Source organism: Leifsonia sp. KNZ13-11D (assembly GCF_056754895.1).
On the sequence record NZ_JBPGWU010000001.1, the window covers coordinates 393,216 to 616,426 of the forward strand.

221 protein-coding genes, 1 tRNA gene and 4 pseudogenes (2 of these 226 cut by a window edge) are annotated in these 223,211 nt (G+C 70.2%); 108 read left to right on the forward strand and 118 right to left on the reverse strand.

The window, feature by feature from the left end; genetic code table 11:
• The 17 genes from ACR9Y5_RS01985 to ACR9Y5_RS02065 all read right to left on the reverse strand — a co-directional run.
• A protein-coding gene (locus tag ACR9Y5_RS01985; protein ID WP_481296380.1) for a SulP family inorganic anion transporter crosses the window boundary here: on the reverse strand, positions 1 to 622 show its 5' portion. The gene continues 1,025 nt to the left of window position 1, outside the view; 622 of the gene's 1,647 nt are visible here — the first part of the coding sequence; it begins with the start codon at positions 620 to 622; its stop codon lies beyond the left edge, outside the window.
• Between the two features lie 108 nt (positions 623 to 730).
• Positions 731 to 1,420: an aspartate/glutamate racemase family protein gene (locus ACR9Y5_RS01990; protein ID WP_481296381.1), complete on the reverse strand. Its 690-nt coding sequence runs from the start codon at positions 1,418 to 1,420 to the stop codon at positions 731 to 733.
• Positions 1,417 to 1,875 (reverse strand): YkvA family protein, encoded by a 459-nt coding sequence (locus ACR9Y5_RS01995; protein WP_481296382.1) that lies wholly within the window; start codon positions 1,873 to 1,875, stop codon positions 1,417 to 1,419. Before ACR9Y5_RS01995 ends, ACR9Y5_RS01990 begins: the two co-directional genes overlap by 4 nt.
• Positions 1,872 to 2,471, reverse strand: a complete 600-nt coding sequence (locus tag ACR9Y5_RS02000; protein WP_481296383.1) for a cation efflux transmembrane domain-containing protein — start codon at positions 2,469 to 2,471, stop codon at positions 1,872 to 1,874. Before ACR9Y5_RS02000 ends, ACR9Y5_RS01995 begins: the two co-directional genes overlap by 4 nt.
• Positions 2,468 to 3,514, reverse strand: coding sequence for a cation diffusion facilitator family transporter (locus tag ACR9Y5_RS02005; protein WP_481296384.1), 1,047 nt, complete (start codon positions 3,512 to 3,514; stop codon positions 2,468 to 2,470). Before ACR9Y5_RS02005 ends, ACR9Y5_RS02000 begins: the two co-directional genes overlap by 4 nt.
• On the reverse strand, positions 3,511 to 3,891 hold the full coding sequence (locus ACR9Y5_RS02010; RefSeq protein ID WP_481296385.1) for an ArsR/SmtB family transcription factor: 381 nt from the start codon (positions 3,889 to 3,891) through the stop codon (positions 3,511 to 3,513). Before ACR9Y5_RS02010 ends, ACR9Y5_RS02005 begins: the two co-directional genes overlap by 4 nt.
• Positions 3,892 to 4,022: 131 nt before the next feature.
• Positions 4,023 to 5,294 (reverse strand): allantoate amidohydrolase, encoded by a 1,272-nt coding sequence (locus tag ACR9Y5_RS02015; RefSeq protein ID WP_481296386.1) that lies wholly within the window; start codon positions 5,292 to 5,294, stop codon positions 4,023 to 4,025.
• Between the two features lie 72 nt (positions 5,295 to 5,366).
• A complete protein-coding gene (locus ACR9Y5_RS02020) occupies positions 5,367 to 5,846 on the reverse strand; it encodes an Lrp/AsnC family transcriptional regulator (protein WP_481299505.1) in 480 nt (159 codons plus the stop codon).
• Between the two features lie 136 nt (positions 5,847 to 5,982).
• Entirely contained in the window at positions 5,983 to 7,143 is a 1,161-nt protein-coding gene (locus ACR9Y5_RS02025; RefSeq protein ID WP_481296387.1) for a pyridoxal phosphate-dependent aminotransferase, read from the reverse strand.
• A gap of 41 nt (positions 7,144 to 7,184) precedes the next feature.
• Entirely contained in the window at positions 7,185 to 8,018 is an 834-nt protein-coding gene (locus ACR9Y5_RS02030; protein WP_481296388.1) for an ATP-binding cassette domain-containing protein, read from the reverse strand.
• Positions 8,015 to 8,815, reverse strand: coding sequence for an ABC transporter ATP-binding protein (locus ACR9Y5_RS02035; RefSeq protein WP_481296389.1), 801 nt, complete (start codon positions 8,813 to 8,815; stop codon positions 8,015 to 8,017). Before ACR9Y5_RS02035 ends, ACR9Y5_RS02030 begins: the two co-directional genes overlap by 4 nt.
• Positions 8,812 to 10,044: a metal-dependent hydrolase family protein gene (locus tag ACR9Y5_RS02040; protein ID WP_481296390.1), complete on the reverse strand. Its 1,233-nt coding sequence runs from the start codon at positions 10,042 to 10,044 to the stop codon at positions 8,812 to 8,814. The genes ACR9Y5_RS02035 and ACR9Y5_RS02040 overlap by 4 nt, the downstream gene beginning before the upstream one ends.
• A 35-nt stretch (positions 10,045 to 10,079) precedes the next feature.
• On the reverse strand, positions 10,080 to 10,832 hold the full coding sequence (locus ACR9Y5_RS02045) for an N-acyl homoserine lactonase family protein (protein ID WP_481296391.1): 753 nt from the start codon (positions 10,830 to 10,832) through the stop codon (positions 10,080 to 10,082).
• Positions 10,833 to 10,839: 7 nt separating this feature from the next.
• Positions 10,840 to 11,724 (reverse strand): ABC transporter permease, encoded by an 885-nt coding sequence (locus ACR9Y5_RS02050; RefSeq protein ID WP_481296392.1) that lies wholly within the window; start codon positions 11,722 to 11,724, stop codon positions 10,840 to 10,842.
• Entirely contained in the window at positions 11,721 to 12,653 is a 933-nt protein-coding gene (locus tag ACR9Y5_RS02055; RefSeq protein WP_481296393.1) for an ABC transporter permease, read from the reverse strand. The genes ACR9Y5_RS02050 and ACR9Y5_RS02055 overlap by 4 nt, the downstream gene beginning before the upstream one ends.
• Positions 12,650 to 14,269 carry an ABC transporter substrate-binding protein gene (locus tag ACR9Y5_RS02060; protein WP_481296394.1) on the reverse strand — a complete coding sequence of 540 codons (1,620 nt, stop codon included), beginning with the start codon at positions 14,267 to 14,269 and terminating at the stop codon, positions 12,650 to 12,652. Before ACR9Y5_RS02060 ends, ACR9Y5_RS02055 begins: the two co-directional genes overlap by 4 nt.
• 121 nt (positions 14,270 to 14,390) lie before the next feature.
• A complete protein-coding gene (locus ACR9Y5_RS02065; RefSeq protein ID WP_481296395.1) occupies positions 14,391 to 15,362 on the reverse strand; it encodes an amidohydrolase family protein in 972 nt (323 codons plus the stop codon).
• A gap of 79 nt (positions 15,363 to 15,441) precedes the next feature.
• On the opposite strand from ACR9Y5_RS02065, the gene ACR9Y5_RS02070 reads away from it, so the two are divergent.
• Positions 15,442 to 16,197, forward strand: a complete 756-nt coding sequence (locus ACR9Y5_RS02070) for an HpcH/HpaI aldolase family protein (RefSeq protein WP_481296396.1) — start codon at positions 15,442 to 15,444, stop codon at positions 16,195 to 16,197.
• A 221-nt stretch (positions 16,198 to 16,418) separates the two neighbouring features.
• On the opposite strand, the gene ACR9Y5_RS02075 is transcribed toward ACR9Y5_RS02070, so the two are convergent.
• The 5 genes from ACR9Y5_RS02075 to ACR9Y5_RS02095 all read right to left on the reverse strand — a co-directional run bounded on the left by ACR9Y5_RS02075 (position 16,419) and on the right by ACR9Y5_RS02095 (position 22,424).
• Positions 16,419 to 17,771 (reverse strand): M20/M25/M40 family metallo-hydrolase, encoded by a 1,353-nt coding sequence (locus ACR9Y5_RS02075; RefSeq protein ID WP_481296397.1) that lies wholly within the window; start codon positions 17,769 to 17,771, stop codon positions 16,419 to 16,421.
• A complete protein-coding gene (locus ACR9Y5_RS02080) occupies positions 17,771 to 18,211 on the reverse strand; it encodes a hypothetical protein (RefSeq protein WP_481296398.1) in 441 nt (146 codons plus the stop codon). Before ACR9Y5_RS02080 ends, ACR9Y5_RS02075 begins: the two co-directional genes overlap by 1 nt.
• Positions 18,208 to 19,668, reverse strand: a complete 1,461-nt coding sequence (gene gadC, locus ACR9Y5_RS02085) for a glutamate/gamma-aminobutyrate antiporter GadC (RefSeq protein ID WP_481296399.1) — start codon at positions 19,666 to 19,668, stop codon at positions 18,208 to 18,210. The genes ACR9Y5_RS02080 and gadC overlap by 4 nt, the downstream gene beginning before the upstream one ends.
• A 130-nt stretch (positions 19,669 to 19,798) precedes the next feature.
• On the reverse strand, positions 19,799 to 21,115 hold the full coding sequence (locus tag ACR9Y5_RS02090) for a threonine/serine exporter family protein (RefSeq protein ID WP_481296400.1): 1,317 nt from the start codon (positions 21,113 to 21,115) through the stop codon (positions 19,799 to 19,801).
• Between the two features lie 13 nt (positions 21,116 to 21,128).
• Entirely contained in the window at positions 21,129 to 22,424 is a 1,296-nt protein-coding gene (locus ACR9Y5_RS02095) for an APC family permease (protein WP_481296401.1), read from the reverse strand.
• A gap of 236 nt (positions 22,425 to 22,660) precedes the next feature.
• Between ACR9Y5_RS02095 and ACR9Y5_RS02100 the strand changes: the two genes are divergently transcribed.
• Positions 22,661 to 23,806: a peptidoglycan-binding domain-containing protein gene (locus ACR9Y5_RS02100; protein WP_481296402.1), complete on the forward strand. Its 1,146-nt coding sequence runs from the start codon at positions 22,661 to 22,663 to the stop codon at positions 23,804 to 23,806.
• A gap of 480 nt (positions 23,807 to 24,286) precedes the next feature.
• On the opposite strand, the gene ACR9Y5_RS02105 is transcribed toward ACR9Y5_RS02100, so the two are convergent.
• The 3 genes from ACR9Y5_RS02105 to ACR9Y5_RS02115 all read right to left on the reverse strand — a co-directional run bounded on the left by ACR9Y5_RS02105 (position 24,287) and on the right by ACR9Y5_RS02115 (position 26,605).
• A complete protein-coding gene (locus ACR9Y5_RS02105; RefSeq protein WP_481296403.1) occupies positions 24,287 to 24,886 on the reverse strand; it encodes a hypothetical protein in 600 nt (199 codons plus the stop codon).
• Positions 24,887 to 25,485: 599 nt separating this feature from the next.
• Complete coding sequence (locus ACR9Y5_RS02110) at positions 25,486 to 26,370, reverse strand: hypothetical protein (protein ID WP_481296404.1); 885 nt, start codon at positions 26,368 to 26,370, stop codon at positions 25,486 to 25,488.
• Complete coding sequence (locus ACR9Y5_RS02115; protein ID WP_481299506.1) at positions 26,357 to 26,605, reverse strand: TauD/TfdA family dioxygenase; 249 nt, start codon at positions 26,603 to 26,605, stop codon at positions 26,357 to 26,359. The genes ACR9Y5_RS02110 and ACR9Y5_RS02115 overlap by 14 nt, the downstream gene beginning before the upstream one ends.
• 864 nt (positions 26,606 to 27,469) lie before the next feature.
• On the opposite strand from ACR9Y5_RS02115, the gene ACR9Y5_RS02120 reads away from it, so the two are divergent.
• From ACR9Y5_RS02120 to ACR9Y5_RS02140, 5 genes are read left to right on the forward strand one after another with little or no spacing between them, the layout of a single operon-like run.
• Positions 27,470 to 27,715 (forward strand): hypothetical protein, encoded by a 246-nt coding sequence (locus ACR9Y5_RS02120; RefSeq protein ID WP_481296405.1) that lies wholly within the window; start codon positions 27,470 to 27,472, stop codon positions 27,713 to 27,715.
• The gene (locus ACR9Y5_RS02125) at positions 27,712 to 27,981 is read left to right on the forward strand and encodes a hypothetical protein (RefSeq protein WP_481296406.1); all 270 of its coding nucleotides are present in this window, start codon (positions 27,712 to 27,714) and stop codon (positions 27,979 to 27,981) included. The genes ACR9Y5_RS02120 and ACR9Y5_RS02125 overlap by 4 nt, the downstream gene beginning before the upstream one ends.
• 40 nt (positions 27,982 to 28,021) lie before the next feature.
• The gene (locus ACR9Y5_RS02130; protein ID WP_481296407.1) at positions 28,022 to 28,204 is read left to right on the forward strand and encodes a hypothetical protein; all 183 of its coding nucleotides are present in this window, start codon (positions 28,022 to 28,024) and stop codon (positions 28,202 to 28,204) included.
• Positions 28,188 to 28,469: a hypothetical protein gene (locus ACR9Y5_RS02135; RefSeq protein ID WP_481296408.1), complete on the forward strand. Its 282-nt coding sequence runs from the start codon at positions 28,188 to 28,190 to the stop codon at positions 28,467 to 28,469. The genes ACR9Y5_RS02130 and ACR9Y5_RS02135 overlap by 17 nt, the downstream gene beginning before the upstream one ends.
• The gene (locus ACR9Y5_RS02140; protein ID WP_481296409.1) at positions 28,459 to 28,884 is read left to right on the forward strand and encodes a hypothetical protein; all 426 of its coding nucleotides are present in this window, start codon (positions 28,459 to 28,461) and stop codon (positions 28,882 to 28,884) included. Before ACR9Y5_RS02135 ends, ACR9Y5_RS02140 begins: the two co-directional genes overlap by 11 nt.
• Before the next feature lie 108 nt (positions 28,885 to 28,992).
• Here ACR9Y5_RS02140 and ACR9Y5_RS02145 read toward each other — a convergent pair whose 3' ends face one another.
• The 4 genes from ACR9Y5_RS02145 to ACR9Y5_RS02160 form a co-directional block, all read right to left on the reverse strand.
• Complete coding sequence (locus tag ACR9Y5_RS02145) at positions 28,993 to 29,286, reverse strand: hypothetical protein (RefSeq protein WP_481296410.1); 294 nt, start codon at positions 29,284 to 29,286, stop codon at positions 28,993 to 28,995.
• 344 nt (positions 29,287 to 29,630) lie between these two features.
• Positions 29,631 to 29,855 (reverse strand): hypothetical protein, encoded by a 225-nt coding sequence (locus tag ACR9Y5_RS02150; RefSeq protein WP_481296411.1) that lies wholly within the window; start codon positions 29,853 to 29,855, stop codon positions 29,631 to 29,633.
• Positions 29,856 to 30,122: 267 nt separating this feature from the next.
• A tRNA-Gly gene (locus tag ACR9Y5_RS02155) sits at positions 30,123 to 30,196 on the reverse strand.
• Positions 30,197 to 30,626: 430 nt separating this feature from the next.
• Positions 30,627 to 31,922, reverse strand: a complete 1,296-nt coding sequence (locus ACR9Y5_RS02160) for a LuxR C-terminal-related transcriptional regulator (protein WP_481296412.1) — start codon at positions 31,920 to 31,922, stop codon at positions 30,627 to 30,629.
• A 171-nt stretch (positions 31,923 to 32,093) separates the two neighbouring features.
• Between ACR9Y5_RS02160 and ACR9Y5_RS02165 the strand changes: the two genes are divergently transcribed.
• From ACR9Y5_RS02165 to ACR9Y5_RS02175, 3 genes and pseudogenes are all read left to right on the forward strand, one after another.
• Positions 32,094 to 32,573: a DUF6325 family protein gene (locus ACR9Y5_RS02165; protein WP_481296413.1), complete on the forward strand. Its 480-nt coding sequence runs from the start codon at positions 32,094 to 32,096 to the stop codon at positions 32,571 to 32,573.
• A 1-nt stretch (position 32,574) separates the two neighbouring features.
• On the forward strand, positions 32,575 to 32,733 hold the full coding sequence (locus ACR9Y5_RS02170) for a hypothetical protein (RefSeq protein ID WP_481296414.1): 159 nt from the start codon (positions 32,575 to 32,577) through the stop codon (positions 32,731 to 32,733).
• A 14-nt stretch (positions 32,734 to 32,747) separates the two neighbouring features.
• Positions 32,748 to 35,113 (forward strand): annotated as a pseudogene (locus tag ACR9Y5_RS02175) (arylsulfatase).
• A 145-nt stretch (positions 35,114 to 35,258) separates the two neighbouring features.
• Here ACR9Y5_RS02175 and ACR9Y5_RS02180 read toward each other — a convergent pair.
• Positions 35,259 to 36,113: pseudogene (locus tag ACR9Y5_RS02180) on the reverse strand (formylglycine-generating enzyme family protein); the annotation flags it as partial.
• Between the two features lie 115 nt (positions 36,114 to 36,228).
• A complete protein-coding gene (locus tag ACR9Y5_RS02185; protein WP_481296415.1) occupies positions 36,229 to 36,405 on the reverse strand; it encodes a hypothetical protein in 177 nt (58 codons plus the stop codon).
• Between the two features lie 104 nt (positions 36,406 to 36,509).
• Between ACR9Y5_RS02185 and dcd the strand changes: the two genes are divergently transcribed.
• Genes dcd through ACR9Y5_RS02200 form a run of 3 tightly spaced genes read left to right on the forward strand, consistent with a single transcriptional unit; the run spans position 36,510 to position 38,456 of the window.
• The gene (gene dcd / locus ACR9Y5_RS02190; RefSeq protein ID WP_310131905.1) at positions 36,510 to 37,112 is read left to right on the forward strand and encodes a dCTP deaminase; all 603 of its coding nucleotides are present in this window, start codon (positions 36,510 to 36,512) and stop codon (positions 37,110 to 37,112) included.
• Positions 37,113 to 37,171: 59 nt separating this feature from the next.
• A complete protein-coding gene (locus tag ACR9Y5_RS02195) occupies positions 37,172 to 37,699 on the forward strand; it encodes a hypothetical protein (protein WP_481296416.1) in 528 nt (175 codons plus the stop codon).
• A gap of 10 nt (positions 37,700 to 37,709) precedes the next feature.
• The gene (locus ACR9Y5_RS02200) at positions 37,710 to 38,456 is read left to right on the forward strand and encodes a glycoside hydrolase family 16 protein (protein WP_481296417.1); all 747 of its coding nucleotides are present in this window, start codon (positions 37,710 to 37,712) and stop codon (positions 38,454 to 38,456) included.
• Between the two features lie 85 nt (positions 38,457 to 38,541).
• Here ACR9Y5_RS02200 and idi read toward each other — a convergent pair whose 3' ends face one another.
• Positions 38,542 to 39,093, reverse strand: a complete 552-nt coding sequence (gene idi, locus ACR9Y5_RS02205; protein WP_481296418.1) for an isopentenyl-diphosphate Delta-isomerase — start codon at positions 39,091 to 39,093, stop codon at positions 38,542 to 38,544.
• 9 nt (positions 39,094 to 39,102) lie between these two features.
• Entirely contained in the window at positions 39,103 to 40,272 is a 1,170-nt protein-coding gene (locus ACR9Y5_RS02210; RefSeq protein WP_481296419.1) for a hypothetical protein, read from the reverse strand.
• Positions 40,273 to 40,327: 55 nt separating this feature from the next.
• Between ACR9Y5_RS02210 and ACR9Y5_RS02215 the strand changes: the two genes are divergently transcribed.
• Positions 40,328 to 40,996 (forward strand): MarR family winged helix-turn-helix transcriptional regulator, encoded by a 669-nt coding sequence (locus ACR9Y5_RS02215; protein WP_481296420.1) that lies wholly within the window; start codon positions 40,328 to 40,330, stop codon positions 40,994 to 40,996.
• Positions 40,997 to 41,073: 77 nt separating this feature from the next.
• Here ACR9Y5_RS02215 and ACR9Y5_RS02220 read toward each other — a convergent pair whose 3' ends face one another.
• Both ACR9Y5_RS02220 and ACR9Y5_RS02225 read right to left on the reverse strand, forming a co-directional pair.
• On the reverse strand, positions 41,074 to 42,501 hold the full coding sequence (locus tag ACR9Y5_RS02220) for an MFS transporter (protein ID WP_481296421.1): 1,428 nt from the start codon (positions 42,499 to 42,501) through the stop codon (positions 41,074 to 41,076).
• Between the two features lie 144 nt (positions 42,502 to 42,645).
• Positions 42,646 to 43,377: a GTP pyrophosphokinase gene (locus ACR9Y5_RS02225; RefSeq protein ID WP_481296422.1), complete on the reverse strand. Its 732-nt coding sequence runs from the start codon at positions 43,375 to 43,377 to the stop codon at positions 42,646 to 42,648.
• 108 nt (positions 43,378 to 43,485) lie between these two features.
• Between ACR9Y5_RS02225 and ACR9Y5_RS02230 the strand changes: the two genes are divergently transcribed.
• From ACR9Y5_RS02230 to ACR9Y5_RS02255, 6 genes are all read left to right on the forward strand, one after another.
• On the forward strand, positions 43,486 to 45,069 hold the full coding sequence (locus tag ACR9Y5_RS02230) for an MFS transporter (protein WP_481296423.1): 1,584 nt from the start codon (positions 43,486 to 43,488) through the stop codon (positions 45,067 to 45,069).
• Positions 45,070 to 45,093: 24 nt separating this feature from the next.
• Entirely contained in the window at positions 45,094 to 45,720 is a 627-nt protein-coding gene (locus ACR9Y5_RS02235; protein ID WP_481296424.1) for a pyridoxal 5'-phosphate synthase, read from the forward strand.
• 162 nt (positions 45,721 to 45,882) lie between these two features.
• Positions 45,883 to 47,745: a molecular chaperone DnaK gene (gene dnaK / locus ACR9Y5_RS02240; RefSeq protein ID WP_481296425.1), complete on the forward strand. Its 1,863-nt coding sequence runs from the start codon at positions 45,883 to 45,885 to the stop codon at positions 47,743 to 47,745.
• Between the two features lie 2 nt (positions 47,746 to 47,747).
• Positions 47,748 to 48,431 carry a nucleotide exchange factor GrpE gene (locus ACR9Y5_RS02245; RefSeq protein WP_481296426.1) on the forward strand — a complete coding sequence of 228 codons (684 nt, stop codon included), beginning with the start codon at positions 47,748 to 47,750 and terminating at the stop codon, positions 48,429 to 48,431.
• A gap of 122 nt (positions 48,432 to 48,553) precedes the next feature.
• Complete coding sequence (locus tag ACR9Y5_RS02250) at positions 48,554 to 49,537, forward strand: DnaJ C-terminal domain-containing protein (RefSeq protein WP_481296427.1); 984 nt, start codon at positions 48,554 to 48,556, stop codon at positions 49,535 to 49,537.
• Positions 49,538 to 49,539: 2 nt separating this feature from the next.
• Positions 49,540 to 49,953, forward strand: a complete 414-nt coding sequence (locus ACR9Y5_RS02255; protein WP_481296428.1) for a heat shock protein transcriptional repressor HspR — start codon at positions 49,540 to 49,542, stop codon at positions 49,951 to 49,953.
• Here ACR9Y5_RS02255 and ACR9Y5_RS02260 read toward each other — a convergent pair.
• The gene (locus ACR9Y5_RS02260) at positions 49,950 to 50,366 is read right to left on the reverse strand and encodes a VOC family protein (protein ID WP_481296429.1); all 417 of its coding nucleotides are present in this window, start codon (positions 50,364 to 50,366) and stop codon (positions 49,950 to 49,952) included. The genes ACR9Y5_RS02255 and ACR9Y5_RS02260 overlap by 4 nt on opposite strands.
• A 197-nt stretch (positions 50,367 to 50,563) precedes the next feature.
• Here ACR9Y5_RS02260 and ACR9Y5_RS02265 point away from each other — a divergent pair, with 197 nt between their 5' ends.
• Both ACR9Y5_RS02265 and ACR9Y5_RS02270 read left to right on the forward strand, forming a co-directional pair.
• Entirely contained in the window at positions 50,564 to 50,884 is a 321-nt protein-coding gene (locus tag ACR9Y5_RS02265) for a hypothetical protein (protein WP_481296430.1), read from the forward strand.
• Complete coding sequence (locus tag ACR9Y5_RS02270) at positions 50,881 to 51,483, forward strand: CDP-alcohol phosphatidyltransferase family protein (protein ID WP_481296431.1); 603 nt, start codon at positions 50,881 to 50,883, stop codon at positions 51,481 to 51,483. Before ACR9Y5_RS02265 ends, ACR9Y5_RS02270 begins: the two co-directional genes overlap by 4 nt.
• On the opposite strand, the gene ACR9Y5_RS02275 is transcribed toward ACR9Y5_RS02270, so the two are convergent.
• Positions 51,480 to 52,217, reverse strand: coding sequence for a cysteine hydrolase family protein (locus ACR9Y5_RS02275; RefSeq protein ID WP_481296432.1), 738 nt, complete (start codon positions 52,215 to 52,217; stop codon positions 51,480 to 51,482). The two genes, ACR9Y5_RS02270 and ACR9Y5_RS02275, sit on opposite strands and share 4 nt — an antisense overlap.
• Positions 52,218 to 52,294: 77 nt before the next feature.
• Between ACR9Y5_RS02275 and ACR9Y5_RS02280 the strand changes: the two genes are divergently transcribed.
• From ACR9Y5_RS02280 to ACR9Y5_RS02310, 7 genes are all read left to right on the forward strand, one after another.
• A complete protein-coding gene (locus ACR9Y5_RS02280; protein WP_481296433.1) occupies positions 52,295 to 52,714 on the forward strand; it encodes a hypothetical protein in 420 nt (139 codons plus the stop codon).
• 110 nt (positions 52,715 to 52,824) lie between these two features.
• Positions 52,825 to 53,868, forward strand: coding sequence for an L-threonine 3-dehydrogenase (tdh, locus tag ACR9Y5_RS02285; RefSeq protein WP_481296434.1), 1,044 nt, complete (start codon positions 52,825 to 52,827; stop codon positions 53,866 to 53,868).
• Positions 53,869 to 53,870: 2 nt separating this feature from the next.
• Complete coding sequence (locus tag ACR9Y5_RS02290) at positions 53,871 to 55,058, forward strand: glycine C-acetyltransferase (RefSeq protein WP_481296435.1); 1,188 nt, start codon at positions 53,871 to 53,873, stop codon at positions 55,056 to 55,058.
• 104 nt (positions 55,059 to 55,162) lie between these two features.
• Entirely contained in the window at positions 55,163 to 55,465 is a 303-nt protein-coding gene (locus ACR9Y5_RS02295) for a hypothetical protein (protein ID WP_481296436.1), read from the forward strand.
• Between the two features lie 6 nt (positions 55,466 to 55,471).
• Complete coding sequence (locus tag ACR9Y5_RS02300; protein ID WP_481296437.1) at positions 55,472 to 56,398, forward strand: hypothetical protein; 927 nt, start codon at positions 55,472 to 55,474, stop codon at positions 56,396 to 56,398.
• On the forward strand, positions 56,395 to 56,943 hold the full coding sequence (locus ACR9Y5_RS02305; RefSeq protein ID WP_481296438.1) for a hypothetical protein: 549 nt from the start codon (positions 56,395 to 56,397) through the stop codon (positions 56,941 to 56,943). Before ACR9Y5_RS02300 ends, ACR9Y5_RS02305 begins: the two co-directional genes overlap by 4 nt.
• Positions 56,940 to 57,401, forward strand: coding sequence for a hypothetical protein (locus tag ACR9Y5_RS02310; RefSeq protein ID WP_481296439.1), 462 nt, complete (start codon positions 56,940 to 56,942; stop codon positions 57,399 to 57,401). Before ACR9Y5_RS02305 ends, ACR9Y5_RS02310 begins: the two co-directional genes overlap by 4 nt.
• Before the next feature lie 19 nt (positions 57,402 to 57,420).
• Here ACR9Y5_RS02310 and ACR9Y5_RS02315 read toward each other — a convergent pair whose 3' ends face one another.
• On the reverse strand, positions 57,421 to 58,803 hold the full coding sequence (locus ACR9Y5_RS02315; protein ID WP_481296440.1) for an alpha/beta hydrolase: 1,383 nt from the start codon (positions 58,801 to 58,803) through the stop codon (positions 57,421 to 57,423).
• A 75-nt stretch (positions 58,804 to 58,878) separates the two neighbouring features.
• On the opposite strand from ACR9Y5_RS02315, the gene corA reads away from it, so the two are divergent.
• A complete protein-coding gene (corA, locus tag ACR9Y5_RS02320) occupies positions 58,879 to 59,847 on the forward strand; it encodes a magnesium/cobalt transporter CorA (protein WP_481296441.1) in 969 nt (322 codons plus the stop codon).
• Here the strand turns inward: corA and ACR9Y5_RS02325 are convergent.
• Positions 59,825 to 60,511 (reverse strand): TetR/AcrR family transcriptional regulator C-terminal domain-containing protein, encoded by a 687-nt coding sequence (locus ACR9Y5_RS02325; RefSeq protein ID WP_481296442.1) that lies wholly within the window; start codon positions 60,509 to 60,511, stop codon positions 59,825 to 59,827. The two genes, corA and ACR9Y5_RS02325, sit on opposite strands and share 23 nt — an antisense overlap.
• 82 nt (positions 60,512 to 60,593) lie before the next feature.
• Between ACR9Y5_RS02325 and ACR9Y5_RS02330 the strand changes: the two genes are divergently transcribed.
• The 3 genes from ACR9Y5_RS02330 (at position 60,594) to ACR9Y5_RS02340 (ending at position 64,837) form a co-directional block, all read left to right on the forward strand.
• Positions 60,594 to 62,246: an amidohydrolase gene (locus ACR9Y5_RS02330; protein ID WP_481296443.1), complete on the forward strand. Its 1,653-nt coding sequence runs from the start codon at positions 60,594 to 60,596 to the stop codon at positions 62,244 to 62,246.
• On the forward strand, positions 62,243 to 63,637 hold the full coding sequence (locus tag ACR9Y5_RS02335; protein ID WP_481296444.1) for an APC family permease: 1,395 nt from the start codon (positions 62,243 to 62,245) through the stop codon (positions 63,635 to 63,637). Before ACR9Y5_RS02330 ends, ACR9Y5_RS02335 begins: the two co-directional genes overlap by 4 nt.
• Before the next feature lie 63 nt (positions 63,638 to 63,700).
• Complete coding sequence (locus ACR9Y5_RS02340) at positions 63,701 to 64,837, forward strand: class I SAM-dependent methyltransferase (protein ID WP_481296445.1); 1,137 nt, start codon at positions 63,701 to 63,703, stop codon at positions 64,835 to 64,837.
• A gap of 204 nt (positions 64,838 to 65,041) precedes the next feature.
• Here the strand turns inward: ACR9Y5_RS02340 and ACR9Y5_RS02345 are convergent, their stop codons facing one another.
• The 3 genes from ACR9Y5_RS02345 to ACR9Y5_RS02355 form a co-directional block, all read right to left on the reverse strand.
• The gene (locus ACR9Y5_RS02345) at positions 65,042 to 65,995 is read right to left on the reverse strand and encodes a glycerophosphodiester phosphodiesterase (RefSeq protein ID WP_481296446.1); all 954 of its coding nucleotides are present in this window, start codon (positions 65,993 to 65,995) and stop codon (positions 65,042 to 65,044) included.
• Between the two features lie 403 nt (positions 65,996 to 66,398).
• The gene (locus tag ACR9Y5_RS02350; RefSeq protein WP_481296447.1) at positions 66,399 to 67,334 is read right to left on the reverse strand and encodes a hypothetical protein; all 936 of its coding nucleotides are present in this window, start codon (positions 67,332 to 67,334) and stop codon (positions 66,399 to 66,401) included.
• Complete coding sequence (locus ACR9Y5_RS02355) at positions 67,331 to 67,957, reverse strand: MerR family transcriptional regulator (protein WP_481296448.1); 627 nt, start codon at positions 67,955 to 67,957, stop codon at positions 67,331 to 67,333. The genes ACR9Y5_RS02350 and ACR9Y5_RS02355 overlap by 4 nt, the downstream gene beginning before the upstream one ends.
• Positions 67,958 to 68,049: 92 nt before the next feature.
• On the opposite strand from ACR9Y5_RS02355, the gene ACR9Y5_RS02360 reads away from it, so the two are divergent.
• Positions 68,050 to 68,631, forward strand: a complete 582-nt coding sequence (locus tag ACR9Y5_RS02360; RefSeq protein WP_481296449.1) for a dihydrofolate reductase family protein — start codon at positions 68,050 to 68,052, stop codon at positions 68,629 to 68,631.
• Positions 68,632 to 68,656: 25 nt separating this feature from the next.
• Here the strand turns inward: ACR9Y5_RS02360 and ACR9Y5_RS02365 are convergent, their stop codons facing one another.
• Positions 68,657 to 69,001, reverse strand: a complete 345-nt coding sequence (locus ACR9Y5_RS02365) for a hypothetical protein (protein ID WP_481296450.1) — start codon at positions 68,999 to 69,001, stop codon at positions 68,657 to 68,659.
• Positions 69,002 to 69,197: 196 nt separating this feature from the next.
• On the opposite strand from ACR9Y5_RS02365, the gene ACR9Y5_RS02370 reads away from it, so the two are divergent.
• From ACR9Y5_RS02370 to galU, 7 genes are all read left to right on the forward strand, one after another.
• Entirely contained in the window at positions 69,198 to 71,351 is a 2,154-nt protein-coding gene (locus ACR9Y5_RS02370; protein WP_481296451.1) for an ATP-dependent Clp protease ATP-binding subunit, read from the forward strand.
• Between the two features lie 77 nt (positions 71,352 to 71,428).
• Positions 71,429 to 72,493 (forward strand): zinc-dependent alcohol dehydrogenase family protein, encoded by a 1,065-nt coding sequence (locus ACR9Y5_RS02375; protein WP_481296452.1) that lies wholly within the window; start codon positions 71,429 to 71,431, stop codon positions 72,491 to 72,493.
• Positions 72,494 to 72,632: 139 nt separating this feature from the next.
• Positions 72,633 to 73,223, forward strand: a complete 591-nt coding sequence (locus ACR9Y5_RS02380) for a nitroreductase family protein (protein ID WP_481299507.1) — start codon at positions 72,633 to 72,635, stop codon at positions 73,221 to 73,223.
• Between the two features lie 438 nt (positions 73,224 to 73,661).
• Positions 73,662 to 75,194 (forward strand): glycosyltransferase family 2 protein, encoded by a 1,533-nt coding sequence (locus ACR9Y5_RS02385; protein WP_481296453.1) that lies wholly within the window; start codon positions 73,662 to 73,664, stop codon positions 75,192 to 75,194.
• Complete coding sequence (locus tag ACR9Y5_RS02390) at positions 75,187 to 76,662, forward strand: glycoside hydrolase family 26 protein (RefSeq protein WP_481296454.1); 1,476 nt, start codon at positions 75,187 to 75,189, stop codon at positions 76,660 to 76,662. The genes ACR9Y5_RS02385 and ACR9Y5_RS02390 overlap by 8 nt, the downstream gene beginning before the upstream one ends.
• A gap of 20 nt (positions 76,663 to 76,682) precedes the next feature.
• The gene (locus tag ACR9Y5_RS02395; protein WP_481296455.1) at positions 76,683 to 78,083 is read left to right on the forward strand and encodes a UDP-glucose dehydrogenase family protein; all 1,401 of its coding nucleotides are present in this window, start codon (positions 76,683 to 76,685) and stop codon (positions 78,081 to 78,083) included.
• Between the two features lie 106 nt (positions 78,084 to 78,189).
• On the forward strand, positions 78,190 to 79,275 hold the full coding sequence (gene galU, locus ACR9Y5_RS02400; RefSeq protein WP_481296456.1) for a UTP--glucose-1-phosphate uridylyltransferase GalU: 1,086 nt from the start codon (positions 78,190 to 78,192) through the stop codon (positions 79,273 to 79,275).
• A gap of 75 nt (positions 79,276 to 79,350) precedes the next feature.
• On the opposite strand, the gene ACR9Y5_RS02405 is transcribed toward galU, so the two are convergent.
• Positions 79,351 to 79,647 carry a hypothetical protein gene (locus ACR9Y5_RS02405; protein WP_481296457.1) on the reverse strand — a complete coding sequence of 99 codons (297 nt, stop codon included), beginning with the start codon at positions 79,645 to 79,647 and terminating at the stop codon, positions 79,351 to 79,353.
• Positions 79,648 to 79,715: 68 nt separating this feature from the next.
• Here ACR9Y5_RS02405 and ACR9Y5_RS02410 point away from each other — a divergent pair, with 68 nt between their 5' ends.
• Positions 79,716 to 80,450 carry a GNAT family N-acetyltransferase gene (locus tag ACR9Y5_RS02410; protein WP_481296458.1) on the forward strand — a complete coding sequence of 245 codons (735 nt, stop codon included), beginning with the start codon at positions 79,716 to 79,718 and terminating at the stop codon, positions 80,448 to 80,450.
• 514 nt (positions 80,451 to 80,964) lie between these two features.
• Here ACR9Y5_RS02410 and ACR9Y5_RS02415 read toward each other — a convergent pair.
• From ACR9Y5_RS02415 to ACR9Y5_RS02425, 3 genes are all read right to left on the reverse strand, one after another.
• Positions 80,965 to 81,390, reverse strand: a complete 426-nt coding sequence (locus tag ACR9Y5_RS02415; RefSeq protein WP_481296459.1) for a hypothetical protein — start codon at positions 81,388 to 81,390, stop codon at positions 80,965 to 80,967.
• A 76-nt stretch (positions 81,391 to 81,466) separates the two neighbouring features.
• On the reverse strand, positions 81,467 to 83,254 hold the full coding sequence (locus tag ACR9Y5_RS02420) for a glycoside hydrolase family 2 protein (protein ID WP_481296460.1): 1,788 nt from the start codon (positions 83,252 to 83,254) through the stop codon (positions 81,467 to 81,469).
• Positions 83,255 to 83,314: 60 nt separating this feature from the next.
• A complete protein-coding gene (locus ACR9Y5_RS02425) occupies positions 83,315 to 84,325 on the reverse strand; it encodes a LacI family DNA-binding transcriptional regulator (RefSeq protein WP_481296461.1) in 1,011 nt (336 codons plus the stop codon).
• Positions 84,326 to 84,529: 204 nt separating this feature from the next.
• Here ACR9Y5_RS02425 and ACR9Y5_RS02430 point away from each other — a divergent pair, with 204 nt between their 5' ends.
• From ACR9Y5_RS02430 to ACR9Y5_RS02450, 5 genes are read left to right on the forward strand one after another with little or no spacing between them, the layout of a single operon-like run.
• The gene (locus ACR9Y5_RS02430) at positions 84,530 to 85,843 is read left to right on the forward strand and encodes an ABC transporter substrate-binding protein (RefSeq protein WP_481296462.1); all 1,314 of its coding nucleotides are present in this window, start codon (positions 84,530 to 84,532) and stop codon (positions 85,841 to 85,843) included.
• Positions 85,836 to 86,819, forward strand: a complete 984-nt coding sequence (locus tag ACR9Y5_RS02435; protein ID WP_481296463.1) for a carbohydrate ABC transporter permease — start codon at positions 85,836 to 85,838, stop codon at positions 86,817 to 86,819. The genes ACR9Y5_RS02430 and ACR9Y5_RS02435 overlap by 8 nt, the downstream gene beginning before the upstream one ends.
• On the forward strand, positions 86,816 to 87,706 hold the full coding sequence (locus tag ACR9Y5_RS02440) for a carbohydrate ABC transporter permease (RefSeq protein WP_481296464.1): 891 nt from the start codon (positions 86,816 to 86,818) through the stop codon (positions 87,704 to 87,706). The genes ACR9Y5_RS02435 and ACR9Y5_RS02440 overlap by 4 nt, the downstream gene beginning before the upstream one ends.
• Entirely contained in the window at positions 87,703 to 88,689 is a 987-nt protein-coding gene (locus ACR9Y5_RS02445; protein ID WP_481296465.1) for a glycoside hydrolase family 43 protein, read from the forward strand. Before ACR9Y5_RS02440 ends, ACR9Y5_RS02445 begins: the two co-directional genes overlap by 4 nt.
• On the forward strand, positions 88,686 to 89,612 hold the full coding sequence (locus ACR9Y5_RS02450) for a glycoside hydrolase family 43 protein (RefSeq protein ID WP_481296466.1): 927 nt from the start codon (positions 88,686 to 88,688) through the stop codon (positions 89,610 to 89,612). Before ACR9Y5_RS02445 ends, ACR9Y5_RS02450 begins: the two co-directional genes overlap by 4 nt.
• A gap of 199 nt (positions 89,613 to 89,811) precedes the next feature.
• Here the strand turns inward: ACR9Y5_RS02450 and ACR9Y5_RS02455 are convergent, their stop codons facing one another.
• The 4 genes from ACR9Y5_RS02455 to ACR9Y5_RS02470 form a co-directional block, all read right to left on the reverse strand.
• Complete coding sequence (locus ACR9Y5_RS02455; RefSeq protein WP_481296467.1) at positions 89,812 to 90,885, reverse strand: threonine aldolase family protein; 1,074 nt, start codon at positions 90,883 to 90,885, stop codon at positions 89,812 to 89,814.
• A complete protein-coding gene (locus ACR9Y5_RS02460; RefSeq protein WP_481296468.1) occupies positions 90,882 to 91,631 on the reverse strand; it encodes an SDR family oxidoreductase in 750 nt (249 codons plus the stop codon). The genes ACR9Y5_RS02455 and ACR9Y5_RS02460 overlap by 4 nt, the downstream gene beginning before the upstream one ends.
• Positions 91,628 to 93,073, reverse strand: a complete 1,446-nt coding sequence (locus ACR9Y5_RS02465) for a DUF6421 family protein (protein WP_481296469.1) — start codon at positions 93,071 to 93,073, stop codon at positions 91,628 to 91,630. The genes ACR9Y5_RS02460 and ACR9Y5_RS02465 overlap by 4 nt, the downstream gene beginning before the upstream one ends.
• 131 nt (positions 93,074 to 93,204) lie before the next feature.
• Positions 93,205 to 93,459, reverse strand: coding sequence for a nucleotidyltransferase domain-containing protein (locus ACR9Y5_RS02470; RefSeq protein ID WP_481296470.1), 255 nt, complete (start codon positions 93,457 to 93,459; stop codon positions 93,205 to 93,207).
• A gap of 64 nt (positions 93,460 to 93,523) precedes the next feature.
• On the opposite strand from ACR9Y5_RS02470, the gene ACR9Y5_RS02475 reads away from it, so the two are divergent.
• Both ACR9Y5_RS02475 and ACR9Y5_RS02480 read left to right on the forward strand, forming a co-directional pair.
• On the forward strand, positions 93,524 to 94,420 hold the full coding sequence (locus tag ACR9Y5_RS02475) for an SDR family NAD(P)-dependent oxidoreductase (protein ID WP_481296471.1): 897 nt from the start codon (positions 93,524 to 93,526) through the stop codon (positions 94,418 to 94,420).
• 70 nt (positions 94,421 to 94,490) lie between these two features.
• On the forward strand, positions 94,491 to 95,906 hold the full coding sequence (locus ACR9Y5_RS02480) for an APC family permease (RefSeq protein ID WP_481296472.1): 1,416 nt from the start codon (positions 94,491 to 94,493) through the stop codon (positions 95,904 to 95,906).
• Between the two features lies 1 nt (position 95,907).
• Here ACR9Y5_RS02480 and ACR9Y5_RS02485 read toward each other — a convergent pair whose 3' ends face one another.
• Positions 95,908 to 96,204 (reverse strand): hypothetical protein, encoded by a 297-nt coding sequence (locus ACR9Y5_RS02485; RefSeq protein WP_481296473.1) that lies wholly within the window; start codon positions 96,202 to 96,204, stop codon positions 95,908 to 95,910.
• Between the two features lie 95 nt (positions 96,205 to 96,299).
• On the opposite strand from ACR9Y5_RS02485, the gene ACR9Y5_RS02490 reads away from it, so the two are divergent.
• Positions 96,300 to 97,139: an SDR family oxidoreductase gene (locus ACR9Y5_RS02490; protein WP_481296474.1), complete on the forward strand. Its 840-nt coding sequence runs from the start codon at positions 96,300 to 96,302 to the stop codon at positions 97,137 to 97,139.
• Positions 97,140 to 97,221: 82 nt separating this feature from the next.
• Here the strand turns inward: ACR9Y5_RS02490 and ACR9Y5_RS02495 are convergent, their stop codons facing one another.
• The 3 genes from ACR9Y5_RS02495 to ACR9Y5_RS02505 form a co-directional block, all read right to left on the reverse strand.
• Positions 97,222 to 97,689, reverse strand: coding sequence for an SRPBCC family protein (locus ACR9Y5_RS02495; RefSeq protein WP_481296475.1), 468 nt, complete (start codon positions 97,687 to 97,689; stop codon positions 97,222 to 97,224).
• Between the two features lie 107 nt (positions 97,690 to 97,796).
• Positions 97,797 to 98,987 carry a baeRF2 domain-containing protein gene (locus ACR9Y5_RS02500; protein WP_481296476.1) on the reverse strand — a complete coding sequence of 397 codons (1,191 nt, stop codon included), beginning with the start codon at positions 98,985 to 98,987 and terminating at the stop codon, positions 97,797 to 97,799.
• Positions 98,984 to 99,301, reverse strand: a complete 318-nt coding sequence (locus ACR9Y5_RS02505) for a hypothetical protein (RefSeq protein ID WP_481296477.1) — start codon at positions 99,299 to 99,301, stop codon at positions 98,984 to 98,986. The genes ACR9Y5_RS02500 and ACR9Y5_RS02505 overlap by 4 nt, the downstream gene beginning before the upstream one ends.
• A gap of 143 nt (positions 99,302 to 99,444) precedes the next feature.
• Between ACR9Y5_RS02505 and ACR9Y5_RS02510 the strand changes: the two genes are divergently transcribed.
• Positions 99,445 to 99,639: a DUF2795 domain-containing protein gene (locus tag ACR9Y5_RS02510; RefSeq protein WP_481296478.1), complete on the forward strand. Its 195-nt coding sequence runs from the start codon at positions 99,445 to 99,447 to the stop codon at positions 99,637 to 99,639.
• 71 nt (positions 99,640 to 99,710) lie between these two features.
• The gene (locus ACR9Y5_RS02515; RefSeq protein ID WP_481296479.1) at positions 99,711 to 100,094 is read left to right on the forward strand and encodes a hypothetical protein; all 384 of its coding nucleotides are present in this window, start codon (positions 99,711 to 99,713) and stop codon (positions 100,092 to 100,094) included.
• A 1-nt stretch (position 100,095) separates the two neighbouring features.
• Here ACR9Y5_RS02515 and ACR9Y5_RS02520 read toward each other — a convergent pair whose 3' ends face one another.
• Positions 100,096 to 100,476 carry a hypothetical protein gene (locus ACR9Y5_RS02520; RefSeq protein WP_481296480.1) on the reverse strand — a complete coding sequence of 127 codons (381 nt, stop codon included), beginning with the start codon at positions 100,474 to 100,476 and terminating at the stop codon, positions 100,096 to 100,098.
• A gap of 15 nt (positions 100,477 to 100,491) precedes the next feature.
• Entirely contained in the window at positions 100,492 to 101,340 is an 849-nt protein-coding gene (locus ACR9Y5_RS02525) for an exodeoxyribonuclease III (protein WP_481296481.1), read from the reverse strand.
• A gap of 117 nt (positions 101,341 to 101,457) precedes the next feature.
• Here ACR9Y5_RS02525 and pyrE point away from each other — a divergent pair, with 117 nt between their 5' ends.
• Positions 101,458 to 102,006 (forward strand): orotate phosphoribosyltransferase, encoded by a 549-nt coding sequence (pyrE, locus tag ACR9Y5_RS02530; RefSeq protein WP_481296482.1) that lies wholly within the window; start codon positions 101,458 to 101,460, stop codon positions 102,004 to 102,006.
• Complete coding sequence (locus ACR9Y5_RS02535) at positions 102,006 to 104,300, forward strand: hypothetical protein (RefSeq protein ID WP_481296483.1); 2,295 nt, start codon at positions 102,006 to 102,008, stop codon at positions 104,298 to 104,300. Before pyrE ends, ACR9Y5_RS02535 begins: the two co-directional genes overlap by 1 nt.
• Positions 104,301 to 104,340: 40 nt before the next feature.
• On the opposite strand, the gene ACR9Y5_RS02540 is transcribed toward ACR9Y5_RS02535, so the two are convergent.
• Positions 104,341 to 105,138: an HAD-IIA family hydrolase gene (locus ACR9Y5_RS02540; RefSeq protein ID WP_481296484.1), complete on the reverse strand. Its 798-nt coding sequence runs from the start codon at positions 105,136 to 105,138 to the stop codon at positions 104,341 to 104,343.
• A 95-nt stretch (positions 105,139 to 105,233) separates the two neighbouring features.
• Between ACR9Y5_RS02540 and ACR9Y5_RS02545 the strand changes: the two genes are divergently transcribed.
• Positions 105,234 to 105,869: a TrmH family RNA methyltransferase gene (locus ACR9Y5_RS02545; RefSeq protein ID WP_481296485.1), complete on the forward strand. Its 636-nt coding sequence runs from the start codon at positions 105,234 to 105,236 to the stop codon at positions 105,867 to 105,869.
• A 9-nt stretch (positions 105,870 to 105,878) separates the two neighbouring features.
• Here the strand turns inward: ACR9Y5_RS02545 and ACR9Y5_RS02550 are convergent, their stop codons facing one another.
• The 6 genes from ACR9Y5_RS02550 to ACR9Y5_RS02575 form a co-directional block, all read right to left on the reverse strand.
• The gene (locus ACR9Y5_RS02550; RefSeq protein ID WP_481296486.1) at positions 105,879 to 106,283 is read right to left on the reverse strand and encodes a DUF3052 family protein; all 405 of its coding nucleotides are present in this window, start codon (positions 106,281 to 106,283) and stop codon (positions 105,879 to 105,881) included.
• Positions 106,280 to 107,119, reverse strand: coding sequence for a metallophosphoesterase (locus tag ACR9Y5_RS02555; RefSeq protein WP_481296487.1), 840 nt, complete (start codon positions 107,117 to 107,119; stop codon positions 106,280 to 106,282). Before ACR9Y5_RS02555 ends, ACR9Y5_RS02550 begins: the two co-directional genes overlap by 4 nt.
• Positions 107,120 to 107,165: 46 nt before the next feature.
• On the reverse strand, positions 107,166 to 107,330 hold the full coding sequence (locus tag ACR9Y5_RS02560; protein WP_481296488.1) for a hypothetical protein: 165 nt from the start codon (positions 107,328 to 107,330) through the stop codon (positions 107,166 to 107,168).
• Positions 107,331 to 107,453: 123 nt separating this feature from the next.
• Positions 107,454 to 109,307: a YhgE/Pip family protein gene (locus ACR9Y5_RS02565; protein WP_481296489.1), complete on the reverse strand. Its 1,854-nt coding sequence runs from the start codon at positions 109,305 to 109,307 to the stop codon at positions 107,454 to 107,456.
• Complete coding sequence (locus tag ACR9Y5_RS02570) at positions 109,304 to 110,002, reverse strand: hypothetical protein (protein ID WP_481296490.1); 699 nt, start codon at positions 110,000 to 110,002, stop codon at positions 109,304 to 109,306. The genes ACR9Y5_RS02565 and ACR9Y5_RS02570 overlap by 4 nt, the downstream gene beginning before the upstream one ends.
• Positions 109,999 to 110,730, reverse strand: a complete 732-nt coding sequence (locus ACR9Y5_RS02575; RefSeq protein WP_481296491.1) for a TetR/AcrR family transcriptional regulator — start codon at positions 110,728 to 110,730, stop codon at positions 109,999 to 110,001. Before ACR9Y5_RS02575 ends, ACR9Y5_RS02570 begins: the two co-directional genes overlap by 4 nt.
• 118 nt (positions 110,731 to 110,848) lie before the next feature.
• On the opposite strand from ACR9Y5_RS02575, the gene ACR9Y5_RS02580 reads away from it, so the two are divergent.
• Complete coding sequence (locus ACR9Y5_RS02580; RefSeq protein ID WP_481296492.1) at positions 110,849 to 112,135, forward strand: adenylosuccinate synthase; 1,287 nt, start codon at positions 110,849 to 110,851, stop codon at positions 112,133 to 112,135.
• 108 nt (positions 112,136 to 112,243) lie between these two features.
• On the opposite strand, the gene ACR9Y5_RS02585 is transcribed toward ACR9Y5_RS02580, so the two are convergent.
• Entirely contained in the window at positions 112,244 to 113,524 is a 1,281-nt protein-coding gene (locus ACR9Y5_RS02585; RefSeq protein WP_481296493.1) for a GNAT family N-acetyltransferase, read from the reverse strand.
• 62 nt (positions 113,525 to 113,586) lie between these two features.
• Here ACR9Y5_RS02585 and ACR9Y5_RS02590 point away from each other — a divergent pair, with 62 nt between their 5' ends.
• Positions 113,587 to 113,880, forward strand: coding sequence for a hypothetical protein (locus ACR9Y5_RS02590; RefSeq protein WP_481296494.1), 294 nt, complete (start codon positions 113,587 to 113,589; stop codon positions 113,878 to 113,880).
• A gap of 44 nt (positions 113,881 to 113,924) precedes the next feature.
• On the opposite strand, the gene ACR9Y5_RS02595 is transcribed toward ACR9Y5_RS02590, so the two are convergent.
• The 7 genes from ACR9Y5_RS02595 to ACR9Y5_RS02625 all read right to left on the reverse strand — a co-directional run bounded on the left by ACR9Y5_RS02595 (position 113,925) and on the right by ACR9Y5_RS02625 (position 120,862).
• Complete coding sequence (locus ACR9Y5_RS02595) at positions 113,925 to 114,848, reverse strand: SDR family NAD(P)-dependent oxidoreductase (protein ID WP_481296495.1); 924 nt, start codon at positions 114,846 to 114,848, stop codon at positions 113,925 to 113,927.
• A 4-nt stretch (positions 114,849 to 114,852) separates the two neighbouring features.
• Entirely contained in the window at positions 114,853 to 115,167 is a 315-nt protein-coding gene (locus tag ACR9Y5_RS02600) for a chorismate mutase (RefSeq protein ID WP_481296496.1), read from the reverse strand.
• Between the two features lie 29 nt (positions 115,168 to 115,196).
• Positions 115,197 to 116,528 (reverse strand): permease, encoded by a 1,332-nt coding sequence (locus ACR9Y5_RS02605; RefSeq protein WP_481296497.1) that lies wholly within the window; start codon positions 116,526 to 116,528, stop codon positions 115,197 to 115,199.
• Complete coding sequence (locus tag ACR9Y5_RS02610) at positions 116,525 to 117,238, reverse strand: ABC transporter ATP-binding protein (RefSeq protein WP_481296498.1); 714 nt, start codon at positions 117,236 to 117,238, stop codon at positions 116,525 to 116,527. The genes ACR9Y5_RS02605 and ACR9Y5_RS02610 overlap by 4 nt, the downstream gene beginning before the upstream one ends.
• Positions 117,239 to 117,339: 101 nt before the next feature.
• Complete coding sequence (locus ACR9Y5_RS02615) at positions 117,340 to 118,818, reverse strand: glycosyltransferase (protein ID WP_481299508.1); 1,479 nt, start codon at positions 118,816 to 118,818, stop codon at positions 117,340 to 117,342.
• Between the two features lie 127 nt (positions 118,819 to 118,945).
• The gene (locus tag ACR9Y5_RS02620; RefSeq protein WP_481296499.1) at positions 118,946 to 119,635 is read right to left on the reverse strand and encodes a CE1759 family FMN reductase; all 690 of its coding nucleotides are present in this window, start codon (positions 119,633 to 119,635) and stop codon (positions 118,946 to 118,948) included.
• 39 nt (positions 119,636 to 119,674) lie between these two features.
• Entirely contained in the window at positions 119,675 to 120,862 is a 1,188-nt protein-coding gene (locus tag ACR9Y5_RS02625; protein ID WP_481296500.1) for an LLM class flavin-dependent oxidoreductase, read from the reverse strand.
• Between the two features lie 188 nt (positions 120,863 to 121,050).
• Between ACR9Y5_RS02625 and ACR9Y5_RS02630 the strand changes: the two genes are divergently transcribed.
• Positions 121,051 to 121,971, forward strand: a complete 921-nt coding sequence (locus tag ACR9Y5_RS02630) for a DMT family transporter (protein WP_481296501.1) — start codon at positions 121,051 to 121,053, stop codon at positions 121,969 to 121,971.
• Here ACR9Y5_RS02630 and ACR9Y5_RS02635 read toward each other — a convergent pair.
• Both ACR9Y5_RS02635 and purL read right to left on the reverse strand, forming a co-directional pair.
• Positions 121,968 to 122,966, reverse strand: coding sequence for an alpha/beta hydrolase (locus ACR9Y5_RS02635; protein ID WP_481296502.1), 999 nt, complete (start codon positions 122,964 to 122,966; stop codon positions 121,968 to 121,970). The two genes, ACR9Y5_RS02630 and ACR9Y5_RS02635, sit on opposite strands and share 4 nt — an antisense overlap.
• Positions 122,967 to 123,059: 93 nt before the next feature.
• Positions 123,060 to 125,378: a phosphoribosylformylglycinamidine synthase subunit PurL gene (gene purL / locus ACR9Y5_RS02640; RefSeq protein ID WP_481296503.1), complete on the reverse strand. Its 2,319-nt coding sequence runs from the start codon at positions 125,376 to 125,378 to the stop codon at positions 123,060 to 123,062.
• A gap of 34 nt (positions 125,379 to 125,412) precedes the next feature.
• Between purL and ACR9Y5_RS02645 the strand changes: the two genes are divergently transcribed.
• Positions 125,413 to 125,580: a hypothetical protein gene (locus tag ACR9Y5_RS02645; RefSeq protein WP_481296504.1), complete on the forward strand. Its 168-nt coding sequence runs from the start codon at positions 125,413 to 125,415 to the stop codon at positions 125,578 to 125,580.
• A 21-nt stretch (positions 125,581 to 125,601) separates the two neighbouring features.
• Positions 125,602 to 125,967, forward strand: a complete 366-nt coding sequence (locus ACR9Y5_RS02650) for a TfoX/Sxy family protein (RefSeq protein WP_481296505.1) — start codon at positions 125,602 to 125,604, stop codon at positions 125,965 to 125,967.
• Between the two features lie 4 nt (positions 125,968 to 125,971).
• On the opposite strand, the gene purQ is transcribed toward ACR9Y5_RS02650, so the two are convergent.
• The 6 genes from purQ to kynA are packed head-to-tail and all read right to left on the reverse strand — an operon-like array spanning position 125,972 to position 131,116.
• Positions 125,972 to 126,670 (reverse strand): phosphoribosylformylglycinamidine synthase subunit PurQ, encoded by a 699-nt coding sequence (purQ, locus tag ACR9Y5_RS02655; protein WP_481296506.1) that lies wholly within the window; start codon positions 126,668 to 126,670, stop codon positions 125,972 to 125,974.
• Entirely contained in the window at positions 126,670 to 126,930 is a 261-nt protein-coding gene (gene purS / locus ACR9Y5_RS02660) for a phosphoribosylformylglycinamidine synthase subunit PurS (protein ID WP_481296507.1), read from the reverse strand. The genes purQ and purS overlap by 1 nt, the downstream gene beginning before the upstream one ends.
• 50 nt (positions 126,931 to 126,980) lie before the next feature.
• The gene (locus tag ACR9Y5_RS02665) at positions 126,981 to 127,826 is read right to left on the reverse strand and encodes a PaaX family transcriptional regulator (RefSeq protein WP_481296508.1); all 846 of its coding nucleotides are present in this window, start codon (positions 127,824 to 127,826) and stop codon (positions 126,981 to 126,983) included.
• On the reverse strand, positions 127,819 to 129,093 hold the full coding sequence (locus tag ACR9Y5_RS02670) for a kynureninase (RefSeq protein ID WP_481296509.1): 1,275 nt from the start codon (positions 129,091 to 129,093) through the stop codon (positions 127,819 to 127,821). Before ACR9Y5_RS02670 ends, ACR9Y5_RS02665 begins: the two co-directional genes overlap by 8 nt.
• Entirely contained in the window at positions 129,090 to 130,259 is a 1,170-nt protein-coding gene (locus ACR9Y5_RS02675) for an amidohydrolase family protein (RefSeq protein ID WP_481296510.1), read from the reverse strand. The genes ACR9Y5_RS02670 and ACR9Y5_RS02675 overlap by 4 nt, the downstream gene beginning before the upstream one ends.
• A complete protein-coding gene (gene kynA / locus ACR9Y5_RS02680; RefSeq protein ID WP_481296511.1) occupies positions 130,256 to 131,116 on the reverse strand; it encodes a tryptophan 2,3-dioxygenase in 861 nt (286 codons plus the stop codon). Before kynA ends, ACR9Y5_RS02675 begins: the two co-directional genes overlap by 4 nt.
• Positions 131,117 to 131,347: 231 nt before the next feature.
• On the opposite strand from kynA, the gene ACR9Y5_RS02685 reads away from it, so the two are divergent.
• Genes ACR9Y5_RS02685 through ACR9Y5_RS02700 form a run of 4 tightly spaced genes read left to right on the forward strand, consistent with a single transcriptional unit; the run spans position 131,348 to position 135,056 of the window.
• Positions 131,348 to 132,505 (forward strand): TIGR03364 family FAD-dependent oxidoreductase, encoded by a 1,158-nt coding sequence (locus ACR9Y5_RS02685; protein WP_481296512.1) that lies wholly within the window; start codon positions 131,348 to 131,350, stop codon positions 132,503 to 132,505.
• Positions 132,506 to 132,531: 26 nt separating this feature from the next.
• On the forward strand, positions 132,532 to 133,284 hold the full coding sequence (locus ACR9Y5_RS02690; protein WP_481296513.1) for an HAD family hydrolase: 753 nt from the start codon (positions 132,532 to 132,534) through the stop codon (positions 133,282 to 133,284).
• Complete coding sequence (locus ACR9Y5_RS02695; protein ID WP_481296514.1) at positions 133,281 to 134,444, forward strand: alcohol dehydrogenase catalytic domain-containing protein; 1,164 nt, start codon at positions 133,281 to 133,283, stop codon at positions 134,442 to 134,444. Before ACR9Y5_RS02690 ends, ACR9Y5_RS02695 begins: the two co-directional genes overlap by 4 nt.
• 9 nt (positions 134,445 to 134,453) lie before the next feature.
• A complete protein-coding gene (locus tag ACR9Y5_RS02700) occupies positions 134,454 to 135,056 on the forward strand; it encodes a uracil-DNA glycosylase (protein ID WP_481296515.1) in 603 nt (200 codons plus the stop codon).
• A 32-nt stretch (positions 135,057 to 135,088) separates the two neighbouring features.
• Here ACR9Y5_RS02700 and ACR9Y5_RS02705 read toward each other — a convergent pair whose 3' ends face one another.
• Together ACR9Y5_RS02705 and ACR9Y5_RS02710 are read right to left on the reverse strand one after the other, a co-directional pair.
• On the reverse strand, positions 135,089 to 135,607 hold the full coding sequence (locus ACR9Y5_RS02705) for a gamma carbonic anhydrase family protein (RefSeq protein ID WP_481296516.1): 519 nt from the start codon (positions 135,605 to 135,607) through the stop codon (positions 135,089 to 135,091).
• A gap of 4 nt (positions 135,608 to 135,611) precedes the next feature.
• Positions 135,612 to 135,749 (reverse strand): hypothetical protein, encoded by a 138-nt coding sequence (locus ACR9Y5_RS02710; RefSeq protein WP_481296517.1) that lies wholly within the window; start codon positions 135,747 to 135,749, stop codon positions 135,612 to 135,614.
• 103 nt (positions 135,750 to 135,852) lie between these two features.
• On the opposite strand from ACR9Y5_RS02710, the gene ACR9Y5_RS02715 reads away from it, so the two are divergent.
• On the forward strand, positions 135,853 to 136,431 hold the full coding sequence (locus tag ACR9Y5_RS02715) for a PadR family transcriptional regulator (RefSeq protein WP_481296518.1): 579 nt from the start codon (positions 135,853 to 135,855) through the stop codon (positions 136,429 to 136,431).
• Between the two features lie 31 nt (positions 136,432 to 136,462).
• A pseudogene (locus tag ACR9Y5_RS02720) lies at positions 136,463 to 137,986 on the forward strand (DHA2 family efflux MFS transporter permease subunit); the annotation flags it as partial.
• A 976-nt stretch (positions 137,987 to 138,962) separates the two neighbouring features.
• On the opposite strand, the gene ACR9Y5_RS02725 reads toward ACR9Y5_RS02720, so the two are convergent.
• The gene (locus ACR9Y5_RS02725; protein WP_481296519.1) at positions 138,963 to 139,580 is read right to left on the reverse strand and encodes a TetR/AcrR family transcriptional regulator; all 618 of its coding nucleotides are present in this window, start codon (positions 139,578 to 139,580) and stop codon (positions 138,963 to 138,965) included.
• 101 nt (positions 139,581 to 139,681) lie between these two features.
• Here ACR9Y5_RS02725 and ACR9Y5_RS02730 point away from each other — a divergent pair, with 101 nt between their 5' ends.
• Entirely contained in the window at positions 139,682 to 141,226 is a 1,545-nt protein-coding gene (locus ACR9Y5_RS02730) for an MFS transporter (RefSeq protein WP_481296520.1), read from the forward strand.
• A gap of 1 nt (position 141,227) precedes the next feature.
• Here ACR9Y5_RS02730 and ACR9Y5_RS02735 read toward each other — a convergent pair whose 3' ends face one another.
• The 5 genes from ACR9Y5_RS02735 to ACR9Y5_RS02755 form a co-directional block, all read right to left on the reverse strand.
• Complete coding sequence (locus ACR9Y5_RS02735) at positions 141,228 to 142,154, reverse strand: VOC family protein (RefSeq protein ID WP_481296521.1); 927 nt, start codon at positions 142,152 to 142,154, stop codon at positions 141,228 to 141,230.
• 33 nt (positions 142,155 to 142,187) lie between these two features.
• Positions 142,188 to 142,874 carry an RraA family protein gene (locus tag ACR9Y5_RS02740; protein ID WP_481296522.1) on the reverse strand — a complete coding sequence of 229 codons (687 nt, stop codon included), beginning with the start codon at positions 142,872 to 142,874 and terminating at the stop codon, positions 142,188 to 142,190.
• An 81-nt stretch (positions 142,875 to 142,955) separates the two neighbouring features.
• Positions 142,956 to 143,858: a phosphoribosylaminoimidazolesuccinocarboxamide synthase gene (locus ACR9Y5_RS02745; RefSeq protein WP_481296523.1), complete on the reverse strand. Its 903-nt coding sequence runs from the start codon at positions 143,856 to 143,858 to the stop codon at positions 142,956 to 142,958.
• Between the two features lie 37 nt (positions 143,859 to 143,895).
• A complete protein-coding gene (locus tag ACR9Y5_RS02750) occupies positions 143,896 to 144,243 on the reverse strand; it encodes an SHOCT domain-containing protein (RefSeq protein WP_481296524.1) in 348 nt (115 codons plus the stop codon).
• A 10-nt stretch (positions 144,244 to 144,253) separates the two neighbouring features.
• Positions 144,254 to 144,700: a DUF6325 family protein gene (locus ACR9Y5_RS02755; protein WP_481296525.1), complete on the reverse strand. Its 447-nt coding sequence runs from the start codon at positions 144,698 to 144,700 to the stop codon at positions 144,254 to 144,256.
• A 182-nt stretch (positions 144,701 to 144,882) separates the two neighbouring features.
• On the opposite strand from ACR9Y5_RS02755, the gene ACR9Y5_RS02760 reads away from it, so the two are divergent.
• On the forward strand, positions 144,883 to 146,127 hold the full coding sequence (locus ACR9Y5_RS02760) for an FAD-binding protein (RefSeq protein WP_481296526.1): 1,245 nt from the start codon (positions 144,883 to 144,885) through the stop codon (positions 146,125 to 146,127).
• Between the two features lie 106 nt (positions 146,128 to 146,233).
• On the opposite strand, the gene purD is transcribed toward ACR9Y5_RS02760, so the two are convergent.
• On the reverse strand, positions 146,234 to 147,490 hold the full coding sequence (purD, locus tag ACR9Y5_RS02765; RefSeq protein WP_481296527.1) for a phosphoribosylamine--glycine ligase: 1,257 nt from the start codon (positions 147,488 to 147,490) through the stop codon (positions 146,234 to 146,236).
• Positions 147,491 to 147,546: 56 nt separating this feature from the next.
• On the opposite strand from purD, the gene ACR9Y5_RS02770 reads away from it, so the two are divergent.
• The gene (locus ACR9Y5_RS02770) at positions 147,547 to 147,903 is read left to right on the forward strand and encodes a sterol carrier family protein (RefSeq protein ID WP_481296528.1); all 357 of its coding nucleotides are present in this window, start codon (positions 147,547 to 147,549) and stop codon (positions 147,901 to 147,903) included.
• Positions 147,904 to 147,925: 22 nt separating this feature from the next.
• Here ACR9Y5_RS02770 and ACR9Y5_RS02775 read toward each other — a convergent pair whose 3' ends face one another.
• Positions 147,926 to 148,063 (reverse strand): hypothetical protein, encoded by a 138-nt coding sequence (locus tag ACR9Y5_RS02775; protein ID WP_481296529.1) that lies wholly within the window; start codon positions 148,061 to 148,063, stop codon positions 147,926 to 147,928.
• Positions 148,064 to 148,139: 76 nt separating this feature from the next.
• On the opposite strand from ACR9Y5_RS02775, the gene ACR9Y5_RS02780 reads away from it, so the two are divergent.
• The 8 genes from ACR9Y5_RS02780 (at position 148,140) to ACR9Y5_RS02815 (ending at position 156,270) form a co-directional block, all read left to right on the forward strand.
• Positions 148,140 to 148,556 carry a hypothetical protein gene (locus ACR9Y5_RS02780; protein WP_481296530.1) on the forward strand — a complete coding sequence of 139 codons (417 nt, stop codon included), beginning with the start codon at positions 148,140 to 148,142 and terminating at the stop codon, positions 148,554 to 148,556.
• 29 nt (positions 148,557 to 148,585) lie between these two features.
• On the forward strand, positions 148,586 to 150,157 hold the full coding sequence (gene purF / locus ACR9Y5_RS02785) for an amidophosphoribosyltransferase (protein ID WP_481296531.1): 1,572 nt from the start codon (positions 148,586 to 148,588) through the stop codon (positions 150,155 to 150,157).
• Positions 150,158 to 150,194: 37 nt separating this feature from the next.
• Positions 150,195 to 151,316 carry a phosphoribosylformylglycinamidine cyclo-ligase gene (gene purM, locus ACR9Y5_RS02790; RefSeq protein ID WP_481296532.1) on the forward strand — a complete coding sequence of 374 codons (1,122 nt, stop codon included), beginning with the start codon at positions 150,195 to 150,197 and terminating at the stop codon, positions 151,314 to 151,316.
• 60 nt (positions 151,317 to 151,376) lie between these two features.
• Positions 151,377 to 152,726 (forward strand): Ig-like domain repeat protein, encoded by a 1,350-nt coding sequence (locus ACR9Y5_RS02795; RefSeq protein WP_481296533.1) that lies wholly within the window; start codon positions 151,377 to 151,379, stop codon positions 152,724 to 152,726.
• Positions 152,727 to 152,794: 68 nt separating this feature from the next.
• Positions 152,795 to 153,718, forward strand: a complete 924-nt coding sequence (locus ACR9Y5_RS02800; RefSeq protein ID WP_481296534.1) for an ABC transporter ATP-binding protein — start codon at positions 152,795 to 152,797, stop codon at positions 153,716 to 153,718.
• A complete protein-coding gene (locus ACR9Y5_RS02805) occupies positions 153,715 to 154,458 on the forward strand; it encodes an ABC transporter permease (RefSeq protein ID WP_481296535.1) in 744 nt (247 codons plus the stop codon). Before ACR9Y5_RS02800 ends, ACR9Y5_RS02805 begins: the two co-directional genes overlap by 4 nt.
• Before the next feature lie 31 nt (positions 154,459 to 154,489).
• Positions 154,490 to 155,659 (forward strand): sensor histidine kinase, encoded by a 1,170-nt coding sequence (locus ACR9Y5_RS02810; protein ID WP_481296536.1) that lies wholly within the window; start codon positions 154,490 to 154,492, stop codon positions 155,657 to 155,659.
• Positions 155,656 to 156,270, forward strand: coding sequence for a response regulator (locus tag ACR9Y5_RS02815; RefSeq protein WP_481296537.1), 615 nt, complete (start codon positions 155,656 to 155,658; stop codon positions 156,268 to 156,270). Before ACR9Y5_RS02810 ends, ACR9Y5_RS02815 begins: the two co-directional genes overlap by 4 nt.
• 59 nt (positions 156,271 to 156,329) lie before the next feature.
• On the opposite strand, the gene ACR9Y5_RS02820 is transcribed toward ACR9Y5_RS02815, so the two are convergent.
• The gene (locus tag ACR9Y5_RS02820; RefSeq protein WP_481296538.1) at positions 156,330 to 156,563 is read right to left on the reverse strand and encodes a DUF3073 domain-containing protein; all 234 of its coding nucleotides are present in this window, start codon (positions 156,561 to 156,563) and stop codon (positions 156,330 to 156,332) included.
• A 141-nt stretch (positions 156,564 to 156,704) separates the two neighbouring features.
• On the opposite strand from ACR9Y5_RS02820, the gene ACR9Y5_RS02825 reads away from it, so the two are divergent.
• Positions 156,705 to 157,778, forward strand: a complete 1,074-nt coding sequence (locus ACR9Y5_RS02825; RefSeq protein WP_481296539.1) for an NAD(P)-binding domain-containing protein — start codon at positions 156,705 to 156,707, stop codon at positions 157,776 to 157,778.
• A gap of 11 nt (positions 157,779 to 157,789) precedes the next feature.
• On the opposite strand, the gene ACR9Y5_RS02830 is transcribed toward ACR9Y5_RS02825, so the two are convergent.
• Genes ACR9Y5_RS02830 through ACR9Y5_RS02845 form a run of 4 tightly spaced genes read right to left on the reverse strand, consistent with a single transcriptional unit; the run spans position 157,790 to position 163,208 of the window.
• A complete protein-coding gene (locus tag ACR9Y5_RS02830) occupies positions 157,790 to 159,826 on the reverse strand; it encodes a glycogen debranching N-terminal domain-containing protein (protein ID WP_481296540.1) in 2,037 nt (678 codons plus the stop codon).
• A gap of 29 nt (positions 159,827 to 159,855) precedes the next feature.
• Positions 159,856 to 160,770: a carbohydrate ABC transporter permease gene (locus ACR9Y5_RS02835; protein WP_481296541.1), complete on the reverse strand. Its 915-nt coding sequence runs from the start codon at positions 160,768 to 160,770 to the stop codon at positions 159,856 to 159,858.
• Positions 160,767 to 161,930, reverse strand: coding sequence for a carbohydrate ABC transporter permease (locus ACR9Y5_RS02840; RefSeq protein ID WP_481296542.1), 1,164 nt, complete (start codon positions 161,928 to 161,930; stop codon positions 160,767 to 160,769). Before ACR9Y5_RS02840 ends, ACR9Y5_RS02835 begins: the two co-directional genes overlap by 4 nt.
• A 27-nt stretch (positions 161,931 to 161,957) precedes the next feature.
• Complete coding sequence (locus tag ACR9Y5_RS02845) at positions 161,958 to 163,208, reverse strand: sugar ABC transporter substrate-binding protein (protein WP_481296543.1); 1,251 nt, start codon at positions 163,206 to 163,208, stop codon at positions 161,958 to 161,960.
• A 335-nt stretch (positions 163,209 to 163,543) separates the two neighbouring features.
• Here ACR9Y5_RS02845 and ACR9Y5_RS02850 point away from each other — a divergent pair.
• The 5 genes and pseudogenes from ACR9Y5_RS02850 to ACR9Y5_RS02870 all read left to right on the forward strand — a co-directional run.
• A pseudogene (locus ACR9Y5_RS02850) lies at positions 163,544 to 164,581 on the forward strand (LacI family DNA-binding transcriptional regulator); the annotation flags it as partial.
• 49 nt (positions 164,582 to 164,630) lie between these two features.
• A complete protein-coding gene (locus ACR9Y5_RS02855; protein ID WP_481296544.1) occupies positions 164,631 to 165,212 on the forward strand; it encodes an antibiotic biosynthesis monooxygenase in 582 nt (193 codons plus the stop codon).
• 176 nt (positions 165,213 to 165,388) lie between these two features.
• Entirely contained in the window at positions 165,389 to 166,231 is an 843-nt protein-coding gene (locus tag ACR9Y5_RS02860; RefSeq protein WP_481296545.1) for a DUF4097 family beta strand repeat-containing protein, read from the forward strand.
• Complete coding sequence (locus tag ACR9Y5_RS02865; protein WP_481296546.1) at positions 166,228 to 166,857, forward strand: PadR family transcriptional regulator; 630 nt, start codon at positions 166,228 to 166,230, stop codon at positions 166,855 to 166,857. The genes ACR9Y5_RS02860 and ACR9Y5_RS02865 overlap by 4 nt, the downstream gene beginning before the upstream one ends.
• Before the next feature lie 232 nt (positions 166,858 to 167,089).
• Positions 167,090 to 169,270 (forward strand): APC family permease, encoded by a 2,181-nt coding sequence (locus ACR9Y5_RS02870; protein ID WP_481299509.1) that lies wholly within the window; start codon positions 167,090 to 167,092, stop codon positions 169,268 to 169,270.
• A gap of 72 nt (positions 169,271 to 169,342) precedes the next feature.
• Here ACR9Y5_RS02870 and ACR9Y5_RS02875 read toward each other — a convergent pair whose 3' ends face one another.
• Positions 169,343 to 170,077 carry an MBL fold metallo-hydrolase gene (locus ACR9Y5_RS02875; protein ID WP_481296547.1) on the reverse strand — a complete coding sequence of 245 codons (735 nt, stop codon included), beginning with the start codon at positions 170,075 to 170,077 and terminating at the stop codon, positions 169,343 to 169,345.
• A gap of 83 nt (positions 170,078 to 170,160) precedes the next feature.
• Here ACR9Y5_RS02875 and ACR9Y5_RS02880 point away from each other — a divergent pair, with 83 nt between their 5' ends.
• Complete coding sequence (locus ACR9Y5_RS02880; RefSeq protein WP_481296548.1) at positions 170,161 to 170,919, forward strand: MerR family transcriptional regulator; 759 nt, start codon at positions 170,161 to 170,163, stop codon at positions 170,917 to 170,919.
• 159 nt (positions 170,920 to 171,078) lie between these two features.
• Here ACR9Y5_RS02880 and yczE read toward each other — a convergent pair whose 3' ends face one another.
• Positions 171,079 to 171,972: a membrane protein YczE gene (gene yczE, locus ACR9Y5_RS02885; protein ID WP_481296549.1), complete on the reverse strand. Its 894-nt coding sequence runs from the start codon at positions 171,970 to 171,972 to the stop codon at positions 171,079 to 171,081.
• 64 nt (positions 171,973 to 172,036) lie between these two features.
• On the opposite strand from yczE, the gene yczR reads away from it, so the two are divergent.
• The 3 genes from yczR to ACR9Y5_RS02900 all read left to right on the forward strand — a co-directional run bounded on the left by yczR (position 172,037) and on the right by ACR9Y5_RS02900 (position 178,007).
• Positions 172,037 to 173,515: a MocR-like transcription factor YczR gene (yczR, locus tag ACR9Y5_RS02890; RefSeq protein ID WP_481296550.1), complete on the forward strand. Its 1,479-nt coding sequence runs from the start codon at positions 172,037 to 172,039 to the stop codon at positions 173,513 to 173,515.
• 146 nt (positions 173,516 to 173,661) lie between these two features.
• A complete protein-coding gene (locus ACR9Y5_RS02895; protein WP_481296551.1) occupies positions 173,662 to 177,024 on the forward strand; it encodes an efflux RND transporter permease subunit in 3,363 nt (1,120 codons plus the stop codon).
• 86 nt (positions 177,025 to 177,110) lie between these two features.
• Positions 177,111 to 178,007 (forward strand): arginase family protein, encoded by an 897-nt coding sequence (locus ACR9Y5_RS02900; RefSeq protein ID WP_481296552.1) that lies wholly within the window; start codon positions 177,111 to 177,113, stop codon positions 178,005 to 178,007.
• Positions 178,008 to 178,106: 99 nt separating this feature from the next.
• Here ACR9Y5_RS02900 and hutI read toward each other — a convergent pair whose 3' ends face one another.
• The 3 genes from hutI to hutH all read right to left on the reverse strand — a co-directional run bounded on the left by hutI (position 178,107) and on the right by hutH (position 182,619).
• A complete protein-coding gene (gene hutI / locus ACR9Y5_RS02905) occupies positions 178,107 to 179,267 on the reverse strand; it encodes an imidazolonepropionase (RefSeq protein ID WP_481296553.1) in 1,161 nt (386 codons plus the stop codon).
• Positions 179,264 to 180,964: a urocanate hydratase gene (locus ACR9Y5_RS02910; RefSeq protein ID WP_481296554.1), complete on the reverse strand. Its 1,701-nt coding sequence runs from the start codon at positions 180,962 to 180,964 to the stop codon at positions 179,264 to 179,266. The genes hutI and ACR9Y5_RS02910 overlap by 4 nt, the downstream gene beginning before the upstream one ends.
• 116 nt (positions 180,965 to 181,080) lie before the next feature.
• A complete protein-coding gene (gene hutH, locus ACR9Y5_RS02915) occupies positions 181,081 to 182,619 on the reverse strand; it encodes a histidine ammonia-lyase (protein WP_481296555.1) in 1,539 nt (512 codons plus the stop codon).
• Between the two features lie 91 nt (positions 182,620 to 182,710).
• On the opposite strand from hutH, the gene ACR9Y5_RS02920 reads away from it, so the two are divergent.
• Entirely contained in the window at positions 182,711 to 183,469 is a 759-nt protein-coding gene (locus ACR9Y5_RS02920; protein ID WP_481296556.1) for an IclR family transcriptional regulator, read from the forward strand.
• Between the two features lie 54 nt (positions 183,470 to 183,523).
• Here ACR9Y5_RS02920 and ACR9Y5_RS02925 read toward each other — a convergent pair whose 3' ends face one another.
• Together ACR9Y5_RS02925 and ACR9Y5_RS02930 are read right to left on the reverse strand one after the other, a co-directional pair.
• On the reverse strand, positions 183,524 to 184,009 hold the full coding sequence (locus ACR9Y5_RS02925; RefSeq protein WP_481296557.1) for a GNAT family N-acetyltransferase: 486 nt from the start codon (positions 184,007 to 184,009) through the stop codon (positions 183,524 to 183,526).
• A 91-nt stretch (positions 184,010 to 184,100) separates the two neighbouring features.
• A complete protein-coding gene (locus ACR9Y5_RS02930) occupies positions 184,101 to 184,676 on the reverse strand; it encodes a Dps family protein (protein ID WP_481296558.1) in 576 nt (191 codons plus the stop codon).
• Between the two features lie 180 nt (positions 184,677 to 184,856).
• On the opposite strand from ACR9Y5_RS02930, the gene ACR9Y5_RS02935 reads away from it, so the two are divergent.
• A complete protein-coding gene (locus tag ACR9Y5_RS02935; RefSeq protein WP_481296559.1) occupies positions 184,857 to 185,288 on the forward strand; it encodes an Hsp20/alpha crystallin family protein in 432 nt (143 codons plus the stop codon).
• 46 nt (positions 185,289 to 185,334) lie between these two features.
• Here ACR9Y5_RS02935 and ACR9Y5_RS02940 read toward each other — a convergent pair whose 3' ends face one another.
• Complete coding sequence (locus ACR9Y5_RS02940; RefSeq protein ID WP_481296560.1) at positions 185,335 to 185,778, reverse strand: SRPBCC family protein; 444 nt, start codon at positions 185,776 to 185,778, stop codon at positions 185,335 to 185,337.
• Positions 185,779 to 185,780: 2 nt separating this feature from the next.
• A complete protein-coding gene (locus ACR9Y5_RS02945; RefSeq protein ID WP_481296561.1) occupies positions 185,781 to 187,325 on the reverse strand; it encodes a phytoene desaturase family protein in 1,545 nt (514 codons plus the stop codon).
• 266 nt (positions 187,326 to 187,591) lie between these two features.
• Here ACR9Y5_RS02945 and ACR9Y5_RS02950 point away from each other — a divergent pair, with 266 nt between their 5' ends.
• From ACR9Y5_RS02950 to ACR9Y5_RS02965, 4 genes are all read left to right on the forward strand, one after another.
• Positions 187,592 to 189,619 (forward strand): DEAD/DEAH box helicase, encoded by a 2,028-nt coding sequence (locus ACR9Y5_RS02950; RefSeq protein ID WP_481296562.1) that lies wholly within the window; start codon positions 187,592 to 187,594, stop codon positions 189,617 to 189,619.
• Positions 189,620 to 189,779: 160 nt separating this feature from the next.
• The gene (locus ACR9Y5_RS02955) at positions 189,780 to 190,070 is read left to right on the forward strand and encodes a WXG100 family type VII secretion target (protein ID WP_481296563.1); all 291 of its coding nucleotides are present in this window, start codon (positions 189,780 to 189,782) and stop codon (positions 190,068 to 190,070) included.
• The gene (locus tag ACR9Y5_RS02960; RefSeq protein ID WP_481296564.1) at positions 190,048 to 190,602 is read left to right on the forward strand and encodes a hypothetical protein; all 555 of its coding nucleotides are present in this window, start codon (positions 190,048 to 190,050) and stop codon (positions 190,600 to 190,602) included. The genes ACR9Y5_RS02955 and ACR9Y5_RS02960 overlap by 23 nt, the downstream gene beginning before the upstream one ends.
• Positions 190,595 to 190,861 carry an EsaB/YukD family protein gene (locus tag ACR9Y5_RS02965; protein WP_481296565.1) on the forward strand — a complete coding sequence of 89 codons (267 nt, stop codon included), beginning with the start codon at positions 190,595 to 190,597 and terminating at the stop codon, positions 190,859 to 190,861. Before ACR9Y5_RS02960 ends, ACR9Y5_RS02965 begins: the two co-directional genes overlap by 8 nt.
• 60 nt (positions 190,862 to 190,921) lie before the next feature.
• Here ACR9Y5_RS02965 and ACR9Y5_RS02970 read toward each other — a convergent pair whose 3' ends face one another.
• Positions 190,922 to 193,750 carry a YhgE/Pip domain-containing protein gene (locus ACR9Y5_RS02970; RefSeq protein ID WP_481296566.1) on the reverse strand — a complete coding sequence of 943 codons (2,829 nt, stop codon included), beginning with the start codon at positions 193,748 to 193,750 and terminating at the stop codon, positions 190,922 to 190,924.
• A 107-nt stretch (positions 193,751 to 193,857) separates the two neighbouring features.
• On the opposite strand from ACR9Y5_RS02970, the gene essB reads away from it, so the two are divergent.
• The 10 genes from essB (at position 193,858) to ACR9Y5_RS03020 (ending at position 205,914) form a co-directional block, all read left to right on the forward strand.
• Positions 193,858 to 194,991, forward strand: a complete 1,134-nt coding sequence (essB, locus tag ACR9Y5_RS02975) for a type VII secretion protein EssB (protein ID WP_481296567.1) — start codon at positions 193,858 to 193,860, stop codon at positions 194,989 to 194,991.
• Positions 194,988 to 199,460, forward strand: a complete 4,473-nt coding sequence (essC, locus tag ACR9Y5_RS02980) for a type VII secretion protein EssC (RefSeq protein WP_481296568.1) — start codon at positions 194,988 to 194,990, stop codon at positions 199,458 to 199,460. Before essB ends, essC begins: the two co-directional genes overlap by 4 nt.
• Positions 199,461 to 199,462: 2 nt before the next feature.
• Complete coding sequence (locus ACR9Y5_RS02985) at positions 199,463 to 199,903, forward strand: DUF4176 domain-containing protein (RefSeq protein WP_481296569.1); 441 nt, start codon at positions 199,463 to 199,465, stop codon at positions 199,901 to 199,903.
• 269 nt (positions 199,904 to 200,172) lie between these two features.
• Complete coding sequence (locus ACR9Y5_RS02990; protein ID WP_481296570.1) at positions 200,173 to 200,529, forward strand: hypothetical protein; 357 nt, start codon at positions 200,173 to 200,175, stop codon at positions 200,527 to 200,529.
• 29 nt (positions 200,530 to 200,558) lie between these two features.
• Complete coding sequence (locus ACR9Y5_RS02995; protein WP_481296571.1) at positions 200,559 to 201,749, forward strand: T7SS effector LXG polymorphic toxin; 1,191 nt, start codon at positions 200,559 to 200,561, stop codon at positions 201,747 to 201,749.
• 3 nt (positions 201,750 to 201,752) lie between these two features.
• Positions 201,753 to 202,649 (forward strand): hypothetical protein, encoded by an 897-nt coding sequence (locus tag ACR9Y5_RS03000; RefSeq protein ID WP_481296572.1) that lies wholly within the window; start codon positions 201,753 to 201,755, stop codon positions 202,647 to 202,649.
• 58 nt (positions 202,650 to 202,707) lie between these two features.
• Positions 202,708 to 203,580, forward strand: a complete 873-nt coding sequence (locus tag ACR9Y5_RS03005) for a hypothetical protein (RefSeq protein WP_481296573.1) — start codon at positions 202,708 to 202,710, stop codon at positions 203,578 to 203,580.
• Between the two features lie 20 nt (positions 203,581 to 203,600).
• Positions 203,601 to 204,044 (forward strand): hypothetical protein, encoded by a 444-nt coding sequence (locus tag ACR9Y5_RS03010; RefSeq protein WP_481296574.1) that lies wholly within the window; start codon positions 203,601 to 203,603, stop codon positions 204,042 to 204,044.
• Positions 204,041 to 204,508, forward strand: a complete 468-nt coding sequence (locus ACR9Y5_RS03015) for a DUF5085 family protein (protein ID WP_481296575.1) — start codon at positions 204,041 to 204,043, stop codon at positions 204,506 to 204,508. The genes ACR9Y5_RS03010 and ACR9Y5_RS03015 overlap by 4 nt, the downstream gene beginning before the upstream one ends.
• A gap of 647 nt (positions 204,509 to 205,155) precedes the next feature.
• Entirely contained in the window at positions 205,156 to 205,914 is a 759-nt protein-coding gene (locus ACR9Y5_RS03020) for a hypothetical protein (protein ID WP_481296576.1), read from the forward strand.
• A 513-nt stretch (positions 205,915 to 206,427) separates the two neighbouring features.
• Here the strand turns inward: ACR9Y5_RS03020 and ACR9Y5_RS03025 are convergent.
• The 8 genes from ACR9Y5_RS03025 to ACR9Y5_RS03060 form a co-directional block, all read right to left on the reverse strand.
• The gene (locus ACR9Y5_RS03025) at positions 206,428 to 206,910 is read right to left on the reverse strand and encodes a MarR family winged helix-turn-helix transcriptional regulator (protein WP_481296577.1); all 483 of its coding nucleotides are present in this window, start codon (positions 206,908 to 206,910) and stop codon (positions 206,428 to 206,430) included.
• A 96-nt stretch (positions 206,911 to 207,006) separates the two neighbouring features.
• Complete coding sequence (locus ACR9Y5_RS03030; protein WP_481299510.1) at positions 207,007 to 208,161, reverse strand: enolase C-terminal domain-like protein; 1,155 nt, start codon at positions 208,159 to 208,161, stop codon at positions 207,007 to 207,009.
• The gene (locus ACR9Y5_RS03035) at positions 208,151 to 209,989 is read right to left on the reverse strand and encodes a thiamine pyrophosphate-requiring protein (RefSeq protein WP_481296578.1); all 1,839 of its coding nucleotides are present in this window, start codon (positions 209,987 to 209,989) and stop codon (positions 208,151 to 208,153) included. Before ACR9Y5_RS03035 ends, ACR9Y5_RS03030 begins: the two co-directional genes overlap by 11 nt.
• Positions 209,990 to 210,098: 109 nt before the next feature.
• Positions 210,099 to 211,724: a GMC family oxidoreductase gene (locus ACR9Y5_RS03040; RefSeq protein ID WP_481296579.1), complete on the reverse strand. Its 1,626-nt coding sequence runs from the start codon at positions 211,722 to 211,724 to the stop codon at positions 210,099 to 210,101.
• Complete coding sequence (locus tag ACR9Y5_RS03045) at positions 211,721 to 212,380, reverse strand: gluconate 2-dehydrogenase subunit 3 family protein (RefSeq protein ID WP_481296580.1); 660 nt, start codon at positions 212,378 to 212,380, stop codon at positions 211,721 to 211,723. The genes ACR9Y5_RS03040 and ACR9Y5_RS03045 overlap by 4 nt, the downstream gene beginning before the upstream one ends.
• Positions 212,377 to 212,784, reverse strand: a complete 408-nt coding sequence (locus tag ACR9Y5_RS03050; protein ID WP_481296581.1) for a hypothetical protein — start codon at positions 212,782 to 212,784, stop codon at positions 212,377 to 212,379. Before ACR9Y5_RS03050 ends, ACR9Y5_RS03045 begins: the two co-directional genes overlap by 4 nt.
• 95 nt (positions 212,785 to 212,879) lie before the next feature.
• Positions 212,880 to 214,211, reverse strand: coding sequence for an NAD(P)/FAD-dependent oxidoreductase (locus ACR9Y5_RS03055; protein WP_481296582.1), 1,332 nt, complete (start codon positions 214,209 to 214,211; stop codon positions 212,880 to 212,882).
• Between the two features lie 17 nt (positions 214,212 to 214,228).
• Positions 214,229 to 214,996 carry a glucose 1-dehydrogenase gene (locus tag ACR9Y5_RS03060; protein ID WP_481296583.1) on the reverse strand — a complete coding sequence of 256 codons (768 nt, stop codon included), beginning with the start codon at positions 214,994 to 214,996 and terminating at the stop codon, positions 214,229 to 214,231.
• Positions 214,997 to 215,225: 229 nt separating this feature from the next.
• Between ACR9Y5_RS03060 and ACR9Y5_RS03065 the strand changes: the two genes are divergently transcribed.
• Both ACR9Y5_RS03065 and ACR9Y5_RS03070 read left to right on the forward strand, forming a co-directional pair.
• Positions 215,226 to 216,593 carry an NAD-dependent succinate-semialdehyde dehydrogenase gene (locus ACR9Y5_RS03065; protein ID WP_481296584.1) on the forward strand — a complete coding sequence of 456 codons (1,368 nt, stop codon included), beginning with the start codon at positions 215,226 to 215,228 and terminating at the stop codon, positions 216,591 to 216,593.
• 163 nt (positions 216,594 to 216,756) lie between these two features.
• Entirely contained in the window at positions 216,757 to 217,089 is a 333-nt protein-coding gene (locus tag ACR9Y5_RS03070) for a DUF7882 family protein (protein ID WP_481296585.1), read from the forward strand.
• A 7-nt stretch (positions 217,090 to 217,096) separates the two neighbouring features.
• On the opposite strand, the gene ACR9Y5_RS03075 is transcribed toward ACR9Y5_RS03070, so the two are convergent.
• Entirely contained in the window at positions 217,097 to 217,969 is an 873-nt protein-coding gene (locus ACR9Y5_RS03075) for an aminoglycoside phosphotransferase family protein (RefSeq protein ID WP_481296586.1), read from the reverse strand.
• 158 nt (positions 217,970 to 218,127) lie between these two features.
• Here ACR9Y5_RS03075 and ACR9Y5_RS03080 point away from each other — a divergent pair, with 158 nt between their 5' ends.
• Positions 218,128 to 219,525, forward strand: coding sequence for a pyridoxal phosphate-dependent decarboxylase family protein (locus ACR9Y5_RS03080; protein WP_481296587.1), 1,398 nt, complete (start codon positions 218,128 to 218,130; stop codon positions 219,523 to 219,525).
• A gap of 64 nt (positions 219,526 to 219,589) precedes the next feature.
• Here ACR9Y5_RS03080 and ACR9Y5_RS03085 read toward each other — a convergent pair whose 3' ends face one another.
• The 3 genes from ACR9Y5_RS03085 to ACR9Y5_RS03095 form a co-directional block, all read right to left on the reverse strand.
• Positions 219,590 to 219,844: a DUF6458 family protein gene (locus ACR9Y5_RS03085; protein ID WP_481296588.1), complete on the reverse strand. Its 255-nt coding sequence runs from the start codon at positions 219,842 to 219,844 to the stop codon at positions 219,590 to 219,592.
• A 13-nt stretch (positions 219,845 to 219,857) separates the two neighbouring features.
• Complete coding sequence (locus ACR9Y5_RS03090; protein WP_183080093.1) at positions 219,858 to 220,022, reverse strand: hypothetical protein; 165 nt, start codon at positions 220,020 to 220,022, stop codon at positions 219,858 to 219,860.
• Positions 220,023 to 220,091: 69 nt separating this feature from the next.
• Complete coding sequence (locus ACR9Y5_RS03095; RefSeq protein WP_481296589.1) at positions 220,092 to 220,583, reverse strand: MarR family winged helix-turn-helix transcriptional regulator; 492 nt, start codon at positions 220,581 to 220,583, stop codon at positions 220,092 to 220,094.
• A gap of 97 nt (positions 220,584 to 220,680) precedes the next feature.
• Between ACR9Y5_RS03095 and ACR9Y5_RS03100 the strand changes: the two genes are divergently transcribed.
• Both ACR9Y5_RS03100 and ACR9Y5_RS03105 read left to right on the forward strand, forming a co-directional pair.
• On the forward strand, positions 220,681 to 222,009 hold the full coding sequence (locus tag ACR9Y5_RS03100) for a serine/threonine-protein kinase (RefSeq protein WP_481296590.1): 1,329 nt from the start codon (positions 220,681 to 220,683) through the stop codon (positions 222,007 to 222,009).
• Positions 222,010 to 222,124: 115 nt separating this feature from the next.
• Positions 222,125 to 223,099: a diacylglycerol/lipid kinase family protein gene (locus ACR9Y5_RS03105; protein ID WP_481296591.1), complete on the forward strand. Its 975-nt coding sequence runs from the start codon at positions 222,125 to 222,127 to the stop codon at positions 223,097 to 223,099.
• Between the two features lie 17 nt (positions 223,100 to 223,116).
• Here the strand turns inward: ACR9Y5_RS03105 and gap are convergent, their stop codons facing one another.
• Positions 223,117 to 223,211: the end of a type I glyceraldehyde-3-phosphate dehydrogenase gene (gene gap, locus ACR9Y5_RS03110; protein WP_481296592.1), read on the reverse strand. It continues 904 nt past the right edge of the window; the window shows 95 of its 999 coding nt (coding positions 905-999); the start codon falls outside the window, past its right edge; the stop codon is at positions 223,117 to 223,119.

Here is a 223,211-nt window from a genome sequence, read left to right on the forward strand (position 1 = left end):
CAGTGGCGACCACGAGCACGATCAGCGCCCACGGCACCGACCGGGCGATGCGCGGCCCGACCACCAGCACGATCACCGACAGCACCGCGATCAGCAGGGACCAGCCGTTCAGGTTCGGCAGTCCGGTGATGACCGCAAACAGCTTGTCGGTGAACTCCGCACCCGAGTCGATCTTCTCGCCGAACATCTTCGCGAACTGGCTGATGAGGATGTCGAGAGCCAGTCCGCCGACGAAGCCGATCAGGATGGGCTTGGAGAGGAAATTCGCCAGGAACCCGAGCCGGAACACGGCGGCCAGCGCGAACAGCGCGCCGCAGATGATGGCCTGCGCGAACGCGAGGCTGAGGTAGTCGGCGCTTCCGGCGACCGCCAGTCCGCCGATGGAGGAGGCGACCAGCGCGGCCGCCGCCGCATCCGGCGACGCGACCAGCTGGCGGGACGACACGATCAGCGCGTAGACGATCGCCGGGAGCACGAGCGCGTACAGCCCAGCGGTCGGCGGAAGGCCGGCGATCTGCGCGTAGCCGATGTTCAGGGGCACCGCGATGGCGAGCAGCGTGACACCCGCGACCGCTTCCGAGCCGGCGTTGCGCCAGCTGAGACCTGCGAGCGGTCGCTGCATGCGCTCAGTCTGGGGGACGAGGGCGTCGTGTGCCTAGGCCCGATTTCCGAAGCGGTTCCCGGGTCCGACGGGGGTCGGAATCGGCGGGCGAAAGGCTTCTGCCGGCCCTCACGCCAGGGCGAAATCGATCGCCGCGGCCGCGTGCAGCGCGGTGGTCGGGAGGGCCGGGACAGGCGAGTCCTCGGGTCGTACGAGCAACTCGATTTCGGTGCAGCCGAGGATGACGCCCTCGGCGCCGCGGCCGACGAGGTCCTCGATAGCGCTGCGGTACACCGCGCGGGACTCCTCGCGGATGACCCCGCGCACGAGCTCTCCGTAGATGATCTCGTCGAGCGCCACTCGGGCGTCGGGGCCGGGCACGAGGACCCGGAGTCCGGCGGCTTCGAGCCGGTCGCGGTAGAACGGCTCCTGCATGGTGAAGCGGGTGCCGAGCAGCGCGACCGTGCGCATCCCGGCGCCGAGTGCGGCTGCGGCGGTGACATCCCCCAGGTGCAGCAGCGGGATGTGCAGCTCGCGGGAGACCCGGTCGGCGACCTTGTGCATGGTGTTGGTGCACAGAACGACGCACTCCGCGCCTGCGCTCTCGAGCCGCTGCGCCTCCGCGGCCAGGATCGCCCCGGCGCGGTCCCACTCGCCCGCGGCCTGGAACCGCTCGATCTCGGCGAAGTCCACCGACACCAGCACGAGGTCGGCGGAGTGCAGCCCGCCGAGTCGCTCGCGAACCCCTTCGTTGAGCAGCGAGTAGTAGAGGGCGGTGCTCTCCCAGCTCATTCCCCCGAGCAGGCCGATGCGTTTCATGGCGTCTCCTCCCGACCCCCAGTGTGGCGCACGGAACGAGGAATGCGGGCGAGAGCCACCAGGCCCGCGAGCCCGTCGGGCGTCCCCGGCCAATTGCGTTCGAGGGCGTCGTAGCCCGCGTGCTTGGCGGCGAAGCGCAGCGCGAGGATGGTGATGATCGCGTCGTCGGCGTAACCGATGCCGGGGAGGAAGTCGGGGATGAGGTCGATCGGGAGGATGAGGTAGGCGAGCAGTCCGTAGAGCCACCAGCGGGTGCCGCGCGGCACCGACGGGTCGGTCGCGAGCCGCCGGATCAACCGGATCACGTCGGGCACCAGGCGCAGGACCGCGCGCCAATCGACGTCTCGCCCGGCACGGCGCTGCTGGACGAGCAGGACGACGACGAGGGCGACCCAGACGACGGCCAGGCCGAGGAGCACGCCGACGGCGGTCCACATCCACTCGGGCACGGTCACTCCCCGAAGATGTGCACGGCCTCGCGCACGGCGTAGGCGACGATCACGAGACCGGCCACGGGGTCCGCCCACCACCAGCCGAGGAGCCCGTCGAGGCCGATGCCGAGCAGGACGGCGGTCGCGAGGATGCCGTCCACCAGCGTCACGCGGCCCTCGGTGGTCAGCACCGGGTTGCCGAGCCGACGGCCGGTGCGGGCTTTGCCGTAGGCGACGGTGAACATCACCAGCGCGGTCGCGGCCGTCCATCCCGCGCCGCCGGGGGCGGGCGTTGCATGATGGCCGGCGATCAGTGCGACCACCGCCTGGACGAGGAGATACCCGGCCAGCAGCAGGAACGCCACGCCGATGAGCCGCAGCGCGAGCCGCTGCCGACGCTCGCCGGCACCCGTCAACTCCCAGATCACGACGATGCTGGCGAAGATCTCGATCAGGCTGTCCAGGCCGAAGCCGAGCAGCGCGACCGACGCGCTCCGAGAAGCGAGGACGGCGAGCACGACCACTCCGACCACGTTCCAGCCGAGGGTGACCGCCTCCAGGCCGATTCCGAAGCGGATCAGGCGGAGCCGGGCGTCGCCGTCGAGCCGGGTGTCCGTCATCGTGCGGGGTCGACGCCGGCGGGGACCAGTTCGAGCTGGAGGTCGTCGAGGTTGCGGAGGTGGGTCGTCGCGTGCTCGCGCGCGGCCTCTCCGATGATCTGAGCCTCCGCCAGGGTCGAGGCGTCGACGGCCAGCCGCGCGCTCCCGTGCAGCCGGTGGCCGATCCAGCGCAGCTGCACGCGCGGCACCGCGACGACGCCGCTCGTCCCGGTCAGCGCGTGCTCCAGCTGGTCGACCAGGTGAGGTTCGATTCCGTCGAGCAGCCGGCGACCGATGCTGCGGACGGTTCCCCAGAGCAGGACGATGATCGCGGCCGAGATGAGCAGGCCCACGATCGGGTCGGCGAGGGGGAAGCCGAGCATCACGCCGATCGCCCCGAGGACGACCGCCAGCGAGGTGAAGCCGTCGATCCGGGCGTGGACGCCGTCCGCGACCAGGGCGGCGGAGCCGATGCGCTGGCCGACGCGGATGCGGTAGATCGCGACCGCCTCGTTGCCGGCGAATCCGATCAGGCCGGCGACGATCACCCAGCCCAGGTTCTCCAGCGGCTGCGGGCGGAAGAGGCGCTCGATCGACTGCCAGGCCGCCACGACGGCGGACAGTGCGACGACCGCGATGATGAACAGCCCGGAGAGATCCTCCGCGCGACCGTACCCGTAGGTGTAGCGGCGGGAGGCGGCGCGGCGCCCGAGCACGAACGCGATCCACAGCGGCACCGCGGTCAGCGCGTCGGAGAAGTTGTGAACCGTGTCGGCAAGCAGCGCGACGGAGCCGCTGAACGCGACGATCACCGCCTGCAGCAGGGTGGTCCCGAGCAGCACGAAGAGGCTGATCTTCAGGGCGCGGACGCCCTCGGTGCTCGCCTCCATCGCATCATCGATCGCGTCGGCGGCGTCGTGCGAGTGCGGGATGAAGAGGCCGTAGAGGAAGCCCTTGAAGCCGGTGGGGTGGTGGTGGCCGTGGTCGTGAGCGTGCTGGTGGTCGTCGTGGTCGTGGGGCTGCCCGTGATCGTGCCCGTGGTGGGTGTGCGTCTCGTGGGTCATGCGGTCGCCTCGTCGTCCGTGGCCGCCGCCGCGTGGTGGTGCCGGGGTGTGCCGCCCAGGGAGTGCTCGGCCTGGAAGATCGCGTCGCTCACCAGCCGGCTCGCGTGCTCGTTCTCGAGCCGGTAGAAGACCCGCTGGCCGTCCTGCCGGGTGGCGACGATCCGCGCCAGCCGCAGCTTCGCCAGATGCTGAGACACGGCCGCCGGCTGCTTGTCCAGGATGTCCGCCAGGTGATTCACCGACAGCTCGCCGGCATCCCGGAGCGCCAGCACGATCCGCACCCGGGTCGGGTCCGCGAGCATGGCGAACACCTCCACGGCGAGCTCGACGTACTGGCTGTCGGGCAGGCGTCCGCATATCGGCTTATCTGCGTGCATATGCAGATTAAAGGCGTTGTCGCCGCACGATGCAACTCTGCGCCGTGGATGCCGCGTGTGCGGTCTCCCGTCGGAGCGTCGTCGTGCTCGGCCCCGGCCGATCATCCGCTCGCGGGCGAGCGAGCGGCGGCCTACACGTCCGCGAGCGCCAGCAGCGTCTGCAGGAGGACGTTCGCGCCGTTCTCGATGTCCTCCCAGGTCGTGTCCTCTTCTGGAGTGTGGCTCTTGCCTCCGATGCTGGGCACGAAGATCATCCCGGTCGGTGCGAGCCACGCCATGTTCTGCGCGTCGTGGCCGGCGCCGGAGGGAATGTCGGTGCGTGTCAGGCCCAGGGCGTCGACCCGGCCGGCGATGACGCTGCGGACATCCTCGTCGAGGGCGACCGGCTCGATCAGCGCGTCCTGTCGCCAGCCGGCTTCGAGACCGCGCTCGGCGGCCACGGTGCGGGCGCGGGTCTCCAGCGCCGCGGCGAGCGCACGCAGCCGTTCCGCATCCGGGGAGCGGAAGTCGAGGGTGACCCGTACTGTGCCCGGCACGATGTTGGAGCCGCCCGGTTCGAGATCGAGGATGCCGCAGGTGACGACGGCGGCCGGGTCGATCGCGGCCGCAAGCCCCGGCAGGCCGAGCAGGTAGTCCGCAGCGGCGAGGAGCGCGTCCTTGCGCCGGTCCATCGGGGTGGTGCCGGCATGGTCGGCGGCGCCGATGAACTCGGCCTCCGCTCCCCCGATGCCGACGATGGAGGTGACGACGCCGATGTCGATGCCCTGGGCCTCCAGCTTCGGGCCCTGCTCGATGTGCAGCTCCACGAAGGCGTGCACGCTCCCGGGGTCGATCGCGGTGCGCGTGGCGGTGTCGACGTCCCAGCCGATCGCGATGAGCCGGTCGACGAGCGGGTCGCCGTCGCGGCCGCGCAGTTCGTGCAGTTGGGCGCGCGTGTAGCCGAGTCGCAGGCCGACCGAGCCCAGGAGGTGATCGTAGCTGCCCTCTTCGTCGGTGAAGACGACCGCGCGCACGGGGTGCCGCAGCGTGACGCCGGCCTCCGACAGCGTGCGGAGGCATTCGAGCGCGGCGAGCGAGCCCAGCGCGCCGTCGAGGCGGCCGCCGTTCGGCACCGTATCGATGTGCGAACCCGACCACACGGCCGGTCCGGAGCCGTCGTCCCCGGGACCGCGGACGAGCAGATTGCCCAGGCCGTCGGCGTCGACGGCGAGGCCGGCCTCGGCGCAACGGTCGTGGTACCAGGCCCGGGCTTCCAGGTCGGCGGGTGAGAAGCTCGTGCGGCTGATCCCCCCGGCGGCGACGCGGCCGATGCGGCCGAGCTGTTCGATGTCGGAGCGCAGGCGCGCGGCGTCGACGCGGAGCGAGGTCGCGGCGGTGCCGGTCGGGGCGGGGCGAGCGGTCACGGGTGTTCCTCCCTGCGTGGGGATGGGCGGACGGTGCGGGCGGCCCGGCGGTGCGGGCCGCAGGGGTACGGGTCAGAGATCGCGGAGTGCGCCCGCGCCCCGGTAGTTTCCGAGCCCGAGGAAGGTCTCGACCCGCTGCACGCCCGGGATCTGCCAGATGCGCACCAGCAGCACCTCCTGCAGGTGGGCGTGGTCGCGCAGGCGGAACTTCGCGATGAGGTCCCACTGCCCGGTGACGATGTCGAGGTCTTCCAGCTCGGGCATCTCGACGAGGCTCTCGATGATCGCGCCGAGGTCGGCTCCGGCGGCGGCCGTCATCGGGATGTGCACCGACATCGAGTAGCCGAGCGCGGCCCAGTCGAGGTCGACGGTGTAGCCGCGGATGACGCCGAGCCGCTCCAGGCGGGCCAGCCGCTCCCCGATCGCCGGGGCCGACAGCGCGACCTCCCGCGACAGCGCGCGCTGCGAGAGCCGCGAATCCTCGTGCAGCGCCTTCAGCAACGCGATGTCGACGTCGTCGAGCGGCGCCTTGGGCGCCGGGCGCTGGATGATCTGGGCGAGCCGCGAGCCCGGCGCCGGTTCGACCCCGTCCCCCGCTCGACGTCGTGGTCGGCCGGCATGCTCATTCGACCCCTCCTTCTGATGCTCTCTGGCAGCTTACTGGCGGCATCGGCGGCGGATGCGGGCATCATCGGGCCGCGATCGCGGGAGTTCCGAGAGCCGCCGCGATCCGCACGACGCCCTCCCGGATGCTGTCGACGCCGTTCGCGATGGAGAGCCGGACGTGCCCCTCGCCTCCCGGCCCGAACGCCGTCCCCGGCGCGACCGCGACCCCGGATTCCGCGACCAGGCGGCGGGCGAAGTCGTCGCTGCGCTGTCCTGACGCCGAGATGTCGATCCAGAGGTAGAAGGCCCCGTCCGGCCGGTAGGCGGGGATGCCGGCCGCGGCCAGCTCGGCCAGTGCCGCATCCCGGCGCCGGCGATACTCGGCGCGCATCGCCGCCACCGGCTCCTGCGGGCCGGTGACCGCCTCGAGCGCGGCGTACTGGGTCGGCATCGCGACGCACGACATCGTCGCCTCGTGGGCATTCGACAGGGTGGTCACCGATTCCCGCGGGAGTGCGGCGTAGCCGATCCGCCAGCCGGTCATCGCGTAGGTCTTCGAGAAGCTGAACACCGAGACGACCGAGTCGCGCTCGTCGAACACGGCCGCAGAGACGTGCGGGCGGTCGTAGGTAAGCTCGTCGTAGCACTCGTCGGAGACGATCCAGAGCCCGCGATCGTTCGCCCACGCCACGATCTCGGCCAGACGGGAGGCGTCGACGACCGAGCCGAGCGGGTTCGACGGCGAGTTGAGCACGATGGCGCGCGTCCGGGGGGTGATCGCCGCCTCCAGCTCGGCGATGTCGGGCGCGTAGCCGTTCTCGGGGCGCAGCCGGTAGCCGACCGGGTCGGCGCGCAGCAGCCGGCACATCATGAGGTAGTTGGGCCAGCTCGGCGACGGCACCAGGATGCCCTGGCCAGGATCGATCAGTCCGGCCAGCGCGGTGTAGATGCCCTGCACGGCGCCGGTCGAGACCAGCACCCGGCCGGGGTCGACGGTGAACCCGTTGCGCGCCCGGATCTTCTCGGCCAGCGCCTCGCGCAGCTGCGGGATGCCCGCGGTGGGCGTGTACTTCGTCAGCCCGGCCGCTGCCGCGCGCGCCGCCGCCTCCACCACGTTCGGGGGCGTCGGGAAGTCCGGCTCGCCGAGCTCGAGCCGGATGGTGCCGGGCCGGGCGAGGGCGAGGTCCATGATCTCGCGGATTCCGGAGCGCGGCATCGTGCTGGTGCTGTGGGGTAGCTGCATTCGGGGGGTTTCGTTCCTTCGTGGTTGGGGTGTCTGCGCGGTCACGACGCGCCCAGCCGCTCCCGGCGACGGCTCTGCGCGCGTGCCAGTGCGGAGTCGGTGGTGGGCGCCGCGGCGAGCAGCGACCGGGTGTACTCGTGCTGCGGTGCGCGGTAGATGGTGTGCTTGTCGGCGACCTCCACGATCTCGCCGCGGTGCATGACCACGACCGTGTCGCTCATGTGGCGCACGACGTGGAGGTCGTGGCTGATGAAGAGGTAGGCCAGCCCGCGTTCCGCCTGCAGGCGCTTCATCAGCTCGAGCACCTGCGCCCGGATGGAGACGTCGAGCGCGCTGGTCGGCTCGTCGGCGATGATCAGCTGCGGCTCGCTCGCCAGGGCTCGCGCGATGTTGACGCGCTGTCGCTGGCCTCCCGAGAGCTGCATCGGGCGGCGCTGCGCGAACCCGGCGGGCAGGCCGACATCGTCGAGCAGCTCGGCGATGCGGCTGCGCAGCTGGTGACGCGGGACGACCTTGTGCACGATCAGCGGTTCGGCGAGGATCGCGGCCACGGTCCGCCGGGGATTCAGCGAGCTCAGCGAGTCCTGGAACACCATCTGCACGCTGCGGCGCAGTGCGGCCAGCGACGACGCGGTCTGGTCCATCGGCGTCCCGGCGAGCGCGATCGTGCCCGAGGTGGGCTTCTCGAGTCCGACGATGGTGCGTGCGACGGTCGACTTGCCGCTACCGGACTGGCCGACGATCCCGACGGTCGAGCCGGCCTCCACGGTCAGCGAGACGCCTCTGACGGCGGGCACGGGGGCGCCGCGGCGGAGCAGCCCTCGGCGCGAGAAGCTGACGGTGAGGTCGCTCACCTGAAGCAGCGGGGCGGTCACTGTGCGTCCTCGCTCTCCAGGGCCCGCACGCTGGCGAGCAGAGCGCGCGTGTACGGATGCTGCGGCTCGGTGAACACCGACACCGCGTCGCCCTGCTCCACGATCTCGCCGAATCGCATGACGGCCGTCGTGTCGGAGAGACCCGCGACGACGCCGAGGTCGTGGCTGACCAGCAGGAGGGCGAGGCCGAGCTCGTCGCTCAGGCTCTGCAGGAGGTCGAGCACCTGCGCCTGCACGTTCACGTCGAGGGCGGTGGTCGGTTCGTCTGCGACCAGCAACGACGGGTTGCACGAGATCGCCATCGCGATGACGACGCGCTGGCGCATGCCGCCGGAGAACTCGTGGGGGTATGCGCCCAGGGTGGCGCGGGCGGAGGAGATGCCGACCCGTTCGAGCAGTTCGACGGCACGGTCGTCGGCCGCTGCGCGCGAGAGCCCGAGGTGCAGCCGCAGCGACTCGCGCAGCTGCGCGCCGATCGTGCGCACCGGATTCAGGGCGCCGAGCGGGTCCTGGTACACCAGCCCGATCTCCTTGCCGCGGATCGGCCGCAGTGCGGAGTCCTTCAGCTTCACCAGGTCGCGGCCGCGGAACAGGATCTGCCCGGTCACCTGCGTGCCGCGCGGCAGCAGGCCCAGCAGGGCGAGGCACACGGTGCTCTTGCCCGAGCCGGACTCGCCGACCAGGCCGAGCGTCCGCCCGGTCTCCATATCGAAGCTCACGCCGCCGACCGCCGCCTCGGACTGGCCGGGGAAGACGACCCGCAGGTCGCGGACCGACAGCAACGAGTCGCCCCTCACGCCGCGACCTCGTCCCTGGCCTGAGTCGCTTCGCCGACGAGCTCGTCGCGGAATATCTCGCCGCCCTTGGTCACCAGCAGCACGTTCCTGATCGCGGACACGTCGACGGTCGGGTCGCCCTCGACGAGCAGCAGGTCGGCGAGCAGGCCGGCCTCGACCGCGCCGAGCGTGTCGAGCACGTCGAAGTTCTCGGCAGCGGTGAGGGTCGCGGCGACCAGCGCCTGACTCGGCGTCATGCCGTACTCGACCATCAGCTCCAGCTCGACAGGGACCTCGGTGTGCGGATTGTGCGGGGTGCCCGCGTCGGTGCCGAGCGCGACGCGTACGCCCGCTGCGACCATCGCGCGGAAGCCGGAGACCGACGCCTCGGACTCCATGAGCGCCTTCTTGTACACCCACTCCGGGATGCTGTCGCCGTTGGTCACGATGCGGTTCACCGCCACCAGGGTCGGGACGATGATCGTCCCCCGCTCCAGCGCCAGCTCGATGGCCTCGTCGTCGAAGAAGCAGGCGTGCTCGATCGAGTCGAGCCCTGCGCGGATCGCGTTCTTCACCCCGGCGCCGCCGATCGCGTGGCTTGTGATGCGCTTTCCGGCGTTGTGCGCCTCGTCGACCGCCGCCCGGAGCTCGTCCACGTGGAGCGCGGTCTGCAGCGGCGTCACGCCCTCCGTGAGCACCCCGCCGGTGGCCATGATCTTGATGAAGTCCGCCCCGGCGTGCAGCTCCGCGCGCGTGGCCTGCGCGACGCCCCACGGCCCGTCCGCCTGACGCCCGATCGAGTGCCCGTGGCCGCCCGTCATCGTGATCACGCGTCCGGCCGCCTTCACGCGCGGCCCGCGCAGGTAGCCGGAGGCCACGATGTCGCGCAGCTCGATGGCGATGCCGCCGATCGACCCGCAGTCGCGGACGCTGGTGACGCCGGTCATGATCGTCTGCTCGAGGTTGCGCACCGCCTGGACGGCGCCGTAGGTGGTCGAGTCGGTGAGCGTGCCCCCGTCGTTCACGCCGTCGCCCATCAGGTGCACGTGGCCGTTGAAGAGGCCTGGCAGCAGCGTGCGGCCGCGCCCGTCGCGGACGGTCCACCCGTCGCCCGGGGCGGGCTCCTGCGCGGCCGGCCCGACCCAGTCGATCGTGTCGCCGGCGACGACGACCGACTGGTGCTCGACGCGTGTTCCGGTGCGCGAGTCGAAGACGGCGACGTCGGAGATGAGGATGTTGGATTCGGTCACGGGTGCGGCTCCTTGGGGATCGGTGCGGTCGGTGGTCAGCAGTAACGGTGGGGCGCGCGCGGGAAGGCGGCGGCCTGTGCGGGGTCGTGCCCGAAGAGCAGGCGGGCGCCGCCGGCCTCCAGGTCGCGGAGGCGCTGGGCGCTGGCCCGGGCCTGGGCCGGATCGGCCATCGCCTCCCAGTTGTCGAGGTCGATGTTGTCCTGCAGGTAGATCGCGTCGCCGCAGATCACCAGGTCGCCGTCCCGGCGCAGGTGCAGCAGCACGGACTGGTGGCCGGGCGCGTGCCCGGGGGTCGGGATGATCTCGACGCCCGGCAGCACCTCGCCGCCGCCGTCGAGGAGCTCGTAGTCGAGGCCGGCGACGTTCCAGTATTCGTTGGGGAACCTCGGGTTCTCCAGGGCGTGCTCGTAGTGCGCGCGCTGGGCGAAGAAGGTGGCGTTGATGAACTGGAAGTTGTTGCCGGCGTGGTCGAAGTGCAGGTGCGTGTTGATCACGTAGTCGATCTGCGGCGGCTCGATGCCGAGTGCGGCCAGCTGGAAGGCGATGTCGTCCTCGGGGGCCATGACCGGGGTCAGCATCCGGGCGAAGTCGGTGCCGGCCCAGGTGAGGTCGGGGTTGCCGATGTGGTCGCGGCTCATCCCGGTGTCGATCAGCAGCAGGCGCCCCCGGTCGAGCTCGACGAGGTAGGAGGAGACCGGGATGCTGAACTTCTCGTCGTGGCGGTGACCGGGGGTCACCACGCCGTGCGCGCACCAGCAGGTGCCGAGCGGGAGGATGGTGAGCTTCATCGGTTCCTCACTTCCCCGGGACCAGTTCGGCACGCGGCGCCGAGAGCACCTTGGCGAGGTAGTCGCCGAGGAAGTTGGCGATCAGGATGGTGACCGTTATGGCGAGGCCGGGAGCGGCCGAGATCCACCAGGCCTGGTCGAGGTACTCGGTGCCCGCGCCGAGATCGGCTCCCCACTCCGGGGTGGGCGGCGCGACGCCGAAGCCCAGGAAGTTGAGTGCGGCTGTCAGCAGCATGGTCCAGCCGATCGCGCTCGACACCATCACGACGACCTCGGTCAGCACGACCGGGAGCACGTTCCTGGTCATCACCCGGAACGGGGACGCGCCGACGACGATCGACGCGGCGATGTACTCCTCGGCCCTCGCCCGCTGGGTGGAGCCGTAGACCACGCGGGCGAACACGGGCACGAACGAGACGCCGACCGCGAGCACGGTGCTCGCGACACCGGCTCCCCCGATGGTGATGATCACGAGGGCCAGGAGCAGCCCGGGGAAGGCGAGCAGCACATCCATGACCCGCATCGAGATCCCGCCGCGCACGCCGCCGACGTAGCCGGCGAACAGCCCGATCGGGACTCCGACGATCGCCGCCAGCGCGGTGCTGAGTCCCGCCATCATGAGGGTCTCCCTGCCGCCCCACAGCACCCGGGAGAGCACGTCGCGGCCGAGGTGGTCGATCCCGAACGGGTGCTCGATGCTGGGGGCGCTGCGCGCGAGTCCCACCGCGACCGTCGGCGGGTCGGGGGCGATCACGGGCGCCAGAACCACGGCGAGCACCAGCAGCACGGCGGCGGTGCACACGACCGCTCCTCCGACATCCACCCGGCGACGGCGGTGCTTGCCCGCTCGAGGGCTCGGCTTCTCGATCACGTGCTCGACTGCGGAGGTCATGCGGCCCAGGCCTTCCGTACGCGCGGGTCGAGCAGCCCGTGCCCGACGTCGACCAGGATGTTGATCACGATGTAGCTCAGGGCGATGAACAGGACGATTCCCTGGATGCTCGGGATGTCCTTCAGCTGGATCTGCGACACCAGGTAGTTGCCGATCCCCGGCCTGCCGAAGATCACCTCGGTCGCGACCGCCCCGGCCAGCAGGTTGCCGATCTGCAGGCCGATGATCGTGGTCACCGACGAGATCGCGTTCCGCATGGCGTGCCGGGTGAGCACCTGCCAGTTCGAGAGCCCTTTGCTGCGCGCGACGAGGATGTACGGCTGCTGGTAGACGTCGATCAGGGCGCTCCGCAGGATGCGCGTGATGATCGCCGCGAAGCCCAGACCGAGCGAGAGCGCCGGCAGGATGAGCGAGGTCGGGCCGCCGACCCCGAGCGCCGGCAGCCAGCGCAGGTTGACGGCGAACACCAGGATGAGCAGCTGGGCCAGCCAGAAGTAGGGAACCGCCAGTCCGAGGACCGAGAAGCCGGTCGCGATCTTGTCTGCGATCGAGCCGGGCCAGAACCCGCCGACGACGCCGGTGGGCACGCCCACGATCAGGGCGACGCCGAGGGCGGCCGCCGCGAGGTCGAGCGTCGACGGGAGCCTGCTGCCGATCTGCGCGGCGACCGTTCCGTGCGAGACGTACGAGTAGCCGAGGTCGCCGTGCAGGAGGCCGCCGACGTACATCGCGAACTGGGTGATCCACGGCTGGTCGAGTCCCATCTGGTGACGCACCTCCGCGACGCGCTCCGGTGACGCGTTCGTCCCCATCAGGACGATCTGCGCCGGGTCGCCCGGGATGAGGCGCAGGATCAGGAAGACCAGCACCACCACCCCGAGCAGCACCGGGATCGCGACCAGCAGCCGCCGGCTGAGGAATCGGATCACTTGCCGACCCCGGCGTAGTAGGCGTCTCCGTCGGGGGTGGAGGCCAGGCCGGTGACGCCGTTGCTGACGTAGATCGCCTTGAGGTCGTAGACCGGGATGAACGCGACCTGCTTGTTGATGGCGGTGAAGACGTCGGCGAAGGCGGCGGCGCGGGCCTTCGGGTCGGCGGTGGCGTCGGCGGCGGCGATCTGCTTGTCGAGCTGGGGGTCGCAGTAGTGCGCCCAGTTGAAGCCGCTCGCGACCTGTGCGCAGGTGAACACCGATTTGATCATGTTCGGGTCCAGCGACCAGAAGAACCAGCTCGCGGTATTGGAGGCTCCCTGGTTGTAGGTCTGTCCGACGGTCGGGAACGCCTGGTCGCTGAGCGTGGCCGTGATGCCGACAGCAGCCAGCTGGGATTGCACGAGCGTGGACATGTCGTCGAAGCCGAAGTTGGCGATGTTGATCATGTTCACCGTGAGCGGCGTCCCGTTCTTCTCGCGCTTGCCGTTCACCAGCTTCCAGCCGGCCTTGTCGAGCAGGGCGCCCGCCTTCTTGACGTCGTAGCTGAAGTCGTCGCCCGCCGAGACGTAGCCCGGCGTGGCTTTGGTCACGACGCTGGTGGCGAGGTCGAACTCGCCGGCGAACAGGGTCGAGATGATCGACTTGCGGTCGATGGCGTGGGCGATCGCCTGGCGCACCAGCGGGTCGTTCGTCGGCGCCTTGTCGACGTTGATCAGCCAACCGTAGGGCATCCCGGCCGCGGCGACCGTCGTGATGCTCTTGCCCGCCTTCTTGGCGTCGGCGACGTCCTGCGGGTTGAGCCCGTCGGCGATCTGCACCTCGCCCGTCTTCAGGGCGTTGTTCTGCGACGTGGGGCTGGTGAGGATGCGGAAGGTGAGAGTCGAGAGCTTCGCGGCCCCCGAGCCGAAGCGCTTCGGACCCCAGGCGTAGTCGGGGTTGCGCTTGAGCTTGACCTCGGAGCCGTTGGTGAAGCTCACGAACGAGAACGGCCCGGTGCCCACCGGGTGCTGACCGAATTCGGAGCCGTACTTCTTCAGCGCGGTGGGGGAGGCGATGCCGAACTGCTCGCTGGCGACCAGCGTGTTGAACGCGGGGTAGGGGCTTGAGAAGACGACCTTGACCGTGTGCGGGTCGATGACGTCGGTCTCCTTGTACGGACCGAGCGACGTGACGGCGCTGGCCGACTTCGTCGCCGGGTCGGCGATGTGGTCGAAGGTGGCTTTGACGGCGTCGGCCGTGAACGGGGTGCCGTCCTGGAACGTCACTCCGTCGCGGAGCTTGAACGTGTACTCGGTGGAGTCGCTGTTCACCGAGTAGGAGGTGGCCAGTCCCGGCTCGTAGTCGGTGGAGCCGGAGAAGCGCCAGATCAGCGGGTCGAAGATCTGCGCATCCACCTTGATGGAGCCCACCAGGCCGCTCTGGCCCGGGTCGAGGCTGTCGGGGTTCTGGCTCAGGGCGACGACGAGGTCGGACGGTGCGCTCGCGCCGGCGCTGCCGCCGGGGGTTCCCGTCGCGCCCTCGGCACAGCCGGCGAGGAGGGAGCCGGCCGCGGCGAGGGCGACGACGGAGGTGAGGACGCGCAGTGCTCTGCGGGGGGAGGGCTGGGATGTCATGACGCTCCTTGGGGGTGGGGGTGCATGAGGGATGCGGGGTTGAAGTGAAAGCTAGTTCGCCCTCGTTTCAAACGGCAAGCAATTTCGTGTTTCGCTTATCGAACGTTTTGTTTCAAGGGCATTACGGGCGGCGGATGGCCAGCTCATCCAGTGAGATGCGATACACCCGCGAGGCGGTGCCACAGAACAGCTCGAACTGCTCCGACGCCGGCAGGTGGCTGGTGGCGCGCCGGTAGTGGTCGAACGCCTCGGCGTACGAGATGCCGCGGATGCCGCCCACCGGGAAGTCGCTGGCGATCATGCAGCGCCCGGCGCCGAAGCTGTCCACCACGTGACGGATGAGCGGGGCGGCGTGCTCGAACGTCGGCTCGGGCAGGTAACCGTGCACCGACGACACCTTCATCACGATGTTGGGCGCGGTGGCCAGCAGCACGACATCCGTCCGCCAGTCGGCGAGGCCGTGTTCGCTCTGGTCGATCGGGCTGGCGATGTGATTGACCACGATGGTCAGGTCAGGGAACGCTGCCGCCAGCTCGACGACCTCGGCGGCCTGCCACGGGTAGATCAGCAGATCGAGCCGCAGGCCCAGCTCCGCCAGCAGGGGGAGCGACTGCCGCCAGGCGGGACGCCGGCTGATCTCCGGCTCCGGCATCATCGTCTTGTCGGGGTCCGGATTCCAGGCGATCGTCTGGCGGATGGAGACGACGCGCTCGAACGACGCCTGCTCCCGGATCAACCGCTCCGTCTCCGGCGTCTCGAACGGCACCGCGGCGACGTAGCGGATGGCGAGGTTGTCGGACTTGTCGAGCGTCTCCAGCCAGCGGGTCTCGTTCACGGGACTGTCAGCGGCATCCCACAACGCCTCGATGTGCACCGACGCGACGATGTTCTGTCCGGCGATGTCGGCGCGGTAGTCGTCGAGCACATAGTCGTGCTTCAACGAGTCGAACAGGCCTTTGGGGCCGAAGCTGCCGCCGGGCAGCAGCCACGGGTAGTGATCTCCGGCGAGGTCCCAGAGGTGGAAGTGGGCGTCGATGACGGGGCCGTCGTACGGTTCGTCGCGTGCGGGCTCAGTGTCGTGATGAGGATGCATGGCGCAAGTATTTACGACAGCACGTTCTCAACTGGAAGTTGTTACACGGCAGTAACATGACATCTGAAAACCTCGACGTATGACCATCGCATCCTTGTCCGCCGCTTCGCCCCACTGGGGCATCTGGTCGAACCTCGCGAACCCGCACGTCGTCGGCGCGCTCGCCTCCTCCGGCGCCCCGTGGATCGGCATCGATGAGCAGCATGGTTTCGCGCCTCTGGACCTCGCTGCCACCGTGGCGGCCGGCGCCGCCCACGGTGCGGAGGTGCTGGTGCGGGTCGCGTGGAACCGCCCCGAGCTGATCGGGCGCGCGCTCGACTGCGGGGCCGCCGGTGTGATCGTGCCGATGGTGCAGAATGCCGCGGAGGCGGCGGAGGCGGCGCGTGCCACCCACTACCCGCCGCGCGGCGCGCGCAGCTTCGGCCCGGCACGGCGCGTCTTCGGCATCGATGCCGGCTACGGAGTGCCGCCGGCCGAGTCGGAGCCGCTCTGCCTGGTGATGGTCGAATCGGCGGAGGCGTTGGCCGACGTCGACGGCATCGCGGCGGCCGCCGGCGTCGACGGGATCTTCGTGGGCCCCTTCGACCTGGCGCTCGCGCTGGGTGTCGGCATCGACGAGCTGCTCGCCGACCGCTCGGCGTCCGGACCGCTCGGCCGGATCGTCGGTGCGTGCGAACGAGCCGGTGTCGTCGCCGCCGGCTACGCGGGCAGCCCGGCACGCGCGCACCTCCTCGCCGGCCACGGGCTGACCGCGATCGCTGCCACCACCGACGACGGCATCTTGCGCGAGGGTTTTCGGAAGCTGGAGGGGGTGCCGACGGGGCCCGGGATGTGATCATCGCGGTAGCCGACTCCGGGAGCACCGCACGCCGCAGGGCCGGAGCCGTCGCCCGCCGGTGAGGTGCCGCGCAACTCCAGCGCGGCGAGCGGTCGCGCGTCCAACCCGATCAGCAGCCGGGGATGTTCTCTCGTGGGTAGGTCGCTGCCCGGCGGCCCCAGACGGTCACGTCTCGCCCTGGTCGCGCATTCTCAGGCTAGGTGGGCGCACTTGGCGCCTCAGGAACGACTGCCCGCGCACAGCTGCAGGAAGCGTGCGATCGCGTGCGCTGTCGCCTCGATCTCGCGAGGGTCGACGCTCTCGTTCGGCGCGTGAATCAGCGCCATGGGCTCTTCCACGCCGATCATGGCCAGCTCGGCCTCTGGGTACGTCTCGGCGAGCACGTTGCAAAGCGGGATCGAACCGCCCTGACCGAGGGTGGTCATAGGGGTGCCAAACGCTTCGAGCATCGACGCCTGCAATGCTGTGAACGCCGGGCCGCTGGTCGCCGCCGCGAATGGCGGTCCGATCGCCTCCGTCTCGATCGAGACGTGGACCCCCCAGGGCGCCGCCGCGCGCAGGTGTTCGAGGAGCGCGGAGTGCGCTTCCTCTGCATCCGTCCCAGGCGGCACCCGCAGATTGAGCCGTGCCGCGGCGCGGGGCACTATTGCGGCGGTCGACCCGGTCACCGGCGGGCAGTCGATCCCCAGGACCGTGAGAGCCGGACGGGCCCACAGCATGTCGGAGACGCTCCCGCTGCCGAGAAGCCGGACGCCGTCGAGGACGCCCGCATCGCTCCGGAACTGGTCGGGCGGGTAGATCTCGCCCGTCCAGGTCTGCGACCGGTCGAGGCCCGCGACAGTCGTGTCCCCCTCGCTGTTCCGCAGGGAGGCGAGCGTGGCGATCAGTGCCGCGAGCGCGTCGGGTGCGGCGCCGCCGAACATCCCGGAGTGGACCTCCGACGCCAGCGCTTCGACCGTCACGACAACGTTCACCATGCCGCGCAGCGTGATCGTCGCGGCCGGGCGCCCGACAGCGGCATTGCCGGTGTCGCACACGAGGATCGCATCCGCCCGCAACAGCTCCGGGTTCGCCGCGACGAACTGCTCGAGGCCGCCGGTGCCCTGCTCCTCTGATCCCTCGACCACCACTTTCACGGTGACCGGCACATCGTCTCCTAGTGCGCGCAGGGCGAGGAGGTGCGTCAGGATGTTGCCCTTGCAGTCTGCGGCCCCCCGCCCGTACCAGCGCCCGTCGACCTCCGTGAGCTCGAACGGCGGGGTCCTCCACGCCGAATCGTCGAGCGGGGGCTGGACGTCGTAGTGCGCGTACAAGAGGACGGTAGGCGCGCCACTGTCGCGGGACGGTCGGGATCCGACGACAGCATCGCTGCCGTCGGGCGTCCGTTCCAGGTGGGCGTCCGCGAACCCGACGTCCTGGAATCTGTCGCGCACCCAGCGGGCCGCCCTCTCGCACTCCTCGGGCGGGAACTGACGCGCATCCGCGACCGACGGGATGGCGACAAGTTCGGCGAGCTCCGCCTGCGCGGCCCCCATCTGCTCGTGGATGCGGGAGCGCAGCGCGTCGCTCATCACGACCCTTCCGCGGTGGTGAGCCCGTCGAGGAACTTCTGGAAGTCGGGCACTTCGTCCGGGCAGTAGACCTTCATGGTGAGAATGGTTCCGGTGAGGACCTCCCGTTCGCCGATGATGGGGCGCATCCCCACGCCTCCGGTGTCGGTCGTGAGATGGTCGAGCACGAGAGCACGCGACAGCGCGTCGTTCGGACGGGCGCAGACCTGCCCCCCTTCGGTGCCGAGCACCCCGACCAGCTGTTGGGTGGAGGGAGCAGGTAGGCCGGCCTTGTGCAGGGAGCTCACCAGCTGCTCGGCCTTGTCCTGCGCCTCGAGCGACTGGCGCCCCGCCCGGAACGTCAGCAGGGCGACCAGTGCAAGGACGACCAGGACGACGATGGCGACGATATACAAAGCTGTCCGGCTGCGCCGAGTGCTGTGTTCGAGGTTGGTGCTCATGATTCGTTCACCTCCGTCTCGACCGGTGGCAGCTTCCACGAGGGCTTGCGCAGTCGGTAGAAGAGGAACGGCACCAGCAGCCCCAGTCCCAGGGCGCCTCCGGCCACAATGAGGATGTAGACCCCGGCGTTGCCGTCCGAGAACTGCGACGGCGGGATGAAGCCGACGAGCAGAGCCGCGAGCGACGCGAGGAAGCCGACGACGCAGAGCGTCACCAGGATCGGCGCCCGGAAGCCGCGTGGGTGGTCGGCGTGAGTTCGGCGCAGCCGCACAGCCGCGATGAACATCAGCAGGTACATGATCAGATACACCTGGGTGGTGATGACCGAGAAGATCCAGTACGCGCTCGACACGCTCGGGATGAGGGCGTAGCCGAGGGCGATCACTGTGGTGACGAGCCCCTGGGTGACGAGCAGGTTCTGCTGGATGCCGTTCTTGTTGAGCTTCTGCAGGAACGGCGGAAGGTAGCCCTCTTGGCGGGAGATCAGCAGGAGGCCCTTCGACGGTCCAGCCAGCCAGGTGAGCATCCCGCCGAGCGAGGCCGCCACCAGCATCACCCCGATGATCGGCGTGAGCCACTGGACGCTGAACTGGGCGAAGATCGCGTCGAACGCCTGCATCACGCCGGCGGTCAGCGAGAGCTGGTCAGCTGGGACGATCCAGCTGATCGCGAGCGCGGGCAGGATGAAGATCAGCAGCACCAGGCCCATCGCCAGGAACATCGCCCGCGGGAACTCGGTGGCGGGCTTGCGCAGCGACGACACGTGCACCGCGTTCATCTCCATGCCGCTGTACGACAGGAAGTTGTTGACGATGAGGACGAGGCTGGCGATTCCCGCCCATTGCGGCAGCAGGTTGTCGGCGGTCATCGGCGCCGCGGAGGGGTTGCCCTGGCCCAGGAACACCGCACCCAGGAACACCAGCAGAGCTCCCGGGATGAGAGTGCCGATGATGAGTCCGCCGCTGGCGAGCCCGGCAACACCCTTGGTCCCCCTGCTCGAGATGAACACTCCCGACCAGTAGCAGACCATGATCACGAGAGCCGTCCAGACGCCATTACTCGCGAGGTCCGGGTTGATCACGTAGGCGAGCGTGCTGGCGACGAAACCGAGCAGGCTCGGGTAGTAGAAGATCGTCATGGCGAACTGGCACCAGACGGCGAGGAAGCCCATCGGCTTGGAGATCCCCGTCGAGACCCAGTTGTAGACGCCGCCCTTCCAGCCCGACGCCAGTTCGGCGGAGACCAGGGACGTCGGCAGCAGGAAGAGCACCGCCGGCACCAGGTACAGGAACACCGACGCCAACCCGTAGACCGCCATCGTCGGTGCTGGGCGGAGGCTGGCGACAGAGCTCGTCGTCATCAAGGCGAGGGCGACCCATGTGATCCAGACGCGCGACTGCGTCTTGGAGAGCGATTCGGCGAACGGCTTGTCCGCCGCAGCGTCGGCGGCGCTCATAGCGACCGCCTCATGCTGGTCCCCCCGGGGCACGAACATCTGAGCATGTCCACCACTCCCTCTCACTCGGCGATGATTCACTGTGGCCGCATGATGCACCTGCGATCCGCCCGCTGGCTACACACCTTTTTCAGATGAACCGCAGCCCCCAGCGTGTGGGCGCGACACGGTAGATCTGGCGGTACACGGCCGTCCCCGTGACTACTCCCAGAGCGATCGCGACAATGGACCCGAGGATGCTGAACACGCTCACCGAGTCGAGCGTCAGACCCAGCACCCGCTGCGTGAAACCGATCAAGCCGGCCGCCCCCGGAACCAGGAGCCAGAAGGCGGGAAGGAAGCAGACCACCGCCGGAGGCGCCCCCGGAAGCGTCTGCAGAAGGTAGGCCACCACCGTCAGCACGAACGCGCCGACGAAGCCGCTGAACACCGCAGGCACGATCTGTGCCGAGAGGACCTGTGCGGCGTAGGCCGTGAGCAGCGTGATCGCCAGGTACACGATCGAGCGGCTGGGACCGCAGTAGTAGAGGAAGAACCCCGCTGCGAGCAGCAGCACCCCCACCCATGGCTCGAACGCCCCGAATCCGGGCGAGGGCGAGAACAACGCGAGCGACGCCGACAGGCCGGAGACCGACAGCGCGGCGACGATTCCAAACGCCAGCAGCGCGATCTGCGTGAAGCCGTAGACCAGACGGCTCGAGCCGGAGACCATGTCGCCCGAGGCGAGCTCCTGGATGCCCGTCGTCAGAGCGGCGCCGGGCAGGAGGGTGACCAGTGCGGGGATGAGCACCTGGAGCGGTATCGAGATGAGTTCCGCCTCCGCGGCAACGAAGACGGCCAGTGCCGCGACGAACGAGGCGAACACCGGAAGCAGGGTCGCGCCGAAGGATCCGGGACGCACGGCGAGCTTCGCCACGCCGACCAGTGTTCCGAGGATCAGCGCGGCCACCATGCTGGTCAGCTGCGCCCCGAGAAGCACCAGCGCGACGCCCGCGGCCGCGACGCCGTGCCCGACGACCCGGACGAGAGCCGGGAACCGGGGCGGCCGGGCGAGTGCCTCATCCACCGCGGCGAGTCCCTCGGCTGCGGTCAGCTCTCCCTGCTGCGCGGCCAGCACGATGCGGTAGAACTCCGTCGCGCGATCGAAACGCACCTCGCCTCCAAGCGAGGTGACCGCCTGGACGCCCCGGTTCTCGACCTCCGGCATCTCGACGATCAGCACCGTCGGGAGCACGATGATGGCGGTGCCGGGGTGCCCGAGCGCGACCGCGACCAGGCGCAGGGTCCGCTGGATGTCGGTGGTGGCGATGCCGACCGACAGCAGCGCGCCGCCGAGCCGGAGGAGGAAGGTCTGGGAGACGGACGGGTCCGGGTCTGCCGGAGGCGGTACCGTCTCGCCGCCCTGCCAGCGCCGGACGACTTTGTGCCACATCCCGGGCAGATCCACCGCATCTCCTCCGCTATCCCGGGTTGCCGACCCGCTGCCGACGAGAGGCCGCCTTCCAGCTGATGTCGATGATCACGGCGAGCGCCACGATCGCCACAAGCGCCAACGCCGTCGCCGGTTCGGCGACGAGGGTGGTGGTGCAGAAGATGATGAACGTGCCGAGGGTGGCGACGAGCCCGATGATGATGAGGACGAGGTTCGCTCCCGTCTCCCGTCGGACTCTGAGGTGCGCGATGCTCACGGAGGAGAAGACGAGCAGCGCGACGGCGCTGCCGATCGAGGCGATCGCATTCAGGTTGAAGAACGCGACCAGGATGATGGCGAGGACGGCCATGACGATCAGACCCGCCGCGAACCGGCCGAACGACCGGCCGAAGAAGGGCGGGAACTGGCCGACCGAGGCCAGGTGCTGCGTCATCCCGATCGAGGGGTAGAGGCCGGCGTTCACTGCTCCCGTCGTCGAGAACAGCGCCGTGATCACCATCAACACATAACCGGCCTGCCCGAGGGTCGGCTTCGCCGCTTCCGCGAGCGCCGTGGTCCCGTACTTCACCACGTCGTCGGCGGTCAGTGTTCCGAACACGCCGAGCGAGACGGCGACGTACACCGTGGTGGCGATCAGCAGAGCGAAGTAGATCGCTTTGGGCAGCTGCTTCGCGGGATTCGGCAGATCCTTCGCCGTGAAGGTGATGACGCCGAAGCCGAGGAAGGCGAAGAAGGTCAGGGCGACGCTCGAGATGATGTCGCGCCAGCCCGGATACGTCGACGGGTCGAGGAGCGAGGGGTTCCAGTTCGCGATCGTGACGATCGCGAAGATCACCAGGATGATGAGCACCACGGTGACGATCACGGATTGCACCCGGGCCACGGCGCGGGACCCGATGGCGTTCAGCCCCGACATGACGACGATCAGCAGCACCGCCAGCGCCTTCGCCCAGAAGGGATCACCGTGGGCGACGACGGAACTGGCGTACCCGCCGAACGACGACGCGATCATCGCGACCACGATCGAGCCGGCGGTGAAGAACAGCCAGGCTCCGATCCCGGCGAGATGGCCTTCGCCGAAGCCCTTGGACAAGAAGGTCAGGATGCCGCCCCCCGAGGGGTAGCGGGATCCGAGTTTCGCGAACGAGTACCCCTGCAGGCCGGCGATGATCCCGGCGATGAGGAACGACAGCCAGACGGCGGCGCCGGCGACCGCCCCGGCCGCGCCGAGGAGCGCGAAGATTCCGGCGCCGACCATCGAGCCGACGCCGATATAGGTCGCCTGTAGGACGGTCATCCGGCGCGGAGTGGCTTCGGCACTCATCGTGCGTTCGTCTTCCGCCGGGCGACGCCTCCCGGCATTCCATCCGCTGACATGAGAGCCGCCTTTCACCGCCGCGGGATGTGCGTAGTCGGATGATGCATCCCCGTGGCGCCGCTCGGGAAGACAGCCGCTCGGTGCCGTATATCGCGGCGGCGCCCGGGGAAGCTACCGTGTGGCTGCCACCGCGATCGACGCTGAGAGCGCGACGCGGCAGACGACGATGGGAGAAGCGGCCGATGAAGGAGCGCACGCGGCACGTCAGCCGCCCGACCGAGTGGACGCGCATTGTCGCGGGTACCGCGATCGTCGCCGTCGCGACTTTCGCGCTCTCGGCGTGCTCCGGGGACGTCAGCGCCGTCGACCGGGCGCAGGCGCAGGTCACCGCGAAGGAGAAGGCGGTGAAGGAGGCGCAGTCCTCGGCCGCGGCCGCGGCCGAGAAGTTCTGCACGTCCAGCAAGACGTACATCCAGGCCCTCGACCGGTACGGCGACATCCTCACCCAGACCGCCCCGACTGTCGGCGACGTCACGGAGGCAGGAAAGGACCTCGGAAAGCCGAGGTCAGCGGCCTTCGACGGGGCGGAAACGGCGGTGGAGGCCCACCAGGAGCTCGCGAAGGCTGAGAAGGAGCTCGCTGAGGCCCAGGCTGCGCTCGAGCAGGCCAAAGCCGGTCCATCGGGTACTCCGACTGCTGCCCCGACCCCGCAGGGGACGGCGACACCCCTTGTGCCGAGCGCCACGGTCGACCGCGTCAAGCAAGCTGACTCGGAGTTCTCGTCCGCCCAGGCGGCGATCACCGACCAGACAACCCTCGCTGCCGCCTCGCAACAGTTCAACAGCGCGGCGGTCGCACTCGAGTTCGCCTGGTTGCAGCTGTTCGCACAGGCCGGCTGCGTCCCCGATGAGAAAGCCGCACAGGCCGAGGCGGCTGTGAGTGCTTATGTGACCGAGCTCCAGCAGAGTCTTGCCGCAGCCGGCTACTACAAGGGGCCGGTCGACGGTGTCTACGGGCCCCAGACGGTCGCAGCCGTCGAGCAGCTGCAGTCGGCAAGCGGTCTGCCGGTGACCGGCACGGTCGACAAGGCGACCGCCGCGGCCCTGGACGCCAGACTCCTCGCCCTCGGCGGGGCCGCAGCTCAGACGAGTACGGCCTCGACGGCGGCCCTCCAGCAGACACTCAAGCTCGCCGGCTTCTGGAGCGGTCCCGTCGACGGAGTGTGGACGCCGGAGCTGACGGAAGCCTTGCAGAAGTGCCAAGTACAGCTCGCCGTCGAGCCAACGGGGACCGTCGACGCCGCCACCATCAGCGCCTTGGAGAAGGCGCTCGCCCAGTCCAAGCAGCCGCAGCCCATGCCCAGTGCTACGCCGACGCCCGCGACGTGAACAGTCCCCCGACGACGTGTGGCGACCGCGTCGGCAGCAGTGACGTGTGCGGTTGCCGCTCTATGTAACCCGTTTGGGGGGTGGTCGCGTCCGTTGTCCTCGTCGGAACATGTTCGGCACAGCAGGCAAGGAGGGTTGCCATGCCAGAAGACGAGTTCATTCGACCGCCTCATTCACCACGGCCTCGAGAGCACGTTGGAATGGTGCGATGGCGCCGGTCCCGCGACGGCAGCTGGCAGGCCGAAACGGCTCGCGGTCAATTCGTGGCCTGTGATGGTCGCGTCTGGCGGGTTCGCTTGTAGTGGGCGCCCTTCCAGTAGTTCGGGGCGCTCGCAGCAGGGGCCGCCTCACTCCGCCGAGAGACGCGACCGACCAGGGAGGCGAACAGCGCAGAGCCGAGGGTCCCAACGGCCAAGAAGCCGAATTTGCTCAAGACGTGACACGTGGTGTCACGTCTCGCGCTAAGTGGGCTTTCTCAAGCTAGTTGGGCGCGGTGGTGGTGGGATCGTCACTCGTGGTGAGGCCGAGCGACTTCAGGGTCCAACGTTCAGTCACTGATTTGAGGCTGGCTCGGACCTCATCGGCGGTGCACTGCTCGTTCGCCACAGCCTGCACAGCTTCGAACAAATCGCGTGTGTCGATAATCGCGCCGTCGACCGCGGTCAGACCTGCTAGGTCGGTGCTGTTGGGCACGGCAAGAGGCCGGGTGGACGGGTCAAGTCCCCTCCAGACGTTCACGATATGCCACACGCGGCTTGGGAAGCGGCCGTTGTCCCGGGCGAAAGTCGCGACGGGGCGACCGACTATCTGACTCACGTCATTCGAATTGGCGCCCTTCGAGTAACCCTTCACCTCGACAAGGGCGACCCAGTGCTCATCACCGGAAGGGTCGTAGACGCGTAAATCCTCGAGCTTCGCTCCAGTAATGGAGTCGTGGTGCTCGTCCATATCCTCTACGCGGAATCCGATGCTCTGCAGCGCGTCGACTACAGCAGCCACAAGTTCGTCGCCGTCGGCCGTCAGCAGTCGGCCGACAGCTCCACGGCTCTCCTCCACCGCTCGGTCGAGCTGATCTTCCAACTGCTGCCGCAAGTGACGGTGGCGTCGGCAACGGCAATTGCGCGGCTTCGGCGTACGGCTTCACCGACATCGGATCGCTGGGCTGGTACAACCGTGTGTCGTCCTACAAGAGCTACGCGGGGTGCAAGACAGCGGTGTTCTCGAGCACGAACTACGGCGGCTCCAGCACTGGCTATGCGTCGTCGCTTGCGAACCTCGGTCTGATGAACGACCTCGCGAAGTCTTGGCGAGTCTCGGGCTGATATAGCCCGAGACGTTCATACAAGGCGCGTAAGCATGCGCCCCGCCGAGCGCGATGGGGTCGGCCGCTATCTCAAAGCGTCCGGCCCTATCCGCCATTTGCAAGATTGCTACGGTCGCCGACGCCTGTGCGCCGTGAACCCACTAGACGGCGTCCTTCCCGCCATCGTCGGCGCCCTGCTTCAGGAGGCCGACGACCTCGCGACGATCCTCTCCGCACTCCGCGCTTCCCGGGCGCCGACAGCTTCTGTTATGACGCCCATGCCCAAGTAGAACGAGAAAGGCCCACTTTGCTCAAGAAGTGACACGTGGTGTCACGTCTCGCGCTAGTTGGGCATTCTCAAGCTATGTGGGCGTCCTCAGTCGTTTCCATAATCCGGTTCATAGGCACCACTGAGAAATCGATCGGCGAGGCTCTCCACTTCTCTCTCCACGAACTGCTGGCTTAGACCGCTGGCAACGCATTCTGCGGTAGTTGTGAGATCGAGGCCGCAGACGGGACACTCGCAACCGGTGAGCACGTACACCACCTCCTGGACAATGCTGTCGCCGTCGAGTGTCTCACCGGTTACTCGAACCTTCGTCGCTGAGATGGATGCGTCTGATCCGCAAGCCGGACAAGTCTCCGATCTACCAAACACCATGCCGTTCAGACGACGGGATTCTCGCTCCTCCGCAGTAAGGCGGTCGTAGAATGCCTTCGCTTGAGCGATCCGACCACTTATCTCGCGGGCGAGTTTCTTGTCTTCGGCGTCTACAAGCGCCCTGCCTTCCTGAACAACGTCATGCCCCAGAAGGTCCGACAGTTCGAAGTCAAGATGAGCTGCGACCACCTCGCCCACACGAATGAGTTTGGGAAGCCACGTTTGACGGGTGGCATTTTCGAGCGCCATCGAACCTGTGTGAAGTTCCTCGTTGCGCAGCGCGACCAGGAATGCCGCGTCGTCTCTTCTCTCTGTTGTGAAATCCTGGACGATAGCGGGCAGTCTTAGTAGGACGGTCTTCATCTGAATGGACTGGATACTTGACCCTGACGGAACCGAAATTCCGTTGGCCTGGAGGATCGCATGGCCGTCAGGGGCCGCCAGGAGCGATGGGTGAATATACGCGAGCGGGAGGCGGAGGAGAAACTCCAGCCCAAGCAGACTCCAGATGGCGTCTTCCCAGTCATCAGCCCCGAGATGACGACGGGCTCGCTGGAAGTACTCAAGGGCCTTTGCGTAAAGGCTGTCATAGTCCCACATTTGCGCCCCCGATGTAGCTGCGCCGCAGTACGCGCGTCCCTGGGCCCGTGGCGGGCCTTCGGTGCAGGACGGCGTGATTATCGATCACTGCGACGTTGCCTTTGGCCCATCGAATCGCCTCAGTTGGTTCGGCAGCCTCGACTGCCAGGACGGTTTCATTCTTAGACGCAGCACCGATACGTGGGTCCCATCTGAGCAGCTGTCCATCAGGTGAGGGTGTGGCGCAGGCATACATCAGTCGTCTCCCTGACCGATCCGAGATTTTGAGTATCGTGCCTCGTAGGAGGGCAAGCAGCTCGACAGAGGGTCGCAGCAACTCGGTAGGCGTCTCGTCTTCCGCTTCTATGCACTCGAGGACCAGATAACGGGGCGGCCGCCGAGAGACCGCACCGTCGGTGTGCCACGGGAAGACCGACTTCCCGTAGACACCGGAAAGACTCCACTTGTCGGCATCGTCGGCTGCTTTCGGCACCAGGTCTTCGACTCCCCAAGGGCGCCCCAAAGAGTGAAGTACTTCAGAAGCTGCTGCGGCAGAAGTAAAAACGACCCAGCCGTGTTTGACCAGGTGTTCATGAGATAGGGCCGATTCGTGCACCACAGCCGAAGCGTAGCGCTCAACGTCGATGACACGTCGCTGATTGCTCGCGGCTTGTCAGACCATCGTGCGACTATGAGGCGTGACTCACATCGCGGTGTCGGCGGGGAAAACTCTGCTTGAGGGCCTGCCCGACTCCTTCACCAGACGGCCAGCCGTGCAAAGACGTCATCGTCGTAGTCGGGACGACACCGTTGTGGCTGCCGTTCGTCATCCTCGCAGTGATCGCCGTGGTGGTGGTCGTTGTCCTGGCCGTAGTGCGCCCGCGCCGCCGTGGCGAAACGGAACGCCGATGAACGGTGGTGGAGGGAAGTTAGCGGTCGCGGACATCCTGTGGCTGGTCGGAGGCCGGCTGCTGGTCATCGGCGACGCTGTGCCATTGCGCATCTTCGGCGCGGTGGTCTTCGCTGAAGGACTCGGGTTTGGAATGTGGGCCGGCTTGGGAGGCAGGCGTCGCGGGTGGTGCGCGAGCGGCAGAGCACCCTCGCGAGTACAGTCCGACCCGTGACCAGTGCGCCGTCGAAGAAGCCGTGGTGGGTGCGAGCCCGCGGGCAGCACAGTCGCGGTTTCACGCTGGCCTGGGCGCTGTTCCTCACGGTCTCAGCCGGTGGTGGACTCGTCACTGCGCTGCGTAACGGCCACTGGTGGCTTACCGCCATCAGTGTGGTCGGGGTGATCCTGGCGCTCTGGATGTGGGCGGTGGCGATCTGGGAGCAACGGCATAGGTCCGAGCGTGAGGAGGCAGAGTGACCGGTGCGCCGTCGAAGAAGCCGTGGTTCGTTCTCACCACCAACCGTGGCGGGTCGTGGTTCTTCGCCGTCTTCTACACGGTCTTCGCTGGCTTCGAACTCTACGAGGGAGTGGCCCAGGGCCTCTGGTGGCAGTGGCTTCTCGCCGTGGGTTTCGTGCTCTTGAGCGCGCTCGGGTGGACGTCGCTGGTCTGGGTGCTTAGGCATCCGACGTCGGCGCCCGACCGACCGCCGCCAGCTCGAGCCGAGGACCGCGACGATGGCTGACCGGTAACGGCCGTGGTGGCTGGCGTGGACGAGGCCACAGATGGCGTGGTTCTACGCGGTCGGGTTCAGTGCCTATACGGTGCTCTTCACGGTGCTGTGGCTGCCGGGGAAGAACTGGTTCGTCGCCTGCGTGTACGTCGTCGGGATCGTCGGTGCCGCCTATTCGTGGTGGGCGGTCTGGTACCTCGCGAACCGGTGGACCGGCGATGACCGGGCACGATGACTGGCCGCCGCCGCTCACCCGCGCCGGCCTCATCCGCAGACTCACCATCCGGTGGCTCGTCCTGGCGCTGCTCATCACCATGTGTGCGCTTTCTGTCGGCCCGATAACGCGCGGGACCTTCGAGGGGCGGGACTGGTTCGCGTTCGGTGGACTCGCCGTACTCATGCTGGTCAACGTCGGATTGACCGTCTGGATCACCCGCCAGCTGCTCCGCCGCTACCGCCGGCAGCGGGAACACACTCGGGCAGACAACGATGGCGAATAGCAGCGAACCGCAACCGGCATGGATCCGCCCGACCATGTGGGCGTCCGCTGGTGCCATCGTCGTTGGGTTGATCGGGCTCGCTGTGAGTGCGGCGTTGCACGCGGGATTCTGGCTTGCGCTTCTGCCGGTCGGGGTCATGCTTGCGGGTTTCGTCCTGCTCGGCGTCAGTGGCCGTGCGAACCTCCGCACGGGCGGTCGCCGAGCTGGCGCCCGACCCGACGGCAAACCGTCCGCTGTGAACAGGTGGATTCCCTACGTGGTCTCCGCCGGGTTCCTGATCAGCGGCCTCGTTCTTCTCATCATCGCGATCGTCGGTGCCTCGGCACGCGGCGTGCTCACTGCACTGTTCGTCATCGTTCTTGGCGTCGGCGGGTACTTCCTCCTCCGCAAGGTGTCCGACAACAGGCGGCAATGACGGTGCCGACTGATCCTCACCGGCGAGCGACATTGCGGATAAGAGCGGGACGGTTCCCGTCGAGCGCTTCGCCTCGGCGGCGAGGCCGATCTGAATCTGCATCCGGCGTCACTCGCGCTCGCGGTCGGCTGCGGAACCGGACGACCCTGCTTCCGCCTGCCGCCGGAGCTCGTCGCGGAGCGTGGCGCGGCCTTCGCGGATCATGCGGAAACCCTGGCTTGTGAATACGCCGCCGAACACGAACGCTGCCGTCACGAGTGTGTGCCAACCGGTGAGACCCGGTATGAGCTTCATGATGTCGGCCACGAGACCGAACGCCAGTGCGGCCGCCGACACCAGGACCACCAGCACGCCGTTCCGCTGCTCCCGGCGGCCCTCCCGCAGCTCCGGCGTCTCCCGCACATCAGTGACTGCGGATGCATTGAAAGCGTGCCGTCCCGCGCGGCGGTCACTCACCGATGTCACCGCGTCGCGTCAGCGGCCGTTCCATCTCCGGGTGCAGCCGGTAGAAGACGTAACCGGCCCATCCGCTTACGGCGAGGAGTGCAGCTATTCCCGCCGGGAAGAGCCACAGCGCCCCGATCCTCGGCGTGTGGGTGAGGTAGAGGTTCAGGGCAGTGAGAAGAGTCCACAGTATGGCGGTCCGCAGCGACCTCGACCGGCGCAACGACCGTACCCACCACGGGCGTTTCCGAGCAATGCTCACCCGGCGAACATACTCTCCAGTCCCGCGCTCCGGGAGACGCTTACATGCGCCGCCTGCGCCGCTCCGCCAACGACTCGACCACGAACCCGAATACGGCGCCCGCGACGAACGACGCCCACAACGCCCAGACCACCGCCGAACCAGACACGACAGCCCACCGCAGAAGCAGACCCTGCACGGCGAGGAACGCGAGCACGAAGCCGAACAGCAGCAGGCCACGCCGGGTCCGGCGACGACCTTCCGGGGTGGACGGGTCAACGGTCATGGTCTCGCTCCGCGGTTCCGGAGCGCCGCCGGAGGAGGCGGGCGCCGTATCCGCCGACGGTACATCCGGGCCTACCTGCCCTACAACCGGCTCGCCGACGGCACCGTCCACGACTGGTGACCCCCGCTTTCGGCAGCCCACGATAGAAGGTCTCAGGGTCGCTGTTCCCAGAACCGATTGGGCTCGCCGGGGGTGTGCAGGGGAAGGCTGGCGCCGCCCATGCCCAAGTAGAACGAGAAAAGCCCAGATAGCTCAAGAAGTGACACGTGGAGCGAGTGACGGGAATCGAACCCGCGCTATCAGCTTGGGAAGCTGAGGTTCTACCATTGAACTACACTCGCGCGACCCGGAATCCCAGTAAAACACTGGGAAGTAAGGCTGCGGCCCAGACTACCCGGTCAATGGTTTTTGGCCAAACCCACCGTCCACTAACCGCTTTGAGACTGAAGACCTGAATCGGCCGATTGGCGATCCTTCTCTGGTTGGTCGCCCTCGGCGTCGTCGCAATTTTCGTCGCGTTCTCCATGCCTTGGGCATGCCTTGGGCGCCAAGGTTCGACAAGCGCGTCGGCGACCAGCGCGTTGCTGAGGGGAATCTCGCTCGGTCATCCCGACTTGGCTCGGCGCATCCATCTGCGTGGGCGCAATTGTCGTCGGGTTCATTACGGTCACCCGGTCAGCGGTCGTGACCGAACCCGGCGCCCGAGAGTTCGCCGTCGATCGCGACGTCATCCACGTCGGGCGCCCGAGCGCAGCGTCGTGGTCGCCGCGCTCACCGCAGCGCGCTGGACCGGAGGCGCCGTGACTCCGCCGCCGGCGCCCACCCGTCCGACCAGGGCCGGATGAGGCCGAGCAGCGTTGCACGTTCGATGGCGCCGCTGCGCGTTGAGACCTCGAGCTTGCGGTAGAGGTGCGCCATGTGGCTCTTGATCGTGTTGACCGAGACGAAGTAGCGTTCCGCGAGCTGCGTGTTCGTGAAACCGGTCGGGAGGAGGACGAGGAGTTCGCGCTCGCGGTCGGTGAGCGGCTCCGCCAGGCCGGCGCCACCCGCGGCCTGCGCGACCACCGACGCGCAGCGGATCACCTGCGTCGCGACGGACGGCAGCGAAGGGAGCCCGAGCCCCAGGATGCGGGTCGTGATGTCCGGGCCGGCATCGAGGAAGACCGAGACCAGACCGTATTCGTCGGCTATGCGCAGCGCCTGGACGAGCAGGTCGTCCGTGCGTGGGGTGCGCCCGCGCGCGGCCGAGAGCGAGGTGGCGAGCAGCAGGCTCCGGATGCGGTGCAGCGGCTCCCCAGAGTCGCGCAGGTTCGAGTGCAGGCGGTGCGCTTCCTTCGCCTCCGCCGATCGTCCGAGGGCGACGCACGCCAGGCCACGCTCGAAGAGGACCGCGCTCGACGCCGACGACCGGTCCGCGAGCACCGCGAGAGCGGCGCCCGGGTCGCCGGTCAGCCTCGACCTCCGGGCCCGCCACGCGACGACCGCCTCCGCGACGGTCGGCGGAGGGGAGCCAGAGGGCACAGGAGCGGTGTGCTCGGCATCCGTCACGCTGCCGAGGTCGCGCCCGATCGCGTACGCGATCCACGCGGTCTGCGAGCGGTCATCGATCGGGGTCCGGAGGACGGCCGCCCGCAGCTCGCGCTCCGCGACGTTCGGGTCGCCGCGGGAGGCGGCGACGAGCGCGTCGGCCAGGTGTGCGTCTGCCGTCGCCGGGTGGGAGAGGGCGCCGGTGACCTGGGCGCCGGCGAGCGCCCGCCCGGCAAGCTCGGAGGCCCGGGCCGTCTCGCCGACCCAGGCTTCGACGAGCGCCAGGGCGCCGAGCGCGCGAACGCGCGACAGGGAGTCGCGAGCGCCCTCGCGGGCAAGTCCGCGATGCAGTCGGTCGCGGGCCTCGGCGATGTTCCCGGCGAGGAAGTGCGCCCGGCCGCCGGAGACCAGCGCCACCCACGCCAGGCGCTCGGCATCCGTCAGGTGCCCGGCATCCGTCCGGTGCCCGGCACCCGTCCGGGGCGCGGACTCGCCCGCCGGCTCGGTCGCCGGCGCCGGGATCGTACGGCTGACGCCCATGAGATCACCCCCTCCGCGGGATGCTCAGTGTCGCACCTCCCGGCGCCCCTCGGCGAGACAGTTGCTCACCCGAATCGGGTGACGACCGTGCCGAGGGCGGCGGGTTAGTTTCCGAGGAGCGAGGACTCGCAGAACCGCTGCCTGTCGACGCCGAGGCGAAGGAGGGTCAGCGTGACCGATGAGACGACAGAGAATGCTGCACCGGTGGACTTCATCATCATCGAGTTCCCGGAGGGCCAGCAGAACTTCTCGGGGGAGGTCCTCGACGAGCTCGCGAACCTGGTGGAGGCCGGGACGATACGGCTCGTCGACGCGATGATCCTCATCAAGGACGCGGACGGGTCCGTGGACGGGGTGGAGCTGTCCGAGGTCGACGACGTCGGCCCGCTGCGGGAGCTGACGGCCGACCTCGCCGACTTCCTCGCCGAACAGGATGTCGCCGACCTCGCGGCCGCCATGGAGCCCGGGAGCGTCGCAGGCGTGATCGTGTACGAGAACGTCTGGGCGGCCCCGTTCGCAGCAGCGGCACGGCGCGCCGGTGGGCGACTCATCGCCGACGGCCGCATCCACAGCCAGTCCATCGCGGACGCTCTCGAAGCCGAAGCGGAGTGGGAAGAGAACGAAGAACTCGAACGTGAAGGAGAAGTGTGACATGCGAGCAGCACGAGTAGGACGATTGGGGGTCGTCGGTCACCCCGTCGCCAAAGCCGCAGTGGTGACGAAGGCCGTCGCGAGCCCCGGCCCCGCCCCGGTCGCGAAGACCGCCGTCGTCGCGGCCGCTGTGACGCCCGGCCGCCGCCGTCGGATCTGAGCGCGGAGGACGTCGTGAATCCCGATCGCCACGCCCGTACCATGCTGCCGATCCCGGATCGGCCGTTGCCGGGTCTGACGACGTATGACGCGAAGGACGCGGAGACGTCGTTTCCGCCGATCGAGCCATTGCGGCCGCCCGCAGGGGCGCCGAATGTGTTGGTGGTTCTGGTGGATGATGCGGGGTTCGGGTCTTCGAGTGTGTTCGGGGGGCCGTGTAATACGCCGAATGCGGAGCGGCTCGCGGCGGGCGGGTTGATGTTCAACCGGTTCCATACGACGGCGTTGTGTGCTCCGACGCGGGCTGCGTTGCTCAGTGGCCGGAATCATCATTCCGTGGGGATGGGCAGTATCACCGAGACGGCGACGTCGGCGCCGGGGAACAGTTCGTTGCGGCCGAATACGAAGGCGCCGTTGGCGATGACGTTGAAGTTGAACGGGTATTCGACGGCGCAGTTCGGGAAGTGTCATGAGGTGCCGGTGTGGCAGTCCTCGCCGATGGGCCCGTTCGACGCGTGGCCGTCGGTGGGGGGTGGGTTCGAGACGTTCTACGGGTTCATCGGTGGGGAGAACAATCAGTGGGATCCGTCGTTGTATGACGGGACGACGCCGGTGGAGCCGCCGGCGACCCCGGAGCAGGGGTATCACCTGACGGAGGACCTGGCCGATCATGCGGTGACCTGGATCCGGACGCAGAAGGCGTTGATGCCGGATAAGCCGTTCTTCGTCTACTTCGCCCCCGGCGCGACCCATGCCCCGCATCATGTGCCCACGGAGTGGGCGGATAAGTACGCGGGGGTGTTCGCGGACGGATGGGATGTGCAGCGGGAGAGGACTTTCGAGCGGCAGAAGGAGCTGGGGGTTATCCCGGCCGATGCGCAGCTGACCCCGCGGCACGCGGAGATCCCGGCGTGGGAGGACATGCCGGAGGAGCTGAAGCCGGTGCTGGAGCGGGAGATGGAGGTTTACGCCGGGTTCATGGAGCACACCGACCATCACGTCGGCCGCATCATCGACACCATCCAGGAGCTCGGCATCTTGGATGACACGATCATCTACTACATCATCGGCGATAACGGCGCGTCGGCTGAGGGCACCCTGAACGGGGCGTTCAACGAGATGGCGAACTTCAACGGGATGGCGGCGCTGGAGACCCCCGAGTTCCTCACCTCCAAGATCGGCGAGCTGGGTAGCCCCAGCTCCTACAACCACTACGCGGTCGGCTGGGCGTGGGCGATGGATGCGCCCTTCCAGTGGACCAAGCAGGTCGCCTCCCACTGGGGCGGCACCCGCAACGGCACCATCATCCACTGGCCCAACGGCATCACCGACAAAGGCGGGCTGCGCTCGCAGTTCACCCACGTCATCGACGTCGCCCCGACCATCCTGGAAGCCGCCGGTCTTCCCGAACCCACCATGGTCAACGGGGTGCAGCAGTCCCCGATCGAGGGAACCAGCATGCTGTACTCGTTCAACGAGCCGACCGCGCCGGAACGCCACACCCTGCAGTACTTCGAAATGTTCGGCAACCGCGGCATCTACCACAACGGCTGGAGCGCGGTCACCAAACACCGCACCCCCTGGGTCATGGTCGGCGGGGCCCTGCCCGCGTTCGACGACGACGTCTGGGAACTCTACGACGGCAGCAGCGATTACAGCCAAGCCCACGACCTCTCCGCCGAACACCCGCACCGCCTCCACGAACTCCAACGCCTCTGGCTGATCGAAGCCGTCAAATACAACGTCCTCCCCATCGACGACCGCGGCGCCGAACGACTCAACCCCGAGCTGGCGGGCCGGCCCACGCTGATCCGCGGGAACACCCAGCTCCTCTTCCCGGGATGGGGAGGCTGTCGGAGAACAGCGTCCTGAGCATCAAGAACAAGTCGTTCTCCGTCACCGCAGAGCTCGATGTGCCGGACGACGGCGCGGACGGGGTCATCATCGCGCAGGGCGGCCGCTTCGGCGGGTGGAGCCTCTACGTCAAGGACGGACTCGCGACGTTCGTCTACAACGTCCTCGGCATCCACGAGTTCCGGATCGCCGCGTCGAGGCCGCTCGAGCAGGGGCGGCACCAGGTCCGGATGGAGTTCGCCTACGACGGCGGCGGCCTGGCCAGGGGCGGGGGCGTCACGCTGTACTACGACGGTGACGAGGTCGGGACGGGCAGGGTGGCCGCCACCCAGCCCATGGTCTTCTCGGCCGACGAGACCACCGACGTCGGCTACGAATCGGGCACGGCTGTGACCCCCGACTACGAGCCGGCGACCAGCCGATTCACCGGGCGGATCCACTGGGTGCAGCTGGATATCGGCGCCGAGGACTCCGACCACTTCATCGACCCGGAGGAGCGGTTCCGGATCGCCATGGCGCGACAGTGACGGACGCGCGCGCCGCCGGTCATCCCTGACCGCGGGCCGGGCCGGGCGACGGCAGGAACGCCGCGCGGCCGGGCGCGCAGCAGTCATGGACGTCCGACATCGCCTCCGCCGCCGAAAGGTCGATGGTCGGCGTCGCGGTGGAGACCACGGTCCGGAACCCGGCGTTGGCCATCGCGGAGTCGGGGGTGTTCTGCGACCGGGCCGAGTTGCGGTAGCGGTTGCAGTAGGAGTCGTGGCAGAGGAACGAGCCGCCGCGCAGGACGCGTTGCGTACCGCCGTCCGGACCGGTCGGCCCGACGCCGTCGGAGTGCCCGTAGTACTCCGCCGAATACCAGTCCTCGCACCACTCCCAGACGTTGCCGACGGTCTGGTAGAGACCGTACGCGTTGGGGGTGAAGTGGACCGCGGGGGCAGTGGTGAGGAATCCGTCCGCGAGGTCGTTGCTGACGGGGAACACGCCCTGCCAGACGTTGCAGTTCCACTCGCCGTCGCTCAGCAGCTCGTCGCCCCACGGGTAGCGCGCGCCCTCGAGCCCACCGCGGGACGCGTACTCCCACTCGGCTTCGGTCGGGAGCCGGCGCCCGGCCCAGCGGCAGTACGCCTGCGCGTCGTTCCAGCTGACGTGGACGACCGGATGGCCGCCGAGTCCGTCGAGATCCGAGTTGCGGCCGCCGGGGTGACGCCAGTCGGCCCCGGCGACGCCGAGCCACCAGGGGGTCTGCGGCGGCCGGCCGAGCACGTCGGCGTCGTCGCCGGCGAAGGCGAGGTGGAAGACCGCCGAGTAGCCGAACACCTCCGATTCGGTCCTGTGCCCGGTCGCGTCCACGAACGCGGCGAAGTCGTCGTTGGTCACCGAGTGGACGTCGATCGAGAACCCGGCCAGCTCGACGGTGTGGAGCGGCGTCTCGCCGTCCGCGTACCGGCCGTCACCCGTGCCGTCGCCCATCACGAAGCTCCCGGCGGGGATGTCCGCCTGCGGGATGCGGTGCAAGGTGCTCATGGGGACTCCTGCCGACGGGGCCCAGTGTAGGTCGTCCGCCCACGATCTGGCGCGTCCGCGTTCGGCGCGATTCTCGCCCTGGCGGCGGTGGACCCGGCCGGGAACCGCCGACGGATCAGCTGCCGGTGGCCGCTTCCGGCACGGCCGCCTCGTCCGTGATCACTTGACGGGGGATTGCGGGAGAAGAACAGCGCACCGGCCGAGAGATGGAGACGTTCATGACCGTGCTGTCCAGCACCATGACGAACTGCGCCGCCCCGAGCACCGTGACCGCACCCCGGCGTCCCGCCATGGCCGCACCTCCCGCGCGCTCGTGGCCGCATGCTCACCGGTCCGGCCACGATCGCGACAGCACGCGACGACAGCCGCGCAAGCCCCACCCGGTAGGCTGGCCCCGTGCTTCTCTCCGATCGCGACATCAAGGCCGAGCTGGGCGCCGGGCGCATCGCCCTGGAGCCCTACGAGCCGGAGATGGTGCAGCCGTCGAGCATCGACGTGCGCCTCGACCGGTTCTTCCGGCTGTTCGACAACCACAAGTACCCGTTCATCGACCCGGCGGTCGACCAGCCCGAGCTGACGCGGTTCGTCGAGGTGGATGCGGACCAGCCGTTCATCCTGCACCCCGGCGAGTTCGTGCTCGGTTCGACGTTCGAGCTGGTCAGCCTTCCCGACGATGTGGCGGCGCGGCTCGAGGGCAAGAGCTCGCTCGGCCGGCTGGGGCTCCTCACCCACTCCACCGCCGGGTTCATCGACCCGGGCTTCTCGGGCCACGTGACCCTCGAGCTGAGCAATGTCGCGACGCTTCCGATCAAGCTGTGGCCGGGCATGAAGATCGGCCAGATGTGCTTCTTCCGGCTGTCGTCCGCCGCCGAGCGTCCCTACGGCTCGGCCGAGTACGCCTCGCGGTACCAGGGGCAGCGGGGCCCGACGGCGTCGCGCTCGTACCTGAACTTCCACCGCACCGACGTCTCCACCACCGAGGCGGGCCGTCCCGCCTGATCCGTCCCGCCTGATCCGAGCCGCCTGGCCCGACCGCGGGCCGAAGGGAGTTGCGCACCATGAGCGAGACCACCGACGCCGCGTTCGCACGGGCCCTGATCAGCGCGGGTCCGATGGAGCACAACCCGCAGCGGATGCAGCTGTTCGGACGACTGGTCGGCAGCTGGCGCGCGGAGGTCCGGCAGCTCGACGAGGCGACCGGAGCGTGGCGCGAGTACAGCAACGAGTGGATCTTCGCCTACACGCTCGGCGGTCGCGCGGTGCAGGATGTGCTCGTCATCCGCGACGAGGCCGACCCCGAGGGCGTCCAGGGCCGCGGCTCGACCGTGCGCGTGTACGACTCCACGCTCGGGGCGTGGCGGGTGAGCTGGTTCGGCGCCGCCGCCGGCGATTTCTGCACCCTGGTCGCGACGCCCTACCGCCGCGACGGGATCCGGCAGGACGGCACGCAGACCGACGGGCGCCCCATCCGCTGGAACTTCTCCAACATCACCGACGACTCGTTCGAGTGGGACGGCTGGGTCTCCGACGACGAGGGCCGCACCTGGTGGCTGGAGCAGCACATCGACGCCGTCCGCACCGGATGAGGGGACTGCGGTGTTCGACGATTTCGACGACCCCCGGCTCGACCGCAGCGTCTGGCTGCCGCACTACCTGCCGGCGTGGAGCTCGCTCGCCGAGACGCGGGCGACCTACCTCATCCACGACTCCCACCTCGAGCTGAGCATCCCGCCCGACCAGGGCCTGTGGTGTCCGGGCGAGCACACCCCGGCGCTGCGGGTGTCGGGGCTGCAGACCGGCAACTTCTCGGGCCCCGCCGGCTCGACTGCCGGGCAGCAGCCGTTCCGCCCGGGGCTCACCGTGCGGGAGCAGCAGGACGAGTTCCACGGCTGCCTGGTCGACCACGGGACGGTGGGGATGCGCGCATCCCTCTACCTCAGCGCGCGGTCCATGGCGTCGCTCTGGCTGGTGGGCTTCGAGAACGAACCCGAGCGCAGCGGCGAGCTCTGCGTGATGGAGGTGTTCGGCCGCGACGTCGAGCCGGAGCAGGCGCTTGTGGGGATGGGCTTCCACGCGTTCCGCGACCCGCGGCTGGCGGAGGACTTCGAGCGCATCCCCCTTCCGATCGACGTCACCGAGCCGCACGCCTACGAGGCGCACTGGGACGGCGACGAGGCGACTTTCCGGGTCGACGGCCGGGTGGTGCGGATGCTGGATGCGCCCCCGCGCTACCCGCTCCAGCTGATGCTCGCGGTGTTCGATTTCCCCGAGTGGCCGGACGAGCGGGACCCGGGGCACGCCTTCGTCCCGACGCTCTCGGTGGACCGCGTCTGGGCGACCTGACGCCGCGCGACGCATTCACCTCCGGGCATACGCCCGGAAGAGTTATCCACAGTCAATTACACAGGTGGAAAATAGTGAGCCAGACTCACAGCTGACCCGAAGCTTCGAGACTGTCGTCGGCGTAGAGGGCCGGCAGCTGCAGCGTGAGCCACGGGCTGAACGCCCAGGGGGTCGCCTCCACGGCGCCGAGCAGCGAGCGCGGGTCGACCCACTCCCACTCGGCCACCTCTGTGGCGGACGGGCGGAGGTCGCCGACGACGGTCGCGGTGTAGACCGGGCAGACCTCGTACTCGACGATCCCGGCCGCATCCACGGCTCGGTAGCGGAAGTCCGGCAGCACCGGCTCGAGGTTGTCGATCGACGCCCCGAGCTCGTCGGCCGCGCGACGGCGCACCGCGTCCTCCATCGATTCGCCGGGGCCGGGGTGACCGCAGAACGAATTGGTCCACACCCCGGGCCACGTCGCCTTGCCCAGTGCGCGGCGGGTGACCAGGATGCGGCCCTCCCCGTCGAAGAGGTGGCACGAGAAGGCGAGGTGCAACGGCGTCTCCGTCGTGTGCACCGTCGCCTTGTCCGCGGCGCCGATGGGGGTGCCATCCTCGGCGAGCAGAACGACCTCTTCGCGGGGCGGCGTCATGCGTCCATACTAGGCGGCGCCCTCCGGGGCCGAGCCGGGAGCATCGTGGGTGGAGCCGCCGTCGGCGGCGCCGGGCCCCTCGCCGCGCGCCGGGCGCCAGCCGAGGTTGCGCGCCATCCGCTCGAGCGTCGCCATGGTGGTCGCGTAGTCGGCCTCGGAGATGCCGTTGGCGAGCTCAGCCCGCACGGTCCCCACGCGCTCGAACGCGCGGTCGTGGGCGGCGCGTCCCTCGTCGGTGAGTGTCGCGCGGTCGCCGTCGAACCAGACCCAGCCGCGCTCGACGAAGTCGGAGAGCACGTGCTGGACGCGGTGCCCGCGGCGGCGGTCGCGATCGAACCCGCCGAAGCGACGGTCGAACGGACGGCCGGGGCGTCCTGGACGGCCGGGTCCGAAGGGGCCGTACGCGTAGACGTAGGCGTACCCGTGGCCGCCGGGAACCCCCGGGCCGCCCGGGCCGCCCGGGCCGCCCGGGCCGCCGAACGCTCCGGGGACGCCGCCGCGCGCCCCGACGGGGAGACCGCCGTACGGGTGCGGGCCGAACGGGCCGGCCGGCTGGCCGGCGCGCAGCGTCCCGAGGGTGAAGCCGCGGTCGAAGCCGCGCAGGTAGCCGCGCTCGACGGCCTCCTCGAAGCCGTGCGGGTGCTGGCCATGGTGGTGGTGATGGTCGCTGCCGTGGGGGTGGCCGGCGTCGAGGTGGCCCTCATAGTGGTCCGCTTCGGGCCGGTCGGCCTCATAGTGGTCCGCTTCGGGCCGGTCGGCGCCGTGCCGGTGCCCGTCGCCCTCGCCGCGGTAGCCGTCCCCGCGGGCGTCGCCCGCGGCGACGTCGCGCTCGTCGCGCGGCTCTTGGCCGCGCCAGCCCGGGCGGAATCCGTATCCCCGGCGCTCGTGGTGATGCGGCCGCGGGTCGTGGCCGTCGTGGCCGTCGTGTCCGTCGCGGCCGTTGTGTCCGTCGTGTCCGTCGCGGCCGTCGCGCTCGCCGCGCGGCCCTCCGTGCGGCATCCGCTCGGCGAGCTGCTCGGCGGTCGCCGGTCCCTCGGCGAGGGTGTGCAGGATGCGCCAGCTTCCGCGGCGCAGTCCCAGGTCGGCCAGCGCGTCGCGCATCCGCTCGTGCAGCAGGCTCTCGATCTCGCCGAACCAGTATCCGGGCGGCGTCTGTGTGGAGTCGTCGATGTTCGTCATCGGGGCTCTCCTCTCGGTTACATGTACTCTTACAAGTAAATGTATAGTTACATGCATGAGCGGTGAAGGTCAAGACGATTCCGGGATTCCGCCGCAAGCGGACATCGTGGCGATGATCGAGCACGCGCTGCTCGCGGTCCGCCGCGACCAGTCGCGGCGCCGCCCGCCGTGGGCCGAGGGGATGCCGCACGGACACGGGCACGCCCACCACGGCGGACACTGGGGACCGGCACACGGCGGCGGACCTTTCCCCGCTCAGGCCGGCGGCGCACCGTTCGGCGGCATGCCGTTCGGCGACTCGGCGCGTCCCGGTCCCGGCCGGCGCGGCGGGCGTGACGGCTCGCTCGGCCGGATCGCCCGCGTGCGTATGCTCGAAGCGCTCGAAGCGGCGGATGCGGACGGCCGCAGCCTCTCGGTCTCCGGCATCGCCGCCGCGATCGGGGTGGACCAGCCGCGCGCGAGCCGGCTCGTGCAGGAAGGCGTCGAGCGCGGCCTGGTGCGCCGGGTCCCGGACCCGTCGGACGCGCGCCGCGCGCTCATCCAGCTCACCACCTCCGGCCGGGCGCTGCTCGAGGAGCTGCGCAGCCACCGCCGCTCCTCGGTGGAGACAGCTCTCGCCGCCTTCACACCCGAGGAGGCGCGCACCTTCGCGGAGCTCTTCGACCGGTTCGTGCGCGCCTGGCCGCGCCCAACCCCGCCCGAGGAGCCGCCGAGCGGGAACTAGACGCTCGAATCCGTCCGGGATTCGCGCATCCACTCACCGTTCGCTGCCGCGCCGGCACAAGACGCGGCGCGCGAGGGTCAAGCGCGGCGCGGAGCACGCACGGGGATGAGGAGCGCCAGGCCGATCGCGAGCACCAGCACGATCGCGAGGATGCCCCAGTACTGGGCCCCGCCGACTGCGACGAAGATCGCGAACAGTGTCGGCGCGAGGAACGACACCGCGCGACCGGTCGTGGCGTAGAGGCCGAACACCTCGCCCTCGCGGCCGGCCGGCGTCACCCGGGCGAGGAACGTGCGGCTCGCCGACTGCGCCGGCCCGACGAACAGGCACAGCACGAGCCCGCCCACCCAGAAGGCCGCGGCGCCGAGGTCGTGGGTGAAGAAGACCGCGAGCCCGGCGACGATCAGGCCGACGAGCGACGTGACGATGACCGCCTTCGGCCCGAAGCGGTCGTCCAGCCGGCCGGAGAGCAGCGTGCTGACGCCCGCGACGACGTTGGCCGCGATGGCGAAGATGATGACCTGGCCGCTGGTGAAGCCGAACGTGCCCTGGGCCAGGATGCCGCCGAACGTGAACACGCCGACCAGGCCGTCACGGAACAGCGCCGACGCGATGAGGAAGAGGACGGTGTTCCGGCTCTCCTTCCACAGCCGGCCGATGTCGCGCACCAGCACCGCGTACGACGCGAAGAAGCCGACGCGCGGTGTGCGGGCGTTCGGGGCGATCTCCGGCACCGTGAAGAGCACCGGGAGCGAGAACACGAGCGTCCACGCCGCCGCGATCAGCGCGATGATGCGGATGTTCAAGCCGTTCTCGGTCGGAACGTGCAGCAGCCCGCCGTCGCCGGCGACCATACCGAAGTACACGATGAGCAGCAGCACGATGCCGCCCAGGTAGCCCGCGCCCCAGCCGAAGCCGCTGACGCGTCCCACCGTCTTCGGCGTGGAGACCTGCACGAGCATCGCGTTGTAGTTGACGGTGGCGATCTCGTAGAAGATCGTCCCGATGGCGACGAGGGCGACGCCGAGCAGGAAGTACGACGGCTCGCCCACGACGAAGAACATCAGCGCCGTCACGAGCACGACGACGCCCGTGTTGACGCCGAGCCAGAGCTTGCGGCGGCCCGAGCCGTCGGTGCGCTGGCCCAGCACCGGGGCGATGAGCGCGACCACGATGCCCGCGATCCCGACGCCCCAGGCGAGTCCGCTGGACAGCACGGCGACGGCGGCGTCGTAGGCGGTGTGCGCCGGGCCGGAGGTGCCGGACTCGGCGTTCTTCGCGCTGACGACCGCAGGGTCGACGAACAGGCTGCTGGTCAGATAGACGGTGAACACGAACGTCGTGATGACCGCGTTGAAGGCTGCGCCGCCCCAGTCCCAGAGCGCCCACGACACCACCCAGCGGCGGGGGATGCGGCGGTCGGTCGCACTATCGGCGAAGAGCGGGCTCGTGGTCGTCACCAGGGCATCGTCGCCCGTACCGCCCCCCGGAAGTTCCGTGGTCATGCACACAGCGTAGGGCCCATCCCGCACATCCCCCGCCCCATCTCGCCGAGGTGCACCTTGTTGTTCACTTCCGCGGCGTGTCGGGCACAACGACGTGCACCTCACGGGCCGCGCAGCGGGGAGGGTGGGGGGAGGGGCGCGCGGCTAGAGGGAGGCGGGGAGGCTGTAGACGGTGCCGCGGCCGTCGCCACGCACCTGCCGGTGCAGGTTCTCCATGGTCAGATCGAGCTGGTTCGCGGTGCCCGCGGCCTGCGTCAGGTCGCGCAGCAGACCTTCGGGGACCTCGCCGTCGTACTTGTAGTAGATCTTGTGCTCGAGGCTGGCCCAGAAATCCATCGCCACCGTCCGCAGCTGGATCTCGACCGGCACGAGGACCGGTCCCTCGCTGAGGAAGACGGGAACCTCGACGATGACGTGCAGGCTCTTGTAACCGTTGGGCTTGGGATGCGCGATGTAGTCCTTCACGCGCAGCGTCCGGACATCCTCCTGCGCGGTCAGGAGGTCGAACACGCGGTAGACGTCGGAGACGAAGCTGCAGACGATGCGGATGCCGGCGATGTCGGTGATCGACTCCCGGATCGCGTCGAAGCTCGGCTCGCAGTTCTTGCGGATGACCTTCTGCTCGATGCTCTCCGGCGACTTCAGCCGGCTCGAGATGTGCTCGATCGGGTTGTAGTCGTGCAGTTCGGCGAACTCCTCCCGCAGGATGCCCACCTTGGTCGAGATCTCGTCGATGCCGAACTTGTACGGCATGATGAACCGCGCGAAATCGTCCCGGAACGCCTGGACCTCGCTGAGCGTCGCGGGGTCGATGCTCTGCAGCGCCTCGATGGCCCGGCTGGAGAGGAGCGGGGCGGCGGCGGGGTCCGTTTCCATGCTCTCGACGCTAGCGACGGTGCTTGTGCGGCCGGTGTGAATCGGGGGGTCCCAAACGCCGCGCGATGTGCTTCCCTGAGCGTGCCACGGGACGCAGGGAGGTACGCCATGAGTGCGGAGAGCACGGCTCCGGTGCGGTTCAACGCGAGGCTGGCGATCCTGCTGGCGATGGCGATGTTCGTGCTGGTGGTGGACACCTCGCTCATGAACGTCTCCATCTCGGCGGTCGTCCACGACCTGCACACCACGGTCAGCGGTGTGCAGAGCGCGATCGCGCTGGAGGCGCTGGTGTCGGCCGCGTTCATCCTGATCGGCGGCAAGACCGGCGACCTGATCGGCCGCAAGCTGGCCTATGTGCTCGGGCTGCTCGGGTACGCGGTCGGCGCCATCGCGATGACGCTGGCGCAGAACCTCGCGGCGATCATCGTGTTCTGGGCGATCATCGGCGGGATCGGCGCCTCGCTGCTGCTGCCGGCGATGCAGTCGCTCATCCACGGCAACTTCGAGGGCGCGCAGCAGAAGCGCGTCTACGCCCTCGTCGGCGCGTCCGCGGCGATCGCGGCGGCGGTGGGCCCGCTGCTGGGTGGTTTCATCACCACGTTCCTGTCGTGGCGTGTCGGCTTCCTGCTGGAGGCGGTCATCATCGCGGTCGTGCTCTCCGGCATCGGCCTGGTGAAGGATGTGAAGTACACCGGGGAGCGCTCCGTCGACCTGGTCGGCGCGCTGCTCTCGGTGATCGGGATGGGCGGCATCGTCACCGGCATCCTGGTCTGGCAGGAGGGCGGCGAGCGGGTGCTGCTGATCATCCTGGTCGGCGTGGCGGGCCTGGTCTCGCTGGCGATCTGGCTGCGCTCGCGGTCGCGGCGGTCGAAGCCCACGCTGCTCGACCCCAGGCTGTTCCGGTCGAAGCTGTTCCAGTCCGGCGTCTCGGGTCAGCTGCTGCAGCAGATCGCGCTCGGCGGCACGATGATCGCGCTGCCCATCTACCTGCAGATGGTGCTCGAGTACAACGCGCTGCTCTCGGGGCTGTCGATCGCTCCGCTCTCGCTGAGCATGTTCGCCGTCGCACTGCTCGCGGGCCGCCGGCTGAAACGGCGGCCCGCCAACCTCATCCTCTGGGGCTTCTCCCTCGCCGTCGTCGGCGTCGCCGCGATCATCCCGCTCGTGCCGATCGCGACCTCGGGCTGGTACCTCACCCTGCCGCTGATCATCGCGGGGTCGGGGCTCGGGCTGCTGGTGTCGCAGCTCAACAACTACACGCTGTCCCCGGTCTCCGACGAGCGGGTGAGCGAGGCCGCGGGCGTGAACTCCGCGGCCGGGTCGTTCGGGCTCTCCTTCGGTCTGGCGTTCGCCGGCGCCATCATGCTGGCGACGCTCGCCGCGACGTTCACCGCGAAGACGGACGCGAGCACGGTGCTGCCGCCCGACGACAAGGCGCAGATCTCGCAGGTGCTGGAGACCGACGCCGAGGTGATGTCGAACACCAAGCTCATCGAGCTGCTCAAGACCGAGCCGCCCGAGGTGCAGGCCGAGGTCGTGCGCATCAACACGGAGTCGCGGCCGATCTCGCTGCAGGTCGCCCTGCTGGTTCCGGTGCTCGCCGGTCTACTCGGCGTGGCGAACGCGTTCCGGATGCGCCGCCTCCCCGACCCGGCGCCGAGCGAGGCCGCGGAGGGCACCCTCGCCGGGTGAGCCCGTCGAGCCTAGGGTGGCGCTATGGCCAACACGCTCACCGGGGATGCCGACCTGTACCTGCCCGAGTTCGACGATCCGCCCGCCGAACCCGGCGGCCTGCTCGCGGCGTGGCTCGAGCGGGCGAAGGAGCGCGGCGTGAGCGAGCCGCTCGCCGCGACCCTTGCGACGGCCGGCGCCGACGGCGTCCCGGATGCGCGCACGGTGGCCCTGGCCGCGCTCGAATCGGACGGCGTGACGTTCGGGACGGCGGAGCGCAGCCGCAAGGGGCGCGAGCTCGCCGACAATCCGCGGGCGGCGGTCGTGCTCTACTGGCGCGAACTGCTGCAGCAGCTCCGTATCTCGGGTCCGGTCGAGCGCCTCGACGGCGACGACTCGGACGCCATCTTCGCCCGCCGCCGTCGCGAGGCGCAGGCGGCCTCGGCCGTGAGCGAGCAGGATGCGCCCCTCGACGATCTCGACCTCTTGCGCGCCGCGGCGCGCGACCTCCAGGGTGCCGAAGGACCGATCGAGCGGCCCGAGAACTGGCTCGGCTACCGCGTGGTCCCGGAGACGATCGAGTTCTGGCACGGCAGCCCCGACCGCCTCCACCGACGGCTCGAGTACCGCCGCGGCGACGCCGGCTGGACCGTGCGGCGATTGCAGCCGTAGGGGAATAGCCGCACTCTCTCCAAAGTTGAGTCAGGTGAACTCAAGTTTTGGGCTTGCGCTCTTGACAGCATCCCACTCGGATGACAGTCTTGAGTCGTCGAGGCTCAACTCTTGACCACAGACTTTCACGGCACACGCCAGCAACAAAGGAGAGAAGCACACATGTCACGTGCAGTAGGTATCGACCTCGGAACCACGAACTCCGTCGTCTCGGTGCTCGAGGGCGGCGAGCCCACGGTCATCGCCAACGCCGAGGGTTTCCGCACCACCCCGTCGGTGGTCGCCTTCACCAAGGACGGCGAGGTCCTCGTCGGCGAGACCGCCAAGCGCCAGGCGGTGACCAACGTCGACCGCACGATCTCGTCCGTGAAGCGCCACATGGGCACCACGTGGACCACCGAGATCGACGGCAAGAAGTACACCGCGCAGGAGATCTCCGCGCGCATCCTGCAGAAGCTGAAGCGCGACGCCGAGCAGTACCTCGGCGACACGGTGACCGACGCTGTCATCACCGTCCCGGCGTACTTCAACGACGCCGAGCGCCAGGCCACCAAGGAGGCCGGTGAGATCGCGGGCCTCAACGTGCTGCGCATCATCAACGAGCCGACTGCGGCCGCGCTCGCCTACGGCCTCGACAAGGGCAAGGAGGACGAGCTCATCCTCGTCTTCGACCTCGGTGGCGGCACCTTCGACGTCTCCCTGCTCGAGGTGGGCAAGGACGACGACTTCTCGACCATCCAGGTGCGTGCGACCGCCGGCGACAACCGCCTCGGCGGCGACGACTGGGACCAGCGCATCGTCGACTGGCTGATCAAGAAGTTCAAGGAGACCACGGGCGTCGACGTCTCGAAGGACAAGATCGCCCTCCAGCGCCTGAAGGAGGCGGCGGAGCAGGCCAAGAAGGAACTGTCGTCGAGCATGTCGACCAGCATCCAGCTGCCCTACCTCTCGCTCACCGAGAACGGCCCGGCCAACCTCGACGAGACGCTCACCCGCGCCCAGTTCGAGCAGATGACCAGCGACCTCCTCGACCGCACCAAGAAGCCCTTCCAGGACGTCATCCGCGAGGCCGGCATCAAGGTCGGCGACATCGCGCACGTCGTGCTCGTGGGTGGTTCCACCCGCATGCCGGCCGTCTCCGAGCTCGTGAAGCAGGAGACCGGTGGCAAGGAGCCCAACAAGGGCGTCAACCCGGACGAGGTCGTCGCCGTCGGCGCCGCCCTGCAGGCCGGTGTCCTGAAGGGCGAGCGCAAGGACGTCCTCCTCATCGACGTCACCCCGCTGTCCCTCGGCATCGAGACCAAGGGCGGGATCATGACCAAGCTCATCGAGCGCAACACGGCCATCCCCACCAAGCGCAGCGAGACCTTCACCACGGCCGACGACAACCAGCCGTCCGTCGCGATCCAGGTCTTCCAGGGCGAGCGCGAGTTCACCCGCGACAACAAGCCGCTCGGCACGTTCGAGCTGACCGGCATCGCCCCGGCCCCGCGCGGCATCCCGCAGATCGAGGTCACCTTCGACATCGACGCCAACGGCATCGTGCACGTGTCCGCCAAGGACAAGGGCACCGGCAAGGAGCAGTCGATGACCATCACCGGCGGGTCGAGCCTGCCGAAGGAGGACATCGACCGCATGGTGCGCGAGGCCGAGGAGCATGCGGCGGAGGACAAGAAGCGCCGCGAGTCCGCCGAGACCCGCAACCAGGCCGAGCAGCTCGTCTACTCGATCGAGAAGCTGATCAAGGACAACGAGGACAAGCTCCCCGAGGACGTCAAGAACGAGGTCCAGGGCGACGTCGACGCGCTGAAGACCGCGCTCGCCGGAGACGACGACGAGGCCGTGAAGACGGCGTACGACGCGCTCAGCTCCAGCCAGCAGAAGCTCGGCGAGGCGATCTACTCCTCGGCCCAGTCCTCCGAGGCCCCCGCCGGTGACGCGGGCGACAGCCAGCAGGCCACGTCGTCCGACGACGACGAGGACGTGATCGACGCCGAGGTCGTCGACGACGAGGAGAAGAAGTAATCATGTCGGACCAGAACGGCGGCTCTCCGGAGCCGGAACGCGAGGAGCCGATCATCCGCGACAAGCGCAAGATCGACCCCGAGACCGGGAAGGTCCGGCAGCCGGAGGGCGACCAGACGGCCGGCAACGGCGGGGACGACGCCGGTGAGCACGACCTCTCCCACGAGGAGCTCATCGACGTCGGCCCGGCCGAGGGCCAGGAGCAGGAGGACGAGACCATCCTCAGCGATGACGACCTCGACATCCTCTCCGGCCAGACCACCGCGGAGGAGCTCGCGGCCGAGCGCCTCGCCGACCTGCAGCGGGTGACCGCCGAGTACGCGAACTATCGCAAGCGCACGGAGGCCAACCGCGAGATCGAGCGCGAGCGAGCGGTCGGCGACGCGGTCAAGGGCCTGATCCCGGTGCTCGACGACCTCGAGCGCGCGGAGAAGCACGGCGACCTGGGCGAGGGCAGCGTGTTCTCGACCATCGCGGCCAAGCTCCGCACCGCGGTCGAGCGCCTCGGCCTGACCCCGTACGGCGAGAAGGGCGAGCCCTTCGACCCGCAGATCCACGAGGCGATCTTCCAGCAGCCGACCCCGGGCGTGACGGCGGACACCGTCGCCGAGGTCGTGGAGACCGGCTACCGCCTGGGCTCCACCACCGTGCGGGTGGCCAAGGTCGTCGTCTCGGTGCCGGCCTGACCGGCATCCAGCGCACCACGGAGCGGCGGGACTCGGTTCCCGCCGCTCCGCTCAGCAGGTGCGCCCTCACGTTTTCGTGCAGACTTCATCCATCACCGACAACGACTTGAGAGGAGGCGCCCGTGGCTAGCCAGGACTGGTTCGACAAGGACTTCTACAAGGTGCTTGGCGTCTCCAAGGACGTCAGCGAAGCCGACCTCAAGAAGACGTACCGCAAGCTGGCCCGCAAGTACCACCCCGACTCGAACCCCGGCGACGCCGCCGCGGAAGCGAAGTTCAAGGAGATCAGCGAGGCCTACTCGGTGCTGAGCGATCCCGAGGAGCGCAAGGAGTACGACCAGATCCGCGCGATGGGGACCGGCGCCCGGTTCACCGCGCCCGGCTCGGGCGCGCAGGGCGGCTTCGATGACGTCTTCGGCGGGATGTTCGGCCAGGGCGGCAACCAGCGGTACACCTTCCAGCAGGGCGGCGAATTCGACGACGTCTTCGGCGGACTGTTCGGGAACGGCCGATTCGGCTCGTCGTCCGGCGGGTTCCGCGGCTACGGCGGACCGACCCGCGGCCGGGACGTGACCGCGCACACCACCATCGACTTCCTCACCGCCACCCGCGGTGAGACGATCACCCTCCAGGCGTCCGACGGCAAGCCGATCAAGGTCAAGATCCCGGCAGGCGTCGCGGACGGCCAGAAGATCAAGCTGCGCGGCAAGGGCCAGCCCAGCCCGGACGGCGGAGAGCCCGGCGACATCGTCCTGACGGTCACCGTGCGCAAGCACCCGGTCTTCGAGCGCGACGGCCTCAACCTCCGCGTCAGCGTCCCGGTGACCTTCACGGAGGCCGCGCTCGGCGCGACCATCGAGGTCCCGACGCTCGGCGGAGACCCGGTGAAGCTGCGCGTTGCTCCCGGCACCCCGAGCGGTCGCGTGCTGCGGGTGAAGGGCCGCGGCGTCGAGACGCCGAAGGGCACGGGCGACCTGCTCGCCGTCGTCCAGGTGGCCGTACCGTCGCACCTGTCCGGCGAGGCCAAGGAGGCGCTGGAGGCGTTCGCCGCGAAGCTGCCCGACGAGAACCCGCGCGACGACATCCTGGCCAAGGCCCGGAGCTGACGATGGACGAGAACAGCCAGGTCTTCGTGATCTCGATCGCGGCGGAGCTCGCGGGCATGCACCCGCAGACCCTCCGCCAATACGACCGGCTGGGACTCGTCAGCCCCAGCCGCACCGCCGGCAAGTCGCGCCGCTACTCGATGCGCGACGTCGCAAAGCTGCAGGAGATCGCCCGGCTCGGCTCCGAGGGCGTCAGCCTGGAGGGCATCCGCCGCATCCTGGAGCTCGAGGACCAGGTCGGCGAACTCCGCGGCCGCGTCCGCGAGCTGGAGTCGGCGCTCGCCGACGAGCTCCTCAACCGCCCCGGCCGCCGCGTCTTCGCGGCCGGCTCCGAGGGCGAGGTCGTCTCGATGCGGGCGGGCACCCGCGTCCGCCGCAGCAATCAGCTCGTGGTCTGGCGGCCGCTGGAGCGTTAGGCGGGCCGCAGGAAGATCCACTGCACGCCGAAGCGGTCGTACAGCTGCCCGTACCGGCCGAACGGGAGGTCGTGCAGGTCCTGCAAGTGTTCGGGCTGCGCGCCCTCCTTCATCCGCTCGACGATGCGCTCCAGCCGCTGCAGGTCGTCGTCGGTGACGAAGACGGCCGACATGTTGCCCCGAACGGGATCGAAGTCCGGCGAGGCCATCCAGTCGGAGGCCGACAGCGCGAAGCCGTCACTGGTCAGCACGGAGTTGATGATGCGGTCGTGCTTCTCCTCGGGGAACTGTTCCCGCATCGGGGTGTCGCCCAGTCGCGACAGGCTCAGCTCGCCGCCGAACGCCGAGTGGTAGAACCCCATGGCTTCCGCGCAGTCGCCGTCGAACAGCAGGAAGGGTGTGCTCTGCAACATCCCCACATGATGCGCCCCGGCGCGGCCGTGCGGCCAGCCCGCGAGTCTGCTGCGGTCCGGAACGTCTGCGCCCGCGCGCGCCGCCGCAGTCGTTCCCAACGACCGCAGTCGCCGCCGCGGCGCGAAGGGTCGCGCGCCCGTCACGATCGGGGCGGGAGCTCCGTCTTAACCGGTGAGCCGATGGTCAGGGGAGGCGGATGCGGGCAGAACGGGATGGGACGGCGGTCAGAGCGGTCGGGCGCGGAGTCGTGGGGGAGCGGCTGGCGATCGTCCTCGCCGTAGGAGCGGCGCCCGCGGCGACTCTTGTCGGGTGGATGCCGCTGGTCGGCGTGGTCGCGGGGATCCTGCCGCTGGTGGCCCTGATGCTCGCGTTCTGGCTGTGCGGCCGGGGCTGCCGATGGCACCGCTGGGCCGCCGTCTGCGTCGGCGTGACCTCGGTCTGTCTGGTGCTCTGGTCGGTGGAGGTCGTGACTGCGATCCTCACGGACACCTGGACGGTGCGCGAGGTGGGCGCATGAGTGGGCTCTGGGCCCGCGCCACCGCGGGAGAGCCGTGGAAGACCTGGCCGAACGCGATCACGGCGGTGCGCCTTCTCCTGCTGCCCGTGCTGCTCGTCCTGCTGTCGTCCTGCTTTTTCCTGCCGGCGGCCGCCGTCGCGGCGGTCGTGTTCGTGTCCGACTTCGCCGACGGATGGGTGGCCCGGCGCTTCGGCCAGACGAGTGCGCTGGGCCGCTGGCTCGATCCGCTGGCGGACCGGGCCACCGTTCTCGTGATCGTCGTCGGGGCGGCCGCCGCCGGCGTCGTCCCTCCGGCCTTGGCGCTTCTTGCCGTCGTCCCGGACGCCTTGCTGGTCGTCGTCGCCACCGTCTTCTTCCGCGGAGTCCCGACCATCCCGGTCGTCGGCCTGGGGAAGGTGAGGACCGGGCTGCAGTTCACCGGGTTCGGAGTCGTCATCCTGGCCGCCGCCCTCGACGCGCAGGGCGCGGCGGTGCCTCTTCTGGCCGACGCCGGTCTGCTCCTGGTCTCGGTGGGCGTCGTGTGCAGCTTCGTCGCCGGTGCGGCCTACAGCGTCGCTGCGGGGCGCGTGCTCCGGGGCGCGCCGGACCGGGTTCGCTAGAGGGAGGAGACGCCCTGGCCGACGTACAGGGTGTTCTGGATGTTGTGGGCCTCGCCCGCCGCGATGTCGCCGTCGATCCCGGCCCGCACCTCCCGCATGAGCTTGTGCAGCTCGGCGTGCTTCTCGGGCAGCCGCGCATGGCCGGTGCTGTCCCAGAGGTTCGACACGGGGAGCGTGTCGCCGGCTTCGACCGCCAGCGTCCACTCCTCCGTCGTCGCCACCGCGGCGAACTCGGACTGCATGGTCACGAGCACGCTGCGGTGGAGGGCGTCCGCCGAGATCGCGCCGGCCTCGTTGACGAGGTCGAGCGTGCCGGTGGCGTCGGACAGGAACTCGACGGTGAAGCCGAGCTCCGCCGCATCCCGGGCCGTGCCCGCGCAGCAGTGCTGCGTCATGTAGCCGGCGATCGTGATGGTGTCGATGCCCTCGGAGCGGAGCCACTGCTCCAGGTCCGTGCCGGGGAAGGCGGAGACGCTCGTCTTCTCGATCACGTGGGCCGGCGTCCGGTCGGCGATCGAAGAGTGCAGGGCGGCGCCCTCCGACCCGCGGGCGAAGACCGGGGCGCCCTCGTCTTCGATGTGCTGCACGACGACCACCGGCACGCCGTGGTCGTCGGCCGCATCCCACGCCACCTCGATGTTCGGGATGGACGTCATGAGATCCGGGAAGCAGATCTTGAGGTTGCCGGTGACGTACTCGTTCTGCAGGTCGATCACGATCAGCGCGCGCTTCATGGCTGAACTCTAGACCCGCGGACTCGCCCTCCGAGGGTCGGCTCCGCCCGGCGCGCGCAGCCCTATGCTGTGGACCGATGACGACACCGCCGCAGGACCCGTACGCTCCACCGCCCTCGTACGGTTACCAGCCGTACCCGCCCGCGTCGGGCCCCGGATACGCGCCCGTCCCGCCGCCGAGCGTGCCTGGCCGCGTCCTCGGCATCGTCGGCTTCGCGCTCTCGTTCGTCTTCCCCCTGGACATCGTCGGGCTCGTGCTGTGCATCGTCGCGCTGGTGCAGTCGCGGCGGGCCGGACACAACAACGGCTTCGCGATCGCCGGCATCATCATCGCGGCGCTCGGCATCCTCTTCTGCGCGGTGATCCTGGCGCTCCTGATCCCGGCGATGGTGGACCTGTTCCAGACCTGCGGCCGTCTCGGCAACGGTGTCCACCAGGTCGGCGGGGCCGTCTACACCTGCGAGCCCGGGTCGGCGCACAAGAGCTGGAGCTACTGAGCCGTCACCTCTTGCGCACGGGCGGCCTGGTCTAGGCTTTTGCTCGGCCGGAACCGCCCACAAGGCGGGGCCGCGCGACGAAGCACACCGACTCCCACGAGGAAGCGACGATGAAAGCCCTGTTCAAGAGCGAGGCCGCACCGGGTCTCGAACTGGTCGATGTCCCCGAGCCCGAGGTGGGCCCCGAGGATGTCCGGATCCGCGTTCTGCGCACCGGCATCTGCGGCACCGACCTGCACATCCAGCGCTGGGACGACTGGGCGGCGTCGGCCGTGAAGGCCCCGCTCGTCCCCGGCCACGAGTTCTTCGGCGAGGTCGTCGAGGTCGGCCCGCTGGTCCGCGACGTCGAGGTGGGCGACCTTGTCTCGGGCGAGGGCCACATCGTCTGCGGCACCTGCCGCAACTGCCGTGCCGGGCGCCGTCAGATGTGCATCCGCACCCAGGGCGTCGGCGTGCAGCGCGACGGCGCGTTCGCCGAGCAGCTGGTGCTGCCGGCCACCAACGTCTGGGTGCACCACAGCGCCATCGAGCCGGAGGTCGGCGCGCTGTTCGATCCGCTCGGGAACGCCGTGCACACCGCGCTCGCCTTCCCGGTGGTCGGTGAGGACGTACTGGTTACGGGATGCGGGCCCATCGGCCTCATGGCGATCGCCGTCGCCCGCCATGTCGGTGCGCGCTTCATCGTCGGCACCGACATCAGTGCGCAGCGCCTTGAGCTCGCCCGCGGGATGGGTGCAGACTTCACCGTCGACGTCTCGCAGCACGACATCCACGAGGCGCAGAGGGCGCTCGGGATGCGCGAGGGCTTCGACGTCGGCTTCGAGATGAGCGGAGCGCCGACCGCGCTGCCGTCGATGATCGAGAACATGAACCACGGCGGCCGGATCGCGATGCTCGGTCTGCCGTCGGAGCAGATCGCGGTCGACTGGGGGATCGTCGTCACCCACATGCTCACCCTCAAGGGCATCTACGGCCGCGAGATGTTCGAGACCTGGAACGCCATGGGCGCGATGCTGCAGACCTCCACCGAGCTGCACGACGCGATCGCGTCGATCGTCTCCGACCGGTTCGCAGCCCGGGACTGGGAGAAGGGGTTCGCCGCGGCAGCGGCGGCCGGCGGCGGCAAGGTCATCCTCGACTGGACGGAGGTCTGAACATGTACGGGAGCTTCCGGGAGCACATCGCGGCGCAGCTGGAGGAGATCGAGGAGGCCGGGCTCACCAAACGCGAGCGCAGCATCCACGGTCCCCAGTCGGCGCTGATCACGGCCGACGGCCAGGAGGTGCTGAACTTCTGCGCCAACAACTACCTCGGCCTCGCCGACCACCCGGCCCTGCGCGACGCCGCGAAGTCCGCCCTCGACGACTGGGGCTATGGGATGGCCAGCGTCCGGTTCATCTGCGGCACGCAGGAGCAGCACCTCGAGCTGGAGCGCCGGGTGTCGCGCTTCCTCGGCACCGAGGCGACCATCCTGTTCTCGTCCTGCTTCGACGCCAACGGCGGTGTCTTCGAGACCCTGTTCACCGCCGAGGACGCGATCGTCTCCGACGAGCTGAACCACGCATCCATCATCGACGGCATCCGCTTGTCGAAGGCGCAGCGGTACCGCTACAAGAACCGCGACATGGACGATCTGCGAGCCCAGCTGCAGGCGGCACGGGATGCGGGTGCCCGGTTCACGGTCGTCGTCACCGACGGCGTCTTCTCGATGGACGGCTATATCGCCCCGCTCGCGGAGATCTGCGACCTCGCCGACGAGTTCGGCGCCCTGGTGTTCGTCGACGACTCGCACGCCGTGGGCTTCGTCGGCGAGCACGGCCGCGGCACCCCGGAGTTCTGCGGCGTGGCCGACCGGGTCGACATCTACACCGGCACCTTCGGCAAGGCGCTCGGCGGCGCGTCCGGCGGCTACGTCTCCAGCCGCCGCGAGATCGTCGACCTGCTGCGCCAGCGCGCGCGCCCGTACCTGTTCTCGAACACGCTCGCGCCGTCGATCGTGGCCGGAACCCTCGCGGCACTCGACCTGTTGGAGCAGTCGGACCACCTCCGGGCGCAGCTCGTCGCGAACGCGGAACTGTTCCGGCGCTTGATGGACGAGGCCGGCTTCGACCTGTTGCCGGGCGCGCACCCCATCGTCCCGGTCATGTTCGGGGATGCGGCGCTCACCGCCCGCATCGCCGACGAGATGCAGCGCCAGGGCGTCTACGTCACCGCGTTCTCGTACCCGGTCGTCCCGAAGGGTCGCGCGCGCATCCGCGTGCAGCTGTCGGCGGCCCACACCGAGGAGGAGATCCGGCGGTGTGTGGACGCGTTCGTCGCGTCGCGGGAGGCGGTCGCGGCGTAGCGGTCAGCCGGATGACCGCTATCGGACGGCTCGCTCGGGTAGACGCTAACGTCTAGTCGGGTTCGGGGCGATCCGGTGCTTCAACCCGACGGGGAGGTTGTCAGGTGGAAGTACGTATCGATCTGGATGCCGTGCTGCAGGGCGCGTCGCCGCTCGCGGGCGTCCGAGGGTCGGTGCCGAGCGGAGTCTTGCCGGCGGCGGGCGACGTCGGAGACCAGGCGGTCGACGCCGCGCGTCTCGCACTGGAGGACTGGTGGCGGACGATGAGTGCCGGGACGGCGGATGACGTCGACGCCCTGCACCAGCTGGTGACGGCCGCGGCCAACGCGCAAGCTGTCCGCGATCGTCAGGCGGCTGCGGACATCGAGAAGGCCGGGGATCCGATGGCTCCCTTCCGGGTGGGGTAGGCCGTCGTGCAGGACTTCACCGACGAGGATCCGGGTCGCGGCAACCCGGAGGGGATCGATGGGCTGATGGGTCGGCTCAGGCAGGATCAGGGAAAGCTGGAAAAAGCCCACAGTGTCGTGCAGACGTCGGCGTGGGCCGTCAAGCAGCATTGGAAGGGCAAGGCTGGAAAAGCGGCGGCAGCAACGCATGAGGCGTTGCTGACCAGCATCGCCACCAAGCATTCCCTGGTCGACCGTGCGTTCCTGGCATGCCGGGAGTACCGGGATGCCCACGAGACGGTCAAGGATCAGGCGCGGGTCTGGGTGAACCAGCTGGAGGCGGCCCGACGGACCATCGCTGCGGCAGCCGGGATGGTCAAAGGTCCAACCTCGGCCCCGGGGATGGCGGACCTGAAAGCCCTTCGCGAGCTGATCGCGGAAGCGAATCATTCGGTGTGGGAAATGGTGGCGGCGTGGGTCAGCGGTGAAGGGCAGCGCACTTTCACCTTCAACGACAACGATGCTTTCACAAAGGTTTTCAAGAGAAGTGATAGCGCGGCCGCAGCCACGGAGTACGTCCAGGGAAAGGTCCTGGAGGGTGAATATCAAGGGATCGGCAACTACGAAGCGCAAGGAAGGGACCTCCCCCGTGACCTCAAGACGATCGCGAGTCTGGGAACAGAGGGCAATCTCCCGGAGGCATTCGTCGGATCGTACAGCTATACGTATCGGGTGACCGCCGTCCATCCTGACGGCACTGGTGAAGTCACCATTACAGCGACGAACTGGACGACGCCCGAGTCCGCCACGCGGGTCCCGGGTAGCGGGCAGTGGCCCATGGGCCCTTGGTACGTCCCCCCGTACGGCGGGATGAAGTTCCGCCAGGACGTAACAGGCGGGTACAAGCCAATCCAGCAGGTGATCACCTGGACAGTGACCGTCAGCATTCCATGATATCGGCATCGTTGGCGCCGCACCGATGGGCCCGTCGGCGGGCGCTGTGGCTGATTCCGGCCGTCATCATCGCGACCGTCGCGGGACTGCTCGCCGCTAGCGCATGGGCCCAACGTCCTGTCCGCTTCCGGGAAGCGGATGTGTATGGCACCTGGACGAGCGATGGAGCGCATCCTACGACGCTTGATTTCCACGAAGGCGGCGCCGTAACAGTCTCGGACACCCCGCTCCGCGACAAGATCTCCTATCAATTTGGCGAGGCCAGGGATGAAGCCACCTGGACCTTCTCTCGGATCGGCGATTCGCAGACGGTCAATATCGGCCTGACGCCCCTGTACCCAGAGGAGGGATGGTTCTCGACAGTGCTGGTTCTCTACACGGGTGATCCGGACTCGGCCGGCACACGAGTCGTTTTCACGAAGACGACCACCCCTTCCAAACCTCGGCTACTGCGAAGTTCTGCGAGTCCAGGAGACGGAAAGTTGCGCAGTTATCAGACGATTCGGCAGGACATCACCTGGACGGAAACGGTCAGGCTACCGTGACGCCGGTGTTCAGGGGATCGAACCGGGGCAACCCACTGTGGTTGCTGTGGTTGATTCTGGGTCTCACGTTTGCGTATCTCGCGTGGGAGGTTGGTTCGTGGTTCTGGCTGCAGCGTCCGGTCGAGTTCTCCGAGCGGGACGTGTACGGGACGTGGGTGAGTGACGGCGCGCATCCGACGACCCTGGAGTTCAAGAAGGGCGGCGTCGTGATGGTCTCGGGCGCGCCGCTCCCTCAATCGCCCAATTTTCACCTTCCTACGTTGAGCGGTGAGACGGGATGGACGTTCTCCCCGGATGCGAGCGATCCGAGCGTCGCTGTGGGTCGGGCCTCTGGCCAGATCATTTACGTGGAGAACTCGGTGTTCTCGACCGTGCTGGCCCTTTACATTGGTGACCCGGATTCGGCCGGAACGCGAGTGGTCTTCAGGCATGCAGACTCGCCGGGCGGGCAACCGTGAGCGAGTGCCCTGCCCGCTCCTACTCCTCCACCGACGCCCGCCCCCCGCGCAGCGTCTCCCCGCGCCGCGCGAAGAACAGCGCGAGCGCCAGGATCAGGAACACCGCCAGCGCCGACAGGTCGACCATCGCGACGGTCCCCCCGACGGCCGCCGCCTGCGACAGCCCGCACGCCCGCGCCGTCTCGTCGCCCGCGCAGAGGAAACGGTCGCCGGAGCTCGTCGCGCCCGTCTTCAGCCAGGAGCCGATCAGCTGGTTGTACGCCGTCTCGAGACCCTTCGTGAGGGTCGGACCGGAGTGCCCCTCGCCGGGGACCGCCCAGTAGGTGACCTTCCAGCCGGCGTCCTCCGCGGTGGTGGCTGTCGCCTCCACCTGCGGGCGGAACTTCGCGTCCTCCTGTCCGGCCACGAAGATTCCGACGACCGGTTCGGGGTAATGGTGCCCCGCGAGCACGTTCGCCGGCCACGTCTTCTCGTACGCCACCTGGTCGCCCTCGAAGTACCGGTCGCGGGTCACCGTCGGGCGGTGCTCGCCCGGCTTGTCGGGCCCGGATACGTCGATGACGGCGCCCCACCGCTGCGGGAACAGGGCGCCCAGGTAGGCGGCGCACTCGCCGCCGTGCGAGAAGCCTGCGATGACGCGCTGTGTGCGATCGTGCGACGCCGGGAGGTTGGCGTCGATCCAGGCCGGGACGTCCTGCGACAGGTAGGTGACCAGCTTGCCGCCGGACGTGTCCGCGCACGGCGGGTTCTTGTCGACCGCCCCCAGCTGGTCCACGACCAGCACGAAGGGCGCCTGGTCGAGCCGGTCGTCGCCGAGGCCGTGCAGGGCATCCAGCGTCGCCCCGAGGGTGGGGTTGCCGGGCTGCCCCATCATCATCTCGACCACGGGCCGCGTCGCGGACGGGTCGCGCAGCCAGCCGGGCGGCACGAACAGGTGGGCGTCGCGCGCCTCGAAGCCGGACGCCGTCGGGGGGATGCGGACGGCGAGCTGGTATCCCTCGGCCAGCGTCTTCGCGGTGACCGGCACGGCGTGGCCGGCGACCACGGGCTGGGCGGTCGCCGGGACGGCGGCCAGGCCGATCGCACCGAGCGTCAGCACGGCCGCGAGCCCGGCGATCACCGCCCGGATCGCCGTCCGGTCCGCCGACTGCAGCAGGTCGCCGATCGCGAGCGGGAGCACGGTCGCCGCGAGGAGCGGCACGAACCATCCGGCGCCGGTCAGGTCCGGCCGGGGGAGCAGCAGCACCCCGAGCAGCACCAGGACCAGCCCGGCGATCTGGCCGGCCACGACGGCGACGACGGTGGCGGTCGCCCGGAAGCGCCACGACCTGCGCACGAACCGGTAGGCCGGGTACGCGCCGACCACGACGAGGGCGGCGGCGAGCCACGGCAGGGCGGACATCGCGGCCAGTCTACGGCCACGGATGATCGGAGCCCGCCTCGCGGAGCGTACGGTTGCCTGAGAGAAGGAGGCGGGATGATCGTCGACAACGCCGTGTACGTGGACGGCCTCCGCACCGAGCCGCCGTCGCTCGAGGAGACCTGCGAGACGGTCCGCGACCGTGGCGGGTTCGCCTGGATCGGCCTGTACCGGCCGACCGAGGAAGAGCTCGGCGCGGTGGCGAAGGAGTTCGACCTGCCGCCGCTCGCCGTCGAGGACGCGCTCGCCGGGCATCAGCGCGCGAAGATCGAGAAGTACGGCGACATGCTCTTCGTCGTCCTGCGTCCCGCCCACTACATCGACGAGACCGAGAAGGTCGAGTTCGGCGAGGTGCACATCTTCCTCGGCGCGGACTTCGTGATCACGGTCCGCCACTTCGAGACGCCCGACCTGGCGCGCGTCCGGCGCCGGCTCGAAGGCGACACCGCCCTCCTCGCGCACGGTCCGATCGCCGCGCTGTACGGCATCCTCGACGAGATCGTGGACGAGTACGCCCCGGTGGTCGCCGGTCTGGAAGACGACATCGACCAGATCGAGGACCAGCTGTTCTCCGGCGACCGCGGTGTCTCGCGGCGCATCTACGAGCTGTCGACCGAGGTGATGCACTTCCAGCGTGCCGTCGACCCGCTGCGCGACGTGCTGAGCAACCTGCGGCAGGGGCTGCTCGCCCGCGAGGAGGACGAAGACCTGCGGGATGCGTTCCGCGACATCGAGGACCACGTCATCCGCGTCACCGAGCGGGCCGACGGCTTCCGGCAGATCCTGCAGAACGCCCTGAGCGTCCACACGACCCTGGTCGGCCAGGAGCAGAACGACGAGGTGAAGAAGATCTCAGGATGGGCGGCCATCCTGTTCGCGCCGACCCTCGTCGCCTCGATCTACGGCATGAACTTCCGCCTCATGCCCGAACTGCACTGGGCGCTGGGCTACCCGTTCGCGCTGCTGCTCATGCTGGCCATGGGCGTCGGGCTCTACTTCGTGTTCAAGCGGAAGGGCTGGATCTAGCCAGCAGAGCGTGCCGCGCCCGCAGCCCCTCCATCAGCGCGGTCAGGCCGACCTCGAACGCGGCGTCGGCCGGCGGCGTGGAGCCGAGAGCAGCTTCTCGCGCGCGGTAGGCGGCAGCGAACGCGGGCACCTCCTCCTCGGCCCCGCTCGGGTCGAACATGTCGCCCGGCGCGATGGCGTCGAGGGCCGAGCCGAGGATGAACGACTCGACCGCGACGATCGCCGGCAGTACCTCCGGCTCGGGCCACCCGGCCGCAACCATCGCGGACACGACCGTGTCGTACATGTGCATCGTCCGCAGTGCGCCGGTGAGCGGGAGGGTCGCGAGCAGCGCGATCGTCGGGGGATGCGCGGCGAACGCCACGCGGTACGAGTGCGCCCAGGCGAGCATCGCCGCATCCCAGGGCTCGGACGCGAACGCGGTGACGTCGATCCGGTCGGAGACCAGTTCGCGGACCGCGGCGATGACGTCCTCCTTGCCCTCCACATGGTTGTAGAGGGCGCTGGGCCGCACGCGGAGCGCCTGGGCGAGCCGGGCCATCGTGAAGCCCTCGGCGCCCGACTCGTCGAGCAGTCGCAGGGCCGCGTGGGCGATCAGGTCGCGCGTGAGCACCGCCGTCCGGGGACGCCCCACCCGGCGCGCCGGGCGATCCATCTCGGCCATGCTCTTCCCCTCCGGCTCGATCACACCCTAGTATCTGACGAAATAAAAGAACGACGTTCATTTATCGAGACACGGAGGGTGCATGGGCACGACCGTCTTCACCAGCGGGACGATCCTCGCGAGCTATCGCCCCGACGCCGCAGAGCACGACGCCGTCGCCGTCGAGGACGGCCGCATCGTCGCGGTCGGCGACGACGCGCTGGCCCGGCTGTCTACGGCCGACGAGACGGTGGATCTCGAGGGCGGCGTCCTCGCGCCGGCCTTCGCCGACGGGCACGCGCATCCCCTCCAGGGCGGCCTCGAGCAGCTCGGTCCGCAGGTCCGTGCCTGCACGTCGGTCGACGGGATCGTCGCCTGCGTGCGGGAGTGGGCGGATGCGCATCCCGGGCAGGAGTGGATCTACGGCGGCAGCTACGACGCCACACTCGCCCCAGACGGGATGTTCGACGCGCGCTGGCTCGACGCCGCCGTGCCCGACCGCCCGGTCGTGCTCCGGGCCTGGGACTATCACACGGTCTGGGTCAACTCGGAGGCCCTGCGTCGGGCGGGGATCGACGCGGCGACGCCCGAGCCCGCTCTGGGCCGCATCCCGCGCCGCGCAGACGGGTCGCCGCTCGGCATCCTGCAGGAGCCCGGCGCGGTCGACCTGCTGCTCGCGGCGGAGCCCGGCCGGACGCACGAGGAGCGCGTCGAGGCCCTGCGGCTGGCGACCGCCCACTATGCAGCACTCGGCATCGCGTGGGTGCAGGACGCGTGGGTCGAGCCGGCGGAGGTGGAGGCGTACCTGGATGCGTCAGCGCGCGGGTTCCTCTCCACCCGCGTGAATCTGGCCCTCCGCGCCGACCCGCTCAGCTGGCGCGATCAGGCGCCCGGCTTCGTGGAGGCGCGGCGCCGCGTCGAAGAACTCCGCGACCCGCTGCTCACCGCGCAGACGGTGAAGGTCTTCGTCGACGGCGTCATCGAGAACCACACCGCGGCGATGCTCGACGACTACGTGGACACTCCCGGCGACCGCGGCCTCCCGAACTGGGATGCGCGCGAGCTCGCCGATGCGGCGGTCGCCTTCGACACGCTCGGCTTCCAGTTGCACCTGCACGCGATCGGCGACGCCGCGGCGCGCACCGCGCTGGACGTCTTCGAGGAGGTCGAGCGCGTGAACGGACCGCGCGACCGCCGACCGGTGATCGCGCACGTACAGGTCGTCGACCCGGCCGACCTCCCCCGGTTCGAGCGGCTCGGCGTCATCGCCAACTTCGAGCCGCTCTGGGCGCAGCTCGACCCGATGATGCTCGACCTGACCCTGCCCCGCCTCGGCCCCGAGCGCGAGCGGCTGCAGTACCCCATCCGCACGCTGCTGGAATCGGCCGACGTCTCCTTCGGGAGCGACTGGCCGGTCAGCAGCGCCGACTGGCGGCCCGGTGTCGCGACGGCGGTCACCCGCCAGACCGACGACCGCATTCCCGCCGCGGGGTGGATCCCCGCCGAGCGCATCCCGCTCACCGATGCCCTGGAGGCGTACTCCTCCGGCGTCGCCCACCAGGCCTTCGCCCGGACACAGCGTGGCGAACTCCGGCCGGGGAGCGCCCCCGACCTGGTCTGGCTCGACACCGACCCGCGCCAGATGGAACCGCACGACCTGCGATCCGTCCGCGTGCTCGGAACCTGGGTCGACGGCGTCCGCCGCTCGGCCCCCGACCTGCACCACTCGATCGAGAGAGGCCGCACCACCACATGACCACGACCGACCTTCCCGTCCAGCCGCGCCTGAAACGCGCGCTCGGCCCGACCGCCCTCGTGCTGTTCGGGCTCACCTACCTGGCGCCGGTGACCGTGTACACGACGTACGGAATCGTCACCGAGTCGACCGACAACCACCTGCCGTCCGCCTATGTCGTCGCCCTCGTGGCGATGCTGTTCACGGCGCTGAGCTACGGCGCGATGGCGCGCGCGTATCCGGTGTCCGGCTCGGCGTACACGTATACGCAGCAGACCTTCGGCGGCCACATCGGCTTCCTCACCGGGTGGACGCTGATGCTCGACTACCTGTTCCTGCCGATGATCAACTTCCTGCTCATCGGGCTGTACCTCAACACGCAGTTCCCGGATGTGCCCGGCTGGGTGTTCGCGCTGGCATCGCTGCTGCTCGTGCTGCTGTTCAACATCCTGGGCATCACGCTGGTGAACCGCCTCAACATCGCGATCGTCGCGCTGTCGGTGCTGCTCGTCGTGGTGTTCGCGGTGCTCGCGATCAAGGAGCTCGTGACCAACCCGTCCTCGCAGACGCCGAGCCTGATCGAGCCGTTCCTGCCGGGCTCCGGCGGTCTCGGGCCGATCTTCGCGGGCGCAGCCGTGCTCGCGCTCTCGTTCCTCGGCTTCGACGCGGTGTCGACGCTCTCCGAGGAGGCGAAGAACCCGAGGCGCGACATCCCGCGCGCCATCCTGCTCACGACGCTCATCGGCGGCGCGATCTTCATCCTCGTGTCGTGGCTGGGCGCGCTGGTGTACCCGGACTGGCGCGACTTCGCCAACGTGGACTCGGCCGGCGTCGACCTGATGGCGAAGGTCGGCGGCACCTTCCTGACGTCGTTCTTCGTCGCGGTGTACGTCGTCGGCGCCTTCGGCTCCGGGATGACGACCCAGGTCAGCGTCTCGCGGATCATCTACTCGATGGGCCGCGACGGCGTGCTGCCGCGGATGTTCGGGCGGCTGCACGCGCGCTTCCGGACGCCGTGGGTCGCGGCGGTGGCGGTGTCCATCGTGTCGCTGCTGGCGCTGGTGCTCACGCTCGACCAGGCGGCGACGATGATCTCGTTCGGCGCGCTCGCGGCCTTCTCGATGGTGAACCTCTCCGTCATCCGGCACCACCTGTTCCCGAAGGGCGGACGCGCAGCGCCGTCCGCGGGGGAGTGGGTGCGCTACGGCGTGATCCCGGGGATCGGGTTCGTGCTGACCGTGTGGCTCTGGACCTCGCTCACCGTCACCACATTCATCGTGGGTCTCTCGTGGATGCTCGTCGGGGTCATCTACCTCGCGGTGCTCACGCGCGGCTTCCGCCGGAAGCCGCCGATGATGGACTTCTCCGAGAAGGAGGAGCTGGTGGAGGAGGGCGCTGCCACGGGCGCGTGAGCGCGGACTCCTGAGCACCGGCCGCGGATGCTGAGGGGCGCGCCCTCTGGTTGACTGGAGGGCGTGTCCTCCGCAGCGCCCGGCTTCCCCTACGAGCGGCTGCGCCGTCGGCCCGACGTCGAGGCGCCGAACCTGTTCGCGTCGGACGCCGCCGACCGGCTGCTCGCCGACGTCGCCGGCGACGCCGTGCTCGCCGCCGGCCTCGTGGTCATCGGCGATGCGTACGGGGCGCTCACCCTCGCGGCCGCCGCCCGGGGCGCCCGGGACATCCGCGTGCACCAGGATGCGCTGACCGGGGAACGCGCTCTCGACGCGAACGCCGCCGAGCTGGGCCTGGACGGTGCGTACGAGCACCGGCCGCTCGACGAATCCCTGCTGCGGGGTGCCCGCACTGTCCTGCTACGCCTGCCGCGCAGCCTGGACGCCCTGGCCGAGATCGCGACGCTGATCGCGGAGCACGCCCGGACCGATGTGGTGGTCTACGCGGGCGGGATGCTGAAGCACATGACCACCGCGATGAACGCCGTGCTCGCGGAGGTGTTCGGCGACGTGACGGCCTCGCTGGCCCGGCAGAAGGCGCGCGTCCTCACGGCGCGGGAGCCGCATCCCGCCGCCGCCACGGTGCTCGATCGTTGGCCGGAGCGCTCGCTCGACGCCGGCACCGGCCTCTGGGTATGCGCCCACGGTGCGGCCTTCGCCGGGACGACGGTCGACATCGGCACGCGCTTCCTCCTCTCGGTGCTCGACGATGCCGTCCCGGATGCGCGCACCGCGATCGACCTCGGCTGCGGCACCGGCCTGCTCGCGGCGGCGCTAGCCGCATCCCGGCCGGGCCTCCAGGTCGTCGCCACCGACCAGTCGGCCGCGGCCGTCGCCTCGGCAGCGGCGACCGCAGCGGCGAACGGGGTGGGAGACCGCGTCACGGTGGTGCGGGACGACGGCCTCGCCGGACAGCCGGACGCCTCCGCGGACCTCATCGTGCTCAACCCGCCGTTCCACATCGGCGGAGCCGTGCACACCGGCATCGCCCACCGGTTGTTCGCGGACGCCGGACGCGTGCTCGCGCCCGGCGGCGAGCTCTGGACGGTGTGGAACTCGCACCTCGGCTACCGTCCGGCCCTGGAACGGGTCGTCGGGCCCACCCGCCAGATCGCCCGCAACCCGAAGTTCACCGTGACCGCCTCCCGCCGCCGCGGCTGACGCGGCCGCGATCGAGCCGAGCCCGTCGGCGCGCGCCGACCGCGGCGGTTCGTAACGTCTGCGGCTCGTCGCGCAGGCGCACTCGCCCCGAACGGGCGCACTCGCCCCGAACGGGCGCACTCGCCGCGAACGGGCACTGCCGCGAACGGGCACACTCGCCGCGAACGGGCACTGCCGCGAACGGGCACTGCCGCGCAGGAGGCGTCAGCGCAGCGGGCCGCCCGACAGCACCTCGCGCACGCCGGAGACGACCAGACCCGCGGCCCCGCGCTGCAGCGACAGCTCGGCCTCGGACCGGGACGGCACGATGTGGGCCAGCACCGGCTTGTCGCCGGCGGTCATCGAGCGCCACGAGTCCGCGTCCGCCTGGTAGTCGAGACCCAGCCAGGTCCAGCGGTCTGCGGTCCGGGTGAGGAGGGACGGGTCGGCGGTGAGCTCCGTGCCGTAGTAGTAGCCCCACGTGCGATATCCGCGGCTGTACGCATCCAGCGGCCAGGCCTGCGTGGTGCAGTAGCCCTTGGCGACGAACGTCCTGGTGGGATGCGGTGCCTTCGCCATCAGCGCGAACAGTTCGCCCAGGTGCTCGGTCGGCACCACCTTGGGGTCCACGAAGATCGTGTGGGTGGCGGCGTAGGCGGCCACCAGATCGTCGAATCGCAGGTACGGCTGCTCCGGCTGGGACGGGCGCTTGGTCCCGGCAGCAGTGATGCGGTAGCGCTGGACTTCGGCCCAGGTGTGGTCTGCGGCGACGAATCCGGCGGTCCCCGAGGTGCGGTCGAGGGTCGCATCGTGCAGTCCGAACCAGACACCGTCGGAGGTCCGCGCGAGCGAGATCTCCAGCGCGTTCACGCCCAGCGCCACGGAGTTGCGGTACGCCTCCATCGACATCTCCGGCCAGTCGAGCGACCCGCCCCGGTGCGCGACGGTGAAACCGGGACGCGCGAGCAGGCGGTCGGCGAGCAGCCCATCCGCCGTTCTCCGCGGGGTGGGTGTGGGGCCCGTCCCCTTCTGGCCGCCGAGCAGTCCGGGGAGCACGACGGCTCCACCGCCCACCACGGCCGCCGCGCCGACGAGGCCGCCCGCGATGCCGCCGATCAGAGCGCGGCGCGAGACGCGGCGCGGCTCCGGGGCGGGGGCGTTCTCGTCCGGATCGGGCATGCGCAACCCTAGGCATCCCCGCCGCGGCGGATCAAGCGACCCGCTCGGGGGTGGAGCGCATGGGCCACCGCGCGACGACCCGTTCAGTCGCCAATATGGATATTCACAACGTTTTCAGAATGCGATCAGCCTTTCGACAACCGAATCCGTCGTAACACGCTTGTCCTGAACGCCGGAAGTTGCTAACGTCCCTCTATCGCACACCGGCGTTGCGCCCCAGCTACGCCGTACCCTCGACCCTCGCAGCCAGGGAGAGCAATGACGCAGACCAGTTCCCGGCCGGACGCCCCGCACGACGGTGCCGCGCACACCACGCGACGGTCGCAGCGTGCACTTTTCGTGTACTCGACGGAGAGGAGCGGGGAGCGGGGAGTGGGGAGCGGGGAGCGGCGCGCGGGCGAGGTCAGGCGGGGGTGAGGTGGATGCGCGCGCGGGGGCGGAGCGCGACGACGAGCGCGGCTGCGACGAGGCCTGCGATCGCGATCGCCCAGCCGGCCGCGAGGTACGGCCCGGCCGGGCGCACGATCGACTGGCCGGCCAGCGCCTGGGCGGTCACCAGCGCGACCGTCGCGGCGTAGACCGCCGTCGCGACGACGACCAGGCGGGTGCGCACGCGGTCGTCGGCGAGCATGGACCAGCGCCGGCCCAGCCAGCCGAGCAGCACCGCGAAGAGCGGAAGGAGCTGCAGCGCGTGCATCCCCACGAAGTGCGGGATGCGCAGATCGCCGCCCACGGTACTCCAGCCGAGCACAGGCAGCCCGGGACCTCCGTCCGGGAGCCCGACGGTGTGCGCCCCGGCGATGCCGCGGAAGTCGGCCAGCTGGGATGCCGTTGGCCCGGTCATGAGGTACGCGAGGCCCATGCCCGCGAGGGCGATGACCGCGCCCGCCCGGACGGCGAGTGTGGTCGACGGGGTGGGGAGCCGCAGGAAGAACACGGCGATCGTGGTGAGGAACGTGCAGACGTAGAGCGTCGTGATGGAGACCGCCATGATGCCCCAGATCGCGGTCGCGAGCGGGGTCGAGACGTTGAAATGGCTCGTCGTCCCCGCAGCCGCGGCCGCGACGATGAGCGCCTGCTCGACGATCAGCGCGACGGCGATCACGGTGCCGGCGGCGTGCGCGATCCGCCGCCAGCGGGGGAGGTGCGCGATCAGCCAGGCCCAGGTCACGCTGTACAGCAGGATCGACAGCGAGAACTTGAGCGGCTTGGCCCAGGTGTCCATCCCGGTGACCTGACGCGGGTCGACGAGCAGGCCGATGAGGCAGACGACGGTGCTCAGCACCATCAGGGCGGCCACCGTCATCAGCGGGCGGTGCCAGGCGAACACGGTCTTCACGGTTGTCTTCTTTCGTTGGTTACGACGGCTTGTGCGATCCGGCGCAGGCCGAGCGAGAGGGTGTCGCCGAGCACCGTGCCGACGACCATGAGCTCGGTCATCCTCGACGGATCGGGGAGGGCGCCGACGGCTCCGAGGTCGGCTTCGGCGTGGATGCGCGCGGCAGCCGCGTAGCGGTCGAGGTAGTCGTCGGGGAGGGGGAAGCCGGCCCTGTCGAACGCGTCGATCACCTGCGCGGCGATGCCGCGGCCGACGTTGTCGTCGCAGTCCGTCCATCCCGCGCGGGCGGTGAGGGCGTCGACGCGGGCGTAGGCGTCGTCCGACGGTTCGGAGACGTCCGGGACGGCGGAACGCGAGAGCGCCTGCTGCGCCACGTCGAACGTGTGGGCGATCGGTGCGTCCGGTTCGTCGAGCGCGGCCAGCACCGACTTCACGGAGGCGATGGACAGCTTGCCCACCTCGAGCATCGCGCGGATCAGCCGCAGCCGGCGCTCGTGCTGCTCGCCGTACACCGTGCGGTTGCCGCCCTGTCGCTCACCCGCGGGCAGGAGTCCTTCGCGGACGTAGTACTTGATGGTGGCGGCCGGTGTGCCGGCGCGTTCGGCGAGTTCGGAGATGAGCACGCGCTGATAGTAGCACTACCGGTAGTGTCACTACCAGTGCTGGCGCGCTTCGCCTCAGCCCGCTACGGTGAGGTATCCGAAGGGGGGATGTCGTGGGAGATGTCGTCATGTACAGCTCGGTGTCGGTGGACGGATTCATCGCGGATGAAGACGACCAGCCCGGGCCGTTGTTCGACTGGCTGCTCGACGGTGAGGTGCCGCTGGACGACGGCGGCGTGCTGAAGGTGTCGCAGACGTCGCACGACTACATCCGCGCCTATTGGGACCGGATCGGGGTCACGGTCGTCGGCCGCCACGTCTTCGACATGACGGACGGCTGGGACGGCACGCCTCCGGCGGGAGTCGACCATGTCGTCGTGGTCTCGCACCGGGGCGTACCCGAGGGCTGGGACCCCCGGGCGCCGTTCTCCTTCGTCGACGGGATCGAGCCGGCGCTGCGACGGGCCCAGGAGCTCGCGGGGGACCGCGCGGTCGAAGTCGCAGCCGGCGACGTCGGCGGCCAGGCGTTCGCCGCGGGCCTCGTCGACGAGGTGCGGATGGACGTCGTGCCCGTCGTGTTCGGCTCCGGCAAGAGGTACTTCGGGGCGGTCGACGCCCAGCAACGCCTCGATGGCCCGGTCGAGATCGTCCAGGGGGACGGCGTGCTCCACCTGCGCTACCGGGTGCGCCGCTGAGCGGGTCCGGAACCGGGCGGAGCCGTCACGCCTCGTCGCGCTTGCGGCGGGACGGCGAGTCGAGCAGGGAGAGGAAGAACAGCAGCGCGAGGAGCGCGAAGATGCTCAGCGCCGCGAGCAGGTCACTCCACGTGAAGGGGATGAACGAGCCGTCGATCGACAGCACGAAGACGGTCTCCACCGCCCCGAACACGATGAAGAAGAGACCGAGCAGCACGCGGGTCATCCGGATGTTGCGCCCGCGGCGATGCACCTCCACCCGCCGCAGCTCGACCATCAGGGTCAGGAGCAGCAGGGGCAGCACCTGGGCGAGCGTGGCGGCGGTCGCGCTGTCGATCAGCACCACACGGAGGTCGGCGGGATCCACCATGCCGACAGAGTAGCGCTCGCCCGTGCGTCTCGCTCACTCTCACGATTTGTGCCAAATCGTCGTTATGAGCGCGCCATAACCGAGATTTGGCACAAATCTCGGCCCCAAGGGCAGCGCGAACGGGAATTACCCCTCGCCATCGAAAGTTGAGCTTAGTAGACTCAAGTTTGCCCAGAACGATATGGGAAGGAACCAGATGGCGAACATGCAGGGTGCGCCCTCCACGCAGGAGGAGGCGAAGAGCGCACTCGAACAGTACGGCGTGAACCTCACGGAGATCGCCAAGAGCGGCAAGCTCGACCCGGTGATCGGGCGGGATGCCGAGATCCGTCGGGTCAGCCAGGTGCTGACCCGTCGCACCAAGAACAACCCCGTGCTCATCGGCGAGCCCGGCGTCGGCAAGACGGCGGTCGTCGAAGGCCTCGCCCAGCGCATCGTCGCGGGGGACGTGGCCGACTCGCTGAAGGGGAAGCAGCTGGTCGCGCTCGACCTGTCGGCCCTGGTCGCCGGCGCCATGTACCGCGGCCAGTTCGAGGAGCGGCTGAAGGCCGTCCTCAAGGAGATCAACGACGCCGAGGGGCAGATCATCACGTTCGTGGACGAGCTCCACATCCTGATGGGCGCCGGCGGCGGCGAGGGGTCCGTGGCGGCCTCCAACATGCTGAAGCCGATGCTCGCCCGCGGTGAACTGCGGCTCATCGGCGCCACGACGCTCAACGAGTACCGCGAGTTCATCGAGAAGGACGCGGCCCTCGAGCGCCGCTTCCAGCAGGTCTACGTCGGCGAGCCATCGGTCGAGGACACCGTCGCGATCCTGCGCGGCCTCAAGGGCCGGTACGAGGCGCACCACGGCGTGACCATCGAGGACTCCGCGCTCGTCGCGGCCGCATCCCTCTCGAACCGCTACATCACGGCCCGGCAGCTGCCCGACAAGGCGATCGACCTGATCGACGAGGCCGCCTCGCGCCTCAAGATGGAGATCGACTCGGCGCCGGTCGAGATCGACTCGCTGCAGCGGCAGGTCGAACGGATGAAGCTGGAGGAGTTCGCCCTCAAGAAGGAGAAGGACGAGGCCAGCAAGGAGCGCCTGGAGCAGCTGCGCGAACGGCTGCGCGAGCAGGAGGCCGAACTCGAGGAGCTGCAGGCGCGCTGGCGCGCTGAGAAGGCGTCCCTCAACCGGGTCGGCGAGCTGCGCTCGCAGCTGGAGGAGGCCAAGACGAAGCGCGACCTCGCGCTCCGCGACGGCCGGTACCAGGAGGCGTCCCGCATCGAGTACGAGACCATCCCGTCGATCGAGCGGGAGCTGGCGGAGGCCGAGCAGGCCGAGCACGAGCACCCGCGCATGGTGAACGAGCAGGTCACCGCCGACGACATCGCCGCGGTGGTGGCGGCGTGGACGGGCATCCCCGTCGACCGCCTCACCCAGGGCGAGACCGAGAAGCTGCTGCACCTGGAGCACGAGCTCGGGCGTCGCATCATCGGCCAGAAGAGGGCCGTGCAGGCGGTGGCGGATGCCGTCCGCCGCACCCGGGCAGGCATCTCGGACCCGGGACGCCCGACCGGCTCCTTCCTGTTCCTCGGCCCGACCGGTGTCGGCAAGACGGAGCTGGCGAAGGCGCTCGCGGCCTTCCTCTTCGACGACGAGAAGGCCATGGTCCGCATCGACATGAGCGAGTACGGCGAGAAGTTCTCCGTGTCCCGCCTCGTCGGCGCGCCTCCCGGGTATGTCGGTTACGAGCAGGGCGGCCAGCTGACGGAGGCCGTCCGGCGTCGTCCGTACTCGGTGATCCTCCTCGACGAGGTCGAGAAGGCCCACCCCGAGGTCTTCGACGTGCTGCTGCAGGTGCTCGACGACGGTCGCCTGACCGACGGACAGGGCCGCACGGTCGACTTCCGGAACACGATCCTCATCCTCACGTCGAACCTCGGCAGCCAGTACCTGGTCGACCCGACGCTGAACCCGACGGAGCGCGAGGAGGCGGTGCTGCAGATGGTGCGGCAGGCGTTCAAGCCGGAGTTCGTCAACCGTCTCGACGACATCGTCGTGTTCTCCGCGCTCACGCAGGAGGAGCTGGGCGAGATCGTCGAACTGGGCATCGACCACCTGATGCAGCGGCTCACCGAGCGCCGGCTCGAGCTGGCGGTCACCCCGGACGCCCGGGCGTGGCTCGCGGAGCGCGGCTACGACCCGATCTACGGCGCCCGCCCGCTCCGGCGGCTCATGCAGCGCGAGATCGAGGACCGTCTCGCCACCGCGCTGCTCGCCGGTGAGATCCGCGACGGCGACCTGGTCCGGGTCGATCTGGACCGCGACGCCGACCACCTCACCGTCGGCGCGGTGCGCGAATAGCGTCCCCCCGAAGAGCATCACCCACGAGGCGCCGCCCGGTCACCGGGCGGCGCCTCGAGTGCGCGTAGGCTCGGACCATGCGTGCTGCTGTCATCCACGGGGAGCGCGATGTGCGCCTCGAAGACGTCCCCACCCCCACCCTGTTCACCGGCTCCGGATCCGACGGCCTCGACGCCGTCGTCCGGGTGGTCGCCGCCTGCGTCTGCGGCAGCGACCTGTGGCCCTACCGCGGCGTCACCCCGACGCACGAGCCCCACCGCATCGGCCACGAGTTCGTCGGCGTGGTCGAGGAGGTCGGCGCCAACGTTCGCACCATCACGCCCGGCGACTTCGTCATCGCACCGTTCTACGACTGCGACATGACCTGCGTGAACTGCCGCAACGGCGTCAGCACGTCGTGTCTGCACGGCGGCTGGTGGGGCGCGAAGGACCGCATCGGCGGCTTCGCCGACGGCGGCCAGGGCGAGTTCGTCCGCGTCCCGCACGCCGACGGCTCCCTCGTGGCGACGCCCGAGTACCCGCGCGCCGAGCTCATCCCGAGCCTGCTGACCCTGTCGGATGTGATGGGCACCGGCCACCACGCCGCCGTCTCGGCCGGCGTCACCGAGGGCAGCACGGTCGTCGTCGTCGGTGACGGCGCGGTCGGCCTGTGCGCGGTGCTCGCCTCGAAGCGGCTCGGCGCCTCCCGCATCGTCGCCATGTCGCGGCACGAGTCCCGGCAGGCGCTCGCCCGGGAGTTCGGCGCGACGGACATCGTCGCGGAGCGCGGCGACGCCGGTGTGGCCGCCGTGAAGGAGCTGTTCGACGGGATCGGCGCGGACTGCGTGCTGGAGGCGGTCGGCACGAAGGAGTCGATGGATCAGGCGATCCGCTCGGCGCGCCCCGGCGGCATGGTCGGCTACGTCGGCGTGCCGAACGGTGGCCCCGAGCTGCCCGTCCGCCCGCTGTTCCAGAGCAACATCGGCGTGAACGGCGGGGTCGCTCCCGTGCGCAACTACGTCGAGGATCTGCTGCAGGATGTCTGGTCCGGCGCCATCGAGCCGGGCAGGGTATTCGACCTGGAGGTGCCGCTCGACGAGATCGCCGAGGCCTACGCCGCCATGGACGAGCGCCGCGCGATCAAGACGCTCGTGCGTCCCTGACCCGGGCGGTCCCCGGGCGTCGAGGGCGCCCGGGGACCGCACCGGGTGGCCGGGAATACCAGCGGGGTCGATGTGTTTACATGGGTATAGCCAGGCAATGGAGCCGCATCCCCTGTACCTCAGCATCCCTGGAGCATCCATGTCCCTCGCATCCACCCCCGTCCGCACCGCCGAGACCTCTGTCCCGCTTCTGCCCGTGCTCGCCGAGCGCTGGAGCCCCCGGGCGTTCGACCCGGTCGCCCCCGTCGATGAGGACAAGCTCACCGCCGCCCTCGAGGCCGCGCGCTGGTCGCCGTCCGCCGCGAACACGCAGCCGTGGCGCTTCATCGTCGCGCGTCGCGGCTCCGAGGCGTTCGACGCCATCGTCGCGAACCTGATGGGCTTCAACCAGGTGTGGGCCGGCAGCGCCGGCGTCCTCATCGTGGCCGTCGCCGAGCTGGTCGACGCCGAGGGCAAGGAGCGCCGCTGGGCCACGTACGACCTCGGTCAGGCGGTCGCGCACCTGAGCATCCAGGCCCACCACGACGGCCTGCACGTGCACCAGATGGGCGGGTTCGACGTGGACGGCCTGCGCCGCGCGTTCGAGATCGACGCGAGCTTCGAGCCCGTCTCGGTCACCGCTCTCGGAACGGTGGGGGACGCGGAGTCGCTGCCCGAGCCGCTCCGCCAGCGCGAGCAGGCCCCGCGCACCCGTCTGCCGCTCGCGGACATCGTCGTCGTCAACGACTGACACCAGACGATCTCGCTCGAAGGGGCGGTCGCCGATCCGGCGGCCGCCCCTTCGTCGTGTGAACGGCATGTGTCACAGGTGTAAAAGTTCGTCACATTAACCGAGCGCCCGAGGAACCCTCGACCGGGGGACAAGATCGGGGCGGTCCGGGCGTGTCACCGACCGGCTCCTTGGAGCGTTCGGCGAGGCCGCAAAGGGCCTCTGATCGGCTCTTTCTCATCGGCCGCGCCGCTTCGGAGCGTTCGCTCACCGCTTCCACCAGGCTGTCCGCCGGACGACGGACCCGCGGTTCGCGAACGCTCCGCGACACGCCGGAACGGCCGCGTCGACCCCCTCTTGCGGGTCACTCGACGCCTCCCGTAGAACTGACCTCACCCGAACCCGACCAGATCCCCAGCGCCGCGGATTCCACCCCCACGACTGTGAGAGGTCCCGTCCGTGTTCATCTTCCTGTTGCAGCTCCGCCACATGCTCGGCGGTCATCCGGAGTTCTATCTCTTCGCCATCTACTCGGCCCTGATCTGGGTCATCTGGATCGTCAAGGTGCTCATGTCGCGCCGCTACCGGGCCTACACCGGGGAGTTCCACGGCACCACCAGCGTCGTGGTCCCCGTGGTCGACGAGCCGCTCGACCTGTTCCGCGATGTGCTCGGCCGGATGGTGGAGCAGCGGCCGGGCGAGATCATCGTCGTGATCAACGGCGCCCCCAACCCCGAGCTGGCGGAGGTGTGCGAAGAGTTCGCCCCGCTCGTACGGTGGGTCCACACGCCCATCCCGGGCAAGCGCAACGCGGTCATGATCGGGACGAAGATGTCGACCGGTGAGATCACGGTGCTGGTCGACTCGGACACCATCTGGACCGAAGGCACCCTCGCCGAACTCGTCAAGCCGTTCGCCGACCAGCGGGTCGGCGGTGTGACCACCAAGCAGCGCATCCTGGAGCCGACCCGCAGCTGGATCACCCGGTGGGCCGACTGGCTGGAGAACTCCCGCGCGCTCTACTCGATGCCCGCGCAGAGCGTCGTCGGCCAGATCGGCTGCCTTCCCGGCCGGACCATCGCGTTCCGCCGCTCGATCCTGATGCGCGTCATGGACAAGTTCATGACCGAGAAGTTCCTCGGCGTGTTCCTCGAAGTCTCCGACGATCGGACACTGACCAACCTCACGCTGAAGGAGGGCTACCGCACCGTCTACCAGCACACCAGCCTGGTCTACACGGACGCCCCGCTGAAGGTGAAGAAGCTCTTCAAGCAGCAGCTCCGCTGGGCCCGCGGCAGCCAGTACAACACGCTGCGGATGCTGCCGTGGATGCTCGGGCACGCGCCGGTGCTGGCGTTCTTCTTCGTGATGGACATCATCCTGCCGTTCATGCTGGCGGGCGTCATCGGCGGCTGGATCTACCGGTCGATCACCGGCGGCGGCTACAACTTCTACCAGGGCTTCCTGAAGTCCTACGGGATCGAGGGCGGCATCCTCACCGTCGTGGCACTGATGGTCGCGTCGTCGGTGATCAGCATGTCCATCCGGCAGATCCGCCACCTCTCCGAGAAGCCGAGCGACTTCTTCCGCCTGCCGGTGTTCATCATCGTCTCGACGTTCTTCCTCATGCCGATCCGCCTGATCGGGTTCTTCCGGATGGCGCACGCCAGTGGATGGGGAACCCGCGCCGGCGCCTATGCCGGCGGCCCGGGCGAGATCAGCTCCGAGGAGGAGATCGCGGCGCACACCACCGCGGCCGCTCCGTCGGGTCACATGTCCCCGGCGCTCCCGGACTCCGTCGGCGGAATGACCACCGCGACCGCACTGGCCACCCGCACGCAGCTCGCCACCCGGGCCGAGGTCAAGGCCGCAGCGACCGCTCCCGCTCCCAAGCCCGCGAAGAACCGACGCCGCAGGCTCAACCCGCTCGCCGTCATCCCGTACCTGATCGGTATCGCGATCCTGACCCTGGAGGCTCTCTTCCTTGTCTGACCAGACCGCTCCCTCGCGGACCGCCGCCTGGTGGTCCGAGTCCAAGTCCCGCTCGCAGGCCACGGCGGCCGCGGCCATCGTGCTCACGGCCGTGCTCGTCGGCATCTCGGCCTACGTCTGGGTGTCGCCGACGGGAGCGCCGCTCCGCAAGGTCGTCGGGCAGGCCGCCGAGGTGATCAACCCGATGGCGGCCCAGAACGCCGAGCTGAAGCGCAACCTCGACCGCGCCACGGAGACCATCGCGTCCCAGAAGGGGAAGCTGACCGCTCTGCAGAAGGCGTCCCTCGCGGCTCAGGCGGCCGCGGCCAAGCAGCTCGCCACCGCCCAGCAGAGGGCGGCAGCGGCCGAAGGGCAGCTCTCCAGCGTGCAGGCCCAGCTCTCCGCCGCCCAGGCGAAGGGCAGTGCCGACTCGTCGAGCGCTGCGGGCTCCAACGCCTCGACGGGATCCGGCACGGGTGGCGGCTCCTCCGCCACCCCGATCACCGCCCCGTCGCGCGCCGCCCTGCTGAACCCGGCCAAGCGCTACTTCGGCATGTACACCGAGCAGGCGCCCTTCAACTGGGCGACGTTCGACGCGACCAGCGCGAAGGTCGGCGTCGCGCCCAACATGGTCGGCTACTTCAGCGGCTGGGACGAGAACTTCCGGGCCAATGCGGTCACCCGCGCCTGGCAGCAGGGCCGGATGCCGATGATGACGTGGGAGTCGCGTCCCATCGACGCGGGCAACGACGTCGTGGATGCGCCGGCATACTCGCTGCCCAACATCATCCGCGGCGACTTCGACTCGTACCTGCGCCAGTACGCCAAGGACATCGTGGCCACCGGCCTGCCGCTGGCGATCCGCCTCGACCACGAGATGAACGGCATCTGGTACCCGTGGTCCGAGACCGACGGCCAGGGCAACTCGATCAACGGCAACAGCCCGGGCGACTATGTGACGATGTGGCGCCACGTCCACGACATCTTCCAGCAGGAGGGCGCCAACAACCTGGTCATCTGGGTCTGGGCGCCGAACATCGTCAACAACCTGCCCGCCACGCACAAGGCACCCGGCTACCTCGAGTCGCTCTACCCGGGTGACGCGTACGTCGACTGGGTGGGACTCTCGGGCTACCTGCGGCCGCCGTACAAGCCCGACAACGACTTCAGCTTCGACTACACGTTCAAAGCGAGCCTGGACGAGCTGCGCTCCATCACGAGCAAGCCGATCATCCTCGCCGAGGTCGGGGCGTCGGAGACGGACGGCCACAAGGCCGCCTGGGTCACGTCCTTCTTCCAGGCGCTCGGGAAACCCGAGAACTCCGACATCATCGGCTTCTCCTGGTTCAACCTCGCGGTGACCAGTTACGTCGAAGGCGTCCGCGCCACCAACGACTGGCGCATCGATTCCCGGGCGGATTCGCTCTCCGCCTTCATCACCGGCCTGACCAGACCTGAGGACGACTTCGCCCTCACTCCCGCTCCCTGACCACCAGAAAGGACGATCCCATGACCGCTCCGAAGAAGTCCGCAGACCAGCCCGCCCCGCGCATCAGCGTGATCGGCACCGGCTATCTCGGCGCCACCCACGCGGCCGCCATGGCGGAGCTCGGCTTCGACGTCGTCGGCGTCGACACCGACCCGCGCAAGGTCGAAGAGCTGAAGGAGGGACGCGCTCCGTTCTTCGAGCCCGGCCTGCCGGAGCTCATCCGCCGGAACGTCTCCGCCGGCCGCCTCACGTTCACCACGGATCTGGCCGAGGCGGTGGCCGTGTCGGATGTTCACTTCATCTGCGTCGGCACGCCCCAGCAGTCGGGTTCCTTCGCCGCCAACCTCTCGTATGTGGAGGCTGCTGCGCGCGGGATCGCCGAGAACCTCACCCACGACGGCCTGATCGTCGGCAAGTCGACCGTGCCGGTCGGCACCGGCGCGCGCCTCCGGGCGATCGTCGCGGACGCGGTGCCCGCGGGCATCGGCGTCGAGCTGGTGTGGAACCCCGAGTTCCTGCGCGAGGGCAAGGCGGTGGAGGACACGCTGTCGCCCGACCGCCTCGTGTTCGGCGGCACCTCGGCTCGCTCGGAGGCGACCCTCCGCCGCATCTACCAGAAGCCGATCGCCGAGGGCTCTCCGGTGCTCGTCGCCGACCTGCCGACCGCCGAGCTGGTGAAGGTCAGCGCCAACGCGTTCCTCGCCACCAAGATCTCGTTCATCAACGCGATCGCGGAGGTCTGCGACGCGGCGGGAGCGGACGTCTCCCTCCTGGCGGACGCGCTGGGCCACGACAAGCGGATCGGGCGGCAGTTCCTCAACGCCGGGCTGGGCTTCGGCGGCGGCTGCCTCCCGAAGGACATCCGCGCCCTCATGTACCGCTCGAACGAGCTCGGCGCCCACGCGGCGGTCGGGCTGCTGCAGCAGGTCGACGAGATCAACATGGGCCGCCGCCAGCGGGTCATGGATCTGGCCCTGAAGGCGCTCGGCGGCTCCGTTCTCAACCGCCGGATCGGCGTGCTCGGCGCCGCGTTCAAGCCGCACACGGACGACGTGCGCGACTCGCCGGCGCTCAACGTCGCGGCCGCCCTGCACCTCCGCGGCGCCCAGGTGGTCGTGTACGACCCGCAGGCCCGGGAGACCGCGCAGCGGCTCTTCCCGACGCTCGGTTACGCCGACTCGATGGAGGAGGCGCTGACCGGCGCCGACCTGACGGTCGTGCTGACCGAGTGGGACGAGTTCACGTCCGCCGACCCGGCGGCGCTCGCATCCATCGTCCGCAACCGCGCCGTCATCGACGGCCGCAACTGCCTCGATGCCCGAGCGTGGAGCCGTGCCGGCTGGTCGCTCTACGCCATGGGCACCGTCCCCGAGGTCGCGCCCCTGGCCGACGACCTCGCCGCCCTGGCCCCCGTCCGCTGACCCGACCTCGCCACCACCTTTCGTCGAGGTGCACGTTGTTGCGCAGTCGCACGGCGTGTCGACCACAACAACGTGCACCTCGGCGAGGAAGACAAGGAGAACGACCATGACCAGTTATGTGACGAAGGCCGTCATTCCGGCGGCGGGGCTCGGCACCCGCTTCCTTCCGGCGACCAAGGCGATGCCCAAGGAAATGCTCCCGGTGGTCGACAAGCCGGCGATCCAGTACGTCGTCGAGGAGGCCGTCACCTCCGGCCTCCACGACGTGCTGCTGGTGACCGGCCGCAACAAGAACGCGCTCGAGAACCACTTCGACCGCAACGCGGAACTCGAGGACGCCCTGGCGAAGAAGGGCGACCACGACAGGCTGCTGCAGGTCAGCTACTCCACGTCGCTCGCCGACATGCACTATGTGCGACAGGGCGACCCGAAGGGACTCGGCCACGCCGTGCTCCGCGCCAAGATGCACATCGGGCACGAGCCGTTCGCGGTACTGCTCGGCGATGACATCATCGACGCCCGCGACCCGCTGCTCGCGCGGATGCTGGAGGTGCAGCACGCGCTCAACACGACCGTCGTCGCGCTGATGGAGGTGCCGCCCGAGTCCATCCACCTGTACGGCGCCGCCGCGGTGGTGGAGACGGACGACGACGACGTGGTGCGGATCACCGGTCTGGTCGAGAAGCCGAGCCGCGATAACGCACCGTCGAACTACGCGGTCATCGGTCGTTACGTGCTGCGCCCGGAGATCTTCGACATCCTGGAGAAGACCGAGCCGGGCAAGGGCGGCGAGATCCAGCTGACCGACGCGCTACAGGGCCTCGCGACCGCTCCCGCCTGGACCGGCGGTGTGCACGGGGTCATCTTCCGCGGGCGGCGCTACGACACCGGCGACCGGCTGGACTACCTCAAGGCGATCGTGCAGCTGGCGGTCGCCCGCGAGGATCTGGGCCCGGAGCTGCTGCCCTGGCTGAAGGAGTTCGCCACGACGGCGGGGCCCGCGGAGACCGCGCCCATCCCGACGCTGCCGGTGCTGCCGTCGCTGGTCCCGGCCGCGCTCGCCCCGGCCGGCGCTCCCGAGGCGCGCGTGACCCCCGCCAAACCGGCGGCGAAGCGGGTGGCGCCCGTCAAGGCGCCCGCACCGGCCGCCGGCGAGCCGGAGCTGGAGCTGGAGGCCGCGGTCGGCGCCTGAGACCCGGTCCGCGCGGGAGGCGCACCCCCGACCACACGCCTCCCGCGCGGATCGACCGCCGCGCTGGGCGGGCGGTCAGTCGAGGCCGAGCCGCTTCAGAGTGTGCTTCTCGCCGTGGCCCGGATCGGTCTCGATCTCGTCGATCGCGATCGGGATGCTGGGCCCGACGGCCAGCCAGACGAATCCGTCGCGGTGCACGAGCGGTACGAGGTCGGTGGTCCCGTCGCGCAGCAGTGTCCGCACCCGCTTCAGCAGCGCGTAGCCTTCGGAGGGCTTCGTCACGTAGGTCTTGCGGCGGTAGTGGATGACGTGGGCGACGGTCTTGGCGCTCAGCCCGGCGACCTCGGCGTCGGGCAGCACCTCGGCATCCACGGTTCGAAGTCTCGGTTCGGGTGTCGGTCATGCGATGCACGGTACGCCGCGTGCGCTAGCGTCGACAGGTGCACCCGCCTGACGCCGCCGCCGTCGACCATCTCGCCGACCGCGGCTGGCCGGCACTCGAGCGCGAAGAGCTGGACGGATGGACGCTGCGCGCCTCCTCCGGCGTCACCAACCGCGCCAACTCGGTGCTGAGCTCCGGTCCCGTCGCCGACCTGGACGGCGCGGTGGATGCAGCAGAGCGGTGGTATGCGGCGCGCTCCCTGCCTCCGGTGTTCCAGGTGAGCCCGGCGTCGCCTTCCGGTGTGGCGGAACTGCTCACGCGGCGCGGCTATCGTGACCACTCGCCCACCGACATCCTCGTCGCCGACCGCGTCGCAGCCGCGGCGGGTGCCCCCGATCCGACGGTGCGGATCACCGACCGTCCCGACGACGCGTGGCTCGACACCTGGTGGTCGGTCGACGGCCGGGGCGGATCCGCCGAGCGCGAGGTCGCCGCGCGCATCCTGCGCGGCGGACCCGCCCTGTACGCCGCCCACGGCGACCCGGCCGCGCCTGACGCCGTTGCGCGGCTCGCGCTCGTGGGCGAGTGGGGCGGGCTGTACGCCGTCGCGACGCGCCCGGACTCCCGGCGCCGCGGTCTCGCCCGCGCCCTCGTCCGGGCGCTCGCCACCGCGTCCGCCGACCACGGCGTCACCGCTCTGTGGCTGCAGGTGCTCGCGGACAACGCCGCGGCGCACGCCCTGTACGCGTCGCTCGGCTTCCGCCCGGTGTCCCGCTACTCCTACTGGTCCTGACCCGGACATTCGGCACGACAGGGACCGGCGGAAGTGCATTGGCGCCTGATACAAGCGCCGCTAATCACGACAGGGCGGAATCCCCTTGTTGACGAGACCCGGCCGCGCACAGCTGAGACCCATGGCCCAAAACCCACGCTTTCCGTCGCAGGCGTGGATGCGCACCTCCGCCCAGTCTCCGCTGCCGAATTTCTCTGGTCGAGCGGAGAGCTGTTAATGATGACCGGGGAACTGTATTTCGAACTGGAAGTTCGATGTGCGCTTTGATTGCTCTACTCGAAACGAGTCTCCCTGTTGACGTTTGTCCCCTCGTCACTGCACCGGGCACGGCTAAGACGGGCGTGCCCATCGACCCGAAAACATACCAGCCGCAGGAACACATGCTCGCGAGACGACGTGATTGCGGCCACTACCCGCACGGACGAGATGCTGAGCGCATGACGCTCTCTTGACGCGCTCTCAGGGCGCGGCTGAGGGTACCTTCGGCACGAATGTCCCGGGGTAGGAGACCGCGCTACACCTCCGCAGCCTTCTCCAACCGATAGGAGGCCAGGAACGTCCCGGCATACAGCGCCGCAGCGACGAGGAAGCCCACGGCCATCACGTACGAGGCCCAGTCGCTGCCGATCGCCATGGTGAGGACGCCGGCGAGGAACGTGATCGCGATCACGATCAGGCCCCAGAGGGCGAGACGTTCGCCGGCGCCGGCCGCCCGGGCGGCGAGCAGCACGCGGATGCTGACGACGACGAGTCCGATCGCGATCAGGATGTGCAGGATGACGATGATCGTGTCGACAACGCGGACGAAGGTGCTGTCCGGCTCGCCGATCAGGTTGGCCGCCATGCCGAGCAGGTACTGAACGGCGAGGGCCGTCAGTGCCTCGCGGGAGCGACGGCGGAGGTGCGCGGTGGGAGTCACCGCGGCGGCGGATGCAGACATGAGCGCTCCTCGAGAAGAGACGGTTACGGCGTCGGCGTCATTCTGCTCTTCCACAGCCCCGCGGCACCAGGGGCGGTCACGCGCCGAAGATGGCCCGCAGCTCCTCGAGCGGCGCCTTCGGCCGGCGGTCCTCGAAGACCAGACCGTTCGTCTCCTGACCGGTGTCGGCCAGCTGCGTGTAGCAGTAGCCCGCGAGGGGAGCGGACGACCGCACGGCACCGACGAGGGCGCGCAGCCGCTCCACGAGATCGGCCGCGCTGGTCGCCGTCGAGTAGCCCCAGGCGTCCTCCGGTCCGTTCTCGGTGTACGAGATGCCGCCGAACTCCGTCAGCATGATGGGGGCGTCGACCCGCTGACCGGCGTCCACGATGAGGCGCCGGCCGGGCAGCGTGAACGGGGCGGACAGGATGCCCTCCCGGGTCGCGTACCGCTCGGCGACGCGATCGGCGTCGTGGTCGTAGTCGTGGATGGAGAGGATGTCCGAGTCCGCATGCTCCCAGCCGTCGTTCGAGATGACCGGGCGGCTCGGGTCGAGGGTCTTGGTCAGCTGCACGAGCGTCTTCGCGTAGGACACCATCCGCTCATCGTGGGCGATGTGCTGCACCCCCCAGCTCTCGTTGAGCGGCACCCAGGTGACGATCGAGGGATGCGAGCGGTCGCGGTCGAGGATCGCCGACCACTCGGCGACGCTGCGGCGCACCGCCTCCGGGGTGAACGCGTAGGCCGCGGGGGCTTCGGACCAGACCAGCAGCCCGAGCCGGTCGGCCCAGTAGAGGAACCGCGGGTCCTCGTACTTCTGGTGCAGCCGGGTGGCGTTGAAGCCCAGGTCGAGGATGAGCTGGGCCTCCGTGCGGAGGGCGTCGGCGTTCGGGGCGGCGGAGTGCGACGCCGGCCAGTAGCCCTGGTTCAGCACCGACCGCACGTAGAGGGGCCGGTCGTTGAGCAGGAAACGCCCGCCCTCGACGCCCACCGAGCGCAGCCCGAAGTACGAGCGCACCACGTCCTCCCGCGCCTCGGGCACCCTGAGCCGCACGCTGGCGTCGAGCAGGGTCGGGCGCGACGGGGACCACAACAGCTCCTCGTACGCCTGCCCGTTGCTCTGCCGCTGGATGCGGAACGGCACCTCGATCTCGCGGCCGGTGACCGAGGTCTCCAGCGCCGCCAGCTCGTCGGACCCCACGGCGACCTCGATGCGGACGATCGTCCCGGCCGGTGCGGGCCGGCTGAGCCGCAGCTGTGCGGTCACCTCACCGCGCGGGACGTCGGCCACCCAGTGCAGCTGCTCGACGCGAACGGCCGGGGCGGCCTCCACCCAGACCGGCTGCCAGATGCCGGTCGTGCGGTGGTACCAGATCGAGTGCGGGTGGTGCCGCCAGTCCTGCTTGCCGCGGGGCTGGGCCACGTCGGCGGGGTCGTCCTGGGCACGGACCGCGATGGACACGTCGCCGTCGCCGACCAGCTCGGTGATGTCGAGCGTGAACGGCGTCGACCCGCCCTCGTGGCGGCCGGCCGAGCGGCCGTCCACCCAGACTTCGCAGTCGTGGTCGACGGCGCCGAGGTGGAGGAGGATGCGCTCGCCCTCCGGAAGTTCGTCGCGCAGGACGGTGCGCTGGTACCAGACGACGCGGTGGAAGCCGGTGTCGCCGACGCCGGACGCCTCCGATTCGAACGGGAACGGCACCTGGATGACGCCGGGCAGCGCGCCGCGCGACTCCCAGTGCTCGCTGCGGCCGCGGTCGTCGTCGTCGAACGCGAACGTCCAGGCGCCGGACAGGTCGAGCCAGCCGGCCCGGACGAGCTGCGGGCGCGGGTAGCGCCCGTCCTGTGCGGTGGCCGCCCCTGCGCGGCGTTCCTCGGTGAGCATCCATTCAGCATGCCCGATTCGTGCAGCGCTGTAAAGTCGGTCGGGCGCGTGAGCGGTCCGTCAGGGGATGGCCGGCGCGCTCTCCCGCGGGACCAGCGAGAACGGCGCCAGCTCGTGGCGGCCCATGCCGTCGTACCCGGAGATCCGCTCCAGCAGCATGTCGACGGCGCGCGAGGCGAGCCCGCGCATGTCCGGCGCGACCGAGGTGATGGAGGGATACGTGACAGCGGTCATCGGCGTGTTGTCCCAGCCGGTCACCGCGACGTCCTCCGGCACCCGGAGGCCCCGCTCCTGCAGAGCGCGCAGAGCGCCGATCGCGGCCAGGTCGTCGCGGCACACGAGGCCGTCGAAGCGGAGGCCGCCGTCGAGCGCCGCGCCCACGGCGCGCACTGCGTTGCCCGCGGTCACGGCCTGGCTGGAGATCAGGAGGGCCGGGTCCGGCGTGATCCCGGCATCTTCCAGCGCCTGCTGGTATCCCGCGATGCGCAGCTCCGAGGTGCGCGTGGGCCGGGGGCTCTCGTGGCCCGCGAAGGCGATCCGGCGCCGGCCGTGCGCGAGCAGGTGCTGCGTGGCGGTGCGGGCCGCCTCCACGTTGTCGATCATGATGCGGTCCACGGTGAGCGGCGCCGCGTTCTCGCCGAGCACGACCAGGGGGATGTCGGAGCGCGACTGCGCCAGCTCGGCCGAGTTCATGACGCTCGGCTGGAAGATCATGCCGTCGACGAGTCCGGATTCGCTCGCCGTGACGACCGCGCGCTCGCCGTCGATCGTGCCCTCCGTCTGCTCCAGCAGCACCCGATAGCCGCGTCGCTCGGCCTCGTCGGCGACCACGCGGGCGAGCTCTGCGAAGTAGGGCAGCGTCACGTCCGCGAAGGCGAGCGCGAGCAGTCCGGTGCGGCCCGTCGCGAGCCGCCGGCCCATGATGTTGGGGCGGTACCCCAGCTCGTCGATCGCCCGCTGCACGCGCTCCCGCATCTGCGGACTGACGTGCGCATAATTGCGGACGACGTTCGACACGGTCTTCATGGAGACGCCGGCGTGCTCCGCAACATCCTGAAGCCTGACCGCCATCGCGCATCCTCTCGCATCGTGATGCGGTTCCCCCGCGGGGTCACTCTACAGCGCGGCGTGCGCAGGGTCACCCCGGGTTGACACCGCTTGTCCAGCGCTGTAAATTCGCGGAACATGCCGGGTGTCTCGGCTCCAGCACCAACCGATCACGTTCCCGCCCCGGCGGGGCGCCCGCGTGAGCGGTTCACTCAAGGGAGAGATCACATGAAGAAGCGATTCGCCGCACGCGCGATCGCCGTCGCGGTCACTGCGGGCCTGGGGCTCGCGCTGACGGCCTGCGGAAGCAGCTCCGGGTCAGGGGGAGCCGAAGTCTCCTCCGGCGACTACACCGGACCGAAGGTCACCATCAGCTTCTGGAACGGATGGACCGGTGGAGCAGCCCCCGTGCTCGTTCCGAAGCTGGTCGACAAGTTCAACTCCGAGCACAAGAACATCGTGGTGAAGGACGTCCCGATGGAGTGGGCGGACATCGCCCGCAAGATGCCGCTCGCGGTCAAGGCCGGCAAGGGACCGGACGTCGCAGTCGGCCACGGCGACGACATCGCCACGTACGCGGCTCAGGGTCTCGTGCTCAAGGCCGACAGCATCGTGAAGTCCCTCGGCTACAAGGCCAGCGACTTCCCGGAGGGCCTCCTCGACGCCGGCAAGTACAACGGCGGCCAGTACGCCGTGCCGTGGAGCGTCACGCCGCTCGGCCTCTACGTCAACAAGGACGTGCTCAAGTCGGCCGGGGTCGACCCGGACTCCATCCCGAAGGACAAGGAGTCGTACCTCGCCGCGCTCGACAAGCTGAAGGCCGCGGGCGTCCAGGGCGAGTGGGTCGACGGCTACGTCTTCACCGGCACGTTCGAGTTCGAGAGCCTGCTCTGGCAGTACGGCGGCGACCTGTTCGACAAGGGCGCGACCAAGGCGACGTTCAACTCCGACGCCGGCGTCAAGGCGCTGACCTGGATGACCGACCTGATCAAGAAGGGCTACAGCCCCGCCGACGTCGCCCAGGACGGCAACATCAACGCCCTCATCGCCGGCAAGACCGGCTTCAACTGGAACGGCGTCTGGCAGACGACGAACACCGCGTTCGACAAGCTGAACTGGGAGGCGGTCGCCGTGCCGCAGATCGGCGACGAGAAGGCCGTCTGGTCGTCGTCCACCCACTGGATGTTCATGAACAACAAGGGCCAGGACAAGAACAAGACCGCCGCCGCCGCGACCTTCGTCAAGTGGATGAACGACAACTCGGCGGACTGGCCGAAGACCGGTGAGCTGCCCGCCAAGAACTCGGTGCGCAACGACCCGAAGCTGGTGCAGACCTATCCGAACCTGAAGCCGTTCCTGGACGAGCTGCCCTACGCCCACTACGAGCCGATCGCGCCGGGGATCACCACGGTGGAGGCCACGATCACCACCGCGGTGAACGAGGCGGTCACCGGCAAGAAGGACCCGAAGCAGGCGCTCGACGACGCGGCGGCCAAGGCCGACGCGCTGCTCAAGCAGAACAAAGAGAAGTACGGTGACTGAGACCGCTTCGATCGTGGTGCCCCGGGAAGCCGGGGCACCACGCCCGCTCCGCCAGGGGCGTGGCGCCGGCCACCGGCCCGGCGCTCCGCGACGCACGGGCGTCGCGTACCTGTTCCTGGCGCCGTTCCTGGTGCTGTTCGTCGTGTTCGTCCTGGCACCGTCGGTCTTCGGGCTCTGGATCAGCCTCACCAACTGGAGCCCGTTCCGCGCGACCCAGAAGTTCATCGGGTTGCAGAACTACATCGACCTGTTCACCCCCGGCTCGGCCACCTCGGGCGACTTCTGGCAGTCGATGCTCGCGACCCTGATCTTCACTCTGGCCAGCGTCCCGTTCCTGCTGGTCATCCCCCTCCTCGTCGCCGTGCTGCTCAATCAGAGGATCCGCGCCGGATCGTTCTTCCGCGGCGTCTTCTTCGCGCCGTACGTGCTGGGCGTCGCCGTCATCGGCGTGATCTGGAAGTACCTCCTCGACACCCAGTCCGGCATCGTGAACCACCTGCTCGGCATGATCGGCCTCTCCGACAGCATCCCGTGGACCGTCGACGTGCCCTGGGTCTGGGTCACGCTGGCGGGCGTCACCGTCTGGTGGACCATGGGGTTCAACACCGTCATCATCCTCGCCGGGCTCAAGGGCATCAGCCCCGACCTGTACGAGGCGGCGGCGCTCGACGGGGCCGGAGCGGTCCGTCAGTTCTTCAGCGTCACCCTCCCGGGTCTGCGCCAGGTGATGACCTTCGTCGTCACGATCACCATCCTCGCGAGCGCGAACATGTTCGGCCAGTCGTTCCTCATCACCAAGGGCGGCCCCGGCAACACCACCCGCACGGCGATCATGTACATCGCCGACCAGGGCCTGTCGCAGAACAACATGGCCGCCGCCTCGGCGATGAGCTACGTGCTCTTCGCCTTCCTCGCGATCATCAGCATCGTCAACTTCCGGCTCCAGCGGGAGCGGGCGGAGAAGAGCGCCTCATGACCACCACCACCGCCCCGGAGGCGACCCCGACACGGCGGCCGGCCGCCCGCCGCGCGCAGAGCCCGCAGCGCGCCCTGCGGAAGAGCATGCTGTACGCCGTGCTGATCGTGCTGGCGCTGATCGTCATCCTGCCGCTGCTGTGGATCCTGATCACCTCGTTCAAGACCGACGGCGACGCCATCCGCAACCCGTACTCGGCCATCCCGAACCCGTTCTCGACCGAGGCGTACACGACGCTGGCGAGCGGGCAGCAGCCGGTGTTCCGCTGGTTCCTGAACAGCCTCGCCGCGGCGACGTTGCAGACGGTCATCATCCTGGTCACGGCCTCGATGGCGGCCTACGCCCTCGCCCGCCTGGAGTTCTGGGGCAAGCGGATCGTGTTCGGCCTGATCGTCGCGACCCTGCTCGTTCCGCCGGTGATCTTCCTCATCCCGAACTATCTGATCGTGCAGAACCTCGGCTGGCTCGACACCATCTGGGCCATCACCATCCCCGGTGCCGCCAGCGCGTTCGGCGTGTTCTTCCTCCGCCAGTTCTTCGTCGGGCTCCCGGCGGAGATCGAGGAGGCGGCGCGCATCGACGGAGCAGGCGACTTCCGCATCTTCCTGCAGATCGTCCTCCCGCTGGCGCGCCCGGCGCTCGCCACGCTCGCCGTGCTGAGCTTCCTGGCGAACTGGAACGACTTCCTGTGGCCGGTCTACGTGCTCCTCAGCCCGGAGAACCTCACGCTGCAGCCGGGCCTGTCGCAGCTCCAGGGGGCGTACTCCACCCACTACGCCATCGTGATGGCCGGCGCGGTGATCGCCTCCGTACCGGTGCTCATCCTGTTCTTCTTCGCGCAGAAGCAGATCGTGGAGAGCGTCGCCACCAGCGGGGTCAAGGGATGACGGGTCGCCGGCGCATGCTCGGGGCGGCGACGGCGACGGCGGGCCTGCTCGCCCTGGCCGCGGCGCTCGCGGGCTGCTCGTCCGGCTCGGCGCCGAGCGCTGAACCGTCCCCGTCGATAGCCCCGTTCCAGATCGACAGCGACTTCCCCGACCCCGGCGCGCTGGTCGTCGGCGACCGCGTGTACGCCTACGCGACGAACACCCCTGCCGTGAACGTGCAGGTGGCGTCCAGCACCGACATGAAGCACTGGACGGTCTCCGACCGGGATGCACTGCCCGAGCTCCCGTCGTGGGCGCTGCCCGGCAAGACCTGGGCGCCCGGCCCCGCCGAGCTCGCGGACGGCCGCTTCGCCCTGTACTTCACGGCGTCGGACGCGGCCAGCAGGTTCCAGTGCATCGGCGTCGCGTTCTCCGACAAGCCGGAGGGACCGTTCACGTCGACCGCCGGGAAGCCGCTCGTATGCCCCGTCGACGAGGGTGGCGCCATCGATGCGAGCGTGACGGCGGATGCGGACGGCCAGCGGTACCTCGTCTGGAAGAACGACGGCAACTGCTGCGGCTATGACACGTGGATCTCGGCGCAGCCCCTCTCCGTCGACGGTGCCTCCCTCGCCGGCGAGCCCACCCGGCTGATCAAGCAGACGGAGTCGTGGGAGGGCAAGCTGGTCGAGGCCCCGGTGATCGTGCGGCACGGCGACGAGTACGTGCTGCTCTACTCCGCCAACGACTACGCCAACTCCTCGTACGTGACCGGTGCCGCCACTGCCGAGAGCCTGCTCGGTCCGTACACGAAGTCGAAGCAACCGCTCCTGTCGACCCCGGGGAGCAAGGGCCGCTATCTGGGACCGGGCGGCGAGGACCTGGTGACCTTCCAGGGCAAGGACTGGATGCTGTTCCACTCGTGGGACGAGGCGTTCGCCTACCGCGGGATGCATGCCGTCCCGGTCGCGTGGAAGAACGGCCTCCCGGAGCTCGCGCAGTGAGCGGACCGTCGCTCCGCGTGGCCCGGCACTGGGGTCCGGTGTGGGACGGCTACTTCGCCGATCCGTTCGTCCTGCGCCTCGCGGACGGCGGCTACGTCGCCTACGGCACCCATCCGGAGAGCGACGGCGACCGGGTCTTCGAGGCGCTCGTCTCGCCCGACCTGGAGCATTGGGAGAGCGCCGGGCCGGTGCTCGAGCGTCTCCCCGACCGCTTCGGCGACGACTACTGGGCGCCGGAAGTGGCGGAGGCGGACGGCGCGTTCTGGATGTACTACTCCGTCGGGCGCGGCATCGAGGGCCACCACCTCCGGGTCGCGCGGGCGGACTCCGCGACCGGGCCGTTCCACGACCTCGGCGTCGACCTGACCCCGGACGAGGTCTTCGCGATCGACGCGCACCCGTTCCGGGACCACGACGGCCGTTGGTACCTGTTCTTCGCCCGGGACGTGCTCGACCACGAGCGCCCGGGAACCCACCTGGCGGTCGCACCGCTCGACGCGGGCATGGCATCCCTCGCGACTGCCCCCACCGCGGTCCTCGCCCCGGATGCCGACTGGCAGCTCTACGAACGCGACCGGCTCATCCACGGCCGCCGGTTCGACTGGCACACCCTCGAAGGGCCGGCGGTGCTGCACCGGGACGGCCGGTACTGGCTGACGTATTCCGGGGGTGCGTGGACCGGCCCCGGCTACGCCGTCGGGGTCGCGGTCGCCGCGCATCCCCTCGGCCCGTGGAGCCATGCCGATCAGCCACCGCTGCTGAAGAGCGGCGGCGACCTTCGCGGACCGGGCCACAACTCGCTCACGATCGGGCCCGACGGCGACGACGTGATCGCCTTCCACTCGTGGAACGCGGATTCGACGGCCCGGCAGCTCCACCTCGGCACGCTCCGCAGCGAGCACGAGCCGAGCGTTCGCCGTTAAACCCACGATGCCGGGCTGTGGGAAGACTAGGGTTTCTTCCTACGGCCCGGCATACGTTCGGGGTTACGCCGGATGGATATTCGGGTTCCTCCGCCGCTCTTTGAGACTACACGAAAAGTCCCCGTTGTGTAGGTCGAATGGAGGACATTTTTGTACCCCGGTGCCTCCCCAGTGTGAGGGGCACGCGCCGACGGACGCGTCAGTCGGCTCGCAGCTCCTGCGCCAGGGCGGCCACGAACGCGTCGATGTCGTCCTCCGTGGTGTCGAAGGCGCACATCCAGCGCACCTCGTTGTTGGCCGCATCCCAGTCGTAGAACCGGAAGTGCTCGCGCAGCCGGTCGGCGACGCCGGCCGGCAGGGTCGCGAAGACGCCGTTCGCCTGCGTCTTCTGGCTGAACCCGACGCCCTGGATGCTGCCGTCGGCGATACCCGCCTCGAGCGCCGTGCGGAGGCGGGTCGCCATTGCGTTCGCGTGCGAGGCCGAGCGCAGGTAGAGGTCGTCCGTGAGCAGGGCGATCAGCTGCGCCGAGATGAAGCGCATCTTGGAGGCGAGCTGCATGTTCAGCTTGCGGAGGTAGATCAGCCCCTCCGAGGCCTCCGGGTCGAGCACGACGACGGCCTCGCCGTAGAGCATGCCGTTCTTGGTGCCGCCGAAGCTCAGCACATCCACACCGGCGTCGGTCGTGAAGGCGCGCAGCGGCAGTCCGAGTGTCGCCGCGGCGTTGGAGATGCGCGAACCGTCCATGTGCAGCTTCATGCCGCGGGCGTGGACGTGGTCCGCGATGGCCCGGATCTCGTCCACCGTGTAGGCGGTGCCGAGTTCGGTGGTCTGCGTGATCGAGACGACCAGCGGCTGAGCGCGGTGCTCGTCGCCCCAGCCCCAGGCCTCCCGGTCGATCAGCTCGGGCGTGAGCTTGCCGTCGGGGGTCTCGACGGGCAGCAGCTTGATGCCGGCCACCTTCTCGGGCGCTCCCGCCTCGTCCGTGTTGATGTGCGCGGTCTTGGCGCAGATCACAGCGCCCCAGCGGGGGAGCATGGACTGCAGGCCGACCACGTTCGCGCCCGTGCCGTTGAACACCGGGTACACCTCGACGCCGGTGCCGAAGTGGTCGGCGAAGACTTCGTGCAGGCGTGCCGTGTAGACGTCCTCGCCGTAGGCGATCTGGTGGCCGTTGTTGGCGGCGGCGATCGCGTCGAGGATCTCGGGATGCACGCCCGCGTAGTTGTCGGAGGCGAAGCCGCGCAGGGTCAGGTCGTGGAGTTGAAGCGTCACGCGTCCATCCTCTCAGGCCCGGCGGTGTGCTCGGGCTCGAGGGGGACGCGCCGGCCGTTGACCGCCGCGGCGTCCTGTTCCCACAGGCGCACGACCTCGTCTGCGAGCCGTGGCTCGAGGCCTTCCAGAGTCTTCACGACGAAGACCGTCGCCGCCGATCGTGGTGCCTGCATGGCGAAGCCCTGCGCGATGGCGCGCACCCAGGCGTCGGCCGCCGCCTTCGCCGCGGCGTAGTTCGCGCCGCCCGGGTACGGCTTCTCGACCGCGGTCGACGAGACGACCGCCAGCCGGCCCGCGGGGGAGGCGGCGAGGTCGTCGAAGAAGGTGCGCGTGGTGTTCCGCAGGGTGCGGAAGCCCCGCTCCAGGAACTCCCAGTCCTCGTCGCTCTGGCCGGCGATCCCGCCGCCGCCGCGCCAGCCGCCGACGAGGTGGATGAGGCCGTCGATGTGCCCGAACTTCAGGTGGATGCGCATGGCCAGCTCGGCCACCGCATCCCGGTCGGACAGATCGCACGGTCGCGTCTCGACGCCGGGAACCGCCGCGGCCAGCGCATCCAGTGCTTCCTGCCGGGTTCCGACCGCCAGGACGGTCGCGCCGGCCGCAACCAGCGCACGGGCGACCGCTTCGCCCGACGCGCTGGTTGCGCCTGCGATCAGGACGAGACGGCCGCGGACGGTGTCCGCGCCGAGCGGCCCGGCCTCCGAAGAGGGCCGGGCCGCTCCGTCCGCCAGGGGCGCGTCCGTCATGCCGCGTCGGTCGTTCCGGTGATGCCGGCGGTGGACTCGATGACTCCCGTCATCTTCTTGTTCAGTGCCTCGTAGAACATGGAGAGCGGGAACTCGTCGTCCAGCACCTGGTCGGTGTAGCCCTTCGGCAGGCCGGCCAGCACCTCGTCCGACAGCCCGCGCGCCCAGTTGGAGGCGGGGTGCGGGGTGAGGGTCTCGGTGAGCATCTCGTACGCGGCCAGCCAGTGCGCCACCTTCGGGCGGTCGATGGAACGCCAATAGAGGTCGTTGATCCGGTCACTCAGGGCGACGACGACGTCGGGTACGTTCTCCCAGTCGATGGTGAGCTGGGTGTCCGTCCAGTGCAGCACGTCGTGCTGGTGCATCCACGCGAACAGCAGCTGGCCGCCGAGCCCGTCGTAGTTGCGCACGCGGCTGCCGGTGATCGCGAACCGGAAGATCCGGTCGAAGATCACCGCGTACTGCACCAGGTGGGCGTGGTCGCGGATCTCCCGCTGCGCGTCCGAGAGCTCCGGCTCCGGCAGGGCGCCGAGCTCGCGCTCCAGCCTCACCGACTCGCGGAACGCCGTCAGGTCGCAGCGCAGCTCCTCCAGCGAGTAGAGGAAGAACGGCATCCGCTGCTTGATCATGAACGGGTCGAACGGCAGGTCGCCGCGCATGTGGCTGCGGTCGTGGATGATGTCCCACATCACGAAGGTGTCCTCCGTGAGGTGCTGGTCGTCCAGCATCGCGGCCGCGTCCGCGGGCAGCTCGAGCTTGGTGATCTCCGCGGCCGCCCGGACGACGCGGCGGTAGCGGGCCGCCTCGCGGTCCTGGAAGATCGCGCCCCAGGTGAAGGTCGGGATCTCGCGCATGGCGACGGTCTCGGGGAACAGCACAGCGGAGTTGGTGTCGTAGCCGGGCGTGAAGTCGACGAAGCGCAGCGCGACGAACAGCTTGTTGCCGTAGTCCCCGGCCTCCAGCTCCGCGACGAACTCCGGCCAGATCACCTCGACCAGCAGCGCCTCGACGAGCCGGTTCGGGCTGCCGTTCTGCGTGTACATCGGGAAGACGACCAGGTGGCCGAGCCCGTCGACGCGGTGCTGCTGCGGCTGGAACTCGTTGAGCGCGTCGAGGAAGTCGGGCACACCGAATCCCTCGTCGGCCCAGCGGCCGAAGTCGCGCTGCAGCGCGGCGAGGTAGGACGCGTCGTGCGGGAACGCCGGTGCGAGTACGGCGATCGAGTCGACGATGGTGCGGACGTGTTCCGCGGCGGCGGGCCGATCGGCCTCGTTCTCGACGGAGCCGTCCTTGACCTGCAGCGCCTGCAGGGCGATGGCCGCATCCTTCAGGCGCAGCCACGCGGGATCGTTCGCGACCTCGCGGACCGGGCGGCCGTCCTCGACGACCTCGGGCTCCCCGACAATCGCGTCTGCGGTGAAGTGCTGGACGAATTGAGACATGACGAACCTCCCGTCGCTGGTCGGCCGCTCGCACGCGGCAGTGGTGTGAATGGAACGAGCCTATCCGGGGATCGCAAGCGTTTTGTTGCCCATTCCGGCGGAAAAGTGCGCGATCTGCGCCGTAAGCGCAGCTAATCGCTAGCCTCGAAGTGCATCCGTCCCTGCTCGGCGTCGGCCGACTCCCATGCTCCCGGCTCGGACACCTCGCCGGGGGACCCGAGCGCGCGGACGGAGGCAGGGTCGAACGGGCCGCGGTAGTTCACGCCGAGATCCCAGTCGCTGTCCGGGCGCTCCTCGCCGGTGGCGCGGGAGCCGCCGAGAGCCACCGCCTCCACACCGTCGAGGGCGGCCAGCCGCCCCGCGAGTCGCTCGATCGCCTCATCCATCCCGTGATGCCAACGGCCCGCCGCCTGTCGGCAGGAGGACAAGCGTGCCTGCGATGATGGACGCATGGGCAGGACGGTTCGCGGGGCGCGGGTGCTGGTGACGGGTGCGGCCTCCGGCATGGGGCGGCTCTATGCGGAGCGCGCCGTGCTTGAAGGCGCCCGCGCCGTCGTGCTGTGGGACCGCGACGAGGCTGCGCTGATGGACCTCACGCACCGGCTGCGCCGAGAGGTGCTCGCCGGGCGCACCTCCGCGGCGTGGGGCGCGCCGCCGCGCTCGCCGAGCTCGGTGGGCGGCACGACGTCCACCAGCGTGCTGCCGTACGTCGTCGACCTGACCGAGCTCGGGGCGATCGCCCAGAGCGCGCAGGCCGTGCGCAAGGAGCTGGGCGGCATCGACGTGCTCATCAACAACGCCGGGATCGTGCGCGGCAAGTACTTCTGGGAGCACGACAACGGCGAGGACACGCGGCCCACGATGCAGGTGAACGCCCTCGCGCCGATGTACGTGACCCGCGAATTCCTGCCGGGGATGCAGCAGAGCCCCCGGGAGGCGCGGATCGTCAACATCGCCTCCGCCGCCGGCACCCTGTCCAACCCCCGCATGAGCGTCTACGCGGCCAGCAAGTGGGCGGTCATCGGCTGGAGCGACAGCCTCCGCCTCGAACTCGTGCAGCAGGGCTACGAGCACGTCAAGGTGACGACTGTCGCACCCGGCTACGTCGACACGGGCATGTTCGCGGGCGCGCGCGGGCCGCTGCTCACGCCGCTGATGACCCCGGAGTACGTGGTCGACCGTGTGTGGCGCGCGATGCTGGCCGGGCGTCCCATGCTGATGCTGCCGTGGACGGTCGGGCTGGCGAAGACGCTGCGCGGCATCCTGCCGACACGGGCGTGGGATGTGGTGGCCGGCCGGGTCTTCGGCGTCTACGACTCGATGGAGGACTTCACCGGGCGGCAATAGCGCGCCGGTACTCCCGTTTCTGAGAGAACTCACATAAAGTGCTCCCAACGAGCGATCGAAGGAGCACAACGTGAGCGATCCGTCGTGGACCCAGGTGGTCAAGACCGTCGAACCGGAGCAGCCGGAGCTGAAACGGGCCCTCGGGCCCGGGCTGCTCCTGCTCTTCATCGTCGGCGACATCCTCGGCACGGGCGTCTACGCGCTCACCGGTCAGGTCGCGGCCGAGGTGGGAGGCGCGGCCTGGCTGCCGTTCCTGCTCGCGTTCGGTGTCGCCACGGTGACCGCGTTCTCGTACCTGGAGCTGGTGACCAAGTACCCGCAGGCGGCGGGCGCCGCGCTCTACACGCACAAGGCGTTCGGCATCCACTTCCTCACGTTCATCGTCTGCTTCGTCGTCATGACGTCGGGCATCACGTCGGCCTCGACGGCGTCCCGCGCCTTCGCCGTCAACCTCACGGTCGCGTTCGGTCTCCCGGACGACAACCTGACCACCCTGCTCATCGCCCTGGGGTTCATCGTGCTGATCATGCTGGTGAACCTGCGCGGTGTGAGCGAGAGCGTCTGGCTGAACGTCGTGCTGACGCTCGTCGAGCTGTCCGGCCTGCTGCTGGTGATCTTCATCGGGCTGTGGGCGATCGCCGGAGGCAACGCCGACTGGTCGCGCGTCGTCGCGTTCGAGACGCCCCAGGACAAGGGCGTGCTCCTCGCCGTCAGCACCGCGACCTCGCTGGCGTTCTTCGCGATGGTCGGATTCGAGGACTCCGTCAACATGGCGGAGGAGACGAAGGATCCGAGCCGGATCTTCCCGAAGATGATGCTCAGCGGACTCGGCATCGCCGCGGTCATCTACGTGCTGGTGTCCATCACCGTCGTGGCGCTCGTGCCCATCGGGGAGCTGGCCGGCAGCGAGACCCCGCTCGTCGCGGCGGTGGAGGCGGCCGCTCCCGGGTTCCCGATCAACGACCTGCTGCCGTTCATCTCGATGTTCGCCGTGGCCAACACCGCGCTGATCAACATGATGATGGCGAGCCGCCTGCTGTACGGCATGAGCAGGCAGAACGTCCTCCCGCCGTTCCTCGCCAAGGTGTCACCGAAGCGGCGCACGCCGTGGACCGCCGTTCTGTTCACCTCGGCGCTCGCCGTGGCCCTCATCGGCTACGTGTCGCTCGACCCCAAGGGCTCGATCGTGGCGCTGCTCGGAGGGACTACGTCGCTGCTGCTGCTGGCGGTGTTCGCGATCGTGAACGTCACCGTGCTGGTGCTGCGGAAGCAGCCGGTCGATCACAAGCACTTCCGCTCGCCGAGCGTCCTCCCGGTGATCGGGGCCATCACCTGCCTCTACCTGGTGCTGCCGTGGACCTCCGGCCGTCCGGCCGGTCAGTACACGATCGCCCTCGGGCTCCTGGCGATCGGGGTGCTGCTCTGGGTCGTCGAGCGGATCTACGCCGCGGTCGCGCGCAGGCGCACGCCGAACTCCCGGACGTAGGTCAGCGGCCGGGGCCGGGGTCGCCGCGCTCGACGATGGCGGCAGGGTCGAGGTCGTCCTCGGGAGGCACGGGCACGTCGCCGACGTCGTCCGGACCGCCCGTGCCCGGACGGACGCTCGCTCCGTTCGATTCCGCCTGCTTGACCTCGGTCTCGCGTTCGCTGGCCGGACTGTGGGAGCGGTCCTTCGCGGTCTGGTCGGTGTCGCTCTGGTGCTCGTCGAGCCTCTGGTGCTCGTCGAGCCTCTGGTGATCGTCGAGCCTCTGGTGCTCGTCGGGCGCATCCGGTGTGGCGTTCATTGCGCGGACGGTACGCGCAGATGGCTCGCGGCTTAAGCCCCTGACCGGCGACGGCGACGGGTGTTGCGTGGAGGACACACGAACGGAGGTCATGGATGTCTTTCCCTGAGCAACAGCAGCAGCCGCCCGGCGAGACCGAGGCGATGGAGCCGCGCCCCGACCACGGCGAGGAGAGCTACCGCGGCAGCGGCAAGCTGACCGGCAAGATCGCGCTCATCACCGGCGCGGACAGCGGCATCGGCAAGGCCGTCGCGATCGCCTACGCCCGCGAGGGCGCCGATGTTGCGATCTCCTATCTGGAGGAGGATGAGGACGCCGAGGACACGGCGAAGTGGGTGCGGGAGGCAGGCCGGAAGGCGCTGCTCCTGCGCGGCGACGTGTCTGATCCCCAGCACTGCCGCGACATCGTCCGGAGGACCGTGGAGGAGCTCGGCGGCATCGACGTTCTCGTCAGCAACGCCGCCTACCAGATGACCCACGAGTCGCTGGAGGAGATCCCCGATGAGGAGTGGGACCACACGATCGCGACGAACCTCTCCGCGTTCTTCCACCTCGCCAAGGCGTCGGTGCCCCACATGAAGCCAGGAGCGAGCATCATCGGGTCGTCGTCCGTGAACTCGGACATGCCGTCGCCCACTCTGCTCCCGTACGCGGCCACCAAGGCGGCCATCGCCAACATGACGGCGTCGCTCGCGCAGTTGCTCGGCGGGAAGGGCATCCGCGCCAACAGCGTGGCCCCGGGCCCGATCTGGACGCCGCTCATCCCGTCGACCATGCCGGAGGAGAAGGTGAGCCGGTTCGGGAGCGACACTCCGCTGGGACGCGCCGGGCAGCCGGCCGAGCTGGCGCCGGTCTACGTGCTGCTGGCCAGCGACGACGGTTCGTACATCTCGGGCGCACGTATCGCGGTCACCGGCGGCCGGCCCATCCTCTAGCCGGTCCCATCCGCGGTTCCACACACGGAGCGGCGCCCGGTGCGTGATGCACCGGGCGCCGCCCTCTGTCGTGGGGGAGCGGTCAGACCGTCTCGCCGCGGTCCACCTCGCCCCGCCAGGCGCCGGTCTCGGTGCCCTGCGACTCGATGAACTTCTTGAAGTTCTCGAGGTCCTTCTTGACGGCATGGTCGTCGAGGCCGAAAACCGAACCGATCTTCTCCAGGGCGTCCGAGGGCGCCCACTCGAGCTGGACCGTCACCTTGGTCTCGGTGTCCGAGAGGCGGTGGAACGTGACGACGCCGGCGTGCTCGGTGTCGCCGGCCACGGACTTCCACGCGACGCGCTCGTCCGGGAGCTGCTCGGTGATGACGGTGTCGAACTGGCGCTCGGCCCCGCCGATCTTGACCCGCCAGTGGTTGGTCGTGTCGTCGACCTGAGTGATCTCCTCCACCTCGTCGAGGAAGTGGGGGAAGGACTCGAACTGCGTCCACTGGTTGTAGGCGGTGGTCACGGGCACGTTCACGTCGATGGACTGGGTCACTGCAGCCATATCGGCTCCTTTCGTCGTCTTTTCGTCTCTTCCTCCGCGACGGTAGGCCCGGACCTGGATGGATCCAGGGCCTGGATTTCACAGGGAGTTCGTGCGACGGGAAGCGCCTACACCGACTGCGGCGGACCGACCGGCCAGCGCAGCAGGGCGGCAGCCGGAGCGTCGCCCGGGAGCTCGCCCGGCGACACGACGATCACCCGCGCGTCGGTGAGCAGGGCGGCCCGCGCAACCGCGACCGAGGCCGGGACGATGCCGAGCTCTCCTGCTCCGTAGTCCTCCTCGGGCGCCGTGGCGATCCACGGCTGCGCGTCCAGTGCGATCGCCCGCCGGTCGGCATCGTGGGTGCGCTCCGCCTCGCGAGGCACCGTCACCAGCACGGTGTCGGCCTGGCCCTGCTCGAGTGCGGCGACGACCTCGCCGATCCCGAGCGCTTCGTTGCGTCCCTCGCCCTCCGAGCGGGTGAAGATCCGCTGCAGAGCCGCCTTCTCCTCTTCGGCCGCCACCTGTGCCACCGCCTCCTCGAAGAGACGGAACAGCTCGTCCTGCGCGTCCCCGGCGGTCGCCTCCAGCTGCTCGGTGAAGAGCACGGCCTTCGCCGCCTCGGGGAGCTCCTGGGTCAGCAGTTCGATCGCGCGCGGGTCGCCCGCGACCATGATCAGCCGCGGGTGGAACCGCTCCACGAGCTCGCCGACCCGCTCGGCGACCTTCGCCTCGTTGTGCTTCCACGTGTCCTCGACGTAGTGCTGGTACTTCAGCTGCGCCCAGCCGCCCGAGGGCGTCTTGTGCACGATGCCGTCCGGGTCGCCCTCGACGCGGTCGCCGGGGTCCATCCGCTGCGCGAGCTCTCCGGCGTCGGGTGGCTCGTCGGGGTTGTGTTCGAGATCCGGATGCCGGTGCCAGATCGTCGCCCCGTCGCGGGCGGCCTCCACCAGCAGCGCATGGAAGTCGAAGGCGTCCCGTGCGACCAGCGGCAGCGGGTCGATGACCGGGGCGTGCCACGCCCAGCCATCGCGCGGTACGGCGCCCAGGACCACCTCGTCGACCTCCACCCGGCCCTCGCGCACCGCGAGGAACCGGGCACTCGGGCTGGGGGTGTCATGCGGGGCGGTGAGAGCGGCCTCCACCGCGTCCCGGTCGTCCTGCGGGGCGCCCTGCTGCTCCAGTGACTCCAACAGCGAGCGGTGACGCAGGTCGACCGTGCGCTTGGGGTCGGGGAGGTCGCGGGAGATGTCCGCGAGGACCGTCGTCCACGGTCCCGGCTGCGCCAGCAGACCGCCCAGGATGTCGCGCGCGCTCATCGGTCGTCCCCCTCGTTGCGGTCGTCCCCCTCGGCTGCCGGCGTCTCCGTACTGTACGCGAGGGTGTCCGGTCCCGTGTCTCCGCTGTCCCCCGCACCATCGGTGCCGACCACGCCGGCGCCGGCCGGACGTTCGCCGCCGTCGATCCCCGAGGCCGTCACCACCTCGGCGTCGTCGGTGTCGTCGGGCATCGGCTCGGTCTGCCGCCACTCCTCGACGTGACTGGGGCCGTGCCCCTGCACGAACGGCTGCGCCTCATGCGCCAGCTGCTCGTCCTGGATGGGCCCGTGCTTGGTGTTCCCGCGTTCGGCCATGAACTTCTCCTTCCGCGTCGCGGTCGTTTTCGGCCGCGGACGGCACCGAAACAACCACCCGCCTTCGGGCGCCGCAAGGTCTTGCCAGCGCCGGAGATGAGGGTAGGCGTGGAGGCACAGACCGCAGACGGAAGGAGCGGACCATGGCCGACAGGCCCATCCAGATCGACGTGCAGAAGTACCTGAGCGGCGTGGACTACCCCGCGGGCAAGGCCGACCTGGTCGGCAAAGCCCAGGCGCAGGGAGCCCCGAAGGAGGTCATCGACGCCCTCGAGGGCCTGCCCGACCGCCGGTTCGAGAGCCCGATGCAGGTGACGGAGGGGATCAGCGGGAGCTGAGAGGTCAGCGCGGTGCCGACCGCCACGGATGGATCGTTCTTCCGCGTCGTTCTGCGACTAGTGTCGGGTCGATGTCTCCACGCCGATTCGTGCGCTTCCGCTCGCCCACCCCGAACGCCCGCGGCGTTCATGTCGGGGTATTCGCGCTTGCGAACGGCCTCGCTCGCGCCGGGGTGCTGACCGACGCGGAGTACGTGCGGTGGAGGCGCAGCAACGACTGGTTCGAGGCGGCGTATTCCGAACCGTCCCTGGCGGATCATCGCGTCTACGATCGGGAGGTCCACCCGGGAGCGGTCGCATGGTTCAAGCCCTCCGCCACGGAGCTGATCGCGCGGACGACGATGTACACGCAGCTGCTGGACGCGCACGACGTGGCGTGGGAGCGCGTCGAGAGCGCTCGACCCGGTCGGGTGGTCTACGAGGACGCGGTCCAGGTGATTGTCGTACCGCGATAGGTCAGAACGTCGCGCCGGGCACGCCGGAGATGACGAGGGCGGCGCCGCCGATCCAGACGCCGACCGCGAGCAGGATGCCGACGATCGGCACCCAGAAGCTGATCCGGCGCAGTACGAGCAGGACGACCGCGGCGATGACCGCCACGACGGTCACCGCCCCCGGTCCGATCAGGGCCACGAAGAATCCGATGCCCATCCGGCCGGTGTCGCACTCGGTCGACCCGCCGCAGGGGTCGCTCGCGAACACCAGGAAGAACGCCGCGAACGTCAGGATGCCGGCCAGGACCACGCCGACGACCATCAGGACGATCGACGTGACGAGGTCCCAGACGATCACCGGGCGCCGCACCGCGGGCGCGGGCGTGGGCGGAAGGGTGCTCACGAGCGCGCTGCTCCGTCAGCCGAAGATCATGGGGCGGTCGTCGTCGTCCTCGGCCGCGGGAGGCGTCGCGAGCTCGACCAGCACGGGCACGTGGTCGCTCGGCGCGGTGCCCTTGCGCTCGTTGCGGTGGATGCTCGCACCGACCACGCGGTCGGCGAACGCGCGCGACGCGAGGATGAAGTCGATACGGAGGCCCTCGTTGCGTGGGAAGCGCAGTTGCTTGTAATCCCAGTAGGTGTAGCCGTCCGGGACGATCGGGCGCACCACATCCGTCAGCCCGGCCTTCTCGAACGCCGCGAAGGCGGTGCGCTCGGGCGGCGAGATGTGGGTGGACAGGCCGGGCACCAGGCTCGGATCGCCCACGTCCGAGTCGAGGGGGGCGACGTTCCAGTCGCCCATGAGGGCCAGCTGGAGATCAGGGTCGTCGGCGAGCCAGCGCTGCGTGTCGGCCGCGAGGGCGGCCAGCCAGTCGAGCTTGTAGACGTAGTGCGGGTCGGCGAGGGAGCGGCCGTTGGGGACGTACAGGCTCCACAGCCGCAGGCCGTCGACGGTCGCGCCGATCGCGCGCGCCTCCTTGGGAAGGTCGGGGCCGTCGTGGTCCTTGAGGAACCCCGGCATGTCGGGGAAGCCGATCGTCACGTCCTCGATCGGGAGGCGGCTCGCGATGGCGACGCCGTTCCATTGGTTGAGACCGTGCAGCACGACCTCGTAGCCCGCCGCCTCGAATTCGGCGTAGGGGAACTGCTCCGGCTTGCACTTGATCTCCTGCATGGCGAGCACATCCACGTCTTCGCGGACCATCCAGTCGACGACCCGGACGACGCGGGTGCGGATCGAGTTCACATTCCAGGTGGCGACGCGCATGCCCCGATCGTATCGGCCCCCGCCGACGTCGCCGGAGCCGCGAGGAGCGACTGTGGACGGCGGCGGCCCTGTGCACAACTCCCGGTCGCACGCCACTTCCCCTCTAGAATCGGGGATGTGACCGACGCACGACAGCAGCTCATCGACTACATCGCCGCCGAGGCCGTCTTCCACGGCGACTTCACCCTCACCAGCGGCAAGAAGGCGAGCTACTACGTCGACCTCCGCAAGGTGAGCCTCGACCACCGCGTCGCGCCGCTGATCGGGCAGGTCATGATCGACCTCATCCGCGATGTCCCCGACGTGATCGCCGTCGGTGGGATGACGATGGGCGCCGACCCGGTCGCCGCCGCCATCCTGCACCAGGGCGCCGCCCAGGGCCTGGCGTACGACGCCTTCGTCGTGCGCAAGGAGCCGAAGGACCACGGCCGCGGCAAGCAGGTGGAGGGCCCCGATCTGCAGGGCAAGCGCGTCATCGTGCTCGAGGACACCTCGACAACCGGGGGCTCGCCGCTCAAAGCGATCGAGGCACTCACCAAGGTCGGCGCCGAGATCGCGGCGGTCGCCGTCGTCGTGGACCGCGACACGGGCGCCCGCGAGGTCATCGAGGGCGCCGGCTACCCGTACTTCGCCGCCATCGGCCTGAAGGACCTGGGGCTGGCGTAGTGTCCGACGAACGCGGGAGGGGCGCGGGGGACGACGCCCACCTCGACGACGAGCGCCCGGATCGACACGACGAGGCCGCCGCGGAGCCCGAGTTCGGGAGTTCCGAGTGGCTGCTCCAGCAGCTGACCGGCGCTCGGCACATCGACAGGCCCGCGGATGCGGACCCGGCAGAGTCCGGCGAGGACGAGCCCGAGGTCGTGCGGGAACGACACTCCGTCGACTCGGCGGCAAGGCCGGAGTCCACCGATGACGGTGCCTCGCCTGCTGCACCGGGACGCTTCGACGACCTCCTGGGATCGAAGGACCGGTCCCCTGCCGCTGCCGCCGACGAGGAGCCCGTCTCCGAGTTCCCGGTCGCCTTCTCGTGGAACCTGAAGCCCGGCGAGGGACACGACCCGCTCGTGGGAGAGCCGGTAACGGAGTCCGCCCCGGCCGCCGAGCCCGTGCCCGCCCCGTCCACGTCCGCCCCGTCCACGCCCGCCCCGTCCACGCCCGCCCCGTCGACCAGCTGGGCGCCGGGCATCCCCGCCGACGACGAGGACGACGTCGAGGACGCCGACCGGGAGGATGTGGACGGCGAGCCCGCGGACCAGGGGTCCGACGCATCCACCCTGACCGCGGAGACGCCCGTCGCCGCCGGATCCTGGATCATCGAGACGCCCGCACCCCCGGTGGCCGCGATGCCCGAGCCCACGCGCACCATCTTCGACCCGCCCGCCCCGGCTCCGGACTCGGATGGCACGTCCGAGAGCCACGGGCTGGCCGCCCTGCTCGGGTTCGGCGCGCCGGAGGCGGACGCCCCCTCAGGCCGGTCGATCATCGGGGACACCACCAGCGTCATCCCGATCCTTCCCGCGGACCTGAGCCGGCCGCCGGCGAGCGACCCCGTGCAAGAATCGCCGGTCGAGCCGGACGGCTCCGCCGCCGACGCGCCCACCCAGCAGCTCGACGCCGCAGCGATGGCCGCCCTGCTGCGCCACGACGAGCGGGACGCCGTCCTCCCGTCGGAGCCCGCGATCCCCGCCGCGGAGGCCGAGCTCGCGATGGGCGGCGTGCCGTCCCCCGCCACGAGCCCGATCGACGCCGCGAGCATCGCCGCCGCGTCCGAGCCCGAGCCGTTCGCACCCCGCACCGATGCGGTCGAGATCGCCGAGCGGGCGGATGCCGTCGACGACGAGCCGACGCCGACGGACGGCATCGCAGCGCTGTTCGGCGACGTCGCCGCCCCGGTGGAGGACGTCCCCACCCCGGTGGAGGACGTCCCCACTCCCGGCGAGATCGACGAGCCCGCCGCAGAGCGGGAGCGGGAGCGGGAGCCCGGGCCGGACGCGGAACCGGAGCCCGAACCCGCCGCCGACCTCGAAGGCCCGCAGCTCACCGCGACCATGCCCTTCTCGCGCATCCCCGACGATGCCGACGAGCGGCCGGACGACCGGGCGGACATTGTGTCCCCGCCGACCTTCACCCCCCTGGCGACGCAGCCGATCGCCGCCGCGAGCGCGACACCGCTTGCGGCCGGGGCGCCGGTGGCCCCCGTCACCGAACCGCACGAGCCGGCCGAACCCGGTGCGCCGGCCGGCCCCTCGTCGACGTCGGGCCCGGCTGCGCCGTCAGGCCCGGCCACGCCGTCGGGCCCGACCGCACCGTCCGGCCCCGGCGGCCCCGGCGGCCCCGGAATCTGGGGCTCGCGCAGCAACCGCATCCTGCTTCTCGCGCTCGCCGGTCTCGCCGTCGTGCTGGTGCTGGTCGGGCTCTTCGCGCTGGGCACCCGCATCCCGTCACTCGTCGGGGCGCCCGCGCCCGCCGCGCAGCCCAGCGGCTCGGCCACGCCGTCCGCCCCCTCGCCGACGCCGACCCCGACTCCGACGCCGGTCCCCACCGTCACGCCGAAGCCCGCTGCCGCGGTCGGCCCCGGCACGCACCCGTGGGATGCGCTGGGCGGCGGGGAATGCATCCAGCCGTTCACCTCCGTGTGGGCCGAAGAGTTCACCGTCGTCGACTGCACGACCCCGCACAGCGCGCAGCTCCTCTATACCAACGTGCTCTCCGCCGACCCGGCAGCGCCGTACCCGGGCGCGGATGCGCTGGCCCAGCAGATCCCCGGCCTGTGCACCGCCTCCGGAGTCGTCGACCTCGGTGCGGCCGGCGCCTACCCGGACCTCCAGGTCACCGGCTCCTTCCCGGCCACCGAGGCGCAGTGGAAGAGCGGCCAGCGTTCCTACTACTGCTTCGCCAACCGGTCGAGCGGCCAGCCGCTCACGTCGTCCGTCGCCGGTCCCGGCCCGTCCGCCTGACCGGCCCCGAGACCTCGACCCCGATGCCCGGGAGCGAGCGTCAGAGCTCGGTCTCGACCGGCTCCCGGACGACCAGCTCGTCGACGCCGCTGAGAACCTCGTCCGGGCGGAACGGGTAGCGCTCGATCTCGCTGCGGTCGCTGATCCCCGTGAGCACCAGGATGGTGTGCAGGCCCGCCTCGATGCCCGCGACGACGTCGGTGTCCATCCGGTCGCCGATCATCGCGGTGTTCTCGGAGTGCGCGCCGATGCGGTTCATCGCCGACCGGAACATCATCGGGTTCGGCTTGCCGACCACATACGGGTCGCGGCCGGTGGCCTTCGTGATCATCGCGGTCACCGCGCCGGTCGCCGGCAGCGGTCCCTCGGCGCTCGGGCCGGTGGCGTCCGGGTTGGTGGAGATGAACCGGGCGCCCTTGCCGATCAACCGGATCGCCTTGGTGATGGCGTCGAAGGAGTAGCTGCGGGTCTCGCCGACGACCACGTAGTCGGGGTTGGTGTCGGTCATGATGAACCCGGCCTCGTGCAGTGCCGTGGTGAGGCCGGCCTCGCCGATCACGTACGCGGTGCCGCCGGGCATCTGCGACTTGAGGAAGTCCGCGGTCGCCAGTGCGGAGGTCCAGATCGAGTCCTCGGGCACGTCGAGTCCCGAGGTCCGCAGCCGCGCCGCGAGGTCGCGCGGCGTGAAGATGGAGTTGTTGGTCAGCACCAGGAACGGCGTGCCCTGATCGCGCCACTGCTGGATGAGGTCAGACGCGCCGGGCAGGGCCTGGTTCTCGTGGACGAGCACACCGTCCATGTCGGTGAGCCAGCACTCGATCTCGTCGCGACGCGTCACGCGGACTCCTTCCACGGGGATTCGATGCGTCCAGCTTACGGGCCGGGACCGCGCAGCGGTGAGGCACGGAGCCCGGCTGTGGATACGCTTGTGCGGTGGACGACACGCCCAACCCGACGCACGAGCTGACGACCTACGGCGTCGGGCCGTGGCCGGGCGAGTGGCCCGACGACCCGCGGTACGACCCGGAGCTGCTGCGGCACGGGGACACGCGCAACGTGATCGACCGCTACCGCTACTGGACCATGGAGGCGATCGTCGCCGACCTCGACGAGCGCCGCCACCCCTTCCACGTGGCGATCGAGAACTGGCAGCACGACATGAACATCGGCTCGATCGTCCGCAGCGCCAACGCGTTCGCCGCCGACACCGTCCACATCATCGGCCGTCGCCGCTGGAACAAGCGCGGCGCGATGGTCACCGACCGCTACCAGCACGTCGTGCACCACGAGGATGTCGCGTCCTTCGTCGTGTGGGCCCGCGGTTCGGGACTGCCCGTGATCGCGATCGACAACGTCCCGGGCTCGGTCGGCATCGAGACGTTCGCGCTGCCGCGGGAGTGCGTCCTGCTCTTCGGTCAGGAGGGCCCGGGGCTCTCCGAGGCGGCGCTGGACGCGGCGGACGCTGTGGTCGAGATCGCCCAGTTCGGCTCCACCCGCTCGATCAACGCCTCCGCGGCGGCGGCGATCGCGATGCACACCTGGATCACGCAGCACGTGCCCTTCGCCTGAGGCCAGGGGTCAGCGGTTGATGCGCCGCCAGACGAGCTTCAGCCCCGACCAGTCGGTGTCGATCGCGGCGACCTTCACATCCACCAGCCCGCGCTCCAGCGCCGCATCCCGGATCACGTTCTCGTTCAGGTCGCTGACGTGCCCGGCGGCCTTGCGCGGCCAGGCCGCCCAGATCATCCCGTCGGGCCGGATGCGCTCGCCGAGCGCGTCGAGCTCGGACAGGAACTCCGCCGCCGTGCGGTAGAACGCCAGCACGAGTCCCGCCGGACCGTCGTCGGCCCACTCGACCGACGCCGGGTCGTCGAGAGGGATGCGCCACCCCGCGCCCGCGTGGAGCACGGACACCCGCATGCCGGGTTTCACTCCGAGCTTCTTCCACAGCGGAGTCCCGGAGTACCCGGCGGGTGTGCTCACCGGCGCCAGCCGGCGTCGTCGGCGATACGCCGGACGGCCTCCGCGTCGAGGTCGTAGACGGTCTCGCCGTCGTCCTTCGCCGGGGCGGCGATGAGGTGCGCCCGCATCGGGCCGTCGACCGGCAGCTGGATCCAGGCGAAGCCGGCGCCGCGCACGGCCCGTTCCCGGGGCGGCGGCCAGAGCACGTCCGTCGTGTTGGCGACCGCCGGCGCCACGACCACGGGGATGCCCGTGCCGCCCGCTTCGGTGACGAGCCCGTGGTGGAAGTGCCCGGCGAGGATGAGCCGCACGTCGCCTCCCGCGCACATCTCCAGCAGCGGCTCGGGTTCGACCAGCCGGAGCGGCTCGAACAGCACGGTGGTCGGCGGGACGGGGGGATGGTGCAGCACGACGACCGTGCCGTTCTCGGCGTGCGTCGACAGCGTCTCGCGGAGCCGGTCGAGCTGCGCTTCGGTCACCTTCCCGTACCCGGCCCCCGGCACGGAGGTGTCGACGGTGACGATGCGGAACCCGCGCACCGAGACGTCGGTCTCGCGGTCGCCGAGCACCTCCTCGAACCCGTCGCGCAGGTCGTGGTTGCCCATCGCGTAGACGACGACCGCACCGCGTTCGCCGGCCCACGGGTCCAGTGTCGCCTTCAGCCGCCGGTACGACGCGGCGCTGCCGTCCTCGGACAGGTCGCCCGAGACGACCACCGCATCCACCTCGGTCAGCGACGCGGCGCGTGCCAGCACCCGGTCGAGGGCGCCCAGCGTGTCGACGATGCCGTACTGCAGCCGCCCGTCGCCGTACAGGTGCGTGTCGGAGAGGTGGAGGATGCGCAGCGTATCGGTCACGCCGCCACCCTAGCGCCGGCCACCGTCGTCGCCCGGGCGCCGCCCGTCACTCGGTGTCGACCGCCTGGATCAGCGCGTCCACCGCCGTCACGAGGTTGTGCAGCGCCTGCCGTTCGATGGAGTCCTCGGGCAGCTTCTGGATGTCGTAGCTCGCGGCGCTGGCCGCCTGTCGCGCCTGGGAAAGAGCCGCCTGGGCTTCGAGATCGGCCATGGTCGTCCTCCTGAAGGTCGAGTGCTGGTGGGCGCCACACTAGCGCCAGGCGACGGGCGCCCACCAGGGTCTCGCGGCCCGAGCCCGGCCCCGGCCGGTGCGCGGCGCGGGCCGTGCGGGTCGTCAGCCGATCAGCGACGGCCGCAGGTCGCGCAGGGTGCGGAAGTGCGTCATCCGCGTCACCCCGATGGCCGCGATCAGCAGGGCGAGCAGCATCCACAGGGCCAGCACGCCGGCGTCCGCCCAGGCGGTCGCCGGGTTGCCGCCGTACATGAGCTGACGGATGCCGTCCACCGCGTACGACATCGGCAGTGCGTGATGCAGGGCCGCGAGCGGGCCGGGCAGCGTCTGCCAGGGGAAGGTGCCGCCCGCGGTCACCAGTTGCAGCACCATCAGGACCAGGCCCAGGAACTGCCCGACGCTGCCCAGCCAGACGTTGAGCGCCAGGATGATGGCCGCGAACGTGATCGAGGCGAGCGCCATCAGCCCGTACATCCCCGCGGGGTCGTCGATCCGGAACCCGAGGGCGCCCGCGACGATCGCGAACAGCCCGATCATCTGGACGGCGCCCAGCAGGCCGGGGGTGAGCCAGCCGGCGAGGGTGATCGTGAGCGGCGAGTGCAGCGCCGTGATGGCACGGCGCGAGACGGGTTTCACGATCAGGAACAGCGCGTAGATGCCGATCCAGGCCGCCAGCGCCACGAAGAACGGGGCCAGTCCCGCGCCGTACGTGCCGGCGGAGGTGATCGAGTCGTTCTTGAGGTCCACCGGGTCGGAGATGGTCGACGCCTGCTTCTTCTGCAGGGCGGGGGAGTTGTCCGGGATGCGGTCCACGCCCGACTTCAGCCCGTCGCGCAGCTGCGCCGTGCCGTCGTGCAGCGTGGTCAGTCCGTCGCGGAGCTGTGCCGCTCCGGAGGCCGCGCTGGAGGCGCCCGAGGCCAGCTGCGACGCACCGGCGGCGGCCTGCTGCGACCCGGAGGCGACCTGCGACGCCCCGCCCGCGACCTGATCCGCGCCCGCCGAGAGCTGGTCGATTTGCCCGACGGCGCTCTGGATCCGCTCGTTGCCGGACGTCACCGTCGTGTCGAGGTCGCCGAGCACCGCCTTCACCTGGTCGAGCTGCTCCGGCGTGGCGCCGGCGGCGGTGAGGCGGTTCAGCAGGTCCTGCTGCGCGGCCGGCGCTGCGGCGGCGATCTGCGTCGCGGCCGCGGCGGCGTCGTTCGCCTTCGCGGCGAGCTCGCGGTTGCCCGCCGCGACCCGGGCCGCGCCGTCGCTCACCTGCTGAGCGCCGGAGGTCAGCTCGCCGAGCTTCCCCGCCAGCTCCTGCGAGCCCGATGCGAGCTGCGCGGTGCCGTCGGCCAGCTGCGACGCGCCCGACTGCGCGGTCGCACTGCCGTCGACCAGCTTGTCGGCGCCATCGGCGGCGGTCACGAGGTTCGAGCGGATGTCGGCGAGGCCAACGAGGAACTGCTTCGCGGCCTGCTCGTTCACCTGCTTGACGATGGAGGTGCGGATCTTCTCGGCGGCCTGCGTGCCGATGGTCGACGCCAGGTAGCTGTTGGTGTCGTTCGTGGTCAGCGTCACGACCGCGCGGTGCGGGTCGGTGCCCGACGCGGACGCCAGCGCCGAGGAGAAGTCCTTCGGGAACGTGATGCTGAAGTCGTACTTCGAGTCGTCCACGCCGCTGGCCGCGGATCCTTCGGCCACGCGGTGCCACTGGAACGAACCGTCCTCGATGAGCTGGTCGGCGACCCGATCGCCGTAGTTCACGGGGGCGCCGTCGACCGTGGTGCCGGCGTCGTCGACGACGATCGCGGCGGGGATGCGGTCGAGGTTGGCGTACGGGTTCTGGTTCGCCCACAGGTACAGCCCGCCGTACAGAACCGGCACGCACATCAGGGCGATGAGCGCCACGATGGACATGGGGCTTGCGGTCAGGCGGCGGAACTCCGCCGCGATCATCTGCGGGATCTTCATGCGCCTTCTTCACTCGGCTGGGTCATGATCAGGTCCGGGAGCTCGTCGGTGTCGTCCCGGCCGGGGTCTTCGTCGAAGGTCTGCTGGTCGGTCTCGTCGATGCGCGAGACCAGGGACGCCGCGGCGATCGCGGCGGCGGAGGCGTCGCCCGCCACCACGAGCACGGCGATCCCCCGTCCGGCGACCTCGCGCGCGAAGCGCCACCACTCGACGGGATCGCCGCCGTGCCGGTCGGGCGAGACGAGCACGAGGCCGTCCACGCCCGCGCGGAGCAGCGCCAGCTCGGCGAGCAGGCGGATGCGCACCGTCGGCGGGACCGTGCCGATCGACTGCCGCGCCCATTGCGCGGCCTCGAGTTCGCGCAGGCAGCGGTTGACGGCGACGGGATGCGACGCACGGCCAGCGAACATCAGCTCCTCGGCGACGATGCCCGCGACCGTCACATCGGCGGCCGGCTCCGAGACATCCGGTGCGTCGATCAGGGCGATCCGCCGCCGCATGGTTCGGAAGTCGGTGGCTCCGTCGATCGTGACAGCGCCCGCGTCGGGGCGCATCCGCCCGGAGGCGATCAGACCGAGCACGGTCGGCCGCTGCTCCGTCTCTGCGCGCGCGAGCGAGGCGCGCCCGGTCTCGAACGAAGCGGAGGTGGGCGGCAGGGCGGCGCCCTTGGCGACGCGGTCGAGCACGACCTTCATCGGCGGGCCCCTTCCGCTGTGGCGGCAGGTGCCGTGGTTCCGGATGCGGGGGTCGCGGATGCCGTGGTTCCGGATGCGGTGCTTCCGGCGGCGCGTCCGGCGGCGCCGAAGGCCAGCGCCGGCGTCGCGGCGATGAGCGCTCCGGCGTCCGTCCATCCCATCCCCGCGGCGCCCAGCCCGGCCAGCATGACGAGGCGGTGACCCGCCTCGGGGCTGAGCCGTGCGCGGGTCGCCTCGTCGAGGACGGACACCGCCGCGTTCTCGATCAGGCGGGTGACCGTCTCGCGGTCGAGGTCGGTGCGGATGCTTCCCGACTCCATCCCGCGCCGCACCGTCTCGCGCAGCCGCTCGCGGGCGGGGTCGAGTGCGGTGCCGACCAGCTCGCGATGCGGCCCGCGGACCGCCAGAGCCGCGCTCACGCGCACGTGCTCGACTTCGGCCCACAGTGTGGCGCCGAAAAGGGCGATCTCGACCAGCGGGTCGGGATGCGACACCGGGTCGAGCAGGGCGGCGAGACGACGGGCTCCCCGGGTGAACACCTCGACGAGGAGCTCGTCGCGGGTCGCGAAGTGTCCGTACACCGCGCGGCGGCTGAGGCCGGCGCGCGCTGCGATGTTCTCGAGGGAGGCGTCGATGTCCTCGTTCAGCGCGACCGCGGCGGCGGCGAGGATCGCCTCGCGGTTGGCCGTCGCGTCGCGTCGCGGTGCGCGGGTGGAGGGGGTGGGCATGCCACCAGTGTACTCCCTTCTTGCACACGGGTGTGCAACTTAGTGTCTCGCGATAGGATCGAGTGCGACGGTCGTCCGGGTGGCGCCGACGCGTTCCATCCACCGAGAGGACATCCACGTGCCCGCGATCGTGATCATCGGCGCCCAGTGGGGCGACGAAGGCAAAGGCAAGGCGACCGACGTCCTGGGGAGCCGCATCGACTACGTGGTCAAGTTCAACGGCGGCAACAATGCCGGCCACACGGTCGTCGTCGGCGACGAGAAGTACGCCCTGCACCTGCTGCCGTCCGGCATCCTCACCGAGGGCGTCACCCCGGTCATCGCCAACGGCGTCGTCGTAGACATCGAGGTGCTGTTCGAGGAGCTGGATGCGCTGATCGCCCGCGGCGTCGACGTCTCCCGCCTCAAGGTCAGCTCGAACGCGCACGTCATCACGTCGTACCACCGCACGATCGACAAGGTCACGGAGCGCTTCCTCGGCAAGCGCCAGATCGGCACCACCGGTCGCGGCATCGGCCCGACGTACGCCGACAAGATCAACCGGGTGGGCATCCGCATCCAGGACCTCTTCGACGAGAACATCCTGCGGCAGAAGGTCGAGGGCGCCCTCGACCAGAAGAACCACCTGCTGGTGAAGGTGTACAACCGCCGTGCGATCACGGTCGACGAGGTCGTCGAGCAGCTGCTCGAGTACGCCGAACGCCTGCGCCCGATGGTGGTGGACAGCTCGCTGCTGCTCAACCAGGCGCTGGAGGACGGCAAGTACGTGCTCTTCGAGGGCGGCCAAGCGACGATGCTGGACGTCGACCACGGCACCTACCCGTTCGTCACCTCCTCCAACTCCACGGCGGGTGGCGCCGCCACCGGTTCGGGCATCGGGCCCAACCGCATCGACCGCGTGATCGGCATCGTCAAGGCGTACACCACGCGCGTCGGCGCCGGTCCGTTCCCGACCGAGCTCTTCGACGAGTGGGGCGAGTTCCTGCGCGAGCGCGGCTTCGAGTTCGGAACCACCACCGGCCGCCCGCGCCGCACCGGCTGGTACGACGCCCCGGTCGCCCGCTACACCGCGCGCGTCAACGGCGTCACCGACTTCGTGCTCACCAAGCTCGACACGCTGACCGGCATCCAGCGCATCCCCGTGGCGGTCGCCTACGACGTCGACGGCGTGCGCCACGACGAGGTCCCGGCCTCGCAGAGCGACTTCCACCACGCGACGCCGATCTACGAGGAGTTCCCCGGCTGGACCGAGGACATCAGCGGCGCGCGCACCTTCGAGGACCTGCCGAAGAACGCGCAGGACTACGTGCTCGCGCTCGAGCGCATGTCCGGCGCCCGCATCTCCGCGATCGGCGTGGGCCCGGCCCGCGATCAGATCGTGGTGCGCCACGACCTGATCGACTGAGGCCGACGCTCTCGGGTCGCTCCGATCGGCGTGGGCCCGGCCCGCGACCAGATCGTGGTGCGCCACGACCTGATCGACTGAGGCCGACGCTCTCGGGTCGCTCCGGCCTCAGAACCAGGTGCTGAGGCGCGGGGGCACCGCCGTGCGGAACAGCCGATCGAGCGCCTCGGCGTCGCCCTGGATGCGGCCGGCCAGCGCGAGCGCGCGGGCCGTGTCGTGGCCGAGGTACACGCTGCCCAGCGAGGCCACGGGCAGGGTCACGTCCGCGCCGCCCTCGGTGGTGGCGACCTCGGCGCGGCCGTCCGTCACCGTCAGGCGGTAGCGGCCGCCGGCCATGCCGAGGTCGTCGGTCACTTCGAGCACGATCGAGCCGTCGCGCTCGTATGTCCGCGCCTGCAGCGCCGCCGGGACGTCGAGGATGCGCACCCACAGGTGGTCCTCGACCGCAGTGACCTGGGCACCGCGGATGTCGGAGACCAGCGCGGGCAGCGGCTCGTCGACGCCGCGCGTCCAGACCTTCACGCTGGCCACCAGGTCGAGCTCCAGCAGGTAGCGCCACAGGGCGGTGAGCGCCTCGTCGGTGGCCGCCGCCAGGTAGCTGACGTCCACGGTGTGGCGCGTGAAGTCGTCGTCGCCCTTGACCGTGTACGAGACGAAGCCCTCGGGCTCGCCAGACGGCGAGTCGTAGCGCACCAGGCGGTAGCGGTCCGCTTCGGAGTCGCCCTTCAACGGACCGGTCAAGCGGTGCGCCAGGTATGTCTCCAGCCCGATCTCACCGGGCCGGCCCGCCATTACGAGGTCGAGCACGCGCTCCGCGGTGCCGCGGTACTCCTCGGGGTCGGTGAACGACAGTCGGCCGGTGGTCTCGGCGCCCGCCCAGCGGACGCGCTTGGTGTCGACCGTCCAGGCCGTCGCGTAGGTCGCGGGACCGAACCCCCAGCGTCCGTAGATCACCGACTCGGAGACGGTCAGGATGGCGAGGGGCACCCCGAGGGCGTGCGCGGTGCGCAGCTCGCCGCCGAGCAGAGCCCGGGCGATGCCGCGACGGCGGTGCGTCGGCGCCACGGTGACGGAGCTGATCGCCCAGGCGTCGACGCGGGTGCCGCCCGGGACGGTGAGCGGCGCGACCCAGGAGTTGACCGTGCCGACCGGCTCCCGCGCGGGGATCGCGTCGTCGTACACGCCGGTGGTGCGGCGGCCGCCGAGGTAGCCGCGCGCCTCCTCCAGCACCTCCTCCTTCGGGCGCCCACTGTGGAAGCCCCGGAAATCGGCCCGGATCCAACCGTCGAAGGCGGCCGCGTCGGTCGTGTCGACCAGCTCAAGGCGCAGGCCGCCCGCGGAGAGGTCTCGTTCGGAGGTGGGATCGATGGGCTGGGTGCGGTAGTCCATCCCTTCACCGTATCGGCCGCGGGGCGGCGGCGGCAGGTGCGGCCGTCCGATACCGTTGGAGCATGAAGGTGCGTGGACTCATCCAGACCAGTCTGACGAAGGAGCTCACCGCCGAGGCCGACGACGCGGAGTCGGCCCGCGCGCTCATCGAGGCGCAGGTGCCCGACGGATTCGACCTCCTTCAGGTGCACAACGCCATGCCGCGCGGCGGCCGCGTGATCGCGACCGCCGTCATCCGCGAGTCGGCCGTCGAAGAGCTCGAGGCGGAGGGCGTCGACTACGCGTCCGCGCGCGACGCGCTGCGCGCGAAGGTGCCCGCCGACCACCGGTTGCTCTCCATCGTCGTCGCGGCGTGAACCACGCCGCGCTCGCGCAGCGCTAGAGCAGGGCTCGGGCGGCGCTACAGCGGCGGGAACGGCTGACCCGACGCGTCCTCGAGCAGCGGCCACAGCCGGGCCCCGAGTCGGGGCGACCGCGACGCCCGGGTGGCAGGTGCGTGCACGGGGGCGCCCTTCGTCCACAGCGCAGGACCCAGGTAGTCGCCGCCCTGGATGGTGGGGTCGAGCACGGCGCGGACCGGCGCCTGCGCGCCGTCGTCCTTGCCCTGCGTCCACGCGGCCTGCAGGTTGTCGGCGAAGCGCTTCAGCCGCGTCGGCTGGTTGACGCCTCGGATGCCCGGCGTGCGGCCTGACGTCGAATAGCCGGGATGCACCACGATGCTGCGCACCGGCGTGCCGGAGGCGCGCAAGCGCCGGTCGAGCTCGAACCCGAACGCCTGCGCTGCGATCTTCGACCCCGAGTACGCCCGCCATGACGTGTACGAGCGCTGCAGCTCCAGGTCGTCGAGGCGGAGGCGGCCGAGACGGGTGGCGAGCGAGCCGAGTGTCACCACGCGCCCATCCGCTGCGGAGGTGAGCGCCGGCAGCGCACGCGCCACCAGCCGGAAATGGCCGAGCACGTTCGTGGAGAGCACGAGCTCGTTGCCCTCGCCGTCGGTCCGCCGCGAGCGCGGAGGATGCACGATCCCAGCGTTCAGCACCAGGGCATCCACCGTGCCGCGCTCGAGGAGCGCATCCGCCGCCGCGTCGATCGAACGGCGATCGGTCACGTCGAGCGGCATCGCCTCAACGTTCGCGCGGGACACCCGGCGGCGGATCGCCGAGACGGCGGCCTCCGCGCGCTCCGGGTCGCGGCAGGCCAGCACCACGTGCGCGTCGGCACGCGCCAGCTGCTCCGCGGTGAAGTAGCCGACCCCCGCGTTCCCGCCGGTGATCACGACCGTGCGGCCGCTCGCGTCCGGCAGGGACGCCGCATCCCAGCCCACCGGGTCAGCGGCCGTTCTCGCCGGCGATGCGCTCGTGGTGGTGGATGACCTCGGCGACGATGAAGGTCAGGAACTTCTCCGCGAACGCCGGGTCGAGGTGGCTCTCCTCCGCGAGCGCCCGCAGCCGCTGGATCTGCTCCTTCTCGCGCTCCGGGTCGGCCGGGGGCAGGCCGTGCTCGGCCTTCAGCGCGCCCACCTGCTGCGTGAACTTGAACCGCTCGGCGAGCATGTGGATGACCGCCGCGTCGATGTTGTCGATACTCTGCCGGATGCTGTGCAGCCGAGCCAGCGCATCCTCCATCTCCCGGTTCTCGCCCATGCATCGACCCTACTGGACCGGCGCCCCGGTCACAGGCTCGGTGACGGCTCCGCGAGCACCCGGGCGAGGACCGGTCGCGTCGCGCGCAGGGCCGCCCAGACCAGGCCGATGCCCGCTGCGAGGCATCCGGCGACGACCAGCAGGGTCAGCGGCGACAGGAGCAGGCTCATCCCGGTGAGGGGCAGCATCACAGCGGCGGCGGTGACCGCGGACCCGACGGCGACGATGCGCAGCGGCCACAGAATCGCGCGGCTGCGCGACGCGTTCATCTCCGCGATCGGCATCCCGAGGCGGTCCAGGCTGACGTAGAGGTCGCGCCGGTCCAGGATCGAGGCCGCCTGGTTCACCCCGGCCGAGCAGGCGACCGTGAGGAACGAAGCGACGACAGTGATCACGACGCCGGTGCGGATGTCGCCGACCAGCATCCGCGACGACGGGTCGGCGCTGTCTCCGGCGACGTCCATCAGCGAGACGCCCACGCCCGCGAACACGGCGACGAAGCTCGTCATCGCCACGCCGGAGACCTGCCGCCACGCGGCTTTCGGCGACTCCAGGATGCTGCGCGCGGCGAGCAGCCGCCGAACCGTCCGCGCGCGTCTCGCCTGGCGTGCCGCCAGACGCCGGAGCACCCACGGCCCGACCAGGTTGAGCACGGCCACGGTGCCGCCGAAGGCGGCCGCGAGCACGCCGAAGACGATGGTCATGTCCGGCATCGCCCGCAGCGCGGTGAGCGCCGCTGCCGCGATGCCGACGACCAGCACGGCCAGCACGGCCCGCACCCAGTGGATGCGCGGAGCGCGCTCGCGGGTCCGTACGCCGAGCGGCGAGACGATCACCCCGCGCAACCCGACCGCCGCGCTGATCGCGGCGAGGGCGCCCGTGCCGGCGACGACGAGGGCGACCCAGCCGGGGCCGAGCAGCACCGACATCCCAAGGGGTTCCCCGCGGAACGGGATGAGCCCGACGAGCGGCGCGGTCGCCAGGTACAGCACGACCCCGGCGATCGCGCCGGCGGCGGCGAGCACCGTCGACTCGATGACCGTCAGCGCGGTGACGAGGCCCGGCGTCGCGCCGAGCAGCCGGAGACTCGACAGGCGCTCGTCCCTCCGTCGCGCGGACAGCCGCGCCGCGGAGCCGCCGAGCGCGACCAGCGGCACCACGAGCAGGGAGAGCGCGATCACGGCGAGTGCCTGGTACACGCCGGCGGTGCCGTCGGTCCAGCCGAAGAAGGCGTGCGCGCCGCCCGCGACGATGAGGAGCAGCGTCGTGACGACCGCGAACGCGGTGACCGGCAGCACGACGGTGGAGCGGGCGGATGCGCTGCGGCGGCCGAACAGCCACGCGAGGCGGAGCGTCGTCATCGCGTGACCGCCCGATCCACGATCCGGCCGTCGGCGAGCCGGAGCACGCGCGAGCAGCGGGCGGCGACCGACTCGTCGTGCGTGACCACCACGAGGGAGCGACCGCGCTCCGTGGTCGAGCGGATGAGCGCATCCATCACCTCGGCCGAGGTCGCCGAGTCGAGGGCGCCTGTCGGCTCGTCCGCGAAGATCACGGAGGCTCCCGTGGCCTGCGCCCGGGCGATCGCCACGCGCTGCGCCTGACCGCCCGAGAGCTGGCCGATCCGCCGCGACTCGAAACCCGCGAGCCCGAGGGCCGCGAGCCACATCGCGGCCGTCTGCTCCGCTGCGCGCCGGTCGGTCCCCGTCAGCATCAGCGGCAGGGCGACGTTCTCGACCGCGGTCAGCTCCGGGAGCAGCAGCCCCTGCTGGAAGACGAAGCCGAAGGCCTCCCGGCGGAGCCGCGAACGGCCCGCCTCGTCGAGGGCCGTGACCTCGAGCGGGCCCCGCGCGGTCGCGAGCACGACCGAGCCGCTGTCCGGGCGGACGATGCCCGCCAGGCAGTGCAGCAGTGTGGTCTTACCGGAGCCGGAGGCACCCATGATCGCGACCGATTCGCCGGGATCCACCCGGAAGTCGACGCCGGCGAGGGCCGTGGAGGGACCGTAGGTCTTGGTCAGCCCGGCGGCCGACAGGGCCGGTGCGGGTGAAGGGCTCATTGGTGAGGTCATGCCCCCAGCCTCGCGGCGGAGCGGAGGCGCGGGCATCGCCCGGGAGGCGCATCCTCATCGGGCGGCCTCATCCTCGGGATGTGGTCCCGCGGTACGAGACCTCAGCCGGTGGCGACGCGGCCCACCTTCTCGGTCTTGTCCCACTGCGCCTCGGCGCCCGCGAGCTCCTTCAGGTAGGAGTCGAAGGTGATCGCGCACAGCAGCGAGCCGTAACCCGCCAGGTAGATCAGGGCGGGGGAGAGCCAGCGGCCCGCGCGCGTCTTCTCGGCCGTGCGGGCCAGCCAGGCGACCACCATCGAGAACGGGATCCAGATGTAGATCGCCAGGGTGATCGCGAACAGTGCCGGTCCGCTGAGCGTGACGCCGAACAGCCCGGGCAGCCAGACCAGCATCACGGGCGGGAACAGCGCGGTGACCATCACCAGCATGTTGACGATCCCGGGGAACAGCAGCACGTGACCCAGCTCCCGTTTGGTCGTCGCACCGTCGGTCTGCGATCCCAGGATGAGCACGAAGAGGTACGCCAGCGCCGCCGAGATCCAGAGGACGCGGAACACCCCGGTCGCCACCTCGTTCGAGAGGAACAACAGCCCGGCCAGTCCGATCGACGACAGGATCATGATCAGCGGCAGCAGCCAGAGCGAGAACCAGACGATCCCGAAGCTGATGCCGCCGAGGTGGTGCCGGCGGCTCGGGCGGAACCAGACCTTCGCGTAGCGGGCGGTCACGGAGACGTTGCCGCGCGCCCAGCGCAGCCGCTGCTTCCACAGCCCGTCGATCGCGCGAGGCTCCTCGGCCAGCACGTGCGCGTGCGGCTCGAAGACCACCTTCCGCCCCTGCAGCTGCGTCTCGAAGGTGGTGATGGTGTCCTCTGCGAGGGTGGAGGTGTCGATCCGGCCGCCGATCGCGAGCAGGTTCTCGCGGGTGTGCAGCTGCGCACCGCCCGCGAGGCAGGCCTGCGCGCCGAGGACGTTCTGCGCCCGGCGCGCGGCCGGCTGCGAGAGCACGTATTCGGTGCTGATGAACTTGGTCAGCCAGTTGCGGTCCCCGCTGCCCTCGTGGATGTACGCGGAGACCGCGCCGACCTCCGGGTCCGCGAGGTGGCGCGTCATGCGTCGCAGCGACGTGGGCGTGTAGATGACGTCGGCGTCCATGATGAGGAGCGCCTCCATCCAGTCGTCCTCGAGCACCGTGGCGATGCCGTGGTTGAGGGTGTGCGCCTTGCCCTGGCCGCCCTGCTCACGGCGCAGCAGGCGGACGTTGCCCGGGTAGCGGGCGGCCCGGTCGCGCACGACGTCCGAGGTGTCATCGGTGCTCGCGTCGTCGACGACGTAGATGCGGAGCGCCTCGAGCGGGTAGTCCAGCTTCATCAGCCGGTCGATGGAGGCGCCGATCACCGCGCCCTCGTTCCAGGCCGGGACGACGATGGCGACCCGCGGCAGGTACGGTGCGGCCTTCTTGTAGTGGTTGATCCACGCGTGGAACGGGATGACCACGAACGTCGCGGCGGCGGCCAGCACCGGGATGAGCCCCGAGAGCGCGAGGATCAGGCAGACGACGACGCCGATCCACTGGAGCACGCTGAGAACGTCCAACCCCGAGACCTCCCTGTTCTACCCTGCACCCTACCGCGGCCGCCCCGGTCCCGAGACGCGAACAGGCCCCGGCGATGCCGGGGCCTGTTCGCGGACGGAAGGCTGTCCGCGGTCATCGCCGGGCGCCGGGAAGGGTCCCGCCGGCGGCGAGGCGCATCAGGTCGGAGCCGAGGTCGATGCCGAGCTCGTTGCCTCCGGCCGAGCCGAACTCGTGCTGGTAGCTGTCCCACGAGGTGTCGGTGATCTTGGACTCGACCTCCGACTCCATCAGCACGACGAGCTCCCGGGCCGCGCGGTCGATCCGCGTGCCGAGCGACTTGTCCTGCCAGTCTTCCGTCGACGCGAACACCGAGGTCGGCGCGGTCATCGTGCGGAGGAAGGCGAACAGGGAGCGCATCTCGCCGTCGACGACGAGCGCGTGCCGGGCGGTGCCGGCGGTCGCGCCGAGCACGACGGGCTTCGCGATCAGCAGGTCGTTGTCGAGCACCTGGAAGAACGAGGTGAACAGCCCGCTCGGGCCGGCCTTGTAGACCGGCGCGGTCGCGATGATGCCGTCCGCCGACTTCAGAGCCTCGATCGCCTTGGTGAACTTCGGCCCCAGGTGCCCGGAGGCCAGGGCCGCCCCGAGCTCGGGCAGCACCTCCCGCAGGTCGAGGTTCAGCGTCTCCACGGTGCGGCCGTCGCGCTGGGCGGCGGCCTCGACCCGCAGGGCGAGCCGGTCGGCGAGCATCTTGGTGGACGACGGGTCGCTGACGCCCGCGTTCACCACGACGACGCGGAACGGTCGCGGGGATTCGGTCATGATCTTCCTTCTCTCAGGTGTGCGGTTCTCAGGCGGCCGTCAGAGCGACGGGTAGCTGGCCTGGAACTGCTCCTCGGTGTCCTGGTAGGGGGAGGCGCCGGTGACGTTGTCGCCGCGGTTGGCGTTAGGGCGCGGCTGGCGCGGGTCGGCGTCGCCGTACTTGGCCTTCACGAGCGACTCGTGCGTGGGGGCGTCGGGCGTCTCCGGGTCCTTGCGCGCCTCGGTCTCCTTGCGGAGCACGGGGATGACGTGCTCGCCGAGCAGGTCGAGCTGCTCGAGCACCGTCTTCAGCGGCAGTCCGGCGTGGTCCATCAGGAACAGCTGGCGCTGGTAGTCGCCGGCCCACTCGCGGAAGGTCAGCGTCTTGTCGATGACCTCCTGCGGGCTGCCGACGGTGAGCGGGGTGGCGTCCGTGAACTCTTCCATCGTCGGGCCGTTGCCGTACACCGGCGCCTCGTTGAAGTAGGGGCGGAACTGGTCCTTCGCGTCCTGCGAGTTCTTCGCGATGAACGCCTGGCCGCCGAGTCCGACGATCGCCTGCTTGGCGGTGCCGTGGCCATAGTGCTCGAAGCGCTCGCGGTAGAAGGCGATCAGGCGCTGGAAGTGCTCCTTGGGCCAGAAGATGTTGTTGGCGAAGAAGCCGTTGCCGTAGAAGGCGGCCTGCTCGGCGATCTCCGGCGTGCGGATGCTGGCGTGCCAGACGAAGGGCGGCACGTCGTCGAGGGGCCGCGGTGTGGAGGTGAAACCCTGCAGCGGAGTGCGGAAGCGTCCCTCCCAGTCCACGACGTCCTCGCGCCACAGGCGGTGCAGGAGGTTGTAGTTCTCGAGCGCGAGCGGCAGGCTCTGGCGGATGTCCTGGCCGAACCACGGGTACACCGGGCCGGTGTTGCCGCGCCCGACCATCAGGTCCATGCGGCCCTTGGAGAGGTGCTGCAGCATCGCGTACTCCTCGGCGATGCGCACCGGGTCGTTCGTGGTGATCAGCGTCGTGGATGTGGTGACCGTGAGGCGCTCGGTGAGCGCGGCGATGTGGGCCAGCAGCGTCGTGGGCGACGACGAGAAGAACGGGGGGTTGTGGTGCTCCCCGATGGCGAAGACATCCAGCCCGACCTCCTCCGCGTGCTTCGCGATCTTCACGATCGCGTCGATGCGCTCCGCCTCGCTCGGCGTCTGCCCGGACACGGGGTCGCGGGTGATGTCGCTGACGGAGAAGATTCCGTACTGCATGGCTGGCTCCTCTTTTCGGTCGTGCCGTTCTATGCAAATGCATACAACGCAGAGGGTCGGGAAGTATTCCCGCCTCCATGATGGTCGCTGAGGCGCGGCTCGGCGAGGGTGGGCGGATGGCCGGATCTCGTGCATCCCTGTCCGATTCCCGCGTGCCGGAGGTCGGCGGCACCCGATAGCGTCGAGGGGTGAAAGTCGCTCTGCAGTTCGCCGCGATGGGGCTCGTCTGGGGCGCCAGCTTCCTGTTCATGAAGGTCGCCCTCACCGGAGTGGGCTTCGGCCAGGTCGCCTGGGCGCGCCTGGTCTTCGGAGCGATCACCCTCGGCATCATCGCGCTCGCGATGCGCGCCCGTCTCCCGCGTGAGCCGATCGTCTGGCTGCACTTCACGGTCGTCGCCGTCACGTACTGCGTCATCCCCTTCCTCCTGTTCGCGTGGGCGGAGCAGTACGTGTCGTCGAGCCTGGCGAGCATCTACAACGCGGTGACGCCCATCACCACCGCGATCCTGGTGACGGCCGCGTTCCGGGTCGAGAAACTGAACCGCGACCAGGTGCTGGGCGTGCTCATCGGCATCCTGGGCGTGGTCATCGTCGTCGGACCGTGGGCCGTGGATGCGCTCGCCGGCAGCCTCTGGGGTCAGCTCGCCTGCCTCGGGGCCGTCACCTGCTATGGGTTCAGCTTCGGCTACATCCGCCGGTTCATCAGCCCGCGGGCGGTCTCGGCGACCACGAGCGCCCTCCTCAACATCGGGCTGGCGGCCGTGATCATGATCCTGCTGACGCCCGTGATCGCCTGGCATCCCATCACGTTCAGCTGGCCGGTGCTCCTGTCGCTCCTGGCGCTCGGCGCGCTCGGAACGGGCGTCGTCTACATCTGGAACATGAACGTGCTCCGCGCGTGGGGGCCGACCACCACCTCCGGCGTCACGTACGTCACGCCTGTCGTCGGGGTCGCCCTCGGCATCCTCGTCCTCGGTGAGCACCTGACCTGGAACGAGCCGGTCGGCGCGGTCGTCGTGCTCGCGGGCATCCTGCTCACGCAGCAGCGCGTGCGGCTGTTCACCCGGCGGCAGGCAGAGCTGGCGGCGCAGGAGGCGGCAGCCCGTTAGGTAAGCCTGCGGAGGAAGTCGACGAGGGCGGTCAGCGCCTCCTGCGCCTCGTCGAATCGCAGGTGGAACTGGTACTCGTGGGGCAGGGACGGCTCGTGGTCGGCCGGCCAGAACAGCTCGGTCACGTCCACGCCGGCCGCGCGGAGGGCGGCCGCCATCGGCAGCGACTGCGACGCAGTGAGCCCGTCGCCGTTTCCTCCGGAGATGAAGGTGGGCGGAAAGTCGCCGGTGACCGCGCGGATCGTCGACATCGTCCGGCCGGCTGCCGAGTCCGACCAGTCCTTCGTTCCGCTGTACCCCCACATCGCGGTCTTGAATCCCCAGCCGAGGAGTCCGGTCACGTCGGCGAGCGACTGCAGATCGTAGACGCCGCAGAACAGGACGACCCCGGCCAGGTGCGACGGTTCGAGGGCCGGCCGGACGCCCACCTGCCGCGCGTACGCGGGGTCGCACGTGATCGCGGCGAGCTGGCTGGCGAGCTGGGCTCCCGCGGAATCTCCGGCCAGGATGATGCGGGCGGAGTCGACGCCGAGTTCCGCCGCGTTGTCGACGAGGTGGGCGAGCGCCGAGTTGAGCTGCCGGAGCGCAGTGGGGTAGGCCGCCTCGGGCGCGATCGTGTAGTCGGGCGCGACCGCCGTGAACCCCTCGGCGGCGAGGATGCGGAGGTACGGCGTCACGTCCGCGGCCACGCCAGACAGCCACGCGCCACCGTGGATCCAGACCACAGTGGGCGACGGTCCATCGGCCGCCGCCGGGCGGAAGATGTCGAACGTGGTGTCGCGCGATCCGGGTGCGTATGCCACGCGGGTTCGAGCGGTCACCCCGGCCGGCGCGAACGGCTCCATCTCGGCCACCGTCTCGGCGGCGCCCTTCGTGAACACGCGGCGGATGATGAGTGCCGCGGGCCACGGCGTGGCTCGCAGCGCCGCGAATACTGCGGATCCGAGGAGCACGACGCCGGCGACCCAAGCCACCACGCGCCGCGCTCTCGTCATGCCCTCACCGTAGCGGTATGCGGCGGCCACGCCTCGTCAGCGTCGGCGCTCGACACGCCGACGCGACGTCGCTGTCGAGGTCGAGGACGCCGGTCAGGCGACGGTCGGGCCGAAGTGCTCCGGAAGCGTCGAACGGTGCACGCCGCGCAGCTCCTCGAGGCCGATGGTGAAGACGTCCTGTACCTCGAGCACGGGCTGGGCGCCGACCTCGGCGTCCGTGACGCCGATGCGGAGGGCGGGGATGCCGCGCCCCTCGCACAGGCCGCGGAACTTCACGTCGTCCTCACGCGGGACGGTGACGATCACCCGGGCGGTCGACTCCGAGAACAGGGCGGTCGCCGCATCCACACCGTCGCGCTCCTGGATCTCGGTGAGCCAGACCCGCGCGCCCACGCCGAAGCGCATGACGCTCTCGGAGAGAGCCTGGGCGAGACCGCCGTCGGCGAGGTCGTGAGCGGACGAGACGAGACCCTCGAGCGAGGCCGCGTGAAGCGCCTCGGCGAGCGAGCGCTCCGCGTCCAGGTCGACCGCCGGCGGGCGTCCGCCGAGGTGGCCGTGGATGGTGCCCGCCCACGCCGAGCCGTCGAGCTCCTCGCGGGTGGTGCCGAGCAGGTAGATGTTCTCGCCCTCGTCCTGCCAGCCGGCGGGGATGCGGCGGGCGACGTCGTCGATGACGCCGAGCACGCCGACGACCGGGGTCGGGAAGATCGGGGTGTCGCCGGTCTGGTTGTAGAACGAGACGTTCCCGCCCGTGACCGGGATCCCGAGCTCGAGGCACGCGTCCGACAGGCCCTCGACGGCCTGCGAGAACTGCCACATGACCTCGGGGTTCTCCGGGCTGCCGAAGTTGAGGCAGTCGGTGACCGCGACCGGCACGGCGCCGGACGCGGCGACGTTGCGGTACGCCTCGGCCAGCGCCAGCTTGGCGCCCTGCTTCGGGTCGAGCTGGCAGTAGCGTCCGTTGGCGTCGGTCGCGATGGCGAAGCCGAGCCCGGACTCCTCGTCGACGCGGATCATGCCCGCATCGTCGGGGAACGCCAGCGCGGTGTTGCCGCCGACGAAGTAGTCGTACTGGTCGGTGATCCAGCCCTTGTCGGCCAGGTTGGCGCTGCCGAGGAGCGCCAGGGTCTGCTCGCGCAACTCGTCGCCGGTGATCGGGCGGGGGAGCACCGAGGCGGTGTCGTCCTGCAGGGCGTCGATCCAGGTCGGGTAGGCGACGGGACGCTCGTACACCGGGCCGTCGACCGCGACGGTTCGCGGGTCGACGTTGACGATCTCCTCGCCCTTCCAGTTGATGACCAGGCGGCCGGTCTCGGTGACCTCGCCCAGCACGCTGGTCTCCACATCCCACTTGGCGGTCACCGCGAGGAAGGCGTCGAGCAGCTCCGGCTTCACGACCGCCATCATGCGCTCCTGGCTCTCCGACATGAGGATCTCCTCGGCCGTGAGGCTCGGGTCGCGCAGCAGCACCTTGTCGAGCTCGATGAACATCCCGCCGTCGCCGTTGGAGGCGAGCTCGCTGGTCGCGCACGAGATGCCGGCTGCACCCAGATCCTGGATGCCCTCCACCAGCTTGTCGCGGAACAGCTCCAGGCAGCACTCGATGAGCACCTTCTCGGCGAACGGGTCGCCGACCTGCACGGCCGGGCGCTTGGTCGGGCCGCCCGCGGAGAACGTGTCGGAGGCGAGGATGCTCGCTCCGCCGATCCCGTCGCCGCCGGTCCGGGCGCCGAACAGCACGACCTTGTTGCCCGCGCCGGATGCGTTCGCCAGGTGCAGGTCCTCGTGGCGGAGCACGCCGACGGAGAGCGCGTTGACGAGCGGGTTGCCCTGGTACACCGGGTCGAAGTAGGTCTCGCCGCCGATGTTGGGAAGGCCCAGGCAGTTGCCGTAGAACGAGATGCCCGAGACGACGCCGTGGACGACGCGTGCGGTGTCCGCGCTGTCGATGGCGCCGAAACGCAGCTGGTCCATGACGGCGACCGGGCGTGCGCCCATCGAGATGATGTCGCGCACGATGCCGCCGACGCCGGTCGCGGCGCCCTGGAACGGCTCGATGTAGGAGGGGTGGTTGTGCGACTCCACCTTGAAGGTGACCGCCCAGCCCTCGCCCACATCCACCACGCCGGCGTTCTCGCCCATGCCGACCATGAGGTTCTTCTTCATCGCCGGGCTGACCTTCTGCCCGAACTGCCGCAGGTAGATCTTCGACGACTTGTAGGAGCAGTGCTCCGACCACATCACGGAGTACATCGCCAGTTCGCCGCTGGTGGGGCGGCGGCCCAGGATCTCACGGATGCGCGCGTACTCGTCCTCCTTGAGCCCGAGCGCCGCGAACGGCTGCTCCCGCTCCGGGGTCTCGATCGCGTTCGCGACGGTGTCGACGACGTGGGCGGTGGCGGTGTCGGTCACGCGGGCACTCCTGGCTGGGCGGGGCAGGCGGGGGATGGGGTCCAGTCTACCGGGCTGGACGGAGGCGCAGACCGGCTCGCGGCCCGAGGCGTCCGTGGTGCTCCTACGACCCCGCCGCTCAGTCGCAGAGGTCGACGACGCCGTCCATGGTGGGCGACTGCCGTCGATCTTCAGCGGTTGGCGCAAGGACGAGCGGCAGTAGGGTGACGGCGAGGAGGCCGCCATGCAGATTCCGCGCCCGTCAGCGGAGACCCAGGAGTTGTTCCGTTCGGTGGTGCCCGACGCCCCGGACGTGAGCATCCGGCCGATGTTCGCCAACCTCGCCGCGTTCGTGAACGGCAACATGTTCGCTGGGCTGTTCGGGGATCAGGTCGGGGTGCGGCTCCCCGACTCCGCCGTGCGCGACGAGTTGCTCGCGATCGACGGCACCGGGCCGTACGGGCCGCCGGAGAGGCCGATGGGCGGCTACGTCGCCCTGCCCGAGGCGTGGAAGTCCGACCCCGAGCTGCTGCGCGAGTGGATCGGCGTGGCTCTGGAGCAGGTCAGGCCGATGCCGCCCAAGAAGCCGCGAGGCGGCGCCGCAGGCTGAGACGTCAGGCCTCGACCAATGCCGAGCGGATGACGGAGGTGAAGAAGGTGAGGCCGTCGGTGCCGGAGCGCATGGCGTCGCGGGTGTCGGGGCCGAAGCCCGGCTCGACCGCGTGCTCGGGGTGCGGCATGAGGCCGACCACGTTGCCGCGTTCGTTGCGCACGCCCGCGATGTCATCGAGCGAGCCGTTCGGGTTCACGCCCGCGTAGCGGAACACGACGAGGCCCTCGCCCTCCAGGCGTGCCAGCTCCTCGGCCGAGGCGATGAAGCCGCCCTCGCCGTTCTTCAGCGGGATGACGATCTCCTGGCCCTGCTCGAAGCCGGTCGTCCACGGCGTCTGCGTGTTCTCGACGGTGAGGTGCTGGTCGCGGCGGATGAAGGTGCCGTGGTCGTTGCGGATCAGGCCCCCGGCGACGAGGTGCGCCTCGGCCAGCATCTGGAAGCCGTTGCAGATGCCGAGCACGGGCATGCCCTTCTGCGCCGCGTCCACGACCTCGGTCATGATCGGCGAGAGGGAGGCGATGGCGCCGCAGCGCAGGTAGTCGCCGTAGCTGAAGCCGCCGGGGAGCACGAGGGCGTCGACGCCCTGGAGGTCGTGCTCGCCGTGCCACAGCGCGACCGGCTCGGCGCCGGCGAGGCGGACGGCGCGGAGGGCGTCGCGGTCGTCGAGCGAGCCCGGGAAGGTGATGACGCCGATGCGCATCAGACGTCGACCTCGGCCGGGTAGTGGATGCCCACGACGTCTTCGATCACGGAGTTGGAGAGGATCTCGCCAGCGATCTCCTCGACCGTGGCACGGACCGCGTCGTCGATCGGGCCGTCGACGGTCAGCTCGAAGCGCTTGCCGACGCGGACTCCACTGACGACGCCGCGACCGGTGCGGGCCAGGGCGCCGGCGACCGCCTTGCCCTGCGGGTCGAGCAGCTCGGCCTTGGGCATCACTTCTACAACGATGGTCGGCACGGGGATACTCCGCTCACTCGGGCGACAAGGGTGGGGGTTCGCCGACGATTCTACCGTGCGCGGCCGACAGCCGGTTCCGGGGCGGCGACCGCGGCGGCGTAGGCGATCGCGCGCTCCTCGAGGTCGTCGCGGAGCCGGTGGAACAGCGCCGCCGAGGCGTCACCGGGCCAGTCCGGCGCCAGCGCATCGCCAGGGAGGCCGGGGTCGCGATACGGGATGACGCGCCACTCGTCGAGTGCGCGCATCCACAGGGCGAACGCCTGGGCGTCGTCGGCGGGCGGGCGGGCGTCGCCGAAGCGCGAGAGGAACGACTCGTGCGCACGACGGATGGACGGCAGGTCGTACCAGCGGGCGAGACCCGCGGCCAGGTCGCCGCGCGGGGACGCATCGGCGAACAGAACGACCTCCGCCTCTGCGGCGATCTCCCGGGCGGCCGCGTCCAGTTCGTCCTCGAGGGCCGCGGGTGCGATCCACAGGCCGTCGGCGACCGTTCCGCAGCCGAGGGCGGCGAGCCGGCGGCGGAGGCGATCGCGGCTGCCGCGGCTGCGCTCGGGGAACGAGAAGGAGAGCAGGCACCACGCGGTCGCCTCCGCGCGGTCGCCGAAGATGCGGGCGTCCCCGCGCTCGAGCATCGGGATCGCGGCGGCGTCGAGCGCGTAGCCCGCGACCCCCTGCCGCGGCTCGCGGCCCAGGACGCCCCGCGTGCAGAGCCGCGCGAGACTGGAGCGAGCTGTTGCGGGAGGCACATCCAGCGCATCCATCAGCCGCACCGCGCCCGCGGCGCTCATCCACCCGCCGGCCGGTCGCAGGACGTTGCCGACCATCGTCCGGAGCAGCGCGGTGGAGCTGCCGCTGCTCGCCTCGAGGTCGTCCCGCGCGGCCCCGACCTCAGTCATGCGTCAGTTCGCCGAGCGCGTCCCGCACCGCGGCCATCCCGACGCAGAGCTCCTCGAAGCCGGTGCTCAGCGGCGAGAGCCCGATGCGCAGCCCGTCGGGGTCGCGGTAGTCGGGGATGACGTCCCGCTGCCAGAGCAGTGCCGTGACCTCCCGCATGGCGGGGTGGCTGAGGGTGATGTGGCCGCCGCGCCGCTCCGCCTCCCTCGGGCTGGCGAGCGCGACCCCGAGCGGCTCGAGCCACTCCTCGGCGAGCGCGATCGCGAACTCGGTCAATGCGACGGACTTCGCCCGCACTGCGTCGATGCCGGCCTCGCCGATCATCGCGATGGTGTCGCGCATGGCCAGCATGCCGACGATCGGCGGCGTGCCGCTGAGGAAGCGGCGGACGCCCTCGGCCGGCTGGTACTCCGGGCCCATCAGGAAGACGTCGCGCACGCCCATCCACCCCTGGATGGGTTGGGTCAGGCGAGGGATCAGGCGCGCGTTCACGTAGCCGAAGGCGGGCGAGCCGGGGCCGCCGTTCAGGTACTTGTAGGTGCAGCCGACGGCGATGTCGACGTCCGCGGCGTCGAGCTCGACCGGGACCGAGCCGGCGGAATGGCACAGGTCCCAGAGCACGAGCGCGCCCGCGTCGTGCGCGACCCGGGTGATCGCGGGGAGGTCGGCGAGGAAGCCGGACCGGTAGGCGACGTGACTCAGCACGACGAGTGCCGTGCGGGGACCGACCGCCGCGGCCACCTGCTCCGGGGTGACGCCGGCCTCGGTGTCGGCCTCGATCCACACCAGGGTCAGACCGCGTTCGCGGGCGATGCCGTCGAGGACGTAGCGGTCGGTCGGGAAGTTGTCGGTGTCGAGCACGATCTCGGTGCGCTCGGGGAGCGCATCCACTGCGGCCCGGGCGAGCTTGTAGAGCAGCACGGTGGTCGAGTCGCCGATGAACGTCTGGCCGGGCGCGGCGCCGAGGGCGACGCGGCCGAGGTCGTCCCCGATGGCGAACGGGAGGTCCATCCACTCCTCGTCCCAGCCTCGGATCAGGCGATCGCCCCACCCGTCGAGCAGGAAGCGGTGGATGCGCTCCACGCTCGCGCGCGTCGGGCGGCCCAGCGAGTTGCCGTCGAAGTAGGCGGTGACCTGCGCGATGCCATCGTCGATGCCGACGAAGCGGTCGCGGAAGGCGGCCAGCGGGTCGGCCGCGTCGAGGGTCCGCGCGGCGGTCAGCGGGTCGGGCGACAGGGTGGACGGAGGGGCGGTGTCGAAGTCGGTCATGCGGTGTCCTCGGGGGAATTCGTGACGTTGGAGTTCGTGACGTTGTAGTTCGTGACGTTGGAATTCGTGGCGTTGGAGTTCGTGACGAGGGCGGATGCTGCGAGCCGCGCGACCGCGAGCCCGCGGGCGGAGGCGAGCCAGTCGGGGAGGGCGGCGCCGAGATCCTCGGGAGGCGGAGACGGCACGATGGCGACGCGCGGCCCGATCGACGGCGGCTGGCCCCCGGCCGTGGGCCGCCCGCCGGCGATGGAGCGCAGCACGGCCTCGGCGGGGACGCCGGCGGCCAGCATTCCGCGCAGCTCGCGGGCGTTCACGCCGACCGGGAGCGGGCCGTTGCCGAGGTCGGTCCCATAGAGCACGGCGCCGCCCGCGCGGGCGAAGCGGCCCAGGTTGTCGGAGGCGATGCGGTGGTGCTCGGTGGGGTCGCCCCAGCCGTGGATGTCGAGCGTGCTCACCCAGCTCATCCCGCGGCGGACGCACTCGTCGATCAGGGCGTCGTCGAGGCGTTCGGTGAACGGCGCATGGGCCAGCTGGTCGGCGCCGGCGGCCAACGCTCGCGCGGTCTGTCCGGCCCCTTCGACGTGGACGGTCACCGGGGCGCCCTGCGCGTGGGATTCGCTCACAATTCCGCGCAGGACGCGATCGTCCACAGTTTCGCCCGCGACCGTGTTGAGGGTGACCTTGATGCGGGAGGCTCCGAGCATGACATTCGCACGAACCGCCAGCCGGGCCTCCCGTTCGCCGCCGACCTCGGTCGAGGAGCCCGGCGGTCCCCACCCGGCGTTGACCGGGTAACCGCCCACGCAGGTGAGGAGGGAGCCGACGATCGCGACGGCCGGTCGCGTGAGGTCGTCGGTGAGCCATCCGGCGGCCACGGAGGGGATCCAGCCCAGGTCGACCGCGTGCGTGATGCCGCCCGAGAGCAGGGCGTGCTGGTCGGTGAGCCCGAGGTGCGTGTGGTGATCGGTGAGCCGGGCGAACAGCGTCCCGGTGCTGCGGTGGTGGCGGGTGCGCGCGTGCGCAGGCACCTCCGTCACCGGGTGGAGGCGCTCGCCGTCGCTGCGGAAGGTGGTCTCGCCGAGGAATCGGCGGCCGTTCCAGACGGCGTCGACGGTGAGGTACAGGTCGGTGTCGGGCACGTCGGGCACGTCGGGCACGTCGGTCACGCGGGTGCGCCGATCTCGGTGCGGACGGCGTAGAGCTCGGGGAAGAAGGTGAGGTCGAGCGCCTTCTGCAGGAACCCGGCGCCGCTGGAGCCGCCCGTGCCGGACTTCATGCCGATCGTGCGCTGCACCGTCTTCAGGTGGCGGAAGCGCCAGAGCTGGAAGTTGTCCTCCAGGTCGACGAACTCCTCGCATGCCTCGTACTCGCGCCAGTGGTCGGTGGCGTGCTCGTAGATGTCGCGGAACACCGGCACCAGCTCGGGAGTGAACACGTGCGCCTGCGTCACATCGCGGTTGAGCAGCGCCTCCGGCACGGCGAAGCCGGCGCGAGCGAGATAGCGCAGAAACTCGTCGTAGATGCTCGGCGCCTCCAGAAGTTCGGACAGGAGCGCGTGCGCCGCGGGGTCGCTCTCGAAGACGCTCAGCATGCGGCGGTTCTTATTGCCGAGCACGAACTCCACGGCGCGGTACTGGTACGACTGGAAGCCGGACGAGTTGCCGAGGAAGCCGCGGAATTCGGCGTACTCGGTGGGCGTCAGCGTCGCCAGCACCGACCACTGCTCGGTCAGCGTGCGCTGGATGTGCTTCACCCGGGCGATGCGCTTGAGCGCGGGCGAGAGGTCGTCGGCGCGCAGCAGGTCGCGGGCGGACTCGAGCTCGTGGAGCACGAGCTTGAGCCACAGCTCGGTGGTCTGGTGCTGGATGATGAACAGCAGCTCGTCGTGGTGCGGCGGCCGGCTCACCGGGCGCTGGGCGCTCAGGAGGGTGCCGAGATCCAGGTACGACCCGTACGACATTCGCTCCCGGAAATCGGTGACGATGTCGGGATCGAACTCTCGGGTGTTGTCGCCGTCGGCCATGCTGCAATTCTGCGCCGGTCGTCGGATAAGTGCAACGCGTTATTGGCGCGGACGCGCCGTGGCTGCGCCGCGGAGCCGTCCGTCCGTCCGCCGTTCACCCTGCCGTTACCCGGCGTTGCGTGCCCCGTCGCACCTCGCTCCTAACCTGGCGGGACGCCGACGTCGACCGACGCGCGTGCGGCGGCGTGGCCACCGTGTCCGCCGCGTCGTCCACCCAGAGGGAGGCACCGGATGGGCAGGCACTACGATCTCGCGGTGGTCGGCGCCGGCATCGTCGGGCTCGGCCACGCCGTCGCGGCCCTCCGTCGCGGCCTCACGGTCGCCGTCGTGGAGCGGGCCTCCACGGTCAACGGAGCGTCGCTCCGGAATTCGGGTCACCTCTGCCTCACCGGGCAGGACGGCGAGGCACGCGCCTACGCTGAGCTCGCCCGCGAACTCTGGTTGACTCTCGCCCCCGAGGCCGGTTTCTGGCTGCGCGAGTCGGGCGCGGTCGTCGTCGCCCGGGATGCGGACGAACTGTCGGTGCTCGAGGAGTTCCGCGAACGTCGCGGCGGCCACGACGTGCGACTCCTCGGACCGGCGCAGGTGCGCGAGAGCGCGCCGCTCGCGGACGGCGTGGCGGTCGGCGGGGCCTTCCTGCCGTCCGACCTGCAGGTCGACCCGCGCGAGGCCGCCCCGGCGATCGCCCGCTGGCTCGACGCGCACGGGGTCGACGTGTTCTGGCGTACCACGGCGCTCGCCGTCGAAGCGGGCGCGGTGCACACCAGCCGTGGCCGGGTCGCCGCCGAGGCGGTCGTCGTGGCCGTGGACGCGGATGTCGACCACCTGTTCCCCGGCATGGCGGATGCGCACGGCATCCAGCGCCGCGGGCTCGACATGCTGCTCATCGATGCGGCGCTGGACGCTCCGCTCTCCGCGCCCCTCCTGACCGGATGGTCGCTGCTCGAGCAGACGGCCTTCTCCCGGACCCCGAGCGCGCGCGCCCTGCGCGACCGGCTGGTGGCCGAGCGACCCGCGCTGGCGGCGCTGGCCGCAGACGTGTCGCTCGTACAGCGCCCGGACGGCTCGCTCGTCATCGGGTCGACGGCTCACCAGGGCGACGACGCCTCGCCCTTCCAGTCGGAGGCCGCCTTCGAGGCGCTGCTCGACCAGGCGCGCGACCTGTTCGGCGCGGTGCCGCTGCGCGTCCGCGAACGCTGGCAGGGCGTCCATGCGGCCGCGCCCGACGACTTCCTCGTCGCGGCGCCGGCCCCGGATGTGCGGGTCGTCTCCGTGACGGCCGGTATCGGGATGACCACGGGGCTCGGTCTCGCCGACCGCGTCGTCGACGAGCTGTTCTCGGACGCGCCCGGCTCCCTCCTCCCCGCAGGCGCGACGCGCGCCCGTTAGTCCCGACCGCGACGAAAGGCACCACCGTGACCCCCGACGGACGCATCACCAGCGAGTTCGACGACGTGACGATCGACGGCGCCCTCGCCGCGGGCGGCGAGCCGGCCGCGGGCCTCGACGACGAGGAGTGGGACGCGTTCGACGACGGGCCCGACGAGTTCCCCGGGGGCGACGACCGTGATGACGACGACCTCGCCGACCTCGAACTCGTGGTGCTCGGCCTGACGGGGACCACCGTGCTCGACGACGGCGCCGGTGCGCCGCGCGCCGTCCCCGGGGCGGAGGATCTCATCCACCGGCTGCGGGCCACGGGCGTGAAGGTCGCTCTCGTGAGCGGCTCGCCGCGTCCGGCGGTGGACCTCCTCCTCGACGCCGTCGGCTGGACCGGGATCGCCGACGCCGCGCTCTCCCCGGAGGACGCCGGCCGGGCGCATCCCCTCCCCGACCTCCCGCTGACCGCGCTTCTGCGCACCGGTGCCTCCAGCGTCGAGGGGATGGTCGTGGTCGCCGACACGGCGGACGGCATCTCTGCGGGGATCGCCGCCGGCGCGGGACTCGTCGTCGGCGTGCTGACGGGCGCCGATGGTGAGCAGGAACTCGTCGAGGCCGGCGCGGACGCGGTCGTGCCGAGCGTCGCCGACCTGGCGGAACTGCTCGGCTACGAGCACACGGCTGCCGATCGAGCCTCCGGCCGCGCCGACGGCCGCGCCGCCGGCAGCGGGGACGTCGCAGCCGACCGCCGCGCCGACCGCCATGCCGAGGGGGCCGGCGACCGGTGACGATCAAAGCGGTCACCCCACGCGTCGTCGCACCGCCGGCGCGCCTGGGGATGGGGGTGAGCGCGTACCCGTCGGCCACCGCGATGGTGTGGCCGGGGGAGGGGCACACCCACGAGGCGGTCGCCGTACCCGGCGTCCGGCTCGCCCCCGGCGATGTGCTCGCCCAGGTGGAGCTCGCCACAGTGTGCGGCTCCGACATCCACACGGTCCTCGGTCACCGGCAGGCGCCCGCGCCGCTCGTGCTCGGGCACGAGCAGGTGGGTCGTGTCGTCGCGCTCGGCCGGGGCGGCGCCAAGACGACCGACGGTCATCGGGTCGAGCTGGGGGAGCGCGTGGTGTGGTCGGTGGCGGTTCCGTGCGGGCGCTGCGCCCGCTGCCGCCGCGGGCTGCCGCAGAAGTGCTCCAACCTGCAGAAGTACGGCCATGAGCGGATGCGGCGGGGTTGGGAGCTGTCGGGCGGCTTCGCGACGCACACGCACATCCTCGACGGCACGCCGTTGGTGCGGGTGCCGGAGGACATCCCTGCCGCCGTGCTCGCACCGGCCTCCTGTGCGACGGCGACCGTCGCCGCCGCGGTGGAGGCGGCCGCGGCGATCGTGCCGCTCCCCGGCGCGCTCGTCCTGATCGCCGGGGCCGGGATGATGGGACTCACCGCCGCGGCGATGGCCACGGATGCGGGCGCCCGGGTCGTGGTGAGCGACCCCGTCCCGCACCGACGGGAGGCCGCTCTCGCGTTCGGTGCGGTCGCCGTCGCGGACCCGAGCCCGGACGCGGACCACATCCTGTCCCTCCCTGCCGTGCTGCCCAAGGCCGGAGGTCGCGGTGCGGCTCCGGTCGCCGCCCTGGAACTCTCCGGGAGCCCGGCGGCCGTGCGGACGCTGCTCGACGGTCTCGACGTCGGCGGAGTGCTGGTCCTGGTCGGCTCCGTCTCGCCCGGGCCGGACCTCGCAGTCTCCCCCGAACAGCTCGTGCGCCGCCTCCTCACCATCCGCGGCGTCCACAACTATGCGCCCCGGCATCTGGAACAGGCCGTGCGGTTCCTCGCCGGCGCCTGGCAGCGATACCCCTTCGCGGAGCAGATCGGCGAGACGTTCCCACTGGCCGAGGTGGATCGGGCGCTCGCGTCGGCCGCGTACCCCCGGGCCGGGGTGCGGCCGTAGCCTGGGTGGATGCTCGACCGCTTCTTCGACCTGATCCGGGAGGTCCCGGCTGCGGACGACGCCGAGCTGCTGTTCGGCTTCGACGAGCTCGGCCGACTGCGCGAACGCAATCTGCGGCGCTACCTCGAGGCGCCGCACGCGCCCATCCTGCTGCTCGGCGAGGCGCCCGGCTGGCGCGGGATGACCGTCACCGGCGTGCCCTTCACCTCGGTGCGCGAGGTGGAAGCTGGGGTGCTGCCGGGGCTGGAGCTGCCGCTGGAGCCGCAGGCTCCGTGGGAGGCGTCGAGCCGCGTCTTCTGGCAGACGATGAGCGCCTGGCGCGGTCCGCTGCCGCTCTCCTGGCCGGTCTACCCGCACCATCCGTTCGTGGCAGGACGGCCGCTGAGCAACCGGACGCCGCGCTCGTCCGAGGTGCGCGCCGGCGGCCCGGTGGCGGAGGAGCTGATCCGCGTGCTCGGCATCGAGACCATCGTGGCCGTTGGGCGCAAGGCGCAGGGCGCGCTCGCCGAGGCGGGGATCGAAGCACCAGCGGTGCGGCACCCAGCGCAGGGCGGCGCCCGCACGTTCACGGAGCAGCTGCTCGCCCTCAACCGGGCGATGCTCGACGGCTGAGCGCCGGTCTCGGCGCAGGTCGCCGCGCCCGGCTAGATCGCCTGGGCGCCCCGGTGCTCCGCCGTCTTGTCGAGGTAGACCGCGGCGTTCCGGCGGATGCCGTCCAGCTCGTCGTCGGTGAGCTCCCGCCGCACCTTCGCGGGAACGCCGGCCACGAGCGACCGCGGCGGGATCACCGCACCCTGCGTGACGACGGCGCCCGCCGCGATGAGCGAGCCGCTGCCGACCGTCGCCCCGTTCATCACGGTCGCGCTCATCCCGACCAGGACGTCGTCCTCGATCGTGCACCCGTGCAGTACGGCGTTGTGCCCGACCGAGACCCGGTCGCCGACGGTCAGCGGGAAGTCGGGGTCGGCGTGCGCGGACACGTTGTCCTGCAGGTTGGAGTCGCGGCCGATGCGGATCGGCGCGTTGTCCGCCCGCACCACCGCGCCGTACCAGACGCTCGCCCCGGCCTCCAGGGTGACCGCTCCGACCAGTGTCGCGCCGGGTGCCACCCAGGCGTCGGCGTCGACGTGCGGAGCCCGGTCGCCGGGCAGTGCATAGAGCATCCGGTCAGTCCTGCTCTTCGTCGGCTTCGAGCGCCTCGTCTGCGTCGACCGAGGAGTCGTCGGTCTCGGTCGCGCGGATCGCCGCCTCGGCCTCCTCGGACTCCAGTGCCTCCGCGTCGCGTTCGCGTCGGTGTTTCGTCATCGCGCACCTCCACGAGGCAGCGTAGCCGCCGGGCGCGGGGAGCGGTTGACCCGCATTGATCGACGCGGTATATTCCTCGCGGAATAATCAAACCGGAATACACATGGCTGAATCACGCATCCTCACCCCTCTCGCGGTCGCCGCCCTCGCGCTGCTGGCCGAAGGTCCGTCGCATCCGTACGAGATGTACCAGACCCTCATGCTCCGCTCGGAGGATCGCCTGGTGAAGGTCCGGCCGGGCTCGCTCTACCACACGGTCGACCGCCTCGCGCGGCACGGCCTGGTGCGGGCGACCGGCACCGAGCGCGAAGGCAACCGGCCGGAACGCACCAACTATGCGATCACCGAGGAGGGCACGCTCGCCCTCGGTGAGCGCATCGCCGAGATCATCGGCACCCCCGTGAACGAGTACCCGGAGTTCCCGCTCGCGCTCGGGGAGGCCCACAACCTGCCGGTCGAGACCGCCGTCGCGCTGCTCCGCAAGCGCATCGGCCTCATCCGGGCCGACATCGCCGCCTACGACGAGGGGATCCGCACGCTGCGGGCCAAGTCCGTCCCGGCGAAGTACTGGGTGGATGTGCGCTACCAGCGCGCGATGGCGGAGGCCGACGCGGCCACGCTCGAAGCCCTCATCGACGACCTCGAGTCGGGAGCGATCTCCTGGGTCGAGGAGAAGCACTGAGCGACACCGCTCTCAACAGGAAGAACGTGACATGGAACGCGCACTGAAGCCGTGGCCCGCCCTCTGGGCGCTGGTCATCGGGTTCTTCATGATCCTGATCGACACCACCATCGTGTCGGTCGCCAACCCGTCGATCATGAAGGGTCTCGACCTCGGGACCGACTACAACGCCGTCATCTGGGTGACGAGCGCCTACCTGCTCGCCTATGCGGTGCCGCTGCTGATCACCGGCCGTCTCGGTGACCGCTTCGGCCCGAAGAACATCTACCTGATCGGGCTCGTGATCTTCACCGGCGCCTCCGCCTGGTGCGGATTCGCCGGGCACATCGGCATCCTGATCGCGGCCCGCGTGGTGCAGGGCCTCGGCGCGGCTCTGATGACCCCGCAGACGATGGCCGTCATCACGCGGATCTTCCCGCCCGACCGTCGCGGTGCGGCCATGGGCCTCTGGGGCGCGGTCGCCGGCGTGGCGACGCTCGTCGGCCCGCTGCTCGGCGGCATCCTCGTCGACACCCTCGGCTGGGAGTGGATCTTCTTCATCAACGTGCCGGTCGGCATCGTCGCGTTCATCCTCGCGGTGCGGCTCGTGCCCAAGCTGCCGACGCACACCCACAGCTTCGACATCCTCGGGGTGATCCTGTCGGCGGTCGGCATGTTCCTGCTGGTGTTCGGCATCCAGGAGGGCGGCACGTACGACTGGGGCGTCATCTGGGGTCCGATCTCGGTGTGGGGCCTGATCATCTCGGGCATCGTCGTGCTCGCGGCGTTCATCGTCTGGCAGGCCGTCAACAAGAAGGAGCCGCTGCTCCCGCTGCCGCTGTTCCGCGACCGCAACTTCTCGCTCGCGAACGGCGCCATCACGACCGTCGGCTTCGCGGTGACCTGCATGGCCCTGCCACTGGTGTTCTATTTCCAGACCGTCCGCGGGCTCACCCCGACCCAGTCCGCGCTGATGCTCGCCCCCACCGCGGTGCTGTCCGGCATCCTCGCGCCGCTCGTCGGCCGCCTGATCGACCGCGTCAACCCGCGCAACATCACCACGCCCGCGCTGGTGCTGTTCTCCTTCTCGCTGTTCCTGTACTCCCGGATGCTGTCGCCGGACGTCAACATCTGGCTACTGCTCATCCCGAGCTCGCTGCTGGGCATCGCGATGTCGGGCGTGTGGGGACCGATCTCCACCACGGCGACCCGCAACCTCCCGATGAACCAGGCGGGCGCCGGGTCGGGCGTCTTCAACACCACGCGCCAGATCGGCGCCGTGCTCGGCAGCGCCTCGATCGCCGCCCTGATCGAGAGCCGCCTGGCCGTCGACCTGCCCAAGGCCCCGGGCGGGGCGGCCAACGCGAGCGGGGCCGCCTCGGGCACCGAACTGCCGCAGTTCCTGCACGCGGGCTTCACGCAGGCGATGTCGGAGGCCCTGCTGCTCCCCGCAGCGGTCGCCTTCCTCGGCGCGCTGATCGTGATCTGGTGGGAGCGGCCGAAGCCGCGTGCGTGGGGCGCGGGTGCGTCGGCGGGTGCCGGTGCGGCGGCGGGCTCGGGTGCGCCGGCGGGCGGGGGTGCGTCGGCGGGTGTGGGTGCGTCGGCGGGCGGGGGTGCGTCGGTGGGTGCGGGTGCGTCGGTGGGTGCGGGTGCGTCGGTGGGTGCGGGTGCGTCGGCGGGTGCGGGTGCGCCGGCGGGTGCGTCGGCAGGCGCGGGTGCCGCACGTGCGGCTGTCGGCGCTGGCGCTGCCGAGGCTGCCGCGACCGGCGCGCCGCAGTCCGGTGCCGCGAGCACTGCCGCCGAGGCGACCGAGCCGACGCACGGTGCGCACGCCGCGCCCGCTCCGGTGGATGCGACGCCGCACGGCTCGCACGCCGCCCCCGTCCCGCCCGCGACGGACGTCGCCCCGGGCGACGAGCCGCCCCACGGCATCCACGCCGCGCCGGTCACCGACTGACGCGGACTCACGCACGACGGAGCGCCGCACCCTTCGGGGTGCGGCGCTCTGCGCATCCCACCCCCCCCGGATGTCGCCCTCCGGCCCCACGATTTGTGCCAAATCTAGGGAAACGCGCCGCATAACCACGATTTGCGCCAAATCTTGGCCAAGTCCCGCGCGCCCATTCGTGCCGAATGCGGCGCAAGCGCGTCCCGCAGCGACGGTTCGTGCCAAATGTTGCGAGAGGCCGCTGCGCGGCGACGATTCGTGCCGAATGTCGCGAAGCCCGCTAGCCGCGAAGTGACGATTCGTGCCGAATGTTGCGAGAGGCCGCTGCGCGGCGACGATTCGTGCCGAATGTCGCGAAGCCCGCTAGCCGCGAAGTGACGATTCGTGCCGAATGTTGCGAAAGGCCGCTGCGCGGCGACGATTCGTGCCGAATGTCGCCGAGCCCACCAGCCGCGAAGTGACGATTCGTGCCGAATGTTGCGAAAGGCCGCTGCGCGGCGACGATTCGTGCCGAATGTCGCCAAGCCCGCTAGCCGCGAAGTGACGATTCGTGCCGAATGTCTCGGCAGCGGCAGCGGCAGCGGCAGCGGCAGCGCCGCGCGCCCTACGCCTTCAGGCCCACCGCGGGCAGCACCACCCCGTCGATCAGCGACAGCAGGAACTCCCGGTCGACCGGCTTCTGCAGGATGAGCACGCGGTACGCCGTCATCGACGGCATGATCATCGCGAGCGTGTCCACGTCCGTGTCTGCCGGGATCTCGCCTCGCTCGATCGCCCGGCGCATGAAGACCCTGTTCACGGATGCGCGCGGCTCGACGATCGCGGCGGTGACGGCGTCGACCAGTTGAGGGTCCCGCGCGAGCATCGACGTGATGCCGGCCATGACCTGGAGCTTCTTCGCGCCGTCCTGGATGGCGTGTGGGCGGATCATCGCGACGAGGTCCCCGCGCAGGCTGCCGGTGTCGGGCAGGTTCTCGAGGTCGATGTCGTTCTTCTTCATGCACGCGATCGCGTCGACGACGAGGTCGCCTTTTGAGGCCCAGCGCCGGTAGACCGTCGCCTTTCCGGCCTTCGCGCGGGCCGCGACCATGTCGATCGTCATCCCGTCGTAGCCGGTCTCGGCGAGCACATCGAGGGCGGCTTCGAGGATGTCGGCGTCGCGCGTGTGGTCGCGTCGGCGGCCCAGGCGCGGGGCCGAGCCGTCGGTGTCGAGCTGCGTCATTGCGGCTCCTTCAGGTCTGGTCGATGCATCCAGACCATTGTAAGGTTAATTTTAGAACTCGGGAGATCCGAAACTGATGAGTTTCGTATATGCTGACGCTCATGTCGCAGACTTCCTCCGTCACCGCGGTCTCACCCGAACCGCCCGGAACCGCCGTTCCGCACTCCCAGCGCTGGTGGACGCTCGTCACCGTCGCCCTCGCGCAACTCATGGTGGTGCTCGACTCCACCGTCGTGAACATCGCCCTCCCTTCCGCTCAGCAGGACCTCGGCTTCTCGAACGCCGACCGCCAGTGGATCGTCACCGCCTACTCGCTCGCCTTCGGCAGCCTCCTGCTGTTCGGGGGCCGCATCTCGGATCTCATCGGCCGCAAGCGCGCCTTCATCATCGGCCTCATCGGGTTCGCCGGCGCCTCCGCGCTGGGCGGTGCGGCGGGGACGTTCGGGATGCTCGTCGGCGCCCGCGCGCTGCAGGGCGCGTTCGGCGCGCTGCTGGCTCCCACTGCGCTGGCCGTGCTCACGACGACCTTCACCATCCCGAGGGAGCGGGCCCGCGCCTTCGGCATCTTCGGCGCGATCGCCGGGGCCGGCGGCGCGGTCGGCCTGCTGCTCGGCGGCGTCCTCACGCAGCAGTTCAACTGGCGCTGGAACCTCTACATCAACGTCCCGATCGCCATCATCGCGATCATCGGCGCCGCCCTCTTCGTCACCTCGGTGAAGCGCTCCGGGCCGCGTCCCAAGCTCGACGTCCCGGGGACGCTGCTCGTCTCCGCCGCGCTCTTCTCGCTCGTCTACGGCTTCTCGAACGCCGAGACCGACGGTTGGGACTCGCCGCTCACCTGGGGGTTCCTCGGCGCCGCCGCCCTGCTCCTGGTGGTCTTCGTGCTGTGGCAGCGGCGCGCCGCGCATCCTCTGCTCCCCCTGCACATCGTGCTCGACCGCAACCGCGGCGCGTCGTACAGCTCCATCCTGATCGCGGGTTCCGGGATGTTCGGCATCTTCCTCTTCGTGACCTACTACCTGCAGACAACGCTGAAGTTCACGCCCATCCAGACCGGCCTCGCGTTCCTGCCCATGATCGTGATGCTGGTGACCGCCGCCCAGTTCTCCACGAACCTCTTCGTTCCGCGGTTCGGGCCGAAGGTCATGGTGCCTATCGGCATGGTCATCGCCGGCTCGGGGATGGTGTACCTCACGCACCTCGGAGTCACCGCGAACTATGCCACCGACATCCTGCCGCCGCTGATGATCCTCGGCGCCGGGATGGGCTCGATCATGCCCGCCGCCATCCAGACCGCCACCCTCGGCGTCGACCGTCACTTCGCGGGCGTCGCCTCCGCACTCGTGAACACCAGCCAGCAGGTCGGCGGCTCGATCGGCACCGCGCTGCTGAACACGCTGGCGGCGACCGCGGCGACCGACTACCTGGCCTCGCACCTGCCGCCGACGCCGGCGGTGATCCAGGATGCGGCGGTGCACAGCTACGCGACCGCGTACTGGTGGGGCGCCGCGTTCTTCGCCTTCGGCGCCGTGCTGTCAGCCCTCCTCTATCGGCGCCGTTCGCAGGGTCTCTCCCTGGCCACCGGCCGGGCGCCGGCCCTCGGCGAGGCGCCGGTCGACGAGACGCCGCTGCCTGCGGCGCACTGACTCAGGCCGGGAGCGTCTCCGCCGCGGCCTCGGTCGCCTGCGCTGGCGCTCCCGGCTCCGCGACGACGCGCACGGCATTCGCCCACGGGTCCTCGAACGTGACCGAGCGCCCGTCGTCGCGGGCGGGGACGCTGTAGTGCCGCATCCGCTCGGTCAACTCCCCGAGGTCGTCGGCCGAGGGCACGCGGATCTCGACCTCGCCGAGGCCGAGCGCCAGCCGGCGGCGGCCGGCGCCGCGACTGTTCCACGTGTTCATCGCCATGTGGTGGTGGTAGCCGCCCGCGCTCACGAACAGGGCGCTGCCGCCGAGGCTCGCCGTGGTCTCGAAGCCCAGCCGGTCCACGTAGAACGCGCGAGCCGACTCCACGTCGCCGACCGAGAGGTGGACGTGCCCGACGGTGGCGTCGCCGAACGGGTCGATCCCGTCGGCGTCGGCCAGCGCGACGCCCCGGTCGGTGAGGTGCTCGGTCAGGAACCGGCTCGGGTCGAGGTACAGCGTCGCCATCTCCACCTGGCCGTGGGTCCAGCTCCACAGGCTGCGGTCGCGGTCCCAGTACAGCTCGACGCCGTTCCCTTCGGGGTCGGTGAAGTAGAACGCGGTGCTCACGAGATGGTCGGCGCTGCCGGTGAAGGTGCCGGGGGCGCGGCGGCCGACCGAGTAGACCGCCGCGGCCAGTGCCTCCTGGGTGTCGAAGACGATCGCGGTGTGGAACAGCCCCGCCTCGCCGGGCGACGCCTGACGCAGCTCGGGCGCGTGCTCCAGGATGACCGCCGGGGTGGCGCCGCGGCCCAGGATGACGCGGTCGCCCTCCGCCGCGAGCACGGTCAGCGTGACGGCATCGCGGTAGTAGCGGGTCATGGCGTCCAGGTCGGCGACGCGGAGGGTCACGGCTCCCATGGCGGAGTCGGCGGGCAGGAGTTCGGGCATGGACGCATCAACGCCTGAGGGATGCGAGAAATTTCACGTCTCGATCGCTCCGCCGTTCTCGGCAAGGTAGCGGCGCAGGGTCAGCGCCGGGTCGGCGGCCTGCTCGCGGCGGTAGCGGGCGAAGTCGAGCTGGTCGCGCAGGGACGAGCCGCCGCGCATCCGCCCGGCCTGGGCGCCCTCCACCGACTGGATGCGCGCGGCCTCCGCGAACAGCGCGTCGCGGTCGGCCGCCGCCAGCATGAGGACGCCGTCGTCGTCCGCGACGACCCAGTGCTCGGGTGTGACCGTCACCCCATCCAGGAAGGCCGACCGCATCGCGGTGCCGGCCGGGGGCACCCGGCGGGGACCGAAGGGATGCGCGCCGCGGCTGAACACCGGCAGCCCGATCTCGCGCAGCTGGGCGGTGTCGCGGTGCCGGCCCCAGATGACCGCGCCGACGAGGCCGGCGGTCGCCGCCTCCAGCAGCATCAGGTCGCCGACGCAGGCTTCGTCGTCGCGGCCGCCGTTGTCCACGACCAGCACGGCTCCGGGAGGCGCGTCGTCGATGGTCTCGAGCAGCACATCCACGCTGCCGAGGTGGGTGACCGGGGCGGCGGGTCCGGCGAAGGGGCGCCCGGGGAGCAGGGGAACCAGGCCGACGGGTGCTGTTCCGATGGGGATGCCGAGGCGGACGGCGGCGTCGGCGACGGCCGCCGTCGCGGGGAGGGTGATCGGGTCCATGACGGGACGCTATACCGCCCGGCATGCTCGCGGAGGAATAGCAGCGGAGGAAGCTCCCGCGCCGCGCACCGCCGCTCGGCGCTACTCCCCGGTCAGCCGCTCCAGCAGCTCGCGGTAGCGCGCCGCGGTGCGCTCGACGACATCCTGCGGCAGCGCCGGCGGCTCACCGGTCTTGTCCCAGTTCGCGGCGAGCCAGTCGCGCACGATCTGCTTGTCGAAGCTCGCCATCCGCTCCTCCGGCGTGGTCCCGGCCGCGTAGGCGGCGGCATCCCAGTACCGGCTGGAGTCGCTGGTCAGCACCTCGTCCGCGAGCGTGATCTCGCCGGTCGCACGGTCGGCGCCGAACTCGAACTTGGTGTCCGCGATGATGACGCCGCGCGCCTCCGCGATCGCGGCTCCCCGCCGGTAGACATGCAGGGACAGGCGCCGCAGCTCCTCGGCGACCTCGGCGCCGACGAGCTCGACCGTGCGCTCGAAGCTGATGTTCTCGTCGTGCTCGCCGAGCGGGGCCTTCCACGCGGGGGTGTAGATCGGCTCGGGCAGGCGGTCGCCGTTGCGCAAACCCTCGGGCAGGGGGATGCCGCACACGCTCCGGCTCTCCTGGTACTCTGCCCATCCGCTCCCCGCGAGGTAGCCGCGCACGACGCACTCGACCGGGAACATGTCGAGCGGCTTCACGAGCATGGAGCGGCCGGACACCGCCGCGGGGATCCGCTCGACCACGCGCTCGCCGACGAGGGTGTGGTCGGGCACGAGGTGGTTCGGGACGTCGTCCAGCCGGTCGAACCACCACAGGCTCAGGGTGGTGAGCAGTTCGCCCTTGTCCGGGATGCCCGGCTGCAGCACGTGGTCGAACGCGCTCACCCGGTCGCTCGCGACGACGAGCACACTGTCGGCGTCGACCAGTCCCTCGGCGCCCTCGGGCACGTAGAGGTCGCGCACCTTGCCCGAGTAGACGTGGACCCATCCCGGAATCTCGCTCACCCGTCCATCGTAGGGCGGCCAGCGAGGCCGGGATGCGTCAGGCCAGCAGCTTCGCCTTCGCCGACGCGAACTCCTCGTCGGTCAGCACGCCCTGCGTGTGCAGGGTCGCCAGCTGCTGCAGCTTCGTCATCATGTCGTCCTCGGCGGGAGGCGCCGCGACGGCGGGCTGCTGGGGCGCCTGCTGCGCTGCCGCCTGCTGCGCCATCTGCTGCATCTGCATCTGCTGTTGCTGCTGCTCGTACTGCTCCTGTTCGTACTGGTTCTGCGCCTTCTCCTGCTGGTGGCGCTGCACGCTTCCGGAGACCGCGGTCGCCGTGCCGGCGACCACCGCCGTGCGCGCCGCCATCCCGATCAGTCCCGGGCGTCCCATCCGTCGCAGTGGCATGGTGTCCTCCTCAGCTCTCCGTGCTCTCGAGTTCTTCGTACGCCTCGGCCGCCACCGCGTTCAGCACGGGTGCGGGGATGCGCTCGCTGTGCAGCACGACACCGCCGGATTCGAAGAAGCGGCTCGCCAGCTCCTTCGCCCACAGGTGCTCGATCACGAGGATCGCGCCGGTCGTCCCAGGCTCGAGCAGCTCGGCGATCTGCTGTACGTCCTCGTCGCCGGCGAGACCGCTGCCCTCGAGCGTGATGTCGGTCATCCCGATCTCGTCGCCGATCTCCTCCAGCTCGATGATGTCGATGCTCCCGTCCTCGTGACGTTCGACGAACACGAGGTCGAGCAGGCGGACCGTGCCGCTCGCGACCAGGTCGAGGATCGCCTGAACGACGCCCGCCGACGGGCGGTCCGTATCGAACGCGGCGACCATGAATTCCGCCGGACCGTACTCGAAGTCGGCCATGTCTGCCCCTTTCCCAAGCGGCCCTCGTCGCTTTTCACGGGCACCATACTGCGCGGCCGACCGGGCTGGCTACGCACCATTTGACTGCTGACGGCGGAGGTTGATGTGTCCGGTCACATCCGTAGGATGTAGGGGTGCGAACGGCCGGCCGGCCGGCGACGATGACCCGAGGAAGGGCCGCGATGGGCGAGAAGAACTGGGCAGGGAACTACGAATACCGCGCGGCGAGGATCGCGCGCCCGACCACGCTGGAGGAGCTGAGCGACCTCGTCCTCGGCTCCGCGGCGGTGCGCGCGCTCGGCAGCCGGCACTCGTTCAACGACCTCGCCGACACCGAGGGCGTGCTCATCAGCACGGCGGATCTCCCGGGCGACGTGCGTATCGACGAGGCGGCACGGACCGTGACCGTCGGCGGCGGCGTCCGCTACGGCGACCTGGCGCGGGAGCTTCAGGACGCGGGATGGGCGCTGCACAACCTCGCGTCTCTCCCGCACATCTCGGTGGCCGGCGCGATCGCCACGGCGACCCACGGCTCCGGCGACCGAAACGGCAACCTCGCGACCGCGGTCGCCGGGCTCCGCATCCTGAACGGGTCGGGCGAGCTCGTGGAGCTGCGCCGGGGCGACGAGGGCTTCGACGGCGCCGTCGTGAGCCTCGGCGCGCTCGGCGTCGTCACGGACGTTACCCTCGACATCCGCCCGACCTTCGACGCCCGCCAGCGGCTCTTCGGCGGTGTGCCCTGGGACGCGGTGCTCGGCCGGTTCGACGAGATCACCTCGGCGGCGTACAGCGTCAGTCTCTTCACGACCTGGGACGAGGAGGCGGTCTCACTCGCCTGGCTCAAGGAGCTGGCCGGGGTCGAGACGCTGATCGAGGACGACTTCTTCGGCGCCCCGGCGCTGACCGAGCCACGGCACATGATCGCCACGATGGATGTGCGCAACACCACCGAGCAGCTGGGCGTGGTCGGCCCGTGGAGCGAGCGGCTCGCTCACTTCCGGTTCGAGTTCACGCCGTCGAACGGCGAGGAGATCCAGTCCGAGTACCTGGTGCCGCGGGCACGTGCCGTGGATGCGATCGAGGCGGTGCGGGCTCTCGCGCCGCTGATCGCGCCGCTGCTGCAGATCAGTGAGATCCGGACGGCCGCGGCCGACGACCTCTGGCTGTCGAGTGCGTACGAAACCGACGTCGTCGGCCTGCACTTCACCTGGTTCCGCGACCAGGCCGGGGTGGAGGCGGTGCTCCCCGACCTGGAGGCGGCTCTGCTGCCGCTGGGCGCGCGTCCGCACTGGGGCAAGCTCTACGTCGACCGCGACGGGATCGTCCCGACCCTCTACCCGCGCCTCTCCGACTTCGCGGCTCTCGCGTCCCGCTTCGACCCCGCCGCCCGCTTCCGCAACCCCTTCCTCACCCGCCTCCTGCCCTGACCCCGCTCCGCCCCCCGTCGAGTACACGATTTGTGCACGCGACGCGCCGCGAAGGCGTGCACAAATCGTGTACTCGACGGAGGGGCGGGGGAGCAGACGACGCGGGTCAGGAGACGCTGGCGGCGATGTCGGTGCGGTAGTGGGAGCCGGCGAGGTGGATGCGGGAGAGGGCCATGTAGGCGCGCTCGCGCGCCTCGGCGAAGTCGGTGCCGCGGGCCACGACGGACAGCACGCGGCCGCCCGTCGCGAGCAGCTCCCCGGTCGCCTCGTGGAGCACGGTCGCGGCGTGCGCGATGGTCACCTCGGGCACCGCGGCCGCCTCGGCGAGGCCGGTGATCGGACGGCCGGTCTGCGGCGCCTCCGGGTAGCCCTCGCTGGCGAGGACGACGGTGACGGCGGTGTCGAGCGCGAACTCGGGACGCGGCATCCCGCCGAGCCCGCCGGTGGCTGCGGCGTAGAGCAGGGTGGACAGCGGGGTCACCAGCCGCGGCAGCACCACCTGGGTCTCCGGGTCGCCGAAGCGCGCGTTGAACTCGATCACGCGGATGCCGCGATCGGTCACGATCAGGCCGCAGTAGAGCAGGCCGATGAACGGGGTCTGCTCGGCGGCGAGGGTGCGGACGGTCGGCAGCGCGATCGTGTCGATGACCTCGTCGACGAAGCCCTCCGGCAGCCAGGGGAGCGGGGAGTAGGCACCCATCCCGCCGGTGTTGGGCCCCGCATCGCCGTCGAGCAGGCGCTTGTAGTCCTGGGCCGGGGAGAGCGGCAGCACGTCGTGGCCGTCGCTGACCAGGAACAGCGACACCTCCTGGCCGTCCAGGAACTCCTCGACCAGCACGCCGCCGTGACGCAGCCAGTGGGTCGCATGCTCGACGGCTGCGGCGCGGTCCTCCGTGACGAGCACGCCCTTGCCGGCGGCGAGACCGTCCGCCTTGACGACGTACGGCGCGCCCAGCTGGTCGAGCGCGCGCTCGGCCTCGGCCAGCGTCTCGGCTCGAACTGCACGGCCGGTCGGAACGCCGGCGGCATCCATGATGCGCTTCGCGAACGCCTTCGACCCTTCGAGTTGCGCGGCGGCCTTCCCCGGACCGAACACGGGGATGCCGCGGGTGCGCAGCGGATCGGCCACGCCGGCGACCAGCGGGGCCTCCGGGCCGATGACGACCAGGTCGACGCCGTGCTCGATCGCGTACTCGGTGACCGCCTCGCCGTCGAGCGGGTCGAGGTCGGTCTCGACGCGCACATCCTGTGCGATGCCCGCATTGCCGGGCGCGGCGACGATGTCGTGCCGCTCCTCCTCGCTGAGCAGCGCTGCGATGATGGCGTGCTCGCGGGCACCGGAACCGAGGACGAGAATCTTCACGCCACCATGCTAGAGGGAGCGGATGCCGCGGCTCGGCCGGTGGAAGGATGGGACGCATGGCGAGAGCGAAGATCGCGGACGACGTCGGCGGCGCGGCCGTCCGGGCCGCCGTCGCGGGCGGGGCGTCCCGCGAGACGACGGCGACGGCTGTGCGGTACCTGCTGCAGCTTCTGGCGGAGCGCGCGCCCGGCAACACGGTCGAGGTGCGGGTGCCGCCGTTCGGAGCGGTGCAGTGCATCCCCGGTCCGCGTCACACCCGGGGGACGCCGCCGAACGTCGTCGAGACGGATGCGGCCACCTGGCTCGCCCTCGCGTCGGGGTCGCTCAGCTGGGAGGAAGGCATCGCCTCCGGCGCCGTCCACGCCTCGGGTCAGCGCGCCTCACTGGAGGGACTCGTCCCCCTGCGGTACTGACGCGGCTGTGCGGGTGAAGCCGTCACCGGTGGACGCCGATCGTCACGGCGACCACAGCGGCGCCGACCATCAGCACCGCGAACGCGCTCAGGCCGACGGCCGTCGCGACCTCTCCGACGGTGGTGCGCGCCCGCCCGGAGGACCGCATGGATGTGCTCATACCTCTTCAGACGGGGCATGGCCGCGACCTGTGACGCCCGACGGCCGCCCAGTTTCGATCTGGGAGAATGGAGCCTATGAGCGACACCCCCCAGGACGAGCCGGTCGATGACGTCGAGGAGACCGTCACCCCGGCCGAGGTGCGGGTGCGGCGCTCGCCGCGGTACTTCCGGTTCATGATCACGGGCGCGGTGCTCTTCGCCGTCGTGGCGCTCGTCCTCACCTTCGCGTTCCCGGAGAACCCGACCTACGACCGCGGCAGCGTCTTCGGTTTCCTGCTGACGATCTGCGTCACCATCGGCGTCGCCCTGGGCGCGGTCGTGGCGCTCATCCTCGACCGCACCACCGCCCGTCGAGCGCGCAGCGTCAAGGCGGATAGAATCGATGTGCGCGTCACCGAGCCCGGGTCGTCGCCTGCACGGCGCGAGGGCTCGCAGCCGGAGCCCGGCACCTCGAGCAGCACGCAGAGCACCACCAGCGACACCGAGAGCTGAACATCCCGACTTCCTGAAAGGGGTCCGCTGTGGCCGGAGGCGACGGTCTTCTCAGTCACGATCTGCTACCCGGCGAGAAGGGACCGCAGGACGCCTGCGGTGTCTTCGGCGTCTGGGCCCCCGGTGAGGAGGTCGCCAAGCTCAGCTACTTCGGGCTCTACGCGCTCCAGCACCGCGGCCAGGAGTCGGCGGGCATCGCGACGAGCGACGGCGACAAGATCCTGATCTACAAAGACATGGGTCTCGTCTCGCAGGTGTTCAACGAGAACGCACTCAACTCGCTGCCCGGCCACATCGCCGTCGGCCACACGCGCTACTCCACCACCGGCGCATCCAGCTGGCAGAACGCGCAGCCCACGCTCGGGTCCACCGCCAGCGGCACCGTCGCCCTCGGCCACAACGGCAACCTGACCAATACGGCCGAGCTGATGCAGCTCGTGCACGAGCGCTACCCGCAGCACGACGGAGAGCTCTCCCGCGGCAACACGACCGACACGGCCGTGGTGACGGCGCTCCTCACCGGCGACCTCGACCACACCCTCGAGTCGACCGCCCTCGAGGTGCTCCCGCGCCTGCGCGGCGCCTACTGCCTGGTCTTCATGGACGAGCACACGCTGTACGCCGCGCGCGACCCGCAGGGCGTCCGTCCGCTGGTGCTCGGCCGGCTGGAGCGCGGCTGGGTGGTCGCCTCCGAGACCGCGGCCCTCGACATCGTCGGCGCCAGTTTCGTGCGCGAAGTGGAGCCGGGCGAACTGATCGCCATCGACGAGAACGGCCTGCGCAGCCAGCGGTTCGCGACCGAGAAGCGCGCCGGCTGCGTCTTCGAGTACGTCTACCTGGCGCGTCCCGACACGACGATCGCCGGCCGCGGCGTCTACGAGGCCCGCGTCGAGATGGGCCGCCGGCTGGCCGGCGAGCACGCCGTCGAGGCCGACCTCGTCATCCCGACCCCCGAGTCGGGCACGCCCGCCGCCATCGGCTACGCGCAAGCGTCCGGCATCCCGTTCGGCCAGGGCCTGGTCAAGAACTCCTACGTCGGCCGCACGTTCATCCAGCCGTCGCAGACCATCCGCCAGCGCGGCATCAAGCTCAAGCTGAACCCGCTCAAGGAGGTCATCAAGGGCAAGCGTCTGGTGGTCGTCGACGACTCGATCGTCCGCGGCAACACGCAGCGCGCCCTGGTCTCCATGCTGCGCGAGGCCGGGGCTGCCGAGGTGCACGTCCGCATCTCCAGCCCGCCCATCACCTGGCCGTGCTTCTACGGCATCGACTTCGCCTCGCGCGCCGAGCTCATCGCGACCGGTCTGGGAGTCGAGGAGGTGCGCCAGTCCATCGGCGCGGACAGCCTCGGCTACCTGTCGGAGGACGGCATGATCGACGCGACGGAGCAGCCGCGCGAGCGCCTGTGCACGGCGTGCTTCACGGGCAAGTACCCGATCGAGCTGCCGGATGCGCACCACCTCGGCAAGAACCTGCTGGAGCGTCCGGCCGTCGCCGCGACCGACGACGGTTCCGACGCCACGTCCGACGGCTGCGAGCCGGGCCCCGACTCCGAGCTGGAGCCGCTGCTCTCCTTCGGCGACCCCGCCCGCCAGGAGTGAGGCGGGCGGTGCCCGCCTCCGCGGATACGATGGAGCAGTGACCGACTCCACCGCCTCCTCGTCCGCCTCCTACGCCGCCGCCGGCGTCGACACCGCGGCCGGAGACCGGGCCGTCGAGCTCATGAAGGCAGCCGTCGGCCGCACCCACGGCCCCGAGGTGCTGGGTGGCGTCGGCGGGTTCGCCGGGCTGTTCGACGTGTCGTTCCTGCGCGACTTCCGCCGGCCGCTGCTCGCCACCTCCACCGACGGCGTCGGCACCAAGGTCGCCATCGCCCAGGCGCTCGACAAGCACGACACGATCGGCCAGGATCTCGTGGGCATGGTCGTCGACGACATCGTGGTGGTGGGCGCGCGTCCGCTCTTCATGACCGACTACATCGCCTGCGGCAAGGTCGTCCCCGAGCGGATCGCCGCGATCGTCGCCGGGATCGCCGGGGCCTGCGCCGAGACAGGCACGGCCCTCGTCGGCGGCGAGACGGCCGAGCACCCCGGCCTGCTGGGAGCAGACGACTACGACGTCGCGGGCGCCGCGGTGGGAGCCGTGGAGGCCGACGACGTGCTCGGCGCCGAGCGCGTGCGCGACGGGGATGCGGTGCTGGCGATGGCGTCGTCGGGGCTGCACTCGAACGGCTTCTCACTGGTGCGCCACATCCTGGCCGCGCGCGGCATCGGCTTCACCGATCGCTCCGAGGAGTTCGGCGGCGTCGCGGGTGAGGCGCTGCTCGAGCCGACCCGGCTCTACACCGGCCCGCTGCTGCGGGTGCTGCAGGATGCGTCCTTCGGTGGCGCGATCCACTCGCTCAGCCACGTCACCGGCGGCGGCATCGCCGCGAACCTCGCGCGGGTGCTCCCCGTCGGTTCGTGGGTGGAGGTCGACCGCTCGACCTGGTCGCCCACGCCGGTTTTCCGCATCCTGAGCGACCTGGCGGGCAGCAGTCTGGAGTCGAGCGAGGGCACGTGGAATCTCGGCATCGGCATGTTCGCGGTCGTCGCCCCCGAGACGGCGGACGCTGTGGCGGCAGCACTGACCGCCGACGGCATCCCCACCTGGCGTGCGGGGACGGTCTCGACGGCCGCCCGCGACCTCACCGGCTTCGAGCAGGGCGCCAAGGGCGTCGACGGCGGCGCGGTGCGCCTCGTCGGCAGCTACGCGGACTGAGCGCACGTCACCCTTTTTGGTCGGAGCGCCGCGCTCCCGCCTGCCATTAGAGTGACGCGTGTGAGCCGACCGCACGCCCGACTTCGCCTGGCGGGTGCGGTGGCCCTCGCGGCGATCGGTGCGCTGCTGGGGGCGGCACCGGCTGCCGCGGCCGTGTTCCCCGCATCGTGGACGGGCACCGGCCCAGCGTCCGCCACCGGCCCAGCGTCCACCCCCGGCCCAGCATCCGCCACCGGCCCAGCATCCGCCACCGGCCCAGCGTCCACCCCCGCGCAGACCGATGCGCTCGCCCCGCTGGTCGACTGCGTTCAGGATGCGCCGCTCGGCGCGGTCTCATCCCGCACCGTGGTGCTCGGCTACCGCTCGACCGCCGCCGCCGCCGTGACCGTGCCCGCCGCATCCGGTGCGAACGACCTCACCGCGGGAGCCGCGGACCGCGGCCAGCCCTCGACGTTCGCGCCGGGCGAGCACCACGGCGTGTGGCTGCTCACCCTCGACTCGGCCGCCGAGCCCGACCTGACGTGGCGCCTCGGCTCCGCGGAGGTGCGCTTCGGCGGCGCTCCCGCCTGCACGGCGGCGACCGCGGTCGCGGTCGGCGCGCCGGACCGGGTCGGCGCGGGCGATACGGTCTCCGTGTCCGCCGCCGTGACCCGCATGCTGCTCGCGCCGCCCTCCACCGGCACGGTCGCCTTCGCGCTGGACGGCGGCCCAGCGGTGACGGCTCCCGTCTCCGCCTCAGGGGTCGCGCGGGCCGATCTCACCGTGACTGCCCCGGGTGCGCACACGGTCACCGCGACCTACCTGCCCGCCGACGGCTCGGGGCTCCTCCCCTCCGGCGGCAGTGCGACCGTCACCGCCACCGCGCCGAGCGCACCGCTCGAGGTCGCGGTCGGCTCGGTCGTGACCGGGAGCAGCAGCGTGCTGGTCACCGTCGCACGGGCCTCCGCCGAGGGTGCAGCGTCGGCCGACGTCATGACCGCCGACGGCACCGCCACCGCCGGCGCCGACTATTCGCCGCTGGCGACGGCCGTCTCGCTGGCCGACGGGCAGACCACCGCGACGGTCCGCATCGAGCTGCCGCCGCGACCCGCGGGCTCGCCCGCCGCGACCTTCTTCGTGCTGCTGCAGCGCGCATCCACCGCCGTCACGACCGGGTCGGCCACCGTCCGGCTGCCCGCCGTCCCCGCCGCAGCGCCCGCGACGGCGGGAAACGGGCCGAGCCGAGCCGGCGCGCTGCCCGGCCCGTCGTCGGCCCTTCCGCCGGACGACCCGACCGCCAGCGCACCGGCGACGGCGAACGCCGCACAGGATCTCGCCCTGCTGGCCGGCGGCATCCTGCTCACCGCCGGCGGCATCCTGGGCGTGCTCGGTCTGGTGCGCGCGGCGGGGATGCGCGAGGCGCGGGTATGACGAACGTCACGGTCGGATCCTGACACCGGCTCTGCGCACGCCGGGGTGCGCGCAGCCAGTCTGGAGGGGTGAATGAGACACCCGCCATCCGCCTGACCGGTCTGCGCAAGACCTTCGGGGCGCTGACCGCCGTCGACGGCGTCGACCTGACCATCCGTGCCGGCGAGGTCGTCGCCCTGCTCGGCCCCAACGGGGCCGGCAAGTCCACGACGATCGACCTCGCCCTGGGGCTCGCCCGCCCGACGGCCGGCGAGGCGCTGCTGTTCGGCCGCGCACCCCGCGAGGCCATCCGCGACGGCCGTGTCGGCGCCATGCTCCAAGGTGGCGCCCTGCTGCCGACGCTGACCGTCGCCGAGTCCGTGGCGCTCGTCGCCGCGGCGCACCGCAGCCCGCTGAGCGTCGCCGAAGCCCTGGAGCGCGCCCGCTGCACCGAGATCGCCCGGCAGCGCGTCGCCAAGCTGTCCGGCGGTCAGCTGCAGCGCGCGCGGTTCGCGGTGGCCGTGGTCTCCGACCCCGACCTGCTCTTCCTCGACGAGCCGACCGCGGCGATGGACGTCGAAGCGCGGCGCACCTTCTGGCAGTCGATGCGCGAGTTCACGGCGGCCGGACGCACAGTCGTCTTCGCCACCCACTACCTCGACGAGGCCGACGAGTACGCCGACCGCATCGTCATGATGGCGCGCGGCCGCGTGGTCGCCGACGGCACCCCCAGCGAGGTGAAGGCCGTCGTCTCCGGCCGCCGTATCCGCGCGACCGCCGGATTCGCGGCGACGACGGAGACGCAGCGGTCCCTCGCCGCCCTCCCCGGCGTGCGCACGGCCGACCGCCGCGGCGACCGGCTCACCCTGGTCAGCGACGACTCGGACACCACCCTCCGGGCGCTGCTCGCGGCGCACCCGGACATCCACGACATCGAAGTGACCGCGCACACGATGGACGAGGCCTTCCTCGCCCTGACCGAGGCGCACGACCCGCAGGGAGCCCGCTCATGAGCATCGCCTACCTGGGACGCGAGTCCCTCCGCCAGCTGAAGAACATGCGGTCGATGATCTTCACCCTCGCCGTTCCGCTCGTCATGCTGATCGCGTTCGGCGGCGCGTTCGGCGGGGCCGGTCAGGTGGATGCGACGACGCACCTGCCGTGGATCGTGGTCACCACCGTGCAGGTCGCCGCGTACGGCGGGATGATGGCTGCTCTCTCGCAAGCGTTCCAGATCGTCACCGAGCGGTCCATCGGCTGGAACCGGCAGCTCCGGATCACGCCGCTCAGCGGCACCGGGTACCTCGTCTCCAAGCTGGTGGCCGCCATCGCGCTGGCGCTGCTCAGCATCCTGGTCATCGTCGGTGTCTCGATCGCCCTCTACCATCCTGACCTCTCGGCCGGCAGCTGGATGCTCGCCGGTCTCGCCATCTGGTGCGGTGTGATCCCGTTCGCGCTGCTCGGCATCCTGGTCGGCCAGCTCGCGAAGCCGGAGTTCGCCCAGCCGCTGTTCATGGCGGTGTTCATGGGGATGGCCGTGCTCGGCGGGCTGTGGATCCCGCTCCAGGTCTTCCCGGCCTGGGTCGCCGACGTGGCGAAGGCCGTCCCCTCGTACTGGCTGAACCGCGTCGGGCAGCTCGGCGCCCTGCAGAGCGGCGACGCGCTCACTCCCGCGATCGTCCTGGCCGCCTGGACGCTGGCTCTGGGAGCGCTCGTGGTCTGGCGCTACCGGCGCGACGCCGCGCGCGGCTGAGCCCCTCCTCCCGCTCCTCTAAGGTGGCAACGTGTTCTCGCGCGACGTGATGGAGGTGCGCCCGATCGGCTGGCGGGCCCGGCTCGTCCACCCGGCGGCGTTCCGCTGGTACCCGGGAGCGGCCGTCGGACTGCTCTACCAGGCGTCTGTGCTGGTGGGCCTCTGGACGTCGAACGAGTCCCTGTCCGCGAAGACCGTCACCACCGCTCTGCTCGCCGTGGTCTACCTGGGTTTCCTCGTGCTGCCGCCGCTGCTGTGGTGGGAGAGCGAGCGCGTGCGGCTGATCGGGGTCGGCGCCTACTTCGTCCTCACCCTCACCCTGTTCCCCCTGATCGGGACCGTGGCGTGCTGGACGTGGGTCTACGTGGCCTGCGTGGCGGGGATGGCCGTGGGGCGCACCGTGGTCTCCCTGACGATCATCGGTGCGCTCGGCGCCTTGCAGTTGCTCGTGCTGGGGCTGGGCGGCACGCTGGAGGACGACTGGTACATCGCGCTGGTGACGGTCTCCATCGGCGTCATGATGAGCGCGTTCGCGCGGCAGATCGACGCGCTGCGGCGGCTGCGGAACGCGCAGGGCGAGATCGCGCGGCTGGCGGTGATCGAGGAGCGCGCCCGCTTCTCGCGGGACATGCACGACGTTCTGGGGCACTCGCTGACGGTGGTGACGGTCAAATCGGAGCTCGCCCGCCGCCTCCTGCCGGTGGACCCAGGCCGCGCCGCCGAGGAGATCGCCGACATCGAGCGCCTGAGCCGGTCCGCGCTGGCCGACCTGCGTGCCGCCGTCGCCGGGTACCGCGAGATGACCCTCTCGACCGAGCTCGCGGCGGCGCAGGCGGGTCTGGCGGCCGCGGACATCCAGGCGCACCTGCCGCGCAACGGCGAAGACGTGGACGCGGACCTGCGGGAGCTGTTCGGCTGGGTGCTGCGGGAGGGCGTGACGAACGTCATCCGGCACTCCGGCTCGCGCAACTGCTGGGTGACGGTGGGGCCGGACTGGCTCGACATCGAGGACGACGGACGGGGAGCGACCGAGACCTCGGCGGTGCCGGCGCCCGTCGGCGCCCCGGGAAGCACGGCTTCACGCCGCGAAGGGTCCGGGTTGGACGGCCTGAGCGCCCGTGCGGCCTCCGTCGGCGCTCGGGTCATCCTGGGGGTGAGCCCGCGAGGCGGGACTCTGCTGAGTGTGAGGAGGACGGCGTGACCGAGCCCATCCGGGTGCTGCTCGCGGACGATCAGGCGCTGGTGCGCGGCGCCCTGGCCGCGCTGCTCGACCTGGAGCCGGACCTGCGGGTGGTGGCGCAGGTAAGCCGCGGCGATGAGGTCGTCGGCGCCGCGCGATCGTCGGGCGCGCAGGTCGCCCTGCTGGACGTCGAGATGCCCGGAGCCGACGGCATCCAGGCCGCCGCCTCGTTGCGCCGGGAGCTGCCGGAGTGCCGCAGCCTGATCGTCACGACCTTCGGCCGCCCGGGGTACCTGCGCCGGGCGATGGAGGCGGGAGCGTCCGGGTTCGTGGTGAAGGACACGCCCTCGGGGCAGCTCGCCGACGCGGTGCGGCGGGTGGCCGCCGGGCTGCGGGTGGTGGACCCGGCGCTCGCCGCGGAGTCGCTGGCTTCGGGAGCGTCGCCGCTGACGTCACGCGAGACGGAGGTGCTGGAGGTCGCGGGCGGCGGGGGGACCATCGTCGACATCGCCCGTCGACTGCACCTCAGCGAGGGGACGGTGCGTAACCATCTGTCCAGCGCCATCGGCAAGACAGGCGCCCGGAACCGGTCGGAGGCGGTGTCGATCGCGACGCGGCAGGGCTGGCTCTAGGGGTGCTGGCCCTGTGGCGCTGGCTCTAGGGGCGGTGGCCCTGGGGGCAAGGGGCGGCGCTACGCGCGCTTCGGGGTGCCCGTCTCCTCGTCTTCGTCGTCGTACTCGTACTCGTCCTCCGACTCGGTCTCCTCGTCGGTTTCGTACTCCGCCCACTTGGCGTACTGGTCGTCTTCGCTGTGGGAATGACCGGTCAGCTCACGCTCCAGGGCGTCGTAGTTCACGGAAGGACTGAACGACTTCAACTGGCGAGCGATCTTGGTGTGCTTCGCCTTCTGACGGCCGCGCCCCATGCGTGACCCCCTTTTGGTCCCAGCCCGCGCGAGAGAATCGCCGGGGATCGAATAAGAACAGTGAAAACTAGCATCGAGTTTAGCATGCGGGCCTCGTGGCACCCCGAGCCGCCGCACAGCGAGAAGTGGTGGGATGAGCGCGTGAGCACGACCAGGACCGACACCCAGGTGGTGGTGATCGGCGCAGGCCAGGCCGGCCTCGCGGTGGCGTATTACCTGAGGCGGTTCGAGCTGACTCCGGGGGTCGATTTCATCCTCTACGACCGGGGTCCGCGCACCGGCGGGGCGTGGCAGCACCGGTGGGATGCCCTCAAACTCGGCAGTGCCCATCACGTGAACGACCTCCCGGGAATGTCGGAGGTCGGCCTCAGCTTCGACACCGCCGACCGGTCGCTCCCGGCCCGCGACATCGTGGCCGGCTACTACCGTCGTTACGAGGAGCATTTCGGGCTGGATGTGCAGCGCCCGGTGACGGTGACCAGCGTCTTCGACCGCGGCGCCGACCTCGTCGTCCAGCACACGGCGGGCGAGACGGCGACGCGCATCGTGGTCAACGCGACGGGCACCTGGGGTGCGCCGTTCGTTCCGTACTACCCGGGCATGAACGACTTCCGCGGCCGGCACGTGCACACGTCGAGCTATCTGTCGGCGGACGAGTTCGCCGGCCAGTCCGTCGTGGTGGTCGGCGGCGGCACCAGTGCGATCGGCTTCCTGCTCGAACTCGAGGGAGTCGCATCCGCGCTGACCTGGGCGACCCGGCGGCCCGTCGACTTCCGCGACGAGTCCGAGCTCACCATCGAAGGCGGCGTCGCAGCGGTCGCGATGCAGGATGCGGCGGCTCGTGCCGGTCAGGCGCTGCCGTCGATCGTGAGCGGGACGGGCGTGCCCCGGACGCGGCGCATCGCCGCCGGCATCGAGCGCGGGGTGCTGATCGAGCGGGGGATGTTCTCCCGCATCGAGGCGAACGGCGTCCGCTGGCCGGACGGCTCGTTCACGCAGGCGGACGCGATCATCTGGGCGACCGGCTTCCGTCCCGAGCTGCGTCATCTGGCACCGCTGCGCCTGCGCGAGAAGTCGGGCGGACTGACCGTCGCCTCCGGCGCCTCGTGGCAGGACCCGCGCATATTCCTCGCCGGGTATGGGCCGCAGGCGTCGACGATCGGAGCCAACCGCGCCGGGCGCATCATCGCGCGCCAGATCATGGCGCAGCTGTAGGAGCGGACGCCTCAGACCGTGACGTCGCGGGATCCGCCGGCGAATCGGAGCCCGGTCACCCGCATCCCGCCCGCTGCGGGGTCGGCATCCACCTCGAGCACGCCGGACGCCGCGTCCGGGCGGAGACCCAGCCGTGCGCCGAGCACGGCCACCGCCGCCGCGGCCGACCATGCCTGCGGACGGCACGCCGCCGGATAGGGGATGGGCGCGGTCGTGTCGTCCGCCCCGTCTCCGGCGTGCAGCTCGGGCATCCGGTAGCCGAAGCCGGCGGCCGCCGCGAGCAGCCCCTCGGACAGCACGGCGGCCTCCGTGCGGAACCCGTCGTGCGCGAGCGCGCGCACGACGATCGCCGTGTCGTGCGCCCACACGCTGCCGCCGTGATAGCTGAGCGGCCAGTAACCTGCGGAGTCGGTGGACATCGTCCGCAGTCCGTACCCGGAGGAGAGCTGGGGAGAGATCAGGCGGCGCACGACGAGGGCGGCCTGCTCTGCATCCAGGATGCCCGTCCCCAGCAGGTGACCGATGTTGCTCGTGACCGTGTCCACGCGTCGCTTCGCCGCGTCCAGGGCGACGGCGGGGTAGGCGCCTGCCGGGTCGTCGATCCAGAAGGCGTCCGCGAACCGCTGCTTGAGCCCTGCCGCCCACTCGCGCCACTGGTCGCCCCCCGGCCGGTCGAACGCGTCGAGCAGTTCCGCGCCGCCGGTGGCCGCCTCGTACGCGTAGCCCTGCACTTCGCAGAGGGCGATCGGGCCCTCGGCGAGGGTGCCGTCGCGCCACTGGATCGAGTCGCCGGAGTCCTTCCAGCCCTGGTTGGCCAGCCCGTGGCCGGTCGTGTCGACGTACTCCAGGAAGCCGTCGCCGTCGCTGTCGCCGTAGTCCCGCATCCACGCCAGCGCCGCCTCCAGGTGGGGGAGGAGAGGCTCGACCTCGTCCCGCGGCATGCCCCACCGCCACGCGTCGTGCAGCAGGCACACCCACAGCGCGGTCGCGTCGACCGTGCCGTAGTACAGAGGAGGGAGGACGACTCCCGCACCCTGGATGGTGAGTGCCGAGGGCCGCAGCTCGTGCATGATCTTGCCCGGCTGCTCGGCGGAGTCGGGCACGACGCGGGTGCCCTGGTAGTGCGCGAGAACGCGCAGCGTCGAGGCGGCGAGCTCGTGCCCGAGGGGAAGGAGCAGACGCGCGGCCCAGATCGAATCCCGCCCGAAGAGGGTGAAGAACCACGGAGCGCCGGCTGCCAGGAAGACGTCGTCCGGACGTTCGCGCGTCGACATGCGCAGCGCCTGCAGATCGGTCACCGCCTGCCGGAGCCAGGAACCCAGGCGGGAGTCGTCGGTGCGGGCACCGAACGCCGCCCACTCCTCGGAGGCGCGCGCGCCGGTGACCACCGCGGTCGGATCGTCGACCTCGATGCGCCACTCGACGACGACCTCGCCGTGAGCGGGGGCCTCCACCTCCCAGCGCAGCGCGCACGCGTCACCGTCGAGCGTCACGTCGGCCAGGGGTGCGCTGACTGTCGCGGTGACGGGCCCGCTGCGGAGCACGACTCCGTCGGTGGCGGCGTCGGCGCTGACGGGATGCTCGCTGCCGGTCAGCCCGGCCTTGATCTGCTGCATCGGCGAGAAGTCTGCGTGAAGCCCCACCTCGATGGTGGTGCGGACCGCTGAGTCGAGCGCGTTGCGCAGGACGAGCCGTTCCCCGAGCGTTCCGGCCCCCACTTCGCGAGTGCGGTCGACCCGGACGCGCGGATCGGCCGTGCGGTCGTCGATGCCGCGGACGAGCCCCGTGAAGACGGCGGTGGCCGCATCGGGGCCGGTGGTCGCGATGTGCTCGGGCTCGGCGCCGCCGACGGTCAGGAGCACGCGATCGAGCACGCGCAGGTCCGAGTGGTAGAAGCCGTGGATGCCCTGCGCGTCGATCCTCCCATCGGGCGCGGACCAGGCTTGCGAGGGTGCGGTGAGCACCACGACGCTGTCGTGCAGGAGCGGCTGGAGGGGCTGGGTCATCGTGGCGGTGGTGCTTTCGTGCTCGGTGGTGGTGTCCGTCATAGTGGTGTCCGTCGTGGTGGAGGATGCCGTCATTCCTTCACGGCCCCTTCGCTCGAATTCATGATCCGTCTCTGGAAGATGAAGAACAGGACAGCCACGGGGATGGTCATGATCGCCGCGGCGGCGAGTTTCAGCGGATACTGCGTGCCCTGACTGAGCTGCCCGCTCGCGAGGCCGGCGACGCCCTTCGTCAGGGTCGTCAGGGCCGGACTCTGCGTGGAGACGATGAAGTGCGCCAGCTCGTTCCACGACCCCTGGAACGACAGGATGATGATCGTGATCAGCGCGGGCCGCGCCATCGGGAGCACGACGGACCAGAACACCCGGAACGTCCCGGCGCCGTCGATCCGCGCCTGCTCCTCGACGCTCGCCGGCGTCGACTCGAAGAAGCCCTTCATGATGAAGACGCCCGCGGCGTCGGTCAGCAGGGGCACGATCATGCCCGTGTAGGAGTCGTAGATGCCGAGCTGGTTGATCACCAGGAACTTCGGGATGAGCAGCACCACGGTCGGGACCGCCATGATGGCGACGAGCGCGGCGAACACGACCGAGCGGCCACGGAAGTGCAGGCGCGCCAGCGCGTACCCGGCCAGTGAGTCGAAGAAGACCCTGCCGAGGGTCACCACGATCGTGACGACCGCCGAGTTGGCGAACCAGACGGGGAAGTCGGAGTTGAGGAAGAGCTTCGCGTAGGCCGCCGTGGTGAAGGTCTGCGGGATGAGGGCGACCGGGTTCGAGGCGCCCTCCGCGTCCGTCTTGAACGACGTCGCCAGCTGGATGAGGAACGGCATGATGTAGACGATCGCCAGCACGACCAGCACCGCGTAGGTGACGGAGGTCGCGACCACGCTGCTCGTCGTGCGTCGGCGGCCGACCGGTCGCTGCGATGACGGCGGTGGCGAGACGGCGCCGCCGCGCTCGGTCTGCAGGGCGGTCGTGCTCATCGCACCGCCTCCTTCCGGTCGGAATCGTCGGTCTCGCGGGAGGCCGGCAGGCTGCTCGGAGCGCCGCCCGCGGCCGTCCCCGCCGCCAGCGCCGGCTGGTAGAGCCGCATCCGGCGCTTCGAGACCTTCCGATCCCGGAGCACCCAGCGCTGGAAGATCGTGAAGACGACGATGATGACGAACAGGATGAACGCGATGGCCGCGCCCTGGCCCCACTCCTGGTTGACGAACGACGTCTGATAAGAGAGGTACGCGGGGGTCAGGGTGGTCTTGCCGGGTGCCCCGCGGGTTCCCGTGTAGATCTGGTCGAACACCTGCCAGCACCCGATCAGCCCCAGGGTCAGGACGGTGAACAGCGTCGGCCGGAGCTGCGGGAGGGTGATGCGCCAGAAGCGCTGCCAGCCGTTCGCGCCGTCCATCATCGCCGCCTCCGTCACGTCGCCGCCGAGGTTCTGCAGGGCTGCCAGGAAGAGCAGCATGAAGGTGCCGCTCGTGGTGAACACCGCCATGATGATGAACGCCGTCATCGCCACCGACGGGCCGCCGAGCCAGTCCCACCAGGAGACGCCGAGCGCGGTGTTCTGAGTCAGCGCGGCCGGTCCTTGGGTGACGCCGAAGAGCCGTAGGAAGTTGTGGATGATCCCGCTGGGATCGTTGAACCAGTTCGGGCCGTTGATCCCGAACCAGGAGAGCACCTTGTTGACGGCACCGCTGGTGCTGAACAGGAACAGCCAGAGCACCGTGATGGCGACCGAGCTCGTCACGGAAGGGAAGTAGAACGCCGTGCGGAAGAACCCTCGCCCGCGGAGGATCGCGCGGCTGACCAACACGGCGAGACCGAGCGACACCGCGGTCTGGATGGGGACGACGAGCACCACGTACCAGGCGTTGTTCTTGAGGGCCGTGCCGAAGTCCTGCTCGGCCAGCCCTCCTCCACCGAGAAGGGTGGCGTAGTTGTCGAAGCCGACGAACTTCACGTCCGGCGAAAAGGGACTGCCGCGGCCGCCCCAGTCGGAGAAGCTGACCCAGAGGGCCATCAGCACCGGGACGACGAGGAAGACGCCGAGCAGCAGGATGACCGGGGCGGTGAACAACCACCCCGAGGCGGCCTCGCCGCGCCGGATTCCGGTGCGACGAGACCGACTCGCGGTTGCAGACATGACGGGCCTTCCTCCGGTGGGCGCGTGCTACTTCAGCAGCGCTTCGAGGTTCTTCTGCGTTGTGTCGAGGATGGACTTAGGGTCGCCGGTGGCCAGCGACTCGAGCTTGCTGTTGAGGTCGGTGACCACGTCGGCGGCGCCCTTCGCGGTCGGGACGCCCTTGGCGTAGTCGGCCGCGTTGAGGAACGGCACCAGGTCGGGGTTGTCGGACTTCCACTCGGCGGCCGCCGACTTGATGGACGGCATCGGGCCGAAGGCCTTCGAGAAGGCGAGCTGGTCCGACTTGCTGGTCAGCTTCTCCACCAGCTTCAGAGCGGCGGCCTGGTTGGGGCTGTCGGCGGCGATGCCCCAGCAGTTGGTGAACTGCAGCGTGCCCTGGCCGGCCGGGCCCTTCGGCAGCTCTGCGATCTTGTACTTGATGTTCGGGAAGTCGGACTTGAGGGCTCCGGTGATCCAGTTGCCTTCGATCGTCATCGCCGCGAGGCCCTTGCCGAACGCCTCGCCGCCCCAGCCCGCGCCGAGGTCCTTCGCGTACTTCAGCTCTCCGCCGTTCAGCATCTGCTTGACGAAGTCGAGCGCCTTCACGTTGGCGTCGCTGTCCGCGGTGGCCTTGGTGCTGTCCTCATTCATGAGGTTTCCGCCGGCCTGCACCATGAAGGAGCCGATCCGGGCGTACTCGCCCGAGATGGCTAGGCCGACCTGGCTGCCGGTCGTGAGCTTCTTGGCGACGGCCTCGAGGTCGTCCCAGGTCTTCGGGATGTCGGCGTCGGTCAGCCCCGCGGCCGACCAGGCATCGGTGTTGATCACGAGCTGGAGCGTGGAGAAGTCCTTCGGCGCGCAGTAGAACTTGCCGTCGTAGGTGAACGACTTCACCAGGCTCGGGTAGAAGTCGCTCTTGTTGCTCAGCTGGTCGCCGTAGGCGAGCAGGGAGCCGTTGGAGGCGTACCCGGCCAGCGCATCGGTCGACAGGTAGAAGACGTCGGCCGGCTTCTTCGCGGCGAAGCCCTGCGACAGCTGCTGGTTGAGGTCGCTCGCGGCCACCACGCTCGCCTTGGTGCCCGAACTCTTGGACCAGTCGGAGACCGCGGACTTCACCGCCGTGGTCTCGGCGTCGCCGGACGAGCCGATCATGACGGTCAGCGGCTTGTCGGACGAGGAGAGCTTGCCGGTGTCGGAACTGCTGCTCCCGCCGAAGCCGGAGCCGCACCCCGTGAGGGCGAGGGCGGTCGCCGCGGCGACGGCGCCGCCCGCGAGCCAGCGGTGTGTGATCTTGCGCATTCGTGTCTCCTTGGTATGAGTGTGCCCGCGAGGAGGGGCGCACACGGGAAGGGTCGGGTAGGTGGTGGACAACCCGTCGGATGGTGCGGCCTGTGAGCGAATTCCGGGGACACCGGAAGCGGCGCCGGTGCTCCGCTGCGGTGCGCGCATCCGACCTCCTCCGCTCCGTCGCCTGATTCGTCACTCCGGTTTGATCGATCCAATCATCAGCCGCTACGCTGGGTTTGAACGATCAAACCGGGATGCCAGTCACAGTAACCGCGTGCTTCCACAGGTGTCAAGCAGCCCACTAGGGTCGTATCCAGCCACGAGACGAGCCGGAGGGAGGCCACGCGATGGGCGCGCAGCCGACCGTGACGGACGTCGCCGGCGTCGCCGGGGTGTCCCGCCAGACCGTGTCGAACGTGCTCAACGCGCCGGAACTCGTGCGCCCGGAGACGCGGGAGCGGGTGCAGGCGGCCATCCACTCGCTGGGGTACCGGCCGCACGCCTCGGCGCGCCGGCTCCGCACGCAGAAGAGCTCGACGATCGGCATCCGCCTCGACCCGATCACGCAGGACGGCATCTCGGGCAGCATCCTCGACCGGTTCCTGCACGCGCTCACCGAGCAGGCGGACCGCCAGGGCCTTCGCGTGCTGCTGTTCACCGCGACAGGGCCGGACGACGAGATCGAGCAGTTCCGCAGGCTGTCGGACGCCGCCGACGTCGACGCCTTCGTGCTCACGTCGACCTTCCACGGCGACCCGCGCACGGAGTGGCTGATCGAGAACGGCCGGTCGTTCGTCACCTTCGGCCGCCCGTGGGGCATCGACGACATGACCGACCCCGAGCACCTGTGGGTGGATGTCGACGGTCGGGCCGGCGTGCGCGAGGCGACGGCGCATCTGCTCTCCCGCGGTGGTCCGCGTATCGGCTTCATCGGCTGGCCCAGCGGGTCCGGGACGGGCGACGACCGGCGCACCGGCTGGCTGGAGGCGATGCGCGCGGGCAGCGGTCTCGATGACGACGAGCTTCGGCTGCTCGACGCCGCGGTGGAAGACGTCGTCCCGAACGGCGCGGAGGCGGTGCGCCTCCTCGAGCAGCGCGCCGGCCGCCTCCACGGCGTCGTCTGCGTCTCCGACTCCCTCGCGCTCGGCGCCCTCACGGCGACCGCCGGCCGCATCCCCGTGGTCGGCTACGACGACACGCCGGTCGCCGAGGCGCTCGGCTTCTCGAGCGTCGCCCAGCAGCTCGACGAGGTGGCGGCTGGAGTACTGGAGCTCCTCACCGGCACGCACGGCGGCCGGGTCCAGCGCGGGGACCCGGTGTCCGATCCCCGTCACCGCCTCGTGACGCCGCGCCTGGTCGTGCGCGACGGTCCGCCGCTGATCGGGGGGACCGCTCCGAAATCCGCGCGTAACGCGCTGCGGAGACAATGGAGTCATGTCTCCACAAGAGCCTCTCCTGGATGCGCCACGAGCGCGTCGCCTCCCGATCACCGTGTCCATCACCCGCCGCGTCGACAGCACCCGCCTGGCCGAGGTCACCCACTGGGTGCAGGCCGGCGTGAACCTGGCCAACACGTACGACGGCTTCCTCGGCTCCGGCTGGGTGCGCGCCCACGCCGACTCCGACGAGTGGCACATGCTCTACCGCTTCGCGGACGCCGACACCCTGGAGGCCTGGGAGGCGTCGGACGACCGCGCCGACTGGCTCTATGAGGGGCGCGAGCTGGTCGAGGTGTCCCGCGTCGAGCGGAGGACCGGCATCGAGGGCTGGTTCGACCAGCCGCAGCCGGGTGTGCCGGCGGCGCCGCCGCGGTGGAAGCAGGCGGTGACGATCTGGCTCGGTTTCTTCCCGCTGTCGCTCGCCTTCACGTACCTCACCGTGACCTTCGTGCCCGGCTGGCACAGCCTGTGGCCGCTGGCGACGGTGCTGCTCAGCACGCTCTGCCTGACGCCGACCATGACGTACGTGCTGCTGCCGTTCGTCACCCGGCTGCTGCAGCCCTGGCTGCGCCGGTAGCCGTCTGCGCTGGTAGCTCGGGGTTCCCCCTGACTCGACCCTGAACTCCCGCGGATCGTGTCCGCGCACCCTTGCATCCCCCCTGAACGCGATATATCGTGAATCCGTCAACAATCGCGATATAACGCGAGTCACCGACGGTCCCGGCACGGACCGGAGAGCAAGGAGAACGAACCATGGCACAGGAGAAGTGGCTGATCCAGCCCGGCGAGAGCCGAACCATCGACGTGGAGCTCGTCCGCGCGCTGAAGGTCGGATTCATCGGCGGTCAGATCGACATCGTCGGGCACGACGAGCCCGGTGCGCGCATCGAGGTCCACTCCGTCGCAGGGCGCGACCTGAAGATCGTGATCGACGGCGACCGCCTCGAGATCGACCACCCTCAGCTGCGCTGGGACAACTTCATCGAGGTCTTCAAGTCGATGCGGTCCAGTGCCCGGGCCGACGTCAGCGTGCTCGTCCCTCGTGATGTCGAGCTGAAGTTCGGCGTCGTCTCGGCGGCGGCGCTCATCTCCGGACTGCACACGGATGCGCGGCTCAGCACCGTCTCCGGAGACGTGGTCGCCGACGGCCTCACCGGCGACGTCGAGCTCAACTCCGTCAGCGGCGAGCTGTCCGTGCGCGACCACACCGGCCGCATCTCGGCGCATACCGTGTCGGGCGACGTCACTGCGACCGGCGCCATCCGCCGCTTCTCCGCCGACGGCGTCTCCGGCGACGTCATGATCGACGTGACCGGCACCCCCGACGACATCGCCGTCAACACGGTCTCAGGCGACACGACCATCCGCATCCCGGAGGCCGTCGGCGCCCGCTACCGCGTGAACACGGTGTCCGGCAAGGTGCAGCTCGACAACATGACCGTGGTGGGCGGGATGGGCCGGGGCTACACCGGCACCTCCGGCTCGCTCAACGGCACCTGGGTCGAGATCAACGTCAACTCCGTCTCCGGCGACGCGGCCGTGCTCCGCAGCGCAGCGACGTCGCAGGGTGCGGGTGCGCAGGAGGCGTCGGCGTGAGCCCCGTCTTCTCGCACGGCAGCCTCCGGCTGTACCTGCTGAGCCTCCTCGACGAGTCGCCGCGGCACGGCTACGAGCTCATCCAGGCGCTCAGCGACCGCTTCGGCGGCACGTACAGCCCCAGCGCCGGGACCATCTACCCCCGGCTCGCCAAGCTGGAGGAGGAGGGGCTGGTCACCAAGACCACCGAGGGCCGGAAGACCGTCTACGCGATCACGGACGCCGGCCGCGCGGAGCTCGACGCCCGCCGGCCGGAGCTCGACGCGATCGAGGAGGAGGTCACCGACTCGGTCCGGCGTCTCGCCGACGAGGTGCGCGCGGGCGTCAACGACGCCATGCGCACACTGCGCGCCGAACTGGCGTCGGCCGCCCGCGAGGCCAAGCGCAACGCCTCGCGCGTCGACCCGCGTCAGGAGGCCCGGGATGCCGGCCGGGATGCGCGGGCCGCGGGGATGACGGCGGTCAGGGATGCGGAGGCGGCGCTCAACGAGTTCCGCCAGCAGCTGCGCACCGACCTCCGTTCCGAGGCGGCGCGCGGCGCCCTTCCGGTCGACGTCGTGCCGCTCCTCAAAGGCGAACTGGACCGCGTGCGGCGCACTGTCGCCGAGGCGCTCAGCCGCCGCTGAGCCGGTGCGCCCGGCTTGGGAAAGAGTCAGCGAATGCTCATCCGGCTCCCAGTGAGGCCGCTCCTCACGGCTGTGCCGCGCCAATCCGCCATACCCACCCCGTCTGCGGGGCAACGCCCAGTGTTTGCAGATCGGGAGGGTGCTGGAGGCGCGACGCGCCGACTTGACAGTGCATTGCCAGCGAGTATGCTCGCACCTCGTGACAAATGAGGGGAGATCCCCGAAGCGCTGGTTGATCGGCGACCCGCTTCCGAGTGAGAAGCTCGAAGGACAACTGCTCCCGAAGCACCTCGCCCTACCCATCTTCGCCTCGGACGCGCTCTCCAGCGTCGCCTACGCTCCGCAGGAGCTCCTGATGATCCTGCTGCTCGGCGGCCTGGCGTTCCTGACGTTCGCGCCGTGGGTGGCCGCGGCGGTCGTCGTGCTCCTCGTCACGGTCGTCCTGAGCTACCGGCAGCTCGTGAAGGCGTACCCCTCCGGCGGCGGCGACTACGAGGTCGCCCACAAGAACCTCGGCGAGAAGGCCGGCCTGGTCGTCGCCTCCGCGCTGCTGGTGGACTACGTGCTCACCGTGGCCGTGTCGGTCGCGTCGGGCGTCGACAACGTGATCTCGGCCCTGCCGTTCCTCGCCCCCTGGCGGGTGGAGCTCGCCATCCTCTGCGTCATCGTCATCGCCGCCGTCAACCTGCGCGGCGTGCGCGAATCGTCGAAGGCGTTCGCACTGCCGACCTACATCTTCATCGGCAGCATCGGGCTCATGGTCGTCACGGCGCTCGTCCGCACCGCCTTCGGCGACGCCCCGGTCGCCGAGTCCGCCGGATACCAGGTGCACGCCGACTCCCTCACCCAGGCGGCCGTCGTGCTGCTTCTGCTGCGCGCCTTCTCGAGTGGATGTTCGGCTCTGACGGGTGTCGAAGCGGTCGCCAACGGCGTCCCCGCCTTCCGCACGCCGAAGATCCGCAACGCCCGCATCACCCTCGGCCTGATGGGCGGCATCGCGATCACCCTGTTCGCCGGCCTCACGGCGACGGCGCTGATCAGCGGCGTCCACTACGCCGAGAACCCGTGCGACCTCCAGGGCTGGGCGCAGTGCGCCACGCAGCCGCAGCGCAGTCTGATCGCCCAGATCGCCGCAGCGACCTTCGGCAACAACACCGTCTTCTTCTTCCTGGTGCAGGCAGCGACCGCCGTCGTACTGCTTCTCGCCGCCAACACGGCTTTCAACGGCTTCCCGCTGCTCGGCTCGGTGCTCGCGCGCGACTCCTATGCGCCGAAGGCGCTGAACACCCGCGGCGACCGCCTCGTGTACTCGAACGGCATGATCATCCTGGCGCTGGCCGCGACCGTACTGCTGGTCGTCTACCAGGCGAACCTGACCCAGCTCATCCAGCTCTACATCATCGGCGTGTTCGTGTCGTTCACCCTCGGCCAGTCGGGCATGGTGAAGCACTGGATCACGCTCCTGCGCGAAGGCGGTCAGTCCGGCCGGGAACGCACCGGCATCATCCGCTCGCTCTGCATCAACGCCTTCGGCGCGTGTCTCACCGCGATCGTGCTCATCGTCGTGACGATCACCAAGTTCACGCACGGCGCGTACCTGGTCTTCATCTTCATGCCGATCCTCTGGTTCCTCATGCTCGGCGTGAACCGGTACTACCGCGACGTCGAGAAGGAGGTCGAGGTCGACCCGGTCACGACGTTCGGAAGCGTCGGCGACCACGCGATCGTCCTGATCGGCAAGATGCAGAAGCCGGCCCTCAAGGCGCTCGACTACGCCATCGCCGCCCGGCACGACTCGATCGAGGCCGTCCACGTCTCGATCGACGAGGAGGCGACGCAGAAGCTGCAGCGGCAGTGGATCGAGCAGAACATCCATGTGCCGCTCACCATCATCGAGTCGCCGTACCGTGAGTTCGGCATCCCTCTGGTGAAGTACCTCAAGCACCGGCGCGAGGAGCACGGCTCGGAGGTGGTGACGGTCTACCTGCCGCAGTACATCGTCGGCCACTGGTGGGAGTCGCTGCTGCACAACCACCGTGCCCGCCGCATCAGCAAGCAGCTGATGCTGTGCCACGGCGTCACCGTCGCCCTCGTTCCGTGGCTGCTCGACTCGTCGTCGCTCATCTACGGCCGCCGCTCCCGCCCGCTGCCCGGCCAGGACCGCCGCGGCGAGCCGGTGCGCCCGGTCGCTCGCCGGCCCCTCGTGCCCGCGTCGCACGCGCACACGCGCATCCACATCCACCCGGTGCCGCTCACCATCGGCGAACCGGCCGAGAGCGCGGAGCAGGTGGCGGGCACCATTCCGGAGCCGCAGCCGCCGGGCGACGGCCCGACGGTGGAGCAGGCGGAGACGCGCGAGCCGGCGGCGGCCGGAGGCGGGCAGAAGCGGGTTCCGGCGCGGGCGAAGCGGTAGGTTCGCTAGCCTGCGGGATCCGCTAGACGGCGGGATCCGCTAGCCGGCGGCGCCCGCTGACCGGCGGGTCCGCTAGCCCGCGGCGTCCGGAACCAGTTCGACGATCGGTCCGTGCCCCGGCAGGATGCGCGCCGCGTCGCACAGGACGAGCCTCCGGGCGCTCCGGGCCGCCTCGTCCGCGTCGTGCTGGAAGAATCCGGGCAGCTGCTGCAGCTCGCCCGACTCCCGGAGCAGCGGATGGCCGCTCACGACGGCATCGCCCGACAGCAGCGACTGCGACTCCGGCTCGAAGAAGCAGACACTGCCCGAGGTGTGCCCGGGCGCCGGCACCAGCTGGAGCGCGTGTCCGGTGCTGAGCAGGACTCCCTCGCCCTCCAGCGCCACGGCGTCCCGCACCCCGACGTCGCCCAGGCCGCCGGCGCGCACCGCGGCGACCGTCCAGCGCACGGTTCCCCGCCGGAAGATCGAGGGGAGCAGGTCGCCGATCGTGACCTGCTCGGTGATGTCGCGGCGCACGTTGGGGAGCTCGGCGGGCGACGCGGCCACCACGACGCCCCGCTCGGCCGCGAGCCGGGCGCTCGCGCCCAGGTGGTCGGAGTGCCCGTGGGTGATCAGGATGCGGCGCAGGTCGGCCGGGTCGGCCCCCGCGAGCCGGATGGACTCCTCGACCAGCGGCAGGTCCGCGGGGTAGCCGCAGTCGACCAGTTCGACGGCTCCGGCGCCGTGGAAGACGGTCCAGTTGGAGAGCGGCCCTTCGACGAACAGGATGCCGGGTGCCACGCGGACGGTCGATCGGATGCCACTCACACGGTCACTCTAGCGACGCACTTGACCTTGACGTAGCGTCAACTCCTAGCGTGGGTGCTGCATCGCACGAGAGGAGGGGAGACATGGACTGGTCCATCCAGGACATCGCCCGCATCGCCGGGACGACCAGCCGGACACTGCGGCACTACGACGCGGTCGGGCTGCTGAAGCCCAGCCGGGTCGGAGGCAACGGCTACCGGTACTACGACCGCGACTCCCTCGTGCGGCTGCAACGCATCCTGCTGCTCCGCGACCTCGGCCTGGGCCTCGACGCCATCGGCCGGGTGCTCGACGACCGGACGGATGCGGCGCCCGCCCTGCGCGACCACCTCGCGTGGCTTCGGGCGGAGCGGGAACGGCTGGCGCGGCAGATCGCGTCGGTCGAGTCGACGATCCACGCCGTGGAGGAAGGAGAGGAGATCATGGCCGAGCAGATGTTCGACGGCTTCGATCACACGCAGTACAAGGACGAGGTCGAGGAGCGCTGGGGGAAGGAGGCGTACGCGTCCTCCGACCGCTGGTGGCGCAGCAAGACCCCGGAGGAGCGCCGCGACTGGCAGGAGCGCCAGCAGCGTCTCGCCGCCGACTGGCAGGCGGCTGCCGCGGACGGAGTCGCGCCCGACTCCGGCCGCGCGCAGGCGCTGGCGCGGCGTCACGCCGACTGGCTGGCCGACATTCCGGGCACGCCCGGCTACGGCACCGGCGCACCGCCGGCCGCGTACCTGACGGGTCTCGGCGACATGTACGTCGCCGACCCCCGCTTCGCGGCCAACTACGGCGGCGAGGCCGGCGCGACGTTCGTCCGCGACGCCCTCCGCCACTACGCCCAGCACCTCGCCTGACCCGCTCCCGGGTCGCTCCGGTCTCGCGCGCTGAGCCCCCGCGCCCCACCGCCCCCGTCGAGTACACGAAAAGTGCACGGTTTCGAGCTGAAACCGTGCACTTTTCGTGTACTCGACGGGGGCGGTGGGGCACGAGGGGCGGAGGGCGCAGGCGCGAGGTCAGGGGTGGCGGGGGCGGCCCGTGAGGCGGTCGTCGAGCCAGTGGGCGGCGACGATGCGGGAGGGACGCGAGCGACGCTCCGACGGGAGGTCCGCGGGAGCCCGGTCGGGCTGGGGACCGCGGACGAAGGGGGAGTCCGGGCGGATGGCGCGGGCGTGCGCCGCGCGGTCGGATTCGAGCAGGATGCCGTCGCGCACGTCGAAGCGGACGGCATCCCGCTCCTCCTCGAGGCCGGCCGACTGCTCGGCCGTTCCCTCGAGCTCGCTCTCCAGTGCCGCCGCAGCCGTTGCAGCGTCCTGCGGCAGGCGGATCGCGAAGAAGGGGAGGGTGATGCTGCAGAGCGGGCCGACCAGCAGCGCGAACGCGAGCGTCCCGACGCCGACGTTCCCGCCGAGCGCCCACCCGATGATCAGGACGGTCACTTCGATGGCGGTCCGCACCATCCAGATCGGCCGACCGGTGCGGGCGTGCAGGCCCGTCATGAGCCCGTCGCGCGGACCGGGGCCCAGCCGCGGGCCGATGTACAGGCCGGTCGCGACCGCGAGCAGCAGCAGGCCGCCGGCGAAGAACAGCACCTGCGCCCACAGCTCCGTCTGCTGAGGGAGGAGGTCGAGCCCGAGCTGGGCGCTCGGTCCGACCAGCAGGACGTTGAGGATGGTGCCGAGTCCGGGGCGCTGGCGGAGCGGGATCCAGAAGGCGAGCACGACCAGCCCGACGAGATTCGTGACGAACCCGAACGGGATGCCCGTCTTGATCGACAACCCCTGCGCCAGCACGTCCCACGGCGACAACCCGATGCCCGCGCGGACCATGAGCGCGATGGCGATGCCGTAGAGGAACAGGCCGATCAGCAGCTGCACGAGGCGCCGGGTGAGGAGCAGTCGGGTGGTCATGGAAACAATCCAATCGCGACGATTGGACTGGCGGCAAGATGCCAATTCGCCTAAAGTGGCCTGCATGTCGGATGCGCAGCTCACTGCCCGCTCGCTCGAAGTCCTGCTCGGGAGCTGGCGCACCTCGGCCGCCTCCTACGCTGCGCTGGCCGACCGCATCCGGCTGCTCGTGCTCGACGGGCGCATCCCCATCGGCACCCGCCTGCCCGCGGAACGCGACCTCGCCGGCCGGCTGCAGCTGAGCCGCACCACCGTCGCGGCCGCCTACCGGCAGCTGCGCGAGGGCGGCTTCGTCGACAGCGTGCGCGGCTCAGGCAGCGTCACCCGCCTGCCCGGGCGCACGCTTCCGCTGCCCGCGACCGGCGGCGAGGGGATGCTCGACTTCACCAAGGCGTCGCTCCCCGCGGCCTCCCCACTCGCCGCCGCGGCCCGGGCGGCCGCCGAGGAGCTGCCGCGCTTCCTGCCCGACCCGGGCTACGACCCGGTCGGCCTGCCGCACCTGCGCGCCGAGATCGCCCAGCGCTACACGCGCCGGGGGCTGCCGACAGACCCCGGCCAGATCCTCGTCACCGTCGGCGCCCAGCAGGCCATCGCGCTGATCGCACGCACCTTCCTGCAGCGCGGCGACCGGGTCGTGATCGAGGTGCCGACGTATCCGCACGCCATCGAGGCGATGCGGCTGGCCGGCGCGCGGCTCGTGCCCATCACGGTCACGGCGCCCGAGGAGGGTCCGCACCGGCTGGGGGAGGAGACGGACGGCTGGGATGCGGAGGGCATCGAGCAGACGTTCCGCCGGGCGAATCCCGCGTTGGCGTACCTGATCCCTGACTTCCACAACCCGACCGGCGCCTCGATGAGCCCGGAGACGCGTCGCCGGGTGCTCGCCGCGGCGGCCGGCCACGGCACGATCGTGGTCGCGGACGAGACGACCGCCGAGCTCGACATCGACCGGGTCGGCGAGTACCTGCCGCTGCCGCGCTACGCGGACCCCGCGACGCCGGCGGCGCCCATCGTGATGATCGGCTCGGCGAGCAAGACGCTGTGGGGCGGTCTCCGGATCGGCTGGATCCGCGCCGAGCGCTCGCACATCCAGCGGCTGATCGCGGCCAAGCCCGCGACGGACCTCGGGACGCCCGTCATCGAGCAGCTGGTCGTGGCGCAGCTCCTCCCGCAACTCGCAGAGATCGCCGAAGAGCGCCGGGAGCAGCTCCGGCTCGGCCGGGCGGAGGTCCACCGGCTGGTCGCGGAGACCTTCCCGGAGTGGACGGTGCCGCCGCAGCACGGCGGCCTCACCGCCTGGGTGGGCATCGGGGCGCCGGTGAGCTCTGCGCTCGCGCTCGCGGCCCGCAGCCACGGCCTCCTAATCGCAGCCGGCCCCCGGTTCGGGCTCGACGGAGCGTTCGAGCGCTTCCTGCGCATCCCGATCACCTACACGCCGGACGAGTACGACCGGGCGTTCACGGCGCTGTCGCGGGCGTGGGCGGTCGCGGCCAGCGAGCCGGCGCCGTACTTCGACCAGGGGGCGCTGCCGAGCGTGGTCTGACGGTGGCGGTGAACATCACGGGGACGCCCGCGGGAGTACGGGGATGTCGTACCAGGGCATGAAGCGCTCGCTCAAGGGCGACTGACATACTTTCCGAGCGCCATCGTCGCCGCGCGTCCCGTCCGCCGTTCCTTAAGGGGAATTCCGTGCACTTCCTCGCCGTCCTCAGCATGAAGAACCGTGCCCTGATCGCGCTCGTCACGATCGTCGCCGCGGTCTTCGGCGGCCTCGCGCTCACCAACCTCAAACAGGAGCTCATCCCCTCGATCTCCTTCCCGCAGCTCGTGGTGCTCTCCAGCTACCCGGGCGCGTCGCCGGAGGTCGTCAACAACGACGTGAGCAGCCCGGTGGAGGCGGCGATCCAGGGGGTCCCGGACCTCGACAGCACCTCGGCGGTCAGCAGCACGAACCAGTCGATCATCACGGCGAAGTTCACCTACGGCACCGATCTGGCGACCGCCGAGCAGAAGATCGACCAGGCGATCAACCGCATCAAGTCCACGCTGCCCTCGGGCGTCGAGCCGCAGGTCCTCTCGGGCAGCATCGACGACCTCCCCGTCATCCAGCTCGCCGTGACCGGCGGGACGGACCAGCGGGCGCTCGGCGACGACATCACCAAGCTCGTCCTGCCGGACATCAAGGATCTGACGGGCGTGAACGACGCGCAGCTCGTCGGCGAGGTCGGCCGGCGCATCACCATCACTCCGGACGCCGCGAAGCTCGCGGCCGCGGGCGTCTCCTCGTCGGCGATCAAGGATGCGCTGCAGCAGAGCGGCGTGCTCATCCCGGGCGGCGACATCACCGAGGACGACACAACGCTGTCGATCCAGTCGGGCAGCCAGCTGGGGTCGGTGGATGACATCGCCGGCCTGCCGCTGATCCGCTCGGCGGGTGGAGCGGGGGCGACGGGAGCGGGCGATGCGTCGGGCGGCGCGAGTCGTGCGCCGGGAGCGGGCGGCGCGACGGGCGCCGCACCCGCAGCCGCGGCCGCCGCCACGGCAGCGACGCCGCCCCCGACCATCGGCGCGGTCGCGACGGTCGAGGAGACCGACGACCCGATCACGTCCCTCTCGCGCGTCGACGGCAAGCCGGCCCTCACGGTCGCCGTCACCAAGCTCCCGTCCGCCAACACGGTCGAGGTGTCGCACGAGGTGAGCGACCTCATCCCGGACCTCGAGAAGAAGCTCGGCGCCGGCGTCACGATCACCGTCGTCTTCGACCAGGCGCCGTTCATCACGCAGTCCATCAACTCGCTCACCGAGGAGGGGCTGCTGGGCCTCGCGATGGCGGTCATCGTCATCCTGGTGTTCCTGCTGTCGGTGCGGTCGACCCTCGTCACCGTCATCTCCATCCCGACGAGCGTGCTCATCACGTTCATCGTGATGTGGGCCTCCGGCTACACGCTCAACATCATCACCCTGGGCGCGCTCACCATCGCGATCGGCCGCGTCGTCGACGACTCCATCGTCGTCATCGAGAACATCAAACGGCAGCTCGTGGCGGGGTCCGACCGGGCCGTCGTGATCGTGCGCGCCGTGCGCGAGGTCGCCGGGGCGATCACCGCATCCACCATCACGACAGTCGCGGTGTTCCTGCCGCTCGCCTTCGTCGGGGATGTGACCGGTGAGCTGTTCCGGCCTTTCGCCGTCACAGTGACGATCGCCCTGCTGTCGTCGCTGCTCGTGGCCCTGACCATCGTCCCGGTGCTGGCCTACTGGTTCCTGCGCGCGCCGAAGGTGCACAAGCACGAGGGCGGCGACGACGTGGAGGCCGCCCACCTGGCCGTCGAGGATGCCGCGGCCTCGGGCGTCGACGAGCTCGAGCATCCGTCGCGGCTGCAGGCGGGCTACCTGCCGATCATCCGCTGGACTCTGAGGCACTCGGTGTGGACCATCGTCGCCGCCGCGCTGGTGCTCATCCTGACGATCCTCTCGTTCCCGCTGGTGAAGACCAACTTCCTCGGCTCGAGCGGACAGAACTCGCTCACGGTCACCCAGACCCTCGACCCGGGCGCGAGCCTCCAGGCGAAGGACGACGCCGCGAAGGTCGTCGAACAGAAGCTGCTCGACACATCGGGCGTCAAGACCGTGCAGGTCTCGATCGGCTCCAGCGGGTCATCGCTGCGTGACGCCTTCACCGGCGGCAGCGGCGGCACCACGTTCTCGATCACGACCGACCCGGACGCCGACCAGACGAAGCTGCAGGACACCATCTCGGACGAGCTCGCGGCGATCAAGGGCCAGGGCGAGATCACGCTCTCGGCCTCCAGCGGGTTCGGCGGCTCGAGCGACATCGAGGTCGACATCTCGGCCTCCAGCAACACAGACCTGCAGAAGGCGACGGACTCGGTGGTCGCCGAGCTCCAGAAGAAGTCGTCGCTCAAGCAGGTGACCAGCAACCTGAGCGCGTCCCTGCCATACGTGGCCGTGGAGGTGGACCGCTCGAAGGCAGCCGCCGCCGGGCTCAGCGAGGTGGCGGTCGGCACGATCGTGTCGCAGGCCATGCAGCCCACCCAGGCCGGGTCCGTCGCCATCGACAATACGACGCTCAAGATCTACCTGCAGAGCGCCAACCCGCCGACGACCGTCGCGGGGCTCGCGCAGCTGCCGATCCCGACCGCGGCCGGTGTCGTCCCGCTCGACACGCTCGCCTCCGTGAAGGAGGTCAAGGGACCGGCGACGGTCACCACCGAGCGCGGCCTGCGCACGGCCAGCGTGACCGCGACGCCGGCGACGGACAACCTGACGACCGCGAATGCGGACGTCACGGCGAGTCTCAAGGCGGCCGACCTGCCCGAGGGTGCGACGGCGAAGATCGGCGGCGTCTCGGCCAGCCAGTCCGACGCGTTCCAGCAGCTCGGGATCGCGCTGCTCGCGGCCATCCTGATCGTCTACATCGTGATGGTGGCGACGTTCCGCTCGCTGCGCCAGCCGCTGCTGCTCCTGGTCTCGGTGCCGTTCGCGGCGACCGGCGCCATCCTGCTGCAGATCATCTCCGGCATCCCGCTGGGCGTGGCGTCGCTGATCGGTCTCCTGATGCTGATCGGCATCGTCGTGACCAACGCGATCGTGCTCATCGACCTCGTCAACCAGTACCGACGGCGGGGGCTCAGCGTGTCGGATGCGGTCGCCCACGGCGCCTCCCGACGTCTGCGCCCCATCCTGATGACGGCGCTCGCGACGATCGCCGCCCTCACGCCACTGGCCATCGGCTTGACCGGCCACGGAGGGTTCATCTCGCAGCCGCTCGCCATCGTGGTGATCGGCGGCCTGATCTCGTCGACCGTCCTGACGCTGGTCGTGCTGCCCACGCTGTACAACCTCGTCGAGGGGCGGCGCGAGCGGAAGGCGGCCCGGCGCGCGGCCAGGCTCGGCGGCGACGGCGACGGGACGTCCGGGGGCGGGGGCACCGACGTGCCGCCGACCGGCCCCTCGGGTGCGGACGACTCGTCCGGCCGGACCCCGGAGCCGCCGGTGTTCACCCGGCCGGCGGGCGGCTCGCAGATCTGAGGGGACGTCGTGCGCCGTCTGAGATCCCGGACGGACGACGCGCGACGGCCCGGGCCCTGGCGCCAGGGTCTGGATAGGGTCGCGGTATGAGCGAGCAGCCGCTGTCCGTCGATCCGCTGTGGCCCCGTGCGGGCGGGTGGGCGCCCCTGGGACCGGACGGCGCGGACCTGGCGCTGCTCGGCATCCCGACGCACGAGACGTCGCTCTCGCCGACGGGAGCGCACGCGACGCCGGGTGCGGTGCGGGAGGCGCTGCGCCGGTACTCGGCGTTCGTGCCGGGACTCGACGTCGAGGCGCTGCGCTTCGCGGACGCCGGCGACGTGGAATCGCCCGACGCGCCCGGCGGCCGGGAGCGCGCGACCGACGCGGTGGCGGCTGCGGTCGGTCTCTCGCGGCTGACGGTCGCGGTGGGCGGGGACAACGCGCTCACCGTCCCTGCGGCGCTCGGCGCGTTCGGGTCCGATCTGGGCATCGCCGGGCTGATCACGCTCGACGCGCACCACGATCTGCGCGACGGACGGTCGAACGGTTCACCCGTCCGGGAGCTGCTGGATGCGGGGCTCGACGGGCGACGGATCGTCCAGATCGGCATCGCGGACTTCGCCAACTCGGCCGCCTACACGCGGCGCGCCGCAGAGCACGGCATCACCGTCATCCCGCGCGAGGCCCTGCACACGCGCCCGCTCGACGACATCATGGCGGAAGCCCTCGAGATCGCCGGCGCCGCCGGCGGCCCCGTGCACGTGGACCTCGATGTGGACGTCTGCGACCGCTCCGTCGCGCCCGGATGCCCGGCGTCCGTCCCCGGCGGCCTGGCGGCATGGGAGCTGCGCCGCGCGGCCCGGCTCGTCGCAGCCTCCCCCCTGGTCCGCTCGATCGACATCGCGGAGGTCGACGCGACCTCCGACGCCCCCGACCAGCGCACGGTGCGCCTCGCCGCCCTCCTCGTGCTCGAGGCCGCCGCCGGTCTCGCCTCCCGCTGACCGCGCCTCCTGAGCGTCCCCCACCGTCGAGTACACGAATAGTGCACGCGACACGCGGCGCGAGCGTGCACTATTCGTGTACTCGACGGTGGGGGAGCCTCAGGCGGCGCGGACGGTGCGGGACACGAGGGGGACGCCGGGGCGGTAGGCCAGGTGCACGTGGCTCGGGGCGGCCAGGACCGCGAAGTCGGCGCGCGCGCCCGGTCGCAGGTGGCCGACGTCGTCGCGGCGCAGCGCGGCGGCACCGCCCAGCGTGGCGGCCTCCAGCGCCTCTGCGGGAGTGAGACCGAGCTCGCGCACGGCCAGCGCGATGCAGAACGGCATCGACGATGTGAACGACGACCCAGGGTTGCAGTCGCTCGCGATCGCCACCGTGGCGCCCGCATCCCGCAGCCGCCGTGCGGACGGGTACGGCTGCCGGGTCGAGAACTCGACTCCGGGCAGAAGCGTCGCGAGCGTGGCGGAGGCCGCCAAGCGCTCGACGTCGTCGTCGCTCAGGTAGGTGCAGTGGTCGACGCTCGCCGCATCCAGGTCGACCGCCAGCTGCACGCCGTCGCCAGGGCCGAGCTGCGACGCGTGGAGGCGCACGCCCAGACCGCGCGACGCTCCCGCGGTGAGGATGCGGCGGCTCTGCTCCACGGTGAACGCCCCGGCCTCGCAGAAGACGTCGATCCACCGTGCCTGCGGCGCGCACGCGTCGAGCATCGGGCCGACCACCAGGTCCACATAGGCCTCGGGATCCTCGGCGAACTCCGGCGGGACGACGTGCGCGCCCAAAAAAGTCGTCTCGTCCGTGACCTCGCGGGCGAGGCGCAGCGACCGCTCCTCGTCGGCGACGGTGAGCCCGTACCCGCTCTTCACCTCGAACGTCGTGGTCCCCTGGGCGTGGAGCTCCGCCACGAACCCGGCCAGCCGGCGGCGAAGCGCGTGGTCCGTGGCCGCCCGCGTCGCGGCGACGGTCGACCGTATGCCGCCCGCGGTATACGGCCGCCCGGCCATCCGCGCCTCGAACTCCGCCGAGCGGTCACCCGCGAAGACGAGGTGCGTGTGCGCGTCCACGAAGCCGGGGACGACCGCCGCTCCGTCCAGCTCCTCGACCGCGTCGGCGTCCTCCCGCGGCGCGGCGGACGCCGGCCCGGTCCACGCGACCCGGCCGTCCACCTCCAGCAGGGCACCGTCGGTCACGAGCCCGAGATCGCCCTCGTGGGCCGGGTCGAACGTGACCAGCTCGCCGATGCCGGTGAAGAGGGTGGCGGTCATGGCCGCTCGGCGCCCTGCTCGCGCATCGGGATGCGCAGCCCGCGCTCCTCGGCGACCTCGACCGCCCGCTCGTAGCCCGCATCCACGTGGCGCATCACGCCCGTGCCGGGGTCGTTGACGAGCACGCGCTCGATCTTCTCGGCGGCGAGGGGCGTCCCGTCCGCGACCACCACCTGCCCGGCGTGGATGCTGCGCCCGATGCCGACGCCGCCGCCGTGGTGCAGCGACACCCAGGTCGCGCCGGACGCGGTGTTGAGCAGGGCGTTGAGCAGCGGCCAGTCCGCGATCGCGTCCGAGCCGTCGGCCATGGCCTCCGTCTCCCGGTACGGCGAGGCGACGGAGCCCGAGTCGAGGTGGTCCCGTCCGATGACGACGGGCGCGGACAGCTCGCCGGAGGCGACCATCTCGTTGAACCGCAGCCCGGCGAGGTGCCGCTCCTTGTATCCCAGCCAGCAGATGCGTGCGGGCAGACCCTCGAAGTGCACCTTCTCGCCCGCCTGGGTGATCCAGCGACGCAGGTGCTCGTCGTGGGGGAACAGCTCCAGCACGGCGCGGTCCGTCGCTGCGATGTCGGCCGGGTCTCCGGAGAGCGCCGCCCAGCGGAACGGGCCTTTGCCCTCTGCGAAGAGGGGGCGGATGTACGCGGGCACGAAGCCGGGGAAGTCGAAAGCGCGCTCGAAGCCGCCGAGCTGCGCCTCGGTGCGGATGGAGTTGCCGTAGTCGAACACCTCGGCGCCCGCGTCGAGGAAGCCGACCATCGCCTCCACCTGGGCCGCCATCGACCGGCGCGCATCGTCGGTGAACCGCTCCGGGTCGGACGCCGCCCGGTCGCGCCACTCGTCGACGCTGTAGCCCACGGGCAAGTACGAGAGGGGATCGTGGGCGCTGGTCTGGTCGGTCACGATGTCGATCGGGACGCCGCGACGGAGCAGCTCCGGGAAGACCTCCGCGGCGTTGCCGACCATGCCGACCGAGAGCGCCCGGCGCTCGTCCTTGGCGGCGAGTGCCTGCGCGACGGCGTCGTCCAGGTCGTCGGCGAGCACGTCCAGGTAGCCGTGGTCGACGCGGCGTTGGAGCCGCGCGCGGTCCACATCCACGATCAGCACGGCTCCGCCGTTCATGGTCACGGCGAGAGGCTGCGCGCCGCCCATCCCGCCGCAGCCTCCCGTCACAGTGAGGGTGCCGGCGAGCGTGGCGTCGTCGTCCTCCCCGGAGTCGCCGCGCCGGGCGGCGAGCTTGCGGGCGACCGCGCCGAACGTCTCGTAGGTGCCCTGCAGGATGCCCTGCGAGCCGATGTAGATCCAGGATCCGGCGGTCATCTGGCCGTACATGGTGAGGCCGAGCGCCTCGAGCCGGCGGAACTCCGGCCACGTCGCCCAGTCGCCCACCAGGTTGGAGTTGGCGATCAGCACCCGAGGCGCCCACTCGTGGGTGCGGAAGACGCCGACCGGCTTGCCGGACTGAACCAGGAGCGTCTCGTCCGCCTCCAGATCGCGCAGGGTCGCGACGATCGCGTCGAACGCCTCCCAGCTGCGGGCTGCGCGGCCGGTGCCGCCGTAGACCACCAGGTCGTCGGGCCGCTCGGCGACCTCCGAGTCGAGGTTGTTCATGAGCATGCGCAGCGGCGCCTCGGTCTGCCAGCTCTTCGCGCTGAGCTCCGTCCCGCGCGCCGCGCGCACCCTTCGTGCTCCATCCATCGTGTTACGTCCTTTCGGCGTTCGTGCTGTGCCCCCTCCGTCGAGTACACGAAAACTGCACGCTTTTCGCGGTGAAACCGTGCACAAATCGTGTACTCGACGGTGGGGAGGGTGGGTCAGGGGAGGGGGGTCGGGAGGGCGGCGCGGAGGGCGCCGGTGCGGACGAGGTCGGTGGCGGCCTCGATCTCGGGGGAGAGGTGGCGGTCGGGCCCGGGGCCCGGGACGACGGTGCGCAGGGTCGCGATGACGGCGCCGGTCGCGGGGCCGGGGCGGAGCGGCGCGCGCAGGTCGGCGCCGCGCGCGGCGGTCATCGCCTCGATCGCGATCACGCGGGTGACGCCGTCGATCGCGCGGCGCAGCTTGCGGGCGGCCGCCCATCCCATCGACACGTGGTCCTCCTGCATGGCCGACGAGGGGATGCTGTCGACGGATGCCGGCGCGGCGAGCCGCTTCAGCTCGGAGACGATGCCCGCCGCGGTGTACTGGGCGATCATCAGACCGGAGTCGACGCCGACCTCGTGCGCGAGGAACGGCGGCAGCCCCTGGTTGCGCGCCGGGTCGAGGAAGCGGTCCGTGCGGCGCTCGGACATGCTGGCGACATCGGCGACCGCGATCGCGAGGAAGTCGAGCACGTAGGCGACCGGCGCGCCGTGGAAGTTGCCGTTCGACTCGACCCTTCCGTCCAGCGTCAGCACCGGGTTGTCGACGGCCGACGCGAGCTCGCGCTCGGCGACGAGCTCGGCGTGGGCGAGCGTGTCGCGGGCCGCGCCGTGCACCTGCGGAGCGCAGCGGAGCGAGTACGCGTCCTGCACGCGGGTGCACTCCGGTCCCTTGTGACTCGCCACGATCGGGGAGCCGGCGACCATGGTCCGGATGTTCGCCGCCGAGACCGCCTGGCCCGCTTGGGGCCGTAGCCGCTGCAGGTCGTCCGCGAAGACGGCGTCGGTGCCGAGCAGCGCCTCCACGCTGAGCGCCGCGGCGATGTCGGCGTCGGTCAGCAGCCCGTGCAGGTCGTGGATCGCGAGCGCGAGCATCCCGAGCATGCCGTCGGTGCCGTTGATGAGGGCGAGGCCCTCCTTCTCGGCGAGGACGACCGGGGGGATGCCCGCGGCAGCGAGCGCGTCCGCGGCGTCCTGCAGTTCCCCGTCGACCCGGACACGCCCCTCGCCCATGGCGGCCAGTGCGCAGTGCGCGAGCGGTGCGAGGTCTCCCGAGCAGCCGAGCGAGCCGTACTCGTGGACGACCGGCGTGATGCCGGCGTTGAGCAGGGCGGCGTAGGTCTCGACGGTGTGCGGACGCGCGCCGGTCCGTCCGGTCATCAGCGTGGAGAGGCGCAGCAGCATGAGGGCGCGCACCACCTCCCGCTCGACCTCGGGGCCGGAGCCGGCGGCGTGCGATCGGACGAGGCTCGCCTGCAGCTGGGCGCGGCGGTCGGCCGGGATGAACGTGGTGGCGAGGGCGCCGAATCCGGTCGAGATGCCGTAGTGCGGCTCGGTGTCGTCGGCGAGGGCCTCGACGATGGCGCGGGATGCGGCGACGCCCGCGAGAGCGTCAGCATCGAGGGCGACCGGCGCGTCGTGGCGCGCGACGGCGACGACGTCGGCGATGGTCAGCGGACCGGCGCCGACGGTGACGGAGGTCTGGGTCTGGAGCATGTTCCGATCATCGCGCCAGGGCGTCCTGCTGCACCTCGGCTGTAGGCTGCTCGGTGTCCGGGATCCCAGACGCAGGGCCGAGGAGGATGCGATGAGCAAAGTTCCGGCGGCGGAGAACACGCTGCGCATCCTCGGCTACCTCGGCGCCCAGCGCGGGCCCGCCCCGGCCGCGGCGATCGCCACGGCCCTCGGCCTTCCGCGCTCGACCGTGTACCACCTGCTCGCCGTGCTGACCGAGCACGGTTTCGTGCTGCACTTCCCCGAAGCGCGGCGGTACGGTCTGGGTGTCGCGGCATACGAGCTGTCGAGCGGGTTCTCGCGGCAGCAGCCGCTGAGCCGCCTCGGGCGTCCCATCGTCGCGGCGCTCGTCGACGCGATCGGCGAGTCGGGTCACGTCGCGGTGCTCCACGGCCGCGACGTCGTCTACATCGTCGAGGAGCGCGCGCCGAGGCGCCCCCGGCTGGTGACCGATGTCGGTGTGCGCCTCCCAGCCCACCTGACGGCGAGTGGACGCGCGCTGCTCGCCACCCTTCCCCGCGAGCAGCTGCGGGCGCTCTACCCGGACTCCGGAGCATTCGAGGACCGCACCGGCGCGGGGCCGCACTCCTACGCCGAGCTGCGTCGCGTCGTCACCGAGGCCCGCGAGCGCGGCTATGCGACGGAGGACGGCGAGGTCACCCCCGGCCTCGCCTCGGTCGCGGTCTCGGTACGCGACCATGCCGGCTGGCCTGCGGCGGGGATCGCCGTCACCTTCCCGCGCGAGAACGTGGCGCCCGAGGGGTGGGATGCGCTCGCCGCGCGAGTGCGCGACGCCGCGGCCGAGCTCTCGCGCCGCATCCGGGGCAGCTGAGGGGCGGGCGGCGATCGCGGGCGGCAGCCCGGAGCGGCGGCCGCGCGCGGCGGTTCAGGACGCCGGGACCGGGAGCGGCTTGGCGTAGCAGACGGAGTACGGATCGCCCACGTAGGGGCCGAAGTTCGGGATGCGCGTGTACCCCGATCGCTCGTACAGGGCGATCGCGGCGTGCTGCAGCGGGCCCGTCTCCAGTCGCAGCTCCGCGACACCTGCGTCGGCCGCCGCCCGCTCGATCGCCGACAGGAGCAGTCGGGCGAGACCGCGCCCGCGCGCATCCTCGTGCACGAACATCCGCTTCAACTCGGCCCGGGGAGCCGAGCCGTCCGCGGGATCGCCGACGACCAGTGCCGCGATGCCGAGCGCGCGACCGTCCACCCGGGCCACGAACACGGTGACCCCGTCGCGCTCCAGTTGGGACACGTCGAGCAGGTAGCAGCTCTCGGCCGGATAGAGCGAGAAGGCGAACTCGTCGCTGAGGCGGAGCAGCTCCTCCACCTCGGGCTGGCGCGGCTGCTCCGCGCGGACGTCGATCGGCATGCGTCGATGCTAGCCGCGCGGTGTGACGGTGGGGTTACGCGGGGCGGTGGATGCGGTGGGCGCGACCCGCCGCATCCACCGCCCGCAACCCTCAGGCCCGGCTGGGCGTGCGGTTCTCGGCGCTGACCATCCAGGCGAACTGCTCGAGGCGCTCGATGATGGCGTGCAGGAGGTCCGCCGAGGTGGGGTCCTCCTCGTCGACGTCGTCGTGCACATCGCGCATGGTGCGGACGACCGCCTCCAACCGCTCGGTGATGAGGTCGACGGTCTCGGTCGTGTCGACTTCGCCGTTCGGGAACTCCGGCAGGCTGGTCTGCTCCGCGACGGTCGCGCTGCGGCCGTCGGGCGTCGCATGCAGCGCACGCAGACGCTCCGCCACGTCGTCGCTGAACTCGCGGGCGGCCTCGACGATCTCGTCGAGCTGCAGGTGGAGGTCGCGGAAGTTGTGTCCGACGACGTTCCAGTGCGCCTGCTTGCCCTGCAGGTGCAGCTCGATGAGATCGACGTGCACGCGCTGGAGGTTCTGGGCGAGCTCGGCCGAGGCGACGAAGCCGTGCTCCGCGTGCTCGCGACGCGTCGGCGCGACGCCGACGGCGGCGGTGCGGCGAACGGCCGGCGCCTTCGGAGTGCTCTTCTTGGTGCTCGTCTTGGTCTGGCTTGCGGCCACGGTGGGGTCCCTTCCGGTCGATGGACTCCACGCACGGTAGGCCGCCCGAGCGACTCACGGAACCGGGTTGACGACCGCCGAAACCCTTGGCACTCTCCAGCACAGAGTGCTAAAATCTGTGGTCGAAAGCGGGAGGCATTCCGCCTCTCACCAGCTCAATTGAAGAAAGGGGTACATCCAATGGCCATGTCGTTCGATCCTTTCTCCCAGTTGGACCGGATCGCGCAGAGCATCTTCGACACCAGCCACCAGCCGCGCATCATGCCGGTGGACCTCTTCCGCGAGGGTGACCGCTACATCCTCAACGCCGACCTGCCCGGCGCAGACCCGGCATCGGTCGACGTGGACGTCGACGGCCACCTGCTGACCATCCGCGCCGTGCGCAGCGCCGCCGACCGCGACGGCGCCCGGTGGCTCGCGCAGGAGCGCCCGTACGGCGCCTACATGCGACAGTTCACGATCGGCGACGACGTCGATCCCGACGGCATCACCGCGTCGTACGACAACGGTGTGCTGAGCGTGATGATCCCGATCGCGGAGCGCGCGAAGCCGCGCAAGATCGCGGTGGAGTCGTCGCGCGAGAGCGGCGCACGGGCGGTGTCGGCCGGCTGACGGGCGGGCCGGCTGACCGGCCGCGCACAGAGTCGGGGGCGCTCCGTCAGGCGGCGGCGCGCCCCCGCGCCACCCACTCGAGACGCCTCAGCGTCTCGGCATTGCGGAGGTGCAGCAGCGCGTCCGCGACAACCCCGGGGATCCGCGTGACGATCCCCGTGTGCGGATACTCGACCATCCGCACGACGCTCCCGCCGTTGCCGCGCGGCTTCACCTCGATGATGACCCGCTCGGAGCCGAACGGACGCGTCTTCGCCTCGAGCACCATCCGGTGGGGCGGGTCCCACTCGTCGATACGCGTCTCGTCGTTCAGCACCAGCGGCCAGACGCCGATCGAATGGTGCAGGCGCGACCCGACAGCCGGGTAGCGGTCGTCGGCGGCGCGCAGCCGCGAGGCGCCGACGACCCAGGTCGGGTACACCCAGGCGTCGGCGAGGACGGAGAACACCTGCTCGGGCGAGCAGGCCATACGGCGGACGTTGACGGACATGATCACGGCTCCCGGGGGGTCGGCGGAAGGATGGCATCGGGGATGAGCGACGGGCCGGACGGCGTGAACGTCTGACCGGGCTCAGGGGCGAGACTCGGCATCCTCGTCATCCCGAACTCGTGGCGCAGCGCGCTGCGGGCGGCGTAGTAGCCGCCGAGACCGTGGACGCCGGGTCCGGGAGCCGCGGAGGCCGACGCGAGGTACAGTCCCCGGCCGGGCATCCGCCACGGATCGGAGCTCAGCACCGGGCGCGCGACGAGCTGGCCGAAGTCCGGCGAACCCGCGGAGATGTCTCCCCCGATGTAGTTCGGGTTGTGCTGCTCCATCTGGACCGCCGTCAGGGTGGAGGTCCCGATGATCAGATCCCGGAAGCCGGGAGCGAAGTGCTCGATCCGCCGGATGATCGCCTCCGTGCGGTCCTCCGTGGAACCGCGCGGGACGTGCGTGTACGCCCAGATCACGTGCTTGCCGGCCGGTGCGCGGGTGGGATCGAACAGGGAGGGCTGGGAGAGCAGCACGTACGGCGGGTCGCTCTGCCGTCCGGCCGCGACCTGGTTCTCGGCACGCGCCACCTCGCGCCGGGAACCGCCGAGGTGGACGGTCGCGGTCTCGGCGAGTTCGGGGTTCGTCCACGGCACGGGGCCGGAGAGGGCGAAGTCGGCCTTGAACACACCGTTGCCGGTGCGGAACCGGTCGATGTGCCGCAGGTAGCCGGCCGGCAGCCGGTCCTCACCCAGCCGGGCGGCGACCTTGACGTGGGTGTCGAAGACGACCACGCGCGCGTCCGGGAGGTCGGCGAGCGACTCCACGGGCGTTCCGGTCACGATTTCGCCGCCGTGCGCCTCCAGGTCGGCGACCATCGCGTCCGCGATCGCCTGGCTCCCGCCGACCGGGATGGGCCAGCCGCGGGCGTGCGCATACGTCGCGAGGGTCAGCCCCGCTGCGGCGCCCGCGACGCTCGGCAGGGGAAGGGTGGTGTGCGCGAAGACGCCGGCGAGCAGCGCGCCCGGCGCTCCCGTGCGGAACGGCAGGTCCCACCAGCGGCCGCCCTGCGCCAGAGCCGTCAGCCCGAAGCGAGCGGCGACGAGTGGATGGGGTGGCACCTGCAGCAGTGCGGAGCCGGTGAACTGCGCCACAGCGTCCGCCTGCCGAACCATTGGGCCGAGGAGGGCGCGCCACGCGGGGCCGTCGACGCCCAGCGCATCCGCCGTCCGCTCCAGGTCGAGGTAGGCCATCGCGACGCGACCGCCGTCGAGCGGGTTGCCGTAGGACGCGGTGGGGACGATGAACGGCACGCGCCGGTCGAGGCCGAACTTCCGGAAGAAGGCGGAGGCGAAGGCGAGGGGATGCACGGCCGAGCAGACGTCGTGCCGGAAGCCGGGGAGCGTCAGCTCCTCGGTCCTCAGCCCCCCGCCGATGGAGGCGTTGCGCTCGTAGACGCGCACCGACAGACCGGCGCGGGCGAGCGTCACGGCCGCCGAGAGGCCGTTCGGGCCGGAGCCGATGACGATCGCATCCAGCCGGTCCGCGGAGGGGGAGGAGCTCATACCTCCCTGTATACCCCGGTGCCGCCGGTCCGCAGAGGGCGATCGGCAGTGCACTCCCAGCATCCATCCGCTATCGTTGACGAGTCGGCTCTTGACACTGCGCGATCTGCGCGGATGGGTTTGTCAGTCAAGTGGGCCGGTTCCGCACCCGATCAGCGGTGCGGATCACACAATCGTGAACGGCCCCGGACACAGTTCGCCCGGGAAACACCCGGTGCGCTTCGGCGCGCCGCCGCGCACTCGACCTGAACCCAGGAAGCACATCCATGCCCGGATACAACAACGACCGACGATCGCAGCCCTCCCGCGGCGGCGCCCCGAAGAGCGGTAGCCGCAGCCCCAAGCACCGCGGCTACCGCGCCGAGGAGCCCGCGGCGGGCAAGAAGGCCCGCTGGAGCGCGGACGACCGCGCCGCCCGCGGCCGCGCCACCTACGGCACCCGCGACGACAACGCCGGCGCCGGCCGCGGCCGCGCCGAGCGTCCCAACTGGGAGCCCCGCGGCAAGGACGCACGCCGCACCGACCGCGAGTGGGATGAGCGCGCTCAGCGCCAGGACCGCCCGCGTCGTGACGGGGACGACCGTCCGCGCCGGTCGTTCGACGACCGGGCCGAGCGTCCGCGTCGTGAGTACGACGACCGTCCGCGTCGTTCGTTCGACGACCGGGCCGAGCGTCCGCGTCGTGGCGGGGATGACCGTCCGCGTCGCTCGTTCGATGATCGTGCCGAGCGTCCGCGTCGTGACGGGGATGACCGTCCGCGTCGCTCCTTCGATGACCGGGCCGACCGTCCGCGCCGGTCGTTCGACGACCGTGCCGACCGGCCGCGTCGTGAGTACGACGACCGTCCGCGTCGCTCCTTCGATGACCGGGCTGACCGGCCGCGTCGCTCCTTCGATGATCGCGCCGACCGCCCGCGTCGTTCGTTCGACGACCGTGCCGAGCGTCCGCGCCGCGAGTACGACGATCGCCCGCGCCGTTCGTTCGACGACCGCGCCGACCGTCCCCGTCGCGAGTCCTCCTTCTACCCGTCGCGCGACGAGAAGCCGGCCTTCGTGCCGACCGACGACGTCGTGCTCGAGCGTCTCGAGGCTGAGGCCATCCAGGCCGAGGACGTCGACGGCGTGACCTTCGCCGACCTGGGACTGGGCGGCAACATCGTCCGAGCGCTCGCTGACCTCGGAGCCGACAAGCCGTTCCCGATCCAGGCGGCGACCCTCCCGGACGTGCTCGCCGGCAAGGATGTGCTCGGCCGCGGCCGTACCGGCTCCGGCAAGACGATCGCCTTCGGCGCCCCGCTCGCCGAGCGGCTCATGCAGCTGTGGGCGGAGTCGGGCAAGGCCGGCGGCAAGCGCCAGCTCGGCCGTGCGCCGCGCGCGCTCATCCTGGCCCCGACCCGCGAGCTCGCGCTGCAGATCGACCGCACCGTGCAGCCGATCGCCCGCAGCGTGGGCCTCTTCACCACGCAGATCTACGGCGGCGTGCCGCAGGGCCGTCAGGTGGGCGCGCTGCAGCGCGGCGTCGACATCGTGATCGGCACCCCGGGCCGTATCGAGGACCTCGTGGAGCAGGGCCGTCTCGACCTCAGCGAGGTGCAGATCACCGTGCTCGACGAGGCCGACCACATGTGCGACCTCGGCTTCCTCGAGCCGGTGCAGCGCATCCTGCGCCACACGGCTGAGGGCGGCCAGAAGCTGCTCTTCTCGGCTACCCTCGACTCGGGCGTCGCCCAGCTGGTGGACGAGTTCCTCGTCGACCCGGCCGTGCACGAGGTCGCCGGTGAGGACCAGGCGTCCTCCACGATCGACCACCGCGTGCTCGTCATCGAGCACCGCGACAAGGGCGCTATCATCGAGCAGCTCGCCGACCGTGACGGCAAGACCCTGGTCTTCGCCCGCACCCGCGCGTTCGCCGAGATGCTCGCGGAGCAGCTCGAGGACGCGGGCATCCCCGCCGTCAGCCTCCACGGCGACCTCAACCAGTCGCGCCGCACACGCAACCTGGAGAAGCTGACCAGCGGACGCGTCAACGTGCTGGTGGCGACGGATGTCGCGGCCCGCGGCATCCACGTCGACGACATCGACCTGGTCATCCAGGCCGACGCCCCCGACGAGTACAAGACATACCTGCACCGCTCCGGCCGCACCGGCCGCGCCGGCAAGCAGGGAACCGTCGTCACGCTGATCCCCAAGCAGCGCCAGCGCCGGATGAACGACCTGCTCGGCCGCGCAGAGATCGAGGCCGAGTTCGTGCCGGCCGCTCCCGGCGACGACCTGCTGCTGACCCTCGCGCAGTAGCTCGTCCGCACGTCAGAGCTCCCGGGTTCTTCGTTCACAGCGAAGAACCCGGGAGCTTTTTGCGTTTCCGGGCCACCATTGCGGCCACTCGCCGATCACCGGTCCATCTTTCTCATATTCTGAATCAGAACATGAGTTCAACATGAAAGGTAATCACACCATGGCAATGATCAGTGTCACCCCGGAGCAGCTCAAGAGCCAGGCGCGCGTCTACCTCGACGCCAAGGACGAGATCGAGTCCGCGCTGCAGAAGGTCAACAGCATGAACAGCACGATCGCGGAGGAGTGGAAGGGTGCGGCGTTCGAGGCGTACCTGAACCAGTACGATCAGCTCTCCCAGAACGTGCGGCAGTTCGAGCAGCTGCTCGAGAGCATCAACCAGCAGCTGAACTCCTACGCGGACACCGTCGCCGAGCGTGACGCGCAGGATGCGCAGAGCTTCGGCTTCTGAGCGGGCCGCCGGCCGAGCGTGGTCGGCGGCCGTCGCCCTCAGCCTCGCTGTGGGCGTGAATGTGCTCGCCGGCCCCGCCGCCGGTGCCGGGGCCGACCCCGGCGCCGGCTCCGGCGGCTCCGGCGGCTCCGGCGGTGACGGGAGCTTGCAACTGCTTCCCGAGATCATCACCAACGAGAGCGTCAGCGCGGGAGGGGCGAGCGACTTCCCCATCACGGCGCGGTTGTTCCTCCCCGCCGTGACAGAACGCGCCGGGCAGGTGCAGGAGTCGAGGGCTGCCATCGCCCGCGCGGCCGAGCGGCTCGACTTCGCGGACACGAAAGTCGCGGTGCGCGACCTCCCCACGGAGACCCGAGGGCGGTTGTTCGCGGATTACTCGCACGCGGCCATCGTCGGTGCGGGTGATGAGCGCGCGGGGCGGGCTGTGGACGTCTGGGTGTTCGCCCTCGTCGCGGCCGCGATTCCCCTGGCGGGAGCGGCCGCTCTGCTCGGTTGGAAGAGGGCGTCACGGGGAGGGAGAAGCAATGCCTGAACGACACGTCGACATCAGCCTCGAGCTCAACGGACAGCAGCTGGACCTGCGGGTCCCCACGGCCGTGACCCTCGAGCGACTCACACGGCTCGTCGATGCCGTGCTCGCTGAGCACAGCATCCGCATGCCCGCGTCGTGGCGCCTGCGGCTGAAGGACAAGCCGATCGCCCTCGGCGACTACGACGTCGTCGCCGACTTCCCGGTCGGCGACGGCGACGTGTTCGAGGTCGTCTCGCTGGAGGGCGTGGCTGCGGGCTGAGCTGGGCGCTGCGGGCTGAGCCGGGCGCTGCTGATGTGGCGTCGTCCGGCTCAGCTGCGGTCATGTCCGCCGTGCCGGCCGGCGCCTCCCGCGCGCCACGAGCGCGGCCACCAGCGCACCGACGAGAGAGCCTCCGACGAACATGGCGATCCACCGGTAGTCGAAGCCCTCGGTGCGCTTCGCGGCCGAGGGAGTGCTGTCCTTGGCGGTGACCGGATTGGCGAACGCGTCGTAGACCACGGCGGGGTCGACGCCGCTTGCCCTGGTGTTCGACAGGACGGTCGAGAACCGGCTCTGGAAGGCGCTGCTCTCCGCGGCCCCCGCGCTTTCGCTGGTGATCGTGCCCTTCATGGCGGCGAGCAGCGAGTCCGTCTCGGCCTGGGTGCGCTGCACGCCCGCGATCAGCTCGTCGAACTGGGCGGAGTTGTCGTCGATGAGCTGGGCGCTCGCGGCGATGCTCGCACTGTCGTGGCTCGTCGTCTCCGCAAGGTGCGACAGCGCGTCGTAGAGCGCAGGGCCGGTCCGCTCGTCGAGGTACAGTTCCGCCCGTCCCGCCTCCTGATCGTTCCAGGGTGTGGTGGCGAGCTGGATGACAGCGTTGGACTTCTGCGCCCACAGCTGCGGAGCCGCATTGATGCTGGTGAGGGCTGCGGCGTACCACGACTCGAGTCGCCGGAGTGCGTTCGAGAAGTAGGAGGGGCTGAGGTCGAGCCGCGAGAGGGCGTCGATGTCCTGCGCGAGCGCTGCGCGCTGTTTCGTGAGGGCGTCGATCTGGGTGACGATCGTCCGGATGTTGTCCCGCCCGAGTGTCTGGTAGGCCCTCACATCCGTGGCGCTCAGGCGACCCTCGATCGTGGCCGCGTCGATGGCCCCATACCGGTTGTACATCGAATCGCCGCTGTGCTCGCTGAAGTCCCCCGCCGCCTCTGCGGCGGTGATGAAGTCGTCCTCAGTCTCGCCGGGGGCGGCGTAGAGGAAGCGGAGGAGGTTGGCCGCCGTCCGGATGTCGCCCAGGTACGACGTGATGTCGGCGAAGCTGTCGCCGACCCCGCTCGCCGCAGCCGTCGCGGGGACGAGCAGGTAGCGGTCGGTTCCGAGGCTCTGCTGCGGGGACGGCGTGGCCGGATCGGTGGTGTTCTGCGTCGTGAAGCCGACCGTCAGCTCGCCGGCGACATCGTGCAGGTCGATGCTGTACGTCAGCGTCACCGTGAGCGGCTCGGTGCCCTGCGTGTTGTCGATGGTGGCGGCATCCGATGCCGGGTCGACGGTGGTCCGGTCGCCGCCGGCCTGGGGATCGACGGTCACCCTCACATCCGCCGGCGAAAGGGCGCTCGACGGATGCACGTCCACCCGCACGCTCTCGCCCGCGGCGACTGTGACAGGGATCGTCTTGGTGACCGTTTGGTCCGACTCCGCGTGAGAACTCACGACGTTCAGAGCGGGGCCCACGATCTGATGCGCAGTCGCGTAGGAGGCGATCAGGTCCAGCTGCCGCTCATACGGCGCCGGGTTGAAATCGGTGGTCGATTGCAGGTCGGCGAAAAGCGCCGTGTACTGCACTGGGTCGGTGGCGATTCCGCCCACCAGGGCGGCGAGCTGCTCCTCGTACCCGGCGAGAATGTTCGACGTCGTCCCATCGGCGGCGAAGCTGTTGGCGACCTTGCGGGCAAGCGCCTGCTTCGCGGAATCCGGCGTGAGCAGGGATGGGTCGAGCGTGTCGGCGTTCGTGCCGTCAATGGCGGTGGTTCCGGCAGGAAGCCCGACGGATGCGCTGTCGGCAGGGAGCGTCACGCCGAAGTATTCGCCCAGCAGAGTCGTGGCCAGTGCGCCGAGTTCGTTCGCGGACGCGGCGAGGGCGTCATCCTGCTCGGTCAGCGATGCGGTGATGTCGTGGACCGTCGCGTTGTAGCGGGTCGCGAGCTGGTCGTACTCCGATACCGTCTTCCGGAGCTCGGCGAGCGCTCCGGTCGGGCTCCCGTCCTGGGTCTCGGAGAGGAGACCATCGAACCCGGACCACGTGCCGTCACCGGAATGCAGCGCGCCGATGTGATCGGCGAACGCCGAGCCGAAGTAGTCCGAGTCCGACGTCGCCTGATCGGAGATGGCGGCGTTTGCGTTGAGAAGGTTGGTCGCGGTGATCTGCTGCTGGAGCGAGAAGTAGTCCGACAGTTTCGGCTGCTGGTCGGCGAGCGAACCGCTGATCGAGGTGAGGGTGTCCGTGGCGGTGCTGGTGAAACCATTCTGTGCTGCGATCCATGCGGTGTTCATGGCGCGCAGGATCTGCGCCAGGCCCCCGGTCCGCTTGTTGTCCTCGCTGGAGGAGGCCACCGTGGGCTGCACGTCTTCCGACAGTCTGCCGACCAGCGCGGAATAGCGTCCCACCACGGAACCCATCCCGAGCTGGGCGCCGGAGATGTTCCCCGCAATGCTGGCGAAGTACATCTCGACAACACGGGTGTTGATGTCGCGGAGGACCGTGAACACATCGTTCCGGAGTCGCTGCTCGGACAGCTCATCGCCCGGCGAGACGCGATAGTCGATGACCGCTTTCACCGGGTCGAGATCCTGGAACGTCAGGATGTCGTGGCTGAACGACTGCGGCAGCACGATCACCGCGCTGACCGCTTCGTCGGAGTAGGCCCGCTCGGCGACGCTGCGTGACACCACCTGCCAGTTGTAGCGGTCGTCGTTCGACGCCCGGCTCACGAACTCCTTGCCGAACAGGTAGTCCGTGCCGTTGAAAGAAGCGGGCTCGTCTTCGTTGACCAGCGCGATCGTCGGGGCGCCCGGGCGCGGTGAAACGCTCTCGCCGCCGTACACGCCGGCCGACGCCACGAGCAGGCCGGCGAGGCCCAGGGTCGCCAGCCCGGTGAGGATCTTCTTGAGCACAGTACCTCCGGAGTCACGCCTCGAAGCGGCGTGACGCCATCATAATGCAGAGCACAATATGTCAGTCATGTACTAGGATCGAGAATCACATCCTTGGGGGTACACGTATGAGACTTTTCGATGGCCGCAACGCTTTGGAGTTCGAGCGTGCGGGCGACTCTGTCACGGTCTTCCTCGCCGGCGCTCAGGTCCGGATGGCCTCAATGGACGTCGTCCGACGGCACGTGACGGTGCACGCGGAATGCCCCGAGGAGTTCCAGGCCGCCCTCGCGTACACGGTCCCACCGGGCTCGAAGACGCTGCGCGCGGCCGTGCAGGAGGCCAAGACCCGGCTGGCGAGACTGCAGGCGGCTCAGCGGTTGTCCGCCCTCCGCGGCGCCTCCGGGCGCTTCGCGGTCCCTTTCCTGCATCCGGAGAACATCGTGCTCACCGGGACGGGCGCCGCGCCGATCCACTCCGGCCTCGCCGGAATCCTCGCTCCGATGGAGTTCGATCCCCAGGTCTTCCTCGACGGGTACAAGGCGCTGGTCCTGAGTGTCTTCCACCCCCGGATGCCGTTCGAGAAGCTCGTCGACGGTGCCTCCGCCCTGCGTGACCCGTTCAGCGAGCGCGTCGTCGCCTGCGCGACGGTGGACGACGTGGTCGCACTCGTCGACGCCGAGACAGAGGGCGAAGCGCACGCTGCGGCGCGCCGCACCGTGACCCTGCCGCGCCGGCGGCACCGGTTGACGGCGGCGATCGGGGCGATCGCCGCCGGCGCCGCCCTCGTCCTCGGGTGGTTCACCTGGTCGGCCTACGCCGACTCGCTTCCGAAGCAGGAGGCGGTCATCTCAGCCCAGTCGAGTTTCGTGATCGGTGACTACGGACAGACCCTGAGCGCGTTGAAGGACTACGACGCAGCGGACCTCCCGAAGCCGGCGCGGTATGTCCTCGCCGTGAGCTCCGTCAAGCTCGCCGAGCTGACGGCGGCCCAGAAGGAGGCGGTCCTCGACAACCTCTCCACCAAGACCGACGACAACACCCTCGAGTACTGGATCTCGCTGGAACGGGGAGACTTCGAGCGAGCGCTGAATCTGGCACAGAATCTCGGCGACGACCAGTTGGTCCTCCTCGCCTACACCGATCTCTATCAGGCGACGAAGCTGAACACGACGATGGACGGCGCCCAGAAGCAGAAGCTGCTGGAGGAATACACCAAGAACATCCAGGACCTGTCGGCGCGACTGGATGGCGGGAAGTGACGGCCGCGACGGCGGCGCCGTTCGGTCAGGAACCGGCGGCCGAGGACGCGCGACGCCTCGTCGACGACCGGGTCGATCCGGCGACCGTGCTCTTCACGGTCTACTTTCTGGGCGACGAGCTGACGAAGATGACACTCACCGAGGTTCGGCCCTTCGCCACGTGCGACGACGTGACGCTCAGCGTGGTCGGCGAACGGCTCTTCATCAACGGGAGCACCGTCGCAGAGGGCGTGGCTCTCGCCGAGGGGCGACGACTCCTGGTGGTGGATGCGCGCAGCGCCACGACGCGACACCTGGTGCTCGACCGTGGTGCCGCGTTCATCATCGGCGACGTCCTGACGGCGGGGGTGCGGACGACGAGATCGGGAACGGTCGCGATCCGGGGCGACGAGCTCACAGTCGCTCCCGGCGGCGACCTCGTGTATCTGTGCGGCCGGAGCGTCGGAGAAGGCGGCGTCGTGCATGAGGCGACAGTCGGCGACGCCGTGCTGACACCGGAGTACCTGCTCGAGAAGCGGCCCGGCCAATGGCGTCTCACGACCTTCACCGACGGTGTGATCTTCGATGAGAGGACGTTCCTCGACCAGGAGCGAGTGGCGGAGTTTCCGCCGGACTTCCCCGATTACCGGCGGAGCCCCCGCATCACGGTCGATCCGCCGTCGGAGACCATCCGCATCCAGAAGATCGAGCCGGCCGAGAAGCCGGACAAGAACAGCATCCTGAAAGCACTCCTGCCGCCGCTCGGCATGGTCGCCGTGGGTGTCGCGACGACCGTGCTCTCCGGGCGGAACCCGCTGCTGATGGTCGGCATGGCCGCGCTGAGTCTGCTGACGACCTCCTTCACGGTCTCGCAGTTCCTCGGAGAACGTCGAGCGCGCCGCAGCCGCGATGCGGCGCGACGCGAGGACTATGAGCGCTACCTGCTGAACATCGTCGCCTCGCTCTCCCGGAACTCGTCGCGCGAGAAAACGGTGCGCGACTTCGCCGTGCCCAGCCCCGCGGCCCTGGTGGACCTGGTCGATCGCTACGACCCGCGCATCTACGAGAGGCTGCGGCACAACAAGGACTTCCTCCACGTGTCCCTCGGGGTCGGCGATGCGCCTTCGACGATGACCGTGATGTCCGATGTGGACGAGCGCGACGACGACGCCGACGCCCGGCGGGTCGCCGAGTTGGTCGAGCGATTCGCGACCCAGCGGAGCGTCCCGGTGCCCGTGAACCTGGCCAGACAGACCATCGGGCTCGTCGGGTCCGGCGACACCGTCACTCTCGCAGCGCAGAATCTGCTCTTCCAGGTCGCCGTCTTCCACTCGTACCGCGACGTCAACGTCATCGTCCTGGTGTCCGACGAGTCGTACCGCACCGACTGGCGCCGTTGGCGGTTCCTCCCGCACCTCAGTATCCAGGGCCTGAACCTCCGCGGGCTCGTGCACGACGCACGAACCCGCGACATGGCGCTGAACAGCTTCACGCAGATCCTGGCCCAGCGACGGCAGGCGCTCCGACAGGCCGGCCGGGAGAAGCCGGCGTTCGCGCCGCACTACGTGTTCACGGTGCTCGACGGCTCGCACCTGGCCGGTCACGGGATCAACGAATACCTGGCCGAAGACCTGACCCGACTCGGCGTGACGGTGATCTGGGGCACGGAGGACCGGAAGCTCCTCCCCGAGACGGTCACCGCACTGGTCGACTACGCGAACAGAAGCGCCGGGACGCTGGTCAACGATGAGGGCGCGTACGTCGCCCGGGACTTCGCGCCGTACCCAGCCCCCGGAGGTCTCGAGCGGTCGCTGAGGAGACTCGCGAACCTTCGCCACGTCGAAGTGCAGAAGAACGCCGTGCCGACGGCCGTGACGTTCCTGGAGCTGTACCAGGTGGCGGAGGTCACCGACCTCGGCGTCGCAGATCGGTGGGCGTCGGCGGACACGTCGAAGACGCTGGCCGTGCCGCTCGGTCTCCGCGGCACGGACGACGTCGTCGAGCTGAACCTCCACGAGCGCGCTCACGGCCCACACGGTCTCGTCGCCGGAACGACGGGCTCGGGCAAGTCCGAGATCGTCCAGTCGTTCCTGCTCTCGCTCGCCGTCAACTTCGCGCCGGAGGATGTGGGCTTCCTGCCCATCGACTTCAAGGGCGGCGGGATGGCGAACATGTTCGCCGGCCTGCCCCACCTTCTCGGGTCGATCACCAACCTGGACGGCGCGGCGTCGGCCCGGGCCCTGGCATCCATCCGGGCCGAGCTCCAGAAGCGCCAGCGCCTGTTCGCGCAGTTCGACGTGAACCACATCAACGGCTACACCCGGCTCTACAAGCAGGGCAGGTCGGCCGCAGCCCGCGCCGATGGGAGGGAGTACCCGGCGAAGCCGCTTCCGCACCTCTTCCTCGTCTCGGACGAGTTCGCCGAGCTGAAGGCGAACCAGCCCGAGTTCATGGAGGAGCTGGTGTCGACGGCGCGCATCGGGCGCTCCCTCGGGGTGCACCTCATCCTGGCCACGCAGAAGCCGAGCGGTGTCGTGAACGATCAGATCTGGTCGAACAGCCGTTTCAAGCTGGCTCTGAAGGTCGCCGACGTCTCCGACTCCAACGAGATCATCAAGACGCCGGATGCGGCGAGCATCGTCGAGCCGGGGCGGGCCTACCTCCAGGTCGGCAACAACGAGATCTACGAGCTGTTCCAGTCGGCGTGGTCCGGCGCCGCCTACGAACCGGACAAGACGGACACCGAAACGGTCGACGAGCGCATCTATCTGATCAACGAATTCGGTCAGTACGACCTGTGGACGCAGGACCTCTCGGGCGACGAATCCGCTCAGGAGTCTCGGACGGAGACGGTCAGCGAGCTGAGTGCCGTGGTCGACCACCTCGCCGAGGTCGCCCGTGCCGCCGGCTCCGTGCTGCCCGACAAGCCGTGGCTGCCGCCGCTGGAGACGAGGATCGCGACGCCGCCGGTGGGCGACGGGGACGGCATCCCGCTCGGCCTGCTCGACATCCCGAGCAGGCAGGCGCAGGAGGTCTACCGGTTCAGCCTCGCCGACGCGGGGCACACCGCCGTGTTCGGCAGCCCGGGCTACGGCGCTTCCACGCTGTTGCAGACGATGGTGATGAACCTGGCCCGGCAGAACACGCCCGAGCGGATGCAGTTCCTGCTGCTCGATCTCGGAAACAACGGTCTGCTCCCCGTGGCACCCCTCCCGCACGTCGCGGACATCGTCACGCTGGAGGAGGAGGAGAAGTTCCAGAAGGCGATGGAGCGGATCGCCGGAGTGCTGGCCGACCGCAAGCAGCGCCTCCGCAGCGTGGGCGTGGCGACCGTCGCCCAGTACACGGCGAAGACCGGTGAGTCGCTGCCCACCCTCCTCAACGTCCTCGACGGCTACGACGCCCTGGCGCAGGACAAGCGGAAGGAGGCGATCGACGCGCAGCTGATCCAGGTGCTGAGGGAGGGCGCCGCGCTCGGCGTCTACCTGGTCCTCACGGCGAACCGGGCGAACTCGCTGCGCATGAACATGAGCAGCAACATCCCCACGTCGATCGCTCTCTACCTGAACGACGAGGGCGAGGCCGCGACCCTCTTCGGTCGCGACCGGGTCATGCAGAGCGAGATCCTCGGCCGCGGCCAGCTACACCTCGACGCTCCGACCGCGATCCAGTTCTTCCTGCCCTGCGCCGGCGAGGACGACGCAACGGTGCTCGACACCCTGGAGAAGGAGGTCGCGGCACTGGGCGAGGCCTGGACGGGCGTCCGTCCGGATCCCATCCCGATGGTGCCGCAGGAACTCACGGCGGAGGCGTTGCGGGCGTTCGAGATCGAAGAGGTCTCCAGCAACTCGCTGTTCCTGGGCCTCAATCAGCGCACCGCCGTGCCGGAGGCTTTCGAGCTGTTCCAGGGCAAGACCTTGGCGATCTTCCCCGAGAGCGGGAAGCAGGCGGCTGCAATGTATCCATCCTTGTTCGCCAACCTCCGGAACGTCGTCCCCGGTGAGCACCTTGTGGTGATCGACCCTCACAGCGCACTTCAGCCGTTCCTCGAACCTGCGTCCTCTCTCTTCATCGGGAAGAGCGAGCTGAAAAGCTATTCCGATGCGGTGAAGAAGGCGCTGGTCGACCTCATGGAACTGGGCACCGAGAGCCCTCGTTGCGTAGTGATCAACGGCATGATGGACGTCTTCGAGAAGCTCATGCTCCCAACCGATCTCGTCTCCGAGATCCTCGGTCATGGTGGCACCACCTCCCAGGTGATCTTTCTCGACCACCTCTCGAAGGTGAATGGCAATTTCGGGCTGGTCGGAACGCTGAAGGACAACGTCGACCAGATCCTGTTCGGCGGCGACTTGGCGAACCAGAGGCTTGTCGACCACCTGCCCTTCGAAGTGCGGAAGCAGACGTATGGCAAGAATGTGCTTCATTCCCTCATAGATGGCGAACTTTCTCAGATCGCTATTCCCATCGAGCGCGAAAGCGAGAGCTGACGATGGCGCTTGAACTCACGCAGCCCCTGCTGGGTTTGGGATCGGTGATCCGCCTAGCCGGAGACGCGTCAGGGCTGTTCGTCATCCTGGCGCGAGGAGCGTACCGGCCCGACGACAGCCTGACCCAGGCGGTGCCCCGCTATCTGGTCGGACCACATCCTTACGGTGAGGCCCCTGACCGGGAGACGTTCCCGGTTCTCGCGAGCGACGTCCAGGAGGTCGTTCATACGGGATACAGCGACGCCGCGGACGAGGCCTTCATCGAGGACCTTCTCGACCAGATGGAGAACGGGCGACGGCCGATCGCGCGTGCGCCGCACTTCAAAGAAGCACTGACGGCCATTCCGGAAGCCCAGGCTACGACGGAAGACGAGGACATCGCGCGCGGCGATCCCTTCGCTGCGCTCCGGTCGTTGGTTGATCAGCAAACAGAGAGAGGATGAGAAGTGAAGGTTTCGTCGAATAGTGGCGCCGCTAAGGATGCCGTGTCGGGGTTCGCGAGTATTTCGCTCCCGGCATCCGGCGCGCGTGCCAGCGTCGGCTCGAGCAACGTCTCGAGCATGACGGAGGGCGCCAGCGTTGCGAACGGGATTCTGTCGCCCATCTCGAAGTTGCTCTCCGGTGTGAGGGGTCAGGCGGACAACGTGTCCGCTTTGGCGTCGGAGATCGAGCACCGGGACACGCAGGATGCGGCGGGCTGGTGCGAAGCGAAATGAGCGGTACGAGCACGGGTGACCGCGGCGGCGCGGATCAGAGGATCCGCGCGCACGAGAGCAGAGTCGACTCGGAACTGGGAACGATCCGTGTCCTCCAGCGGAATTGGGAAGAGTACCGGCAGGTGATGCGGGACAACACTGCCCGCTACGAGGAGGCCGGCGTGGCGATGGGGGCGACGAACTACTTCGTGCAGAAGGGGCTGGCAGCGCGGCGCGAGCTCGACGGCTATGTGAGGCAGCTCTCGGATGAGCAAGCGGAGTTTCTGGTCGACGCCGAGCGGCAGGTGAAGGCTTCCGCGGAGGCGGAGTCGGAACGACTGCACGCTGAGAGGGGTAGCACGGGGTGGGCTTGACCTATGAAGCGGGGGATTCCGCGAGCGTTATGACGGCGCTGTCAGCCAACCTCACGGCGGCTGGCTCAGTGCTGGACCAACTGACGAGCGCGTCCGCTCGCCTCGCGGCCGGACTGGGTAGCGGGAAGCTGTCCGGGAAGGGCTACGCGGCGGTCGAGGCGTTGTTCTCGCAGGTGATCGCGCCCTGTGTCACGAACGCCAAGGGCGACATCGAATCGATCAAGGGCGAGCTCGAGAAGTACACGGCGGCTGACTCGCAGGTGAGCCGCTATGGCGTGCTCAAGGAAGATGAGCTGAAGACACAACTCGAAGCGACCAGGAGGCAGCTCCACGCGACGGAGCATCAGATCGAGGTGAACCGTTCAGCCGCCAATGCGTCCACAACGGTGCCCGGCCTGAGCGACGCCCTGCACGCGAAGAACGACCAGCTGGAGCTGGTGCTCGCTCAGTTGCAGAGGGACATCCAAGAGCTCGAGGACCGGATCACAGCGCTCCAGAGATTCGCCGCATCCACCGCCGGCCTGTTCGTTGACAGCATGAAGAAGCTCGTCGCCACTACCGCTGACACGATCGCTCTGCTGAACGACCTGGCCAAGCCGGTGGGGGGCACCTCCAACGTTCTCTCCGGGGGTGCGCTAGTTCTTGCAGGGATCGCGAAGAGGCGTGAGATTCTCGATTACTTGGCCGGCGGGAAGCTCCGAGAGGACGCCAAGGGTCGGATAAAGCTCGGCGACAAGTTCATCTACAAGCCTGCAAGCAAGAACCTCTATGACGGGGGAAGGCTCTTCAACGAGGGTACGGACACCCGGATCGACTTCTACAAGCGGCCGATAAAGGCGGGGGCCACTGCTGCGCGGACAGCGATCATTGACGACTTCAGAGGATGGAAGGGCGTTTCCAGTTTTGCGAAAGCCGGCAAGTTCGCCGGAATCGCGGGCAATGTCTTGACCCTCGGTGTCAATGTCGAAAACCATTTCGGTGAAGGCGGGGATGGCAATTGGGGGAAGTTCGCGGTCGACGAAGGCGTGGACTTGGGAAGCACCGTCGCCGCTACAGCTGCCGGTGCCGCAGTCGGTTCGCTCATTCTTCCCCCTCTAGGCACGGTCGTTGGAGCTGGTGTCGGATTGTTCCTCGCCGTCGCTCCGAATTTTCCAGTTTTCTCGGGTAGATCGCTGCTCGATCTCGCGAAAGACGGGCTCAAGGGCCTGTTCGGGTTGTGAGGAATGGTGGTCGAGAAGAACTCTTTGGTGAGCGTGAAGGAGCAGCGGGGGGTCGCTGAGGCGAACCGGCGTTATTTCGTCGCCCTGGCGAACACCCGGGGGTCAATGAGCACGCTCGCGCTTCTGGCAGTGCTGGTGATCTACAGCCTAGGTATGGGCACGATCGGGCCTTGTGCGCTGATCTTCTCGGAAGGTTTCCGTTTGTACCTATTTCTGCTTTATGCACATGTGGTCGTTGGTGGGCTGTGTGCGGTGATTCTTGTTCTCTCGCCGTTCAAGAAGATGGTGAATCGGCATCAGGTGTTCTTCTCGAGCGTGATGGCGGTCCTCGCCGCGTTGCTTGTCTACAGTCTTTGTTTCGTTGCGCTGATTCCGCTGGCGTTCGAGACGATACGAGGCAAGGGCGGTCTCTCGCCCGTCGTGTTCGGTGTGGGAGCGGTGGCTGCGGTGGTCTTGATGGCCGGCGCGACGGTGGTGAATGTGTGGTTGCTGCGTCGCCGGTTGCGGGTGGGGCATTCCGAGAAGAGGCGGATGGGGAACTTCGAGGCTGTCTCGGGCATCTCTCGGTCGAAGACGGCGTGGATCATCGTCCCGCTGGCGTTGATCGCGCCGAATGTTGCGACGCAAGGGCATTACCTCGTCAACACGCTCGGCGTCGTCGGGCTGCTGCTGTTCGCTTTCCTGACGCCGAGTCTTCCGGTCGAGTTCGCCTATCTGGCGTATTTGAAGTCGAAGGACAAGGGGTATTGGGAGAGGCTTCCCCAACTGACGGCGAAGCAGCGTAAGCGCGTGCAGGCCGAGCGTCGGGCGGGTTTGAGGAAGGCTGCCATCGGGGTGCTCGTGTTCCTGGGCATCATCGGGGTGGTGTGGCTGCTTCAGATCGTCACGCACCTGAATTAGTGGCCCCGGATGCTCGGCGGGTTGCACTCTTGGTCAAGGAGAAGAAGAACCCATGTTGGTGAGCGAGAAGGAGCAGCGGGCCGTCGCTGAGGCGAACCGGCGCTACTTTGTGGCCCTGGCTAATACCCGGGGATCGATGAGCATGCTCAGCCAGTTGGCTCTGCTGGTGCTCTTCATACTGGGGCTGGGCACGCTGGGGCCGTACGCGTTGATCTTGCAGGGCGCCGGTTCGTACCGGTTCCTGCTTTATGCGCATGCGGTTGTCGGGGGGCTCTGCGCTCTCGTTCTCGTTCTCTCGCCGTTCAAAAGGATGCTGCATCGGCATCAAACGTTCTTCTCGAGCGTGCTGATGATGTTGGCCGCGCTATTTGTCTACAGTCTCTGCTCCGTAGCGCTGGTTCTACTGTCGTTCGAGACGACACGAGGCAAAGGCGGACTCTCGCCGGTTTTGTTCGGTGTCGGAGCGGTGGTTGCGGTGGTGTTGGTGGCCGGGGCGACTGTGGTGAATGTGTGGTTGTTGCGGCGGCGGTTGCGGGTGGGGCATTCCGAGACGCGGAGGTTGGGCAACTTCGAGGCTGTGTCGGGCGTCTCTCGGTCGAAGACGGTGTGGATCATCGTCCCGTTGGTGCTGATTGCGCCGAATGTCGCAACCCAGGGGCATTACGTCGTCAACACATCCGGTGTCGTTGTCTTGCTGGTCTTCGCATTCTTAACCCCGAGTCTTCCGGTCGAGTTGGCGTATTTGGCGTATTTGAAGTCGAAGGACAAGGGGTATTGGGAGAAGCTTCCCCAGTTGACGGCGAAGCAGCGCAAGCGGTTGCAGGCCGAGCGTTGTGCAGGTTTGAGGAAGGCGGTCATCGGTGTGCTCGTGTTCCTGGGCGTGATCGGGGTCGTGTGGCTGCTTCAGATCGTCACGCACCTGAGCAAGTAATGAATGAGAGGAATGTTGGTATGGATGTGAAAAGGCGCGCGTTGAGTTTGAACAACGTGGTCAGTCTGACGATGGGGCTTCGCGAGGGTGACGAGCTTCTTGAGATCATCGATGGGACGGTCGACTACTTCGGGCGCGCACTGGTGCAGAACGGTTTTTGGACGACAGGGCCGATGGTGTTCCGGGGCCTTCCTGATTCGCGCGAGTTCACGATCCTGACGACGCTCGGTAATCGCGTGCAGCTCGTGGGCGACAGTGACTCGGGGTTCGATTTTTCCGAGCATCTCAAGCTCGAGACGGACTTCTTCTACCGGCACTGGGACATCGAGCAGCCTGTCCCGTACGAAGCGATCGCACAGACGGTCGCTGACGCCGGGTTACGGCTGGTGAACATCTATCATGTGATCCTCGACTTCTACGGCGAGACGGTGCTGGATCTGTATGCCGAGGCGGAGGAGCGGTGACCGAGGCGGTGTTCCACGATGTCGCGTTCGGGGAACGGTTGGCTTTCCAGAATGTGCTGCGTTCTCGGGCGAAGTTCCATTACAGCGAGATGGGGTCGCGCCTCGAGGCGTTCGCGGGGGAGGTGGTGTCTTCGGGCGCCTCTCCGAGGGGGTCGCTCTTTTACAGCCTGAACAACGTCCCGATGGATGAGATGGTCGACATCGAGATGTTCCTGCCGATCCGGGAGGGCATCTTCGACGCAGCCGGAGCGTTCCGCTTCGATTCCTACTTCGAGGTTTCTCCGCTGGTCAGAGGCGTGGTGAAGAGTGACTTCGAGAATCAGACGGAGCGGGTTTACGCGGAACTCCTGGCGACCCTCGAAGCGAACGATCTGGAGCTCAATTCGCCGTTCTACCACGTGGTGCAACGAGGCGTGGCCCCGCATGCGCTGGTGTATGTCGGTTACGCCGACCGGAACGGCTGAGGTTCCCCAAGAGCAGCACACCTGCACCGGTTGGCTGAGGCATGACCGGGCGGTGTCGCATTCAGCTTCTTGCCGTCCCTTCGGAACGCTGGTCAGGGCGCGCGTCGGAATTCTCGTGAATCTGTCGCGCGACTCGGGGCGGTTCGGCGCCTCCATCAAACTGGCGAGACCGACCGTGACGCATTTTTCGCTGAGCCGCTCACGTCTATCCCGAAGCCGCTCTCATCAGCGATGAGAACAAGAACGGGCTCTCTGCCCGAACCGCGAGAACGAGATGACGTGAAGAGACAACAGCCGCCTTCGGGGATGGAAGCGTCGACGAATACGACGTTCCGGACTTCGCGGTCGATACCGGGGTCGACTTTGCGAACGCCGCTGTGTCAACCGGTATCGGCGCTGCCGTCGGGTCGGCGATCCTGCCCCCTGCTGGCACTATTGTCGGTGCACTGGTGGGACTCGGCATCGGTCTCGCGCTGGATAACCATCTATTTGGGCCGTCCCCGACAGACGTTGTCAAAGAACAAATCAAGAATTCCTACAGGTGACCCGTGGCGAAGAGATTTAGCCATCCGGTTACGGCCGTGGATATGAACCGCAGCTACTTCAAGACCTTGTCCAGGACGTGAGCCTCGCTCGACCGCCTGGCGATGATGATGGTGGTGCTCCTCGTCTGCCTCGGTATATCGAACCTGGGGCCTCTCGGCTGGTTCGCAGGCGTCCCCGGTGGAGAAGTCTTCTCAATTCTCTCCAATATCAACTGGCTAGTCATGTCTTTGAGCGTCGCGGGGCTCTTAGCCACTGCGTGGCGAAGGGCCATCTACAGGCATCAGGTTCTGTTTTCGGCGATCATGGCAGGCGCGGCGCTCGGTTGGGTCTATTCCATGTGTCTGCTCGCATTGCCGTTAGCTAGCTTCAATAAATCCTTGGGTAAGGGCGCGTCTGTCGTCTTGTTTATCGTTGGCGGCATTGTTGCAATTGTCTTGGTTGCTGCCTCGCTGGCCGTGCATGTGTTGTTGTTGCGGCGTCGCTTGCGGATGGGGCATTCGGAGAAACGGACGGTGGGCAACTTCGCTGCGGTATCGCGGTCGAACCACTCGAAAATCATGTGGATTACCGTCGCGGTAGTGGCGGTGGTTCCCAATGTGTTGACTTCGGGTCAGTACCTCGTCAACTTTCTCGGCGTGGCGATGTTGATTGTCTTTGCGTGCGTGATGTCGAGCCTTCCAGTGGAGTTCGCGTATCTCGCCTACCTGAAGACGAAGGATGGTGCCTATTGGGAGGAGCGCCCAAAAGGAATGCCGAAGGCCCAGCGGGTGAGACTGATGCGCACGGTCATCCTTTGGGTCGCGGGGAGCAGCGTGGCGTTCTGTTTGTTTTGGGTGTTGGCCACTTACTTGCATAAGTAGGCGCGCGCCCGCAGCTCATTTAGTGAGGCGCGTGCGTCGCGGCGATGGGAGTGTGGTCGGAGCCGATGCAGCGAACGGGCATCTCAAGAGTGCCTGCACGGCCCTTGCCCAGCGCGTGCTGCAAATCCAACCTGCTGACGGCGAGAGAGGGCATGGCGGCGCACGGCGGCCGTCTGCCGGCCTCGGTAGCGCTGCCTTCCGAGCCGCTTTCGCTCGCCCCGGCTCTTCATGCCGCAACCCGATAGTTACTGACGGAAACAAGAGGACGAGTCCGTGAAATTGAAACCGCGCACTCTGAGCATGCACAACGTTGCGAGCTACACGCTCGAGCCTCAGAACGGCGACGAGCTCCTGGCGATCATCGAAGGGACCGCTGACTACTTCCGGCAGGCGCTGGCGGACAACGCACGACTACTACACGACGGGGCCAGTGGTCCTTCTGGGGCTTCCCGGGACTGGCTCGGTCAGCCTTCGGTCACCGATTCGGCTAAGGATGCCATCAGAACGTCGGACCTACACCGACGATTGCCCCGCCGGCTGCACCAGCGTGAACCGGCCGTCCTCGAACGGCGCCGCCCCGGCCGCCGTGGCGAACGCCGCGAATGCGCGGGAGGCGGCCTGGCGCTCGTCGTCCGGCATCGCGGCGAGCACCTCGGCGACGGCGTTGCGGCGGTGGGCGATCACGCGTTGCACCAGCCGCTCGCCCTCGGGCGTCAGGCTCAGGCGCACGTAGCGACGGTCTGCCGGGTCCTCGCGTCGCTGGATGAGGCCCAGGCGCACCAGCTTCTCGCTGGTGCGGGTCGCGTTCGACGGGTGCACGCCGAGTTCGACGGCCACGTCGCCGGGGCTCTGCGGGCCGCGGGTCGCGATGAAGACGAGCACCCGCAGCTGCGGTGACGTCACGATGTGGTCGACCTGCATCACCGACTGCGCCGCGACGTGCATCAGCACGTCGGCCGCCCGCAGCGCGGACTCGATCGATTCCTGGTCGCTCACGACACATTTCTACCGTGAACGCGGCGCGGGCGGGCCGCGAGGATGCGCGACGCTCCGGCGCACTCCGCCAGAAAGGCGAGGACGCGCACCGGCAGGTCATCCACCTCTCCCGTCGTCATCGAGGTCACGGCGGAACGCATCCACCCGGTAGGGAAGGGCGTCCGCCTCCTTCAGCGTCAGGCCGTGGCCCGGCGCCGACCGGTCGGGCACCAGGTCGCCGTCGCGCAGCGCCGGCACGCCGTCGAAGAACGCCCCGGCGATGCGGGCGTGGTCGTGGAAGTACTCGACGTTGATGACGCCGTCGAAGGCAGCGCCGAGCGAGGCGTGCAAGGCGGGCGCCGTGTGAGCGCTCAGCGGCACGCCGAACGCCTGCGCCAAGGCGGCGGCGGCCCGGAAACCGGTGACGCCGCAGCGGGTCGCGTCCGCCTGCAGAACGTCCACGCAGTCGTCCGCGAGCAGGTCGCGGAAGTCCGCCGGGACGTAGCCGTACTCGCCGGCCGCGACACGCAGCGGCGCCGGCAGCCGGTCGCGGAGCAGCCGGAGGCCGGTGCGGTCGTCGCTGGAGACCGGCTCCTCGAACCAGTCGACGCCCAGCTCGGCGAACCGCTCGCCGAGACCGAGGGCCTGCTTGCGCTCGTAGGCGCCGTTCGCGTCGACGAACAGCTCCGTGTGCGGGCCGATCGCCTCCCGCGCGAGCGTGACGCGGCGCACGTCGTCGTCGGGATGCGTCCCCACCTTCATCTTCACTGCACGGAGTCCGTGTTCCGCCCAGGCGCCCAGCTGATCGGTCAGCTCCTCGTCCGTGTAGTCGGTGAAGCCGCCGCTGCCGTAGGCCGCGACGGAATCGCGCGCACCGCCCAAGTACTGGGTCAGGGACACGTCCGCCAGCCGGGCCGCCAGATCGTGCACGGCGATGTCCACCACGGCGACGGCGCTCGCGCACAGGCCCGGCCATCCGGCGTTGCGGACGGCGCGGGCCATCGCCCAGAAGATGCGCTCGGTGTCCCGCGCATCCATCCCGGCGATCGCCGGGCACAGCAGCTCACGGACCACGCCCAGCGCGGCGGGGGAGGTGTGCGAGAAGCCGAGCCCGGTCTCCCCTCCCGCCGTCAGCCGGACGACCACGACGCCCGTGCTGTCCCAGCTGATCGTCCCGTCGCTCTCCGGTCGCTCACGTCCTCCCGTCGCCGTCGGCACGACGTACGACTCCGCGGCGATGCCGCGAAGCCGCGTGTCACGGTCAGCTTTCATCGTCACTCTCGCCACGGTCGTCCCGCCGCAGGGCGCCCTTGACCCGCTCCACCCCCTCCGTGACCAGGGAGGCGGCCGAGTCCTTGATGGCGCCGAGGCCCTCGGGGTCGCCGGTGAGGAGCGCCTTCGCCGTGTTCTTGGCGAACTCGAACGTGATGTGCGGTGGCAGCGGCGGCACGTTCTTGCTGGTGTGGGCGTCGATCAGGGTGACGCCGCGATGCGCGAACGCAGCATCCCACGCCGCGGCCACGTCGTCGTCCTCGGTCACCGTGATGCCGTTGAACCCCAGCAGCCTCGCCCAGCCCGCGTAGTCAACCGACTCCACGTCCTGCGAGGTGGACCACACCGGGTTGCCGTCCTCCGTCCGCATCTCCCAGGAGACCTGGGTGAGGTCGTCGTTGTGGAGCACGAGCACGATGAAGGTCGGGTCCGACCACCGCGACAGGTACTTCTTGATGGTGATCAGCTCGTTCATCCCGAGCATCTGGAAGGCGCCGTCCCCGATCGTGCACACCACGGCCCGGTCCGGGAACGCGAACTTGGCGGCCTCGGCGTACGGCATGGCCGCCAGCATGCTCGCGAGCCGTCCCGAGAGGTCCCCGAGCATCCCGTCGTGCAACCGGACGTAGTGGCCGTACCAGTCGGCGGTCGTGCCCGCATCAGCCGTGACGATCGCACCGGCGGGGAGGCGCTTGTTCAGCTCCTGGTAGACGCGGCGCGGGTTGACGCCGTCGTCGTAGGTCCGCTCCGCCTGGGCCGTCAGCTCGTGGTCCCAGTCCGCCATGTCGGCGGTGACCTTCTCCTGCCAGGACCGGTCCTCCTTGCGGGTGAGCAGGGGCAGCAGGCCGTCCAGTGCGGCCTTCACATCGGCCCAGATGCTGACCTCGGTGGGGTAGCGCATCCCGAGCTGCTCCGGGCGGAGGTCGATCTGGACGGCGCGCGCCTGCCCGGTCGCGGGAAGGAACTGCCCGTACGGGTAGTTCGTGCCGAGCAGAACGAGGGTGTCGCAGTCCTTCATCTGCTGGTAGCTCGCCCGCGAGCCCAGCAGACCCAGCTGCTGCGTGTGGAACGGCACATCCGACGGCACCACGTGCTTGCCCCGCAGGCTGGTGACGATGCCGGCGCCGGCGAGTTCCGCCGCCTGCAGCACCTCCGCCGTCGCGCCGTTCGCGCCGGCGCCGACCAGGAAGGTGACGCGCTCGCCCGCGTTGATGACGTCCGCGGCCGCCTGCAGCTGCTCCAGCGGCGGAGCGATGCGGATGGACGGGGCGACGGCGCTGGACCGCGACTGCCATATCTCCGGACCCGGCTCCACCATCTTCTGTCCCTGCACGTCGTGCGGCAGGATGATGACGCACGGCTGCAGCCGGGTGATCGCGGTCCGGAACGCCGTGTCGACCACGGCCTGCGCCTGCGCGGGCGACACGATGGTCTGCACGTAGGCCGCCACGTCGGAGAAGGTCCGCTCCAGGTGGCTCTCCTGCTGGTTGAACGTCCCCAGCGAGTCGAGCCCCTGCTGGCCGACGATCGCGACCACCGGCTGGTTGTCCATCTTGGCGTCGTACAGACCGTTGATCATGTGGAAGCCGCCCGGGCTCGACGTGGCGATGCAGACGCCCACCTCGCCCGTGAACTTCGCGTGCGCCGTCGCCATGAAGGCGGCGATCTCCTCGTGCGTCGGCCGGATGTACTCCAGCCCCTTCCCGGCCCGCTCCGCCTTGCCGAGCGCCCCGTCGAACTCCCCGATGCCGTCGCCGGGGTACCCGAAGACGCGCTGGACGCCCCACTCCCGGATCCGCTCGATCACGAACTCGCTCACCGTCGCCATGCTGTCTCCTCCTTGTGTCTCGTGCTCTCCGCTGCTGGCCATCCAACGCTTCCGCGCCGTGCCGTCAACGCCCTCACCGGCCCGACGCCCCTCGCCGGCCCGACGCCCCTCACCGCCCGAGCAGCCGATCCGCGGCCCGCGCCGCGACGGCCATGATCGTGAGCGCCGGGTTCGCGCTGCCCTGCGTCGGCAGAACGCTGCCGTCGGTGATCAGGAGGTTCGGCACGGCGAAGGTGCGGCAGTCCGCGTCGACGACCGCCGCCCGTTCGTCCGCGCCCATCCGCGCGCCGCCGACGAGGTGCGCGTACCGCTGCACCGTCATCGTCTCCTGCGCGCCGGCGGCCTCCAGGATGCGCTCCATCGTCGCCTGTGCCGCCTTCGCGAGCGCGCGGTCGTTGTCGCACTGCGTGTACGAGACGTGGGCGACCGGGAGGCCGTAGCGGTCGGTCTCGTCGGCCAGAGTGACCCGGTTGCCGGCCTGGGGGAGGAACTCGCACAGCGCGCCGAGGCACGCCCAGTGCACGTAGTCGGACATGTAGCGGCGCAGATCCGCGCCCCAGTGGCCCTGCGCCATCACGTGCTCGGCCCAGGTGATCGGCAGCGGGGAGACGGTCTGGATGGAGTAGCCGCGCTTGTAGGGCTCGCCCGGGTCGGTCTCGTAGAACTGCTCCGTGCTCACCTCGGGCGGCGGGGCCTTCCACATCCGGACCTCGTCCGGGAAGCGGCCCGCGGTCTGCGGCGCCCCCTGCACCATGAGGTAGCGGCCCACCTGGTCGAAGTCGTTGCAGAGGCCGTCGGGGAAGCGCGGCGACCGCGAGTTGAGCAGCAGCCGCGGCGTCTCGATCGAGTATCCGGCCACCGCGACCATCCGGGCGCGCTGGAAGCGGGGAACGCCGTCGCGCAGGTAGTGCACACCGGTCGCGTGACCGGTGCGCTGGTCCACCTCGATCGAGGTCACCATGCTGTCCGCCCGGATCTCCGCCCCGTGGTCGAGGGCGTCGGGAAGGTGGGTGATCAGCGGCGACGCCTTCGCGTTCACCTTGCAGCCCTGCAGGCAGAACCCGCGGTAGATGCAGTGCGGCCGGTGGCCGAAGCGGCCGTTCGTGATCGCGACGGGCCCGACTTTCGCCGTGATACCGGCGGCGTCGGCGCCGCGCAGGAACGTCTCTCCGTTCCCGGACACGGGATGCGGACGGTGCGGGTAGCGGTGCGGATCGCCCCACGGCCAGTCCTCGCCGGCGACGGGCAGCTCGTTCTCGATGTCGGAGTAGTAGGGGGCCAGGTCGTCGTAGGCGATCGGCCAGTCGGCGCCGACGCCGTCCGTGCTGCGGATGCGGAAGTCGCTGGGGTGGAACCGCGGCACGTAACCGGCGTAGTGCACCATCGATCCGCCGACCCCGCGGCCGGAGTTGTTCGAGCCGAGCGGCACCGGGTCGCCGCCGCCGATCTGCCGCGGCTCCGTCCAGTACAGGTGGTGGGATCCGGCCTCGTCGCTCACCCAGTCGCGTTCGGGCTCCCAGAACGGCCCGGCGTCGAACGCCACCGCGTTCCAGCCCGCTCGCGCCAGCCGTTGCAGCAGCACGGAGCCGCCCGCGCCGCACCCGACGATCGCGATGTCGACCTCGTCGGTGTCGGCGAACCGGCGCATCCGCTCGCGGAGGCGCGGCTCGGTGCGCGACCCGTCGGGGGTGAGCAGCCAGGCCGAGGCGTTGCGGTCCCGCACCCTCGCGCTCACGAGCGGCCCCCGGCGCGGCGCTCCGCTCCGGTGGCGGGGATCTCGGCGGGATGGGCGTCCGCGACCTCGAACGGCTCACGCCGGCCGACCCCGAGATTCTTGTAGCCGCGCGGGTAGGCGGGGCCGTCGAACCCGATCTCGTCCCACGCCGCCGGGTGGCTGTAGAACGCCGTGCAGGCGTAACGCGTCCAGAGGCTCCAGACCTGTCCGCGGTGGAAGTCGTGCCAGTCCCCGTCGCCGCTCCGGATCGCTTCCAGCAGGGCCGGGCGCTCGCCGCGGTCGCACTCCGCGAAGCCGCAGCCGTGCGCCGCACGTGCGTCGTCGTCGAGGGCGGCGAGCGTCAGGCGCCACGCGTCGGCGTCGCTCGGCATGCTGTCGTAGTGCCAGCCGTCGGTCTGGCTCTCGGCCAGGCGCGCATCCACGAGGGCGGTGACGGGGATGCGGTCCTCGCCCCCCTGGTCGAGCAGCTCGTCGAAGAGCGCGGTCGCCGTCGCCTGTTCGGCCACGTCGAAGAAGCGGATGTCGGCGGCCCGTCCTGCGCGCGACAGGACGACGGCCCGCGTGGCCTCGTCCCAGTGCGCGGCCTGGTCGAGGGTGCGGAACCCCGGGAACCGGACGGGCACGCTGGTGCCGCGCTCCACCGGAGGCGTGCTCATCGTTCGCGCCTCAGGATCGCGGCGAGCAGCCCCATCCCGCCGACCATCGTGACCAGCAGCGGCGCGAGCAGCGGCGGCCCCATCTCGATGTTGTAGCGGAGGTTGTGCCAGCCTCCCGGCTTCTGCGCCACCCCGCGCGCGTGCAGGTAGGTGCCCTGCAGGCCGTTCGCGATGATGGTCGCGGAGGCGATCGGCAGAAGCGTCTTCGCCGCCCGGCGGTTGACGGCCCCGGCCACTCCGGCGATCGCGCCGACCGGCCCCAGGACGATCGGGGCCCACATCCACGGGTTCCCGAAGCTCGCCTTGTCGTGCTCGAAGAAGATCTCGCCCGCCGTAATGAGCGAGCCGACGGCGGTGAGCCCGGAGAGCGACCGCTCGAAGCGGCCGGTCTCGACGTTCCGCACCAGGCGGTCGATCCCGTCGACAGCCCGGTGTCCCGTTCGTCGTACCGGGCGCCGGCCGCGTGTCCTGTGTCGCACTGCCACCTCCATGAGTTGCGTCATCTCTTCGACTGCTCTTCCGCCGCCTCCCGGAACCGCTGCCGGGGGTCGGGGAACGCGCTGACCGGTGCGTCGTCGCGCGGCGTCAACCCGTTCCCGATCCACCCGAGCACCAGGCGGAAGCGTCGGCTCAGGCTCGGCAGCGCGATCGCGTGGTACACCTTGTCGACCGCCCAGGCCGGGAGTCCGCGCAGCGGCAGGCCGCGCAGCACGGCGGCCCCGCGCATCCCGCCGTAGCTGGCCAGCGTGCCGAGCGAGCGGTGCCGGTACTCGACAGGAGCGCGCCCGTCGAGCGCCCGGCGGAGGTTGTCCGCCAGCACGCGCGCCTGCCGTATCGCGTTCTGCGCGTTCGGCGGGTAGTACGCGGGCTGGTGCTCCGCGGTCAGGTCGGGCACCTGCGCGTCGTCGCCCAGCGCCCACACACCGTCCACGACCGTGCCGTCGTCGCGGACCGCCTGCATGGTCGCTGCGCACTGCACGTGCCCCTTCTTCCCCCGGGGCACGCCCGCCCGCTCCAGCACCGGGTTCGGCGTGACCCCGGCGACCCAGACGATGGTGTCCGACGGATGCGTCTCCCCGTTGCTGAGCAGCACCTCGCCGTTCTCGCACGTCTCCATCTCGGTGCGGAGGAGGACGCGGATTCCGCGACGGCGCAGCAGCCGCAGCGTCCAGGCGGAGAGCGACTCGGTGAGCTCAGCGGTGATGCGGCCGGCGGCCTCCACCAGCAGCCAGTTCATCCGCTCGCCGTCGAGCTCGCGGTACCGCTCGAGTTCCGCCGCCGCGAGGCGCTGCAGTTCGGCGATCGCCTCGACACCGGTGTACCCGCCCCCGACGAAGACGAACGTGAGGGCACGCTGCCGCTCCGCCCGATCGTGCGTGGCGGCGGCGAGACGGATGCGCTCCAGCACGTGGTCGCGCAGGAAGGACGCTTCCTCGACGCTCGAGAACCCGATGGCGTTCTCGGCGAGACCCGGGATGGGCAGCGTCTTCGTCACCGCGCCGAGGGCGAACACGATGTGGTCGTAGGAGAGGGACCGCTGCGTGCCGTCGAGCGCGCGCACGACGGCCAGCTTGGCGTCCGGGTCGACGGACTCGACCGTGCCCGAGACGACGTCCGCGTGCCGGAGCGGCCGGCGGAGCGGCACGACGCTGTCGCGCGCCTGCGTCTCGCCGCCCGCGACCTCGGGCAGCAGCGGCTTGTAGGTCAGGTACGGCTGCGGCTCGACGACGGTCAGCCGGAGCCGATGGGCGGCGGCATCGCGGCGCAGGTCCCTGGCCAGTGCGAAGCCGGCGAAACCGGCCCCGAGGATGAGGATGTGCGGCTCGGTCATCGGTCACTCCTTCGCGGTCACAGACCCACGCTTCCGTGCATGATGCCGCCGTCGACGAAGACGGTCGTCGCCGTCATGTAGGCCGCGGCGTCCGAGATGACGAACGCGACGACGTCGCCGATCTGCGACGGCTCGGCCACCTCCCGCAGCGGGATGCTGTTCTCGAGCTTCTGCCGCAACGAGTCGTCCTTCATGGTGGCGGCATTGATCGGGGTGTTCACGGCGCCGGGCGCGACGCTCACGACGCGGACCCCCTGCGGGCCGAGCTCCACCCCGGCCGTGCGGGTGAGCATCCGCATCCCGCCCTTCGAGACGCAGTAGCTGAGGTTGCCGGGCATCGGCCAGTCCTCGTGCACCGACGACACGTTGACCACGACGCCTCCGCCGCCCTGGGCGATGAACCGCTGGGCGGCGCGCTGCGTGCCGAAGACGGCGCTCTTCAGGTTGATGGCGATGACCTCGTCGAAGGTCTTCTCGTCCACCTCGAGCAGGCTGTGCCGCTTCTCGATGCCGGCGTTGTTGACGAAGGCGTCGAGCCGGCTGAACTCGTCGACGGCGGTCTGGATCAGTTTGTCGATGCCGGCCGTGGTCGAGGCGTCCGCTTCGACGCCGATCGCGCGTCCCCCGCCGGCGGTCACCTCCTTGACGAGGTCGGCGGCGTCCTCGGGATGGGAGACGTAGTCGATCACCACGGCGGCGCCGGCTGCCGCCAGGGAGCGGACGATCGCCGCCCCGATCCCACTGTTGCCGCCCGTGACGACGACGCTCCTGCCGCTGAGCTCCACCGGCCCCTCCTTCGCTCGACGTCCGTTGATGCAGCCCATTGAACGCTGGGCTTGCGCAAAGGCAATCGTTCGTGCGAAGGCTCGCAGGGGATGGCGGGCGAACGTCCGGGAAGCTGTACGCGCTGTCGAGGATGCGTTGCCCGGCTGGACGGGGTGGCGGGTCACAGTCGCCCCGGAAGCCGTATTGTCATCTTGGGCCAGACCCGTTTCAGCGAAGAAGAGGAGCGCCATGAGCTACGCCGTGACCAATCCCGCCACCGGCGAGATGGTCAAGACCTTCGACACCATCAGCGACGACGACCTGCAGGCCGCGATCGCGGCCGCCGACAACGCGTTCCGGACGTGGTCGCGATCGACCACCGTGCAGGAGCGCGCGGCGCTCGTCCGCCGGGTCGGCGAACTGCACGTCGAGCGCCGCCAGCAGCTCGCCGACATCATCGTGCTCGAGATGGGCAAGCCCGTCGAGCAGGCCCTGGCGGAAGTCGACTTCGCCGGAGCCATCTACGAGTACTACGCCGACCATGCGGACGATTTCCTGAAGGACGAGCCGATCCAGCTGCTCGACGGCGACGGCTCGGCCGTGGTCCGCCGCTCGGCCCTCGGCGTGCTGCTCGGGATCATGCCGTGGAACTTCCCCTACTATCAGGTGGCCCGCTTCGCCGGCCCGAACCTGGTGATCGGCAACACCATCCTGCTCAAGCATGCGGAGCAGTGCCCGGAGTCGGCCGCCGCCATCCAGCAGATCTTCCTCGACGCAGGCTTCCCCGAGGGCGCCTACGTCAACATCTACGCCAGCCACCCGCAGATCGAGACGGTGATCGCCGACCCGCGCGTGCAGGGCGTCTCGCTCACCGGCTCCGAGCGCGCCGGCGCCAAGGTCGCGGAGATCGCCGGCCGCAACCTCAAGAAGGTCGTGCTCGAACTCGGCGGCTCGGACCCGTTCATCCTGCTCTCCACCGACGACCTGGATGCGGCGGTGCAGAACGCGGTGGACGCGCGCCTCGACAACAGCGGTCAGTCCTGCAACGCCGCGAAGCGCTTCGTGGTCATCGACGAGCTGTACCAGCCGTTCCTCGACAAGTTCACCGCGAAACTGTCGGAGGTGGAGGCGAGCGACCCGACCAGCGAGGACTCGGCACTCGGCCCGCTCTCGTCGCTCAAGGCGGCGGAGAACCTGGACGAGCAGGTGAAGCGTGCGGTCGAGAACGGTGCGACCCTCGTCCGCGGAGGCGGCCGCAACGGCGCCTTCTTCGAGACCACGGTGCTCACGGATGTGACCCCGGACAACCCCGCCTCGAAGGAGGAGTTCTTCGGTCCCGTCGCGCAGGTCTTCCGCGCGAAGGACGAGGAGGACGCCGTCCGCATCGCGAACGACACCCCGTTCGGCCTCGGGTCGTACCTCTACACGACCGACAAGGAGCAGGCGGAGCGCGTCGCGAACCGCATCGAGGCGGGCATGGTGTTCGTCAACGTGGTGCTCGCCGACGGCGCCGAACTGCCCTTCGGCGGCGTGAAGCGCTCCGGCTCGGGCAGGGAGCTGGGCCGCTTCGGCGCCGACGAGTTCGTCAACAAGAAGCTCATCCGCTCCTCCTGGTAACCCCCCCACCCCCCACCCCCCACCGTCGACTACACGAAAACTGCACGGATTCATCGCGAATCCGTGCAGTTTTCGTGTACTCGGGGGTCGGGGCCGGCGCGCGGACAGATCGGGACGGGCGCGAGGCGCGGGCGAGGTTGTACGGTGTCCGTGGAGGTGCCGGATGGGATACATGATGTACGACAGCAGCACGCAGATCTCGTTCGACGACCGCGTGCTCGCGCACCTCGAGGTCGTGATCGTCTCCAAGCTGCGCCGCAAGGAGTCCTTCGCCCTCAGCTGGCGCGAGTCGGCGGAGAACGGCGACGGCCGAACCACCATCTGGATCGACCCGTCCATCCCCCTCCGCTTCCGCTACAGCGGGTCGCGACCCCCTGTGATCGACCGGGAATGGATCGAGCACCTTGCGGCCTCGGCCGCGAGCTCCTCCGGCCTGATCGCCCTCGACGAGGACGGCCAGCACGTCACCGGAACCACGCACGAGCGGGGCATCTAGGGGCCGTTCACTCCTCGAGCTGGTCGAGGGTGTGCCGGGCGAGCGCCGCCATGCGGGGGTTGTCGTCGGACGACATGGCGAGCGCGGACGCCATCGCGACCGCCCAGCCGCGAGCGCGCCTCCAGGTCGCACGGTCGGGGGATGCGGGCAGCGCCGCGCGGAACGCCTCCCGGGCGTCCCCGTCGAACGTCAGCCACGCGGTCGCCAGGTCGGTGGCGGGGTCGCCGCTGGTCACATCCCCGAAATCCAGCACGGCGGCCAGCGTGCCCCCGCCCAGCAGCAGGTTTCCGGGATGGAGGTCGCCGTGCAGCAGCAGGGGCGGCCCGTCCCACACCGCGGCCTTCAGAGCGTCGCGCCAGGCCTGCTCCAGGTGGGCGACCTGCCGTCGTCCGGACAGCGACCGCAGCCGCAGGCGCACCACCTCGTCGCGCGTGGCGAGCGGCACGCCGCGCACCGGGTTCCTGGGCGCGCCCGGCGCCGGGACGGCCAGCTCTCCGACGAAGCGCGCAAGCGGCTCCGCCAGCCCTGCGCGTTCGGACGCGTCGACGGAGGCGCCGTCCGTCCCCTCGAACCACTCGATCACGCTCCACGGCCAGGGGAACGCCTCCGAGGGCGCGCCGACGCGCACGGGAGCGGGAACGCGGACGCTGACGCGGGCGGCGATCGCGGGCAGCATCCGCTGCTCGTGCTCGATCAGGTGCGCGGCGACCTCGCGGCGGGGAACGCGCACCGCCAAGCGGTCGCCGAGGCGGTACACCTGGTTGTCCCAGCCGTCCGAGACCAGTCGCAGCTCTCCTGTGAGATCGGGATGCTGCTCCGCGAGCAGTCGGCGGACGAGTCGTTCGTCGGTCGCGATGTCGGCTGCAGGCGTGTCGCTCACCGGTCGAACCTAGCAGGATGCGTGGCGCGCCCGGGACGGCTTCGACGCAGCGGATCGGCCGTCGGGCGTCCGTCATCTGCAATGAAAATGCGTACGGGGCGTAATCACGCGGATTGCGTGCATACCGCGCCAAACGCGTGCGGGATCTGTGTGAAAGCATGTCCGTCGGAGGTTCCATGACCAACACGCCCGCCCCGTCCGCCGACCGCATGCATGCGGTCACCCCCGAGACCCGCGAACTCGTCGACCTGGTGCTCGACTACTCGCGGCGCCGCATCCTGAGCGAGGACACCCCGCTCGACAAGCCGCTGCCCGAGTTCGAACTGCGCCGGCTCGCCGGGCAGACCGTGTCGGAGAGCGGGATCGGCGCCGAGCGCGCGCTCGCCCTCTTCGAGCACGTGCTCGCCCCCGCCTGCATCACCACCGACCACCCGCGGTACCTCTCGTTCATCCCGACCGCCCCGACCAAGGCGGCGACCGCGTTCGACCTGGTGGTGTCGGCCAGCGCCGTCTACGGCGGTTCGTGGCTCGAGGGATCCGGAGCCGTCTACGCCGAGAACCAGGTGCTCGCCTGGCTGGCGAGCGAGTTCGGGCTGCCGGCGACGGCGGGCGGCGTCTTCGTGCAGGGCGGGACGCTCGGCAACCTCTCCGCGCTCGTCGCCGCCCGCGACGCCGCACGCACCGAGCGGGGCAACCCGTCGGGCCGCTGGGTGATCGTCTGCAGCTCCGAGGCGCACTCCTCGGTGTCGTCGGCCGCCCGGGTGATGGATGTGGACGTCGTCGCGGTCTCGCCCGGCGAGTCCGGCGTCCTCACCGGTGACGCGGTGCGTCCGGCGCTGGAGGAGTACGGCGACGCCGTCTTCGCGGTCGTCGCGACCGGCGGATCGACCAACTTCGGCATCGTCGACGACATCGCCTCCGTCGCGGCCCTCAAGTCGGAGTTCTCGTTCTGGCTGCACGTCGACGGCGCCTATGGGCTGGCCGGAATGCTGTCCCCGCTCGCGCGCCATCGCTTCGCGGGCGTCGAGCACGCGGACTCCGTGATCGTCGACCCGCACAAGTGGCTGTTCGCGCCGTTCGACGCCTGCGCGCTGATCTACCGCGACCCGGAGGCGGGTCGCCGCGCGCACACGCAGCATGCCGAATACCTCGACACGCTCACCGAGAACACCGAGTGGAGCCCGTCCGACTACGCGGCGCACCTGACGCGCCGGGCGCGCGGGCTGCCGTTCTGGTTCTCGCTCGCGTCGCACGGGGCCGCCGCGTACCGCGACGCCGTCACGGCGTCCATCAGGCTGGCCGGGCAGATCGCCGACGAGATCGAGCGGCGCGACGGGTTCCGCCTGGTGCGGCGCCCGCAGCTCTCCGTCGTCGTGTTCGAGCGGGAGGGCTGGACGAAGGAGGACTACGCCGTCTGGTCGGCTCGCCAGCTCGACGAGCAGCGCGCCTTCGTCACACCGAGCTCGCACGCCGGCCGGCCGAACACGCGGTTCGCCGTGCTGAACCCGTTGACGACCTACGACGACCTGGTCGGCATCCTCGACACGATGGTCTGAACGGCCGACGCCGAAGCCCCCGTACCCTGCGGCACGGGGGCTTCGGCGTTCGAGAGGGAAGGTGTCAGACGATGTCGTCCGACTCGCCCGTCCGGCGCGTCACGCGCTCGCCCGTCGCAGGATCGACGGCCGTGCGGGTGGTGGCGACGGAGGAGCGACGCCGGGTGAGCAGCACGATCCCGATGATGATGCCGATGACTCCGGCGACCATCAGGATGTAGCCCACCAGGTGCAGGTCGATCCAGCCGACCTGGACGTTGAGAGCGAACGCGAGGATCGCGCCCACAACGACGAGGAAGATCCCTGCGCCGAGGCTCATGGCGTCTCCCGGCCTAGACCCGGCGGCTTCCGGTGAGCAGCCGCACCAGCCAGACGATCACGGCCAGGACGAGCAGGATGATTCCGACCCAGAGCAGGAAGTTCAGGGACTGCACGAAGCCGCCGGTGAGCAGCAGGATGATCGCGATGATGGCAACGATGATGAGCAGGATGTTCATGGAGAAGTGTCCTTTCCTTGACGCGCTCCACACAACAACTGCTTCAATTGCCTAGCAATCCCCTTGACTTCACGTCCGTTTGGGCCTAGCCGTGCGCTCGGACGCGATCCGGTCCACCGTCTGGCGCATCTTCGTGAGGAAACGCGTCACCGTCTCGGCCTCGTCGGCGCTCAATTCGGCGGTCGCGGCGGCGATCTGCTCCTGAGCGGCGGCGAGCAGGGGACCGGTGTCGCCGAGCGCGTCGCGGGTCGGGACCAGCTCCACCGAGCGCTTGTCCATGCGGCTCGGACGCCGCTCCACGAATCCCGCCTTCGTCAGCCGATCGATGAGCAGGGTGGTGGACGCGCTGGAGACCCCCAGATAGGCGCTGACGTCCTTGGCGAAGGTCGGACGTCCCGCGGCCGTGTTGTCGAGGATCAGACGCAGGGCGAGCAGGTCGTTCTCGCCGATCCCCATCGCCGCCCCGGTGCGCCGCCGCATCGCGGCCTCCGCCGCGCGGTAGACCTGCAGCGCCTCGAGCACACCCGTCTCGGGCCGAGGCTCCTCCGGTTCGTGCGTCACTCTTATCAGTCATGCCCAGGATGCGCCCGTATGCAACGGGGGCGGACGCGACTGTCGGCGGATTCACGGACACGGGTTGGGCGCGTATGCTCGCGCGGTGGACGAACAAGTGCTCCTCGAGCGGTATGAGCTGCACGACCGGTTGGGTCGGGGCGGGATGGCGACGGTGTTCCGCGCGCTCGACCGGCGGTTGGACCGCGAGGTCGCCGTGAAGGTGTTCGCCAGCGGAACAGCGGTGGACGATGCGCGACGGCGCACGGAGGCGACCATGCTCGGGCGGCTGAGCCACCCGAACCTCGTCGCGCTCCACGATGCGCACCTCGCGGCGGACGGCGACTCCACGCCCAGTTTCCTCGTGATGGAGCTCCTCGACGGAGAGGACCTGCGCACCCGCCTGGAGCACGGTCCGCTCCCTCCGCAGGAGGCCGTCGACGTGGTGGTGGGAATCGCCGAGGCGCTCGTGGTCGTGCACGAAGCCGGCATGGTGCACCGCGACCTGAAGCCGGGCAACATCCTGCTCGCCGAGGCGAGCGTCCCCGGCGGCAAGACCGTCGTGAAACTGGCCGACTTCGGGATCGCTCACCTCGTCGGCTCCGAGCGCATCACCACGATCGGCACCGTGATGGGTACCGCCGGCTACCTCAGCCCCGAGCAGATCTTCAGCGGGGAGCCCGGGCCGTCCTCCGACATCTACTCACTCGGTCTCGTGATGCTCGAGGCGCTGACCGGGGTGCGCGAGTACCCCGGGACTCCGCTGGAAGCCGTGGCCGCGCGGGCGGCGCGCGACCCGCGCATCCCCTCGTCGCTGCCCGAGGACTGGCGCGGGATGCTGGGCGCCATGACGGCGCGCGATCCTCAGCTGCGTCCCACGGCGCTCGAGGTCGCGGTCATGGCCCGCGAGCTCGCGCCTCAGCTGGCGGGGTGGACGCCCGAAGCGCCGGAGGACGTGGCCACGGTCGCGATGCCCGCGGTCGGGGCGGAGGCGGCGGCGGCGGAGGCCGAGCCGTCCGGCGGCACCGCCGATGCCGGGGCCGGGCGCGAAGCGACCGACCCGACGCGCATCCTGCCCACTGCGCGTGCCCGCCGCTCGCCCGCGTCGACGCGTCGCCGGCGTGGCATCGTCGCGACAGGGGCGGTCGCGGGCAGCATCCTGGTCGTCCTGGCGACGCTCGGGCTCGGCAGCATGATGGCGCCGGCGTCGGAGAAGCCCCAGAGCGTCCCGGACACCCCCCGGCCGACGCCCAGCGTCGTCGCGCCGCCCGCGACCGTCGCGCCGGTCGACACGCCCGCCACGCAGGAGCCGGTGCAACCGGCTCCCGTTCAGCAGCCCGCTCCGCAGCAGGACCCCGCCAAGCAGCAACCCGCCAAGCCCGGTCCGGGCAAGGGCGGCCCAGGCAAGGGCGGCCCGGGCGGGGGCAAGGGCTGACCAGCCTGCCGCCGGCTTGCAGACGCGCCCGTCCGTGAGCCTGCGCCGGCCGTGAGCCGCGCCCGGGATCCCCGCGAGCTTCCGCAGCCGCCCGTTCGCCGGTACTGTCCGGGGTATGCCCGAGCATCCGAGGACCGCCGCCATCGTCGTGAACCCGGTGAAGGTGGATGAGCCCGCGCTCCGGGAAGCGCTCGCAGCCGCCGAGCGGCGCTGGGGCTGGAACGAGACGATCTGGCTCGAGACCACGGAGGACGACCCCGGCGGGGGCCAGACGAATGAGGCCCTCGAGCGCGGGGCCCACGTCGTGATCGCCGCCGGCGGCGACGGAACGGTGCGCACCGTCGCCGAGGCGTTACGCGGGAGCGACGTCCCCATCGCCCTGCTGCCCTCCGGGACCGGCAACCTCCTCGCCCGCAACCTGGACCTCACCCTGGATGACGTGGAGAACGCGCTCGACTCCGCCTTCGACGGCGGCGACCGGTCCATCGACATGGGCGTGGCCGAGCTGCGCGACGGGGACGGTCCCATCCGCCGCCACGCCTATCTCGTCATGGCGGGCGTCGGGATCGACGCGCGCATGATCGCGGCGACCGACGACGACCTGAAGGCGCGCCACGGGTGGCTCGCCTACGTGAAGGCGATCGGAACGGTGCTGCGCGACAAGAACCAGCTGCGCGTCCGCTACCAGCTCGACAAGAGGGGGGTGCACTCGGCGCGCGCCCACACCGTCCTGATCGGGAACTGCGGGTCGCTCCCCGCCAACATCCTGCTGCTGCCGGATGCGGCGGTGGACGACGGCGAGTTCGACATCGTCGTCCTGCGGCCGGAGGGGTTCATCGGATGGCTGCAGATCGTCGTCAAGATCTTCTGGGAGAACGGCGTGCTGCGCCGCACCACCGTCGGCCGGCGCTTCATGGGCGCCGACCGGGAGGTGCGGGCGATGAACTACCTCAAGGGCCGCGAGTTCGTCATGCGGCTGAGCCGGGCGGAGGAGGTGGAGCTGGACGGCGACCTGTTCGGGCGCGCCTCCGCGCTCCGGACCTGGGTCGATCCGTCCAGCCTCACCGTCAAGGTTCCTCGCGAGGAGTGAGCCTCGGGCAGTGAAACTCAGGCGCGGGCCAGCAGCTCCAGCGTGTCCACGACGCGGTTCGAGAAGCCCCACTCGTTGTCGTACCAGGCGACGACCTTGACGTGACGCCCAT

Coding starts and splice junctions, on each gene's coding strand:
- ACR9Y5_RS01990 (WP_481296381.1), bottom strand. CDS start 1,420: ATGAAACGCATCGGCCTGCTCGGGGGAATGAGCTGGGAGAGCACCGCC.
- ACR9Y5_RS02000 (WP_481296383.1), bottom strand. CDS start 2,471: ATGACGGACACCCGGCTCGACGGCGACGCCCGGCTCCGCCTGATCCGC.
- ACR9Y5_RS02005 (WP_481296384.1), bottom strand. CDS start 3,514: ATGACCCACGAGACGCACACCCACCACGGGCACGATCACGGGCAGCCC.
- ACR9Y5_RS02010 (WP_481296385.1), bottom strand. CDS start 3,891: ATGCACGCAGATAAGCCGATATGCGGACGCCTGCCCGACAGCCAGTAC.
- ACR9Y5_RS02025 (WP_481296387.1), bottom strand. CDS start 7,143: ATGCAGCTACCCCACAGCACCAGCACGATGCCGCGCTCCGGAATCCGC.
- ACR9Y5_RS02045 (WP_481296391.1), bottom strand. CDS start 10,832: ATGAAGCTCACCATCCTCCCGCTCGGCACCTGCTGGTGCGCGCACGGC.
- ACR9Y5_RS02050 (WP_481296392.1), bottom strand. CDS start 11,724: ATGACCTCCGCAGTCGAGCACGTGATCGAGAAGCCGAGCCCTCGAGCG.
- ACR9Y5_RS02060 (WP_481296394.1), bottom strand. CDS start 14,269: ATGACATCCCAGCCCTCCCCCCGCAGAGCACTGCGCGTCCTCACCTCC.
- ACR9Y5_RS02065 (WP_481296395.1), bottom strand. CDS start 15,362: ATGCATCCTCATCACGACACTGAGCCCGCACGCGACGAACCGTACGAC.
- ACR9Y5_RS02070 (WP_481296396.1), top strand. CDS start 15,442: ATGACCATCGCATCCTTGTCCGCCGCTTCGCCCCACTGGGGCATCTGG.
- ACR9Y5_RS02075 (WP_481296397.1), bottom strand. CDS start 17,771: ATGAGCGACGCGCTGCGCTCCCGCATCCACGAGCAGATGGGGGCCGCG.
- ACR9Y5_RS02080 (WP_481296398.1), bottom strand. CDS start 18,211: ATGAGCACCAACCTCGAACACAGCACTCGGCGCAGCCGGACAGCTTTG.
- gadC (WP_481296399.1), bottom strand. CDS start 19,668: ATGAGCGCCGCCGACGCTGCGGCGGACAAGCCGTTCGCCGAATCGCTC.
- ACR9Y5_RS02095 (WP_481296401.1), bottom strand. CDS start 22,424: ATGAGTGCCGAAGCCACTCCGCGCCGGATGACCGTCCTACAGGCGACC.
- ACR9Y5_RS02100 (WP_481296402.1), top strand. CDS start 22,661: ATGAAGGAGCGCACGCGGCACGTCAGCCGCCCGACCGAGTGGACGCGC.
- ACR9Y5_RS02110 (WP_481296404.1), bottom strand. CDS start 26,370: ATGTGGGACTATGACAGCCTTTACGCAAAGGCCCTTGAGTACTTCCAG.
- ACR9Y5_RS02115 (WP_481299506.1), bottom strand. CDS start 26,605: ATGTATGCCTGCGCCACACCCTCACCTGATGGACAGCTGCTCAGATGG.
- ACR9Y5_RS02130 (WP_481296407.1), top strand. CDS start 28,022: ATGGCGTGGTTCTACGCGGTCGGGTTCAGTGCCTATACGGTGCTCTTC.
- ACR9Y5_RS02135 (WP_481296408.1), top strand. CDS start 28,188: ATGACCGGGCACGATGACTGGCCGCCGCCGCTCACCCGCGCCGGCCTC.
- ACR9Y5_RS02140 (WP_481296409.1), top strand. CDS start 28,459: ATGGCGAATAGCAGCGAACCGCAACCGGCATGGATCCGCCCGACCATG.
- ACR9Y5_RS02150 (WP_481296411.1), bottom strand. CDS start 29,855: ATGACCGTTGACCCGTCCACCCCGGAAGGTCGTCGCCGGACCCGGCGT.
- ACR9Y5_RS02160 (WP_481296412.1), bottom strand. CDS start 31,922: ATGGGCGTCAGCCGTACGATCCCGGCGCCGGCGACCGAGCCGGCGGGC.
- ACR9Y5_RS02170 (WP_481296414.1), top strand. CDS start 32,575: ATGCGAGCAGCACGAGTAGGACGATTGGGGGTCGTCGGTCACCCCGTC.
- ACR9Y5_RS02185 (WP_481296415.1), bottom strand. CDS start 36,405: ATGGCGGGACGCCGGGGTGCGGTCACGGTGCTCGGGGCGGCGCAGTTC.
- ACR9Y5_RS02195 (WP_481296416.1), top strand. CDS start 37,172: ATGAGCGAGACCACCGACGCCGCGTTCGCACGGGCCCTGATCAGCGCG.
- idi (WP_481296418.1), bottom strand. CDS start 39,093: ATGACGCCGCCCCGCGAAGAGGTCGTTCTGCTCGCCGAGGATGGCACC.
- ACR9Y5_RS02210 (WP_481296419.1), bottom strand. CDS start 40,272: ATGACGAACATCGACGACTCCACACAGACGCCGCCCGGATACTGGTTC.
- ACR9Y5_RS02215 (WP_481296420.1), top strand. CDS start 40,328: ATGAGCGGTGAAGGTCAAGACGATTCCGGGATTCCGCCGCAAGCGGAC.
- ACR9Y5_RS02220 (WP_481296421.1), bottom strand. CDS start 42,501: ATGACCACGGAACTTCCGGGGGGCGGTACGGGCGACGATGCCCTGGTG.
- ACR9Y5_RS02225 (WP_481296422.1), bottom strand. CDS start 43,377: ATGGAAACGGACCCCGCCGCCGCCCCGCTCCTCTCCAGCCGGGCCATC.
- ACR9Y5_RS02230 (WP_481296423.1), top strand. CDS start 43,486: ATGAGTGCGGAGAGCACGGCTCCGGTGCGGTTCAACGCGAGGCTGGCG.
- ACR9Y5_RS02235 (WP_481296424.1), top strand. CDS start 45,094: ATGGCCAACACGCTCACCGGGGATGCCGACCTGTACCTGCCCGAGTTC.
- dnaK (WP_481296425.1), top strand. CDS start 45,883: ATGTCACGTGCAGTAGGTATCGACCTCGGAACCACGAACTCCGTCGTC.
- ACR9Y5_RS02245 (WP_481296426.1), top strand. CDS start 47,748: ATGTCGGACCAGAACGGCGGCTCTCCGGAGCCGGAACGCGAGGAGCCG.
- ACR9Y5_RS02255 (WP_481296428.1), top strand. CDS start 49,540: ATGGACGAGAACAGCCAGGTCTTCGTGATCTCGATCGCGGCGGAGCTC.
- ACR9Y5_RS02260 (WP_481296429.1), bottom strand. CDS start 50,366: ATGTTGCAGAGCACACCCTTCCTGCTGTTCGACGGCGACTGCGCGGAA.
- ACR9Y5_RS02265 (WP_481296430.1), top strand. CDS start 50,564: ATGCGGGCAGAACGGGATGGGACGGCGGTCAGAGCGGTCGGGCGCGGA.
- ACR9Y5_RS02270 (WP_481296431.1), top strand. CDS start 50,881: ATGAGTGGGCTCTGGGCCCGCGCCACCGCGGGAGAGCCGTGGAAGACC.
- ACR9Y5_RS02275 (WP_481296432.1), bottom strand. CDS start 52,217: ATGAAGCGCGCGCTGATCGTGATCGACCTGCAGAACGAGTACGTCACC.
- ACR9Y5_RS02280 (WP_481296433.1), top strand. CDS start 52,295: ATGACGACACCGCCGCAGGACCCGTACGCTCCACCGCCCTCGTACGGT.
- tdh (WP_481296434.1), top strand. CDS start 52,825: ATGAAAGCCCTGTTCAAGAGCGAGGCCGCACCGGGTCTCGAACTGGTC.
- ACR9Y5_RS02290 (WP_481296435.1), top strand. CDS start 53,871: ATGTACGGGAGCTTCCGGGAGCACATCGCGGCGCAGCTGGAGGAGATC.
- ACR9Y5_RS02305 (WP_481296438.1), top strand. CDS start 56,395: ATGATATCGGCATCGTTGGCGCCGCACCGATGGGCCCGTCGGCGGGCG.
- ACR9Y5_RS02315 (WP_481296440.1), bottom strand. CDS start 58,803: ATGTCCGCCCTGCCGTGGCTCGCCGCCGCCCTCGTCGTGGTCGGCGCG.
- corA (WP_481296441.1), top strand. CDS start 58,879: ATGATCGTCGACAACGCCGTGTACGTGGACGGCCTCCGCACCGAGCCG.
- ACR9Y5_RS02325 (WP_481296442.1), bottom strand. CDS start 60,511: ATGGCCGAGATGGATCGCCCGGCGCGCCGGGTGGGGCGTCCCCGGACG.
- ACR9Y5_RS02330 (WP_481296443.1), top strand. CDS start 60,594: ATGGGCACGACCGTCTTCACCAGCGGGACGATCCTCGCGAGCTATCGC.
- ACR9Y5_RS02335 (WP_481296444.1), top strand. CDS start 62,243: ATGACCACGACCGACCTTCCCGTCCAGCCGCGCCTGAAACGCGCGCTC.
- ACR9Y5_RS02345 (WP_481296446.1), bottom strand. CDS start 65,995: ATGCCCGATCCGGACGAGAACGCCCCCGCCCCGGAGCCGCGCCGCGTC.
- ACR9Y5_RS02365 (WP_481296450.1), bottom strand. CDS start 69,001: ATGGTGGATCCCGCCGACCTCCGTGTGGTGCTGATCGACAGCGCGACC.
- ACR9Y5_RS02370 (WP_481296451.1), top strand. CDS start 69,198: ATGGCGAACATGCAGGGTGCGCCCTCCACGCAGGAGGAGGCGAAGAGC.
- ACR9Y5_RS02375 (WP_481296452.1), top strand. CDS start 71,429: ATGCGTGCTGCTGTCATCCACGGGGAGCGCGATGTGCGCCTCGAAGAC.
- ACR9Y5_RS02380 (WP_481299507.1), top strand. CDS start 72,633: ATGTCCCTCGCATCCACCCCCGTCCGCACCGCCGAGACCTCTGTCCCG.
- ACR9Y5_RS02395 (WP_481296455.1), top strand. CDS start 76,683: ATGACCGCTCCGAAGAAGTCCGCAGACCAGCCCGCCCCGCGCATCAGC.
- galU (WP_481296456.1), top strand. CDS start 78,190: ATGACCAGTTATGTGACGAAGGCCGTCATTCCGGCGGCGGGGCTCGGC.
- ACR9Y5_RS02415 (WP_481296459.1), bottom strand. CDS start 81,390: ATGTCTGCATCCGCCGCCGCGGTGACTCCCACCGCGCACCTCCGCCGT.
- ACR9Y5_RS02420 (WP_481296460.1), bottom strand. CDS start 83,254: ATGCTCACCGAGGAACGCCGCGCAGGGGCGGCCACCGCACAGGACGGG.
- ACR9Y5_RS02425 (WP_481296461.1), bottom strand. CDS start 84,325: ATGGCGGTCAGGCTTCAGGATGTTGCGGAGCACGCCGGCGTCTCCATG.
- ACR9Y5_RS02430 (WP_481296462.1), top strand. CDS start 84,530: ATGAAGAAGCGATTCGCCGCACGCGCGATCGCCGTCGCGGTCACTGCG.
- ACR9Y5_RS02440 (WP_481296464.1), top strand. CDS start 86,816: ATGACCACCACCACCGCCCCGGAGGCGACCCCGACACGGCGGCCGGCC.
- ACR9Y5_RS02445 (WP_481296465.1), top strand. CDS start 87,703: ATGACGGGTCGCCGGCGCATGCTCGGGGCGGCGACGGCGACGGCGGGC.
- ACR9Y5_RS02460 (WP_481296468.1), bottom strand. CDS start 91,631: ATGACGGACGCGCCCCTGGCGGACGGAGCGGCCCGGCCCTCTTCGGAG.
- ACR9Y5_RS02465 (WP_481296469.1), bottom strand. CDS start 93,073: ATGTCTCAATTCGTCCAGCACTTCACCGCAGACGCGATTGTCGGGGAG.
- ACR9Y5_RS02470 (WP_481296470.1), bottom strand. CDS start 93,459: ATGGATGAGGCGATCGAGCGACTCGCGGGGCGGCTGGCCGCCCTCGAC.
- ACR9Y5_RS02475 (WP_481296471.1), top strand. CDS start 93,524: ATGGGCAGGACGGTTCGCGGGGCGCGGGTGCTGGTGACGGGTGCGGCC.
- ACR9Y5_RS02485 (WP_481296473.1), bottom strand. CDS start 96,204: ATGAACGCCACACCGGATGCGCCCGACGAGCACCAGAGGCTCGACGAT.
- ACR9Y5_RS02490 (WP_481296474.1), top strand. CDS start 96,300: ATGTCTTTCCCTGAGCAACAGCAGCAGCCGCCCGGCGAGACCGAGGCG.
- ACR9Y5_RS02495 (WP_481296475.1), bottom strand. CDS start 97,689: ATGGCTGCAGTGACCCAGTCCATCGACGTGAACGTGCCCGTGACCACC.
- ACR9Y5_RS02500 (WP_481296476.1), bottom strand. CDS start 98,987: ATGAGCGCGCGCGACATCCTGGGCGGTCTGCTGGCGCAGCCGGGACCG.
- ACR9Y5_RS02505 (WP_481296477.1), bottom strand. CDS start 99,301: ATGGCCGAACGCGGGAACACCAAGCACGGGCCCATCCAGGACGAGCAG.
- ACR9Y5_RS02510 (WP_481296478.1), top strand. CDS start 99,445: ATGGCCGACAGGCCCATCCAGATCGACGTGCAGAAGTACCTGAGCGGC.
- ACR9Y5_RS02515 (WP_481296479.1), top strand. CDS start 99,711: ATGTCTCCACGCCGATTCGTGCGCTTCCGCTCGCCCACCCCGAACGCC.
- ACR9Y5_RS02525 (WP_481296481.1), bottom strand. CDS start 101,340: ATGCGCGTCGCCACCTGGAATGTGAACTCGATCCGCACCCGCGTCGTC.
- ACR9Y5_RS02560 (WP_481296488.1), bottom strand. CDS start 107,330: ATGGCCGATCTCGAAGCCCAGGCGGCTCTTTCCCAGGCGCGACAGGCG.
- ACR9Y5_RS02565 (WP_481296489.1), bottom strand. CDS start 109,307: ATGAAGATCCCGCAGATGATCGCGGCGGAGTTCCGCCGCCTGACCGCA.
- ACR9Y5_RS02570 (WP_481296490.1), bottom strand. CDS start 110,002: ATGAAGGTCGTGCTCGACCGCGTCGCCAAGGGCGCCGCCCTGCCGCCC.
- ACR9Y5_RS02575 (WP_481296491.1), bottom strand. CDS start 110,730: ATGCCCACCCCCTCCACCCGCGCACCGCGACGCGACGCGACGGCCAAC.
- ACR9Y5_RS02585 (WP_481296493.1), bottom strand. CDS start 113,524: ATGGACTACCGCACCCAGCCCATCGATCCCACCTCCGAACGAGACCTC.
- ACR9Y5_RS02590 (WP_481296494.1), top strand. CDS start 113,587: ATGAAGGTGCGTGGACTCATCCAGACCAGTCTGACGAAGGAGCTCACC.
- ACR9Y5_RS02600 (WP_481296496.1), bottom strand. CDS start 115,167: ATGGGCGAGAACCGGGAGATGGAGGATGCGCTGGCTCGGCTGCACAGC.
- ACR9Y5_RS02605 (WP_481296497.1), bottom strand. CDS start 116,528: ATGACGACGCTCCGCCTCGCGTGGCTGTTCGGCCGCCGCAGCGCATCC.
- ACR9Y5_RS02610 (WP_481296498.1), bottom strand. CDS start 117,238: ATGACCTCACCAATGAGCCCTTCACCCGCACCGGCCCTGTCGGCCGCC.
- ACR9Y5_RS02620 (WP_481296499.1), bottom strand. CDS start 119,635: ATGACCGAATCCCCGCGACCGTTCCGCGTCGTCGTGGTGAACGCGGGC.
- ACR9Y5_RS02625 (WP_481296500.1), bottom strand. CDS start 120,862: ATGCAGTACGGAATCTTCTCCGTCAGCGACATCACCCGCGACCCCGTG.
- ACR9Y5_RS02635 (WP_481296502.1), bottom strand. CDS start 122,966: ATGACGAGAGCGCGGCGCGTGGTGGCTTGGGTCGCCGGCGTCGTGCTC.
- ACR9Y5_RS02645 (WP_481296504.1), top strand. CDS start 125,413: ATGGGGTCCAGTCTACCGGGCTGGACGGAGGCGCAGACCGGCTCGCGG.
- ACR9Y5_RS02650 (WP_481296505.1), top strand. CDS start 125,602: ATGCAGATTCCGCGCCCGTCAGCGGAGACCCAGGAGTTGTTCCGTTCG.
- purQ (WP_481296506.1), bottom strand. CDS start 126,670: ATGCGCATCGGCGTCATCACCTTCCCGGGCTCGCTCGACGACCGCGAC.
- ACR9Y5_RS02665 (WP_481296508.1), bottom strand. CDS start 127,826: ATGACTGAGGTCGGGGCCGCGCGGGACGACCTCGAGGCGAGCAGCGGC.
- ACR9Y5_RS02670 (WP_481296509.1), bottom strand. CDS start 129,093: ATGACCGACTTCGACACCGCCCCTCCGTCCACCCTGTCGCCCGACCCG.
- kynA (WP_481296511.1), bottom strand. CDS start 131,116: ATGGCCGACGGCGACAACACCCGAGAGTTCGATCCCGACATCGTCACC.
- ACR9Y5_RS02685 (WP_481296512.1), top strand. CDS start 131,348: ATGGGCAGGCACTACGATCTCGCGGTGGTCGGCGCCGGCATCGTCGGG.
- ACR9Y5_RS02700 (WP_481296515.1), top strand. CDS start 134,454: ATGCTCGACCGCTTCTTCGACCTGATCCGGGAGGTCCCGGCTGCGGAC.
- ACR9Y5_RS02705 (WP_481296516.1), bottom strand. CDS start 135,607: ATGCTCTATGCACTGCCCGGCGACCGGGCTCCGCACGTCGACGCCGAC.
- ACR9Y5_RS02710 (WP_481296517.1), bottom strand. CDS start 135,749: ATGACGAAACACCGACGCGAACGCGACGCGGAGGCACTGGAGTCCGAG.
- ACR9Y5_RS02715 (WP_481296518.1), top strand. CDS start 135,853: ATGGCTGAATCACGCATCCTCACCCCTCTCGCGGTCGCCGCCCTCGCG.
- ACR9Y5_RS02725 (WP_481296519.1), bottom strand. CDS start 139,580: ATGACGCAGCTCGACACCGACGGCTCGGCCCCGCGCCTGGGCCGCCGA.
- ACR9Y5_RS02730 (WP_481296520.1), top strand. CDS start 139,682: ATGTCGCAGACTTCCTCCGTCACCGCGGTCTCACCCGAACCGCCCGGA.
- ACR9Y5_RS02735 (WP_481296521.1), bottom strand. CDS start 142,154: ATGCCCGAACTCCTGCCCGCCGACTCCGCCATGGGAGCCGTGACCCTC.
- ACR9Y5_RS02740 (WP_481296522.1), bottom strand. CDS start 142,874: ATGGACCCGATCACCCTCCCCGCGACGGCGGCCGTCGCCGACGCCGCC.
- ACR9Y5_RS02750 (WP_481296524.1), bottom strand. CDS start 144,243: ATGCCACTGCGACGGATGGGACGCCCGGGACTGATCGGGATGGCGGCG.
- ACR9Y5_RS02755 (WP_481296525.1), bottom strand. CDS start 144,700: ATGGCCGACTTCGAGTACGGTCCGGCGGAATTCATGGTCGCCGCGTTC.
- ACR9Y5_RS02760 (WP_481296526.1), top strand. CDS start 144,883: ATGGGCGAGAAGAACTGGGCAGGGAACTACGAATACCGCGCGGCGAGG.
- ACR9Y5_RS02770 (WP_481296528.1), top strand. CDS start 147,547: ATGGCGAGAGCGAAGATCGCGGACGACGTCGGCGGCGCGGCCGTCCGG.
- ACR9Y5_RS02775 (WP_481296529.1), bottom strand. CDS start 148,063: ATGAGCACATCCATGCGGTCCTCCGGGCGGGCGCGCACCACCGTCGGA.
- ACR9Y5_RS02780 (WP_481296530.1), top strand. CDS start 148,140: ATGAGCGACACCCCCCAGGACGAGCCGGTCGATGACGTCGAGGAGACC.
- ACR9Y5_RS02805 (WP_481296535.1), top strand. CDS start 153,715: ATGAGCATCGCCTACCTGGGACGCGAGTCCCTCCGCCAGCTGAAGAAC.
- ACR9Y5_RS02820 (WP_481296538.1), bottom strand. CDS start 156,563: ATGGGGCGCGGCCGTCAGAAGGCGAAGCACACCAAGATCGCTCGCCAG.
- ACR9Y5_RS02830 (WP_481296540.1), bottom strand. CDS start 159,826: ATGACGGACACCACCACCGAGCACGAAAGCACCACCGCCACGATGACC.
- ACR9Y5_RS02835 (WP_481296541.1), bottom strand. CDS start 160,770: ATGAGCACGACCGCCCTGCAGACCGAGCGCGGCGGCGCCGTCTCGCCA.
- ACR9Y5_RS02840 (WP_481296542.1), bottom strand. CDS start 161,930: ATGTCTGCAACCGCGAGTCGGTCTCGTCGCACCGGAATCCGGCGCGGC.
- ACR9Y5_RS02845 (WP_481296543.1), bottom strand. CDS start 163,208: ATGCGCAAGATCACACACCGCTGGCTCGCGGGCGGCGCCGTCGCCGCG.
- ACR9Y5_RS02855 (WP_481296544.1), top strand. CDS start 164,631: ATGTCTCCACAAGAGCCTCTCCTGGATGCGCCACGAGCGCGTCGCCTC.
- ACR9Y5_RS02860 (WP_481296545.1), top strand. CDS start 165,389: ATGGCACAGGAGAAGTGGCTGATCCAGCCCGGCGAGAGCCGAACCATC.
- ACR9Y5_RS02880 (WP_481296548.1), top strand. CDS start 170,161: ATGGACTGGTCCATCCAGGACATCGCCCGCATCGCCGGGACGACCAGC.
- yczE (WP_481296549.1), bottom strand. CDS start 171,972: ATGACCACCCGACTGCTCCTCACCCGGCGCCTCGTGCAGCTGCTGATC.
- yczR (WP_481296550.1), top strand. CDS start 172,037: ATGTCGGATGCGCAGCTCACTGCCCGCTCGCTCGAAGTCCTGCTCGGG.
- ACR9Y5_RS02900 (WP_481296552.1), top strand. CDS start 177,111: ATGAGCGAGCAGCCGCTGTCCGTCGATCCGCTGTGGCCCCGTGCGGGC.
- hutI (WP_481296553.1), bottom strand. CDS start 179,267: ATGACCGCCACCCTCTTCACCGGCATCGGCGAGCTGGTCACGTTCGAC.
- ACR9Y5_RS02910 (WP_481296554.1), bottom strand. CDS start 180,964: ATGGATGGAGCACGAAGGGTGCGCGCGGCGCGCGGGACGGAGCTCAGC.
- hutH (WP_481296555.1), bottom strand. CDS start 182,619: ATGCTCCAGACCCAGACCTCCGTCACCGTCGGCGCCGGTCCGCTGACC.
- ACR9Y5_RS02920 (WP_481296556.1), top strand. CDS start 182,711: ATGAGCAAAGTTCCGGCGGCGGAGAACACGCTGCGCATCCTCGGCTAC.
- ACR9Y5_RS02925 (WP_481296557.1), bottom strand. CDS start 184,009: ATGCCGATCGACGTCCGCGCGGAGCAGCCGCGCCAGCCCGAGGTGGAG.
- ACR9Y5_RS02935 (WP_481296559.1), top strand. CDS start 184,857: ATGGCCATGTCGTTCGATCCTTTCTCCCAGTTGGACCGGATCGCGCAG.
- ACR9Y5_RS02940 (WP_481296560.1), bottom strand. CDS start 185,778: ATGTCCGTCAACGTCCGCCGTATGGCCTGCTCGCCCGAGCAGGTGTTC.
- ACR9Y5_RS02945 (WP_481296561.1), bottom strand. CDS start 187,325: ATGAGCTCCTCCCCCTCCGCGGACCGGCTGGATGCGATCGTCATCGGC.
- ACR9Y5_RS02950 (WP_481296562.1), top strand. CDS start 187,592: ATGCCCGGATACAACAACGACCGACGATCGCAGCCCTCCCGCGGCGGC.
- ACR9Y5_RS02955 (WP_481296563.1), top strand. CDS start 189,780: ATGGCAATGATCAGTGTCACCCCGGAGCAGCTCAAGAGCCAGGCGCGC.
- ACR9Y5_RS02960 (WP_481296564.1), top strand. CDS start 190,048: ATGCGCAGAGCTTCGGCTTCTGAGCGGGCCGCCGGCCGAGCGTGGTCG.
- ACR9Y5_RS02965 (WP_481296565.1), top strand. CDS start 190,595: ATGCCTGAACGACACGTCGACATCAGCCTCGAGCTCAACGGACAGCAG.
- essB (WP_481296567.1), top strand. CDS start 193,858: ATGAGACTTTTCGATGGCCGCAACGCTTTGGAGTTCGAGCGTGCGGGC.
- ACR9Y5_RS02985 (WP_481296569.1), top strand. CDS start 199,463: ATGGCGCTTGAACTCACGCAGCCCCTGCTGGGTTTGGGATCGGTGATC.
- ACR9Y5_RS02990 (WP_481296570.1), top strand. CDS start 200,173: ATGAGCGGTACGAGCACGGGTGACCGCGGCGGCGCGGATCAGAGGATC.
- ACR9Y5_RS02995 (WP_481296571.1), top strand. CDS start 200,559: ATGACGGCGCTGTCAGCCAACCTCACGGCGGCTGGCTCAGTGCTGGAC.
- ACR9Y5_RS03000 (WP_481296572.1), top strand. CDS start 201,753: ATGGTGGTCGAGAAGAACTCTTTGGTGAGCGTGAAGGAGCAGCGGGGG.
- ACR9Y5_RS03010 (WP_481296574.1), top strand. CDS start 203,601: ATGGATGTGAAAAGGCGCGCGTTGAGTTTGAACAACGTGGTCAGTCTG.
- ACR9Y5_RS03020 (WP_481296576.1), top strand. CDS start 205,156: ATGATGATGGTGGTGCTCCTCGTCTGCCTCGGTATATCGAACCTGGGG.
- ACR9Y5_RS03030 (WP_481299510.1), bottom strand. CDS start 208,161: ATGAAAGCTGACCGTGACACGCGGCTTCGCGGCATCGCCGCGGAGTCG.
- ACR9Y5_RS03035 (WP_481296578.1), bottom strand. CDS start 209,989: ATGGCGACGGTGAGCGAGTTCGTGATCGAGCGGATCCGGGAGTGGGGC.
- ACR9Y5_RS03045 (WP_481296580.1), bottom strand. CDS start 212,380: ATGAGCACGCCTCCGGTGGAGCGCGGCACCAGCGTGCCCGTCCGGTTC.
- ACR9Y5_RS03055 (WP_481296582.1), bottom strand. CDS start 214,211: ATGACCGAGCCGCACATCCTCATCCTCGGGGCCGGTTTCGCCGGCTTC.
- ACR9Y5_RS03065 (WP_481296584.1), top strand. CDS start 215,226: ATGAGCTACGCCGTGACCAATCCCGCCACCGGCGAGATGGTCAAGACC.
- ACR9Y5_RS03070 (WP_481296585.1), top strand. CDS start 216,757: ATGGGATACATGATGTACGACAGCAGCACGCAGATCTCGTTCGACGAC.
- ACR9Y5_RS03080 (WP_481296587.1), top strand. CDS start 218,128: ATGTCCGTCGGAGGTTCCATGACCAACACGCCCGCCCCGTCCGCCGAC.
- ACR9Y5_RS03085 (WP_481296588.1), bottom strand. CDS start 219,844: ATGAGCCTCGGCGCAGGGATCTTCCTCGTCGTTGTGGGCGCGATCCTC.
- ACR9Y5_RS03090 (WP_183080093.1), bottom strand. CDS start 220,022: ATGAACATCCTGCTCATCATCGTTGCCATCATCGCGATCATCCTGCTG.
- ACR9Y5_RS03105 (WP_481296591.1), top strand. CDS start 222,125: ATGCCCGAGCATCCGAGGACCGCCGCCATCGTCGTGAACCCGGTGAAG.